Origin of the sequence: Shinella sp. CPCC 101442 (genome assembly GCF_024704725.1) — a bacterium.
Lineage (GTDB): Bacteria > Pseudomonadota > Alphaproteobacteria > Rhizobiales > Rhizobiaceae > Shinella.
This window is the reverse complement of record NZ_JALIQS010000001.1, coordinates 339,624-570,309: the sequence shown is the minus strand read 5'-3', so window position 1 is coordinate 570,309 and position 230,686 is coordinate 339,624. Positions and strand designations below refer to the sequence as shown.

At 64.0% G+C, this 230,686-nt stretch carries 199 protein-coding genes, 4 pseudogenes and 1 riboswitch (2 of these 204 only partly in view); of the genes and pseudogenes, 151 read left to right on the top strand and 52 right to left on the bottom strand.

Annotated elements, in window-relative coordinates; translation table 11 throughout:
• The 5 genes from MUO32_RS02640 to MUO32_RS02620 form a co-directional block, all read left to right on the top strand.
• Positions 1-1,383 carry the 3' portion of an FdhF/YdeP family oxidoreductase gene (locus MUO32_RS02640; RefSeq protein ID WP_257946674.1) on the top strand. 912 nt of this gene lie to the left of the window's left edge, so 1,383 of the gene's 2,295 nt are visible here — the last part of the coding sequence; its start codon lies beyond the left edge, outside the window; the stop codon is at positions 1,381-1,383.
• Complete coding sequence (locus MUO32_RS02635; protein WP_257946673.1) at positions 1,380-1,694, top strand: hypothetical protein; 315 nt, start codon at positions 1,380-1,382, stop codon at positions 1,692-1,694. Before MUO32_RS02640 ends, MUO32_RS02635 begins: the two co-directional genes overlap by 4 nt.
• A gap of 249 nt (positions 1,695-1,943) precedes the next feature.
• Complete coding sequence (locus MUO32_RS02630) at positions 1,944-2,975, top strand: extracellular solute-binding protein (protein WP_257946672.1); 1,032 nt, start codon at positions 1,944-1,946, stop codon at positions 2,973-2,975.
• 38 nt (positions 2,976-3,013) lie between these two features.
• A complete protein-coding gene (locus tag MUO32_RS02625) occupies positions 3,014-4,441 on the top strand; it encodes an amidase (protein ID WP_257946671.1) in 1,428 nt (475 codons plus the stop codon).
• 71 nt (positions 4,442-4,512) lie between these two features.
• Entirely contained in the window at positions 4,513-5,199 is a 687-nt protein-coding gene (locus MUO32_RS02620) for a TetR/AcrR family transcriptional regulator (protein WP_257946670.1), read from the top strand.
• Between the two features lie 262 nt (positions 5,200-5,461).
• Here MUO32_RS02620 and MUO32_RS02615 read toward each other — a convergent pair whose 3' ends face one another.
• Positions 5,462-6,388, bottom strand: a complete 927-nt coding sequence (locus MUO32_RS02615; RefSeq protein WP_257946669.1) for a hydrogen peroxide-inducible genes activator — start codon at positions 6,386-6,388, stop codon at positions 5,462-5,464.
• A 171-nt stretch (positions 6,389-6,559) separates the two neighbouring features.
• Here MUO32_RS02615 and katG point away from each other — a divergent pair, with 171 nt between their 5' ends.
• The 4 genes from katG (at position 6,560) to MUO32_RS02595 (ending at position 11,634) form a co-directional block, all read left to right on the top strand.
• The gene (katG, locus tag MUO32_RS02610; RefSeq protein ID WP_257946668.1) at positions 6,560-8,743 is read left to right on the top strand and encodes a catalase/peroxidase HPI; all 2,184 of its coding nucleotides are present in this window, start codon (positions 6,560-6,562) and stop codon (positions 8,741-8,743) included.
• 176 nt (positions 8,744-8,919) lie between these two features.
• The gene (locus MUO32_RS02605; protein WP_257947155.1) at positions 8,920-9,771 is read left to right on the top strand and encodes a D-amino-acid transaminase; all 852 of its coding nucleotides are present in this window, start codon (positions 8,920-8,922) and stop codon (positions 9,769-9,771) included.
• Between the two features lie 28 nt (positions 9,772-9,799).
• Complete coding sequence (locus tag MUO32_RS02600; RefSeq protein ID WP_257946667.1) at positions 9,800-10,837, top strand: P1 family peptidase; 1,038 nt, start codon at positions 9,800-9,802, stop codon at positions 10,835-10,837.
• The gene (locus MUO32_RS02595; protein WP_257946666.1) at positions 10,834-11,634 is read left to right on the top strand and encodes a M55 family metallopeptidase; all 801 of its coding nucleotides are present in this window, start codon (positions 10,834-10,836) and stop codon (positions 11,632-11,634) included. The genes MUO32_RS02600 and MUO32_RS02595 overlap by 4 nt, the downstream gene beginning before the upstream one ends.
• On the opposite strand, the gene MUO32_RS02590 is transcribed toward MUO32_RS02595, so the two are convergent.
• Complete coding sequence (locus MUO32_RS02590; RefSeq protein WP_257946665.1) at positions 11,635-12,576, bottom strand: LysR family transcriptional regulator; 942 nt, start codon at positions 12,574-12,576, stop codon at positions 11,635-11,637.
• A 183-nt stretch (positions 12,577-12,759) separates the two neighbouring features.
• Here MUO32_RS02590 and MUO32_RS02585 point away from each other — a divergent pair, with 183 nt between their 5' ends.
• The 7 genes from MUO32_RS02585 (at position 12,760) to MUO32_RS02555 (ending at position 20,526) form a co-directional block, all read left to right on the top strand.
• Complete coding sequence (locus MUO32_RS02585) at positions 12,760-14,385, top strand: amidohydrolase (protein ID WP_257946664.1); 1,626 nt, start codon at positions 12,760-12,762, stop codon at positions 14,383-14,385.
• A 59-nt stretch (positions 14,386-14,444) separates the two neighbouring features.
• Entirely contained in the window at positions 14,445-16,037 is a 1,593-nt protein-coding gene (locus tag MUO32_RS02580) for an ABC transporter substrate-binding protein (protein ID WP_257946663.1), read from the top strand.
• A gap of 83 nt (positions 16,038-16,120) precedes the next feature.
• Positions 16,121-17,056 carry an ABC transporter permease gene (locus MUO32_RS02575; protein WP_257946662.1) on the top strand — a complete coding sequence of 312 codons (936 nt, stop codon included), beginning with the start codon at positions 16,121-16,123 and terminating at the stop codon, positions 17,054-17,056.
• A 5-nt stretch (positions 17,057-17,061) separates the two neighbouring features.
• On the top strand, positions 17,062-17,883 hold the full coding sequence (locus tag MUO32_RS02570; RefSeq protein ID WP_257946661.1) for an ABC transporter permease: 822 nt from the start codon (positions 17,062-17,064) through the stop codon (positions 17,881-17,883).
• The gene (locus tag MUO32_RS02565; RefSeq protein ID WP_257946660.1) at positions 17,880-18,791 is read left to right on the top strand and encodes an ABC transporter ATP-binding protein; all 912 of its coding nucleotides are present in this window, start codon (positions 17,880-17,882) and stop codon (positions 18,789-18,791) included. Before MUO32_RS02570 ends, MUO32_RS02565 begins: the two co-directional genes overlap by 4 nt.
• Positions 18,788-19,750, top strand: a complete 963-nt coding sequence (locus tag MUO32_RS02560) for an ATP-binding cassette domain-containing protein (protein WP_257946659.1) — start codon at positions 18,788-18,790, stop codon at positions 19,748-19,750. Before MUO32_RS02565 ends, MUO32_RS02560 begins: the two co-directional genes overlap by 4 nt.
• 80 nt (positions 19,751-19,830) lie before the next feature.
• A complete protein-coding gene (locus MUO32_RS02555) occupies positions 19,831-20,526 on the top strand; it encodes a gamma-glutamyl-gamma-aminobutyrate hydrolase family protein (RefSeq protein WP_257946658.1) in 696 nt (231 codons plus the stop codon).
• 41 nt (positions 20,527-20,567) lie between these two features.
• Here MUO32_RS02555 and MUO32_RS02550 read toward each other — a convergent pair whose 3' ends face one another.
• Complete coding sequence (locus MUO32_RS02550; protein ID WP_257946657.1) at positions 20,568-23,618, bottom strand: aminotransferase class III-fold pyridoxal phosphate-dependent enzyme; 3,051 nt, start codon at positions 23,616-23,618, stop codon at positions 20,568-20,570.
• 126 nt (positions 23,619-23,744) lie between these two features.
• On the opposite strand from MUO32_RS02550, the gene MUO32_RS02545 reads away from it, so the two are divergent.
• The gene (locus MUO32_RS02545; protein WP_257946656.1) at positions 23,745-24,179 is read left to right on the top strand and encodes an Lrp/AsnC family transcriptional regulator; all 435 of its coding nucleotides are present in this window, start codon (positions 23,745-23,747) and stop codon (positions 24,177-24,179) included.
• A 5-nt stretch (positions 24,180-24,184) separates the two neighbouring features.
• On the opposite strand, the gene MUO32_RS02540 is transcribed toward MUO32_RS02545, so the two are convergent.
• From MUO32_RS02540 to MUO32_RS02520, 5 genes and pseudogenes are all read right to left on the bottom strand, one after another.
• On the bottom strand, positions 24,185-25,207 hold the full coding sequence (locus tag MUO32_RS02540) for an LLM class flavin-dependent oxidoreductase (RefSeq protein WP_257946655.1): 1,023 nt from the start codon (positions 25,205-25,207) through the stop codon (positions 24,185-24,187).
• Positions 25,208-25,362: 155 nt separating this feature from the next.
• Entirely contained in the window at positions 25,363-26,466 is a 1,104-nt protein-coding gene (locus tag MUO32_RS02535; protein ID WP_257946654.1) for a Xaa-Pro peptidase family protein, read from the bottom strand.
• A gap of 16 nt (positions 26,467-26,482) precedes the next feature.
• On the bottom strand, positions 26,483-27,127 hold the full coding sequence (locus tag MUO32_RS02530; RefSeq protein WP_257946653.1) for a helix-turn-helix domain-containing protein: 645 nt from the start codon (positions 27,125-27,127) through the stop codon (positions 26,483-26,485).
• 272 nt (positions 27,128-27,399) lie between these two features.
• Positions 27,400-28,509 (bottom strand): acetate/propionate family kinase, encoded by a 1,110-nt coding sequence (locus tag MUO32_RS02525; RefSeq protein WP_257946652.1) that lies wholly within the window; start codon positions 28,507-28,509, stop codon positions 27,400-27,402.
• A pseudogene (locus MUO32_RS02520) lies at positions 28,506-29,462 on the bottom strand (bifunctional enoyl-CoA hydratase/phosphate acetyltransferase); the annotation flags it as partial. The gene MUO32_RS02525 and the pseudogene MUO32_RS02520, both read right to left, overlap by 4 nt.
• A gap of 138 nt (positions 29,463-29,600) precedes the next feature.
• Between MUO32_RS02520 and MUO32_RS02515 the strand changes: the two are divergent.
• Positions 29,601-30,896 carry a GGDEF domain-containing protein gene (locus MUO32_RS02515; RefSeq protein ID WP_257946651.1) on the top strand — a complete coding sequence of 432 codons (1,296 nt, stop codon included), beginning with the start codon at positions 29,601-29,603 and terminating at the stop codon, positions 30,894-30,896.
• Between the two features lie 6 nt (positions 30,897-30,902).
• Here the strand turns inward: MUO32_RS02515 and MUO32_RS02510 are convergent, their stop codons facing one another.
• Positions 30,903-31,775, bottom strand: coding sequence for an AraC family transcriptional regulator (locus MUO32_RS02510; RefSeq protein ID WP_257946650.1), 873 nt, complete (start codon positions 31,773-31,775; stop codon positions 30,903-30,905).
• Positions 31,776-32,003: 228 nt separating this feature from the next.
• On the opposite strand from MUO32_RS02510, the gene MUO32_RS02505 reads away from it, so the two are divergent.
• The 11 genes from MUO32_RS02505 to MUO32_RS02455 all read left to right on the top strand — a co-directional run bounded on the left by MUO32_RS02505 (position 32,004) and on the right by MUO32_RS02455 (position 44,026).
• On the top strand, positions 32,004-34,163 hold the full coding sequence (locus tag MUO32_RS02505) for a TonB-dependent siderophore receptor (RefSeq protein ID WP_257946649.1): 2,160 nt from the start codon (positions 32,004-32,006) through the stop codon (positions 34,161-34,163).
• Complete coding sequence (locus MUO32_RS02500) at positions 34,157-35,770, top strand: alpha/beta hydrolase-fold protein (RefSeq protein ID WP_257946648.1); 1,614 nt, start codon at positions 34,157-34,159, stop codon at positions 35,768-35,770. Before MUO32_RS02505 ends, MUO32_RS02500 begins: the two co-directional genes overlap by 7 nt.
• 94 nt (positions 35,771-35,864) lie before the next feature.
• On the top strand, positions 35,865-36,164 hold the full coding sequence (locus MUO32_RS02495) for a DUF2218 domain-containing protein (RefSeq protein WP_257946647.1): 300 nt from the start codon (positions 35,865-35,867) through the stop codon (positions 36,162-36,164).
• A 32-nt stretch (positions 36,165-36,196) separates the two neighbouring features.
• Complete coding sequence (locus MUO32_RS02490) at positions 36,197-37,099, top strand: siderophore ABC transporter substrate-binding protein (protein WP_257946646.1); 903 nt, start codon at positions 36,197-36,199, stop codon at positions 37,097-37,099.
• A complete protein-coding gene (locus tag MUO32_RS02485; protein ID WP_257946645.1) occupies positions 37,096-38,073 on the top strand; it encodes an ABC transporter permease in 978 nt (325 codons plus the stop codon). Before MUO32_RS02490 ends, MUO32_RS02485 begins: the two co-directional genes overlap by 4 nt.
• Positions 38,066-39,007 carry an iron chelate uptake ABC transporter family permease subunit gene (locus MUO32_RS02480; protein ID WP_257946644.1) on the top strand — a complete coding sequence of 314 codons (942 nt, stop codon included), beginning with the start codon at positions 38,066-38,068 and terminating at the stop codon, positions 39,005-39,007. Before MUO32_RS02485 ends, MUO32_RS02480 begins: the two co-directional genes overlap by 8 nt.
• On the top strand, positions 39,004-39,762 hold the full coding sequence (locus tag MUO32_RS02475; RefSeq protein WP_257946643.1) for an ABC transporter ATP-binding protein: 759 nt from the start codon (positions 39,004-39,006) through the stop codon (positions 39,760-39,762). The genes MUO32_RS02480 and MUO32_RS02475 overlap by 4 nt, the downstream gene beginning before the upstream one ends.
• Before the next feature lie 220 nt (positions 39,763-39,982).
• Complete coding sequence (locus tag MUO32_RS02470; protein WP_257946642.1) at positions 39,983-40,810, top strand: transporter substrate-binding domain-containing protein; 828 nt, start codon at positions 39,983-39,985, stop codon at positions 40,808-40,810.
• A 57-nt stretch (positions 40,811-40,867) separates the two neighbouring features.
• Positions 40,868-42,148, top strand: coding sequence for an FAD-binding oxidoreductase (locus MUO32_RS02465; RefSeq protein ID WP_257946641.1), 1,281 nt, complete (start codon positions 40,868-40,870; stop codon positions 42,146-42,148).
• Positions 42,149-42,177: 29 nt separating this feature from the next.
• The gene (locus MUO32_RS02460; protein ID WP_257946640.1) at positions 42,178-43,149 is read left to right on the top strand and encodes an amino acid ABC transporter permease; all 972 of its coding nucleotides are present in this window, start codon (positions 42,178-42,180) and stop codon (positions 43,147-43,149) included.
• A gap of 7 nt (positions 43,150-43,156) precedes the next feature.
• Entirely contained in the window at positions 43,157-44,026 is an 870-nt protein-coding gene (locus MUO32_RS02455) for a DMT family transporter (protein WP_257946639.1), read from the top strand.
• A gap of 3 nt (positions 44,027-44,029) precedes the next feature.
• Here MUO32_RS02455 and MUO32_RS02450 read toward each other — a convergent pair whose 3' ends face one another.
• Positions 44,030-44,842 (bottom strand): PfkB family carbohydrate kinase, encoded by an 813-nt coding sequence (locus MUO32_RS02450; protein ID WP_257946638.1) that lies wholly within the window; start codon positions 44,840-44,842, stop codon positions 44,030-44,032.
• A gap of 97 nt (positions 44,843-44,939) precedes the next feature.
• A complete protein-coding gene (locus MUO32_RS02445) occupies positions 44,940-45,953 on the bottom strand; it encodes an SIS domain-containing protein (RefSeq protein WP_257947154.1) in 1,014 nt (337 codons plus the stop codon).
• Between the two features lie 203 nt (positions 45,954-46,156).
• Here MUO32_RS02445 and MUO32_RS02440 point away from each other — a divergent pair, with 203 nt between their 5' ends.
• The 7 genes from MUO32_RS02440 to MUO32_RS02410 all read left to right on the top strand — a co-directional run bounded on the left by MUO32_RS02440 (position 46,157) and on the right by MUO32_RS02410 (position 52,215).
• Positions 46,157-46,888, top strand: a complete 732-nt coding sequence (locus MUO32_RS02440; RefSeq protein WP_257946637.1) for a GntR family transcriptional regulator — start codon at positions 46,157-46,159, stop codon at positions 46,886-46,888.
• A 34-nt stretch (positions 46,889-46,922) separates the two neighbouring features.
• Positions 46,923-47,702, top strand: a complete 780-nt coding sequence (locus tag MUO32_RS02435) for an SDR family NAD(P)-dependent oxidoreductase (protein ID WP_257946636.1) — start codon at positions 46,923-46,925, stop codon at positions 47,700-47,702.
• 10 nt (positions 47,703-47,712) lie between these two features.
• Positions 47,713-48,462 (top strand): SDR family NAD(P)-dependent oxidoreductase, encoded by a 750-nt coding sequence (locus MUO32_RS02430; RefSeq protein WP_257946635.1) that lies wholly within the window; start codon positions 47,713-47,715, stop codon positions 48,460-48,462.
• A gap of 101 nt (positions 48,463-48,563) precedes the next feature.
• Positions 48,564-49,652, top strand: coding sequence for a D-TA family PLP-dependent enzyme (locus MUO32_RS02425; RefSeq protein ID WP_257946634.1), 1,089 nt, complete (start codon positions 48,564-48,566; stop codon positions 49,650-49,652).
• 23 nt (positions 49,653-49,675) lie between these two features.
• The gene (locus tag MUO32_RS02420) at positions 49,676-50,068 is read left to right on the top strand and encodes a RidA family protein (RefSeq protein WP_257946633.1); all 393 of its coding nucleotides are present in this window, start codon (positions 49,676-49,678) and stop codon (positions 50,066-50,068) included.
• 181 nt (positions 50,069-50,249) lie between these two features.
• Positions 50,250-50,795 carry a flavin reductase family protein gene (locus MUO32_RS02415; protein ID WP_257946632.1) on the top strand — a complete coding sequence of 182 codons (546 nt, stop codon included), beginning with the start codon at positions 50,250-50,252 and terminating at the stop codon, positions 50,793-50,795.
• A 103-nt stretch (positions 50,796-50,898) separates the two neighbouring features.
• Positions 50,899-52,215: a replication-associated recombination protein A gene (locus MUO32_RS02410; protein WP_257946631.1), complete on the top strand. Its 1,317-nt coding sequence runs from the start codon at positions 50,899-50,901 to the stop codon at positions 52,213-52,215.
• A gap of 20 nt (positions 52,216-52,235) precedes the next feature.
• On the opposite strand, the gene MUO32_RS02405 is transcribed toward MUO32_RS02410, so the two are convergent.
• A complete protein-coding gene (locus tag MUO32_RS02405) occupies positions 52,236-52,835 on the bottom strand; it encodes a CDP-alcohol phosphatidyltransferase family protein (RefSeq protein ID WP_257946630.1) in 600 nt (199 codons plus the stop codon).
• A gap of 122 nt (positions 52,836-52,957) precedes the next feature.
• Between MUO32_RS02405 and MUO32_RS02400 the strand changes: the two genes are divergently transcribed.
• From MUO32_RS02400 to MUO32_RS02375, 6 genes are all read left to right on the top strand, one after another.
• A complete protein-coding gene (locus MUO32_RS02400; protein ID WP_257946629.1) occupies positions 52,958-54,694 on the top strand; it encodes a bifunctional alpha/beta hydrolase/class I SAM-dependent methyltransferase in 1,737 nt (578 codons plus the stop codon).
• A gap of 7 nt (positions 54,695-54,701) precedes the next feature.
• Entirely contained in the window at positions 54,702-56,036 is a 1,335-nt protein-coding gene (locus MUO32_RS02395) for a phosphatase PAP2/dual specificity phosphatase family protein (protein WP_257946628.1), read from the top strand.
• Positions 56,033-56,470 carry a hypothetical protein gene (locus tag MUO32_RS02390; RefSeq protein ID WP_257946627.1) on the top strand — a complete coding sequence of 146 codons (438 nt, stop codon included), beginning with the start codon at positions 56,033-56,035 and terminating at the stop codon, positions 56,468-56,470. Before MUO32_RS02395 ends, MUO32_RS02390 begins: the two co-directional genes overlap by 4 nt.
• Positions 56,470-57,123, top strand: a complete 654-nt coding sequence (locus MUO32_RS02385; RefSeq protein ID WP_257946626.1) for a lysophospholipid acyltransferase family protein — start codon at positions 56,470-56,472, stop codon at positions 57,121-57,123. The genes MUO32_RS02390 and MUO32_RS02385 overlap by 1 nt, the downstream gene beginning before the upstream one ends.
• Positions 57,120-58,052, top strand: a complete 933-nt coding sequence (locus MUO32_RS02380) for a phosphatidate cytidylyltransferase (protein WP_257946625.1) — start codon at positions 57,120-57,122, stop codon at positions 58,050-58,052. The genes MUO32_RS02385 and MUO32_RS02380 overlap by 4 nt, the downstream gene beginning before the upstream one ends.
• 147 nt (positions 58,053-58,199) lie before the next feature.
• Positions 58,200-60,212 carry a bifunctional diguanylate cyclase/phosphodiesterase gene (locus MUO32_RS02375; RefSeq protein WP_257946624.1) on the top strand — a complete coding sequence of 671 codons (2,013 nt, stop codon included), beginning with the start codon at positions 58,200-58,202 and terminating at the stop codon, positions 60,210-60,212.
• A gap of 13 nt (positions 60,213-60,225) precedes the next feature.
• Here MUO32_RS02375 and MUO32_RS02370 read toward each other — a convergent pair whose 3' ends face one another.
• On the bottom strand, positions 60,226-61,137 hold the full coding sequence (locus MUO32_RS02370) for a carbon-nitrogen hydrolase family protein (protein ID WP_257946623.1): 912 nt from the start codon (positions 61,135-61,137) through the stop codon (positions 60,226-60,228).
• A gap of 18 nt (positions 61,138-61,155) precedes the next feature.
• Positions 61,156-61,698 (bottom strand): Lrp/AsnC family transcriptional regulator, encoded by a 543-nt coding sequence (locus tag MUO32_RS02365; protein ID WP_257946622.1) that lies wholly within the window; start codon positions 61,696-61,698, stop codon positions 61,156-61,158.
• A gap of 275 nt (positions 61,699-61,973) precedes the next feature.
• On the opposite strand from MUO32_RS02365, the gene MUO32_RS02360 reads away from it, so the two are divergent.
• The 10 genes from MUO32_RS02360 (at position 61,974) to MUO32_RS02315 (ending at position 74,515) form a co-directional block, all read left to right on the top strand.
• Entirely contained in the window at positions 61,974-63,467 is a 1,494-nt protein-coding gene (locus MUO32_RS02360) for an APC family permease (protein WP_257946621.1), read from the top strand.
• On the top strand, positions 63,464-64,336 hold the full coding sequence (locus MUO32_RS02355; RefSeq protein ID WP_257946620.1) for a universal stress protein: 873 nt from the start codon (positions 63,464-63,466) through the stop codon (positions 64,334-64,336). Before MUO32_RS02360 ends, MUO32_RS02355 begins: the two co-directional genes overlap by 4 nt.
• A 97-nt stretch (positions 64,337-64,433) precedes the next feature.
• On the top strand, positions 64,434-65,387 hold the full coding sequence (gene speB / locus MUO32_RS02350) for an agmatinase (protein WP_257946619.1): 954 nt from the start codon (positions 64,434-64,436) through the stop codon (positions 65,385-65,387).
• 4 nt (positions 65,388-65,391) lie between these two features.
• Positions 65,392-67,014, top strand: coding sequence for a 5-guanidino-2-oxopentanoate decarboxylase (locus MUO32_RS02345; RefSeq protein WP_257946618.1), 1,623 nt, complete (start codon positions 65,392-65,394; stop codon positions 67,012-67,014).
• Positions 67,015-67,021: 7 nt separating this feature from the next.
• The gene (locus MUO32_RS02340) at positions 67,022-68,464 is read left to right on the top strand and encodes an aldehyde dehydrogenase family protein (RefSeq protein WP_257946617.1); all 1,443 of its coding nucleotides are present in this window, start codon (positions 67,022-67,024) and stop codon (positions 68,462-68,464) included.
• A 22-nt stretch (positions 68,465-68,486) separates the two neighbouring features.
• Positions 68,487-70,025: a biotin carboxylase gene (locus MUO32_RS02335; protein WP_257946616.1), complete on the top strand. Its 1,539-nt coding sequence runs from the start codon at positions 68,487-68,489 to the stop codon at positions 70,023-70,025.
• A gap of 6 nt (positions 70,026-70,031) precedes the next feature.
• Positions 70,032-71,051 (top strand): C45 family autoproteolytic acyltransferase/hydolase, encoded by a 1,020-nt coding sequence (locus tag MUO32_RS02330; RefSeq protein ID WP_257946615.1) that lies wholly within the window; start codon positions 70,032-70,034, stop codon positions 71,049-71,051.
• A gap of 64 nt (positions 71,052-71,115) precedes the next feature.
• Positions 71,116-72,363 (top strand): D-amino acid dehydrogenase, encoded by a 1,248-nt coding sequence (locus MUO32_RS02325; RefSeq protein ID WP_257946614.1) that lies wholly within the window; start codon positions 71,116-71,118, stop codon positions 72,361-72,363.
• A 3-nt stretch (positions 72,364-72,366) separates the two neighbouring features.
• Positions 72,367-74,154 (top strand): alanine racemase, encoded by a 1,788-nt coding sequence (locus tag MUO32_RS02320; protein ID WP_257946613.1) that lies wholly within the window; start codon positions 72,367-72,369, stop codon positions 74,152-74,154.
• 22 nt (positions 74,155-74,176) lie between these two features.
• Complete coding sequence (locus MUO32_RS02315; RefSeq protein ID WP_374708578.1) at positions 74,177-74,515, top strand: RidA family protein; 339 nt, start codon at positions 74,177-74,179, stop codon at positions 74,513-74,515.
• 55 nt (positions 74,516-74,570) lie between these two features.
• On the opposite strand, the gene MUO32_RS02310 is transcribed toward MUO32_RS02315, so the two are convergent.
• Positions 74,571-75,887, bottom strand: a complete 1,317-nt coding sequence (locus MUO32_RS02310) for an aspartate aminotransferase family protein (protein ID WP_257946611.1) — start codon at positions 75,885-75,887, stop codon at positions 74,571-74,573.
• A gap of 2 nt (positions 75,888-75,889) precedes the next feature.
• Positions 75,890-76,939, bottom strand: a complete 1,050-nt coding sequence (locus MUO32_RS02305; RefSeq protein WP_257946610.1) for a phosphotransferase enzyme family protein — start codon at positions 76,937-76,939, stop codon at positions 75,890-75,892.
• Between the two features lie 189 nt (positions 76,940-77,128).
• On the opposite strand from MUO32_RS02305, the gene MUO32_RS02300 reads away from it, so the two are divergent.
• The 6 genes from MUO32_RS02300 (at position 77,129) to MUO32_RS02275 (ending at position 83,000) form a co-directional block, all read left to right on the top strand.
• The gene (locus tag MUO32_RS02300) at positions 77,129-77,809 is read left to right on the top strand and encodes a GntR family transcriptional regulator (protein WP_257946609.1); all 681 of its coding nucleotides are present in this window, start codon (positions 77,129-77,131) and stop codon (positions 77,807-77,809) included.
• A 76-nt stretch (positions 77,810-77,885) separates the two neighbouring features.
• Complete coding sequence (locus MUO32_RS02295) at positions 77,886-78,626, top strand: SDR family NAD(P)-dependent oxidoreductase (protein ID WP_257946608.1); 741 nt, start codon at positions 77,886-77,888, stop codon at positions 78,624-78,626.
• Between the two features lie 194 nt (positions 78,627-78,820).
• Complete coding sequence (locus tag MUO32_RS02290; protein WP_257946607.1) at positions 78,821-79,873, top strand: ABC transporter substrate-binding protein; 1,053 nt, start codon at positions 78,821-78,823, stop codon at positions 79,871-79,873.
• Positions 79,874-79,960: 87 nt separating this feature from the next.
• On the top strand, positions 79,961-81,040 hold the full coding sequence (locus tag MUO32_RS02285; RefSeq protein WP_374708577.1) for an ABC transporter ATP-binding protein: 1,080 nt from the start codon (positions 79,961-79,963) through the stop codon (positions 81,038-81,040).
• Complete coding sequence (locus MUO32_RS02280) at positions 81,037-82,215, top strand: ABC transporter permease (protein WP_257946605.1); 1,179 nt, start codon at positions 81,037-81,039, stop codon at positions 82,213-82,215. Before MUO32_RS02285 ends, MUO32_RS02280 begins: the two co-directional genes overlap by 4 nt.
• Before the next feature lie 2 nt (positions 82,216-82,217).
• Positions 82,218-83,000 carry an ABC transporter permease gene (locus tag MUO32_RS02275; protein ID WP_257946604.1) on the top strand — a complete coding sequence of 261 codons (783 nt, stop codon included), beginning with the start codon at positions 82,218-82,220 and terminating at the stop codon, positions 82,998-83,000.
• On the opposite strand, the gene MUO32_RS02270 is transcribed toward MUO32_RS02275, so the two are convergent.
• Positions 82,997-84,358 carry a PLP-dependent aminotransferase family protein gene (locus MUO32_RS02270; RefSeq protein WP_257947153.1) on the bottom strand — a complete coding sequence of 454 codons (1,362 nt, stop codon included), beginning with the start codon at positions 84,356-84,358 and terminating at the stop codon, positions 82,997-82,999. The two genes, MUO32_RS02275 and MUO32_RS02270, sit on opposite strands and share 4 nt — an antisense overlap.
• A 142-nt stretch (positions 84,359-84,500) precedes the next feature.
• Between MUO32_RS02270 and MUO32_RS02265 the strand changes: the two genes are divergently transcribed.
• The 3 genes from MUO32_RS02265 to MUO32_RS02255 all read left to right on the top strand — a co-directional run bounded on the left by MUO32_RS02265 (position 84,501) and on the right by MUO32_RS02255 (position 86,901).
• Positions 84,501-85,364, top strand: coding sequence for a DMT family transporter (locus MUO32_RS02265; RefSeq protein ID WP_257946603.1), 864 nt, complete (start codon positions 84,501-84,503; stop codon positions 85,362-85,364).
• A gap of 126 nt (positions 85,365-85,490) precedes the next feature.
• Positions 85,491-86,510, top strand: a complete 1,020-nt coding sequence (locus tag MUO32_RS02260; protein ID WP_257946602.1) for a GlxA family transcriptional regulator — start codon at positions 85,491-85,493, stop codon at positions 86,508-86,510.
• Between the two features lie 67 nt (positions 86,511-86,577).
• A complete protein-coding gene (locus MUO32_RS02255) occupies positions 86,578-86,901 on the top strand; it encodes a hypothetical protein (RefSeq protein WP_257946601.1) in 324 nt (107 codons plus the stop codon).
• A 54-nt stretch (positions 86,902-86,955) separates the two neighbouring features.
• Here MUO32_RS02255 and MUO32_RS02250 read toward each other — a convergent pair whose 3' ends face one another.
• Positions 86,956-87,261 (bottom strand): hypothetical protein, encoded by a 306-nt coding sequence (locus MUO32_RS02250; protein WP_257946600.1) that lies wholly within the window; start codon positions 87,259-87,261, stop codon positions 86,956-86,958.
• A 171-nt stretch (positions 87,262-87,432) separates the two neighbouring features.
• Between MUO32_RS02250 and MUO32_RS02245 the strand changes: the two genes are divergently transcribed.
• The 3 genes and pseudogenes from MUO32_RS02245 (at position 87,433) to MUO32_RS02235 (ending at position 92,816) form a co-directional block, all read left to right on the top strand.
• On the top strand, positions 87,433-88,194 hold the full coding sequence (locus tag MUO32_RS02245; protein ID WP_257946599.1) for an ImuA family protein: 762 nt from the start codon (positions 87,433-87,435) through the stop codon (positions 88,192-88,194).
• Positions 88,109-89,634 (top strand): annotated as a pseudogene (locus MUO32_RS02240) (DUF6504 family protein). Before MUO32_RS02245 ends, MUO32_RS02240 begins: the two are co-directional and overlap by 86 nt.
• The gene (locus tag MUO32_RS02235; protein ID WP_257946598.1) at positions 89,631-92,816 is read left to right on the top strand and encodes an error-prone DNA polymerase; all 3,186 of its coding nucleotides are present in this window, start codon (positions 89,631-89,633) and stop codon (positions 92,814-92,816) included. The pseudogene MUO32_RS02240 and the gene MUO32_RS02235 overlap by 4 nt, the downstream one beginning before the upstream one ends.
• 53 nt (positions 92,817-92,869) lie before the next feature.
• On the opposite strand, the gene MUO32_RS02230 is transcribed toward MUO32_RS02235, so the two are convergent.
• On the bottom strand, positions 92,870-94,870 hold the full coding sequence (locus tag MUO32_RS02230; protein ID WP_374708576.1) for a CocE/NonD family hydrolase: 2,001 nt from the start codon (positions 94,868-94,870) through the stop codon (positions 92,870-92,872).
• A gap of 170 nt (positions 94,871-95,040) precedes the next feature.
• On the opposite strand from MUO32_RS02230, the pseudogene MUO32_RS02225 reads away from it, so the two are divergent.
• Together MUO32_RS02225 and MUO32_RS02220 are read left to right on the top strand one after the other, a co-directional pair.
• Positions 95,041-96,453, top strand: a pseudogene (locus MUO32_RS02225) (NAD(P)-dependent oxidoreductase); the annotation flags it as partial.
• Between the two features lie 59 nt (positions 96,454-96,512).
• Positions 96,513-96,884, top strand: a complete 372-nt coding sequence (locus MUO32_RS02220) for a hypothetical protein (protein WP_257946596.1) — start codon at positions 96,513-96,515, stop codon at positions 96,882-96,884.
• Positions 96,885-96,901: 17 nt separating this feature from the next.
• Here the strand turns inward: MUO32_RS02220 and MUO32_RS02215 are convergent, their stop codons facing one another.
• Genes MUO32_RS02215 through MUO32_RS02200 form a run of 4 tightly spaced genes read right to left on the bottom strand, consistent with a single transcriptional unit; the run spans position 96,902 to position 100,847 of the window.
• Positions 96,902-98,017 carry a P1 family peptidase gene (locus MUO32_RS02215; RefSeq protein WP_257946595.1) on the bottom strand — a complete coding sequence of 372 codons (1,116 nt, stop codon included), beginning with the start codon at positions 98,015-98,017 and terminating at the stop codon, positions 96,902-96,904.
• Positions 98,018-98,019: 2 nt separating this feature from the next.
• Positions 98,020-98,850: an ABC transporter permease gene (locus tag MUO32_RS02210; protein WP_257946594.1), complete on the bottom strand. Its 831-nt coding sequence runs from the start codon at positions 98,848-98,850 to the stop codon at positions 98,020-98,022.
• A gap of 10 nt (positions 98,851-98,860) precedes the next feature.
• On the bottom strand, positions 98,861-99,763 hold the full coding sequence (locus MUO32_RS02205; protein ID WP_257946593.1) for an ABC transporter permease: 903 nt from the start codon (positions 99,761-99,763) through the stop codon (positions 98,861-98,863).
• Position 99,764: 1 nt separating this feature from the next.
• Positions 99,765-100,847 carry an ABC transporter ATP-binding protein gene (locus MUO32_RS02200; RefSeq protein WP_257946592.1) on the bottom strand — a complete coding sequence of 361 codons (1,083 nt, stop codon included), beginning with the start codon at positions 100,845-100,847 and terminating at the stop codon, positions 99,765-99,767.
• Positions 100,848-101,075: 228 nt separating this feature from the next.
• Here MUO32_RS02200 and MUO32_RS02195 point away from each other — a divergent pair, with 228 nt between their 5' ends.
• The 6 genes from MUO32_RS02195 (at position 101,076) to MUO32_RS02170 (ending at position 107,062) form a co-directional block, all read left to right on the top strand.
• On the top strand, positions 101,076-102,068 hold the full coding sequence (locus MUO32_RS02195; protein WP_257947152.1) for a spermidine/putrescine ABC transporter substrate-binding protein: 993 nt from the start codon (positions 101,076-101,078) through the stop codon (positions 102,066-102,068).
• A 67-nt stretch (positions 102,069-102,135) separates the two neighbouring features.
• Complete coding sequence (locus tag MUO32_RS02190; protein WP_257946591.1) at positions 102,136-102,990, top strand: MurR/RpiR family transcriptional regulator; 855 nt, start codon at positions 102,136-102,138, stop codon at positions 102,988-102,990.
• A gap of 35 nt (positions 102,991-103,025) precedes the next feature.
• Positions 103,026-103,258: riboswitch (cobalamin riboswitch) on the top strand.
• Between the two features lie 153 nt (positions 103,259-103,411).
• Positions 103,412-104,452 (top strand): ABC transporter substrate-binding protein, encoded by a 1,041-nt coding sequence (locus MUO32_RS02185; protein WP_257946590.1) that lies wholly within the window; start codon positions 103,412-103,414, stop codon positions 104,450-104,452.
• Positions 104,449-105,477 carry an iron ABC transporter permease gene (locus MUO32_RS02180; RefSeq protein WP_257946589.1) on the top strand — a complete coding sequence of 343 codons (1,029 nt, stop codon included), beginning with the start codon at positions 104,449-104,451 and terminating at the stop codon, positions 105,475-105,477. Before MUO32_RS02185 ends, MUO32_RS02180 begins: the two co-directional genes overlap by 4 nt.
• Complete coding sequence (locus tag MUO32_RS02175; protein WP_257946588.1) at positions 105,474-106,280, top strand: ABC transporter ATP-binding protein; 807 nt, start codon at positions 105,474-105,476, stop codon at positions 106,278-106,280. The genes MUO32_RS02180 and MUO32_RS02175 overlap by 4 nt, the downstream gene beginning before the upstream one ends.
• Positions 106,280-107,062 (top strand): class I SAM-dependent methyltransferase, encoded by a 783-nt coding sequence (locus tag MUO32_RS02170; RefSeq protein ID WP_257946587.1) that lies wholly within the window; start codon positions 106,280-106,282, stop codon positions 107,060-107,062. Before MUO32_RS02175 ends, MUO32_RS02170 begins: the two co-directional genes overlap by 1 nt.
• On the opposite strand, the gene phnF is transcribed toward MUO32_RS02170, so the two are convergent.
• A complete protein-coding gene (gene phnF, locus MUO32_RS02165) occupies positions 107,059-107,802 on the bottom strand; it encodes a phosphonate metabolism transcriptional regulator PhnF (protein ID WP_257947151.1) in 744 nt (247 codons plus the stop codon). The genes MUO32_RS02170 and phnF overlap by 4 nt on opposite strands.
• Positions 107,803-107,892: 90 nt before the next feature.
• Between phnF and phnG the strand changes: the two genes are divergently transcribed.
• From phnG to phnN, 14 genes are all read left to right on the top strand, one after another.
• Positions 107,893-108,372, top strand: coding sequence for a phosphonate C-P lyase system protein PhnG (gene phnG, locus MUO32_RS02160; protein ID WP_257946586.1), 480 nt, complete (start codon positions 107,893-107,895; stop codon positions 108,370-108,372).
• A complete protein-coding gene (phnH, locus tag MUO32_RS02155) occupies positions 108,372-108,992 on the top strand; it encodes a phosphonate C-P lyase system protein PhnH (RefSeq protein WP_257946585.1) in 621 nt (206 codons plus the stop codon). Before phnG ends, phnH begins: the two co-directional genes overlap by 1 nt.
• A 3-nt stretch (positions 108,993-108,995) precedes the next feature.
• Positions 108,996-110,096: a carbon-phosphorus lyase complex subunit PhnI gene (locus MUO32_RS02150; RefSeq protein WP_257946584.1), complete on the top strand. Its 1,101-nt coding sequence runs from the start codon at positions 108,996-108,998 to the stop codon at positions 110,094-110,096.
• Positions 110,097-110,098: 2 nt separating this feature from the next.
• The gene (locus tag MUO32_RS02145) at positions 110,099-110,977 is read left to right on the top strand and encodes an alpha-D-ribose 1-methylphosphonate 5-phosphate C-P-lyase PhnJ (protein ID WP_257947150.1); all 879 of its coding nucleotides are present in this window, start codon (positions 110,099-110,101) and stop codon (positions 110,975-110,977) included.
• Positions 110,974-111,750 (top strand): phosphonate C-P lyase system protein PhnK, encoded by a 777-nt coding sequence (phnK, locus tag MUO32_RS02140; protein WP_257946583.1) that lies wholly within the window; start codon positions 110,974-110,976, stop codon positions 111,748-111,750. Before MUO32_RS02145 ends, phnK begins: the two co-directional genes overlap by 4 nt.
• A 2-nt stretch (positions 111,751-111,752) precedes the next feature.
• Positions 111,753-112,460, top strand: a complete 708-nt coding sequence (gene phnL / locus MUO32_RS02135; protein ID WP_257946582.1) for a phosphonate C-P lyase system protein PhnL — start codon at positions 111,753-111,755, stop codon at positions 112,458-112,460.
• Entirely contained in the window at positions 112,457-113,071 is a 615-nt protein-coding gene (locus MUO32_RS02130; RefSeq protein ID WP_257946581.1) for a DapH/DapD/GlmU-related protein, read from the top strand. Before phnL ends, MUO32_RS02130 begins: the two co-directional genes overlap by 4 nt.
• A gap of 152 nt (positions 113,072-113,223) precedes the next feature.
• Positions 113,224-114,072: a phosphonate ABC transporter ATP-binding protein gene (gene phnC / locus MUO32_RS02125; protein WP_257946580.1), complete on the top strand. Its 849-nt coding sequence runs from the start codon at positions 113,224-113,226 to the stop codon at positions 114,070-114,072.
• A gap of 80 nt (positions 114,073-114,152) precedes the next feature.
• Positions 114,153-115,058, top strand: a complete 906-nt coding sequence (gene phnD / locus MUO32_RS02120; RefSeq protein WP_257946579.1) for a phosphonate ABC transporter substrate-binding protein — start codon at positions 114,153-114,155, stop codon at positions 115,056-115,058.
• A 73-nt stretch (positions 115,059-115,131) separates the two neighbouring features.
• Positions 115,132-116,094 (top strand): phosphonate ABC transporter, permease protein PhnE, encoded by a 963-nt coding sequence (phnE, locus tag MUO32_RS02115; protein ID WP_257946578.1) that lies wholly within the window; start codon positions 115,132-115,134, stop codon positions 116,092-116,094.
• Between the two features lie 9 nt (positions 116,095-116,103).
• Positions 116,104-117,606 (top strand): phosphonate ABC transporter, permease protein PhnE, encoded by a 1,503-nt coding sequence (gene phnE / locus MUO32_RS02110; RefSeq protein WP_257946577.1) that lies wholly within the window; start codon positions 116,104-116,106, stop codon positions 117,604-117,606.
• A 96-nt stretch (positions 117,607-117,702) separates the two neighbouring features.
• A complete protein-coding gene (locus tag MUO32_RS02105) occupies positions 117,703-118,410 on the top strand; it encodes a DUF1045 domain-containing protein (RefSeq protein WP_257946576.1) in 708 nt (235 codons plus the stop codon).
• A gap of 1 nt (position 118,411) precedes the next feature.
• Positions 118,412-119,545 carry an alpha-D-ribose 1-methylphosphonate 5-triphosphate diphosphatase gene (locus MUO32_RS02100; RefSeq protein ID WP_257946575.1) on the top strand — a complete coding sequence of 378 codons (1,134 nt, stop codon included), beginning with the start codon at positions 118,412-118,414 and terminating at the stop codon, positions 119,543-119,545.
• On the top strand, positions 119,542-120,147 hold the full coding sequence (gene phnN, locus MUO32_RS02095; RefSeq protein ID WP_257946574.1) for a phosphonate metabolism protein/1,5-bisphosphokinase (PRPP-forming) PhnN: 606 nt from the start codon (positions 119,542-119,544) through the stop codon (positions 120,145-120,147). Before MUO32_RS02100 ends, phnN begins: the two co-directional genes overlap by 4 nt.
• Here phnN and MUO32_RS02090 read toward each other — a convergent pair.
• Both MUO32_RS02090 and MUO32_RS02085 read right to left on the bottom strand, forming a co-directional pair.
• On the bottom strand, positions 120,144-121,583 hold the full coding sequence (locus MUO32_RS02090) for a deoxyribodipyrimidine photo-lyase (protein ID WP_257946573.1): 1,440 nt from the start codon (positions 121,581-121,583) through the stop codon (positions 120,144-120,146). The two genes, phnN and MUO32_RS02090, sit on opposite strands and share 4 nt — an antisense overlap.
• Before the next feature lie 4 nt (positions 121,584-121,587).
• Positions 121,588-121,953 (bottom strand): YbaN family protein, encoded by a 366-nt coding sequence (locus tag MUO32_RS02085; RefSeq protein ID WP_257946572.1) that lies wholly within the window; start codon positions 121,951-121,953, stop codon positions 121,588-121,590.
• A gap of 138 nt (positions 121,954-122,091) precedes the next feature.
• Here MUO32_RS02085 and MUO32_RS02080 point away from each other — a divergent pair, with 138 nt between their 5' ends.
• From MUO32_RS02080 to MUO32_RS02070, 3 genes are read left to right on the top strand one after another with little or no spacing between them, the layout of a single operon-like run.
• A complete protein-coding gene (locus MUO32_RS02080) occupies positions 122,092-122,904 on the top strand; it encodes an N-formylglutamate amidohydrolase (RefSeq protein WP_257946571.1) in 813 nt (270 codons plus the stop codon).
• A complete protein-coding gene (locus tag MUO32_RS02075) occupies positions 122,901-124,796 on the top strand; it encodes a flavohemoglobin expression-modulating QEGLA motif protein (RefSeq protein WP_257946570.1) in 1,896 nt (631 codons plus the stop codon). Before MUO32_RS02080 ends, MUO32_RS02075 begins: the two co-directional genes overlap by 4 nt.
• A gap of 11 nt (positions 124,797-124,807) precedes the next feature.
• Positions 124,808-125,854 (top strand): glutathione synthase, encoded by a 1,047-nt coding sequence (locus MUO32_RS02070; protein WP_257946569.1) that lies wholly within the window; start codon positions 124,808-124,810, stop codon positions 125,852-125,854.
• Here MUO32_RS02070 and MUO32_RS29360 read toward each other — a convergent pair whose 3' ends face one another.
• Entirely contained in the window at positions 125,855-126,172 is a 318-nt protein-coding gene (locus tag MUO32_RS29360; protein WP_257946568.1) for a DUF2934 domain-containing protein, read from the bottom strand.
• Between the two features lie 521 nt (positions 126,173-126,693).
• Between MUO32_RS29360 and MUO32_RS02060 the strand changes: the two genes are divergently transcribed.
• From MUO32_RS02060 to MUO32_RS02025, 8 genes are all read left to right on the top strand, one after another.
• Positions 126,694-126,951, top strand: coding sequence for a hypothetical protein (locus MUO32_RS02060; RefSeq protein WP_257946567.1), 258 nt, complete (start codon positions 126,694-126,696; stop codon positions 126,949-126,951).
• A gap of 101 nt (positions 126,952-127,052) precedes the next feature.
• The gene (locus tag MUO32_RS02055; RefSeq protein WP_257946566.1) at positions 127,053-129,971 is read left to right on the top strand and encodes a monovalent cation/H+ antiporter subunit A; all 2,919 of its coding nucleotides are present in this window, start codon (positions 127,053-127,055) and stop codon (positions 129,969-129,971) included.
• On the top strand, positions 129,971-130,309 hold the full coding sequence (locus MUO32_RS02050; protein ID WP_117370310.1) for a Na+/H+ antiporter subunit C: 339 nt from the start codon (positions 129,971-129,973) through the stop codon (positions 130,307-130,309). Before MUO32_RS02055 ends, MUO32_RS02050 begins: the two co-directional genes overlap by 1 nt.
• Positions 130,306-131,937: a monovalent cation/H+ antiporter subunit D gene (locus MUO32_RS02045; RefSeq protein WP_257946565.1), complete on the top strand. Its 1,632-nt coding sequence runs from the start codon at positions 130,306-130,308 to the stop codon at positions 131,935-131,937. The genes MUO32_RS02050 and MUO32_RS02045 overlap by 4 nt, the downstream gene beginning before the upstream one ends.
• 1 nt (position 131,938) lies before the next feature.
• Positions 131,939-132,415, top strand: a complete 477-nt coding sequence (locus MUO32_RS02040) for a Na+/H+ antiporter subunit E (RefSeq protein WP_257946564.1) — start codon at positions 131,939-131,941, stop codon at positions 132,413-132,415.
• Entirely contained in the window at positions 132,412-132,693 is a 282-nt protein-coding gene (locus MUO32_RS02035) for a K+/H+ antiporter subunit F (protein ID WP_257946563.1), read from the top strand. The genes MUO32_RS02040 and MUO32_RS02035 overlap by 4 nt, the downstream gene beginning before the upstream one ends.
• A complete protein-coding gene (gene mnhG / locus MUO32_RS02030) occupies positions 132,690-133,088 on the top strand; it encodes a monovalent cation/H(+) antiporter subunit G (protein ID WP_257946562.1) in 399 nt (132 codons plus the stop codon). The genes MUO32_RS02035 and mnhG overlap by 4 nt, the downstream gene beginning before the upstream one ends.
• A gap of 69 nt (positions 133,089-133,157) precedes the next feature.
• Positions 133,158-134,333, top strand: coding sequence for a polysaccharide biosynthesis protein GumK (locus MUO32_RS02025; protein ID WP_257946561.1), 1,176 nt, complete (start codon positions 133,158-133,160; stop codon positions 134,331-134,333).
• 6 nt (positions 134,334-134,339) lie between these two features.
• Here the strand turns inward: MUO32_RS02025 and MUO32_RS02020 are convergent, their stop codons facing one another.
• Entirely contained in the window at positions 134,340-135,848 is a 1,509-nt protein-coding gene (locus MUO32_RS02020) for a lipopolysaccharide biosynthesis protein (RefSeq protein ID WP_257946560.1), read from the bottom strand.
• Positions 135,849-135,936: 88 nt separating this feature from the next.
• On the opposite strand from MUO32_RS02020, the gene MUO32_RS02015 reads away from it, so the two are divergent.
• The 10 genes from MUO32_RS02015 to MUO32_RS01970 all read left to right on the top strand — a co-directional run bounded on the left by MUO32_RS02015 (position 135,937) and on the right by MUO32_RS01970 (position 148,718).
• A complete protein-coding gene (locus MUO32_RS02015) occupies positions 135,937-136,875 on the top strand; it encodes an ATP-grasp fold amidoligase family protein (protein WP_257946559.1) in 939 nt (312 codons plus the stop codon).
• Positions 136,876-137,053: 178 nt separating this feature from the next.
• Positions 137,054-137,776, top strand: a complete 723-nt coding sequence (locus tag MUO32_RS02010; protein ID WP_257946558.1) for a FadR/GntR family transcriptional regulator — start codon at positions 137,054-137,056, stop codon at positions 137,774-137,776.
• Positions 137,773-138,945 (top strand): PLP-dependent transferase, encoded by a 1,173-nt coding sequence (locus tag MUO32_RS02005; RefSeq protein WP_257946557.1) that lies wholly within the window; start codon positions 137,773-137,775, stop codon positions 138,943-138,945. Before MUO32_RS02010 ends, MUO32_RS02005 begins: the two co-directional genes overlap by 4 nt.
• Before the next feature lie 38 nt (positions 138,946-138,983).
• Complete coding sequence (locus tag MUO32_RS02000) at positions 138,984-140,243, top strand: sugar ABC transporter substrate-binding protein (protein ID WP_257946556.1); 1,260 nt, start codon at positions 138,984-138,986, stop codon at positions 140,241-140,243.
• A gap of 146 nt (positions 140,244-140,389) precedes the next feature.
• Positions 140,390-141,313, top strand: coding sequence for a carbohydrate ABC transporter permease (locus MUO32_RS01995; RefSeq protein ID WP_257946555.1), 924 nt, complete (start codon positions 140,390-140,392; stop codon positions 141,311-141,313).
• A gap of 4 nt (positions 141,314-141,317) precedes the next feature.
• Complete coding sequence (locus MUO32_RS01990) at positions 141,318-142,148, top strand: carbohydrate ABC transporter permease (RefSeq protein ID WP_257946554.1); 831 nt, start codon at positions 141,318-141,320, stop codon at positions 142,146-142,148.
• Between the two features lie 11 nt (positions 142,149-142,159).
• A complete protein-coding gene (locus tag MUO32_RS01985; protein ID WP_257946553.1) occupies positions 142,160-143,227 on the top strand; it encodes an ABC transporter ATP-binding protein in 1,068 nt (355 codons plus the stop codon).
• Positions 143,228-143,334: 107 nt separating this feature from the next.
• Positions 143,335-146,043, top strand: a complete 2,709-nt coding sequence (locus MUO32_RS01980) for a DNA translocase FtsK (protein ID WP_257946552.1) — start codon at positions 143,335-143,337, stop codon at positions 146,041-146,043.
• Positions 146,044-146,290: 247 nt separating this feature from the next.
• Positions 146,291-147,334 carry a class II fructose-bisphosphate aldolase gene (gene fba / locus MUO32_RS01975; RefSeq protein ID WP_257946551.1) on the top strand — a complete coding sequence of 348 codons (1,044 nt, stop codon included), beginning with the start codon at positions 146,291-146,293 and terminating at the stop codon, positions 147,332-147,334.
• Positions 147,335-147,569: 235 nt separating this feature from the next.
• Positions 147,570-148,718 (top strand): alpha-hydroxy acid oxidase, encoded by a 1,149-nt coding sequence (locus tag MUO32_RS01970; protein ID WP_257946550.1) that lies wholly within the window; start codon positions 147,570-147,572, stop codon positions 148,716-148,718.
• 7 nt (positions 148,719-148,725) lie between these two features.
• Here MUO32_RS01970 and MUO32_RS01965 read toward each other — a convergent pair whose 3' ends face one another.
• The 4 genes from MUO32_RS01965 to MUO32_RS01950 form a co-directional block, all read right to left on the bottom strand.
• On the bottom strand, positions 148,726-149,760 hold the full coding sequence (locus tag MUO32_RS01965) for a histone deacetylase family protein (RefSeq protein ID WP_257946549.1): 1,035 nt from the start codon (positions 149,758-149,760) through the stop codon (positions 148,726-148,728).
• 2 nt (positions 149,761-149,762) lie between these two features.
• Complete coding sequence (locus tag MUO32_RS01960; protein WP_257946548.1) at positions 149,763-151,151, bottom strand: glutamine synthetase family protein; 1,389 nt, start codon at positions 151,149-151,151, stop codon at positions 149,763-149,765.
• Entirely contained in the window at positions 151,148-152,521 is a 1,374-nt protein-coding gene (locus MUO32_RS01955) for a transaminase (RefSeq protein WP_257946547.1), read from the bottom strand. Before MUO32_RS01955 ends, MUO32_RS01960 begins: the two co-directional genes overlap by 4 nt.
• Before the next feature lie 79 nt (positions 152,522-152,600).
• The gene (locus MUO32_RS01950; RefSeq protein WP_257946546.1) at positions 152,601-153,650 is read right to left on the bottom strand and encodes a helix-turn-helix domain-containing protein; all 1,050 of its coding nucleotides are present in this window, start codon (positions 153,648-153,650) and stop codon (positions 152,601-152,603) included.
• 253 nt (positions 153,651-153,903) lie between these two features.
• Between MUO32_RS01950 and MUO32_RS01945 the strand changes: the two genes are divergently transcribed.
• Entirely contained in the window at positions 153,904-154,776 is an 873-nt protein-coding gene (locus MUO32_RS01945; protein ID WP_257946545.1) for a hypothetical protein, read from the top strand.
• Between the two features lie 46 nt (positions 154,777-154,822).
• Here MUO32_RS01945 and MUO32_RS01940 read toward each other — a convergent pair whose 3' ends face one another.
• The 5 genes and pseudogenes from MUO32_RS01940 to MUO32_RS01920 form a co-directional block, all read right to left on the bottom strand.
• Positions 154,823-155,227, bottom strand: coding sequence for a DUF3307 domain-containing protein (locus tag MUO32_RS01940; RefSeq protein WP_257946544.1), 405 nt, complete (start codon positions 155,225-155,227; stop codon positions 154,823-154,825).
• Between the two features lie 34 nt (positions 155,228-155,261).
• The gene (locus tag MUO32_RS01935; RefSeq protein WP_257946543.1) at positions 155,262-156,494 is read right to left on the bottom strand and encodes an AGE family epimerase/isomerase; all 1,233 of its coding nucleotides are present in this window, start codon (positions 156,492-156,494) and stop codon (positions 155,262-155,264) included.
• A 191-nt stretch (positions 156,495-156,685) separates the two neighbouring features.
• Positions 156,686-157,215 (bottom strand): annotated as a pseudogene (locus MUO32_RS01930) (aldehyde dehydrogenase family protein); the annotation flags it as partial.
• Positions 157,216-157,277: 62 nt separating this feature from the next.
• A complete protein-coding gene (locus tag MUO32_RS01925; RefSeq protein WP_257946542.1) occupies positions 157,278-158,579 on the bottom strand; it encodes a glycosyltransferase in 1,302 nt (433 codons plus the stop codon).
• A 6-nt stretch (positions 158,580-158,585) separates the two neighbouring features.
• Positions 158,586-159,518 carry a GntR family transcriptional regulator gene (locus MUO32_RS01920; protein WP_257946541.1) on the bottom strand — a complete coding sequence of 311 codons (933 nt, stop codon included), beginning with the start codon at positions 159,516-159,518 and terminating at the stop codon, positions 158,586-158,588.
• Positions 159,519-159,720: 202 nt separating this feature from the next.
• Between MUO32_RS01920 and MUO32_RS01915 the strand changes: the two genes are divergently transcribed.
• From MUO32_RS01915 to MUO32_RS01870, 10 genes are all read left to right on the top strand, one after another.
• Complete coding sequence (locus MUO32_RS01915) at positions 159,721-160,779, top strand: spermidine/putrescine ABC transporter substrate-binding protein (protein WP_257946540.1); 1,059 nt, start codon at positions 159,721-159,723, stop codon at positions 160,777-160,779.
• A gap of 172 nt (positions 160,780-160,951) precedes the next feature.
• Complete coding sequence (locus MUO32_RS01910) at positions 160,952-161,752, top strand: ABC transporter permease (protein WP_257947149.1); 801 nt, start codon at positions 160,952-160,954, stop codon at positions 161,750-161,752.
• A complete protein-coding gene (locus MUO32_RS01905) occupies positions 161,749-162,540 on the top strand; it encodes an ABC transporter permease (protein ID WP_257946539.1) in 792 nt (263 codons plus the stop codon). The genes MUO32_RS01910 and MUO32_RS01905 overlap by 4 nt, the downstream gene beginning before the upstream one ends.
• Positions 162,537-163,583 carry an ABC transporter ATP-binding protein gene (locus tag MUO32_RS01900; protein WP_257946538.1) on the top strand — a complete coding sequence of 349 codons (1,047 nt, stop codon included), beginning with the start codon at positions 162,537-162,539 and terminating at the stop codon, positions 163,581-163,583. Before MUO32_RS01905 ends, MUO32_RS01900 begins: the two co-directional genes overlap by 4 nt.
• Before the next feature lie 17 nt (positions 163,584-163,600).
• Positions 163,601-164,893 carry a glycosyltransferase gene (locus MUO32_RS01895; RefSeq protein ID WP_257946537.1) on the top strand — a complete coding sequence of 431 codons (1,293 nt, stop codon included), beginning with the start codon at positions 163,601-163,603 and terminating at the stop codon, positions 164,891-164,893.
• A complete protein-coding gene (locus tag MUO32_RS01890) occupies positions 164,886-165,248 on the top strand; it encodes a cupin domain-containing protein (RefSeq protein WP_257946536.1) in 363 nt (120 codons plus the stop codon). Before MUO32_RS01895 ends, MUO32_RS01890 begins: the two co-directional genes overlap by 8 nt.
• Before the next feature lie 28 nt (positions 165,249-165,276).
• Positions 165,277-165,624 carry a cupin domain-containing protein gene (locus MUO32_RS01885; protein ID WP_257946535.1) on the top strand — a complete coding sequence of 116 codons (348 nt, stop codon included), beginning with the start codon at positions 165,277-165,279 and terminating at the stop codon, positions 165,622-165,624.
• A gap of 154 nt (positions 165,625-165,778) precedes the next feature.
• Positions 165,779-167,284, top strand: a complete 1,506-nt coding sequence (locus MUO32_RS01880; RefSeq protein WP_257946534.1) for an aldehyde dehydrogenase — start codon at positions 165,779-165,781, stop codon at positions 167,282-167,284.
• A gap of 26 nt (positions 167,285-167,310) precedes the next feature.
• Entirely contained in the window at positions 167,311-168,498 is a 1,188-nt protein-coding gene (locus tag MUO32_RS01875) for a saccharopine dehydrogenase family protein (RefSeq protein ID WP_257946533.1), read from the top strand.
• 160 nt (positions 168,499-168,658) lie between these two features.
• On the top strand, positions 168,659-168,820 hold the full coding sequence (locus MUO32_RS01870; RefSeq protein ID WP_257946532.1) for a hypothetical protein: 162 nt from the start codon (positions 168,659-168,661) through the stop codon (positions 168,818-168,820).
• A gap of 61 nt (positions 168,821-168,881) precedes the next feature.
• Here MUO32_RS01870 and MUO32_RS01865 read toward each other — a convergent pair whose 3' ends face one another.
• Positions 168,882-169,946, bottom strand: coding sequence for a siderophore-interacting protein (locus tag MUO32_RS01865; protein ID WP_257946531.1), 1,065 nt, complete (start codon positions 169,944-169,946; stop codon positions 168,882-168,884).
• Between the two features lie 342 nt (positions 169,947-170,288).
• Here MUO32_RS01865 and MUO32_RS01860 point away from each other — a divergent pair, with 342 nt between their 5' ends.
• From MUO32_RS01860 to MUO32_RS01790, 15 genes are all read left to right on the top strand, one after another.
• Positions 170,289-172,046: an ABC transporter ATP-binding protein gene (locus tag MUO32_RS01860; protein WP_257946530.1), complete on the top strand. Its 1,758-nt coding sequence runs from the start codon at positions 170,289-170,291 to the stop codon at positions 172,044-172,046.
• Between the two features lie 201 nt (positions 172,047-172,247).
• Positions 172,248-172,850, top strand: coding sequence for an ANTAR domain-containing response regulator (locus tag MUO32_RS01855; RefSeq protein WP_244763030.1), 603 nt, complete (start codon positions 172,248-172,250; stop codon positions 172,848-172,850).
• Positions 172,847-174,061 carry a CmpA/NrtA family ABC transporter substrate-binding protein gene (locus MUO32_RS01850; protein WP_257946529.1) on the top strand — a complete coding sequence of 405 codons (1,215 nt, stop codon included), beginning with the start codon at positions 172,847-172,849 and terminating at the stop codon, positions 174,059-174,061. Before MUO32_RS01855 ends, MUO32_RS01850 begins: the two co-directional genes overlap by 4 nt.
• A gap of 324 nt (positions 174,062-174,385) precedes the next feature.
• Positions 174,386-175,612: a nitrate/nitrite transporter gene (locus tag MUO32_RS01845; protein ID WP_257946528.1), complete on the top strand. Its 1,227-nt coding sequence runs from the start codon at positions 174,386-174,388 to the stop codon at positions 175,610-175,612.
• 15 nt (positions 175,613-175,627) lie between these two features.
• Entirely contained in the window at positions 175,628-178,078 is a 2,451-nt protein-coding gene (nirB, locus tag MUO32_RS01840) for a nitrite reductase large subunit NirB (protein ID WP_257946527.1), read from the top strand.
• A gap of 10 nt (positions 178,079-178,088) precedes the next feature.
• Positions 178,089-178,418 (top strand): nitrite reductase small subunit NirD, encoded by a 330-nt coding sequence (nirD, locus tag MUO32_RS01835; RefSeq protein ID WP_257946526.1) that lies wholly within the window; start codon positions 178,089-178,091, stop codon positions 178,416-178,418.
• Positions 178,419-181,076, top strand: a complete 2,658-nt coding sequence (locus tag MUO32_RS01830) for a nitrate reductase (protein ID WP_257946525.1) — start codon at positions 178,419-178,421, stop codon at positions 181,074-181,076. It abuts the gene before it with no gap.
• Complete coding sequence (cysG, locus tag MUO32_RS01825; protein WP_257946524.1) at positions 181,048-182,529, top strand: siroheme synthase CysG; 1,482 nt, start codon at positions 181,048-181,050, stop codon at positions 182,527-182,529. Before MUO32_RS01830 ends, cysG begins: the two co-directional genes overlap by 29 nt.
• A 161-nt stretch (positions 182,530-182,690) precedes the next feature.
• A complete protein-coding gene (locus tag MUO32_RS01820; RefSeq protein WP_257946523.1) occupies positions 182,691-185,642 on the top strand; it encodes a calcium-binding protein in 2,952 nt (983 codons plus the stop codon).
• A 182-nt stretch (positions 185,643-185,824) separates the two neighbouring features.
• The gene (locus MUO32_RS01815) at positions 185,825-186,847 is read left to right on the top strand and encodes an ABC transporter ATP-binding protein (RefSeq protein ID WP_257946522.1); all 1,023 of its coding nucleotides are present in this window, start codon (positions 185,825-185,827) and stop codon (positions 186,845-186,847) included.
• Positions 186,848-187,091: 244 nt separating this feature from the next.
• A complete protein-coding gene (locus MUO32_RS01810; protein ID WP_257946521.1) occupies positions 187,092-188,663 on the top strand; it encodes an ABC transporter substrate-binding protein in 1,572 nt (523 codons plus the stop codon).
• A 57-nt stretch (positions 188,664-188,720) separates the two neighbouring features.
• Positions 188,721-189,686 carry an ABC transporter permease gene (locus tag MUO32_RS01805; RefSeq protein ID WP_257946520.1) on the top strand — a complete coding sequence of 322 codons (966 nt, stop codon included), beginning with the start codon at positions 188,721-188,723 and terminating at the stop codon, positions 189,684-189,686.
• Entirely contained in the window at positions 189,683-190,606 is a 924-nt protein-coding gene (locus MUO32_RS01800; RefSeq protein WP_257946519.1) for an ABC transporter permease, read from the top strand. The genes MUO32_RS01805 and MUO32_RS01800 overlap by 4 nt, the downstream gene beginning before the upstream one ends.
• A 16-nt stretch (positions 190,607-190,622) precedes the next feature.
• Positions 190,623-191,810, top strand: a complete 1,188-nt coding sequence (locus MUO32_RS01795) for an amidohydrolase family protein (protein WP_257946518.1) — start codon at positions 190,623-190,625, stop codon at positions 191,808-191,810.
• Positions 191,811-191,814: 4 nt separating this feature from the next.
• Positions 191,815-192,816, top strand: coding sequence for an ABC transporter ATP-binding protein (locus MUO32_RS01790; protein WP_257946517.1), 1,002 nt, complete (start codon positions 191,815-191,817; stop codon positions 192,814-192,816).
• A 7-nt stretch (positions 192,817-192,823) separates the two neighbouring features.
• Here MUO32_RS01790 and MUO32_RS01785 read toward each other — a convergent pair whose 3' ends face one another.
• From MUO32_RS01785 to MUO32_RS01770, 4 genes are all read right to left on the bottom strand, one after another.
• Positions 192,824-193,597 (bottom strand): anti-sigma factor, encoded by a 774-nt coding sequence (locus MUO32_RS01785; RefSeq protein ID WP_257946516.1) that lies wholly within the window; start codon positions 193,595-193,597, stop codon positions 192,824-192,826.
• Positions 193,594-194,160 (bottom strand): RNA polymerase sigma factor, encoded by a 567-nt coding sequence (locus MUO32_RS01780; RefSeq protein ID WP_257946515.1) that lies wholly within the window; start codon positions 194,158-194,160, stop codon positions 193,594-193,596. Before MUO32_RS01780 ends, MUO32_RS01785 begins: the two co-directional genes overlap by 4 nt.
• A complete protein-coding gene (locus MUO32_RS01775; RefSeq protein WP_257946514.1) occupies positions 194,144-194,518 on the bottom strand; it encodes a hypothetical protein in 375 nt (124 codons plus the stop codon). Before MUO32_RS01775 ends, MUO32_RS01780 begins: the two co-directional genes overlap by 17 nt.
• 127 nt (positions 194,519-194,645) lie before the next feature.
• Positions 194,646-195,206, bottom strand: a complete 561-nt coding sequence (locus tag MUO32_RS01770) for a helix-turn-helix domain-containing protein (protein ID WP_257946513.1) — start codon at positions 195,204-195,206, stop codon at positions 194,646-194,648.
• A gap of 267 nt (positions 195,207-195,473) precedes the next feature.
• Here MUO32_RS01770 and MUO32_RS01765 point away from each other — a divergent pair, with 267 nt between their 5' ends.
• The 6 genes from MUO32_RS01765 to MUO32_RS01740 all read left to right on the top strand — a co-directional run bounded on the left by MUO32_RS01765 (position 195,474) and on the right by MUO32_RS01740 (position 204,219).
• Positions 195,474-197,219 carry an ABC transporter substrate-binding protein gene (locus MUO32_RS01765; RefSeq protein WP_257946512.1) on the top strand — a complete coding sequence of 582 codons (1,746 nt, stop codon included), beginning with the start codon at positions 195,474-195,476 and terminating at the stop codon, positions 197,217-197,219.
• Between the two features lie 75 nt (positions 197,220-197,294).
• A complete protein-coding gene (locus tag MUO32_RS01760; RefSeq protein ID WP_257946511.1) occupies positions 197,295-199,139 on the top strand; it encodes an ABC transporter ATP-binding protein in 1,845 nt (614 codons plus the stop codon).
• Positions 199,136-200,104: an ABC transporter permease gene (locus MUO32_RS01755; protein WP_257946510.1), complete on the top strand. Its 969-nt coding sequence runs from the start codon at positions 199,136-199,138 to the stop codon at positions 200,102-200,104. The genes MUO32_RS01760 and MUO32_RS01755 overlap by 4 nt, the downstream gene beginning before the upstream one ends.
• Positions 200,101-201,054, top strand: coding sequence for an ABC transporter permease (locus MUO32_RS01750; protein WP_257946509.1), 954 nt, complete (start codon positions 200,101-200,103; stop codon positions 201,052-201,054). Before MUO32_RS01755 ends, MUO32_RS01750 begins: the two co-directional genes overlap by 4 nt.
• Positions 201,055-201,063: 9 nt before the next feature.
• Complete coding sequence (locus tag MUO32_RS01745) at positions 201,064-202,362, top strand: alpha/beta hydrolase (protein ID WP_257946508.1); 1,299 nt, start codon at positions 201,064-201,066, stop codon at positions 202,360-202,362.
• Between the two features lie 15 nt (positions 202,363-202,377).
• Positions 202,378-204,219 (top strand): M24B family metallopeptidase, encoded by a 1,842-nt coding sequence (locus MUO32_RS01740; RefSeq protein WP_257946507.1) that lies wholly within the window; start codon positions 202,378-202,380, stop codon positions 204,217-204,219.
• 21 nt (positions 204,220-204,240) lie between these two features.
• Here MUO32_RS01740 and MUO32_RS01735 read toward each other — a convergent pair whose 3' ends face one another.
• From MUO32_RS01735 to MUO32_RS01695, 9 genes are all read right to left on the bottom strand, one after another.
• A complete protein-coding gene (locus MUO32_RS01735) occupies positions 204,241-205,146 on the bottom strand; it encodes a LysR family transcriptional regulator (protein WP_257946506.1) in 906 nt (301 codons plus the stop codon).
• Positions 205,147-205,202: 56 nt separating this feature from the next.
• A complete protein-coding gene (locus MUO32_RS01730) occupies positions 205,203-206,735 on the bottom strand; it encodes an ABC transporter ATP-binding protein (protein ID WP_257946505.1) in 1,533 nt (510 codons plus the stop codon).
• A gap of 5 nt (positions 206,736-206,740) precedes the next feature.
• Positions 206,741-207,673: an ABC transporter permease gene (locus tag MUO32_RS01725; protein ID WP_257946504.1), complete on the bottom strand. Its 933-nt coding sequence runs from the start codon at positions 207,671-207,673 to the stop codon at positions 206,741-206,743.
• 78 nt (positions 207,674-207,751) lie between these two features.
• Entirely contained in the window at positions 207,752-208,846 is a 1,095-nt protein-coding gene (locus tag MUO32_RS01720; RefSeq protein ID WP_257946503.1) for an ABC transporter permease, read from the bottom strand.
• A gap of 76 nt (positions 208,847-208,922) precedes the next feature.
• A complete protein-coding gene (locus MUO32_RS01715) occupies positions 208,923-209,903 on the bottom strand; it encodes a BMP family protein (protein ID WP_257946502.1) in 981 nt (326 codons plus the stop codon).
• 52 nt (positions 209,904-209,955) lie between these two features.
• Complete coding sequence (locus MUO32_RS01710; protein WP_257946501.1) at positions 209,956-210,948, bottom strand: BMP family protein; 993 nt, start codon at positions 210,946-210,948, stop codon at positions 209,956-209,958.
• Positions 210,949-210,998: 50 nt separating this feature from the next.
• The gene (locus tag MUO32_RS01705) at positions 210,999-212,294 is read right to left on the bottom strand and encodes an amidohydrolase family protein (RefSeq protein WP_257946500.1); all 1,296 of its coding nucleotides are present in this window, start codon (positions 212,292-212,294) and stop codon (positions 210,999-211,001) included.
• Between the two features lie 220 nt (positions 212,295-212,514).
• Positions 212,515-213,315: an aldolase gene (locus MUO32_RS01700; protein WP_257946499.1), complete on the bottom strand. Its 801-nt coding sequence runs from the start codon at positions 213,313-213,315 to the stop codon at positions 212,515-212,517.
• 154 nt (positions 213,316-213,469) lie between these two features.
• On the bottom strand, positions 213,470-214,366 hold the full coding sequence (locus MUO32_RS01695; RefSeq protein ID WP_257946498.1) for a LysR family transcriptional regulator: 897 nt from the start codon (positions 214,364-214,366) through the stop codon (positions 213,470-213,472).
• Between the two features lie 161 nt (positions 214,367-214,527).
• On the opposite strand from MUO32_RS01695, the gene MUO32_RS01690 reads away from it, so the two are divergent.
• The 11 genes from MUO32_RS01690 (at position 214,528) to MUO32_RS01640 (ending at position 229,118) form a co-directional block, all read left to right on the top strand.
• Complete coding sequence (locus tag MUO32_RS01690; protein ID WP_257946497.1) at positions 214,528-215,919, top strand: nucleobase:cation symporter-2 family protein; 1,392 nt, start codon at positions 214,528-214,530, stop codon at positions 215,917-215,919.
• A 62-nt stretch (positions 215,920-215,981) separates the two neighbouring features.
• Positions 215,982-216,845 carry a xanthine dehydrogenase family protein subunit M gene (locus MUO32_RS01685; RefSeq protein WP_257946496.1) on the top strand — a complete coding sequence of 288 codons (864 nt, stop codon included), beginning with the start codon at positions 215,982-215,984 and terminating at the stop codon, positions 216,843-216,845.
• Positions 216,842-217,324, top strand: coding sequence for a (2Fe-2S)-binding protein (locus MUO32_RS01680; RefSeq protein ID WP_257946495.1), 483 nt, complete (start codon positions 216,842-216,844; stop codon positions 217,322-217,324). The genes MUO32_RS01685 and MUO32_RS01680 overlap by 4 nt, the downstream gene beginning before the upstream one ends.
• Positions 217,321-219,627 (top strand): xanthine dehydrogenase family protein molybdopterin-binding subunit, encoded by a 2,307-nt coding sequence (locus MUO32_RS01675; RefSeq protein WP_257946494.1) that lies wholly within the window; start codon positions 217,321-217,323, stop codon positions 219,625-219,627. Before MUO32_RS01680 ends, MUO32_RS01675 begins: the two co-directional genes overlap by 4 nt.
• Positions 219,624-220,805: a GTP-binding protein gene (locus MUO32_RS01670; RefSeq protein ID WP_257946493.1), complete on the top strand. Its 1,182-nt coding sequence runs from the start codon at positions 219,624-219,626 to the stop codon at positions 220,803-220,805. Before MUO32_RS01675 ends, MUO32_RS01670 begins: the two co-directional genes overlap by 4 nt.
• Positions 220,806-221,203: 398 nt before the next feature.
• Positions 221,204-222,127 (top strand): amidohydrolase family protein, encoded by a 924-nt coding sequence (locus MUO32_RS01665; RefSeq protein ID WP_257946492.1) that lies wholly within the window; start codon positions 221,204-221,206, stop codon positions 222,125-222,127.
• Between the two features lie 17 nt (positions 222,128-222,144).
• The gene (locus tag MUO32_RS01660; RefSeq protein ID WP_257946491.1) at positions 222,145-223,092 is read left to right on the top strand and encodes an amidohydrolase family protein; all 948 of its coding nucleotides are present in this window, start codon (positions 222,145-222,147) and stop codon (positions 223,090-223,092) included.
• Between the two features lie 87 nt (positions 223,093-223,179).
• Positions 223,180-224,553, top strand: coding sequence for a UbiD family decarboxylase (locus tag MUO32_RS01655; protein ID WP_257946490.1), 1,374 nt, complete (start codon positions 223,180-223,182; stop codon positions 224,551-224,553).
• Positions 224,554-224,556: 3 nt separating this feature from the next.
• Entirely contained in the window at positions 224,557-225,141 is a 585-nt protein-coding gene (locus MUO32_RS01650) for a UbiX family flavin prenyltransferase (RefSeq protein ID WP_257946489.1), read from the top strand.
• Position 225,142: 1 nt separating this feature from the next.
• Positions 225,143-226,090, top strand: a complete 948-nt coding sequence (locus tag MUO32_RS01645; RefSeq protein ID WP_257946488.1) for an XdhC family protein — start codon at positions 225,143-225,145, stop codon at positions 226,088-226,090.
• Between the two features lie 334 nt (positions 226,091-226,424).
• Entirely contained in the window at positions 226,425-229,118 is a 2,694-nt protein-coding gene (locus tag MUO32_RS01640) for a sensor histidine kinase KdpD (RefSeq protein ID WP_257946487.1), read from the top strand.
• 50 nt (positions 229,119-229,168) lie between these two features.
• Here the strand turns inward: MUO32_RS01640 and MUO32_RS01635 are convergent, their stop codons facing one another.
• On the bottom strand, positions 229,169-230,188 hold the full coding sequence (locus tag MUO32_RS01635) for a LacI family DNA-binding transcriptional regulator (protein WP_257946486.1): 1,020 nt from the start codon (positions 230,186-230,188) through the stop codon (positions 229,169-229,171).
• A gap of 280 nt (positions 230,189-230,468) precedes the next feature.
• On the opposite strand from MUO32_RS01635, the gene MUO32_RS01630 reads away from it, so the two are divergent.
• Positions 230,469-230,686 carry the 5' end (the start) of a sugar ABC transporter substrate-binding protein gene (locus MUO32_RS01630; RefSeq protein WP_257946485.1) on the top strand. Its footprint extends 829 nt past the window's final position, so only the first 218 of its 1,047 coding nucleotides appear in the window; it begins with the start codon at positions 230,469-230,471; its stop codon lies off the right edge, out of view.

Genomic DNA, 230,686 nt, shown 5'->3' with positions numbered 1-230,686 from the left:
ATGGGCCTTCCCTCCGTGCTCGACCATGCTTTCCTGGCCGAACATTGCGCCGGTTTCGCCGACTATCGCGCCGCCGTCGATGCGACGGACTGGGCTGTCATCGAGGACCAGTCCGGCCTGACGCGCGCCGAGATCGAGCGGGCGGCGGATGTCTATATGACCGCCGACCGCGTCATCTGCACCTGGGCGATGGGTGTGACGCAACATCTGCATTCCGTCGCGACGATCCGCGAAATCACCAATTTCATGCTGCTGCGCGGCAATATCGGCCGCCCGGGCGCCGGCCTTTGCCCGGTGCGTGGCCATTCCAACGTGCAGGGCGACCGGACCGTCGGCATCAACGAGAAGCCTCCGGCTGCCTTCCTCGATGCGCTCGAGAAGGAGTTCGGTGTCGCGATGCCACGCAAGGACGGGCACAATGTGCTTGCCGCGATCGGCGCGATGCTGGATGGCACCGCCGATGCCTTTATCGGCCTTGGCGGCAACTTCGCCCGTGCGACGCCGGATAGCGCGCTGGTCGAACAGGCGCTGCGCCGCCTGAAGCTGACGGTGAACATCGCGACCAAGCCTAACCATTCCCACCTCATGCCGGGCGAGGTCTCCTTCATCCTGCCATGCCTTGGCCGCACGGAGATGGACCTCAATTCGACGGGCCATTCGCAGCTGATCAGCGTCGAGGATTCGATGAGCATGGTGCACGGCTCGGCCGGCATCAACCGCCCGGCCTCGCCGCATCTCCTCTCGGAAGTGGCGATCATTGCCGGCATCGCTGCGGCGACGGTCGGCAATGGTACCGTCGACTGGCACGAACTTGCCGACGATTACGATCGCATCCGCGACCATATCGAGGCCACCATCCCGGGGTTTGAAGACTTCAACAAGCGCCTGCGCAAGCCGCGCGGGTTTCACCTGCGCAACACGGCGGCCAACCTCGAATGGGATACGCCTTCGGGCAAGGCAACATTCTTCTCCGGCCCGCTGCCGGAAGAGACGGTGCATCAAAGGGCAAAACGGGGCGGCGGACGCTTCGCGCTCCAGACCTTCCGCTCGCACGACCAGTACAACACGACGGTCTATGGTCTCGACGACCGCTATCGCGGTGTCTATGGCGAGCGGCAGGTCATCTTCATCCATCCGGAGGACCTGAAGGCCATCGGCTCTGCGGCAGGCGAGCGTGTGGACGTCCTCGGTGATCATGACGACGGGATCGAGCGCATCGCGCCGGATTTCCGCTTCGTGCCCTATGATATCCCGCGCGGCAGCATCGCCGGCTATTATCCGGAACTGAACGTGCTGGTGCCGCTCGCCAGCGCCGGCGAAGAAAGCGATACGCCAACGTCCAAGTCGATCATGGTGACGTTCCGCAGGCGCGAGGCCGCGTGAGCGATGATGCGCCCGAGGCCGGGCGCTTCATGGCGCTCGTGGAAAGGCTAGAGCGGGAAGACCCGCTTCTGACGCCGATCCAGGCAGGACTTCTGGTCGCCGCCGGTCTCGGCCTTGCCAGCGACAGCCGCACCTTCGCCCGTCTGCTCGGCCTTGCCCATGCATTGGTCCTGCGCGAACTCACCGCGCTGACGGACCGGGATCTCCTGCGCGTGACAAAGCGGGACGGGCGGACGATGCGTACACATTTCGCGCCGGGCGACGCGGCGGCGCGGTACGCAAGCCTTTTCCAGACAGACCCGGTCACCTGATCCACCTTCGCGGCCGGGCGTGGCAAATGCTGCAAAAACTATTTGACTAAGTATTCAGTTTGTTTTCTTTTGTGCGCAGCGCATCCCTTGGGAGGGTGGATGCGCAACCGCGGCGGAGGGAGGAGCCCCGCGCGGAAAGCCATGACGTTGACGGTTGCCCTGTGCCGGTGCGGTTCTGCCGCCCGATCGATGTCGGCTGCCGGGACGGCGGGCCTCCCGAAACGTTCAACAGATCCGAGGGAGTGTTTCATGCGCCTGCTTGTGACTGCCGCCACATCGATCCTCACGCTTCTGCCGCTGTCGCCGGCAGAAGCGGCCGGGGTCCTGAACATCTACAATTGGGGGGAATATACCAATCCCGAACTCGTTGCGAAGTTCGAGAAGGCCTATGATGTCAAGGTGACGATCACCGACTTCGATTCCAACGACACGGCGATCGCCAAGGCCCGGCAGGGTGGAAGCGACTTCGACATCGTCGTGCCGTCCTCGACCTTCGTGAAGATCTGGATCGACGAGGGGCTGCTTCTGGAATCGCGCCCCGACCAGATGGAGAACTTCAAGAATATCGACCCGCGCTGGGTGAACGTGGATTTCGATCCCGGCCGGCGCTACACCGTACCGTGGCAATGGGGCACGACCGGCGTGATGGTCGATAAATCAGTCTATTCCGGCGATCCCAACACGTCCTCGATCTTCCTCGATCCGCCGCCGGAGCTGGTGGGCAAGATCAATGTGATCCCGGAAATGGGCGATATCCTCTCGCTCGCCATCTACCATGAAGGCGGCGGCGCCTGCACGGCCGACAAGGACATCCTGCGCAAGGTGCGCGACCGGCTTTCGGCAGCGCGCGACAAGTGGATCGCGCTCGACTATCCCAGCATCGAGAAATACACGTCCGGCGACTATGCGGCGGGCGTCAGCTGGGGCGGGGCGGCGATGCGCGTGCGGCTGAAGAGCGACCGTTTCGTCTACGGCTATCCGAAGGAGGGCTATCCGATCTGGATGGATAATGTCGCCGTGCTGAAGGCGGCGCCGAATGTCGAGAATGCAAAACTCTTCCAGAACTTCATCATGGACCCGGAGAATGCCGCGCTGATCTCCGCCTATGCGCGTTATGCCAACGGCATCAAGGGGTCTGAAAAGTTCATGCCGGAGGACATGCGCAACGCACCGGAAATCGATGTGCCGGAGGAATTCCTCGCCAAGGGTGTTTTCTCGCCGGCCTGCCCGAAGGAGGTCAACGACCTCTATACGAAGATCTGGACCGAGGTGCTGAAGTGATGCGCCCGGCCGACAAAACCCACTCCCCGGAGCAATCCATGACCGATCTCGACCTGTGTTACCTTTCCGCCCATGAGGCTATCGCCCTCTTCAAGAGCGGCAAGCTCTCCCCCGTCGAATTGATGGCGGCGACGATCCGTCGGGCCGAGGCGCTGAAGGGCTCGGTCAATGCGCTCACCTACACGCATTTCGACGAAGCGATGGACCTCGCCCGCAAGGCGGAGGCGAAATATGCCAAGGGTGCGCGTACCGGCGTTCTGGAAGGCCTGCCGGTCGGTATCAAGGACGAAAGCGAGATCAAGGGTAAACCGACCTCGATCGGTTCGCTGATCCACAAGGATCATGTCGCCGATCGCACCTCGACGATGAATGCCCGCGTCATGGCGGCGGGCGGCATCGTGCATGCCCGCACCGCGACACCGGAATTCTGCTGCGCCGGCACCACCTGGTCGCGGCTGTGGGGCGTCACGCGCAATCCGTGGAACCCGGACTTCACCTGCGGCGGCTCGTCCGGCGGGGCCGGCGCATCGCTCGCCTCGGGCACCTCGACGCTCGCGACGGGTTCGGATATCGGCGGCTCCATCCGCATTCCGGCCTCGGCCTGCGGCGTGGTCGGCTACAAGCCGCCCTATGGCCGCAACCCAGACGATACGCCCTTCAACCTCGATTTCTTCTGCCATACCGGCCCGATGGCCCGCACGGTCAAGGATGCGATCCTGCTGCAGAACGTCATGTGCGGCCCGAGCCCCGATGACATCGTCTCGCTCCGGCCGAAGTTGCGCCTGCCCACGGACTACAAGCCGATCAAAGGCTGGAAGATCGCCTTTTCCATGGATCTCGGCGTCTTCGAGGTCGATCCGGAGGTGCAGAAGAACACGCTTGCCGCCCTCGATGTCTTCCGTTCGCTCGGCGCGACGGTGGAGGAGGTCGATCTCGGTTGGCCGAAGCATATCCTCGATGCCGGCATGGGCTATCTCGAACATCTCTTCGGCGGCTATCTCTCGACGCTGCTCGACGAGCACGGCGACGAGATGACCACCTATGCCCGTCAGTTCGCCGAGAACGGTCGCGGTTCGAAATCCACGGATTTCGTCGCAAGCCTGGAGGTCGTCGGCGAGATGTACAAGACGCTCGGTCCGATCCTCGAACGTTACGACGTGCTCGTCTGCCCGACCAACGCGCTGCCCGCCGTTCCCGCCGATTTCGATCATTCCACCGGAACCGTCGAGATCAACGGCAAGGTGGTCAATCCGTCGCTCGGCTGGGTCATGACGACGCCGTTCAACATGATGAGCCGTTGCCCCGTCCTTTCTGTTCCGACGGGCCATGCCGCCAACGGCGTGCCGACCGGCCTGCAGATCGTCGGCCGCACCTATCGCGATGCGGACGTCTTCCGGGCCGGCCTCGCCTTCGAGGAGGCCGTCGGCGGCTGGTACGGGAAAGCGGCGAACCGCCCAAGCCTCTGAAGGAGGCGTTGACCGGTGCGATCCACCGTCCGATAAGGGCGGTGGATCGCTTGTTGTTCTGGAATGATGCATTGAAGACACCCAAGGCCGTCACCGCGACAGCGCCCGATGAGGCAGGCGACACATCGACGCCGATGACCAAGACGGGCCGCAAGGACCGTCGGCATCTGCGCGGCCAGGCGAGCGCGCAACGCATCATCGACACGACCATCCGCCTGATCGGGGAGGAGGGGATCGCCGGTGTCACGATGCAGCGTATCGCCAGTGAGGTCGGTTCGTCCAATGCGCTGGTCGTGTTCCACTTCGGCTCGAAGGAAAAGCTTTTCCGCGCCGTGCTCGAATATCTGAACGATCAGTTCGAGAGCCTCTGGCAGAAGACCGTGTGGAAGCCGGGCCTTTCGGCGGCGGAGCGTGTGATCGCCTCCATCGATTGCGCCCGGCATTTCCGCATCCAGCATCCCGACTGGGTGACCGTCTGGGTAGTGTTTGGCGGCGACCGGCAGACCATGCAGCTCGACCGCATGATCAGTCTGCCGAGCGACCAGGCCTATCTCGCACAGTCGCGCGCTTTTCTGACCGAGGTGGCGCGCGAGGGCGGCTATGAGGGCTTGGATATCGATACGCTTGCCGAAGGGCTCAATTACCTGGTGCACGGCGCCTGGTACTGGGACACGTTCAATCCGGACACGGTCCGCTCAGACGCCCTGCACGCGACGGCCTTGGCGCTGCTTCGCCAGGCTTTTCCCAAGAGTTTCTGAAGAAAAAAGAGCCCCGCACGAAGCGGGGCAGCAAGCGCCACGGTTTGGCTCCCAATGACGCGGGGAAGCTCGCGGGTTGCGCGAGTGCTTTCCACCTATGCCCTTGCATCGCGCCAGGGAAGGTCTGATTCGGCGATTCCGGTACGCTTGTGCAAATAAAATGCAGATGCGGCGCTTTTGATCGCGGCGTTGCCTGGCGCATCGGCAGACGCGCAACGATCTTGCGGCCTGCCGATCCCGCCGGCTTCGGACGGAAGATGCGCTAGGACGCCACCGCGTCGACCTGCGATGCGCCACGCATGGCATCGGCCGAGCGGCGCACCACCTCGGCGATCTGCCGGAGCTGTCTGGCAAGCGGGGTCGAGTTGCGCCAGATCATGCCGATCGTGCGGGAGGGACGCGGTGCGGGAAAACGGGCGATCGATACGGGTGCCGAGCGTGTTTCCACCGGCACCGCCATTTCCGGAATAAGCGTGACGCCGATGCCCGCGCCCACCATCTGCACCAGTGTCGAGAGCGAGCTCCCCTCCATGATTTCCCGTGGCCTGGCTGAGCCGATGCGGCAGAAGGACAGCGCCTGATCGCGGAAGCAATGGCCCTCTTCGAGCAGCAGCAGCCGCATTTCGCGCAGGGCGTCGCGTTCCGGCACCGGCTTGCCCTCATCCTCGCGCCGCCGCACCAGCACGAAATCCTCCTCGAACAGCTTCATCTCGGTCAGCGACGGCTCGGAGACCGGCAAGGCCACGATGGCGATATCCAGTTCGCCCTGCGTCATCTCCTGGATGAGCTTTGCCGTTTGCGTCTCGCGCACATCGATCTGAATTCCGTCGAAGGCGCGGTTGAGATCGTTTATGATGATGGGCAACAGATAGGGCGCGACGGTCGGGATGATGCCGATGCGCAGACGGGCGAGAAAGGGATTGCGCGCGGCGCGGGCCAGTTCGCCGAGTTCATCGACGGCCCGCAGGATATCGCGCACCCGGTGCGCAAAGGTTTCGCCGAAGGCCGTGAGTTTGACGTCGCGGGCGCTGCGTTCGAAGAGGCTGTTGCCAAGCTCCTCCTCGAGTTCCTTGATCTGCATGGACAGCGCCGGCTGGGAAATCGCGCAGGCATCGGCAGCGAGGCGGAAGCGACCATGCCGCGTCAGGGCCTCGAAATAGCGCAATTGTTTCAGGGTCAGATTTGTCATAATTAAAACTTATCAAAGCGATCAGAAAATCCAACTTAAATTTATCATACGCTTCGGGTAAGGAGGAGGCAAGGAAGGAAAACACACGCACAATTGCGGCCCCGCAAGGCAGTCGATCTCGCAATGTGCTTGCCTTCGAAATCCAGACAACTGACGCAACAGGAGAAAACCATGGACCAGAAAACTGATACTGCGGGCAAGTGTCCCGTCGCCCATTCGGTCGCCAAGGGTCGGTCGAACCGCGAATGGTGGCCGGACCAGCTGGACGTCCAGGTCCTGCACACGCATTCCAACCTCTCCGACCCGATGGGCAAGGACTTCGACTATGCCGAGGCCTTCAAGTCGCTCGACCTCGACGCGGTGAAGAAGGACCTTCATGCGCTGATGACCGATTCGCAGGAATGGTGGCCGGCCGACTTCGGGCACTATGGCGGCCTCTTCATCCGCATGGCCTGGCATTCCGCCGGCACCTATCGCATCACGGACGGGCGCGGCGGCGCCGGCCAGGGCCAGCAACGTTTCGCTCCGCTCAACTCGTGGCCCGACAACGTCAACCTCGACAAGGCCCGCCGCCTGCTGTGGCCGGTCAAGCAGAAATACGGCAACAAGATCTCCTGGGCCGACCTGCTCATCCTCACCGGCAACGTCGCGCTCGAATCCATGGGCTTCAAGACCTTCGGCTTTGCCGGCGGCCGTGCCGACGTCTGGGAGCCGGAAGAACTCTATTGGGGCCCTGAAGGCACCTGGCTCGGTGACGAGCGCTACAGCGGCGAGCGCCAGCTTGCAGAACCGCTCGGCGCCGTGCAGATGGGCCTCATCTACGTCAATCCGGAAGGCCCGAACGGCAATCCGGACCCGCTGGCGTCGGCGCGTGACATCCGCGAGACCTTCGCCCGCATGGCGATGAATGACGAAGAGACCGTGGCGCTGATCGCTGGCGGCCACACTTTCGGCAAGACGCACGGTGCAGGCGACGCATCCTTTGTCGGCATCGATCCGGAAGGCGGCGAGCTGGAAGCCCAGGGCCTCGGCTGGAAGAGCGCCTTCAATTCGGGCGTCGGCACCGATGCGATCGGCAGCGGTCTCGAAGTCACCTGGACTTCGACGCCGACCAAGTGGAGCAACAACTTCTTCTGGAACCTGTTCGGCTACGAATGGGAACTCGAAAAGAGCCCGGCCGGCGCGCACCAGTGGGTTGCCAAGGGCGCAGGCGCCACGATCCCGGATGCCTTCGATTCCACGAAGAAGCACCTGCCGCGCATGCTCACCTCCGACCTCGCGCTGCGCGTCGATCCGGCATACGAGGCGATCTCGCGCCGGTTCCTGGAAAACCCGGATCAGTTCGCCGACGCCTTTGCCCGCGCCTGGTTCAAGCTGACCCATCGCGACATGGGTCCGAAGGCTCGTTACCTGGGTTCGGAAGTGCCGGCGGAAGATCTGATCTGGCAGGACGTCATCCCGGCCGTCGATCACCCGCTGGTCGATGACAAGGACATCGCCGACCTCAAGGCCAAGGTTCTGGCCTCGGGCCTCACGGTGCAGGAACTCGTTTCCACCGCCTGGGCATCGGCCTCGACCTTCCGTGGCTCCGACAAGCGCGGCGGCGCCAATGGTGCGCGCATCCGCCTGGCTCCGCAGAAGGATTGGGAAGCCAACCAGCCGGAACAGCTCGCCAAGGTTCTCGGCGTGCTTGAAGGCATCCAGAGCGACTTCAACGCGGCCCAGGCCGGGGGCAAGAAGATCTCGCTGGCCGACCTCATCGTGCTCGCGGGTGCAGCCGGCGTCGAAAAGGCGGCGAAGGCCGGCGGCTACGACGTCAACGTGCCTGTTACGCCGGGCCGCGCCGATGCGTCCGACGCACAGACCGACGCTGCTTCCTTCGCAGCGCTCGAGCCGCGCGCCGACGGCTTCCGCAACTATGTGAACGCCAATCGCCAGCAGTTCCTGAAGGCCGAGGAAGCTCTCATCGACCGTGCCCAGCTGCTCACGTTGACCGCGCCGGAACTGACGGTTCTCGTCGGCGGCCTGCGCGTTCTGAACGCCGGCACGCCGGAGCATGGCGTCCTCACCAACCGCCCGGAAGCGCTGACGAACGACTTTTTCGTCAACCTGCTCGACATGGGGACGGTCTGGTCGCCGGTTGCCGACAAGAAGGGTGTCTATGAAGGCCGTGACCGCAAGACGGGCGAAGCGAAGTGGACCGGCACCCGCGTCGATCTGATCTTCGGTTCGCACGCCCAGCTGCGCGCCTTCGCGGAAGTCTACGGCTCGTCCGACGCCGGCCAGAAGTTCGTCAAGGACTTCGTCTCGGCCTGGAACAAGGTCATGAATGCAGACCGCTTCGATCTCGTCTGATCGATCCGTTTAACCAATGGAATGGCCGGCGAAAGCCGGCCATTTTCGTTCAAGCCTTTGAAAACAGGTGCGTCAGGCCGTTTTTGCATGAGGTTTTGCCCAAATTGAATTGGTAAGGCTCCACAAGTCGCACCAATGTTCCGCCCAACGACAATACGATGCGCGAAGAGGAACAGATGGGCCGGATCGTCTATGTCCACGGTGATTTCGTGCCCGAGGAAAATGCCCGCATCGGGCTTTTCGATCGCGGCTTTCTGTTCGGCGATGCCGTCTATGAGGTGACGGCCGTCATCGCCGGACGGATGATCGACAACGACCTGCATCTCGCCCGGCTCGAACGTTCGCTTGGCGAACTCGGCATTGCGCTTCCGCTGTCGCGCGCCGAGATCGAGGCCCTGCAAGCAGAGCTGATCACCCGCAACGGGCTTGCGGACGGTACGGTCTACCTGCAGGTCTCGCGCGGCGAAGCGGACCGTGATTTCCTCTATCCCGAAATAATGGCGCCGAAACTCGTCGGCTTCACCCAGACGAAGACACTGACCGGCACCAGGGCGCAACGCGAGGGCATCGCCGTCGATCTGACGGACGACCCGCGCTGGCATCGCCGCGACATCAAGACATCGATGCTGCTGGGGCAGGTCATGGCGAAGCAGGCGGCGCGTGCGCGCGGCTTCGACGATGTCTGGCTGGTCGAGGCCGGGCTGGTGACGGAGGGGGCGTCCTCGACGGCCCATCTCATCACCGCCGATGGTCGTATCCTCACCCGTGCCGCCTCCCGGGCAACGCTGCCCGGCTGCACGCAGCGGGCGCTCGCCCGGCTCTGTGAAGCTGAAGGCCTGCAACTCGAGGAACGTGCTTTTTCGGCGCAGGAGGCACAGGGCGCGGCGGAGGCCTTCCAGACCTCGGCCTCCAGTCTCGTCATGCCGGTCGTGAAGATCGGCGGCCGGGTGATCGGCGACGGCAAGCCCGGCCCGATGACGCGGCGGCTGCAGGCGCTCTATCTGGAAGCGGCCGGCGTTCCGGCATAAGGAAGGCCGACACGTTCGGAGGTTTGACATGAAGACGGCGCGCGAACTTGAACTGATGCCGGAAAGCCGGCTTGCGGTGGGGCTGGACAACGCGATCACCGACGTGCCGGGCGTCGCGGTCGGGCATCGTTCGCTCCGCAGCGACGGCATCTTTACCGGCGTTACGGCCATCGTCCCGCATCCGGGCGACCTCTTCCGGGTAAAGCCGCGCTCGGCCGTCGAGGTCATCAACGGGTTCGGCAAGTCGGCGGGACTGATGCAGGTGGCCGAACTCGGCACGATTGAGACGCCGATCCTGCTGACCAACACTTTTGGTGTCGCGGCCTGTACGGAAGCGCTGATCCGCCGGGCGATTGCCGACAATCCGGCAATCGGGCGGAAGACGTCGACGGTCAATCCGCTCGTCTGCGAATGCAATGACGGCAGTATCAACGATATCCAGGCGCTGGCGGTGACACCCGGCGATGCCATGGCTGCGCTGGACGCAGCCCGGCCGGGGCCTGTCGAGCAGGGCGCGGTGGGTGCCGGCTCCGGCATGACGGCCTTCGGTTTCAAGGCAGGCATCGGCACGGCCTCGCGCGTCATGCGCATCGCCAAACGCGATTTCACGCTCGGCACGCTGGTTCTTGCCAATTTCGGCGCGGCCGGCGATCTCATGCTGCCCGACGGGCGCCGTCCCGATCCGCGCCTGCCTGCCGTACCCGAGCGCGGCTCGGTCATCGTCATCATGGCGACGGATCTGCCGCTCGGCGACCGGCAATTGCAGCGCGTTGCCCGGCGGGGCGGGGCGGGGCTCGCCCGGCTCGGCGCCTTCTGGGGCCATGGCAGCGGCGATGTCGTGCTGTGCTTCACGACGGCCGATCCCGTCGAACATGATCCCTCCGCGCCGATCACCGGCCAGCAGCGCCTTTCCGACGACCATATCGACCTCGCCTTCCGCGCGGCCGCCGAGACCACGCAGGAGGCGGTGCTGAACGCGCTCTGCATGGCGCCTGCGACCGCGGCCCGGAACGGCCGTGTCTATCCCGCCCTAGCCGACTGGCTGAAGGAGAACCAAAGCCCATGAAAGTCTTCATCTCCGCCGATATCGAGGGAACGGCAGGCATCGCCCAATGGGACGAGGCCGAGCGCACCCACGCCGACTGGACCGAGTTCCGCGCCCTGATGACCGCCGAAGTGGTCGCCGCCTGCGAGGGCGCGCGCGCCGCCGGCGCGACCGAAGTGGTGATCAAGGACGCCCATGACAGCGGGCGCAACCTCATCCTCGACCGTCTGCCCGATTATGTGCGCATCGTGCGCGGCTGGTCCGGCCATCCGGACGCGATGATGTTCGGCCTCGACGCCGGCTTCGCCGCCGCGATCTATACCGGCTATCATTCCAAGGCCGGCAGCGAGGACAATCCGCTCGCCCATACCTCCAACATGCGCATCTCGCGCCTTCTGCTCAATGGCGAGGTGGCCTCGGAATTTACCGTCAACACGCTCTGCGCCGCCGGATACGGGGTACCCTCGGTCTTTCTGGCCGGCGATGCGGGCATCTGTTCGGAGGCACGGGCCATGGTGCCGGGGCTGAAGGCCGTCGAGACGCTGGAGGGCAAGGGCCGCGCCGCGACCTCTATCTCCCCCGCCTGGTCGCGGCGGCTTATCCGGGAGGGTGTGGCGGAAGCGCTTTCGGGCGATTTCGCGCAGGCCCTGCCGGCCAAGGCGGAGCGCTACGAGGTCGTCATCGAGTTCAACAACCCGACGGACGCCTATCGCGCCGGCTGGTATCCCGGCGCCTATGCGCACGGTCCCCGTGCCGTTGCCTTCAAACACGCCGATTTCACCGAAATCCTGCGTGCGCTGGTTTTCCTGAAGGTCTGATCAGGCGGGCTCCCGCTCCAGCAACTGCTTCGCCGTGCGCCAGAGGTCTTCGACCTTGCGGCTGCGGCTTGCGGCGTGGCGGTAGAGGCGGATTTCGAGGGCGAGGTTCCAGCCCGCATCGGTGGATGCGGGCACGAGGCGTCCCGTTTCGATCTCGTCGCGCGCCAGGCTCTCCGGCAACCAGCAGATGCCGGCTCCCGTCATCGCCATGTTCATCAGCCCGGCGCTGATCGTGTTCTCATGCGTCGTGCGGCGGCGGAAGGGCGGGCGGCGCAGCAGCAGGCGCGACAGCGCCACGCCGAAGAACGAATTGAAGCCATAGCTCAGATAGGGAATGGCAAGCCGCGGCTGCGCGACGGCGCGGTCGAGAATATGCAGCCCCGGTTGCGCGCCGCCCGGCATCGAGACGTTGGTTGCCGCAAGCGGAATCAGCCGGTCATGCGCGACCGTCAGCGACGAGAACTGCCCGCGATCGAGATGAAACGGCACTTCCGGATGAGCGTAGGTGAGGAAAAAATCCGCCTCGTCGCCAACGAGCGCGTCAAGATTGGCCTCGATGCCGCCACGGTCCGGCATCAGCGAGGTGCTGAAGGCGCCGCCGGCTTTTTCCAGAGCCTGCAGCCAGCGCGGAAAGAACGTGACCGTCAGCGTGTGAAGGGCTGCGAAACGCACCAGGCCCGGTTCATGGGACGGACGCAAGGCTTCGCGCGCCGCATAGAAGGTGCGGATCGCTTCCTGTGCGACCGGCAAGAAGTTGCGCCCGGCCGGCGTCAGTTCGGCCGGCATGGTGGCGCGGCTGATCAACGTTGCGCCAAGCCAGCTTTCAAGCTGCTTGATGCGGCGGCTGAAGGCAGGCTGCGTGACATTGCGCAGGTCGGCCGCGCGCGAAAAACTCGACGTGTCGGCCAGCGTCACGAAGTCCTCCAGCCATTTGATCTCCACGGCCTCGCGCCCTCCCGATCCTGTTCATCCGTGAAATCGATCATAAGTCATTCAATCGAAATGGGTATGCCGATTCAGCATGGGGTGGTGCCAAAAGCGAATTAGCCAAGGTCGCCACAACCTTTCACGTTGCGTCAGGAGGAACGGGGCGCCGGCTCGGCCGCCCCGACGAGGGAGTTGTGAATGTCCGTTGCAATCGAAGCCGATCTGATCCTGCACAATGGCCGCATCTGGCGGGGCCGGGAGGAGGGCATCAGCGAAGCTGTCGCCGTCTGGCAGGGCAAGGTTCTCGCTACCGGCAGCAGTGCCGACATGTTGAGCCTCAAGGGGCCGCGCACCGAGGTCATCGACCTTGAGGGCCGTTTCGCCAGCCCCGGCCTCATCGACAATCACCTGCACCTGATTTCGACCGGCATCACCATGGGCTGGGTCGATGCGACGCCCGCTGCCGCGCCGACGCTTTCGGCTCTCACGACGGCGCTTGCCGAACGTGCGGCCAAGACGCCGAAGGGCGGGTGGATCCAGGCGCGTGGCTATGACCAGGTCAAGCTCGACACCGGACGTCATCCGACACGCGAGGATCTCGACCGCGCGGCGCCCGATCATCCGGTGCTCCTGTCGCGTGCCTGCGGCCATGTCGCCATTGCCAATTCGCACGCGCTGAAACTTGCAGGCGTGACCGAGGCGACGCCTGTGCCGGATGGCGGTGTGATCGGCCTCACCGACGGTCGTCTCAACGGGCTGCTGGCCGAAAATGCCATCAACCTCATCAAGGCAGCGATGCCGGAGGTCACGGCGGACGAACTGATCGACGGCATCGAGCGGGGTGGGCGGTACCTGCTTTCGCTCGGTATCACCAGCTGCATGGATGCGGCGGTCGGCCAGCTCTCGGGCTTCTCGGAAATCCAGGCCTATGAAATGGCGAAGGTTTCGGGTCGCCTGCCGGTGCGCGTCTGGCTGACGCTGCTCGGCGATCCCGGCGTTTCTATCGTCGAGGATTCCTGGCGGGCGGGGCTCATCTCCGGTGCCGGCGACGACATGCTGCGCGTCGGTGCGGTGAAGATCTTCCTCGATGGTTCTGCGGGCGGGCGCACCGCCTGGATGTCGAAGCCCTATCAGGGCGAACCCGATAATATCGGCGTGCAGATGCTGCCCGATGCCGAGGTCGAGGCGCTCGTCAAATCCTTCCACGACCGCGGCTACCAGATGGCCTGCCACGCCATCGGCGACGGTGCGATCGAGCAGCTGATCACGGCCTATGAGAAGGCGCTGGCCGCCACGCCCGATCCGGACCGACGCCATCGCATCGAGCATTGCGGTTTTTCGAGCCCGGAGCAGGATGCGCGCATGAAGACGGCCGGCATCCTGCCCGCGCCGCAGATGGCCTTCATCCACGATTTCGGCGACAGCTACATTTCCGTGCTGGGCGAGGAGCGCGGCAAGGGCTCCTACCAGATCGGTACCTGGATGCGCATGGGCCTGAAGCCTTCGACCGGCTCGGACGCACCGGTCTGCTCACCGGATCCCTTCCCGAACCTGCACGCCATGATCACGCGCAAGACCGGCAAGGGCACGGTGATGAAGGCGTCCGAGACGCTGAGCCGCGAGGAGGCCTTGCAGGCCTATACGGAATTCGGCGCCTGGTCGCAGAAGGCTGAAGCGGTGAAGGGCAGGCTGGTGCCCGGCCAATGGGCCGACATCGCCGTCTTCGATAACGACCTGCTGGAGGCGCCGACCGACACCATTCTGTCAGGCACGCGCTGCCTGTTGACCCTGCTTGCAGGCCGCGTCGTGCACGACGCACGATAAGGGCCTGCCGGACTGAACCATCGAAACGATGCCGAAAACGGCACGAGAGGGAGGACGAAATGTTGAAAAGACTGACACTCGCCGCCATGCTGAGCCTCAGCGTTGCAACCGGGGCGCTGGCCGCCGGCGAACGTTCCGGCGGAACGCTTGTCTTCACCGCGCCCTACGGCTCCAGCTTCGCCACGCTCGACGTGCAGGCCAGCCCGAACACGCAGGAAGAGTTCATCACCCAGGCCATCCATCGCGGTCTCTACAGCTGGAACTCGATCGAGAACAAGCCGGTGCTGGAACTGGCCGATTCCGAGGAGGTCTCCGAGGACGGCACGGTCCACACCTATCACCTGCGCAAGAACGCGGTGTTCCACAACGGCAAGCCGCTGACGGCCGATGACTTCATCTACAGCTACAAGCGCATTGCCAATCCGAAGAACGCCTTCCCGGGCGCCAGCTTCATCGCCGTCATCAAGGGCGCGGAAGAGTTCATCGCCGGCAAGGCGGAGGAGATTTCCGGCCTCAAGAAGATCGACGACAACACGCTCGAGATCACCTATACCGGCCCGATCAATCCCGGCTTCCCGCTGATGCAGAACACGACGGTCATCTATCCGTCGAATGTCGAGGACGAGTCGAGCTTCGCCAAGAATCCGGTCGGCCTCGGCGCTTTCGTCTTCAAGGAGCATGTGCCGGGCTCGCAGGTCGTCGTTGAAAAGTTCGGCAAGTACTACGAGGAAGGCAAACCCTATCTCGACCGCATCAACATCGTGCTGATGGCCGAAGACGCCGCCCGCGACGTCGCCTTCCGCAACAAGGAAATCGACGTCTCGATCCTTGGACCCACGCAGTACCAGGCCTATCAGGGCGAAGAGGGCCTGAAGGATCACCTGCTTGAAGTCGCGGAAGTCTACACCCGTAACATCGGCTTCAACCCGGCGTTCGAGCCCTTCAAGGACAAGCGCGTCCGTCAGGCGATCAATCACGCCATCAACGCGCCGCTGATCATCGAGCGCCTCGTCAAGAACAAGGCCTATCCGGCTTCCGGCTGGCTGCCGCTGTCCTCGCCGGCCTTCGACAAGGACAAGGCCGCCTATGCTTTCGATCCGGAGAAGGCCAAGGCGCTCCTGGCGGAAGCCGGTTATGCCGATGGCTTCGAGTTCGAAGTGACGGCAAGCCCGAACGAGAGCTGGGGCGTGCCGATCGTCGAGGCCATCCTGCCGATGCTGAAGAAGGTCGGCATCACCGTGAAGCCGAAGCCGGTCGAAAGCTCGGCGCTGGGCGATGCGGTCACGTCGAACAACTTCCAGGCCTTCATCTGGTCGAACCTGTCCGGTCCCGATCCGCTGAACGCGCTGCGCTGCTACTATTCCAAGACGGCGCAGTCCGCCTGCAACTATGCAAGCTATGCGAGCCCGGAATTCGACAAGCTCTATGAAGCCGCCCAGCAGGAACGCGATCCGGCCAAGCAGAACGATCTCCTGCGCCAGGCCAACAACATCGTGCAGGACGACGCGCCGGTCTGGTTCTTCAACTACAACAAGGCGGTCATGGCCTATCAGCCGTGGATCCACGGCCTCGTGCCGAACGCCACAGAACTGGCGGTCCAGCCCTATGACGAGATCTGGATCGACGAGAACGCGCCCGACGCGCGCAAGTAAGCCCTGAGAGGTTCGGGGGCGGCGTCAGAGCCGTCCCCGCATCGATTGTCGCGCCCGCAAGGGCGGCCAAAACGGAACCGCTCATGCTTCGTTTCACCCTGCGCCGAATCCTGCAGGTCATCCCGACGGTCGTCGTGGTGGCGCTCTTGATCTTCGTCATCTTCTCCGTCGTGCCCGGCACCTTCGCGGCCAGCCTTTTCGCCGATGGCAAACGTGCTGCCGACCCGCAGATGATCGCCCGCCTCAACGAGGAATTCGGCTTGAACAAGCCGCTGATGGAGCGCTTCGTGACCTATGTCACGGACCTCGCCCAGTTCGATCTCGGCACCAGCTTCCGCACCCGCCAGCCGGTGATCGATCTCATCGGCGACCGCATGGGCGCTTCGCTGCAACTTGCCATCGCCGCCATGGTCTTTGCACTGGTCGTCGGCGTGCCGCTTGGCTTTCTGGCCGCGCTCAGGCCGGGCTCCATCCTCGATACCGTGACGATGATCGGCGCCGTCTCCGGCCTGTCCATGCCGCAGTTCTGGCTGGGCCTGCTGATGATGTATCTCTTCGCCCTGCAACTGAACTGGCTGCCCAGTTTCGGTTATGGCGACGGATCGTTTCGCAATCTCATATTGCCCGCGGTCACGCTCGGCGTGACGCCGCTCGCGCTTCTTGCGCGCACCACGCGCGCGGGTGTGCTGGATGTGCTGAACGCCGATTTCATCCGCACCGCCCATTCCAAAGGCATGAGCGAGATGAAAGTTGTGCGCTGGCACGTGGCGCGCAATGCGCTCGTGCTGATCGTCACCACGGTCGGCCTGCAGTTCGGCTCGCTGATCGGCCAGGCCGTCGTCATCGAAAAGCTTTTCGCCTGGCCGGGCATCGGCTCGTTGCTGGTCGATAGCGTGGCGATCCGCGATATTCCCGTGGTGCAGGGCACGATCCTCGTCATCGTGCTGTGGTTCCTTGTCATCAACACCGCCGTCGATCTGATCTATGCCGCGATCGATCCGCGGATCAAGCAGGAGTGACGGGGATGCGCTTCGGCTTCAATTTCTGGCTCGGCGCCGGGCTGACGACACTGGTGATTCTCGCCGGCATCCTCGCCCCGTGGATCGCGCCCTTCCATCCGGTGCTCGACGCGGACCTGATGAATTCCGAGCTGCCGCCCGACGCCACCTTCTGGTTCGGCACGGATGCGCAGGGGCGCGACGTCTATACGCGCATCCTTTACGGCGCTCAGATTTCGCTGACGGTCGGCGTCGTGTCGCAGGTCATCAATTCGATGATCGGCATCACGCTCGGCATGACCGCGGGCTATTGGGGCGGCTGGTGGGACGATCTCGTCAATGGCCTGACGAATGTAATGCTCGCCATCCCCTCGCTGATCTTCGCGCTCGCGGTCATGGCGGTGCTCGGCCCGGGCCTGCCGTCGCTGCTCATCGCGCTCGGTCTCACCAACTGGAGCTGGACCTGCCGTATCGCCCGCTCCTCTACGCTTTCCCTGAAATCTCAAGGATATGTCCAGGCGGCGCAGACGCTCGGCTACGGCGACCTGCGCATCATGTTCACGCAGATCCTGCCCAACATGATGGGCCCGATCCTTGTCATGGCGACGCTCGGCATGGGCTCGGCCGTGCTGTCGGAAGCAGCACTTTCCTTCCTTGGGCTCGGCATCCAGCCGCCATTCCCGAGCTGGGGTTCGATGCTGACGGATGCGCGCCAGCTCATCCAGCTCGCGCCCTGGGTGGCGATCTTCCCCGGCCTTGCCATCTTCCTCTCGGTACTCGGCTTCAACCTTCTCGGCGACGGCCTGCGTGACAGCCTCGACCCGCATATGAGGACGCGCAAGCCATGACCGCGCCGCTTCTCGACATCAAAGACCTGCGCCTCGGCGTGGCTGTCAATCGCTCCACGGTCCACCCGCTCCTCAAGGGCATCTCCTTCCAGATCATGCCGGGCGAAGCCTATGGCCTTGTCGGCGAATCCGGCTCGGGCAAATCGGTGACGTCGCTTGCCGTCATGGGGCTTCTGAAGAAGCCGCTTACGGTCTCCGGCGGCGAAATCCTGTTCAAGGGGCAGAACCTGCTCGCCCTTCCGAAGCGCGAGATGCGGCGCCTGCGTGGCAACCGCATCGCCATGATCTTCCAGGAACCGATGACGGCGCTCAATCCGCTTTCGACGGTCGGCCGGCAGATCGCCGAAATGTTCGTGCTGCATCAGGGCAAGAGCTGGGGCGAGGCGGAAAAGCTCGCCGTCGAGGCGCTGGGCAACGTGCGCGTGCCCAACCCCGACCGGCGCGCGAAAAACTATCCGCACCAGATGTCTGGCGGCCTGCGCCAGCGCGTGATGATCGCCATGGCGCTCGCCTGCGACCCGGACCTCCTGATCGCCGACGAGCCGACCACGGCGCTCGACGTGACGGTGCAGGCCGAGGTGTTGCGGCTCATCAAGGAGCTTTGCGCGGCGCGTGGCACGGCGGTGCTCTTCATCAGCCACGATCTTGGCGTCATCGCCAGCGTCTGCCAGCGTGTCGGCGTGATGTATTCCGGCTGCCTCGTCGAGGAGAACGATACGAGGGCGCTTTTCGACAACCCTCGCCATGAATATACGCGCGGCCTGCTCGGCGCCCTGCCGCGCCTCGGCAGCCGCAGCGAACATGGCCGCCAGCGGCTTGTCGATATCGACAGCATCATTGCCGACCGTTCGAAGCTCACCGAGACCCGCTTCATCGCGCCGCGCGGACCGGAAGGGAGCCAGCCATGACCGCCCCCCTGTTGCAGGTGGATGATCTCCACGTCCGTTTCCCGATTTCCGGTGGCGGCCTGCTCGGCGCCGGCAAGCGTACGCTGCATGCCGTCAACGGCATCAGCTTCGAGCTGGCCAAGGGGGAATGCCTGTCGATCGTCGGCGAATCCGGCTGCGGCAAGTCGACGACGGCGCTGTCCATCCTCGGCCTTCAGGAGCCGAGCGAAGGCATGATCCGCTATCGCGGCCAGCCGCTCGCCGGCCCTGGCGCCCCGGGCCGCATGCAGCGGGCGAAGGCGGTGCAGATGGTCTTCCAGGATCCTTACGCCTCGCTCAATCCACGCCAGTCGGTACACACGTCCCTTGCCGCTCCCCTGCGCCTGCACGGCGTCACCGCGGCCTCGGAAATCGAGGGTCGCATCGAGGCCATGCTGAGGAATGTCGGCCTGACGCCCGAGCAGGCGAAGCGCTATCCGCACGAATTTTCCGGCGGCCAGCGCCAGCGCATCGGTATCGCCCGGGCTCTGATCCTCGAACCGGAAATCGTGTTGCTCGACGAGCCGGTTTCCGCGCTCGACGTGTCGATCCGCGCGCAGATCATCAATCTCCTGCTCGATCTTCAGGAAAAGCTGGGTCTTTCCTACCTGATGATCAGCCACGACCTCAGCGTCGTGGAACACATGAGCGACCGTGTGCTGGTGATGTATTTCGGCGAGGTTGTCGAGGAGGGCGGCTGGCGCGACATCTTTGAAGCGCCGGCTCATCCCTATACGCGCCGCCTGATCGCGGCCATCCCGGATCCCGCCGCCGCGCTCAACCCGGTTGAAAGACAGGATCGGGTTGACAACGTGCCGTTGCTCGCCGGTCGGCGTTTCGTTTCGGACGGAAGCACGTCGCCTGACGTCTTTACGGCACCGGTGCCCTCCGAACTGGTCGAGATCGCCGGTAATCACAAAGTCCGGCTGGCTTCGGCCTGACCCGATGGACGAGCCCGGCGACATGTGCGAAGCCTCGGCTCGATCCGATTGAATTTGACCGCGAAAACAGGTGGAACGCAATGGATCGCAAGCCAAAGATCGCCGTGATCATGGACGAGAACACCAGTTCGGGTGGCGACTGCTATGATACATCCAAGAGCTACTTTTCCGCTCTCGGCCGAGCCGGCGCTTTCGCTTTCGGCATTCCCTATGCAGTTGATCTGGTCGATCACGTCGTCGAGACGTTCGATGGTTTCCTGAGTGTCGGCGGGCGGATCAACTTTCCGGGCGAGTGGTACGTCGAAGGCGACCGGTCGCAGTATCCGCTGTCTGATCGTCTTGCCGTCGAAATGGCGCTGATGGAGGGCTTCCTTGCGCGCGACAAGCCAGTGCTGGGCATCTGCAACGGCATGCAAATGCTGGGATGTCTGCACGGTTGCCGCATGGTCTCGGATGTTCGCTCTTCCCGGGCGGGCGTGCTGGAGCATGACAGAGCGGATATGCGTCATGACGTCCATATTCCCCAGGGCACCAGGATGGCGGCTATCCTCAATGCCGATACCTTCAGCGTGAACACTTTTCACCGGGAGGCGATCGTTGAGGTCTCCGACGCCGTGATCGTGACCGCTCGGGGAACCGATGGCGTCATCGAGGCGATAGAGGTGCCGGCGTATGCTTTTGCCATGGGCCTGCAATGGCACCCGGAACGGCTCGATGCGGAAAGCCATCCCGGCGCGCGCATATTCGACGCGTTCGTGAGCGCGGCAAGCCGGTAGAATTCCAACCGGGAGAGCCAGGCTCTCCCGGTTGGCCCGTCTTAGCCGAGCGTCTTTTCGACGTCGGCGAAGGTTTCCTCGAGCACGGCGATCAGGTGATCGGCGTCGCGTTTGGAGAAGATCATCGGCGGGCGCATCTTCAGCACGTTGTCATACGGGCCCTCGGTGCCCATCAGCACGCCGCGCCGGCGCGCGCCGTTGGAGACGGCGCGGGCGAATTCGGTGGCGGGCGCCCTGGTCTTGCGGTCGCTTACCAGCTCGATGCCGAGGAAGAGGCCGAGGCCGCGTACGTCGCCGATCGCCTGATAGCGCGTCTGCATGTCGCGGAAGGCGTCCATCAGGTAATTGCCGACGGCAAGCGCGTTGCCGCGGAGGTCCTGGCCCTCGATGACGTCGAGGACCGCGAGGCCGACGGCGCAGGAGACCGGGTTGCCGCCGAAGGTGTTGAAATATTCCATGCCGTTGTTGAAACTGTCGGTGACCTCACGGGTCGTGACGACGGCGGCGAGCGGATGGCCGTCGCCGATGGGCTTGCCCATGGTGACGATGTCGGGCACCACGCCTTGCGTCTCGAAGGCCCACCAGTGGCTGCCAACGCGGCCGAAACCGACCTGCACCTCGTCGGCGATGCAGACACCGCCAGCTTCGCGCACCAGCCGGTAGACCTCCTTGAGATACCCTTCCGGCAGGAAGACCTGGCCGGCGACGCTCGGGATGGATTCCGCGATGAAGAAGCCCGGGCCTTCGCCCTTCGCTTTCATGACGGAGATCTGCTCGGCGACGCTTTCGGCAAACCGCTTGCCGTGCTCTTCGATCGGCCAGTCCGCCGGGGCGTGATAGCTGTCCGGGACGGCGGCGATATGGATATGCGGCTTCGGCCCCTTGCCGCCCTTGCGGCGGAACTTGTAGGGGCTGATGTCGATCAGCTCCTGCGTCGTGCCGTGATAGGACCAGTCGAGCGTGATGGCGTTTTCGCGGCCGGTATGGGCGCGCATCATGCGCAGCGCCAGGCTGTTGGCCTCGGAACCGCTGTTGACGAAGCCCGCGACCGTCAACTCCTTCGGCAGCGTCGCCGTCAGGCGCTCGGCATAGGCGACGATATTGTCGTGCAGGTAGCGCGTGTTCGTGTTGAGCGTCGCGGCCTGTTTCGCCATCGCCTCCACGACGGCCGGATGCGCATGGCCGATGTGGCAGACATTGTTGAAGCAGTCGAGATAGGCCCGGCCGCTGTCATCGATCAGCCAGACGCCTTCGCCGCGCACGAACTTGATCGGCTTGTCGTAGGAGATCGAGAGGTTCGGCAGAAGCAGCTCGCGCCGCATCTTGACGATCTCCTCATGCGAGCGACCTTGGCGTTCGAAGAACTCTTTCGCGACACCGGCGAAGATGCGCGCATCGGGGAAGAGTTCGGCCCAGACATCGAGGTAGCGCGGTTCGCCGACGCCGAGGATTTCGGTGGCGGACAGCGTCGTGTCGGTGGAGATCTGCAAATGCAGGTGCGGTGCCCAGCCGCCGTTTTCCTTGGGTGCTCCCATTTCGCCGACCAGCGCGCCGGCCTCCAGCCGGTCCCCGGCCTTCAGGCGGTTCACGGCCTCATGGGCAAGGTGCCCCCAGAGCGAGATGAAGGGCGGACAACCCTCGGGTTCGTGGAGAAGCGCGATCAGGCAGCCATAGCCGAGCGGGTCCTTTTCGACCTCGACGCTGACCACGGTGGCGGCGAGCGGCGCGAAGACCTTGGTGCCCGCCGCCATGAAGAGGTCGAAGCCGAGATGGTGGGTGCGGCGCGCACCTTCGATGAAGCGCGAGACGAACATCTCGCCGGCATAGACGGTGCGTTCCTCGCCGAAGGGGCCGATGCCGAGTTCGACGCCGGTGTCGCGGCAGTAGGCGTCCCAGATCGCCTGCGCTGCGTCCGGCTGTTCGGCGGCGGATTTGACGGTCATCGGGTGGGTCGGATCGCCATAGGGCACGAGGGCGGCCGGATAGGTGGCGGCCGGTTTTACGAGCAGCGGGGCGAGCGACTTGCGGTTCTTTTCGATCCAGTCGGCCACCACGCGGGCGCCGGGTACTGCCTCGAAGCCGCAGGCCTTGCGCAGGATGGCGGCGGCAAAACGCGGGTTCATGCGGTCGAGCTTGCGCAGCAGCGTCCAGGCCGGACGCTCGCTGATCGCGAGATAGGGGTTGTCCTCGGCATGGATGCGGCGCGAGGCCGACATGGTGACCGAGGTGACGAGGCGCATCGCGATGAGGTCGTAGAGAAGATCGACCTCCTCTTCGAGCAGCGGATATTGCGCATGGAAGCCGCGGACGATGGCGGCGGCCGCGCCGATCGGGTCGGCGTGGTCGAGGCCGGCATAGGCGGCGGCAATCGCCACTTCCGCGATGACCGGCGTATGGAGTGCATCACCGAAATCGATGAGGCCGGAAATGCGGTCAGGATTGCCGGCATCGACCAGCACGTTCCAGTCGTTGGCGTCATTGTGGATGACGGCGGCGCGTAGCGTCGCAAGGCGCGGCGCGACCGTCGCAAAGCGCTTTAGGAAGCGCTCGACGAGAGCACGGTCTTCCGCAGCCGTGACATGTGAGAGACGGTCCGCCGAGCGGCCGGCAGTGCGGATATCCCAGTCGAGATCGCGTAGCGCCCCGGGATGCATGAACCCCTTCAGCGCCGCATCGAACCGGCCGAGCATGTGGCCGAGGGATTCGAGCGCGGCTTCGCTGCGCGTCGTTTCGGCAAGCGGCTCGCCTTCGACCCAGCTGACAAGGCGGACGCGGTGCGCCGTGCCGTGCGGGCTCGTCGTAGCGGCAAGGCTTTCGCCCGAGAGCGTGGGACGGATATGGGGCACCGGCAGATCGCCGGCATGGGTGCCGAGATGCGCGAGCAACGCCGTCTGGAAATCGCTTTCCACGACCGGCTCGGCGGCGTTGACGATCTTCAGGATGAAGGTCCCCTCTGATGTTTCCACCTTGAAGTTCTGGTCGCGCTCGCTGGCGAGCGGCGACAGCCTGCCCGACAGGCCGTATTGCTGCTTGAGCAGCGCGGCTGCGGCTTCGAGGGAAAAGTCGGGGGTCGTTTTCAGCATGTCGTTCATGGCAATCCTCTTTTGTGCGTGGAGAGTTGCATGGACGATGGATCGGCGCATCCGGCATTATGCCGGTTGTGCCTGCACAGTGTATATAATAACCGTCATCTTGTCGGCGCAGTCAGGGGAGGCATCATGCAGGGCACGGATACCATCGACCGGACGATCCTCAGCATCCTCACCAAGGAGGCGCGCATCCCCATGAAGTCGCTTGCCGGCCGCATCGGGTTGTCGCGCAGTGCGACGACAGAGCGCGTCGCGCGGCTCGAAAAGGCCGGCATCATCAGAGGCTACCGGGCCGATATCGGCCAGCTCGACGACGGTCAGATCCAGGCCTTCCTGCTGATGACGCTGAAGCGCACGCCTTCCATCGGCGTGCTCGACCGCCTCGCCGGCTTTTCCGCCGTGCGCAAGGTTTCTTCGGTCAGCGGCCAGCTCGACCTCGTGGTGGAGGTCGAGGTCGGGTCGATCAATGCGCTCAACGAATTGCGCGACGAGGTCGCGACGATGGACAATGTGGAGGACCTGACGACCTCCATCGTGCTTCGCCGCGACATCGAGCGGATTTGACGTCTTTAGCGCCAGCCCAGTGCTGGCGCGACGTGTTTCAGGATCGCCTCGATGACATGGGCGTTGTATTCCACGCCGAGCTGGTTGGGCACGGTGAGCAGCAGCGTGTCGGCTTCCTGGATCGCCTCGTCGGCGGCGAGCTGCGTGATGAGCTTGTCCGGCTCGTCGGCATAGGAACGGCCGAAGATCGCGCGGGTCTTGTCGTCGATGAAGCCGATCGAATCCTGTTCCTTGCCGCCCCGGCCGAAGTAAGCACGGTCGCGGTCGTCAACCAGCGCGAAGATGCTGCGGCTCACCGAGACGCGCGGCGTGCGGGTATGGCCCGCTTCCTTCCAGGCCTCGCGATAGGCGCGGATCTGCGCCGCCTGCTGGACATGGAAGGGTTCGCCCGTCTCGTCGTCCTTGAGGGTGGAGCTTTGCAGGTTCATGCCGCGCTGGGCGGCCCAGACGGCCGTGGCATTGGAGCTGGCACCCCACCAGATGCGTTCGCGCAGCCCCTCGGAATGGGGCTCGAGGCGCAGCAGGCCCGGCGGGTTGGGAAACATCGGCCGCGGGTTCGGCTCGGCAAAACCTTCGCCCTTCAGGATGTCGAGAAAGACCTCGGCATGGCGGCGGCCCATATCGGCGTCGCTCATACCCTCCTGCGGCTGGAAACCGAAGTAGCGCCAGCCGTCGATGACCTGCTCGGGGGAGCCGCGGCTGATGCCGAGCTGAAGGCGGCCGCCGGCAATGAGGTCCGCCGAACCGGCATCCTCGGCCATGTAGAGCGGGTTTTCATAGCGCATGTCGATGACGGCGGTGCCGATCTCGATCTTCTTGGTGCGCGCGCCGACGGCGGCGAGCAGCGGGAAGGGCGAGGCGAGCTGCCGGGCAAAGTGATGGACGCGGAAATAAGCACCGTCAGCACCCAGTTCTTCCGCCGCGACCGCAAGGTCGATCGATTGCAAAAGCGTGTCGCCCGCCGAGCGGGTCTGGGATTGCGGGGAGGGTGTCCAGTGGCCGAAGGAGAGAAAGCCGATTTTCTTCATGAATGTCCGCCTCGACGCGATGCGTCCGTTGCAAGATGTGTTGGGCGGAACATGGTGCATAGCGTCAGGCTTGAAAAGGCGCCCCACGAGAACGCAGCGTTCACAAATCGGCGCTTGCGGACGGAACGGCGTTTTCACGCCGTTCCGTCGACTTGTCAGGCCGGTACGACGTGGACGGCGCGCGGCAGTGACGACAGGATTTCCGGGCCGTCGGCGCGCAGGATCAAGATATCCTCCAGGCGGATGCCGAAACGGCCGGGCAGATAGATGCCGGGCTCGATGGAGAAGACCATGCCTTCCTCCAGCACCGTTTCGGATGTGGCGGTAATATAGGGCGGTTCATGGCCGTCGATGCCCATGCCGTGGCCGGTGCGGTGTACGAAATAGTCGCCATAGCCGGCATCGGCGATGACCTTGCGGGCGGCCGCATCGACCTCGCGGGCGATAACGCCTGGCTTTGCCGCCTTCAGCGCCGCCTGCACGGCCTTTTCGACGATGGCGTGGATCTCGCCATACCCCTCGGGCGCATGGCCGATGACAGCCATGCGGGTGATGTCGGAGGGGAAACCCTCCTTGCGGCCACCGATGTCGATGACGACGGCGTCACCGTCCTCGACGACCTTGTCGCTTGCCGAATGGTGCGGAAAAGCGCCATTGCCGCCCGCGCCAACAATCCAGAACTGCGGCGAGGCGCCTTCGGAGGAGAAGTGGGCGCGGATCTCGGCAGCGACGTCCTTCTCTGTCATGCCCGGGCGGATGGCGGCGAAGGCCGCCTGCATCGCGCGGTCGGCAATGCCGGCATTCATCTTCAGCTTGGCATATTCGGCGCCGTCCTTGCGCATGCGGAGGCCGCCGAGCGTCGCCGGCGTGAAGTCGCGGCGGGTATCGGTCGGCAGCGCATCGAGGAGGAGGAGGGCGAAGTCGGCGCGCATGGTTTCGTCAAGCGCGACGAGACCGGGGGCCTCCGCGCCGATATCGGCGAGTGCAGCGGCAAGGGCTTCGACCGGGCCCGTTTCGTCCGCCCAGTTGTGGAAGGCGATGTCGGTGAATTCGCGTGTTCCCGCCGCATTCAGCACCGGCATCAGGAAAGCTTGCCTTTCCGGGCCGATCAGCAGCAGGCAGGGTCGCTCGTCGGGATGCGGATGGAAGCCCAGCACCCAATCCATATGGGAGCCGGGTGCGATGGCGACGAGGCCGGTGCCGGTCTCGGCCATGCGTTGGCGCAACGCCTTGAGGCGCGTGGCGGTCTGTTCGATCATGATGCTGTCCTTGAGGTTAATCTGTATCGAAAGTGGGGGAACTGCGTTTGACGACGAAGCTTGCAGGTGTGTCTGCTGCTTTTTCGTCGCCGAAGACGTCCATGGTGCAGGTGTGGAAGATCGTCGTTGGCCGGTCCGTATGGTTCCAGGTGGCATGCGTCAGCGTCGAAAGGAAATGCGCGGAATCGCCGGCTTCCAGGATCGTGCGCTCGCCGTCGATCTCGATGGTCAGCGCGCCCTCCACGATGAAGTAGATTTCCTCGCCCTCATGCGACATCGGCTCGCTGTGAAAACCCGCGGGCGCGTGGATGAGCGCCGATCGCAGCACATTGCCGGGGAAGGAGGCGGACAGGCGCTCATAGGTGACGGCATTGTCGGGGGTGCCGCCGAGACCATAGACGGGACGCCCATGGCGTCGGGTGATCGGCGTTTCCACGCGCGGCGGCTGGAAGAAAGACCCGGCATCGGTCTTCAAGGCCCGGCAGACAGCGATCAACGAGGTCAGCGAGGGAACGGTGATGCCGCGCTCGATCTGCGAGATGAAGCCGACCGAGAAGCCGGCGGCATCCGCCACATTCTGCAAGGTCATCTTCAAGGCCCGGCGCCGTGCGCGAAGGCGCTCGCCGATGTCGGGCGCATCGCTCGCCCCGGGTTCTCCCATGCTTGCCATCCATTCATCGAGTTTTTAGTATTACTTCAATAGTGCGCGACGCAATGGCGTTGTCAATTTCTTTTTTAGCCGGGCTAAAAATTGTACGCGGCAGGGCTGGGAACCGCCGGGCATTGCCTGCCCGTGCAGGTCGGGGTGTGGAAATGCCTCTTCAACCGCGATTTGGCAAAGGTTGGCTACCGGCTTCGATACGCGGGGCGCGCAGGTGGCTTGAACCCACGATATCTCATGCCGGCAAGGATGACGGGCCCGCGGCCCGCGGTTCAGCCTTGTCTCTCCAGCAGCGCTTTGCCGTGCGTCGCCATCATGCGCTCCTCATTGGCGGCGATGACGAGGATGCGAAAGGGCTGGAGAAAGGCGAGGCGTGACAGGATCGCCTCGCGCACCGGCGCGGCGTTCTCGCCGATGCCGCCTGTGAAGACGAAGGCGTCGATGCCGCCCATCGAGGTCGCCATCATGGCCGCATATTGCGCCACCTTCAGGGCGAAATAATCGAGCGCGAAGGCCGCGCGCGGGTCGGAACTTTCGATCAGCGTCTTGACGTCGTTGCTGACGCCCGAGAGCCCCTTGAGACCGGAGCGCTCGTAGAGCATTCGCTCGACCTCGTCCACCGAGAAGCCGAGGCTGCGCATCATATAGGTGACGGCGCCGGCATCGATCGCACCCGTGCGGCTGCCCATGGGCAAGCCGTCGAGCGCCGTCATGCCCATCGTCGTGTCGATGCTCCTGCCGCCCTTCATGGCGCAGAGGCTGGCGCCATTGCCGAGGTGGCCGGCGACGACCCGGCCTTTCGCGACGTCGGGATAGTCCCGGGCGAGCACGCGGGAAATCCAGTCGTAGGACAGCCCGTGAAAACCGTAGCGGCGAATGCCTTTTTCGCGCAAGCTTTCCTCGACCGCAAAGGCCTTGAACACCGGCGCCTGGGCGGCATGGAAGGCCGTATCGAAGCAGGCGATGTCGGGCGCGTCCGCCAGCCGGTCCGATGCGGCGATCCCGGCGAGATTGTAGGGCTGGTGCAGCGGGGCGAGCGGCACGAGCGTTTCCAGTTCGGACAGGATTTCCGGGGTGACGATGACCGGATCGGCGAAGGTTTCGCCGCCATGCACGATGCGGTGCACGGTTGCGACCATGCGCCAGCCGTCGTCGTAGCAGTCGATCAGGTCGATCACCGCGCCCATCGCAGTGTCGTGGTCGTCGTCGGCCAGCGGCCGGTCGATGACGGTGCCGGTCTCCTCGATGGTTGCGCTGAGCATCGCCCCGCTGCCGATGCCGGTGACCTTGCCCTTGGCGAGCCTGTCGAGTTTTTCGTAGCCGAAAACCTCGAACTTCAGGCTGGACGAGCCGGTGTTGAGAACGAGCAGGACATCGATCACAGGATGCGTCCCTTCGTGCGAGCATCGGCGAGCAGGACGGCGAGCGCGCAGGAGAGGAGGCGCGTGCGTTCGTTGTCGGCGCGGCTCGTGAGGATCACGGGCACGCGCGCGCCGAGAACGATGCCGGCGGCTTCCGCCCCACCGAGGAAGGTCAGCTGCTTGGCCAGCATGTTGCCGGCCTCGATATCGGGCACGAGCAGGATGTCGGCTTTGCCGGCGACCTCGGAGACGATGCCTTTCTCGCGCGCCGCCTCCACGCTGATCGCGTTGTCGAAGGCGAGTGGGCCGTCGATGAGGCAGTCGGTGATCTGTTTGCGATCCGCCATCTTGCAGAGCGCTGCCGCATCGAGCGTCGCCTGCATCTTCGGATTGACCGTCTCGACGGCGGCAAGCACGGCGACTTTCGGCATCCGGTCACCGAAGACGACCCGCCAGAGATCGACCGCGTTCTGTACGATGTCGGCCTTGACCGGCAGCTCCGGCAGGATGTTGACGGCGGCGTCGGTGATGATGAACGGCTTCGGGTAGGTCGAAATGCTCATCAGATAACAATGCGAGATGCGCCGCTCGGTGCGCAGGCCCGCATCGGCTCTGACGATTGCACTCAGAAGCTCGTCCGTGTGCAACGAGCCTTTCATGATCGCATCGACATGGCGGCCTGCGGCTAGCTCCGCGGCCTTGGCCGCCGCCGCATGGCTATGTTCCGTATCGACGATTTCCCATCCGGCAATGTCGACGGCCGCCTCCTTCGCAGCGGCGGCTATCTTCGCAGCAGGGCCGATCAACACGGGTACGATCAGCTTTTCCCGCACCGCCTCGGCTGCCGCCTCCACCACGTTGGGTTTTACCGCATGCACGATCGCGGTGCGCGTCGGCGGCAGGGCGTGGCAGAGATCGAGGATGGCGTCGGTCTGTCGGCTCATGCGGCGGCGTTCCTGATTTGAGGCTTTTGCGCACCATAAAGGATTTATGTCGCCGCGCCATGACGTGCTCACGTCGCGTAAACCAAATCCTTACACCGAGCCACTAGCTTCTTGCGGATGGTGCAATGACCACACCGTATCCGTGTAGCGAGTAGCAAGCGTATGAGCATGCCTGACACCGCAGTTCAGCATTCCCCAGTGCCGGACGAGGCCCATTCCCGCAGGTCCCGCCAGGAGGTGGACTTCTGGATGAATTGCGTCGGCGCGCCGCTCGTGCTCATGGAAAAGCAGACATTGACGGTGCGCTATGCCAATGCGAATGCCGCAATCCTGTTTGGCCGCGGCCTTGAAGGGTTTGGCAACTGCTCGGTCGAGGAGCTTGTCGGCCCGGAAGCGACGCTGATGCTCGGCCAGATCTGGAGCGTGGCGCCGGTCGGTGTTCCCGGCGAGCCGTTCCTCATCCGCGCGCATGTGCAGGGGCAGGAGCGCATGCTCATGGTTCAGGTCACAAAGGTTGCCGTGGAAGGCGAGCTCCTGCGGCTCTTCACCTTCCTGGATGCACCGCCGCAAGGTTCCGTGACGCTTGCCGGCTGGCAGGAGAACGTCATTTCGCTGCTCAACTGGTTGCCTTTCGGCTTCGAGATATCGGGCACGGACGATCAGATCCAGTTTGCCAACTCCACGTTCAAGGCATTGTTCGGCTACTCGCAGGACGAAATTTCCAACATCGAGGACTGGTGGCGGCTTGCCTATCCCGACCCTGACTACCGCGAATTCGCCCGGACGCAATGGTACGATTCCATTGCCGTGGCCCGCGCGGAAAACCGCGAGATGACGCCCTTCGATCTTGATGTGGCGACGGCGAGCGGGGAAACGCGCACGATTCAGTTCCGTCATCGCACGATCGGAAATTTCAACGTCAACATGTATATCGACGTGACGCGTGAGCGCAGCTACGCCAAGGAACTAAAGGTTCTTGCGGACACGGACCCGCTGACCGGCGCAATGAACCGCCGCCGCTTCTTCGAGGAAGCCGATCGTATCCACGCGGATTGCCAGAAGAAGGGGACGCCTGTTGCCTTCCTGATGCTCGATATCGATCATTTCAAGACGATCAACGACCGTTATGGCCATGGCGTCGGCGACCAGGTTCTTATCGCGTTCACGCAGCGTTGCCGTGATATCCTCCAGCTGGAAGACCGGTTTGGCCGCATGGGCGGGGAGGAGTTCGCCGTGGTGCTGAAAAGGCCGGACTATGGTTCGGTTCACGAAGCCGCGGAGCGTCTGCGGGAGGTCGTGCGCACGCTCCCCATCGTCATCGATACGGATTCGCTCATGGTAACCGTCAGCGTCGGCGGTGCTGTCTGCGATCTCGCGGAAAGCGTCGGTTCGGTCATCTCCCGCGCAGACAACGCCCTCTACGACGCCAAGAAAGCCGGCCGGGATCGGGTCATCGTCCGCTGAGGCGTTTTACGCCCGGCGGTGTTTCGGGGAAACGCCGTAGGCCTTCTTGAAGGCCGTCGTGAAACTCGAAGGATTGCGATAGCCGGCAAGATAGGCGGCCTGCGAGATCGGGATGCCATCCCTCTCCAGTGCGGCACGCGCCGTCTCCAGCCGCTCCTGGCGGATGAAGTCCGACACGTTGGTGCCGAAATGCTCCTTGAAATGACGCTGGATCGAGGAGGTGCTGATGCCGACCTCGCGCGCGATGCGGTCGAGCGTCAGGTCCTCGCAGACATGGGCAAGGATGTAGTCGCGCACCTTTTCGCCCAGACGACGGCTGAGCGCCATCGGCTGATGGGCCGTTGCATCTTCTTCGACGAGGACCGAGCAGGCCTGGCACATGATGTCGAAGGCATGGGAATTGCGGTAGAGCGTCAGAAGCTCGCCCGCCATGGCGCCCGGGGGCTTCAGGATATGTTCGGCGATCTGCGAAAGATGCCGGTTCGGCGCGAAGCTGAAGGTCGCAAGATGGCGCGAGAAGAAGGCGCGCAGCTTCGGCATGCTGGTCGGCTGCGAGCGGATCAGGCGGTCGATCCAGGGCAGCGGCGCCGAAATCATCACCTTGCGCATCGGGGTCGCGGTTTCGTTGACGAATTGCAGTTTGCATCCGCGGGCTACGTTCAGCATGAACACGACCGGCTCCGGGCTGTCCGCGCCGCCCGCGTCGATGCGGAAATGCTCTCCATCCATCACGAAATGCTGCTGCCCCTGCAGGAGCACCATGATGAGGAACTTCGGCCAGACATCGTAGAGATTGTCGTCGGGCGTGCAGCTCGCCGGCCCGTCCATGGCGCCGACGAACAGGTGCTGGGGAATCTCTGGTTTGATCCTGATGTTCAAGACGCCGCCCTCTTGCATCGCCTTACCCGCGTGGAATGGCCTGTTGCCGCCTGCGCAAAGTTTTCTGACGCCTCAGCGAAAGTCTTTGCCGTCGACAGGTGAACCCAGCTACTGGCATAGTTGACTGCGTTAATCAAGTTTAATCGCCGGCCGCAAAGCCGGCCTTTGGCATGTGGGTTTGGGGATATGTTGGGCACTCTTTCGCCGTCCATGGGACGACGTCGCATCATGCTTTTGGCGGCAGCCAGCGTTCTGACGCTGAATGCGGCTGCGGCGCAGGATCAAAGCGCGGCTGCGGGCGACACCGCGCTGGAGGCCGTCGTGGTCGAGGGCGGCGCGGGTGAAAGGGGCGATGGCCCGGTTGGCGGCTATGTCGCCAGGAAAAGCCTGACCGGTACGAAGACGGATACGCCGATCGCCAAGACCCCGCAGACGATCGCAGTCGTCCCCAAGGAGCAGATCCAGAGCCAGAACGCGCTCTCCGTCGCCGAGTCCCTGCGCTATACGCCGGGTGTCGTCACCGAATATCGCGGTGCGTCCAATCTGCGCGACGAGATGTTCGTGCGCGGCTTCTACTACGTGCCCCGATATCTCGACGGCCTCTTCCTCGGCGGCGATCTCTCCTATGCCAAGATCGATCCCTATCTGCTGGAGCGCGTCGAGCTGATCTCCGGCCCGGCTTCGGTGCTCTACGGTCAGGCCAATCCGGGCGGCATCGTCAACATGGTCAGCAAGAAGCCGACCGACGAGCCGTTGCGCGAAGCGGAAATCTCCGTCGGTACGGACGGCTATCTCTCCGGTGGTTTCGACGTCAGCGATCGTTTCGATGATGCCTTCAGCTATCGCATCGCCGCAACCGGCCTGAAGCGCGATCTGCAGGAAGATTACGCAAAGCAGAGTTCCTTCGCCATTGCGCCCTCCATCACCTGGTCGCCCGACGAGGGCACCTCGGTGACGGTGCTCGGCGGTTACCAGAACGAGCCGGATGCCGGTTTCCGCAACTTCCTCGACGCTGCCGGCACGGTCGAGCCGATCCCCGGTTTCGGTTTCATTTCGCCCGATTTCTTCGTGTCCGACCCGGATTTCGAACGCGCCGAGCGCCAGCAGGCCTGGATCGGCTATGAGTTTAAGCACGAGATCAACGACAATCTGACCTTCCGCCAGAACGCACGCTACCACCGCACCGACTGGCTGCACCACACCCTCGTCTATGGTTGGCTTTCCGCCGATCCGGTGACCGGTAACAACACGATCCTCAACCGCAGCGCCCGCGGTGGCACGGACGACTGGAACCAGTTCACCATCGACAACCAGCTCGAGGCGAAATTCTCGACGGGGGCGGCGGAGCACACGCTGCTTGCCGGTGTCGACTACCAGTATCGCAAACGCGATTATCAGTGGGGCTCGGCTTCCGCGCCGACGCTCGATCTCACCGATCCGCAATATGGCGGCATCGACTATGACTCGATTGCGCTTGCGACGACCGACCTGACCGAGACGACCGCCCGTCAGGCTGGCGTCTATCTTCAGGATCAGGTGGAGATCGGCAATCTGAACCTGCTCGCCGGCATTCGATACGACCGGGCGGAGACGGAGATCGACGACCTCCTCGCCGGCACCAGCCAGTCCTACGACGATGGTGCGTTCACCTGGCGTACCGGTGCGCTCTATACGTTCGACAACGGCATCGCGCCCTATGTCAGCTACGCGACCTCCTTCGAGCCGGCGCTCTATTCGCCGCCGGCGGGTGATCCGGCCTTCAAGCCGACGACCGCAGACCAGTTTGAAGTGGGCGTGAAATATGCGCCGGAGGGAACGGGCCTGCTGCTGACGGCCGCCTATTACGACCTGACGCAGAACGACGTGGTCGATGGTGCCTGGGATCCGGTCGCCGGCAAGACGGTCTATTCGCAGATCGGCGAGATCCACAACCGCGGCATAGAGCTGTCGGCCCGGGCCGAGGTGACGGACAACCTCTCCCTCATCGCGGGCTATAGCTATATCGATAGCGTCGTGAAGGCCTCCGTCGACAGCAGCATCGTCGGCAAGACGCCGTCACGTGTTCCGCAGCATCAGGCCGCACTCTGGGCGACCTATACGGTGGATACCGGCGCGCTTGAGGGCCTGACGGTCGGCGGCGGCGTGCGCTACATGGGCTCGAGCTGGGGCAATGGCACCAATACGTTCAAGGTCGGCGCCGTCACCCTGTTCGATGCGATGGCCTCCTATGACTTCGGTGCGGCAAGCCCCGACCTGAAGGGCCTGTCCCTCCAGGTGAACGTCAAGAACATCGGTGACGAGCGCTATGTCGCCTCCTGCGCCAATGCCTATGCCTGCTTCTACGGCGAAGGCCGCAGCATCGTCGCGACGCTGAAGAAGCAATGGTAGTCTTGCGGACAGTCGGGCTGGGTTTCGTGGCCATGGTCCTGTCGATGACACCGGCACCTGCGGCGGAGACGCCCCAGGCCTTGTCGCTTGCCGTGGGCGCAGCGTTGGAAAACAAAGCCGAAGCGATTGGGACGGCGCAAGCCTTCGATCCCGGCGTTGCCCAGGGTTCCTACGTCAAGGGCCAGCTGCGTGTCGCCACGGGGCGTTTCGATCTCGATCTTGTGGATGCGTCCGGCCGGCACCTGCGACGGCTTGCCGACGGTGCCCGGGGCACGGTCGAATTCCAATTCATGGCCGAAACGCCGGATGACCGGCTCATCGTGACGGGGAGGGAGCCCGGAACCTATGCGCTGACACTCGATCGGCTGGTGACGCGCGCGGACCAGTTGCCAGCCGCGCCGACCTATCTCAGCCCGACGATTGCCGGCGTTGCCGAAACCGTTGCTGCCGGCAAGGCGACGGACGGCTTCTGGGCGATGGTCGAAGCGCAGGGCACGCCGCTTGTCGAGGCTGGCGAGGACGGCCGCAAGATCGTCACCTTCCTCGGTCGCGGCGCGCAACGCAACATCCGCCTGTTCGGCGCGCCGAGCGGGGACCATGAGGAGCTGCAGCAGCTTGCCGGTTCGCACATCTGGTTCAAGAGCTTCGACGTTCCCGATGGCACGCGGCTTTCCTACCAGCTTGCCTTCGACGTGCCCGACGTGCCGGGTACGGCGCGCGACCGGCGCATCGCCATCCTTGCAACGGCCAAGGCCGATCCGCTCAACCGCCACCCGTGGCCGGCCAAGGCGAGCGACGCCTACAATCAGGACAGCGTACTTGAACTCGAGGGTGCACCGCCGCAGCCGTGGCTTGCGGAAAACGGCAATCCCACCGGGACGCTGAAAACGCTTTCCATCGAAAGCGAGGTGCTCGGCAACCGCCGCGACATCACGATCTATCGCCCGGCCGGCTTCGACCCGGCGCGCAAGGACACGATCCTGCTCTTCGTCTTCGATGCCGACCAGTATCTGGAACGGGTGCCGGTGCCGCGCATGCTCGACAACATGATCGCCGCCGGTGCGGTGCCGCCTGTCGTCGCGGTCTTCGTCGCCAATCCCGACCGGGCGGCGCGGGCACGCGAACTGCCGGCCAATCCTGCCTTCGCCGATTTCATGGCGGTGGAGCTTTACCCGCTGGTCGTCAAGGAGACCGGGGTGGCCGTTTCGGCGGCGCGCACGGTGCTCGCGGGGTCGAGCTATGGCGGGCTTGCCGCGGCGACAGTCGCCATGCGTCACCCGGAGGTTTTCGGCAACGTTCTTTCCATGTCCGGCTCCTTCTGGTGGAGCCCGCCCGGCACGCCTGAAGACCGGAGGGAGCATGTGGCGGGGCTGATTGCCGCAGGCGGGGTACTGCCGCTGCGCTTCTTCCTCGCTGCCGGCCTTTTCGAGACCGGCGCCCACGGTACGGCCGGCATCCTCGATACAAGCCGGCACCTGCGGGACGTGCTGCAGGCCAAGGGCATTCCCGTCACCTACCGGGATTATGCCGGCGGGCACGACTATCTCGTCTGGCAGGGTGTCCTGCCGGATGGGTTGATCGCGCTCTTTGGCGGGGACCGGCCGTAGCGGCCGGCTTCCCTTGCCGGGAAAACATGAGTAAAGACGTTATGTTTTGATCGGAGCCCGAAAGGGTTGCGATTCTACGCTGAAAGGAAAGGCCATGCCCCAATCCTCCGCCTATCTCGAGACCGCGAACGGACCGAAATACCTGGTCCAGCTCTGCAAGCATTTCGCGCACAAGATCACGGTTTCCTACACGGAAACCCAAGGCGAATGTCAGTTCCCCTGCGGTACGGCGAGCCTCGAGGCGGACGCTCAGGGCCTGCGCATGGTCGTGACGTCTGTCGATGACGAGGGGCTTGGCCAGACGCAGTCGATCATCGAATCGCATCTCGCGCGCTTCGCTTTTCGCGAGACGTTCGAGACGCTCGACTGGCAGCGGCAGGACAAGGCCGCCTGATCGCGCGCCTTCCATCAGCCTACAGGTGATTCATGAAACATATCCATCGCATCGCAGCCGTCGCTGCCGCCTTCCTTTCCGCCTTTCCGGCAAGCGCCATGGACATCGTGACGGCCCGTGGGCCGGTCGAAATCGACGGCACACCCAAGACGGTGGCGGTCTATGACGTTGCCGCGATCGACACGCTGGTCCGCCTCGGCATCCGCCCCGCAGGCCTGCCGGACAAGCTCTACGTTCCCGAGCTGGAGCCGGTAAGGGAGGGTGCGACGCCGGTCGGCACGCTGTTCGAGCCGGATCTCGAAGCGCTGAGCGCGCTTGGTCCCGACCTCATCATCGTCGGCAGCCGTTCGGCCTCCAAGGCGGACGCGACGGCGAAGGTCGCGCCCACCATCGACATGACCATCGACGGCGACGACCTTTTCGACCAGGCCAAGCTGCGCCTTGCCGCCTATGGCGAACTCTTCGGCAAGCCGGCTGAAGCCAAGGCCGTCGCCGACGAACTCGACGCCAGGCTCGCCGCCGCGAAGGCCGCTGTCGCTGGCAAGGGCAAAGCGCTGATCGTCATGTCCAACGGCCCGAAAGTTTCGACCTATGGGCCGGGTTCGCGCTTCGGTTGGGTACATGCCGCGCTCGACCTGCCGGCAGCCGTCAACGAGATCGAGACGGCGACGCATGGCGAGGCCGTGTCGTTCGAATTCATCCGCCAGGCCAATCCCGACTGGCTGCTGGTTCTCGACCGCGCTGCCGCCGTGGGCTCGAACGAGCAGGCGGCCAGGGTAACGCTCGACAACGAGCTCGTCGCCGAGACGACAGCGTGGAAGAAAGGGCAGGTCGTCTACCTCCCGGCGCCGGATTTTTACATCGCGGCGGGCGGCGTACAGTCGCTTGAGCGTGTTCTGACGACGATCACGGAGGCCTTCGCCGCCGCGAAATGATTTCAGCCGTTTCCAAACCGTCTCTCTGGACAGGATTGATCGCGGGCCTCGGGCTCGCGGTCCTTTTTGTGTTGAGCCTCGCCGTCGGCGTCAGCCCGCTGCCCTTGAACAAGGTGCTGAGCGATCCCGAGGCGATGCAGCTCCTCGCCGTCAGCCGCCTGCCGCGCACGTTTGCCGCCGTGCTCTGCGGCGCGGGCCTTGCGATTGCCGGGCTCATCATGCAGACGCTTTCGCGCAACCGTTTCGTCGAGCCTGCGACGGCCGGCACGGCGCAAAGCGCTGAGCTCGGCATCCTTCTCGTCACGCTGCTCTTTCCCGCCGCAGCCCTTTGGGTGAAGACGCTGGTTGCGGGTGGAGCAGCACTGGTGGGCACGTCGGTCTTCCTCGCGACCGCCCATCGCCTGCCGCCCCAGCAGCCGTTCCTCGTGCCGCTGTTCGGCATCGTCTATGGCGGTGTCATCGGCGCAGTCGCGACCTTTGCCGCCTGGCAGGCGGACCTCCTGCAATTCCTGTCCGTCTGGACCAATGGCGAATTTTCCGGCGTTCTGCGCGGGCGCTACGAGCTCTTGTGGATCGCCGCCTTGATGGTCGCCGTCGCCTGGATCGTCGCAGACCGTCTGACGATCATGGCGCTTGGCCGCGAGGCGAGCATCGGGCTTGGCATCGATTATGCGCGCATGATGCAGATCGGCCTCGTCATTGTCTCCGTCATCACGGCGCTGGCCGTCGTCATCGTCGGCATGATCCCCTTTGTCGGCCTTGCCGTGCCCAATATCGTCTCCAGGCTGATGGGCGACAATGTACGCGGCACGCTCGGCTGGGTCGCGGCGGGCGGGGCAGGGCTGGTGCTGGCCTGCGACATTGCCGGGCGCCTCCTCCGCTACCCCTATGAAATTCCCGTCGGCACCGTCATGGGGGTGGTCGGCGGAGCGGTGTTCCTCTGGCTCCTGTTTCGGCGGGGCGGCCATGGCTGATCGTCGCCTCCACGGCCTTGGTCTCGCTGCGCTCGCCGCGGCCGCCGCCTTCCTCGCCATCGGCCTCAAGGGCAATATCGCCTTCGTGCTCGAACTGCGCCTGCTGAAGCTGGCCGCACTCGTGCAGGTCGGTGTCGCCATCGCCGTCTCGACGGTGATCTTCCAGACGGTGACCGGCAACCGCATCCTGACGCCCTCGATCATGGGGCTCGATGCGCTCTATCTTTTCGGCCAGATGCTGCTGGTCTTCCTGCTCGGCGGCGTCGGCTATGTGACGCTGGATCCGCAACTGAAGTTCGGCCTCGAAGTCGTGCTCCTGATGGGCCTCGCTTGCGCTCTCCTGTTGCCGATGCTGCGGAGCCGTCTCGATATGGGATTGATGCTGCTTGCCGGCGTGGTTTTCGGCGTTCTCTTCCGCAGCCTGCAGTCGCTGCTTGCACGCCTCATCGATCCCAACGAATTCGCCGTCGTACAATCGGCAAGCTTCGCCAATTTCAACGCCGTGCGCACGGATCTGCTGGTTTTCGCCGCTATCGTGACCGTTGTCGCTCTCATCATCGCCTGGCGGGCGCGGCATGTGCTCGATGTCATTTCGCTCGGCCCCGACGCGGCAATGGGCCTCGGCGTCAGCTGGGCGGGGACGGTGACTGGCCTTCTGCTGCTCGTCTCGGCGCTTGTCGCCGTCTCCACCGCGCTGGTCGGTCCGGTCGCCTTCTTCGGCCTGCTGGTCGCGGCCCTTGCCGAGCGCATCGTCAACAGCCGTCGCCACGCCGTGCTGCTGCCGGCCGCCGGCCTGACCGGCATCGTCGTGCTCGTCGGCGGGCAGACGCTGTTTCAGCACGCGCTCGGCAACGCGACGGCGCTCGGCGTCGTCATCGAATTCGTCGGCGGGCTGATCTTCCTCCTGCTGCTGGTCCTCGGGAGCCGCAAATGATCCGGATAGAAAACGTTTCCTTCAAGCACCGGGCGACGCCGATCCTCTCCGATATCAGCCTTGATATCCCGAAGGGCGGCGTCGTGGCGCTGATCGGCCCGAACGGCGCGGGCAAATCCACGCTTCTCTCGCTTGTCGCACGGCTTCAGCCGCTGCAGGCCGGCGTCATTTCGGTCGATGGCCTGCCGGTCGATACGACGCCGAGCCGGGACCTTGCCAAGGTCCTCGCCATCCTGCGGCAGGATACGACGATCGCAAGCCGCCTGCGCGTGCGCGAACTGGTCGGTTTCGGTCGTTTCCCGCACGGAAGGGGGCGGTTGACGCAAGAGGACGATGCCATCGTCGACGCCGCCGTCGCGCAGTTCGACCTCACAGATCTCTCCGACCGCTTCATCGAGACGCTTTCGGGCGGTCAGCGCCAGCGGGCGCTCGTCGCCATGGCCTTCGCCCAGGATACGGACTACCTGCTGCTCGACGAGCCCTTGAACAATCTCGACATGTACTATGCGCGCGCCCTGATGCGCTCGCTACGATCCGTCGCCGATGCCAACGGCAAGACCGTGGTCATCGTGCTGCACGATATCAACCAGGCGAGCGCCCATGCCGACCGGATCGTCGCGATGAAGAGCGGGCGGATCATCGCCGACGGCACGCCGGGCGAGATCCTCACGCCCGATATGCTTGACACCGTCTTCGGCTTCCGCATGCGCGTGGAGACGATCGAAGGCAAGCCGTTTGCGTTGCATCAGCTCTGATCGTCAGGGAAGATGTACGACAACTTGCCAGCCAAAAGGCCGGCGTGGCATGGTCCCCGATATGTGACGAATTCATAACGGATTTCTATGGGCCCATCTCATCGTTTCATGAGTTGATCTCCTCGCCGCTCTTGACTCGGCAAGGTTTCCCCTGACACATTCAGTTGTCAGACATCTTACATAAAGGGGATCCGAACTGACGGATCACAAGGAGGACCACATGAAAAAGCTCTTCATGCGACTGGCCGTAGGCGCCGCCTTCGTCGCTGCCGCCGTCTCGGCCCAGGCCGGCGAGACGCTTGACCGCGTCATGGAAAAGAAGGCGATGGTTGTCGCCACCAACAGCGGCTGGCCGCCCCAGAGCTATCTCGACGACAGCAACGAGATGGTCGGCTTCGATATCGACGTGTCGCGCGAGATCGCCAAGCGCCTCGGCGTCGAAGTCAGCTTCGAGACGCCGGATTGGGCGACCCTGACGGGTGGCCGCTGGCAGGGCCGTTATGACCTCGGCGTAGGCTCGGTCACGCCGACCAAGGCGCGCGCCCAGGTGATCGATTTCGTCGGCATCTACTATTACAGCCCCTATGTCTATGTCGTACACAAGGACAGCGACGCCAAGACGGTCGCGGACCTCAACGGCAAGGTGATCGGCGTCGAAACGGCGACGACCTCGGAAGACTTCATCAACCGCAAGCTGGAAATCGACGCGCCGGGCCTGCCGCCGATCGAATACAAGGTGGAGCCGGGCGAGGTTCGCACCTTCGCCGATTCCATGCTGCCCTTCGACGATCTGCGCCTCGGCCCCGGCGTTCGTCTCGACGCGGTGATCGCACCCGAGCAGACCGCGATGAACGCCATCAAGAACGGCTATCCGGTCAGGGCTCTCGAAGGCGAATATGCCTTCCGCGAACCGCTCGTCGTCATCGCCGAGAAGGTCGATCCGGAATGGACCGCCAAGGTCGGCGGCATCATCGAGGAAATGAAGAAGGACGGCACGCTGGGTGCGCTCACCACCAAGTGGTACGGCAAGGACTACAGCGCCGACTGATATTTTTGGCGCGGGTGATCTTTTCGCCCGCGCCGTTCTATTCGAGGGGGAGCAACGATGGCCTATCCGGACACCTATTACAAACGAACCATGGCGGACCAGACGGCGCGCCCGGCGCTTTCGGGCACGGTCGAATGCGACGCGGTCATCGTCGGCGGCGGCCTTGCCGGTCTTTCGACGGCGCTGCAGCTCGCGCGCGCCGGCAAGCGCGTCACGGTGCTGGAGGCCGAAAGCGTCGGTTTCGGGGCCTCCGGGCGCAATGGCGGTTTCGTCAGCCCCGGCTATGCGACGGGAGGAGACGACATTGCGCGCGTGACCGGCAAGGAGGCGGCGCGCAAGCTGCACCACCTCTCCATCGAAGGCATGGAATTCATCCGCGAGAACATCCGCGCACTCGGTATCGATGACGCGGCCCCCGAGGCGGGCATCATGAGCGTGCTGCGCTATGACGACGGCCCCAGCCTCAAGGCCTATGCGGAAGAGACCCGCCGCGAATACGGCTACGAGCTTGAATATATGGACCGCGACGCCGTGCGTTCGGTGCTGAAGTCCGAGCGCTATTTCCAGGCGCTGCGCAGTCCGAATGCCTTTCATATGCATCCGCTCAACTATCTGCGCGCCATCGCGGCAGAGATCGAGCGCTTCGGCGGTCGCATCTGCGAACAGTCGCCGGCCACATCTGTGGACGTTTCCGGCGCCGAGAAGCGCGTGAAGACCGCCGGTGGCGAGGTGAAGGCGCGCGATGTCGTCTTCACGACGGGCGGCTATACCGGAGGGCTGAACGGCAAGCTGAAGCGCTCCTACCTGCCGATCGCCACCTATGTGATGGTCAGCGAGGACGCGCCGGAACTGATCGCCACGGCGATCGCCACGAAGAGCGCCATCGGCGACAATCGCCGGGCCGGTGACTACTATCGCCTCGTCGATGGAGGCCGCCGCATCCTCTGGGGTGGGCGCATCACCACCCATGCCGCCTCCACGGCGGGCCTCGTCAAGGAATTGCGTGCCGAAATGGTCGGCACCTATCCGCAGCTTGCCGACCTCAGGACCGAGCTGGCCTGGTCCGGCCTCATGTCCTATGCCCGCCACCTGATGCCCCAGATCGGGCGCATGAGCCCCGGCGTCTGGTATTGCACCGCCTTCGGCGGCCACGGCCTCAACACGACGGCGATCGGCGGCAAGGTCATCGCCGAGGGCATTCTGGGCGAGACCGAACGCTACAAACTTTTCGAGCCCTTCGGCCTCGTCTGGGCAGGCGGTCTCGCAGGGCTTGCCGTGGCGCAGCTCACCTACTGGAAACTCCAGGCGCAGGACTGGTGGCGCGAGCGCGCGGCGTAAGTGGCTTCAAAGAGAAGAAGGGGCGGAACATGATTGGCCGACTGATACTCACTTATCCCGAAGCGTCGCGCCGGGCGGGCGGTCTGTTGATCCTCGCCGTTGTTGCGGCGGTGCTCTATTCCATCGGGGTCAGCTCCGCCTGGATCGGCCGTGTCCTGCCATCCTCGACCGACTGGCTGAAGGAGAACCCGGCCCTCGGACGCATCGTTTCCTCGGTGCTGATCGCACTCATCATCGCTGCAAACTGGAAGGCGCTGCAACAGCTGCCGCGCCGCCAGCAGGTCATCGCCGTCTGGCTGGAGCTGTTCACGCTCCTGATGCTGTTCTTCTATTCCTTCGATCTTTCCTTCGCCTTCATCGCCAAGAAAGTCGGTTTTCTCATTACCCAGGGCGTGACGACGACGCTCTACATTTCGGCGATCTCGATCATCATCGCCACGATCATCGCGCTTGCCGGCGCCATCGCAAAGCTCTCCAGAAACGGCGTCGTCTACGGCCTGGCGACCTTCTATACCTCGCTCTTCCGCGGCCTGCCGCTGCTGATGCAGATCTACATCATCTATCTCGGCCTGCCGCAGGTGGGCTATGTCATCGGTGCCGTGCCGGCCGGCATTCTCGCCCTGTCGCTCTGCTACGGTGCCTACATGACGGAGATCTTCCGCGCCGGCATCCAGAGCATTGACCGCGGGCAGACGGAGGGCGCGACCGCGCTCGGTCTCAGCCCGGCGCAGACCATGACGCTCGTCATCCTGCCGCAGGCCATGCGCGTCATCATTCCGCCGACCGGCAACCAGTTCATCGCGATGCTCAAGGATTCCTCGCTCGTCTCCGTGGTCGGCGTCTGGGAAATCATGTATCTTGCGCGCACCCTAGGCCAGACCGAGTTCCGTCATATCGAGATGCTGATCACCGCCTCCATGATCTACTGGATCCTTTCGATCGGCCTGGAATATGCCCAGTCTCGCATCGAGGAAAGGTTCGGCCGTTTCAATGTCCGCTGAGGCATCCGTGGCAGAGAGCGACGGCGCGCCGGTCGTGCCGTCGAACGGGAAGGGCGCGTTGATCGTGCTCGTGGCGTTCTTCGTGTTTTCCGCGACCGATGCCATCGTCAAGATCATGGCCGGCACGATCCCGGCGCCGCAGGTGACGTTTCTCATCACGGTCGCGGCGCTGATCCTGCTTCTGGTCCACGCCCTTGCCACGGGGCGCGTTCGCCGCCTGATACCGCGCCAGCCGTCGCTCGCCTTCTGGCGCGCGCTTCTGTTGGCGCTCGATACGTTGTTGATCCACTACGCCTTTGCCAAGCTGCCCATGGCCGAGGCCTATCTCATCGCCTTCCTGACGCCGATCCTGGTCGCGATGCTGAGCTTTGTCTTTCTGGGCGAGCGGCTGTCGCGTATCGGTTGGGCCGGCGTTCTCATCGGCTTTGCCGGCGTCGCCGTGGCGTTGAAGCCGGGTGCCGCGCCGCTCAATGTCGGCCATCTCGCCGCCTTCGCATCGGCGGTCCTGTTTTCGCTGTCGCTGATCCTGCTGCGGCGGACCAAGCTGGCGGAGACGGATGAGGCGCTGGTCGCCAGCCTGCTGGTTGTCATGACGCCTGTCGCCTTTATCGTTGCGACCGTCTCGGGTGATTTGGTGCCGCTCGGCGTTCCCGATTTCGGCTTTGCGGTGGCGGGCGGTGTGCTCATGATCGTCGGCAATGCGCTGCTGGTGCGCGCCTTCCGGGTCGGCGAGGCCTCGGTGGTCGCGCCATTCCAGTACAGCCAGATCATCTGGGGTTGTCTCTACAGTCTCTTTCTCTTTTCGACGCCTATAGAGATACACACGCTGATGGGCGCCGCGATCATCATCTTCTCCGGCTGGCTCGTCCTGAAATAGCCGTCAGAGCGGCTTGGCCTCCTGCGGGAACCCGCCGACATGGGTGCAGGTCAGCGCCGCCTGGTCGCGCCCGGCGGCCAGGCAATCGGGGAGCGGCATTCCGGTGATGCGGGCCGCGAGAAAGCCGGCGATGAAGCTGTCGCCGGCACCGGTCGTATCGACCACTTCCACCGGGCGAATGCCCACCTCGAAATGATCCATCCCGTCGCTGACGAAAGACCCCTTGCTGCCGGCCGTGACGACGGCGAGCGGCACGCCATCGCCGAGCAGGCGACGGAGCTGCGCATCCACAGCACCGTTCTCGCTGCCCGCCGAGGCAAACGCGATGGCAAGGCCGCCGGTGCCGAGATTGGCGGGATCGGCATTCACGGAAACATCCTGGGAGACGCTGACGCCCGCAGCGGCAAGCGTGCGGCGCACCGCACCGCCATCGTCCATCCAGCCGATATGGACATGGTCCATGGTTTTCAGCACATCGATATCGGCCTCGTCCGGCCGATAGCCGGCGCAGACGCCGAAATCCTCATAGGCGAAGACACGCTCACCGGAGGCAAGAACATCGATCTCCGTATAGGCGGTGATGCCCGCTCGCTCCTTCAGATGCGTGACGTCGACGCCGTTTTGCATCAGCAGCGCGCGCGTCCACCGGCCGGCCTCGTCCGGGCCGACGGCGCCGAAGTAGAGCGATACCTGGCCGAGCCGTGCCAACTGCACGGCGACGTTCACCGCATTGCCGCCGACGAGCGACTTCGAGACAGGGGGCCGAAAGCGGTCGATACAATTGTCGCCGACGGCGGCGAAGCGGAGGTTCTTCATGCGGTTCTCTTCAGGGACGGCAAAGCCGCGAAGGCGGACAGGCGCATTCGCGGCTCTCAGGCTCTCACGTCAAGCCGGCGACTGCTGGCCGCTGATATCAGTAAGCGACGCGCTTGTAATAGCGGCGGGTCGTCAGCGGATGATTGCGCATGACCTCCAGATGCGCGCTGATGCGCTCCAGAACGGTCGCAAGCAGCATCGGCGAGATGAGGCCGCGCACTTCCGGCGAAATGCCGGGCAGGTCGAAGCCGGCGGTATCGAGCACCGTCAGCTTGTCCGTATAGCTCGGCGCGAAGTTCTCGACGCGTTCGGCCAGCGGGCGCAGGGCATCCTCGCCCTTGAACAGGATGACGCTCACGTTCTTGTCGACCAGTTCCAGCGTGCCGTGGAAGAAATCGGACGCATGGACCGGGCGGGTGCGGATCCACTGCATCTCCTCGAGAATGCACATGCCGTAGTAGAAGGCTTCCGGCCAGACATTGCCCGCGCCGGTGACGATGTGGAAATCCGAACCGGCGAGCACTGCGGCAAAGGCTTCCGCCTTCGGCTCATAGGCGCGCTTCACTTCGAGCAGCAGTTCCGGAAGGCGCGCGAGTTCGGCGACGATGGTATCGTGGTTATCGATCTCGCCGCGATACTTGAGGACGGCCAGCGCGACGAAAAGGGACTGGAGATAGAAGGATTCGCACGACGTGTCGTCTTCGGCGAAATTGACGAAGACATGGTCGCCACCCTTGCCGAGCGGCGTTTCCTCGTGGCCGACGAGCGTCAGAACCGTCGCGCCGATGTCCTTCAGCTTGGCGAGCAAGGCCACGCTTTCCTTCGTCGTGCCGGAAAGCGAGGGCATGACGACGATCGATTTGTCCGTGAGGTTCGCCGAGCCGGTGAGCACCAGTTCCGCCGGCATGTCGATGAAGGCGGGGAAACGCGAGCGGCGCTGCAGAAGTTGCGCTGCCGGCTGCATGAGGATCGCCGCGCCGCCCGTACCGAGGAAGAAGATGTTTTCAGCGCCACCTGCAAGGCAGGACGCGATCACCGTTTCAAGCCGCTTCTGCAGGCCGACAGCGCCCGACTGGATGCGCAGGAATCTCTGTTCGTCGAAGTTCAGCATGGACATGCCCTCATAGTCGTAGATTTCAATGTTGTAAGACAACTGACATCGTGGATGGTGAGTGTCAAGCCGATCGACGGAATTTTCATGGAGGCGGAAGCGTAACATATTGCACAAGGTTGCGGCTAACCGGGCGTCTACTTGACCACGCAGGATTTGTCAGACAAGAAAGGCGAGGCGACAACGACCAAACGAGGTATCCGGTGGAGGAGCCCCTTCGCGATTCACGCACCCTCGCTGTCCAGCTCAGGGACCGGATTGCCGATCTGATCAAGGACGAAGAGCTGAAGCCGGGCGACAAGCTGCCGACCGAAGCGCAGTTGACGCAGCGTTTCAAGATTTCACGCCCGGCGTTGCGCGAGGCGCTGAAGCTGCTCGAGCAGGACGATGTGATCTATGTCGAGCATGGTCGCGGCCGGTTCGTCTCGGCGCTGTCGGCGGTGCAGGTCGACCGGCCGATCACCGTCTTCGAGAGCGTCACCGACATGGCGCGCCACTACGGCTACCGGACGATCAACAAGGTGCTCTCGATGTCCGAGGAGGTGCCGGACAAGCGCGTGTCCGAAAGCCTGCGGCTCGGCCCCGGTGATCGCGTGATCCGCATCGAGCGCATCCGCCTGCACGATGACGAACCGATCCTCTACTGCATCGACTACGTGCCGCGCAGCATCATCCCCGGCCGGCTCTACGATATCGAATGGAGTGGCTCGCTGATGCAGATCCTCGAGGAGCACGCCAACCGCCCGCGCATGTCGGCGGCAAGCGTTTCGGCCGTGATGCTGCCGGACGATGTGGTCGAGCGGCATGGCCTCCGGGATTTCGGGCCGGCACTGCTCATCACCGAAACCTGTTTCAACGCTGCCGGCGTGCCGGTGAATTATGCGATCGACTACCATCGCGGCAGCCACTTCTCCTTCAGCCTGACCCGCAAGTAACGCGGCTGGCGAAAATATCCCGACAGAGGCAGACATGACGGATCAGACGACCCCAAGAGTAGCGCTTATTGCCGGCGGGGCCGGTGGCATGGGAGCTGCGATCGCCGCGCGGCTATCGTCGGAAGGTTATGCGGTGGCCATCGCCGACCTGGAATCCGAGCGGCTGACGGCAACCGTCGATACCCTCGCGGCCGGTGGCGGTGATGCGCTGGCCGTACCGCTCGACATGCGCCGGATCGCCTCCTGTGCCGCAGCGGTGGACGCTGTTCTGGCGTGGCGTGGTCGCCTCGATGTCGTCGTCAATTCCGCCGGTGTCTGGCGCGAGGGCGATAGCGTGACCATGACGGAAGCGGACTGGGACATCGTCTTCGACGTCAATCTCAAGGGCGCGTTCTTCCTCATCCAGGCGGCAATCCCGCATCTTGGCGCTGGCGCCTCCATCGTCAACATCGCCTCGGATGCCGGTCTCGTCGGCAACAATGGTGCCGCGATCTATTGCGCCTCGAAGGGCGGCCTGGTGCTGCTTACCAAGGCGCTGGCGCTGGAGCTCGCGCCGCGGCAGATCCGCGTCAATGCCGTCTGCCCCGGCGACGTCGCGACGCCGATGATCGAGTTCCAGGCCGAGCGTTATGGCGAGGGCGATCCCGACGGTTACAAGGCAAAGCTGCTGTCCAACTATCCGCAGCGGGCCGCCGCGCGCTTCATCAGGCCGGAAGAGATCGCCCGCATGGTGGCGTTCCTCTGCGAGCCGGATGGGGCGCCGATCACGGGTGCTGCGCTGTCCATCGATTTCGGCGTCACGGCCGGTTACTGAGGAGGCGCCCATGCCGCGCAAGACCGCGATCATTACCGGTGCCGGCGCCGCCGACGGCATCGGCTTTTCCTGCGCGAGAGGCCTCGCGGAGGAGGGGCTTCACGTCCACCTAGTCGCCACCAGCGATCGCATTTTCACGCGCGCCGAGGAACTGCGCGCATCGGGATTTGCCGCGACCGGCCATATCTGCGACCTCACCGATAAGGCGTCCGTCGAGCGTCTTCGCCAGGCGACAGGTCCGGCGGCAATTCTCGTCAACAATGCCGGCATGGGCAGCATTTCGCAGCCGGCGCTGCAGCGGGAATTCGTCGATCTGGAGGAAGCGGACTGGGATCGCGGCATCTCCGTCACCCTCAAGACGGCCTTCCTTGCCACACGCATCTACCTTCCGGACATGTATGCCGACGGCTACGGTCGTGTCGTCAATGTCGCCTCGGTGACCGGCCCCTATGTCGCCAATCCCGGTGAAACGGCCTATTCCGCCGCCAAGGCGGGCATGGTGGGCATGACGCATGCGCTGGCGCTCGAAGCCGGCCCGCGCGGTGTCACCGTCAATGCCGTCGCACCAGGATGGGTCGATACGGGTGCCTCCACCGAGGAGGAACGCCGGGCCGCACGGGCAACGCCCTGCGGGCGCGCCGGCACGCCGGCCGAGATGGCGGCTGCCGTCGTTTTCTTCGCTTCGCCAAAGGCGAGCTATATCAACGGTGCGGTGCTCGTCGTGGATGGTGGAAACATCCTGCAGGAACGCAAGGCGTAGGCGCAAGGCCGTTTCCTCCCGAAGCGTTTCGTACCATAGTGCGGCGGCATCAAACATGCGTCGTCCGTTCACCGGCGTCGCGACAATCCGAAGGTTTTGCCATGTACTCTCCCTGGCCCGAAGTCGGCACGCCGCTCGATCAGGTCGCAACCCCCATGCCGGTCATCGACGAGGACCGGCTTGCCGCCAATATCCGGCGCACGCAGGCCTATTGCGATCAGCACGGCAAGGCTTTCCGCCCGCATATCAAGACGCACAAGATCGTCGCGATCGCCGAGGCGCAACGCGCCGCCGGCGCGGTCGGCCTGAATTGCCAGAAGATCAGCGAGGCGGAAGTCTTCGCCGATACCGGCTTCGATGACATCCTGATCACCTACAACATCCTCGGCGCGGCAAAGTTGCGCCGCCTGCGCGCGCTGCATGAGCGTGTGGCGCATCTAGGGGTCGTCGCCGACAGCGCTGTTACTGTCGAGGGACTGGCGGGTACGTTCGATGCGGCGCGGCCGCTGACGGTGCTGGTCGAGTGCGATACGGGCGGCAAGCGTTGTGGCGTGCAGACGCCGGAGGCGGCCGCGGCGCTTGCGGAGACGATCTCGGCATCGCCGTCGCTGCGCTTCGGCGGTCTCCTGACCTATCCCGCACCCGGTGGCGCTGAGGCGATCGAAGCCTTCCTGTCGGGCACGATGGCACTGCTTGCGGCAAAGGGCATCGATTGTCCCGTCCGCTCCAGCGGCGGTTCGCCGGATCTCTTCAAGGCCCATCTCGTGCCGTCGGCGACGGAGCACCGCGCGGGAACCTATGTCTATAACGATCGCAGCATGGTGCGCGCCGGCCATTGCACCCGCGCCGACCTTGCCATGCATATCCTCGCCACCGTCGTGTCGCGCCCGGCGGAAAACCGCGCCGTGCTCGATACGGGTTCCAAGGCGCTGACCTCCGACCTGCTCGGTTTCACCGACTATGGCGAAATCGACGGCTTCGAGGCCGCGCGCATCGTCTCGCTGTCGGAGGAGCACGCGGTCGTCGATATCAGCGCTTACGGTGACAATTTTCCGCCGATCGGCAGTGTGGTGCGCATCGTGCCCAACCACACCTGCGTCGTCAGCAATCTTTTCGACCGCATGGTCTTCCACCGGGACGGCATCGTCACCCGCGTGGAGGATGTCGCCGCGCGCGGCACTGTCTGGTGAAGCACAAGCAAGGAGAACAGTCGATGGCTGACAATAACGCACCCTTCTTCATCGAGGACACGGACGAGAGCGAGATCTCCTCCGACACGACGGGTCTCGGCAACCTGCTCTTCACGACGCATATCCCGTTGCGCGCCGATGGCTCCATCGAGACCGGCGATATCAGGACCCAGAGCATCGCCACGCTGGAAAGCCTGAAGGCCTCGCTGGAAAAAGCCGGCAGCAGCCTGGCGGACGTCATGCACCTTACGATCTACCTGACCGATATCAACGAGCGCCCGGCTTTCAACGAGGTCTATTGCGCCTATTTCAAAAAACCGTATCCGGTCCGCTGTGCCGTCGGCGTCGCGGTACTTGCCGATCCCGACATGAAAGTGGAAGTGACGGCCATCGCCGCGCGCCGTAAGCCGGTCTGATGAGGTTGCAGCGCGCCGCCTCCATGCGGCGCGCTGTCCCGCACAGGGGGAGCGGCATGTGTCTCGTGCATTGAGCATATTTTCTATAAAAATAGTCAAATAAGAAAAGACGTGTCTGCTGCTTCGCGTTTTCCTTTGCTATCCCTAGGGGATATCCGGGGTCTCAAGCGGAGCGGACACGATGAATGCGCATATCGAAAATACCCTCTTCAACGATCGCAACGCGGCTGTGCTCGATCATCCCGCCGATGCCGATCATCTGAAGGCAGCGTTGCGCACGCTGGGCGGCGGCGTCAGCATCATCACGGCAGGCGAGGGCGAAACCCGCACGGGCGCTACCGTCACTTCGGCGACCGCGCTTTCCGTCGAGCCGGCGCGCATGCTCGTTTCGCTCAATCGCTCGTCCTCCACCTGGCCGGTCGTCGAGCGTTATGGCCATCTCGGCATCAACATCGTCGGCGCCGACCATGAGAGCCTCGCCAACCAGTTTGCCGGCCGCGGGGGCTTGCGCGGTCCCGACCGCTATCGCGGCGGCGAATGGACGACCGCCGTCAGCGGCGCACCGCTGCTCGTCGATGCGGTCGCGGCGATCGACTGCGTTGTCGAGGAGGCGATCGAACGGCACAGCCACGTCATCGTCATCGGTCGCGTCGTGGCCATCCGCATCGGCGCCGGCCATTCGCTGCTCTACCAGGACGGCCGCTACCACGACGTCACCGCACGATAGGCTTTGACCCCGTCCGTTGTGGCCGCTAGACGAACGTCATCCGGCCGCGAAGCGGGCTTTTGCCCCACGATCGGACTGAAGAGGCCTTTCGACGGGGGTTCCCATGACCGATCTTTTCGACGCTGCGCCGCGCACCGGCTCGATGCCGCTTGCCGCCGAGTTGCGGCCGGCAACTCTGGACGACGTGATCGGCCAGGAAAAGGTCATCGGTGAAGGGACCATGCTGCGCCGCCGCATCGCTGCCGGCCGGCTTGGCAGCATCATCCTCTATGGCCCGCCGGGGCTTGGAAAAACCTCCATCGCGCGCGCCATCGGCAATATGCTCGGCAAGAGTTTTCGCCCGCTGCACGCCGCGCACAACAATGTCGCGGATATCAGGAAGATCGCCGACGAGGCGCGCATGCGACCGACGCTGCTTTTCGCAGACGAGGTGCATCGCTTCAGCGCCACGCAGCAGGATCATCTGCTCGCGCTCTGCGAGGAGGGCGTCGCCGATTTCATCGGCGCCACGACCGGCAACCCCTATCACACGCTGACGCCCGCGCTCATCTCGCGCTCGACGATCCTCAAGCTGGAACCGCTCACCCTCCAGGAGATGGAGGAGGTGGTGCGCCGCGGCGTCAGGCATCTGGCAAGCCGGGGCATCGAGGTGCGGCTGGAGCCGGAGCAGCTGCGCCGCATCGCCGGCCGTTCCGGCGGCGACGCACGCCGGGCGCTGACGGTGCTCGAAAGCCTTGCCGTCGGCCATGCGCCCGATCGGCCGGTCGTCCTGACGGAGGCGATGGTGGAGGAGGCTTACGCGGCGGCACCCGTCAACCATGACCGCTCGGGCGACGCGCATTACGATGTCGTCTCCGCCTTCGTCAAATCCATGCGCGGCTCGGATCCCGATGCGACGCTCTACTGGCTCGCCCGGCTGATCCATGGCGGGGAGGACCCGCGCTACATCGCCCGCCGGATCATGATCCATGCGTCCGAGGACGTCGGCCTTGCCGACAATACCGCGCTCCAGACGGCGGTCGCGGCGCTGCATGCGGTGGAGAAGATCGGTTATCCCGAGGCGCAGATCATCCTGGCCCACGCCGCCCTGCATGTCGCCCGGGCGCCAAAATCAAATTCGGCCTGCCGCGGCATTTCGCTCGCGCTGGCCCATGTCGCGAACGAGCCGCCCTCGGCCGTGCCGATGCACCTGCGCGACGCACATTACAAGGGCGCGGCGGCACTCGGCCATGTCGGCTATGCCTTTCCGCATGACGACGGGCGCGGCTGGAGCGAGCAGGTCTATGCGCCCGACGTGCCGCGTGGCGCCTTCTATCAGAGTGACGCGCGCGACGCCGCGACCTTCGAGCGGCGTGCCGACGAGCACTGGGAACAGGTAATCGGCCGGCCGACGCCGGGCCGGTTCGGGGGAAAGCGATAACTGTTTAAAAACGGGATGTCTTACGCGCCGTTTGCGAGGCCGGCACGCACCCGGTTGACGACGGTCCAGGCCAGCAGCACGCAGGCCATGGGCTGGATATGCCATGTCCAGGCGGGCAGGGTGCCGAAGACGGCGACCAGCGCGCCGAGTGCCCCGAAGAGCAGCGCGCGGTCGCTCTTGCCCATCGGCCCCTCGTAGCTCCGCCCGTTGCCATGGGCGACGCCGAGCACGCCGGCAAATTCCGTGAGCGTCGCAAGAAAGATGATCGCCGTCAGCCAGGGCAGTGAAAACGGTGCGATGAGCGCGAAGGGCGCATAGAGCGCGGCATCCGACACCACGTCGGCGATCTCGTTGAGATAGCCGCCGAGCGCGCTCGTCTGGCCATGCTCGCGGGCAAGCATGCCGTCAATGGCATTGAACGCCATGCGCAGGACCATCCAGACTGGCACGAGCGCGAAGAGCGCAGGTTCGGGCCGGGCAAGCAGCAACGCACCGATGGCCACCGACACGACAGCAGCGACCAGCGTCACCTGGTTTGCGGTAAGCCCCATGGGCGCCAGCCGCCCGACCAGCGGGCGAAGCAGGGACTGGAAGGACGATTTCAGTTTATAGATCGACATCAATGCTCGAATCCGCTCGATTGCTTCGGCTGAAATGAATGTGCAATCGACGGGAAATCAACTGCAAATATAAGGCCTCATCCGTATAGGGTGAGGATGACATCTGCATGAGGGGATACAGCATGATCGAAAAGGCCTTTGCGAGCCATGACGGCGTGAAGCTTTTCTACCGCTTCTGGCCGGCCCGCTCCGGCACGGCAAAAGGCGCGATCGTGCTGCTCCATCGCGGCCACGAGCACAGCGGTCGCGTCGCCCATATCGCCGAAGAACTGGGCCTCGACGATTTCGACTTCTACGCCTGGGATGCCCGCGGCCACGGCCGTTCGCCCGGTGAGCGCGGCCATTCGCCGTCCTTCGCTCATTCGGTGTGCGACCTCGATTGTTTCGTGCGTCATATCAGGGAAACCGGCGGTTTTGCCATGGATCAGGTCGTTGTCCTGGCGCAGAGCGTCGGCGCGGTGCTGGCCTCGACCTGGGTGCATGACTATGCGCCCGATATCCGCGCGCTGGTGCTCGCCTCGCCCGCCTTCAGCGTCAAGCTCTACGTGCCCTTCGCCAGGGAGGGTATCGCGCTCTGGCAGAAGCTGAAGGGCACGTTCTTCGTCAATTCCTACGTCAAGGCGCGTTTCCTGACGCACGACCCCGAACGCATAGCCTCCTTCGAGGCCGATCCGCTGATCACCCGCCCCATCGCCTCCAACATCCTGCTGGAGCTTTACGAAGCCGCAGACCGTGTGGTGGCGGATGCGCGCGCCATCACCGTGCCGACGCAGCTCCTCATTTCCGGCAGCGATTTCGTCGTGCGCCACGCCCCGCAGCACCGCTTTTTCGAAAACCTCGGCGGCACGATCAAGGAGCGCCACGTGCTGCCCGGTTTCTTCCACGACACGCTCGGCGAGCGGGACCGGTCCAAGGCGCTGGAGAAGGTGCGCACCTTCATCCTGGCGCGTTTCGCCGAGCCGCCCGTCGTCGCGGATGTCCGCCGCGCGCATCTCTCGGGCTATACCCGAGACGAGGCCGACCGACTGGCGACGCCGCTTTCGCTCTTCTCTCCACGCGGCCTCTACTGGGCGATGACGCGTGCCTCGATCCGGTTTGGCGGGCTGTTTTCCAAGGGCATCGCGACGGGCGTGCGCACCGGCTTCGATTCCGGCTCGACGCTGGACTATGTCTATGAGGACGAGGCGCGCGGGCTGGGCCCCGGCGGGCGGCTGATCGACCGGCAATTCCTCGAGGCGATCGGTTGGCGCGGCATCCGTCAACGGAAGGTGCATCTGGAGGAGCTGATCGGCAAGGCGCTGAAGCGCCTCAAGGGCGAGGAAAAACCGCTGCGCGTGCTCGATATCGCGGCCGGCCATGGACGTTACGTGCTCGATGCGGTGGCCGTATCCGAGCCAAGGCCCGACAGCATCCGCCTGCAGGATTATTCGCCAGTCAATGTGGAAAAGGGCACCGCGCTGATCGCCGAACGCGGTCTTCAGGATATCGCCGCCTTTCATCGCGCCGACGCCTTCGACACCGAGGGATTGGCGGCCATCGAGCCGCGGCCGACGCTCGCCATCGTCTCCGGCCTGTACGAACTGTTTCCGGACAATGCCCAGATCGAGGCCTCGCTCGCGGGCCTCTCGCGGGCGCTGGAGCCCGGATCGCTTCTCATCTACACCGGCCAGCCCTGGCATCCGCAGCTCGAGATGATCGCGCGTGCGCTCACCTCCCACCGTGGTGGCGAGGCCTGGATCATGCGCCGTCGCACACAGCAGGAGATGGACCAGCTCGTTGCCGCCGCCGGCTTCCGCAAGATCGAGCAACGCATCGATATCTGGGGCATTTTCACCGTCTCGCTGGCCGAGCGTATCTGAGGTCGCAATGGGGGAGGGGGTTGTTTCCGTGTCGACTGTCGATCGCCGTGCGGTTCTGCGCGCGGCGATGCTCTGGCTCGCCTTTCTCGCACCGTTCTTCTACCTGACCTATGGCGTGGCGAACTGGCTGGCTTCCCAGCGCGCCGATGTGCCGAATCTCGCCTTCGGCTGGGAGCGGCATATTCCCTTCCTCGCATGGACCATCGTTCCCTACTGGTCGATCAACGCCTTCTATGCCCTGTCGCTCTTCGTCAACGAGACGCCCGAGGCGGTCGGGCGCCTCGCACGGCGCTATCTGACCGCCCAGGTCGTTGCCGTCACCTGCTTCGTCGTCTTTCCGCTGCAGGCGATCTTCGTGCGGCCGGAGACGGATGGGCTGCCCGGCTTCATGTTCGATGTGCTCGGCGGCTTCGACAAACCGTTCAACCAGGCGCCCTCGCTGCATATCGCGCTGCTCGTCATCATCTGGGACCATTGGCAACGCCGGCTGCGCGGGGTGGCGCTTGCTCTCTGGCATGCATGGGCCTTGCTGATCGGCCTGTCGGTGCTCACGACCTGGCAGCACCATGTCATCGATATTCCCACAGGTGCGCTGCTCGGCCTCTTCGCGCTCTGGCTTTTTCCGGCAGACGGCCCACCGCCGCTCGCCGGTTTTCGCCTGACAGGAGACGTCAAGGCAAGGCGGCTTGCGATCTACTACGCTGCCGGTGCGGTGGGCCTCCTGCTGCTGACCGCGCTGGCGACACGGGATTCCGGCGCCGGCCTTCTCCTTCTCTGGCCGGCTCTGGCGCTCGCCATCGTCGCCCTCGGCTATGCCGGTGCGGGTCCCCGCGTCTTCCAGAAACAGGCGGATGGCCGCATCAGTCTTGCCAGTCGCTGGCTGTTTTGGCCCTATCGGCTCGGTGCGCGGCTGAATGTTCTCTGGTGGACACGAAAGCTTGCCCCTGCCGTCGAGCTTGCGGACGGGGTCTTTCTCGGTCGCGCCCCGCGAGGCTCCGAGCTTTCGACCTATGTGGCCGTCATCGATATGACGGCGGAAATGCCTGCCATCGCGGCACCCGGCCTGGCCTGGCATGCCTTTCCGTCCATGGACCTGTTGCCGGTCGAAACGGGGCGCATCCGCGAGGCGGCGCTTGCCGCTGCGGCGGCCAGCCAGCACGGTCCGGTCCTCATCTGCTGCGCGCTCGGGTTCCAGCGCAGCGCCGCCGTTGCCGCCTGCTGGCTGGTCCGCTCGGGGTTGGCTGCGAATGCCGCGATCGCAGGCGAACGGATCAAGGCGGCGGGGCGTCCCGTGCATCTGCGGCTTGAAACCTTTGCCGCCATCGACGAGGCGGCGCGATGAGCGACTGGAAGACGGTCACGGGCGATGTCGCCGGGCGATTGCGTCGCAACGGCCTTGCCGGCGGCGCTTTAGCGCTGCTGGTCCTCGCCATCGCTCCCCCGACCGCCGGTGCCGAGGGTTTTGCCGGGCCGCTCGCCTGGTGGCTGTTGCTCGCCTTCTGCCTCCTGCCGCTCGCCGTCTCCGTTCATCTTCTCTTCGATGCCGCGCTGTTCCGCCTCGCCGCGTCCCATGACGACGAGGCGACAGGGCTTGCCGCGATCGACGATGTGCTCGCCCGCATGGGGCTGCGCTCCCCGAGCCCTGTCCCGCCGCCGTTGACCGGCCGGCTTGCCGGATGCCGCCGGCTTGTCCGGTTGCAGCGCCTATCGCTGGCAATCGGCGTCGCGCTCTATCTCGTCCTGTTCCTCGATATGGCGGCAGGAGGGGACATGTGATGGCGAACGGCGCATCCCTTCTGCAAACGGCGGCCGGCGCCGTGCTGGCGGGACTTTCCCGCGCGGTGACGGGTGTGAGGCCGATCTGGGCCGGCACCGGACCGAACGGCCGGCAGCGGATCTATTTCGCCAACCATGCCAGCCACGGCGATTTCATCCTCGTCTCGACCTGCCTTACACCGCCCGAGCGGGCCCGCACCGCCGCCGTCGCCGGCGCGGACTACTGGAATGCCGGCGTTGCCAGGCGCTTCGTCGCCGGCCGGCTTCTGCGCACCGTGCTCGTCGAGCGCAACTGGGTGGAGCGCACCGCCGATCCCATGCAGGTGATGCTCTCGGCGCTCGATGCCGGCCAGTCGCTCATCTTCTTTCCCGAGGGGACGCGCAACATGACGGAGGAGCCTTTGCTGCGCTTCCGCTCCGGCCTCTACAATCTTGCCTGCGCCAGGCCGGACGTGGAACTCGTGCCCTGCTGGATCGAGAACATGTCGCGCGTGTTGCCGAAAGGCGCCGTGCTGCCGATCCCGCTGCTCTGCCGCGTCGTGTTCGGCACGCCCGTTGCGCTGGAGGAGGGCGAAGACCGCAAGGTCTTCCTCGAGCGCGCCCGAAACGCTCTCCTCACGCTCGCGCCCAACAAGGATGGAACACGCCGATGAGCGACGACACCACGCGTCTTTTTCTGGGCCTCGTCGCCGTGCTCACCACGGCAAGCCTCGTCGCGGGCGTGCTCTCCTTCCGCAGCCCGACGCCGCTGCCGGCGACGCTCGAAAACCTCAATGCGCGCATAAAGGCCTGGTGGGTCATGGTCGCGGGCATCAGCGTCGCCTTCCTGTTCGGTACCGGCGGCGTGATCCTGCTCTTCGCCTTCGTCTCTTTCGCCGCCTTGCGCGAATATGTGACGCTCACCAACACGCGCCTTGCCGACCGCTGGACGCTGCTGGGCATGTTCCTGATCATCGTCCCCACGCAATACTACCTGATCTGGATCGACTGGTACGGCCTCTATTCGATCTTCATCCCCGTCTACTGCTTCCTCGCCATGCCGGCGCTGACCGCGATCCGCGGCGACACGTCCCGCTTTCTCGAACGGGTCAGCGAGCAGCAATGGGGCATCATGCTCTCCGTCTACTGCATCAGTCATGTGCCGGCGCTGGTGACGCTGCCCATTCCCGGCAACGAGGGGCGCGGCCTGCTGCTGATCGCCTTCCTGATCGCGACGGTGCAGGGCAGCGATGTGCTGCAATACATCTTCGGAAAGCTCTTCGGGCGCCACAAGATCGCACCCAATGTTTCGCCGTCCAAAACGTGGGAAGGTCTGATCGGCGGTATCGTGAGCGCATCGGCGCTCGGCGCCGGCCTCTACTGGCTCACACCCTTTTCGCCTGTCGAAGCGGGGGTGCTCGCCGGCCTTGCCTGTATCATGGGCTTCTTCGGCGGCCTTGTCGCGTCCGCGATCAAGCGCGACCGCGGCGTCAAGGACTGGGGCCACCTGATCGAGGGCCATGGCGGCATGCTCGACCGTGCCGACAGCCTCGTCTTCGCGGCCCCCGTCTTCTTCCACATCGTGCGGTATGCCTGGACGTGACGGAGGAAGCCGTCTGGAAATGTTAACCATCGCCGCTATCCTGATATTAGGAAGTTGTGCGCATCCTTGATTCTCGTCTGGCGTGCGAATTTCGATGGATAACATACTTGACGTGTGTGTCCGCCGCCCGCCTCGGGGGTGTCTTGGATGCGTGTCCTCTCGTGCTTCGTTGCGGCACACAATCTCTGGCTTGTTCTGCTGGCGCTTCTCGTCGGCATTGCCGGCAGCTGGGTGACATTCCGCCTGTTCCGCCAGGCGCAGGCGCGCAGGGGCCGCCAGCGGGCCGGATGGATCCTGCTCGCCTCGCAGGCCGCGGGGTCCTCGATCTGGTGCATGCATTTCATTGCTGTCGTCGCCTATGATGCCGGGGCGGCTTTCACCTTCGATCCCGCCTGGACGATGGTCTCGCTTTTCGTCGCCGTTGCGGGCTGCGCCTATGGGTTGTGGATTGCGCTTTCGAACCGCCTGCGCGCCGCGCCGGAGCTGGGCGGCGCGGTGGTGGGTCTTGCCATCGCGGCCATGCATTACAGCGGTATGCTCGCGTTCCACATCGAAGGCCTGATCGAATGGAAGGCCGGTTACATCCTGCTCTCGCTCGTCTTCGCCGTGTTCTTCGGCGTGCTCACATTGCGCCAGGCGGTGCGGCCCTTCGTCCGTGATGGCGGCTATCTCGTGGTCGGGCTTTTCGTGCTTGCGGTCGTCAGCCTGCATTTTACCGGCATGGCGGCCTTTGCGGTCACGCCCATTGCAGCGGGTGGCGAGTCGATATCCTCTGCGCTTGCCGCCTTTGCTGTCGTCGGCGTCGGCATGCTGGTGGCCGGCTCCGGCGTCATCAGCTATCTGCTCGACGAGCAGGCCTCGCAGGAAACCCTGCGGCGTCTCGAGCATCTTGCCCTGCACGACGCGCTGACGGGCCTTGCCAACCGCCCACGCGCGCTTGCCCATCTCGACAGCACGTTTGTGCAGGCGGACAAGAGCGGCGAGAAGGTCGCGGTCATCGGGGTCGACCTCGACCGCTTCAAGGAAATCAACGACGTCTATGGCCACAAGACCGGTGACGATGTGCTGGTAACGATCGGCGGCCGGCTGGAGGCGCTTCTGCGCGAGGACGAGTTCGTGGCGCGCATCGGCGGCGACGAGTTCATGGCGGTGAAGCGCTTTTCGGACCGCGTCGCCCTCGACAGTTTTCTCGCCCGGCTCGATTGCGCGCTCAGCATGCCGGTTTCCGTTGCCGGAAGCGCCCTGCCGAGCACGGCGAGCATCGGCGTTGCGATCTATCCGGACGACGGGGCCGATCGCGAGATGCTGATCTGTCATGCGGATATGGCGATGTACCAATCCAAACACGATCTTTCCCGCCGCATCTCCTTCTACGATCAGGCGATGGAACGGGCGACGCTTGAGCGTTTCGGGCTTGCGCAGGATCTCGGCCGCGCGCTCGATCTTGGCCAGTTCGCATTGCATTACCAGGTGCAGAAGGACGTCGCCTCGGGAAAAATCGTCGGTTACGAAGCATTGCTGCGCTGGAACCATCCGCTTCAGGGCAGCATTTCACCAGCCGTCTTCATTCCGATCGCCGAGGAGACGGGCCATATCCTGGCGATCGGCGAATGGGTGCTGCGCACCGCCTGCGCCGAGGCCGCCGCCTGGGAGGCACCGCACAAGGTCGCCGTCAACCTTTCGCCCGTTCAGGTCATCAACGCGGATATTCCAGGCCTGCTGCGCGCGGTTCTCGTGGAGACTGGCTTGTCGCCGAAGCGGCTCGACCTCGAGATCACCGAATCGACCTTCATCGCCGATAAGGCGAAGGCACTGCGTGTGCTCCGCCAGGTCAAGGCGCTCGGCGTTTCCCTGTCGATCGACGATTTCGGCGTCGGCTATTCCTCCTTCGACACGTTGCGCTCCTTTCCCTTCGACAAGATCAAGCTCGACGGCTGCTTCACGCGCGATGCGGACCGCAGCTCCGAGGCGCGGGCGATTCTGCGCTCCGTGCTCGCGCTTGGCCGCAGCCTCGGCATTCCCGTTCTTGCCGAGGGCGTGGAAACGGCCGAGCAACTGGCGCGGCTGCGCGACGAGGGCTGTGCAGAGGCGCAAGGTTATTATCTTGGAAAACCGATGCCGATGGAGCGGGTGCGACCCCTCGCCAGACGCTCGGGTTAGACATTCGAGAGAATTATCGCCGCTTTGGCATCTGTGCGAGCGGGCCGAGGCTGTCGAGATAGGCCGATGCCCCGCCGTTGTCATAGGTCGTGAAGGCAACGTTGCGATCCCGGTAGGATTTCAGCACCTGCCCGAGGCCATTGGCACCTTCCGCGCGCACCTGCCGCACGAGGCCGAGATCGACGTTGATGGGAAAGATTTCCGTCACCTGACCACACTGATGCACGACATTGCCAGTCGGATCCGCAACAAGCGAGCGGCCGACGCCGCCGGCGTCCAGCCCGTTCACGTCCACCACGTAGCAGGAGAACATGGCAGCCGTCGCCTGAACGATGGCAAGTTCGGCTTTTCGGTCGGTCGTGCCGGTCAGGACGGGGTGGATCAGGACTTCGACGCCTGCGGATGTCAGCGTCCGCGTCGTCTCCGGAAACCAGATGTCGTAGCAGATGGACAGGCCGAAGCGGCCGATATCGGGCACGTCGAAGATCAGGAACTCGCTGCCACCCGCCACGCCCGCCTCGAAGGGCATGAAGGGGAACATCTTGTCGTAACGCCCGACGATCTCGCCGCAGGGATTGATGACGATGGAATGGTTGTAGGTCCGGCCTTCGCGATGCACGAAATAGGTGCCGGGAATGATCCAGACCCGGTGCTTTGCCGCGAGCGCCTGGAAGGCGGCCTCGTCCAATGTCGGATCTTCCGCCATACAGGCGTGCAGCGGTCCATGCATGGCAAGCTCGGAAAAGACGATCATGTCCGTGCCGGGGAAGAGCGCCATGGTCTTTTCAATCTGGATACTCATCGCCGCGATGTTGCGACCGCCGATCGGCACGGACATCTGGATGCCTGATATCATGAAGCGGGAATTGTCCCGCCGACCGGTGGCGTACGGCAATGCGTTTGCTTCGGAGAGGGAGCCTGACATGATTTATCTCTGTGAAAATTATTTGCCGGTGCGGGGGGCGAGCCGGGTCGGCACGCCGCGCGGCGTCGGGGAAACGAGATCGTCGAAGGCCACGCCCCGATAGGGCTTGCTCGACTTGAGCACGATGTAGCTCGAAAGATTGCCGATCTTGGGGCCGAGCCGCAAAAGCTCGTCCGACAGCATCTGATAGGAGGCGATATCGGGGCAGACGAAGCGCACGAGATAATCGATCGGCCCGCTGACCTTGGTGCATTCCACCACGTAGCGCATCTCTTCGACCATCGTTTCGAAGATCTGGAAATCCTCCAGCCCATGGCTGTTGAGCGTCACCGCGGCGATGACGTCAACATGGCGGCAGACCTTCGCAAGGTCGATAATGGCATGGTAATTGGTGATGACGCCGGCCTTTTCGAGCCGCTTCACCCGCTGCAGGCAGGGGCTGGGCGAAAGGCCCACGGCATCGGCCAGCTCCTGGTTCGTCATGCGCGCATTGGCCTGAAGACATGCCAGAATACGCAGATCGATCTGATCGAGCCGGATCGACCCGTCTTCATCCTTCATTCACTCGCCCCCTGCTGCATGGACGGGCCATGCGTCTCCCGATGAGCGTGGCCCGACAGCCTCGACCCATAAGGATACGTTTGTCCTGACCCTGTCAAGCTGGCCTCCGGGTCACCGTTTCGCCCCTCCCGGCTCCCCCTTGACGCTTGCGACAAGAACTTTCGAGAAGGGTGCTGCGCTCAGCAGCAAGTGTCGGAAAATGACAGAAATACGGCAGCACCTTTGCCGGACCCGACGCTACAGTGATTGCATATGGGGAGACATCGGGGGGAACGATGGCGTCAACTATCCTGGAACAAATCACACGCAAGAAGCCGGTCGACCGGCTGATTGCGGACACCTCGGGTGCCGGCGACGGGCATGGCCATCTCGGACGCTCGATCACGCTGTTCCAGCTGATCATGTTCGGCGTGGGGGCGACGATCGGCACGGGTATCTTCTTCGTGCTGAGCGAGCAGGTGCCGGTGGCCGGCCCCGCGGTCGTGCTCTCCTTCATCATTGCAGCGGTCGCGGCGGGCCTGTCGGCGCTCTGCTATGCCGAGATGAGTTCGATGATCCCGGTCTCGGGCTCTTCCTACTCCTATGCCTATGCGACGCTTGGCGAGGGCATCGCCTTCTTCGTCGCCGCCTGCCTCGTTCTGGAATACGGAATTTCCGCCGCCGCGGTAGCGGTCGGCTGGGCCGAATATGTCGAAAAGCTGCTCTTCAACATCACCGGCATCGTGTTGCCCGGCTGGATGATCAAGGGGCCGATCACCGTCGTCGACGGCGACCATCCCTTCGCCATGGCCTTCTTCGCGGAAGGCTCCGGCCTCATCAATCTGCCGGCCGTCATTCTTGTCATGCTCTGCTGCATCCTGCTTTTGCGCGGCGCCAAGGAATCGGCCCGCGCCAATGCCATCATGGTGATGGTCAAGCTCGCCGTGCTAACCCTCTTCATCGTGATCGCCGGCAGCGCCTTCAACAGCGCGAATTTCATGCCCTTCTTCAACGAGAGCGGTTTTGGCGGCGTGCAGGCGGCGGCGGCCTCGATCTTCTTCACCTTCGTCGGCCTCGATGCCGTCTCGACGGCGGGCGAGGAGGTGGTCAATCCGCGGCGCAATCTGCCGATCGCCATCATCTCTGCGCTCGTCATCGTCACCGGCTTTTACATCCTGGTCGCGCTGGCCGCCCTCGGCGTACAGCCGGCGGACGCCTTCGACGGGCAGGAGGCGGGCCTTGCCACGATCCTGCAGAACCTGACAGGTGCCGCCTGGCCGGCGAACCTGCTGGCGGCCGGCGCGGTGATCTCGATCTTCTCGGTCACGCTCATCGTGCTCTACGGCCAGTCGCGCATCCTCTTTGCGGTGTCGCGCGACGGCCTGCTGCCGTCGATCTTCCACAAGGTCGATCCGCGCAGCATGACGCCGGTCGCCTGCACCATCATCGTCGCGGTTTTCGTGTCGCTGATCGCCGCCTTCGTGCCGTCGGGCCTGCTCTGGGACCTGACGAGCATGGGCACGCTCACCGCCTTCACCGTCGTCTCGGCCGGCGTGCTGATCCTGCGCTACACGCAGCCCGACATGCCGCGCGGCTACCGCGTGCCGTTCGGCCCGGTTTTGCCGGTGCTCAGCATCGTCGCCTGCCTGTACCTCATCTTCAAGCTCAGCTGGATGGTCTATGCCATTACCGGCGTCTGGGTGGCGATCGCCGCACTCGTCTATTTCGGTTACTCCGCCCGCAACTCGCGGCTCGAAAAGCCGGCAGGTCTCGGCGAGGCGGCAGAATGAAGATCCTCGTCGGTCTATCCGCCGACCAGGGCGGGCAGGAGGCACTGGCGCTCGGCGCGGTGCTCGCCCGGTCCTGCAAGGCATCGCTCGTCGCCTGCACGGTGACGCCCGACACCTGGGGCCATCCTTCGCCGGCGCGTGTCGACGGCGAATATGGCAGCTTCCTCGCCCGACACACCGCCGCGGTGCAGGCCGAGGCGAAGGCATCGCTTCCCGACGACGTAACCGCGGAGTTCCTCGCCGTTTCCGCCTCCTCGGCCCGCGAAGGTCTCACCAGGACCGCCTCCGAGATCGGCGCCGATTGCCTCGTGCTCGGTTCGGCGCGCGAGGCTCCATTCGGTCGCTTCGGCGAAGGCGGCGTGACGACGGAACTCTTGCGCTCCGCACATTTGCCGATCGCGGTGGCGCCGCATGGCTATTCGGCCGGTCCCGAGAGCCGTATTCGCCGGCTCAGCGCCGCCTATTCCGGTTCGTCTTCCGCGCCTGGCATCATCGCCCGCAGTGCGGCACTCGCACGGGAGTACTCGGTGCCGCTTCGTCTCGTGACCTTCGTGGTGCGCGACAAGCAGATGTATCCGACGGGTGCCGGCTATGACGCGGAACACTTCGTCTCCAATGTGCTGCGCGAGCAGGCACGGGATGCGCAGACCACCCTGCTTGCCGGACAGGCTGGGCTTTCCGCCGAGATCGCCGATGGCCCGAGCTGGAAGGCGGCTTTCGAGTCGCTCGCCTGGGAGGAGGGCGAGCTGCTCGTTCTCGGTTCCAGCAAGCTGGGGCCGCTGATGCGGGTCTTTCTCGGCTCGAATGCCCGCAAGATCGTGCACAACGCGCCGGTGCCCTGCCTCATCCTCCCACGTGCCGAAGAATAATCGAAAAGGGGTATTCCAGCCGTTCGGAGAAGTCCCGTAGAGTGTCATTCAGGATGGGGCAAAAGACGTGAAACACCGCCCCGCCGGAGGAAAACAGATGACGACCAAGACGTTCAACCAGCCGCTCGGCGGCAACGAAATGCCGCGTTTCGGCGGCCCCGCAACCATGATGCGCTTGCCAACGCAGCCGACTGCGGAAGGGCTCGACGCCTGCTTCGTCGGCATCCCGATGGATATCGGCACGTCGAACCGGCCGGGCACGCGCTTCGGGCCGCGCCAGATCCGCACCGAGAGCTGCATGATCCGCCCTTACAACATGGCAACACGGGCAGCGCCCTTCGAAAGCCTGCAGGTGGCCGATATCGGCGACGTGGCGATAGACACCTTCAACCTGCCGAAATGCATCGACATCATCACCGATGCCTATCGCGATATCATCAAACATGACTGCACGCCGCTGACGCTCGGCGGCGACCACACCCTGTCCTACCCGATCTTGCGCGCCATGGCGGAAAAACACGGCCCTGTCGGCCTCATCCATGTCGACGCCCATGCCGATATCAACGAGCACATGTTCGGCGAGCCGATCGCTCATGGCACGCCGTTCCGCCGTGCGGTCGAGGCCGGTGTGCTCGATACCAAGCGCTGCATCCAGATCGGCGTGCGCGGCACGGGCTACGCCGCCGACGATTTCGACTGGTCGCGCGAACAAGGTTTCCGCGTCGTGCAGGTGGAGGAGTGCTGGCACAAGTCGCTGACGCCGCTGATGGCGGAAGTCCGCGCGCAGATGGGCGACCGCCCGGTCTACCTCACCTTCGACATCGACAGCCTCGATCCGTCGATTGCACCGGGCACCGGCACGCCTGAGATCGCCGGTCTCAACACGATCCAGGCACTGGAAATCATCCGCGGCTGCTGGGGTCTGAACCTCGTCGGCTGCGACCTCGTCGAAGTCTCTCCGCCCTATGATCCCTCAGGCAACACGGCGATCACGGCAGCGAACCTTCTCTTTGAAATGCTTTGCGTCCTTCCGGGCGTGCAGAGGCGATAAAACAATGGCAGACACCCGTCTTACAACAGGCGAATATCTCGTCCGTCTCCTGGAATCCTACGGCGTCGAACTGATCTTCGGCATTCCGGGCGTGCATACGGTCGAACTCTATCGCGGCCTGCCGGCCACGAAGATCCGCCACGTCACGCCGCGCCACGAACAGGGTGCGGGCTTCATGGCCGACGGCTATGCGCGCGTGACCGGCAAGCCGGGTGTCTGCTTCATCGTCACCGGTCCGGGCATGACCAATATCGCCACCGCCATGGGCCAGGCCTATGCGGATTCCGTGCCGATGCTGGTCATCTCCGCGGTCAATGCCCGCAATGAGCTCGCCATGGGCCAGGGCCGCCTGCACGAACTGCCCTCGCAGCGCAACCTGGTGGCCGGCGTCAGTGCCTTCAGCCACACGCTGCTCGATCCCGCGCAGCTGCCTGAAGTGATGGCGCGTGCCTTCACCGTGTTCAATTCGGCACGCCCGCGCCCCGTTCATATCGAAATCCCGCTCGACGTCATCGTCGCGCAGGCCGGGCATCTTTCGACGGACGCCTGGCCGCTGCCCGGCCGTGCTGCGGCCGATCCCGCCAGCATCGCCAAGGCGGCGACGATCCTCAAGGCGGCCAAACGCCCGCTGATCATCGCCGGCGGCGGTGCTGCCGATGCGGCGGCCGAAATCGCCGCGATTGCCGAAAAGCTCGACGCACCGGTCTTCATGACGATCAACGGCCGCGGCATCCTGAAGCCCGGCGACCCGCGCATCATGACCGGCAATCTCAGTATGCAGCCGCTGCTCGACGAACTTGCGACAAGCGATGCGATCCTCGCCATCGGCACGGAGTTCGGCGAGACGGAAATGTATCCCGAGCCAAAACCGCTTTCCTTCGGCGGCCCGCTGATTCGCATCGACATCGACCCGGCGCAGATCGTCACCGGGCTGCGCGCAGACGTGCCGATCGCCGCCGACGCGAAGCTTGCCGCGACAAGTCTCAGCGCCGCGCTCGGCGAGGGCAGGACTGCCGGGGAGGGTGCCGCGCGGGCAAAAGCCGTGCGGGAAAAAGTGGAGACCGGGCTGTGGCCCGCCTGCCGCACCCATGGCAAGCTGATGGAGGTCATCACCAAAGCTCTGCCCGACGCTACCGTTGCGGGCGACCAGACGGAGCCGGTCTATGCCGTCAACCAGTTCTACCAGGCACCGCAGGTCCGCTCCTTCTTCAACTCCTCCACCGGCTACGGCACGCTCGGCTACGGCCTGCCCGCCGCCTTCGGCGCCAAACTCGGCGCACCCGACCGCCCCTCCGTCTGCCTGATCGGCGACGGCGGCCTGCAATTCTCCGTGCAGGAACTGGCAAGCGCGGTGGAAGCGGGCATCGCCACCGCCGTGGTCATCTGGAACAACACCAGCTACGGTGAGATCAAGGCCTTCATGGCCGAGCGCGACATCCCGCAGATCGGCGTCGACATCTTCACGCCCGACTTCGTCGGCCTTGCCAAGGCACTCGGCTGCGAAGCCTCCCGTCCCACCTCGCTTGCCGAGCTGGAAAGCGAACTGAAAGCCTCCGCCACCCGCAACGTGCCCACTGTCATCGAAATACAGGCCGGCTCAACGCTCGCAAAAACCCTGGCGGCGTGAGGCGGCGATGCGAAACCAGCTCTTCATCGACGGAAAATGGCAAGAGCCTGTAGAGCCCGGCCGCATCCCGGTCTTCGAGCCCTATCGCGGCACCGCCTATCATGAGGTCGCCGCAGGCGGTCCAGCGGATGTAGACAAGGCTGTGGCGGCGGCGAAGGCTGCCTTTCCGGCCTGGCGCGACGCCGGTGGCCGTGAGCGCGCCCGCTACCTCGCCGCCATCGCTGAAAAGCTTCAAGACCGCGCCGAGGAACTGGCTCGCCTTTCCTCCCGCAACAACGGCAAGCCACTCGGCGAGGCGCGCATCGACATGGCGGACGCGGCCGCCTGCTTCGCCTATTACGCCGAACAAGCCATCGCCCTTCAGAACCGGCAGGATGCGGATGTCGCCTTGCCTGACGATGGGTTTCACGCCCGGCTGCGGCAGGAACCGGCAGGCGTTGCAAGCCTCATCGTGCCATGGAATTTTCCGCTGGTGACGACGTCCTGGAAGGTCGCTCCCGCACTTGCCGCTGGCTGCACGGTGGTGCTGAAACCGTCGGAAATCACGCCCATTGTGGAACTGGAACTGGGCGCCATCGCCGAAGAAATCGGCCTGCCGCCCGGTGTGCTCAACATCGTTACCGGCACCGGCGAGCGCGTCGGCACGCCGATGACGGCGCATCCGGATGTCGCAAAAATCTCCTTCACCGGCTCGAACGCCGTCGGCGCACGCGTCATGGCGGCAGGCGCCCCGGGCGTCAAATCGGTGAGCCTCGAACTCGGCGGCAAGTCGCCCATCGTCGTTTTCGCGAATGCGGATTTCGACGAGGCGGTGGAATGCGTGCTCGGCGGTATCTTCTTCAATGCCGGCCAGATGTGCTCGGCCACCTCTCGCCTTCTGGTGGAAAAATCAATTGCGCTAAAGCTAATAGACGCCATAATCGCTGGAAGCCAGGCGCTGAAGCCCGGTGATCCCTTGGATGAGGGGACGCAAATCGGCCCGATCACCATGAAGGCGCAGCACGACAAGGTGTTGGCCTATATCGAGCGCGGCAAGGCCGAGGGCTTGAGCTTGCTCACTGGCGGCGGCAAGCCTGCCGGTCTGGACGGCTGGTTTATCGAACCGACAATCTTTGGCGATGTGCCTACGACCAGCGCTCTGTGGCGCGAGGAGATTTTCGGGCCGGTGCTCTGCATCCGCACCTTTGAAACGGAAGAAGAGGCCATCGCGCTCGCCAACGACTGCGATTTCGGCCTCGTCGCTACCGTCGTCAGCGGCGACGAGGCGCAGGCGAACCGCGTGGCCAATGCCATCGAAGCCGGTCATGTCTGGATCAACAGCCCGCAGGCAATTTTCGTTCAGACGTCCTGGGGCGGCTTCAAGGCGAGTGGCATCGGGCGTGAGCTCGGGCCGTGGGGCATGTCCTCCTACCTTGAGGTGAAGCACGTCACGTCACGCCTGAAACGATAACCCAAACGACGGACCGGGGGGCATGTCGAAAAAGAAGAAAGAGCGGAAGAACGAGAAGAAGCGCGACAAGCGCAAGAAGCACTCGAAGAAAAATGAGGGGTACATCATGGAAACCATTCGCAACGTGGCCGACCTGCGCGTCGTCATGCACCGCAACGAGCGCCCGATCTATTTCATCTCCGCGACGAACTTCAACCTGATCGGCATCGACGAATGGGTGCGGAACTTCAAGTTCGTCAGCTATATCGATTGCTTCGACGGCCGCCATCCGAACGTCTTCGTCCCATCCGAAATCCCCCATGCCGAATTCGAGAGCATCGAGGACATCAACAATTACCTGCTGCAGCACAAGGAAGTGATCGACTACATCACCAAGCGCGGCGGCCGTGCGGTTGCGACCTTCCTGATGTTCGATGAATCGACCGAGGAAATCTGCGACGAACTCGGCATCGAGATCTGGTTCCCCCGGGCAAAACTGCGCCAGCGCTGCGACAACAAGATGGAGACCGTGCGTATCGGCAACAAGGCGGACGTGCCTTCCGTGCCCAACACGCTCGCTCCCGCGCGCACCTATGAGGAACTGCTGTCCTCGGCGAAAAAGGCCGGCATCGGCAAGGACCTCGTGGTGCAGACCGCCTTCGGCGACAGCGGCCACACGACGTTCTTCATCGCCAGCGAAGAGGACTACAACCGTCACGCCGCGGAGATTTCAGCGGAAGACGAAGTGAAGATCATGAAGCGCATCAAGTGCCGCGGCGCGACGATGGAGGCCTGCACGACCGGTTCCGGCACGCTCGTCGGCCCGCTTCTGACGGAAGTCGTCGGCCAGCCGGCGTTGACGCCCTACAAGGGCGGCTGGTGCGGTAACGAAATCTTCCCCGGCGCCTTCTCCGAAAAGATCCGTGCCAAGGCGCGCGACATGGCCTACCGCTTCGGCAACCAGCTGCGCGAAGAGGGCTATCGCGGTTACTTCGATCTCGACTTCCTGATCGACGTCGAGGACAACGAGGTCTATCTCGGCGAATTGAACCCGCGCATCTGCGGCGCCAGCTCGATGACCAACCACGCTGCCTTCGCCTATGCCGATGCGCCGCTCTTCCTGTTCCACCTGATGGAGTTCTCCGGCATCGAGTACAAGATCGACGTCGAGGAGTTGAACAACCGTTGGGCGCGGAAAGAGTTCATCGATTCCTGGTCGCAGGTGGTCATCAAGTCGACCGAAGACCTCGTCGACATCGTCACTCATGCGCCGGCGACCGGCATCTATCGCATGGCGCCGGATGGCAGCGTGTCCTATGATCGCTTCGATTATCACCGCCAGGCGATCGAAAGCGAGCAGGAGGCCTTCTTCCTGCGCATCACCGGTCCCGGCGACTACCGCTACGAGGGCGCCGATCTGGGCATTCTCATCACGCGCGGTCGGGTGATGGACGACGAATTCGAACTGAACGAGCGTGCCAGCAACTGGATCAAGGGCATCAAGCGCCTATATGCCAGCAAGCCGCTGACGGAAATCCAGCGCGATGACGCGCCGGAAGCCGGTTCGTTCAAGATCCTGTAGGACATCATGGACCTCCAGTTCGAAGCCATCGATGAAGACATGCCCGGCCCCAAATGGCGCCGGGTGTTCGATCGTCACTGGCACGCCTATAGCCGCTGGTTCGTGCGCGACGGGGTTCGCTCGCGCCCGACCTATTTCATGAGCCTCAAGGCGCTGCGAAAGCACATGCCGGAACTGCTGCCTACCTATGAGGCGATTGTCGCGACGGCCGGCGACGGGGATCTGGAGGCGCGCTTCCTCTCCATGTGGTGCCCGCCCTTCTATGTCGGCGGCTGCTCGCAGGCGATCCTGACCGGCGTAGAGCCGGCGCTGATCCGCAACTACGACTACAGCCCGCGCCTTCTCGAGGGCACATGGCTGGCTTCACGCTTCAACGGGAAACGGGTCGTCGCGGTGGTCGATTGCCTCTGGGGCGTGCTCGACGGCATCAACGAGGACGGGCTTTCGGTCTCACTCTCCTTCGGCGGGCGCACCGCCGCGGGGCAGGGGTTCGGCATTCCCGTCGTGCTGCGCTACGTGCTGGAATTCGCCAGCACCACGGCGGAGGCCGTCGCCATGCTCCAGCGCATTCCCGTGCACATGTCCTATTCGATCGCCGTCATCGACCGGCAGGGCAAGCACGCGACCGTCTATGTCAATCCGGATCGCCCGGCCGAGGTGGTGGAACGGCGCGTCAGCACCAACCACCAGCACGGCGTCGAATGGGCGCGCCATGCCGAGACCACCAAGTCGGTCGAGCGCGAGGCGGCGGTGGAAAAGTCGCTGGCCGGGTCGGCGGATGTCGAGCGCGTTCTTTCCGGATTTCTTCGCCCGCCGGTCTACCAGACATCCTATGGACGCGGCTACGGCACGCTCTACACAGCCGTCTATCGGCCGCTCGATGCCTCGGTGGAGCTCGTCTGGCCGGGCTCGGTCTGGCGGCAATCCTGCGCCGAATTCCAGGACGAGGTGCGCATTATCCGCTTCAACGACGGGGATTCCGGCGGCTTCGCACCGACTTTCAAGCAGGGTGCGGTGAGCAGTTAAGAACAAAAGGCTGGCCGTTTCGCAAAGCGGAAAAGCGGAACCGCGCCAGGGTGAGGGGAGTGTCATGAAAGTAGTCGTTCTGGGGGCCGGCGTCGTCGGCACGGCGGCAGCGTGGTATCTGTCGAAGGATGGCCATGACGTGACCGTGCTGGAGCGCCACGAGGACGTGGCGCGCGGCACCAGCCAGAGCAATGCGGGCCTCGTCTCGCCGGGCGATTCCACCGCCTGGGCTTCGCCGACAGCACTCACCACCTTTATGAAATCGCTGTTCCGCTCCGATCTCGGCATCAAGGTGCGGTTCAGCCTCGATCCGCAATTCCTTTCCTGGTGCCTGCGTTTCCTCATGCAGTGCACGCAGTCGCGCGCCAACGCAAATACCGAGGTGAAGCTCCGCCTCGCATTTTATGCGCGCCAGTGCATTAATGCGATCCAGGAAGAGACCGGCATATCCTATGATGAACGGCGCAAGGGCATCCTCTATTTCTACCGCTCGCAGCAAAGCATGGATGCCGGTGTAAAACACATGCAGTACATCGCCGACCGGGGGCTCGCTATCGAAGTGGTGGACCGCGAGCGGCTAGCGGTGCTGGAGCCGGGTCTTGCCGGTGTTAAACACCAGCTCGCCGGCGGCGTCTATTCCTCAATGGACCAGACGGGGGATTCCTCGCTTTTCACCCGCAGCCTCGCCGCGCAGGCCCGCATGCGCCACGGCGTCGATTTCCGTTTCGGCACGACGGTTACCGGCCTCGATGTCCAGGGTGGGCGGGTCAAGGCCGTGCTGACGGACAAGGGGCCTGTTTCCTGCGATGCCGTGGTGCTGTCGCTTGGCCCGGAAAGCGCGCTGCTGGCGCGCAAGATCGGCATCGATGTTCCGGTCTATCCCGTGAAGGGCTATACCGCGACCCTGCCGATCGATGCGGACAAGGGGCCGACCATGGGCGGCGTCGACGAGGACCGGCTGATCGCCTATTCGCGCCTCGGCAATCGCCTGCGCCTTGCCTCCACCGCCGAATTCGCCGGCTACGACCGCAGCTTCAAGCCCGCCGACTTCGCGAACATGTTCCGCACCGCGCACGACCTTTTCCCCGGGGCGATCGACGAAACGAAAGCCGTGCTCTGGTCGGGCCTGCGCCCGATGATGCCGGGCTCGGTGCCGGTGCACGGGCAGGCGCGCTACGAAAACCTCTTCCTCGATACCGGCCACGGCCATGTCGGCTGGACGATGGCCTGCGGCTCGGGGAAACTCGTCGCCGATCTGGTTTCTGGCCGCAAGCCGGAGATCGACACCGCGGGCCTGCTTTATAGGAACTGATGCATGTCCGACCCGCAAATCTCTATCGATCTTGCCCGCATCGAGCACAATGCCCGCACCGTCGTGGATCTCTGCCGTCAGTCCGGCATTACACCGTTCGGCGTGACGAAGGGCACCTGCGGCATGCCGCAGGTGGCGCGCGCCATGCTGCGCGGCGGTGTGGCAGGTATTGCGGAATCCCGCTTCGAGAATATCCGCCGCCTGCGCGATGCCGGCATCGATTGCCCGATCATGTTGCTGCGCAGCCCGCCACTGACACGTGTGGAAGAGCTGGTGCGTACCGTCGACATCAGCCTGCAATCCGAGCTGCAATTGATGCGCGAGATTTCGCGCGTCGCCGAGCGGCTTGGCCGCGTGCACGACGTCATCCTGATGATCGATCTCGGAGACCTGCGTGAGGGCATCTGGCCGAACGATCTCGTGCTGACCGTCGAGGCCGTCATGGAGCTTCCCGGCGTGCGCATCGCCGGCGTCGGCACCAACCTCACCTGCTTCGGCGCGATCATCCCGACGCAGGAAAACCTGACACAACTCGTCGGGCATGCCTACAAGGTGGAAAGCATCACCGGCCGCCCGCTCGACTGGGTTTCCGGCGGCAATTCCTCCTCGCTGCCGCTGCTGCTGGCCGGCGGCATGCCGGCGGGGGTGAACAACCTGCGCGTCGGCGAAGCGATCCTGCAAGGCGGGCGCGAAACCTTTCTCACCGAGCCCTGGGGCGCGCTCGACCGCGAGGTCTTCGAACTGACCGGCGAACTCCTGGAGGTGAAGATAAAACCCTCCATGCCGATCGGCCTGTCCGGTCTCGACGCCTTCGGCAATGCGCCTGTTTTCATCGACGAGGGCGACCGGCTGCGCGGCATCGCCAATATCGGGCGGGAGGACGTCATCGCCGAGGGGTTGATCCCGACGCAGCGCGGTGTGCGCGTGCTCGGCGCCTCCAGCGACCATCTGGTGCTCGATCTCACCGAGGCCGACCCGCCCTTGGCTGTGGGGGAGAATGTCAGCTTTCGCATGAATTACGGCGCGCTGCTGACGGTGATGACGTCAGAATATGTGGAGAAGGTTCCGATGCGGGATGTGCGCGAGACGGGTGAGACAAGGACCTATGCGATCGAGACGGACGCCATCGGCGGTGCGCTCGTGGTCGTGCAGAACATCGCCGAACGCATCCAGCATCTCGGCTTCGAAAGGGGCTTGGATGAAAACGCCCTGGCGCTCTCCATTTGCGCGCGCCGGCGCGATATCCTACCCCATGTGGAGGCGTCCGGCCGACGGCACGATGCGCTTGGCCTCGTCTGGATCGATTCCGATGCCGCGATGATGCCGGATGGCGATGCGGATGCGCCGCCGCCGGAAAACGCGGTGCTACGCCGCATGCTCGATTGCTTGCCGCCCCACATCGCGCCTGAGAACATCGTGCTCATCGGCCTGCGCAATGCAGCACCCGAGGAGGTGTCGGCGCTGAAAGCGTCGCGCATGCGCAGCTTCACCATGTCGGAAATCGATGCGGTCGGGCTGCGCCAGGCGATGCGCGAGGCGATTGCGATCGCGTCCGCCGGTACGCGCGGCTTCCATCTCTGCTATTCGCCGACGGCGACCGACATGTCCGGCTGGAGCGGCGGCATCGGCGGGATCACGGTGCGCGAAACCCATTCGGCGATGGAAATGGCGGCGCTCAGCGGCAAGTTGCGCTCGCTCAGCATTTCCGGCATTGATGCCGCTCTGCCATCGCCGATCGGCGCGGAATGCGCCAACTTCATCCTGTCGGCCTTCGGCAAAACCATTCTCTGATCACAACCAAGGGAGATTTTTGATGATCAAGCGTATCAAGCCCGGCAAGCGCTTCTGCGAAGCCGTCGTCGTCAACGGCGTCGTCACCACGGCCGGCGTCACCGGCGATGGCGCCGACACGGTGGCCCAGACCCGCGACATCCTGGCAACGATCGACAGCCTGCTGACGGAGGCCGGCACTTCCAAGGCCAATCTCATCAGCGCCAATATCTGGCTGCGCGATATCGCGCATTTCAGCCAGATGAACGAAGTCTGGGACCAGTGGGTCGACAAGGACAACCTGCCGGTCCGCGCGACCGTCGAGGCCCGCCTTGCCGCGCCGGAACTGCTGGTCGAAATCCAGGTCACAGCGCTCGTCTGAGCTTTCTGACTGCACATGAAAGCCGAGGCTGCGAAGGCAGCCTCGGCTTTTTTGCTTAGAGCGTCTTCAGCACGTCGCCAAGCGCATCCACCAGCATGTCGGCATTCTCACGCGAGAAGACGAGCGGCGGGCGGATTTTCAGCACATTGGCGCGCGGGCCCGACGCGCTGATCAGGATGCGTCGGTCGCGCAGGCCATTGACGATACGGCTGGTCAATGCCGCGTCGGCGCTTTTTGCGGCGGGATCGGCGACGATTTCGACGCCGATGAACAGGCCGGAGCCGCGCACGTCGCCGATGGCGGGATGGCGGCCGGAAAGGCTTTCGAGGCCGTCCATCATATAGCGACCGACATCGAGCGCATTCTGTTGCAGGCCCTCGATACGGATCGTGTCGAGTACGGCCTTGCCGGCCGCCGCCGCGATCGGATTGCCGCCGAACGTGTTGAAGTAGCGCGCCTGCGGGCCGAATTCGGCGATCACCTCCGGCCGCAGCACGATGCCGGCCATCGGATAGCCGTTGCCCATCGGCTTGCCGATCGTCACCATGTCGGGGGATACGCCATGGCGCTCAAAGCCCCACATGGCCTCGCCCGTGCGGCCGAAGCCGGGCTGCACCTCGTCTGCGACGAACAGGCCGCCGGCTTCGTGAATGGCGTCCACCGCGGGCTTCAGGAAGCCCTTCGGGCCTGCGAAGATGCCGTCACTGGAGAAGATCGTATCGGTGATCAGCATGGCCGGCTTGATGCCGTGGCGCTTGAGATCGGCGATGGCGGCACGCACGTCGCGGCCGAATTTTTCCATCATTTCTTCCGGCGAATGACGGTAGCTGTCCGGCGCGGGAACGGTGCGCACATGCGGCCCGAGCGTCACGGACTCGCCAAGAGAGGGCGAGAATTCGGCGACCGCGCTCGTCAGGCCGTGATAGGCGAGTTCCGTCGCGATGATGCCGGTGCCGCCGGTCACGTAACGGGCGATGCGCACGGCAAGGTCGTTCGCTTCGCTGCCCGTGCAGGTGAATATGGCCTGACTGAGCGCTTCCGGGAAGGTCGCCGTCAACGCCTCGGCATAGTCGACGATGCCTTCGTGCAGATAGCGCGTGTGTGTGTTGAGGACGGCGGTCTGCTTCGTGATCGCCTCCACCACGCGTGGATGGCAATGGCCGAGCGAGGCGACGTTGTTATAGGCGTCGAGATATTTCTCACCGGAAGCGTCATAGAGGAAAACGCCTTCGCCGCGCACGAGATGCAGCGGCTTCTCGTAGAACAGGCGGTAGGCGGGACCGAGCACCTTTTCCCGCCGGGCAATCAGCGCCTGTTCGGCCTCGCCCAGTCGTTCGAAATCCTCGCGCGAAAACGCATTCACCATCGACATGATCAAGCCTCGGTAAGGTTGGGCACGAGCTGCTTCAGCCCGGCCGCAGTGAGATCGGCAATGTTCTGCAGGCCGCGCCAGGCCGTGGCGTGGTTGCGCATGATGTAGGCCCGGTTCTCCGGGAAACGCGCCGAACGCCATTCCGCGATGATGACGGACATGGCAAGGCGGCAGCGCATGAGAAGCGGCAAAAGCTCGATTTCGGCCGGCTGCAAGGCACGTGCCGAAAGGAAACCTTCGAGGAAGGCGCGGGTGCGGGCAGTCCAGTTGTCGGTCGCCAGGTGATAGGAGATGCCGACAGCGAGGTCGTTGATCAGCGTGGCATGCACCATGTCGCCGAAGTCGATAATGCCGACGACCCTGGCCGGCTCCGCCGGGTCGAGCAGGATATTGTGCGGATTGAAATCATTGTGAATGATCTGCCGGCGCTCCAGCGCGGCGATGGCGGGCAACGACCGTTCGAATTCGGCAAGCACCGCCTCCACCTGCGCACGGCGCTCCGCGGCGACATCGCCGACGACGGCCGTAAGATCGAGCGTATGGGAAATGTCCCACATCAGCTTTCCCTCGGGCGGACGGCCGTCATAGTGCTCGAGGCCGAGCCCGAGTTCGGCAAGGGAGCGGCCGACATTTCGGCTCTGCGCCTCCGAGGCCGGCGTGCGGTATTGCAGCTCGCCGTCGAGGAAGGTGAGCAGGCGCATGATGCGGGGGCCATCGGACGTGGAGAGCGTATGGCTCGGCTCGCCGGAGCGCGTCGGCACCAGCCGCGGCACGGGAACCGAGGGGGCTGCTGCTTCCAGATGCATCAGGGCGCCGTCCTGGAATTCCAGCGCCGCCGGATCCTCGGCGGGGTTGGCGATCTTGAGGATGAAATCCGTAGCGTCGGCGCGGGTAAAGAGAAAGGTTTCGTCACGCTCGCTGGAGAGGCGCTTCACCTCGCCGCCAAGCCCATAGATGTCGGCAACGGCAGCCTCGGCGTCCTCGATGGCTGTCACATTCCATGTCGCGGACATGGAATCCGGTTTCTTGTCGGCGGATGCAGGCTCCGTCATGTTCGCTCCATTCTGCGCGGTGCCCCGCTGTGTCGTCGAGGACGGTCTCCGGCGCTGTTGACAGCGCTTCGGCCAGCATTGCCACGGCCTTTCCTTCCAGGGAAAATGCCGCTGGCGACGGCTCATACTTGAAACACGTCAAAAAAGATGCATCAAGTATCTTATTACTCGATTTTGCGGACCAGTTCCATGCCCGAATTCGCGACACTGGAATATGAGAACCTCAACAGCGTGGTCTATGCCGCGCTGTGCGATGCGTTGATGCAGGGACGGTTCCAGCCGGGTGACCGACTGAAGATCCGCGATCTCGCCGAACAATTCGGCACCAGCGTCACGCCGATCCGCGATGCGGTCCTGCGCCTTGCCAATGACGAAGCCATCACCTTCCGCTCGCCGCGCGACATCCGTATCGCCGGCTTGAGCGAAGGCCGCTACCGAGAAATCCGCGCGATCCGCGTCCGCCTCGAAGGTCTTGCGGCTGAAACCGCCGCACAGGTCGCGACGAGCGCCGATATCCAGGTTTTGGAGCAGATTCTGCGGGAAAACGAGCAGGCGATTACCGACGGCGACCGTTTGAGGGGCACGCAGCTCAACCAGGCTTTTCACTTCATGCTGCCGCAGATCGCCGGATTGCCGGTTCTCACGACCATTCTCCGGCGGCTCTGGCTACAGATGGGCCCGCACATTTCCGACGCCTATCTCGCTGGCGGCCGCGCGATGATCGACCATCACTATCCCGTCGTCGAGGCGCTGAAGCGGCATGATTCGCCGGCAGCATCCATGGCCATCGTCGACGACATCCTGCTTGGCGGAAAGCCGATCCTCGACCGTATTGCTCGCGGTGAGGAGCGGGAAGCACGCCGCGCCTGACCGCGTCGAAAGAGGAGGCTTGCAATTTGCCGGTCGCTGATTACGATGTATCAAGCATCAAGGGAGAACGCTCCGCATGACCGAAGAACGCCGCTACATGTTGCTGACGGGAGCGAGCCGCGGCATCGGCCATGCGACGGTCAAGCTCTTCCAGTCCAAGGGCTGGCGCATCCTCACCGTCTCCCGGCAGGCTTTCTCCGAAGAATGCGCCTGGCCGTCCGCCCGCGAGAGCCACATCCAGGCCGATCTTGCCGATCTCTCGCAGATCGACCGTCTTGCCGCGACCGTGCGTGAGCGCCTGCCGAACGGCAGGTTGCACGCCCTTGTCAACAATGCCGGAATTTCGCCGAAGGGGCCGGAAAAGAGCCGCCTCGGCGTGATGGGCACGGATGCGGACGTCTGGACACAGGTGCTCAATGTCAATGTCGTCTCGACGGCGCTGATCGCCCGCGCCCTCATGCCAGAGCTCGAGGCGGCCAAGGGGTCGATCGTCAACGTTACCTCGATTGCCGGAACGCGTGTCCACCCCTTTGCCGGTGTCGCCTATGCGGCATCCAAGGCGGCCCTCGGCTCGCTCACGCGTGAAATGGCGCATGAATTCGGCAGGCGCGGCGTGCGGGCGAACGCCATCGCGCCGGGCGAAATCGAAACGTCGATCCTGTCGCCCGGAACGGATGAATTGGTGGCCGCGGAAGTGCCGATGGGACGGCTGGGAGATCCGCGCGAAGTCGCGGAAACCATCTATTTCCTCTGCACGGAGCCGTCTTCCTACATCAACGGCGCGGAAATCCACATCAATGGAGGGCAGCACGTCTGACAACGGTCAAAAAGGGGAAAAATCCCCGTTGACCGGCAATGACCGGAATGCATCAATCGGTCGAACGCCCAGGGGAAAGGGCGCGACGACCGGAGAGGCCCCAACGACTGCCGAAAAAGGTGGCGTGGGTGGTCCGCATGAGATCGTCACCGGAGCCGCAACGGCTCCTTTACAATGAAGAAAAGGGGAGTGCCATGAAGAAAATTCTTAAATCGGGTGTTCTGGCGGCCGCAGCCGTCGTTCTGTCGGCCAGCATCGTCGTGCCGGCTTTTGCACGCGACCTGACCGTCGTGTCCTGGGGCGGCAACTATCAGGATGCGCAGCGCAATATCTACTTCAAGCCGTTCGCCGAAAAGACGGGCAAACCCGTGCTCGACGAAGCCTGGGACGGCGGCATCGGCGTCATCCAGTCGAAGGTCAAGGCCGGTGCGCCGAACTGGGATGCCGTTCAGGTGGAAGCCGAAGAGCTGGCACTCGGCTGTGCCGACGGCCTCTACGAGAAGATCGACTGGGACAAGCTGGGCGGCAAGGACAAGTTCCTCGACAGCGCCGTCAATGACTGCGGCGTCGGCGCCATCGTCTGGTCGACAGCGATTGCCTATGACGGCGACAAGCTGAAGGAAGGCCCGGCCTCCTGGGCGGACTTCTGGAACGTCGAAAAGTTCCCCGGCAAGCGCTCGCTGCGCAAGGGCCCGAAATACACGCTCGAATTCGCGCTGCTGGCCGACGGCGTTTCGAAGGACGAGATCTACGACGTGCTCGGCACGGAAGAAGGCGTCGCGCGCGCCTTCAAGAAGCTCGACGAATTGAAGGCGAACATCGTCTGGTGGGAGTCCGGCGCCCAGCCGCTGCAGTTCCTCGCCTCGGGCGAAGTCGCCATGGCCTCGGCCTATAACGGCCGCATCACCGGCATCAACCGTTCGGAAGGCAAGAACTTCAAGGTCGTCTTCCCCGGCAGCATCTACGCCGTCGATAGCTGGGTCGTGCTGAAGGATGCTGAGAACAAGGACGCGGCACAGGACTTCATCGCTTTCGCGAGCCTGCCGGAAAATCAGGCCAAGCTGCCGGAATTCGTCGCCTACGGCCTCCCGAACAAGGAAGCCGCGGCGAAGGTGCCGGCCGAATTCGCCAAGGACCTGCCGACGGATCCGGCCAACTTGACGGACTCGATCCCGCTCAATGTCGATTTCTGGATCGACAATGCGGAAACGCTGACGGAGCGCTTCAACGCCTGGCTCGCCCAGTAAGAACATCCGTGAAGAAGGGCGCTCCCGTGGGGCGCCCTTTCTGCATGGCCGGATGCGTTCCCAAGCGCGCATCGCCCGCCTCAAGCGATGGAGTCTTCCGTGGCCGAATTCATTCGATTTGACCGCATCAGCAAATTCTACGGCCCGCTCTGCGTGGTCGAAAATCTCGATCTGGGCATCGACAAGGGCGAGTTCGTCAGCCTGCTCGGCCCGTCCGGCTCCGGCAAGACGACGCTTCTGATGATGCTCGCCGGCTTCGAGCAGCCGACCTCCGGCAACATCCTGCTCGACGGAACCGCTATCAACGCCGTGCCCACCCACAAGCGCGACATGGGCGTGGTCTTCCAGAGCTATGCGCTCTTCCCGCATATGTCCGTCGGCGACAACATCGCCTTTCCCTTACAGATGCGGGGCATCGGCAAGGCGGAGATCGGCGAGCGCGTCAAGCGGGCGCTCGACATGGTGCAGATGTCGGCCCTGGTCGACCGGCGCCCTTCGCAGCTTTCCGGTGGCCAGCAGCAGCGCGTGGCGCTCGCCCGCGCGCTGGTCTTCGAGCCGCGTGTCGTTCTGATGGACGAGCCGCTTGGCGCGCTCGACAAGCAGTTGCGCGAGCAGATGCAGCTCGACATCCGCGATCTGCACCGCCGCCTCGGCCTGACCATCGTCTTCGTCACGCATGACCAGTCCGAAGCGCTCACCATGTCCGACCGCGTCGCCGTGTTCAACAAGGGCAAGATCGAGCAGATCGGCACGCCACGCCAGGTCTATGACGAGCCGGCGACGCGCTTCGTCGCGGAGTTCATCGGCGAGACCAATCTTGTCGAAGGCGTCGTGGAGGCCGTGCAGGGTCAGGAGGCGACCGTGCGCCTTCCCTCCGGCGCGCAGATCGTCTCCGCCGTGTCGGGCACCGTCGCCTCCGGCCAGCCCGTCTTCCTCTCCATCCGGCCGGAACGGGTCGATCTCAGCGAGACACGCGGCGAGGCGCGCAACGTGCTCGAAACGGAAGTCACCGACAGCGTCTATCAGGGCGATCACCTGCGCGTGCAGTTGCAGAATGCCACCCATCCGCTGATCGCCAAGCTCGGCCGCCGGTCGCGCGAATTTCCGCCGGGCACCAAGGTCTTCGCGGCCTTTTCGGCTGGCGATTGCCGGGTTATCGCGCCATGAGTGCAACCTCCTCCCGCACCGGGCGGTCGCTGCTTCTTCTGGCGCCGCTGCTTCTCTTCCTCGTCGGCTTCTTCGTCTGGCCGCTGTTCAGCATGATGTCGCAGGCCGTGTCGGATCCGGCCGTGCTCAAGCTTTTGCCACGCAGTGCCGAGGTTTTGACGGGTTGGGACCGCAAGTCGCCGCCGTCGATGGCCATGCAGGCCGCGATGATGGAGGACCTCAAGGCCGTCGACGATGACCAGGCGCTCGGCGACATGGTGCGCCGGCTCAACAGTGCCCGCTCCGGCTTTCGCACCTTGATGGGCAAGACGACGAGCGCGCTCGCCGACACCGCCAACCCGCCCGCCGACCTCATTTCCATCGACAAGCGCTGGGAAAAGCCGGAATTCTGGCTGGCGATCGCCGATGCGCTGTCACCCTACACGGACCGTAATCTGCTGGCCGCCGTCGATCTCGGTCGCAATGCCGCGGGCGCAATCGAGCATCTGCCGCCGGATCAGTCGGTCAACCGCGTGATCCTCGTGCGCACTTTCTGGATTGCCGCGCTCGTCACCTTCTTCTGCGCTGCGATCGGCTTTCCCTATGCCATCATCGCCGCCTCACTCGACGGCTGGAAGCGCGACCTGATGCTCGCCGCCGTGCTGCTGCCGCTCTGGACCTCGCTTCTGGTGCGCACGGCGGCGTGGTTCATCCTGCTACAGGAAAAGGGGCTGATCAACGATCTCCTGCTGACGCTCGGTATTGTCAATTCACCGCTGGCGCTGATCTTCAACCGTACCGGCGTCATCATCGCCATGACCCATGTGCTGTTGCCCTTCATGGTGCTGCCGATCTATTCGGTGCTGATCACCATCCCGAAGAACCTGATGCCGGCAGCCGCCTCGCTCGGCGCGCCGCCGCTGCGGGCGTTTGTGCGCGTGCTGCTGCCGCTCAGCCTGCGCGGTGTCGCCTCCGGCGGGCTGCTCGTCTTCATCTCGGCCATCGGCTACTACATCACGCCGGCGCTGATCGGCGGGCCGGGCGACCAGATGATCTCGTCCATCATCGCCTTCTACGCCACGGGCTCGGCGAACTGGGGCATGGCCGGCGCGCTCGGCATGGTGCTGCTCGTCGCGACGCTGCTGCTCTACAGCGTCTATGCGCGGCTCTCCAGCGAAGAACCGGGGAGGCGCTGACCATGCCGATGAAAATCGCCAAGGCGACGTTCGCCACGCTGACGATCCTGTTCCTCGTCGCCCCTCTCATCGCCATCCTGCCGCTCGCCTTCACCTCGAGCGTCATCCTGACCTATCCCATCCCGTCCTGGTCGCTGCGCTGGTTCGAGGAACTGTTCTTCGCCGATGCCTGGCGCCGCGCGATCGTCAACAGCCTGATCATCGGCACGGGCACGACGCTGCTGGCGACCGTGCTCGGTACGGCCGCATCGCTCGGCCTGCGCAACCGGCTCATTTTCTTCCGTGGCACCATACGCACGCTCTTCCTGCTGCCCATGGTCGTGCCCGCCGTCGTGCTCGGCGTCGGCATGCAGGTGCTGCTGGCGGGCTTCGGCCTGACGAACAGCTATCTCGGCGTGATCATCGCCCACACGGTCGTCGCGGTGCCTTTCGTGATCGTCAGCGTCACCGGTGCGCTTGCCGGTATCGACGAGCGGGTGGAGCTTGCGGCCCAGAGCCTGGGGGCCGCACCGATCACGGTGTTCCGCCGCGTCACCCTGCCGCTCGCCATGCCCGGCGTTCTGTCAGGCGCCGTGCTCGCCTTTGCGACCTCTCTGGACGAAGTGGTGCTGACGCTCTTCGTCGCCGGCCCGAACCAGCGCACGCTGGCGCGGCAGATGTTTTCCTCGATCCGCGAGAATATCAGCCCGGCCATCGCCGCCGCAGCCTTCCTCTTCATTGCCGCGACGATTGCCATCGGCCTCGTCGTCGTGCTGTCGCGCTCCATGCTGGCGAAACGGCGCTAGGCGGCGCGCTTCAGCGCCTCTGTCAGCACCTTGTAGACGCGCGGATCGGCCATATGGGCGACGTTGAAGCGCATGAAGCCGGCGGCGGTCTGCGAGATGCTGAAGACATTGCCGGGGGCGAGCACCAGACCATCGGCGACGGCGGCTTGAGCGACGTCGCCGGAATCGAGCCCTTCCGGCAGCCGGCACCAGAGATTGAAGCCGCCGCGCGGCATGAGCCATGGCGTGATCCCCAGGCTCGTCAGCCGGTCCGCCGTCTCGCGCCGGGCGCGCACCAGTCGGCGGCGCAACTCCTCCATATGCTTGCGATAGCCGCCGCCGGCGAGCATATGGGCGATGATTTCGCTGGAAATCGGGCTCGGTCCACCGAAATTGGTGGCGATCTGCAGGTCGACCAGCCCTTCGATCCAGTCCGCCCTTGCCGCGATATAGCCGCAGCGGGCGGCGGCGGAGAGCGTCTTGGAAAAGCTGCCGATGCGGATGACGCGCTGCAGGCCGTCGAGCGCGGCAAGCCGGGTGGTGGGCTCGGGCTCGAAATCGGCAAGGATGTCGTCCTCGATGACAACGGTCTCGTTGGCCGCAGCCGCATTCAGCAGCCGGTGCGCCACCTGTGGCGAGAGCGTCGCGCCAGTCGGATTGTGCAGCGCCGAATTGGTGACGTAGAGCCGCGGACGCTCGGTCGACAGCAGGGTCTCGAAGGCGGCGATGTCAGGGCCGGCAGGCGTATAGGCGACGCCGATCACCTTCACCTGATGAGCCTTCAGCAAGGCCTGGAAATTGAAATAGCAGGGGTCGTCCACCAGCACGGTATCACCGGGCCTGAGCAGGAAACGGCAGAGGAGGTCGAGCGCCTGCGTGCTCGTATTGGTCAGCATCAGATGTTCCGGTCCGGCCGCGACGCCCTCTTCTGCCAGGCGGCCAAGCAGCAACCTGCGCAAGGCGTTGGAGCCGCGCGTGTTGCCGTAATAGGCGAGCATGGCGTCGTCGGCGCGCGCCAGGCTGCGGATCGCCCGGCGCAGCGCCTCGTTCGGCATCCATTCGGCCGGCAGCCAGCCGCAGCCGGGTTTCAGCGCGCCGTCCTCGGCATCGAGCGATTGCCGTGACACCCAGAAGGGATCGACCGCACGTGCCTTCGGCGTTTCGGCTTCCGCGAGCTGCAGCGGCAAGGGTGCGGCATTGGAAACGTAGAAGCCGGAGCCACGCTGTGCCCGGATCAGCCCTTCGGCCGCCAGCCGGTCATAGGCTTCGACGACCGTCGACGGCGAGACGCCCATCGATGCGGCAAGGCCGCGGATCGAAGGCAAGCGGTCGCCCGGCGCCAGCGCGCGCGCCGCAATACGGCTGCGGATGGTGGCCATCACGCTTTCGGTGCGATTTGCAATGATGTCCTTGCTCAAGTGTATGACTTCTATAACCGATACAGTTATTCAAAATTGTATGGTTTTGTTTCTGTCCTGACCAGCCCCGCAGACGTAGATTCACGGCGATTGCGAGGTGCATATGAAAACATCCATGGACGGTTGGGGCAGCGGGCTTATCGGTGTCATCATCTTCAGCGGGTCGCTGCCGGCGACCCGTGTCGCGGTGGCGGATTTCTCGCCGCTGTTCCTGACGTCGGCGCGCGCCGTCATCGCGGCATTGCTGGGGGCGGCGCTGCTGGTTGTGCTGCGCCAGCACAAACCCTCGCGTGACGACCTTTTTTCGCTGGCCATCGTCGCGCTCGGCGTCGTCGTCGGCTTTCCGCTGCTGACGGCACTGGCGCTGCAGTACATAACCTCCGCCCATTCGATCGTCTTTGTCGGCCTCCTGCCACTGGCAACGGCGGTCTTCGCGGTTCTCAGGGGTGGGGAGAGGCCAAAGCCGCTCTTCTGGCTGTTTTCCGTCATCGGCAGCGCGATGGTGGTTGGCTTCGCGCTGAATTCGGGCGCGGAGATCTCTCTCGTCGGCGATCTCCTGATGGTGGCGGCGATCATCGCCTGCGGGCTCGGCTATGCGGAGGGTGCGAAACTGTCCCGCACGCTCGGTGGTTGGCAGGTCATTTCCTGGGCGCTGATCCTGGCGCTGCCGCTGATGGTGGTCATTGCCCTCTTGACGTTGCCGGAAAGCTGGGGCGGCATTGCTGGCGGCGCCTGGCTGGGCCTTGCCTATGTCTCGGTCTTCAGCATGCTTGTCGGCTTCGTCTTCTGGTATCGTGGTCTGGCGATCGGCGGTATCGCCGCCGTCGGACAGTTGCAACTGCTCCAGCCGTTTTTTGGCCTGCTGCTCGCCGCCGGCCTGCTGCACGAGCGTGTCAGTCCGCTGATGCTGCTGACCACGCTCGCCATCGTCGCCTGTGTTGCCGGCGCCCGGAAATTCGCCCGGTAAGCTCGGCCCCAATCCGCACACAAACGCCGCGCAGGGAATGGAGCGCTCGGTCGAAATCTGCTATGGCTGTCGTCGGCGGTTCGGCTGGCGACGATAGTGTCCCCGCCTGCTGCTTGGGAGAGTTGAATGACGGTGGATGTGAGGACATCGCGGGACACGGGCAACCACGCGGCGCCCAAGGCGCTTCGCGTCGGCTTCATCCTGTCGAAAAGCTTCACGCTTTCCGCTTTCGCGCTGTTCGTCGATACGCTGCGGCTGGCCAGCGACAGCGAGGACCGCTCTCGCCGCGTCAATTGCGATTGGGATGTGTTGAGCAGCACACGCAATTTCATCTCCTCGTCGAGTGGTATCCAGGTTGCCCCGACGGCACCCTTCGCCGATCCCTCGGCCTTCGATTATATCGCCGTCGTCGGCGGTCTCTTGAAGGTCGATGAGCAGATCGACAGCTATGCGCGCGCCTATCTGGCCAAGGCTGCCAAGGCCGGCGTCGGGCTGATCGGCCTCTGTACCGGCAGCTTCGTCCTCGCCGAAGCCGGCCTGCTCAAGGGCCACACCGCCTGCGTGAGCTGGCTGCACCACCGCGAATTCCGCGGCCGTTACCCGGATATCGAGGCGACGTCGGAGCAGATCTTCCGTTTCGACGGCAAGGTCGCGACCTGTGCCGGCGGCAGCAGCGTCGCGGATCTCGCCGCAACGCTGGTGCGCCACCATGTCGGCGAGGCGGCGGAGCGCAATGCGCTGGAAATCCTGCAAATCCGCCACCGCCGCGATGCGACGGACCTCCAGCCGCGCAATCCGCTCGGTCTCGAAGCGCGGGACCGCCGCGTGCATCTCGCCATCATGATGATGGAGCAGCACACCGAAGATTTGCTGTCCATCGATAGCATCGCCACCATGACCGGCGTTTCCCGCCGCCAGCTGGAGCGCCTGTTCGAAAGCGACATGGGGGCCTCGCCGAGCGGGATCTACATGAAGATCCGCATGGCCGCGGCGCTGAACATGGTAATACGCACCAACAAGCCGCTGATCGAGATCGCGCTCGAAACCGGCTTCGAGAGCCTGTCGCACTTTACACGCCGCTTTCGTGCGGCTTTTGGCGATACGCCCTCGCAGATCCGCCGCGACGGTCGCCGGCAGGCGAGCTGATTTCGCCTCTTTGCGGGAACCAAGACGCCCGCCATCCGTTCGGTTTCTATTCTAAAAGGAGACCGCAATGGCAAGCACTGACGTTCAATCCCAGATTTCCGCTCTTCGCGCCGAAATCGCCACGCTCCAGAAGGATCTCGGTGATCGTGGCGCCGAGGCTTACGAGACGATCCGCGATCGCGCCGGCAACGCCGTGGATGCGGCCCGTCCGGCCGTGCGCTCGGCAACGAAATATGTGCGGTCCGAAGGTGCCGCCGTGGCGCAGGCCGCCCGCGAGCATCCGGCCGGCCTCTCGACGGTCGTGCTGACGGCCGGCCTTGCCGGCATCGTCATCGGCTATCTGCTCGGCTCCCTTGAAAGCGAACCGCCCCGCCGTCAACGCTGGTTCTGATGAAACGACAAAGCCCGGCAATGCCGGGCTTTTTTCTGCGGGCTGAAGGAAGGATCAGCGGTGGCGCAGGCCGAAGAGGTAGCCGATGAAGGCGGCGCCTGCGAGCGTGGCCAGCGGATTGGCCTGGATGGTCTGGCGCAGGTCCTCGCGCAGCGATTCCGCCTTTGCGACGGCGAGTTGCCCGGTACTTTCGGCAATCAGGCCTGCGGACTCCTTCAGCCGGCTGATTTCCGATTTCAGGGCTTCGATTTGCTCGTTGATCGAGGCTTCCGCTGCCGCGGCACGCGCCTCTTCCGAAATGCTGTCGCTTGCCTCGACCACGCCAAGCGTGCGTTTGCCGGTGCTCTTTTCGTCAGCCATGGACATGTCTCCTGGATTGAATGGAATGGCGAAAGGAGAACTTCCGCGGCGCCACTTGGTTCCCGTTTCTGATTCAAACTGTGATCATTGCTGTCGGGAAGAACGATTGACTCTCTTCTGGTTTGAGAACAAAAAGAGAACAATTGCCCTTCAACAAGGAGCCCAACGTCGATGTCCGCCTTTACCGCCAGTGCCGTTGTCGCGGATCTTCGCGACCGCATCCGGCAGTTCGACGGTCGCGCCGCGCGGGATCGGGCGGTGCTGCCCTTCGGCGTGCCCGAGATCGATGGCCGCCTGCCGGGTGGGGGGCTGGCGCTCGCCAGCCTGCACGAGGTCTGCGGTGGCGGCAACGATGCCGTCGAGGGGGCAGCCGCCATGCTCTTTGCCGCCGGTATCGCCGCGCGCACCAAGGGGCAGGTGCTCTGGTGCCTGACACGGCCCGATCTCTTTGCTCCGGCGCTGGCGCAGGCGGGGCTTGCGCCCGGCCGTGTCATCTATGTGGAGGCGGCTGATGAAAAAAGCCTGCTCCTCTGTTTCGAGGAGGGGCTGCGCCATGGCGGGCTCGGCGCTGTCGTGGCGGAGGTCGCGCGCCTGCCGATGACCGCATCGCGCCGCCTGCAGCTGGCCGCGGAAGCCGGCGGCACGCTCGGCCTGGCCCTGCGCCGCTTCCGGCACATGAAGGAGGCGACGGCCTTCGACCAGGCGACGGCTGCGGTGACGCGCTGGCGGGTTTCCGTCAGGCCGTCCTCAAGCCTTCCCGTGCCGGGCATCGGCCGGGCGCAATGGTTGCTGGAGCTGACCCGGTGCCGGGCCGGCACAGCGGCGGAATTTGATGTGGAGGCTACCGATGCCGAGGGTTGTATCGCTTTTTCTTCCCGGCTGGCCGATCGATCGCCTGAGACGCAGCTTGGGCGCTTCGGCGCCTCCGCCTGATGATCGGCTCGTGCTTGTCGGCCGCGAGGGCGCGCGCCGTATCGTCACCGCCGTGAGCCGGCCTGCCGAGCAGGCGGGCCTGCGTGTCGGTATGCCGCTCACCAAGGCCCATGCGCTTTTGCCCGATGTGATGACCATGCCGGCCGATCCGGCGGCGGATGCGGCGGCGCTCAACCGCCTGGCGTTCTGGGCCTTGCAGCACTATGCGCCCATCGTCACACCCGACCCGCCGGATGGCCTGGTCATCGACACGACCGGTGCCGACCACCTGCACGGCGGCGAAGAACGCATGCTGACCGGCCTCGTCAACCGGCTCGGTGCCTCCGGCATCGCCGCCCGCGCCGCCATAGCCGATACCCCGGGCGCGGCGCATGCCGCCGCCCGCTTCCGCGCCGACCCCGTGTGCATCATCGCACCCGGCGGAGCGCGCGAGGCCGTGGCGCCGCTGCCGATCCTCGGGCTCAGGATCCCGTCGGATATCGTGACAGGTCTGCATGTGCTGGGCTTTGCCACGGTCGGCGACGTGCTCGCCGTGCCACGCGCGCCGCTCGTGCTGCGTTTTGGCCCGCTCCTCGGCCGCCGGCTCGACCAGCTGCAAGGCACCATCTCCGAACCCGTCGATCCGCTCCGCGATCCCGAACTTGCCAGCGTGCGAAAAGTCTTCGGCGAACCCATAGGTGCGCCCGAAACCATCGCGCGCTACACGACAAGCCTCGTCCATGACCTCTGTCTGGCGCTGGAAAAGCGCGGTCTCGGTGTGCCCGAAGGCTCGATCTCCTCTTCCACCGCGTCGACAATTCGCTCCAGGCGATCCGCGTCGGCACGGCGCAGCCCGTTCGGGATGAAAAGCGGCTCACCCGGCTCCTCTCGGATCGCATCGAGACGATCGATCCGGGTTTCGGCATCGAGATCATGGACCTGACCGCCACGCTTGCCGAACCGCTCGTCTTGCAGCAGGCGGTCTCTTCACTGATCGAGGAGGAACAGGCGGACATTGCCGGCCTCGTAGACGTGATCGCCAACCGCATCGGCGCGCGCAGGCTTTACCGCATGGCCCCCGTCGAGAGCGATGTGCCCGAGCGGTCGGTCCGTCGCGTCGCCCCGCTGGCTCCGGATGACGGCGCGACCTGGCAGGGCCGCTGGCCGCGCCCGTCGCGCCTGCTGGCCCGGCCCGAGCCGATCGAGGTCATGGCACTCCTGCCGGACCATCCGCCGGGCGCCTTCACCTGGCGCGGCGTGCGGCGGCTGGTAAAGCGCGCCGACGGCCCCGAACGCATTTTCGGTGAGTGGTGGAAGCGCGATGCCGAGCTTGCCGCCGTGCGGGACTATTTTCAGGTCGAGGATGCTTCTGGCGAACGTTTCTGGCTCTTTCGCTCAGGCGATGAGCAACAGGCGGCAAGCGGGGCGGGCCGCTGGTTCCTGCATGGGGTTTTCGCATGAAACCGCGTTACGCCGAGCTTCAGGTCACGTCCCACTTCTCCTTCCTGCGGGGTGCGAGTAGCTGCGCGGAGCTGTTCGCCCAGGCCAGCGCCCTCGGCATCGAGGCTGTGGCCGTCGTCGACCGCAACAGCCTTGCCGGTGTCGTCCAGGCCTTCAAGGCGGCGCGGGAGCTTTCGCCGGATGTGGCACAAGTACGTCTGGTGGTCGGTTGCCGCCTGGATCTTGTCGACGGCATGTCGCTGCTTGTCTATCCGACCGACCGTGCCGCCTATGCCCGTCTCTGCCGCCTGCTTACCATCGGCAAGAAGAGGGCCGGCAAAGGAAAGTGCCATCTCGACTGGGCGGACGTCGTGGAATGGAACGAAGGCCTGCTCGCTGTGCTGGTGCCCGACGAGGCGGACGAGACTGTCGCCTTTCACCTGCGCCGCCTGCGCGAAACCTTTCGCGATCGCTGTTATCTCGCCCTCACGCTTCGTCGCCGGCCAAACGACCAGGTGCGGCTCTTCGACCTCTCCAACCTCGCCACCCAACACCGCGTTCCCACCGTCGTCACCAACGACGTGCTCTACCACGAGCCCGGCCGCCGCATGCTGCAGGACATCGTCACCTGCATCCGCCACACCGTCGTCATCGACAATGCCGGTTTTTTGCGCGAACGCCATGCCGACCGCTACCTGAAACCGCCGGCGGAAATGCACCGGCTCTTTGCGCGCTACCCGGAAGCGCTCCAGCGTACGCTGGAGATTGTGGAGCGCTGTCGGTTTTCACTGTCCGAACTGGAATACCAGTATCCGGAAGAGAAGACGCATCCGGACCTCACGCCGCAGGAAACGCTGGAGAAATATACGTGGGAGGGGGCGGCAAGCTGGTATCCCGACGGCATACCGGAAATGGTCCGCAACAAGCTCAATCATGAATTGACGCTCATCGCGAAGATGAAATATGCCCCCTACTTCCTCACGGTGAATTCGATCGTGCGTTATGCCCGCTCCATCGACATCCTCTGCCAGGGCAGGGGGTCGGCGGCCAACAGCGCTGTCTGTTTCGTTCTCGGCATCACCTCTATCAACCCGACCGTGAACGGCCTTCTGTTCGAACGTTTCGTTTCGGAGCAACGTGGCGAGCCGCCCGATATCGACGTGGATTTCGAGCACGAGCGCCGGGAAGAGGTGATCCAGTGGATCTATGAAACCTACGGCAAGCAACAGGCAGCCCTTTGCGCCACCGTCATCCGCTACCGCTCGCGGGCAGCCATGCGGGATGTTGGGCGTGCACTCGGCATGCCGGAGGATGTGCTGAAGGCGTTGTCATCACAGGTCTGGGGCTGGTCCAACGATGTTCCGCAAACCCATGCGCAATCGGTGGGGCTCAACGTGGACGATCGCCGTATCCGGCTGCTTTTCGAGCTGGCCCGGCAATTGATCAACACACCGCGCCACCTCTCGCAGCATCCCGGCGGCTTCGTGCTGACGCGCGACCGGCTGGACGATCTTGTGCCCATCGAGCCTGCGGCCATGGATGACCGGCAGGTGATCGAGTGGGACAAGGACGACATCGAATATCTGAACTTCATGAAGGTCGATGTGCTGGCGCTCGGCATGCTCACCTGCATGCGCCGCGCCTTCGATTTTCTGACGGAGCACCAGGGAGAGAGCTATACGCTCGCCACCATCCCGGCAGGCGACGAGGCAACCTACGAGATGATCTCGAAAGCCGATACGGTCGGCACGTTCCAGATCGAGAGCCGGGCACAGATGTCCATGCTGCCGCGTCTCAGGCCGAAGGAGTTCTACGACATCGTCATCCAGGTGGCCATCGTGCGGCCGGGGCCAATCCAGGGGGATATGGTACATCCTTATCTTCGGCGGCGGCAGGGATTGGAGAAGGTTGATTATCCCAGCCCAGCCTTCAAAAAGGTTCTGGAAAGAACACTCGGCGTGCCCTTGTTCCAGGAGCAAGCGATGCAGGTGGCGATCGACTGCGCCGGCTTCACGCCCGGCCGGGCCGACGAACTGCGCCGCGCCATGGCGACCTTCAAGCAGACGGGTGGGGTCGACAAATTCCGGAAGGAACTCGTCGAGGGTATGGTCAGTCACAACCACCCGCGCGACTTCGCCGAACGCATGTGCCGCCAGCTCGAAGGTTTCGGCTCCTACGGCTTCCCGGAAAGCCACGCCTATAGCTTCGCCATCATCGCCTATGCCTCCGCCTGGGTGAAATGCCATCATCCGGATGTCTTTTGCGCGGCCCTGCTCAATTCCCAGCCGATGGGCTTTTATGCCCCCGCGCAGATCGTGCGCGATGCGCGTGAGCATGGGGTGGAGGTGCGGCCTGTCTGCATCCACAAAAGCCGTTGGGACTGCACGCTGGAACCGACGGAAGAGACGGGACGGTTCGCCGTCCGCCTTGGGCTGCGGCTGGTGAAAGGGCTCGACAACAAGGCTGCGGGCAGGTTCATCGCCGCCCGCGAGGAGGAGCCCTTCGCCTCCGTCGATGATTTCTGGCGCCGCTCAGGCCTTCCCGCCGATGCGCTGGTGCGGCTTGCCGAGGCGGATGCCTTCCTGCCGTCGCTCGGCCTTTCCCGCCGCGAGGCGCTCTGGGCAATTCGAGGCCTGCGGGACGAGCCGTTGCCGCTCTTTACCGCCGCTGCCGAGCGTGAGGCGGCAACGGTTCCGGAAATCAGCGAGCCCGCTGTGGCGCTCCGCCCCATGGCGACGGGGGGCGAGGTGGTGGAGGATTACGGCCATGTCGGCCTGACGCTGCGGGCCCATCCGGTCAGTTTTCTGCGTGAAAGTCTCCAGCGCCGCCGCATCGTCACCTGCGCAGAGGCCACACGGCTGCGTGACCGTCGGAAAGTCGAAACGGCCGGCATCGTGCTTATCCGCCAGCAACCGGGCTCCGCGAAAGGGGTGATCTTCGTGACGATCGAGGACGAGACGGGCATTGCCAATCTCGTCGTCTGGCGGAAGGTCTTTCTCGCCTATCGCCCTATCGTGATGGGCGCACCGATGATCGGCGTCAAAGGTTATATCCAGCGGGAAGGCGAGGTGGTGCACCTTGTCGTGCAGCACCTCACCGATCTTTCCGCGGATTTCGCCACGATCGGCCGGCGCGGCGCCTCAGGGTCGGAAGACGCGGGACAAGTCGAAACGATCCGCGTCAAATCCCGCGACTTCCATTGAGGACGATTCCAGCAAAGACCACCGGATTTGACTCGGAGGCATAGGAACAGCCCTCACATGAAATCGCGTGGGATTGCCTTCTCGAACGTCTTCTCGAAAATCTGAACCTCACCCTCGAAGGCACGGACGGAAGCCGAGATCAGCCAGTTCGTCGCCGTGCAGGCGATGGTCGCCGTCGAGACCGTGCGGACGAACCAGCCGGGGCGCTGCATGTCACAGGTCCAGACGGACGTGCCGGTCATCGACAGCGGATCGTCTTGCGCGATCGACCAGAGTTCGTCGCGCACCTGCCGCGTGGCAAGCCCCGTGCCCGGATGTTCGAAGAGGCCGGTATCCTCGTAGATCGAATATTCGGTGAGACCGTTTGTCAGGTCGCGCTCGACGCCGCGTGCCGTTTCGCCGGGTGCAAGCTCGGTATATTTCGGCAAAGGATCTGGATTGGCCGGTTCGGGAATGGCGACGACCTTATGTGCGCCGAGTTTCGGCAAAGCCAGGCCGAGCGACGCGAGATCGATCGTCACGCCGGCATCCGCTGGCGGCGGCAGCACCATCGGCCAATAGGCGGTCGAGAGCGACAGGCGGATTCGATGGCCGGCGCGGAAGCGGTAGCCCATGGCGTCGAGCACGAGGCGGATGCGGGTCTTCTCGCCCCTCGGCATGGCTTTCGGCTCGGCATTGCCGTCGCGGTGCGCGAGGTTCACGACACCGAAGGTGACGCGCGTCGCGGTGCCGTCCGGGTGTACGTCGACGAGGCGGGCGCAGAGATTGCCGATCTCGGCCTCGGTGGAAACATCGAGTTCCAACACCGGCTGGCCAAGGAAGTCCTGGGGCTCGGTGAGCGGCGGCGTCTCGATGACGAGCGAGCCGGCATCGTCGAGACGCTGGTCGAGTGCCATCTCCGCATCCGGCTTCAGCGTGAACCATTCGCCGGCCATAATGCCGGTGTCGAGCGGCGACTTCAGATAGCGGTCGTGACCGGAAGCCCCGGTAATCGGTATTCCGGGCGTGAGCGTGCCGTATTGCTCCACGTAGAAGGTCGCCATGTCCGGCACCTCCCAAATGTCCTTGGCAATCCAGAAGCCAGGCTCGACCTCGCGGCGAAGCGCGGGACGGGCGGCGTCCTGGATATAGGCGCGGACTTGCGGGGTGCTTTCAGCACCGCTCTTTTCACCGCGCAGCCAGCGGTTCCACCAGGCGATGGCCTCGCCATGAAAATCCATGCGCGGCTTCGGCCAGGCAAAATGCGGATATTTGTGGACCCACGGTCCGATCAGCGCCTTGGCCTTGTCGCCAAGCCCCTCGACGGCCTTCAGAGGCGTGCTGCGATAACCGTCCGCCCAGCCGGCGATCACGAGGGCCGGCACGGGAAAGCCGGAAAAATCCTCGCAGATCGAACCGTGTTTCCAGAAGGCGTCGCGGCGCTGGTGCTGCAGCCACTCCTCCAGGAAAAAGGGCTCGTTTTCCAATCGCTCCAGCCACATGTCCTTCCAGCGGTCACCGACGATCTCCGGATCGGGCGAGCGGGACTGGTAGGCGAGCATGGTTGCGGCCCAGGAGAGCTGCGCGGAGAGGTGCGTGCCGTTCTTGTAGTGGATGTCGTCGTTGTAGCGGTCGACGGTGGAGGCGATGGAGATGACGGCCTTCAGCGCCGGTGGCTTGAGGGCTGCCACCTGCAGGCAATTGAAGCCGCCCCAGGAGATGCCCATCATGCCCACGGAACCGTTCGACCACGGCTGCGCCGCGATCCAGGCAACGAGTTCACAGGCATTGGCAAGTTCGAGCGGCGTATACTCGCCGTCGATGACGCCGTCGGATTCACCTGAGCCGCGGATGTCGACACGCACGCCGGCAATGCCGGCGGCGGCGAAGACGGGATAGGTCGATTCATCGCGCGGGCTGGTTCCGTCTCCCTTACGGTAGGGCAGGAATTCGAAGACGGCAGGCACGGGATCGTTCTCCGCGCCCGCCGGCATCCAGATGCGGGCGGCGAGCCGCGTGCCGTCGGCAAGCGTGATCCATTCGTTTTCGATGGTGGTGAAGGCGCGAGACGTCATGAGCAATCCTCTTCTGCGCTCTTTATGGAGCGCACCCCGGAGGTGGGCAATATGATGGTTTTGACCTTCCGTGTCGCTTTTGGTGTGCTTGCCCACCCCGCAAAACTCGCCTACGAAAACGGGAACGAGGGGAAAGCGCCATGCAGGAACAACATGCAGCTTCGGATGCGCGGCTGGACGATGCGCAGCGCGCCTACAAAATCCTGATCGCCGATCTGATCGGCCTGCGCTTCGATGCGGACGGCAATCCCGATCCAGGCGAGGTGCGCGCGCATATCGAGGCGAAGGGTGGTATCTTCCACGAAGGCGCCTACCAGCGCGAGACGCTGCCGCCGGGTGTGCATTTCTTCTACCAGCCGGATTTGAGCGCCGAGGCCGAAATCATCGCGCAGACGGCGGATGGTCGCTATGACGCGCTGATCGCGGCGGCGACCTTCATTCCGAAACAGGCGATCTTTCCGCTCGGCGGCGTGCGCATCGGCGCTGGCACCGGCAATATGGGCTCGGCCTCCTGGGGTGGCGGCGATGGCGATGGCGGTGTTGCCGTGCTGATGAACACGCCTGGCATCAACAGCCGTGCGACGGCCCAGATGGTGATGAAGGCGATCCTGAAGGTGACGCCGGACCTGCCGGTCGATCACCTGCATGAGCGGGTGGCGGCCGGCGATTTCGACACGGGACGCGATCTCAAATCCTATCCGACCGCCAAGCTCGAAGGCCGCCGCATGGCGGTGCTCGGTTATGGCAATATCGGCCGGGAGGTCGCCAGGCTCGCCCGGGCCTTCGGCATGCAGGTGACGATCTATGCCCGCGCAAAGCACCGGCAATGGATCGAGGCCGAGGGATTCGGCTATGCGGCAACGCCGGTGGAGGCGGCCAGCGGTGCCGATGTGCTCTCCGTCCATGTCGGCCTCGGCCGGCTGGACGATGCGACGCGGATCTATGCCAATGCCGGCATCGTCGGCGAGGCGGTGATGTCGGCGATGGACCGCGGAGCCGTCGTCGTGAACTACGACCGCGGCGAGGTGGTGGATACGGCGGCGCTCGACCGGGCGCTGGCCTCGGGCCAGGTGCGCCACGCGGCAATCGACGCCGACCTCTTCAAGAACACGACCAGCGGAGCGCTGAGCGGGCCGATGCAGCCGTATCTCGCGCTTGCCGAACATCATCCGGGAAAACTCGAACTGTTGCCGCACGCGGCCGCCGATACGGATCACCCGTCACGCGTAGCCGGCGCCTGCCAGGCGGTTGACCAGATCGTCGATGTCATCCGCTTCCGGCGCGTGACGAACCGCAAGGGCACCCTGCCGGACGGCTATGTCGATGCCGGGGCGAAGGTGCCGCATGGGATCGGCCGGGTCACGACGGCGGCGCTTGCCGCGGCTGCGGTCGACCCGCGCTTTGCCGAGCTCAACGGCATTTCCCGCGAGATCGCCGATACGTTCGAGGCGATCGTCGAGGCGGTGGACGAGGGCATGACACACCAGCCGGCGCATGGCGACGTCGCCGCGTTGACCCGTCTCCTGCTGCGCCAACGCCAGCTCATCGAAGCGCTGGGGCTGGATGGGCCTGCGGAGGCCTGAGGAACTTTCGTCCCGTGTGCAGGTTCAGTTCCTGAGACGTAATTCAGGGAGTGCCCGCCATGACCCACCAGCAGGATGAACGTGGTGATCCGATCACCCGCACGCATGATCCCGCCCGCAAGGATTATTCTGCGCGCGAGACCCGACAAGGCGGCCCGGGCCGTCCGGTGCTGAAAGTGCTCGGTATCAGCCTCGCATTGGCCGTTCTCGCCTGGGGCGCCGTTGAAATCTTCGGCGAGCGGATCGATCCGTCTGCGCCGGTCGATGCGACCCAGACGTCGTCCACCACCAGCGGTGAGACGACGCAGGATACGATCGACAACAGCGTACCCGGCGGCGGCGAAACCGTTCCGACGGACCGGTCGCCTACCCAGCAGCCCAGTACAGGCGGCGACAACCAGCGCGTGACGCCGGATGGCACGGTAAACTGACGGGATGATGGCCGGTGTTAAGCGCGCCGGCCATATTGTTGCATGATAGCCATCAGCGCATCGTGATCGATGGCGTCGATGCGGAAGCGGTCATGCGGCGTGCCGCCGGCACCCTCTGCCGCCAACATGGCGTTGACCACCGCCTCCTCCACGCTATCGACCGCCGCCGCATAGACGGGATCGAGATATTCGTCGTTGACCATCTCGATGTTGAGCCTTGCCGACGCTCGATGTGCCATGGGCTGCGGATTGGCTGTCGAGAAGGCGAGGAAGATGTCGCCGGAATTGTTGCCGCCGGGCGTGCCGTTGCGACCGATGCCGATCGAGGCGCGGCGGGCGAGACGCTTCAACTGGTGCGGCGCCATCGGCAGGTCGGTCGCGATGACGACGATGATCGAGCCGCGTTCCTTCAATTGGCTTTGCGGCGTGTTGTCCATGAGGTGTTTTCCCACGGGCACGCCGCAGATCGTCAGCCAGTCGCGCTGGCCGTGATTGGCCTGCACGAGCGTGCCGATGGTATAGTCCCTGTCGCCGTAGGCAACGACGCGCGAGGATGTTCCGGTGCCGCCCTTGAAGCCGTAGGTGATCATGCCCGTGCCGCCGCCGCAATTGCCCTCGGAAACGGGGCCGCGGGAGAGGCTTTCCAGCGCGGCGCGCGCATCCGCTTCCGTCACCGGCATGCCGTTGATGTCGCTGAGTGCCCCGTCATAGGTCTCGGCGATGACGGGCATCAGCCAGAGGAAGTCGCCGATATCGTAGGTGGAGGCGTAGCGTTCCAGCATCCAGCGGATCGTCGCGTGATGGGTGATGCCGACGCCGTGCGTGTTGGTGATCATGACCGGGCCGAGGAAGGTGCCGCCGTCCTCGATCCAGTGCGTACCGGTCATTTCGCCATTGCCGTTGAAGCGGTGCAGGCCTGCATAGACGGGAACGGGCGTTTCGCTCTGGCTGTGCGGCAGGATGGCGGTAACGCCTGTGCGCACCGGCAACTTGCGGCCGGGCCGCGGGGCTTCCTCCCGGATGGTCTGGAAGCCGACGGCAATGCCCTCGACATCCGTGATGGCATTGAGCGGGCCGGTGCGGCCGCTGAAGGGCAGGCCAAGGGTGCGGGCGCGTGGTTTTTTATGGGTCATGATTATTTCTGCCGGGAGCGAAGATAGAGGCCGAGGGAGGCGATGACGAAGGAGAAGGTCAGCATCATCACGGCGATGGCGTTGATCTCCGGCTTGATGCCGCGCCGGAGCATGGCGAAGATGAACATCGGCAGCGTCGTGACATCGACGCCGGCGATGAAATAGGTGATCACGAGATCGTCCATCGAGATGATGAAGGCGAGCAGCGCGCCGCCGACGATGCCGGGCAGGAGCTGCGGAAACACCACCTTGCGGAAGGTCGTCCATTCGTTCGCCCCGAGATCGGCAGAGGCGTGCTCCAGCGTGCGGTCCATGCCGGCAAGCCGGGCGGTGACGACGATGAAGACATAGGAGATCAGAAAGGTGCACTGGCCGATGATGATCGTCGTCAGGCCGAGATTGATGCCGGAATTGACGAAGAAGATCAGAAGCGCGATGCCGAGCACGATATCGGGCATCAGCATCGGCATGAACATGACGACGCGGTAGAAGCGCCGGCCGAAGAAATCGAACCGATAGAGCGCGATCGCCATGGCACTGCCGAGCACGGTGGAGATCGCCGTGGTGGAGGTGGCGATGATCAGGCTGTTCCAGAGGGCCTCGACGAGCTGGCTGGTCGATTCCAGATAGAGCGCGTTTTCCGAAATCGTCGTCTTGAAGCCGAGGACCTGGGCGTACCATTCGGTGGTGAAGCCGGTCCAGGTCATCATGTTGACCGGGTTCGCATTGAACGAATAGACGGCGATCAGCGCGAGCGGGATGTAGATGAAGGCGAAGAACAGCGCGGTATAGGCAATCAGGCTGCCGCGGGCGAGGGTGGCGAAAATCTTCATGGCCCTCTCCTCAATGTCCGGTCGCGGGATCGAAGCCGCGACGGCCGGAAACGACGACGTGGATGAAGAGCAGCACCAGCATGACGGTCATCACCATCATGGCGAGCGCCGAGCCGAAGGGCCAGTTGCGCGCGGCGAGGAACTGCTGCTCGATGAGATTGCCCAGCATCATGACCTTCGCGCCGCCGAGAATGGCCGGCACGACGAAATTGCCGAGTGCCGGGATGAAGACGATGACCGCGCCGCCGGCAATGCCGGGTGCCGTCAGCGGCAGGATGATGCGCAGGAAGGTGCGGATTGGTCCTGCGCCGAGATCGAGCGAGGCACGCACCAGCGTCCAGTCGAGCTTTTCGACGCTGGCATAGACCGGCATGAACATGAAGGGAATGAACACATAGACCATGCCGAGGATGATCGCGCCGTCCGTATAGATCAATTCCAGCGGCCTTGCGATGACGCCGGTGCCGAGCAGGACCTCGTTGACGAGGCCGGTCTGGCGCAAAATCAGTACCCAGATGAACAACCGCACAATGAGGCTGGTGAAGAAGGGCAAGGTGATGAGGAAGAGGCAGAAATTTTTCCAGCGGTCCGAAAGCCGGCTGATGCAGAAGGCGGCCGGGTAGCAGACGAAAAGCGTCGCGACGACGGTCAGCGCCGCGATTTTCAGCGAGCGCAGGAAGATTGCGATGTAGACCGGATCGAAATCCTCGAACATGGGATCGGCGAAGCCGAGGATGCGGCCGTAATTGTGCGGATACCAGGTCCACTCGACGCCACCGTAAAGACCGGGCGCCAGAAAGCTCGTCACGATCATGATGGCGAGCGGCCCGAGGAAGAATACCGCCAGGAACAGGGAGACCGGCCCGAGCAGGATGGCAAGCTGGGCGCGGCGGCGAAAGGCAATCGATGACATGTCAGGCCGCCTCCCCCGGAAGGAGATGTACCGCCGCGGGATCGTAGGCAAGGCGCGCGCGGCGCGACTGCTCGATCTCGCCGACGAGGCTGCGCCGCACGGCGGGGATTTCCGCGATGACGCGCCGGCCGGTTGCGGTGCGGCCGAACAGCTCGAAAGTCGATCCGACGAAGACGATCTGCTCGAGATCGACATCGAGGCTCGGGGCGGTGTCGCCGGGTTGGGCGAGGAAGAACTGTTCCGGGCGGATGAGCGCCGTTGCCGCACCTGTCGCGTCCGGCCGGCCATGGGAGATGGCGATGCCGTCCTTCGTGACGAGCTGCCCTCTGGTGGCCTCGCCCTCGAAGAGGTTGCTCGCGCCGACGAAAGTGGCGACGAAACTGTTCTTCGGCTGGTCGTAGATGGCGCGCGGCGTGTCGAGCTGCTGGATACGTCCTCCGGAGAGGACCGCGACGCGATCCGACATCGTCAGCGCCTCCTCCTGGTCGTGCGTCACGAAGATGAAGGAGATGCCGAGCTCGTGCTGCAGCGTCTTCAGCTCGATCTGCATGGACTGGCGCAGGTTCTTGTCGAGCGCCGACAGCGGTTCGTCGAGCAAAAGCAGCTTGGGGCGGGCGATGATGGCGCGGGCAAGGGCTACACGCTGCTGCTGGCCGCCCGAGAGCTGGCGGGGCTTGCGACCTTCCATGCCTTCGAGCCCGACCATGCGCAGCGCATCGGCGACGCGTCTGGTGCGTTCCGCCCTTGCGACACCGGCGACTTCCAGCGCGTAGCCGGTATTTTCACCGACCGTCATATGCGGAAAGAGCGCGTAGTTCTGGAACACCGTGTTGACCGGGCGGCGATAGGGCGGCCGGTCGGTGATGTCCTCGTCATCGATCAGAATGCGGCCGGCATCGAGCTGGACGAAGCCGCTGATCGCCTGGAGCAGCGTGGTCTTGCCGCAGCCCGAAGGTCCCAGCAGCGTCAGGAATTCATTGCGCTTGACGTCGAGGTCGATCGCGTCGAGCGCCGTCACGGTCTGACCTTCAGGCGTGGCAAAGGCCTTCGCCGCCTTTTCCAGGCGGACTATGGAATCTCGCATCGTCGTTCCCCATTATGTTATAAAAATAACGCTTGTGCGATTTAGATATCTGGATACCATTTGTTCATCCAAGTCAACGGCCGAAAGAAGCCGGGACGGGAACAGCGGCGCAAAGGAAAGCGCCGGGGCCACGACGGGCCGAACCATCAGAGGAGACTATTTATGTCGAAATCGCATGACGCCGGTCTGTCCGGCTTTCGCCGCGCCGCCTTTTCGCTCGCCGTGCTTATGGCAACGACGGGCATGGCAAGTGCCGCCGAACTCAACGTCTACAACTGGGGCGAATATATCAACCCGGAGGTTCTGAAGAAGTTCGAGGAGGAAACCTCGATCAAGGTCAACCTCTCGACCTACTCTTCCAACGAGGAAATGCTGGCCAAGATCCAGGGCGGTGCCACGGGCTACGACATCGTCTTCCCGTCCGTGCACATGCAGGACATCATGGCCAAGCTCGATCTTCTCGAGAAGACCGACATCAACACCTATGAGGGCTTCAAGAACATCGATCCCGCCTTCCTGCGCGCAAAAAGCGATCCGGACGGCGCCTATTGCCTGCCCTATGCCTGGGGCTCGGTCGGCATCATGTACAACCGCAAGATCATCGGCAAGGATATCACCGGCTGGAAAGACCTGATCGAGACGGTGAAAGCCAAGGGGCTCAAGTTCACCCTGCTCGACGACATGCGTGAAGTGCTCGCGGTCGGCCTCATCCTGAACGGCCACAAGATCAATTCCACCGATCCGGCGGAGTTGCAGCAGGCGGCCGATACGATCATCGCCATGAAGCCCGATGTGGCGGCCTTCACCTATGACGAACGGCCGATGGTGCAGGCAGGCGACGTCGCAGCCGGCCACGCTTTCGTCGGCGCCATGGTGGACATCTTCGCCAATGAGAAAGACCTCGGCTACGTGATCCCCGAGGAGGGGGCGACCATGTACCAGGAGGACATCTGCGTGCTGAAGAGCGCACCGAACAAGGAGAACGCCATCAAGTTCCTCCAGTTCTATACGCGCCCGGAAATCGTCGCCCTCAACGTCTCGCAGCAGACGAATGGCACCGCCAACGTGCCGGCGCGGGAATTGACCCCGGAAAAGATCAAGAATAGCAAGGAAATCAACCCGCCGGCCGAGACGATGGCGCGTCTCCAGATATTCGAGGATCTGGGTCCGGCGCTGCGTCAGGTGGACCGTGTCTGGACGCGGGTCAAGACGGCCCAATAAGCGCGGTGTGAGCGCGGTTGATCCCCGCCCGTCTTCGGACGGGCGGGACTTTGAGGAGAGGGGCGACGTGTCGAAACGCATTCTGAAGCTCGTTCAGTCCGACGCTCTCCGCCGGTCCAAATCCGACAAGCTGATTGCGCATTACATCGAGCGCAACATCACCGATCTGCCCTTCGAGACGGCGCGTTCCATCGCCCAGCGTCTCGAACTCTCGCCCATGACGATCGGCCGCTACCTGCGCCGCATGGGGTTCGACGGGCTCGACGAATTGAAGAGCGAATTGCGTCGCGGCAGTTCCAACCCCGCCTGGCAGGTCAAGGGACAGGTCGGCCGGCTGGAGCAGGATCGCAAGGACGGCAAGCTGCTTGCCGGCCTGATCCAGCAGCAGATCGACAATCTCGGCGAGATCTACGCCATCACGACGGCGCCGGAATGGCAGCAGACGATCGACGCCCTGATCGGCGCGACCGAAGTCTATGTTGCCGCCTATCAGAACGTGCGCGGCATCGCGCAATATTTTGCAAGCCAGCTGTCCTATACCCGCCCGCGTGTGCAATTCGTCGACGGCGTCAACGGCACCTATGCCGAAGTGCTCGACGGTTCCGTCGAGGGACGGCTGCTCTTCCTGCACGACGTGCGCCGCTTCGCCGCCAAGGCCCGGCCGCTGGCATTGGAAGCGCGGCGTGCCGGCGTGAAGGTCGTGCTGCTGACCGACGAATTCTGCCCCTGGGGGCCTGACGTTTCCGATATCTGCCTCATCGTTCCCGGCTCGCACGGCCCGCTCTGGGATGGCGCGGCCACCATGACGGCTGTCATGGACCTCATGCTCAGCAACATCATCGTCGAGATGGGCGAGGAGGTGAGCGAACGCGTCGACAGACTGACACGTCTGCAGGACGTCTTCGGGGATTTCGAAAGCTGATTGCCGCGCTCGCCTTGACGCTGCCGAGGGCCGCGGACTAAGGATGGGACGACGGTTCCCTGAAGGATGACTCCCAGGGGATTAATAGGGAACACGGTGCGGACGACCCAACAGGGACCCATTCCGTGGCTGCCCCCGCAACTGTAGGCGGATTGTCGCCTGTCCTCGTGACGCGTTTGCGTCGTGCCACTGCGTGTCTTGCGCGGGAAGGCAGACAGGCAACAGATATCCGTGAGCCAGGAGACCTGCCGTCAGAGCCAGAATCCAAGTCACGGGCGGGGAAGCCCGGAACAGGAGACGCCATGACGAGCCAGACTGCCGCCCCCGGCAGACCCCCATTCGTTTTCTCCCGTCCGCATTCGATGCGCCCTTTGCGGCCTGTCGGCTGAGCCCGCACGCTTTCCTTTCTCCGGAGAAAACCATGATCATGTTCCCTGCGGCCGCACGCGCCGCCACCCTCGTTTCCGTATTAGCCGGCGCTGCGGTGCTTGTTCTTTCCTCCGGCACGGCCCAGGCCGCCGAGACGCAATATCCGCTGACGCTGCAGAATTGCGGCCGCCCGGTCACCTTCCAGAAGGCGCCGACGAAGACCGTTTCGATCGGCCAGAGCTCGACCGAAATCCTCTACATGCTCGGCCTTGCCGACAAGGTGGTGGGCACGGCGCTCTGGGTCGGCCCGGTGCTCAAGGGCTACGAGGACGTCAACGCCAAGATCGACCGTCTTGCCGACAACGAGCCGAGCTTCGAAAGCGTGCTTGCCAAGAAGCCTGATATTGTGACCGTGCAGTTCGAGTGGCAGGTCGGCCCGGAAGGCGTCGTTGCCAAGCCCGAGCAGTTCGAGGAACTCGGCATTCCCGTCTACACCTCGCCGTCCGATTGCGTCGGCAAGGAGAATAGTGCAGCCAGCGACGGCGTTCGCCATCAGGTCTTCACCATGGATCTCGTCTACCGGGAAATCCGCGAAATGGCGCAGATCTACAATATCCAGGACAAGGGCGAAGAGGTCGTGGCGGCGCTGAAGGCGCGCGAGGAGGCGGCCCGCACCAAGGTCGCCGCGGTGAAGGACAAGCTCTCGGCCGTGTTCTGGTTCTCCAGCGCCGCCGATGCCGATCCCTATGTCGCCGGCAAGAACGGCGCACCGGGCTACATCATGTCGGCGCTCGGCATCGAAAACATCATCAAGACCGAGGACGAATGGCCGACGGTCGGCTGGGAAACCATCGCCAAGGCGGCTCCGACGATGATCGTCGCCGGTTCGATGGACCGCCGGCGCTATCCGCTCGACAGCCTGGAAGCGAAGGTCGACTTCCTGAAGACCGACCCGGTCGCAAGCCTGATGCCGGCCGTCAAGAACAACTATGTCTTCGACATGGACGCGCAGGCCATGAACCCGACGATCCGCACGATCGAGGGTCTCGAAGGTCTTGCCGATGCGATCGAGAAGGCTGGTCTGGCCAAGTGATCGCCGATCGCCCCATACTGCGTCGGACGGGCGCCGCTTTCGCGGCGCTCGTCCTCCTGCTTTTTGCGCTCGGCGTCGGGGCTGCGGTCGGCGAGACGGCGATTCCGCTCGACGTGGTGGCGAAGACGGTGGCCAATCGCCTCTGGCACGCCGGCTATGCGCTGGAACCCATCGACGAGGGGATCATCTGGAATTACCGGCTGAGCCGGGCGATGGTCGCCGCCTGCTGCGGCTCTGCGCTGGCGCTTTGCGGCGTGATCCTGCAATCGCTGCTGCGCAATGCACTGGCCGATCCGTATATCCTCGGCATTTCGGCGGGTGCCTCGACGGGGGCTGTCAGCGTGGCGATCCTCGGCATCGGCGCGGGCGCCCTGACATTGCCTGCCGGTGCCTTTCTCGGCGCTATCGTCGCTTTCGGCCTCGTCAGTGCGCTGGCCTTGCGCGCCGGCCGCGGCACGAGCGCGATTATCCTTGCCGGCATCGCGGGCTCGCAGCTCTTCAATGCGCTGACCTCCTTCATCGTCACCAAGGCGGCAAGCGCAGAACAGGCACGCGGCATCATGTTCTGGCTGCTCGGCAATCTCTCGGGCGTGCGCTGGCCGGATGTCTGGCTGGCGCTGCCGGTTGCAATCCTCGGCCTCATCGTCTGCCTTTGGCACGCGCGTGCGCTCGACGCTTTCACCTTCGGCACGGAATCGGCCGCTTCGCTCGGCATTCCCGTGCGCCGCGTCTATGTCGTGCTCATCGCCATCTCTGCGTTGCTGACGGCGACCATGGTGTCCATCGTCGGCTCGATCGGCTTCGTCGGCCTCGTCATTCCCCATGCCGCGCGCATGGTGGTTGGTGTCCGCCACGGCCTGCTTTTGCCCGCCTCCGCGCTGATCGGCGCGATCTTCATGATCGCGGCGGATGTGCTGTCGCGCGTCATCATTCCCGGCCAGGTCCTGCCCATCGGCGTCATCACGGCGCTGTTCGGCGCACCGGCCTTCGCGCTCATCCTCAGCCAGAGGAGGTCTGCCCTGTGACGCTTTCCTCCAAGAACCTGCACTGGTCGGCCGGCGGCGCGGCCATCCTGTCGGATGTCTCGCTCGATGTCCGTCCCGGTGAGTTTCTCGGCATCATCGGCCCGAACGGCTCCGGCAAGACGAGCTTGATGTCGTTGCTCTCAGGCATCCGCAAGCCGCAGGCGGGTTCCGTGCTGCTCGACGGCAAGCCGCTTTCGGAGCATGGCCGGCAGGCCATCGCCCGGCGGATAGCCTTCGTCGAACAGCAGGCGGAAACGACCGAGCGCATCACGGCGCGCCAGGCCGTCGAACTCGGCCGCACGCCGCATCTCGGTGCGCTGACGCCGTGGTCACGGGCCGATGACGCCATCGTCGACCGAGCGCTGGAGGAGGTCGACATGGCGCATTTCGCCGGCCGGCTCTGGCATACGCTCTCCGGCGGCGAGCGGCAGCGGCTGCACATCGCCCGGGCGCTTGCCCAGCAATCGCCGATCCTGCTGCTCGACGAGCCGACCAACCATCTCGATATCGGACACCAGATCAGTCTGCTCCAGCTCGTGCGCGAACAGGACCTGACCGTCGTCGCGGCACTTCACGATCTCAACCACGCCGCCATGTTCTGCGACCGCATCGCCGTCATGCAGGCGGGCCGCATCGTGGCGCTTGGCACGCCCGCCAAAGTGCTGGAGCCGCAGCGCTTGCAGGCGGTCTTTGGTGTCACGGTGGATGTGGAGCGTGACGCCGGCGGCGGCTGCTTCATCCGCTATCGTCGGCCGGAACCGCGCCCGCCGCGTCTGAAGCTTGTTGCAGGTGAGGGGACGTGATGCACGGCACGCTCCCCAACAACCACCTCAAGGAAGACATCCGCGAATACTGGTCGCGCCGCTCGCAAACCTTCGATCTGGCCTTCGGCCATCGCATTCCCGAAGGCCCCGAATTCGACGCCTGGGCAGCGGCAATCCGCCAACGTCTCGGACCCGAGCCGCGCCGCGTGCTGGAACTGGCCTGCGGGACGGGGGAGGTGACGCGCCTGCTGCTCTCGCTCGGCCATGCGGTGACGGCACTCGACTTTTCCGAGGCGATGCTGGCGGTTGCGCGCAAGAAGCACGCCGGGGCAAAGAGCTTGCGCTTCCTGCTCGCGGACGCGGAAAACCCGATGGAGCCGGACGAAAGCTATGACGCCATCGTCTGCCGCCATCTCGTCTGGACGCTGACGACGCCCGAGCAGGCCTTTGCCTGTTGGCATCGCATGCTGAAGCCCGGCGGTACGCTGCTGTTTTTCGACGGTGACTGGGCCGCCCCCACCCGGATTGGCCGCCTGGCAAGCCGCGCTATCGCTGTGCTCGATCGCTTTGTCGGCGCCGATCCGCATTATGACGGTGCGATGAGCGACCGGCATGCCAGCATCATGGAGCGCCTGCCCTTTGGCGACGGACTGACCGCCGAGCGCGTGCTGCCACTCCTCGAAGCGGCCGGCTTTCGCGACTTTGCGGTCGGCTCGCATGCACCGGTTGCGGTCGCGCAGCGGCGAACCGCGGATCTCCGCAACAAGCTGCGTACGTTGCTCTATCGCCGCTTCATTCTCTGCTGCCGCAAGCCGGCCTAAGCGTCCATCTCCACCGTCAGCTTGACGCGGTCGGCGGCAAAGCGGGTTCGGGAGAACTGGATCGGCCTTCCCTCAAGGTCGGTGTTGATGGCTGTCGCGACGAGGATGATGGCTCCGGGCGAGAGTTTCAGGTGCCTGATGTCGTCGCCCTCGGCGTGGATGGCCGATATTTCCGTCGAGCGCCTGACATAGTCGGGTACGCCCAGTTCGCGGAAGGCCGCAGTGACCGAGCGGGTTCGTTCGAAGATCGCGCCAATCTCCGCGAAGCGTTCGGCCGGGAAATAATGCGTCGCGCGTGAGATGGGGCGCTTGTCGGCGCTGTTCACGGTCTCCATGCGCACACAAAGCGTGCCTGTGGGCATCCCGAGCGCCTCCGCGACGATGCCGGGCGCAACTTCCGTCGCCGCTTCCAGCATCCTGCCTTCGATGTCGCGTGCCTGGTTGCCGAGGCCCTGCGCGAACCGTGTTCGGCGCGAGATGGGAAAGCGCAGGCGGTCGCGCCGCTCGATGCGGGTGCCGATACCCTGAATCGGGCGCACGATGCCTTCCTCCGCCAGCGCCGCCATGGCGCTGCGCACGGTGTGGCGGTTCACGCCGAAACGGGCAGCCAGTACCGTTTCGGGCGGCATCATGCCGGTTTCGTCGTAATCCCCATTGTTGATCGCAAGCCGCATGCGATCCGCGATCTGCCGCCACAGCGCCACGCCCGATTGCCGTTCCACCATTTTCGCCCCCGAAATTCCCATTGTCACACCCTTGTCATTCCCGCCCGTTAAGACAAGACTTAGATGTTCGGTTGTCTAGATTAATAGACATTTGGAGATGAGGCAATGGCATCACTAAACAAATCTGCAGAAGTCGCCGGCAAGGATGCCGGGGCTGAACGGCAGAAGGCAATGGGCCTGCTTGCGAAGGCAAGTCGGGCCGAGTTGCAGGCGGCATTCGGCGCGCTCGCCGACAAGCCGACCGTGCAGCCTGTACGCGGTCCGGAGACGGGCCTCGTCATGGTGCGTGGCCGCATCGGTGGCGGCGGCGCGCCGTTCAATCTCGGTGAGGCGACGGTAAGCCGCGCCAGCATCCGCCTCGACGACGGCACGGTCGGTCACGGCCAGACGCTCGGCACCGATGGCGCAAAGGCGCGTCTTGCGGCGACATTCGACGCGTTGTTCCAGCAGCCGGCCCGCAAGGCCGAGGTCGAGACGCTGCTCGATGCCGTGGCCGCCCGCGTTGCCAAAGAGGACGCCGAAAAGGCCCGCCAGACGGCGGCCACCCGCGTCGATTTCTTCACCATGGTTCGGGGAGAGGACTGATGTCACTCGATACGCTCGCCTTTGCTGGCGGTTTTCAGAAGCCGGTGTTCGAGGCGCAGGCCGTCTTCCGCACGCTGATGGATTGTATGGCCCGTCCTGGCACGATCGGCCGCGTTGCCGCGACCGTGACGCCGCCCGCACCGCTCAAGGCTACCGCTGGTGCCGTGGCGCTCACGCTCTGCGATCACGACACATCGGTCTGGCTGACGCCGGTGCTTGCCAAGTCGGCGCTGCCCGGCTGGCTCGCCTTCAATGCCGGCGCGACCGTGACGGAAGAGCGGCAGGACGCCCGTTTCGCCTTCGTGGAAAAGGGTGCGATGCTGCCCAATCTCTGCCTGTTCGCCCAGGGCACGCAGGAATATCCGGATCGCTCGACGACGCTCGTCGTCGAAATCGAGGCCTTCGAGGGTGGTCGGCCGCTGGTGCTGACCGGCCCGGGCATCCGGACGGAAGAAGAGATCGCGCCGATCGGCCTGCCGGACATGTTCCCGCATTTCTGGTCGGAGAACCGGCAGGGTTTTCCGCGCGGCGTGGACCTGATCCTCGTTGCCGGTGACGGCATCCTCTGCCTGCCGCGCACCACCGTTCTTCGCGTCAAATCTGCCGCAGGGGAGGCCTGAACCATGTACGTTGCCGTCAAGGGTGGCGAAGCCGCCATCTCCAACGCCCATCGCCTTCTCGCCGACCGCCGCCGCGGTGACCGCTCGCTGCCGGCAATCGGCATCGAGCAGATCGTCGCCCAGCTTGGCCTCGCCGTCGACCGCGTGATGGCAGAGGCCTCGCTTTACGATCGTGCGCTGGCTGCGCTCGCCATCCGGCAGTCGCGCGGCGACATGATCGAGGCGATCTTCATCCTGCGTGCCTATCGCACGACATTGCCGCGCTTCGGTTATTCCAAGCCGGTCGAGACGGGCGCCATGCTGATCGAGCGCCGCGTCTCGGCGACCTACAAGGACCTGCCGGGCGGCCAGCTTCTCGGCCCCACCTTCGACTATACCCACCGCCTTCTCGACCCGTCACTTTTGGGTGACGAGACTGTCGAAGCGGGCCTGGAGCGGGAAGAGCCCGGCGAGGCGGTCATGCGCGTCTCCGACATCCTGGCCGATGAAGGCCTGGTCGAGGACGATGGCAGCTTGCCGGACGGCCATGTCGCAGGCGACATCACGCGCGAGCCGCTGGAATTCCCGATGGCGCGTGACCTGCGTTTGCAGGCGCTCGCCCGTGGCGATGAAGGTTTCCTGCTGGCGCTCGGCTATTCGACCCAGCGCGGTTATGCCCGCACCCATCCCTTCGTTGGCGAAGTGCGCATCGGTGAGGTCGAGGTGGAACTGGATATGCCGGAACTCGGCTTTTCCGTCTCGCTCGGCCGCGTCCAGGTGACCGAGTGCCAGATGATCGCCCAGTTCAAGGGCTCGGCGAAAAACCCGCCGCAGTTCACCCGCGGCTATGGCCTCGTTTTCGGCCAGAGCGAGCGCAAGGCCATGGCCATGTCGCTCGTCGACCGTGCGCTGCGTGCGGAAGAGTTCGGTGAGGATATCGTGGCGCCTGCGCAGGACGAGGAGTTCGTCATTTCCCATTCGGACAACGTCCAGGCGACCGGCTTCGTCGAGCACCTGAAACTGCCGCATTACGTGGATTTCCAGGCCGAACTCGATCTCGTGCGCCGCATGCGGCGGGAATACGAGGCCGCGCAGAACATCGATCTTCCGGAGGCCGCAGAATGAATATGACCGATCTGGCGACCTACAATTTCGCCTATCTCGACGAACAGACGAAACGCATGATCCGCCGGGCGATCCTCAAAGCGATCGCCATTCCCGGCTATCAGGTGCCCTTCGCATCGCGTGAAATGCCCATGCCCTATGGCTGGGGCACCGGCGGAGTGCAGGTGACGGCGGCGATCCTCGGACCGGACGATGTGCTGAAAGTCATCGACCAGGGCGCCGACGACACGACGAACGCCGTCTCCATCCGCGCCTTCTTCCAGAAGGTCGCCAATGTCGCGGTGACGACGAAGACCCGCGAGGCGACGATCATCCAGACACGTCACCGTATCCCGGAGGAGAAGCTGACGGCCGGCCAGACGCTGGTCTACCAGGTGCCGATCCCGGAGCCCTTGCGCTTCCTCGAACCGCGCGAGACCGAGACGCGCAAGATGCATGCGCTGGAAGAATACGGCCTGATGCATGTCAAGCTCTACGAGGATATCGCCAAGAACGGCCATATCGCCACCACCTACGCCTACCCGGTGAAGGTCGAGGGTCGCTACGTCATGGACCCGTCGCCGACCCCGAAATTCGACAATCCGAAGATGCACATGTCGGAAGCGCTCCAGCTGTTCGGCGCGGGTCGCGAAAAGCGCATCTATGCCGTGCCGCCCTATACCGAGGTCGTCAGCCTCGATTTCGAGGACCATCCCTTCGAGATCCAGACCTTCGACAAGCCCTGCGCGCTGTGCGGCGCAGAGAATGTCTATCTCGACGAGGTGGTGCTCGACGACAGGGGCGGGCGGATGTTCGTCTGCTCGGATACCGACCACTGCGAAGACCGCTGCGCCCACGGCCACCGCGGCCATCTCGCCTATAACAAGGAGGCTGCCGAATGACCGACATGCCGCTTCTCAAAGTCCGCGACATCTCGAAATTCTACGGCGCGCGCATCGGCTGTAAGAATGTCTCCTTCGACCTCTGGCCCGGTGAAGTGCTGGCGATCGTCGGCGAATCCGGCTCCGGCAAGACGACGCTGCTGAATTGCCTCGCAACGCGGCTGATGCCGAGCTCCGGCTCGGTCGAGTACCGCATGCGCGATGGCGAAATGCGTGAACTCTCCCGCATGAGCGAGGCGGAGCGCCGCTTCCTGATGCGCACCGACTGGGGCTTCGTGCACCAGAACCCGGCCGATGGCCTGCGCATGGCCGTGTCGGCCGGCGCCAATGTCGGCGAGCGGCTGATGGCCGTCGGCGAGCGGCATTACGGCAATATCCGCGAGACGGCGGGCTCCTGGCTCGGCCGCGTCGAAATCAGCGTCGATCGCATCGACGATCAGCCGCGCGACTTTTCCGGCGGCATGCGTCAGCGCCTGCAGATCGCCCGCAATCTCGTCACCTCGCCGCGCCTCATCTTCATGGACGAGCCGACGGGCGGCCTCGACGTTTCGGTGCAGGCCCGCCTGCTCGATCTGTTGCGCGGCCTCGTCCAGGACCTTGGCCTCTCGGCGATCATCGTCACGCACGATCTCGCCGTGGCGCGTCTCCTCTCGCATCGCATGATGGTGATGAAGGACGGCCTCGTCATCGAGCAGGGCCTGACCGACCGCGTACTCGACGATCCGCGCGAAGCCTATACCCAGCTCCTCGTCTCCTCGATCCTTCAGGTGTAACCATGCCCACACCCCTCGTTGTTTCCGAAGTTGCGAAGAGCTTTACCATGCATCTTCGCGACGGCATCCGACTGCCTGTCATGTCGAACGTCACCTTCTCGGTGAAGTCAGGCGAATGCGTCGTGCTGGGCGGCCCGTCCGGCATAGGCAAAAGCTCGCTGCTCAAGATGGTCTACGGCAACTATGCCGTCGATACCGGCCAGATCCTGGTCGATCACGATGGCAAGCTGCTCGATCTCGCGACCGCCGATCCGCGCACGATCCTCTCGGTTCGCCGGGCGACACTCGGCTATGTCAGCCAATTCCTGCGCACCGTGCCGCGCGTCGCGGCCGTCGATGTCGTGGCCGAACCGCTCACCGCCCGTGGCGTCGATGCGGCCGAGGCGAAGGCGACGGCAGAGGCCATGCTGGCCCGGCTCAACCTGCCGCGCGAACTCTGGCAGCTTCCGCCCGCCACCTTCTCCGGCGGCGAACAGCAGCGCGTCAACATCGCCCGCGGCTTCATCACCGATCACCGCATCCTGCTGCTCGATGAGCCGACCGCCTCGCTCGACGCGAAGAACCGCGCCGTCGTCGTCGGCATGATCGAGGAGAAGAAGGCGGCCGGCGTCGCGCTGCTCGGCATCTTCCATGACGAGGACGTGCGCGAAAAGGTCGCCGACCGCATCGTTGACGTCTCGGCCTTTTCCCCGCGAAAGGCCGCCGCATGACCAAGCTGTCCGAAACGCCGCTGATCCACCCGACAGCCATCGTCTCCGATACGGTGCTCGGCCGCTACACCGAAATCGCCGAGAACTGCCGCATCAGCGAGGCCGAGATCGGCGATTATTCCTACATCATGGAGGGCGGTTCGGTCTGGTGCGCGACGATCGGCAAGTTCGCCAACATTGCCTCGTCGGTCCGTCTCAACGCGACCAATCACCCGATGTGGCGCGCGACGCTGCACCACTTCACCTATCGGGCCAACGACTACTGGCCCGATGCGGACCACGAGAGCGAATTTTTCTCCTGGCGGCGCGAGCATCGCGTCACCGTCGGCCATGACGTGTGGATCGGCCATGGCTCGACGATTTTGCCGGGTGTCACAATCGGCAACGGGGCTGTCATAGGGTCCGGCGCGGTCGTCACAAAAGACGTCGAACCCTACATGATCGTCGGCGGCGTGGCAGCGAAAGTCATCCGCGAACGCTTCCCGCGAAGCATTGCCGAGCGCATGGAAAAACTCGCCTGGTGGGACTGGGATCATGCCCGGTTGCGTGCCGCTTTGGACGACTTTCGCAAACTTGACGCAGAAGCCTTTCTTGCCCGTCACGACGGCTGAGCGGGCATGTGCAATGCCGGAAATTCAGGCCTGTGGACTGTAATTTTTCCGACATGAAACTGACATCGCCGCTTCATCAACAGCGTTTACAGCCAGTCCCGAAAACGACATTGCCCCATCACGGGCTCGCTACTGAATTAGAGGGATCCGCCATGTTCCGACTGAAGAATGTCACCCGCCGTTTCGGCGAGCGCGTTGCGGTCGACGCAGTGACCTTCGACATCCCGCAGGGCCAGATGGTCGGCGTCATCGGCCGCTCGGGTGCCGGCAAGTCCACCATGCTGCGCATGATCAACCGTCTTGCCGATCCGAGCGAAGGCTCGATCCATTTCAACGACGTCGTGGTCTCGTCGTTGCGCGGTTCAGCACTGCGCAACTGGCAGCGCGACTGTGCGATGATCTTCCAGCAGTTCAACCTCGTGCCGCGCCTCGACGTCTTGACCAACGTTCTGCTCGGCCGCCTCAACCACCGTTCGACGACGCTCAGCATCCTCAATCTCTTCACCCGCGAAGAGCGCATCATGGCGATTGCGGCCCTCGAGCGCCTCGGCATCGAGCAGACGGCGCTCCAGCCGGCCGGCACGCTCTCCGGCGGGCAGCAGCAGCGCGTGGCGATTGCTCGTGCCTTGATGCAGAACCCGAAGATGCTGCTCGCCGACGAGCCGATCGCCTCGCTCGACCCGCTCAACGCCAAGATCGTCATGGACGCGCTGCGCGACATCAACGAGCGCGAAGGCATCACTGTGATCACCAACCTTCACACGCTCGACACGGCACGCGCCTATTGCGAACGCATCATCGGCATGGCGCACGGCCGCGTCGTGTTCGACGGGTCGGCACGCGAGCTCGACAGCGAAGCGGTGCGCACGATCTACGGCACGGGCGCCGATGGCGCGGAGATCGACGAGAGCCTCACCTCCACGGCGATCCGCAACCCGGCCCGCCAGGACAATATCAAGGAATCCGCCAGCCCGACACCGCTGGCACTGGCCGGGCTCTGAGCTCCGCCGGGATCGAACGACCCGCGTAAAGGGTCAGACAACTTCCAGTCCGGCAAAGCCGGTCAAACAGGAGAGAGACCATGCTGAAGAAAGTACTTCTCGGCGCCGTCGCGCTCATCGCGCTCGCCGGCCACGTCCAGGCTGAAGACCTCAAGGAATTCCGCGTCGGCATCATCGGTGGCGAAAACGAAGCCGACCGCCTGCGCAACTACCAGTGCCTCGGCGATCACCTGAAGGCCGAACTCGGCTTCGAGAAGGTCTCGTTCTTCCCGGCTGCCGACTATGACGGCGTCATCCAGGGCCTGCTCGGCGGCACGCTCGACTACGCCGAACTCGGCGCTTCCGGCTTTGCCAAGATCTACCTCGCCAAGGCCGACGCCGTCGAGCCGATCCTGACGACCGTCCAGACCGACGGCTCGACCGGCTACCACTCGATCATGGTCGCCCGCAAGGACAGCGGCATCACCAAGCTCGAAGACCTCAAGGGCAAGAAGCTCGGCTTCGCCGACCCGGACTCGACCTCGGGCTACCTCGTACCGCTCGTCACCCTGCCGGAAGCCATCGGCGGCCCGGTCAAGGAATATTTCGCTGAAACCGGCTTCGGCGGCGGTCATGAAAACCTCGTCCTCGAAGTGCTGAAGGGCACCTTCGACGCCGGCACGACCTTCGGTTCGGGCGTTGGCGAGTGGAAGGACGGCTACACGTCCGGCAACCTGCACAAGATGGTCGAGAAGGGCATTCTCGACATGAACGACATCGTCGAACTCTGGAAGTCGCCGCTGATCCCGAACGGCCCGATCGTCGTTCGCACGTCGCTCGCCGACGAGACCAAGGCGAAGTTCAAGCAGTTCATGCTCGACCTGCCGAAGAAGGACGCCGCCTGCTTCGCAGCCGTCATGGGTGGCGACTTCACCTCGTTCACGGAAGTCAACGTCGACTTCTACAAGCCGATCATCGACGCCCGCAAGGCAACGATCGGCGGCTGATAGCCACGCAGACACTGGCGCCGGCCGCAACCCGGCCGGCGCCTCGTCTTTTTTGAGCCCAGGCGGAACAGACATGGCCTTGAACACGCTTCACGACGGCTTCAGCGAGAAGGGCGCTCTCATCGAGCGGCACTGGCAGGAGCTGAACGCACGGCGCCGCCTCTACACCTGGCTCGGCCTTGCCATCCTGGCCGTCGCGCTTTCCGGTTCGCTGTGGTTCGCCAACGAGACGAATGCCGGCAAGTTCTTCGACCGGCTGCCCTATCTCTTCGACTTCGTCGGCGACATGGTGCCGCGCGATGGCCTCGAAGTGTTCCGCGCGCTGTTCGACCTGCCGTCGCCCTATGACGACGGCAGCTTCAAGTACAATTATCCCGAAGGCCGGCTCTACATCACAGAGAGCCTCTACATCCCGGAATATTTCCACAAGATGCTGGAGACGCTGAACATCGCGCTATTCTCCACCATCATCGGCATGGTCTTCGGCTTTCTGCTCTGTTTCCTCGCCGCCAAGAACCTCGTCGCCAATCGCCTGCTGCGCGGCTTCGTTCGCCGCTTCATGGAAATCCTGCGCGCGTTTCCGGAAGTCGTGCTGGCCGGCTTCTTCCTCGCCATTCTTTCCCTTGGGCCTCTCCCAGCCGTCATCGCCGTGTCGATCCACACGGTCGGCGCACTCGGAAAACTGTTCTTCGAGGTGGTGGAGAATGCCGACATGAAGGCGGAAGAAGGGCTTCGCGCCGTGGGCGCCAGCTGGATCGAGCGCGTCTGGTTCGGTATCGTGCCGCAGGTCCTGCCGAACTTCGTGAGCTATTTCCTGCTGCGCCTTGAAATAAATGTGCGCGCCTCGACCATCATCGGCGCCGTCGGCGGCGGCGGTATCGGCGAATTGCTGCGCCTGTCGATCGGCCAGAACCATCAGGCCAAGACGCTCGCCATCGTGCTGCTTCTCCTCATCACCATCATCGCCGTCGACCAGTTTTCCGCCTGGCTGCGCCGCAAGCTGGTCGGCGATCATGCCTTCCGGCTGGCCCAATAGGAGTGTGCCATGACGACCCTCAATCCCGCTGAGATGGATGAGATCGCGGCACGCCATCCGGCCGTCTTCCACCGCTCGTTCTGGCAGCGCTTTCGCGTGGCGTTCATCACCGGCGGCTTCGTGCTCTACGCGCTCTATTGCTGGTGGTTCTTCGCCATCGGCCATGTGCTCGGCACGGCCAACTGGAACATTGCCGGCACCTATCTCGCCGACTGGGTTTCCTACGAGGTGCGTCCCGAGGTGACCATTGCCGATGATGGCGCGATGAAGCTCACCTTCCCACGGTTCTCGCCGCTCGGGCCCAATGCCGAGCCCGACTGGGTGGAAATCGAGCGCGGCACGATGACCCGCACGACTCCGGCCGCGGGAGCATCGATCACCACGGCCAAGAAACCCGCATCCATGGGCTTCATGGGCGAGGGGGCCGTCCTCGGCGGCTCGGCTGCCGCCGCAGAAGGCATGGCGACCGCGACGACGCGCGAAGAGGAGGTGGTCAAACGTGCGAGGATCACGCTCAATTCGTCAACGAGCGTCGAGGTCGTGCCGGACCGCGTGACCGTCCAGCATGCCGGCGAGACGCTGGTTGTCGATATGACGGGCTCTCATGTGAAACCCGAAGGCGCGCTGCCGGCCTGGGCGACGCAGAAGACGCCGGGCCAAAAAATCACGCTTGCCTTCGGATTCGCTGGCTGGGGCGAAATCGAGGCTGGCGACGTCAGCATCCGCAGGCGCTTCCTCGGTTGGGCAAACTTCATCTTCGACACGAACTCGCCGTTCCATGGAAAATCGACCTCGGAGGTCGTCTCGCTGATCACCTCGGGTGACCGGATCGACGCGAAGCAGTCGAACCTCTCGCTTGCCTGGAACAACATTCTCTACAATGCGGAATGGCAGCATCTCGACGTCTGGACGAAGCTGCTCCAGACCATCGTCATGGCCTTCGTCGGCACGCTGTTCGCCATGCTGCTGGCTTTCCCGCTCGCTTTCCTTGCGGCGCGCAACATCACGCGCAACTGGTTTTCCAACCAGATCACCAAGCGGCTGTTCGACTTCCTGCGCTCCGTCGACATGCTGATCTGGGCGCTGTTTTTCACCCGCGCCTTCGGCCCGGGGCCGCTGGCCGGCATGTCGGCGATCTTCTTCACCGATACCGGCACGCTCGGAAAACTCTATTCCGAAGCGCTTGAAAACATCGACGACAAGCAGCGCGAGGGCGTGAAGTCCGTGGGCGCAGCGCCCGTCGCCGTACAGCGCTACGGCGTGCTGCCGCAGGTCATGCCGCTCTTTGCCTCGCAGGCGCTTTATTTCTGGGAATCGAACACCCGTTCTGCCACGATCATCGGCGCGGTCGGGGCTGGCGGCATCGGCCTCAAGCTCTGGGAAGCGATGCGCACCAATTCGGATTGGGAGAACGTCGCCTATATGGTGCTCCTGATCCTCATCGTCGTCTTCGTCTTCGATGGAATCTCGAATGCGCTTCGCTCACGCCTGATGGGCAAGCCGGCGCACTGATATCGCCGTGGCGGCATGATGCTGCCACACGAATCCCTTCAAGCTCCGGCGTCGCCCTTCCAGGCGGCGTCAACCGACTTTTACAGGAATGAGCCCTTGCGTTACGCCCTCTACTTCACGCCGTCCGCCTGCGATCCGCTGACCCTTGCCGCGCAGCGCTGGCTGGGTCGCAATGCCTTTACGGGCGCACGCCTGGAGCAACCGGCCGTGAGCGGTTTCGAAGCCGAGGCGCTTGCGGGTTTGACCGCCGATCCGCGCCGCTATGGTTTTCACGCCACGCTGAAAGCGCCTTTCTCGCTCGCCGAGGGCCGCAGCGAGGCCGAACTGATCGCCGAGATCGGCCGCTTCGTGTCCGAGATCGAACCCTTCGAGATCCCCGAAGTCGTCGTCGGTCGCATCGGCTCGTTCTTCGCGCTGGTGCCGGGGGAGCAATGCGATCCGCTGCATGCTTTCGCTGGCGAGGTCGTGCGTCGCTTCGAACGCTTCCGCGCACCGCTCAGCTCCGCCGACATCGCGCGCCGCAAGCCGGATGAGCTGACGACGGACGAGCGTCAGAATCTCGTGCAATGGGGTTATCCCTACGTGTTCGACGAGTTCCGCTTCCACATGACGCTGACGGGGCGCGTTCCGGCTGATCGCCGCGATGCCGTCGAAGGCGTGCTCCTCGATCAGTTCGCCGAATTCCACGGCAAAGCGCTGCCGGTTTCAGGCCTCGCGCTTTTCCGGGAACCCTCGCGCAGCGCCGATTTCACCGTCCATTCGCTCTTCCCGCTGGGTGGGGCCGCCAACAGAAAGACCGCCTGACATGACCCGCGAAACCGTTCTTTCCAATGCCCGCATCGTGCTTGAGGACCAGATCCTCGATGGCACGCTGGTGCTGCGCGATGGCCTCATCGCCGACATCTCCGCAGGATCCACGGCTACCGGCGAGGATATGGAAGGCGACTTCCTCATCCCCGGTCTTGTCGAATTGCATACCGACCACCTCGAAGCGCACTACTCGCCGCGTCCCGGTGTGCGCTGGGGCCTGACGGCGGCGATCCAGGCGCATGACGCGCAGGTCGTGACGTCCGGCATCACCACGGTCTTCGACTGCCTGCGCATGGGTTCCGACGAGGACGGCGGCTTCGAAAAGGGTGAGATGCGCGCCATGGCCGATGCCATCGCACAAGCCCAGAGCGAGGATCGCCTGCGCGCTGAGCACCTCATTCACCTGCGCTGCGAGGTCTCGACCGACAATGTGCTCGACCACTACGAGGAGTTCGAGGACGATGCGCTGGTGCGCCTCGTCTCGTTGATGGACCATGCACCCGGCCAGCGCCAGTTCCAGACGATGGAACAATACGTCCTCTACTACCAGAAGAAGCGCGGCCTTTCGGACGCCGAGTTCGCTGAATTCTGCAAGCGCCAGCAGGATCTTTCCGCCCGCTACGCCAAGCCGCACCGCGACGCCATCGCCGCCTCCTGCGCTGCCCGAAACATTTCGGTCGCCAGCCACGACGATGCGACGCTCGAACATGTCGAGGAAGCCATCGGCTATGGCATCCGTCTTGCTGAATTTCCGACGAGCTTCGAAGCCGCCAAAGCCTCGCACGGCGCAGGCATGAGCGTGCTGATGGGCGCGCCGAACATCGTGCGCGGCAAGTCCCACTCCGGCAACATCGCCGCGCGCGACCTCGCCGGGATGGGCGTGCTCGACGTGCTCTCGTCCGACTACGTGCCCTTCAGCCTGATGCATGCGCCGTTCATCCTCGCCGACGAGGGCATGGACCTCAGCAAGGCCATCGCCATGGTCTCGACCACGCCGGCCCGCACCGTCGGTCTCGATGATCGTGGCGCCATTGCCAGGGGCTTGCGCGCCGATGTCGTGCGTGTGCGCCGCCTGGAGGGCGTTCCGGTCGTGCGCTCGGTCTGGCGGCAGGGCAAGCGGGTGGCATGACCATGGATGCCGAAATCGCCGGCGCGCCGCCATTGACGGTTGCCGCCGGCACGATGGTGGTGGTGGTCGGCCCGAGCGGGGCGGGCAAGGACAGCGTCATGGCCTACGCCGCCCGGCGCTTCGCCGACGAAGCGCGGGTGACCTTCGTGCGCCGCGTCATCACCCGCCCGGCGGATGCCGGCGGGGAGGCGCACGAGGCGATCGATGCGGACGGTTTTCGCCGACGCGAGAGCGAAGGTGCCTTTGCCGTGTCCTGGGATGCGCATGGCCTTTCCTACGGGATCCCGCGTGAAACGCTCGGCGACCTTGCGGTAGGCGTCACGCTGGTCGCCAATGGCAGCCGCTCCGCGCTACCGGCCTTCGCGGACGTTTTTACGCGCCTGAAGGTCGTGCTGATCACCGCGCGCCCGGAAATTCTCGCTGCCCGCCTTGCCGCACGCGGCCGGGAAAGTGCCGAGGCCATTGCCAAGCGCCTCGACCGCGCCGCGCCGGAAATCGTGATCGCTGCCGATACCGTCGTCATAGACAACAGTGGCGCGCTGGAGGACGCGGGCGAAGCGCTGGTCTCGCTGCTTGCCTCGGCTCTGTCGCGCGAGGGCTAACTGTCCTTCAATGCCTTGTAGGCGCCGAGTGCTCTTTCGCGGGCCTTGGCGTGGTCGACAAGCGGCTTCGGATAGGTTTCACCCAGCACCACGCCGGCCTTCTTCAGCGTGCTTTCGGGTGCGTCGAAGGGCTTGTGGATGAAGGCGGAATCGAGCTTTTGCAGTTCCGGTACGAAGCTGCGCACATAGGTGCCGTCAGGATCGAATTTCTCGCCCTGCAGGATCGGATTGAAGATGCGGAAAAAGGGGGAGGCATCGGCGCCCGAACCGGCGACCCATTGCCAGTTCGCCGCATTCGATGCCGCATCCGCATCGACGAGCGTGTCGCGAAACCACTTTTCGCCGCGCCGCCAGTCGATCATCAGATGTTTGATGAGGAAGGAAGCGGTGATCATGCGCACACGGTTGTGCATGAAGCCATGTTTCCAGAGCTGGCGCATGCCGGCATCGACGATGGGATAACCGGTCTGGCCGCGTGTCCAGGCTAAAAACTCCGTGGTGCCACCTTGCCAGGGGAAGGCGTCGAAGCGGTCGTTCCAGTTCTTCTCGGCCAGGACTGAAAAATGGAAGTGCAGGTGGTGGCAGAATTCGCGCCAGGCCAGCTCCTTGCGGAAATGGATCACATCGTCCGTCGGCGCCTTCAGGCCGCGCGTCGCATGCCATACGCGCGCCGGGGAGATTTCGCCCATCGCCAGGTGCGGCGACAGCAGGGAGGTGGCGTCGATGGAGGGATGGTCGCGTTTCACCCTGTACCCGTCGATCGCGCCATCGACGAAGGTGTCGAGGCGCTCGAGAGCCGCATCTTCACCTGGCGTCCAGACCTCGCCGAATGCCGAGGCCCAATCGGGTCGGCTCGGCAGCAGGCCCCAGTCACCAAGCGTTTCGGATTTTGGCGCCGGGTGCGGGGTATCGAGCTTTTCCGGCGCATCGAACGGCTCAGGCGGCTCGCCATCCCGTTCCAGGGCGCGCCAGAAGGGCGTGTAGACGCGGTAGGGCTTCTTCTCACCCGTCAGCAGGCGGGTCGGATCGTGCAGCAATTCGCCCGCAAAACTCTTTGCCGCGATGCCGCGCGCCTTCAGGGAGGCCTTGATATGCGTATCGATCCTGATACCCGCTGGATCGTACCGGCGGTTCCAGTAGACCGTCTCGGCGCCTGTTTCCTCGATCAATTTGTCCAGAACCGTGCCCGCATCGCCGCTGCGCAGGATAAGTGGCGTTCCTAGCGCCTTGAGGGTCTCGCCAAGCGCAGTCAGTGAATGGTGCAGCCACCATTGCTGCGCTCCGCCGAGAGGTCCCGTGCCGGTGTCCGGTTCGCGGATATAGAGCGCCACGACGGGCTGGCCGCTGTCGGCCGCGGCGGAAAGGGCTGAATTGTCATCCGTGCGAAGATCTCGGCGGAACCAGACGATGACAGGGATTTTTCTCGGCTCCGTCATGGTCTCATTGCCCTTTCGGCAGCGGGCGGGTCAGGATGAAGAGGGCACTGCACGAAAGGACCAGACCGACGACTGCGGCAAGCAGGGCCGAAGGCTGGGTACGGTAGAAAAAGAAGGCGTAGCTTGCGACGATCAGGCTGACGGCGAAGACCTTGGTGCGGGCGGAAATTGCGCCTTCACGCCGCCAGTTCTTGAGCGGTGGGCCGAGCGTCCTGTGGTTCAGCAGCCATTGCTCGAGACGCGGCGAAGAGCGTGAAAAACACCAGACAGCGACGAGCAGGAAGGGTGTCGTCGGCAGGAGCGGCAAAAAGGCACCGACAATGCCGAGCGCCGTCATCAGGAGGCCGGCCATCATGTAGATCGTGCGCACAGGGAGCCTCGCTGAAAATCCAATCGACCGCTCAGATAGAGTGCTTTGCCGCCGGCTCCAAGGGGCAAGGTGCCGCGGCTGTGGAACGAAGATGATCGTGGGGCATTCCTGGTGCAGTTGGAGCTGGAGCGGCCGCGCATGTTGGACGATAGCGAATTTACCGGCGACCATGTGTGGTGGATGACCTCGCGCGGGCCGTCGCCGATCGTCGGCACCGCTATTCACAATGGTCACTCCGTTCGGGAAAACCTTCTTTCCAGGATGGCGCTCGAAGACGACGAGCGCCTGCGCGAGGAGGATCCCTTCACCGCCGAAACCATCCATGACCTCGCCAACCGCATCGTTTTCCAGCGCTCGCGTTTCGAGATCGATCTCAATCGCGCGCGGGACATTGCGGTCTATCAGCGGCCCGAGCAGGCCTGGGGCCTGAACGTCTGGCGCGAGCCGTTGTCCGGCGCCGACCTTGCAGAAAGCCTTGCATTGCATGACGCCTATTACGGCATGCTCGAAAACTACCTGCGCGGCGTGGAGGCACAGTATGGCGCCTTCGTGGTGCTCGACATCCACAGCTATAACCATCGCCGTGACGGGGCGTCCGGCATGCCGACTGCGACGGCCGATGCGCCTGAAATCAATATCGGTACGATCTCCATGGATCGTACCCGCTGGGCGCCGGTCGTCGATGCGTTCATGGATTTCTGCGCTGACTACGATTTCCTCGGGCGCCGGCTCGATGTGCGTGAGAATGTCGCCTTCCAGGGGCGCGGCGAGCAGACCCGCTTCATCCATGAGCGCTTTCCGGTAAGCGGCTGTGCCATCGCCGTTGAGTTCAAGAAAATCTTCATGGACGAATGGACCGGCGTGCCGGACTGGCAGGCAATTTCTGCGCTCCGCTCCCTCATCGCCGCTTCGGTGCCTGTGCTCGAAAGTGCGCTGCGGGAGGTTGTATGAGCCCAGCTAAGGCGGCGCGCACGCCGCGCGCGAAGACGGAAAAGAGCCTCGTCGAGGACGTGATCGAAGCACTGGAGGCCGGCAAACCGGTGCGTCGCGAGTTCGAAGGTGGGCGCCTGCATATCGACCGCCCGCAACCCTTTCTCTTCCTCCATGTCGGTGATCCGGAGAGGCATATCGTGGCGCGCGAGGTGGCAAGCGCCAATGCCTCCCACCTGCTGGCTGCAGATCTCGAAGAGGCCGTGAAGCTGATCGGGCCAATCGCCACGGTCCTGCGCAAGGTGTTCGGGACTTTCTTGCTTGTTGATATCGACGAACTGGAGCGCGACCGGCTGCTCTCCGACGATGCCCCTTTCCTCCAGCCGTTCGAAGTGAGCCTTTCATCGACACGCGGCATTGCGGCAAATCGGGCGATGAAGGCTTTCGAGGCGGCGATCAAAGCCTTCGACGCGCGATTCCGCACGCCGCATGTCGATCTCTGCGAGGCGCAGGAGGATCCGTGCGCGCGCCCGGATCTTCTGAAATTGCGCCTGCCGCTCGTCACGCTGCGTTTTGCGCCGATCTACCGCGTCACCGGATCGGATGCGACCTATCCGGATCTGCGCGAACGCCTCGTCGGCAATTTCCTCGATGCCGGCCTGCATGCCGTTGCCGCCTTTCTCGATGCTGATGGTTTTCCCAAACCGGTCACCTACCGCGCCTTCGGCCGCAAGGCCTTTGTCGATGCGGTGGAGCGGGCGGATCGCGGCATGGACGATGTCGCCTCCAGCTTCGATTTCCTGCTCTGCGTGACGCCGATCAATGCGAGCGCTGCCTGGAAAGAGTTCAAGGCAAATCATCACGACAAGCCCCCGCGCTTCCTCTACCGGCCGCTGAGCCTTCTGGTGGAGCGGGAAAAGCGCCGGCTCTATTCGATTTCGCTAGACCATCTCGAAGACCCAGTCCTGCACCAGATCTACCGCGAAAAGCAGCAGGAACTCGATCTGCAGCTGACGATCATCGGCCATCGGGAAAAAGCGCGTTTCGTCGAGTTCGGCCGTGCGCTCTACGGCCCGGTCGAACCGTCGCTGCTCAAGGCCGCGCGAGAGGTTCTTGAGGGCACGGGAGAGGCAAGCCGCCTATCTGCACTCACATCCGATGACGATGAGGTCGTCGACTGCTTTTTTGTCGAGCACCGCGCCCGAACGATGATGACGGACTACCAGCGGCGCTATGAGGGTTTTGACGCGGCGATCGAGCTTCGCGACGACGTGCCGCCCGGCCTTCTCGTTTCCGGGCCACGGCTGCTCATCTCCCGCCGCACGCGCATGATGCGGCATCGCGTCGATGCCCTCCTGAGCCATGAAGTGGGCGTGCATCTTCTGACCTATTTCAACGGCTCGGCGCAGGGGCTGCGTGTCTTTCGCACCGGCCTTGCCGGCTATGAGGGCATGCAGGAGGGGCTTGCGGTCTTTGCCGAATTCCTGGCCGGTGGTTTCACGCCGGAACGGCTGCGGCTGCTTGCTGCACGCGTCATCGGCTGCGATCTCATGCTGTCGGGCGCCTCCTTCGTCGAAGGCTTCCGGCTTTTGACGGGGCGGCATGGTTTCGATGCGGAAACCGCCTTCGGCCTGCTGCTGCGCGTCTTTCGCGGCGGAGGACTTGCCAAGGATGCGATCTATCTGCGCGGGCTCCTGTCTCTGCTCAGTCACCTGAAGGCAGGGGGCGCGCTCGATCCGTTCTGGATGGGCAAGATTTCCGCCGCCGATTTCACCGTGATGGAAGAACTCGGAGCGCGTGGCCTGCTGAAGGCGCCCGTCCTGCGGCCCCTTTGTCTCGAAACCGAACGCGGGCGTGCAAGGCTGGAGCGCGCCCGTGACGGCCTCACCCCCCTTGCCATGCTCGAAGCTTGAGGAGAGCAACCATGCGTATCGCCTTTTTCGTCAATTCGATCGAAGACGAGACCCCGACCTTCACCACAACCTCGCTTGCCATGGCCGCGCTCTCGCGGGGCCACGATATCTGCTACCTGACGCCTGGCGACTTTGTGCTCAGGGCAGATGACAGTCTTTCCGTGCGCGGCCGTGTGCTGCCGGGCAAGCGCTACAGGAAAGCCGAAAGTTTTCACGCCGCCCTTCAGGGCGATGAGGCGACAATCGAGACCATGGATATCTCCGAGGTCGACGTCCTGTTCCTGCGCAACGACCCGTCGCTCGACGCCGACGGCCGCCCCTGGGCGGCCCATGTCGGGGCGATGTTCGGGCGGCTGGCCGCCGCACGGGGCACGCTTGTGGTGAATGATCCCGATGGCCTGTCGCTCGCCCAGAACAAGCTCTATTTCCAGGGTTTTCCGCAGGCCGTGCGGCCGCAGACGCTGATTTCCAAGAGCATCGAAGAGATCCGCGGTTTTATCGACCTGCACAAGGAGGGCGTGATCATGAAGCCGTTGCAGGGCTCCGGCGGCAAGAACGTCTTCAAGATCGGCTCGACCGGCGAAGCCAACCTGAACCAGATTTTCGAGGCCGTCAGCGGAGAGGGTTACCTGATCGCACAGAACTATCTGGCTGCTGCGACCGAGGGCGATATCCGCCTCTTCCTGATGAACGGCCGCCCGCTCGAGAAGGATGGCACCTATGCCGCGATCCGTCGCGTGCCGGCAAAAGGCGAGGTCCGTTCCAACATCCATGCCGCAGGCACGGCGGTGAAAGTGGAGATCACGCCGGAAATTCTGGCGATTGCCGAGATGGTGCGGCCCAAGCTGGTGGAGGATGGCATGTTCCTCGTCGGCCTGGACATCGTCGGCGACAAGATTCTGGAAATCAACGTCTTCACGCCAGGCGGGTTGAGCGCGATGTTCGATCTCTACGGCGTGGATTTTTCCGAAAACGTCATTGTCGCGCTGGAGAACAAGGTCACCCAGCGCGATGCTTATGAAGGGGCGATCGCCAACAGGATCCTGGCGACGCTCTGATCAGATCGGTTTGCTGTTCGCCGCCTTGACGGATTTCGCTTTCGCGGCCGCCTTGGCGGCAGCGGCCGGTTTTTCGGCGCTGGCGGTTTTCTTCTTCGGCTTCGCAGCCTCTGTGTCCGTGCCGTTGGAAATCTGGATCAGCGGCTTTTTCGCAGATTTCGTGGGCGCTGCCTCCGGCTCCAGGGCCACGCGCTCGAATTCGTCGCGCTCGCGCACGGCCTGTTCCCAATGGGCATTGTCATCGCCATCGGGCCGGCCTGACGCCTCCCAGATCGAATAGGCCCGTTTGCTGATCCATTCCTTGCGTGCATCCGTCATCGTGTATCCCCGTTTGAGAGTGAACTGACGCCGTGCCGATGCTGCGGATGTGCAGGCAGAACCGGAACACGGAACTCGCTGGACGGCCGGGCGAGCAGCAAATCCAGATACTCGACGCACCTTCGCTCCGGGCGCGGCCCTTTCTGGAGCAGGTCTGCTTCATGCGATTCGCTTCGCTAGGATGCGCCGAAAGGCACAGGGCATCAAGGCGCGCACCGGCCACATCCTTTCCCCAAGCAAGGCCGGTCAAGGAATTCCTTGCGCGAAGTGCGATAAATCGGCGTGATTTCGCAAAAGTTTTCCGCTTGCGGGTGGACAGTGCCGATCCCGCCAACGTATTGTCCGGACGAGAGAATATTCAACCTGGGCAACGGCATCGAGAGGCAGGGCGTTTGACAGCAACAAGGCAACAGCATCGACCGGTTCGTCGGGCTCTTGGCCTCTTTTGCACAGCGTTCACCTGCTTTCTTCTGTTGATAACCACGCTGCCGGCGCCATCTGCCGCAGGCGCCGCCGCAAAAGTGCTTCGTTACGGCACGCAGAAGCCTGCGGGATATGCGTCTTCCACGAACGAGCGGGACTGCCGCAAGCGCACCGGTGCGGGCAAGGTCGCCTCTCTGGCGCGAGGCGGCGTCGATCTAGCCTGTCCGCCGGAAGATTTCGCGCGTCGTTCGCAGACTGTGGACAAGCTTATCGTTGCCATGGTTTCGCCCGGCGGGGCCGGCAAGGGCAATATCGAGACGCGGGGCGCGCGTGCCCCTCCTGTGTTTTTCGCCTGACGGCTGCCTCGATCGCAAAGCTTGATCGCGCGGCCTTTCCGATGGTGCCGGTTAGCGGCATTCCAGAGACGCTCTGACGTTCGAAAGCGATCGACCAAACGATGACAGGTGACATGATTCTGGTCCTGCTGGTCTGCCTTCCCTTTGCGGGAAGCCTTGCCGCGACCATCCTGCTCAGGACCGATTCGCGTGTCCTTGCGGCGCGCATGTCGGGTGCGGTGACCCTTGCCGCGCTCGTCCTGACGGCCTCGCTCTATCCCGCGGTTCGCGCGGGCGGCAAGGTGCGGCTGGATCTCGAATGGCTGCCGCAGCTCGGCCTGAACGTCACGTTGCGGATGGATGGTTTCGCCTGGCTCTTCGCCATGCTCATTACCGGCATCGGCTTCCTCGTCGTTCTCTATGCGCGCTACTACATGTCCGAGGAGGATCCGGTTCCGCGCTTCTTCTCGTTCCTGCTCGCCTTCATGGGGTCGATGCTCGGCATCGTGCTGTCGGGCAACATCATCCTGCTTTCGGTGTTCTGGGAACTGACGAGCATCTTCTCCTTCCTGCTGATCAGCTACTGGCACCACAACGCCGCCGCGCGCGATGGCGCGCGCATGGCGCTGACGATCACCGGCATCGGCGGCTTCTGCCTGCTGGCCGGCCTGCTCGTGCTCGGCCATATCGTCGGCAGCTACGACCTCGATGTCGTCCTGGCTTCGGGCGACCTGATCAAGGCGCATCCGCTGTATCTGACGGCGCTCGTCCTCATCCTCATCGGTGCGCTGACCAAGAGCGCGCAGGTGCCGTTCCATTTCTGGCTGCCGAATGCCATGGCGGCACCAACGCCCGTTTCGGCCTATCTGCATTCCGCGACCATGGTGAAGGCGGGAGTCTTCCTGCTGGTGCGGTTCTGGCCGGCTTTGTCGGGCACCTATGAGTGGTTCATGCTGGTCGGCATCGCCGGCATCAGCACGCTTTTGCTCGGCGCCTATTTCGCCATGTTCCAGCAGGACCTGAAGGGCCTGCTCGCCTATTCGACGATCAGCCATCTGGGCCTCATCACCACGCTGCTCAGTCTCGGCAGCCCCCTCGCGGCGGTCGCTGCGATCTTCCACATGATGAACCACGCCACCTTCAAGGCTTCGCTCTTCATGGCCGCCGGCATCATCGACCACGAGACCGGCACGCGCGACATGCGACGATTAAGCGGATTGCTCAAATACCTGCCGATAACGGGCACGCTCGCCATGGTGGCGAGTGCGGCCATGGCCGGCGTGCCGCTGCTCAACGGCTTCATCTCCAAGGAAATGTTCTTCGCGGAAGCCGTGGAAACGCATGCCGATTCCGTGCTCGACCGCATCCTGCCCTATGTCGCGACGCTTGCCGGTGCCTTCTCTGTCGCCTACTCGCTGCGCTTCATCCACATGGTTTTCTTCGGCCCGGAGCCGACGGATCTGCCCAAGCCGAAGCCGCATGAGCCGCCGCACTGGATGCGCTTCCCCATCGAATTCCTCGTGCTCGCCTGCCTCGTCGTCGGCATCATTCCGAGCCTGTCGATCGGCCCGTTCCTGCATTCTGCCGTCGTCTCCGTTCTCGGCGACCGCACGCCGGAATACAGCCTTGCCGTCTGGCACGGTATCAACACGCCGCTGATCATGAGCCTCATCGCGCTCGTCGGCGGCGGGGCGCTCTATTTCGTGATGAAGGACTATCTCGCCAAATGCGACGACGGGCCGCCGCTTTTCCGGCATCTCGGCGGCCAGCGTATTTTCGAGCGTGTTCTCGTCACCGTTTCCTGGAAGTGGGCGCGCTGGCTGGAAAGCAATCTCGGCACGCGCCATCTCCAGCCGCAGCTTCGCCTCATCGCGGCCGCGGGCTTCCTGGCCGGTGCGGTATCGCTTTATCTCGCGGGCTTTTCTCCCAAGCCATTGTCCTTCGATGATATCGACCCGATCTTCGCCGCCGTCTGGTGCATCGGCGCCTTCTGCGCTCTCGGGGCGGCCTATCAGGCAAAGTACCACCGACTCGCAGCCCTGGTGCTGCTGGGCGGCGCGGGCATCACCACCTGCATCACCTTCGTCTGGCTCTCGGCGCCCGATCTTGCCATCACGCAGCTCGTCGTGGAGATCGTTACCACGGTTCTCCTGCTCCTCGGCCTGCGCTGGCTGCCGAAGCGCTCGGAGAAGGTCGACAATTCCGTCTCGTTTGCCGCGCGCAGTCGCCGCTTCCGCGACTTCCTGCTCGCGATTTCCTGCGGCTTCGGCATGTTCCTGTTCTCCTATGCGATCATGACGCAGCCGGTGCCGGATGCGATCGCAAGTTATTTCCTAGACAAGGCCTATAGCGAAGGCGGCGGGCGCAACGTCGTCAACGTCATCCTCGTCGATTTCCGCGGCTTCGACACGATGGGCGAGATCGCGGTTCTGGCCATCGTGGCGCTGACGGTCTTCGCGCTGCTGCGCCGCTTCCGCCCGGCGCCCGACAGCATCGAAAAACCGGAGCAGCAGCGCATTCAGAATGCTTTCGACGCGGAGCGCCCCGAGCGTTCGGCCGGCGACACGGTGCGCGACTATCTGCTCGTTCCCTCGGTCATCATGCAGTGGATGTTCCCCGTGATCGCGACCTTCTCGGTCTACCTCATCATGCGCGGCCATGATCTGCCGGGCGGCGGCTTTGCCGCCGGTATCACCATGGCGATCGCCTTCCTGCTGCAATATCTGGCGGGCGGCGTGCGCTGGGCGGAGGACCGTCTGCGCATCCTGCCACTGCGCTGGATGGGTTTCGGCCTCCTGATGTCCGCGATGACCGGCATGGGCGCCTGGCTGTTCGGCTATCCGTTCCTGACGACCCATTCGCAATACATAGAGGTGCCGTTCATCGGCAAGGTGCCGGCGGCAAGCGCGCTCCTCTTCGATCTCGGCGTCTTCTCGCTCGTGGTCGGCGCGACGGTGCTGATCCTCATCGCACTCGCCCACCAGTCCGTACGCATGCATCGGGTCCGTAGTCTCGACGCCCCCAAGGCGGAGGAAGCCTGATGGAACTCGTTCTCGCAATCGGTATCGGTATCATGACGGGATCGGGCGTCTGGCTGATCCTGCGCCCACGCACCTATCAGGTCATCATCGGCCTGTCGCTACTCTCCTATGCCGTCAACCTCTTCATCTTCGGGGTCGGCGGGGTGAAGTCCAATGCCGCGCCGCTGCTTGGCGAAGGCGTCGACGTCTCGACGCTGACGGACCCCGTACCGCAGGCGCTGGTGCTGACCGCGATCGTCATCGGGTTTGCGACGACGGCGCTCTTCCTCGTGGTCCTGCTCGCCGCTCGCGGGCTTACCGGCACGGACCATGTCGATGGCCGGGAGCAGCCGAAATGAGCGGCTGGCAGCAACATCTCATCATTGCGCCGATCGTCATCCCGCTGATCGCGGGTGCCCTTCTCCTGTTCTTCGACGAGCGTCAGCGCGTCGTCAAAGCCATGATCAGCGTCGTCTCGTCCCTGGCGCTGGCGGCCGTCGCGATCAACCTGTTCCGGCTGGCCAATGGCGGCGATTTCGAAGGCGTCTATCTGCTGGGCAACTGGCCGGCGCCTTTCGGCATCGTTCTGGTCGTCGACCGGCTCTCGGCGCTGATGCTGGTTCTCGCCTCAATCCTCGCCATTCCGGCGCTGGTCTTCGCGCTGGCCCGCTGGCACGCCGCCGGTGCGCATTTCCACTCGCTGTTCCAGTTCCTGCTGATGGGCCTCAACGGCGCTTTCCTGACGGGGGACCTCTTCAATCTCTTCGTCTTCTTCGAGGTGATGCTCGCCGCCTCCTACGGGCTTCTGATGCACGGCTCCGGCCCCATGCGCGTCAAGGCGGGCCTGCACTACATCGCCGTCAACCTCGCCGCCGCGCTCTGCTTCCTGATCGGCGTCAGCGCGATCTACGGCTCCGCGGGCACGCTCAACATGGCCGACCTCGCCATGCGCATCGGCGAAATCGAGGGTGAGCGGCGCATGCTGCTGGAGGCGGGTGCCGCCATTCTCGGCGTCGTCTTCCTCATCAAGGCCGGCATGTGGCCGCTGAATTTCTGGCTGCCCGGTGCCTATAGCGCGGCGGCGGCGCCCGTTGCCGGCATCTTCGCCATCATGAGCAAGGTCGGAATCTACGTCATCCTGCGACTGTCGCTGCTCGTCTTCGGGCAGGGCGATTCGGCCGGTCTCGGGCTCAACGTCCTGCTCTATGGCGGCATGGCGACCATCGCCTTCGGCACGATCGGCGTGCTTGCATCCCAGGCGCTCGGGCGTCTGGCGAGTTACAGCGTGCTCGTGTCGTCCGGCACGCTGCTCGCCGTTCTCGGCCTCAGCAATGGCGAGGTCACCGCGGGTGCGCTCTTCTACATGGTCAGCTCCACGCTGACGATCGGCGCCTTCTTCATGCTGATCGAACTCGTCGAGCGCGGTCAGGATGCCGGCGCCTCGGTTCTTGCCGTCACCATGGAAGCCTATGGCGACGCCGACGAGGAGGAGCAGGAGGTCGAGGTCGGCGTCACCATGCCGGGAACGATCGCGGTGCTCGGCATCTGCTTTGCCGCCTGCGGCATCCTTCTGTCCGGCCTGCCGCCTCTGTCCGGCTTCGTCGCGAAATTCGCGATGCTGACGGGTATGATCGGTACGGGAGCCGCGGCCGACCAGCCGATCCCTGCCTCCGTCTGGTGGATCGTCGCTCTGCTTATCCTGTCGGGTCTTGCGGCACTGATCTCGATGACGCGTGCCGGCATCCGCACCTTCTGGGCCTCCATGGAAGGAACGGTGCCACGCGTTCTCGTCATGGAAATGGCACCGGTCATGCTTCTGATCGCGCTCACCTTGACACTGACGATCAAGGCCGGCCCGGCGATGCACTACATGGAGGAGACCGTGCGCAACCTGCAGCAGCCCGGCACCTATATCGACGCCGTGATCAATGCGCGTCGTGCCGGTGTCGCGGAGGCGAGCGGGCCGGATGGCGGGGGAGGGATCTGACATGCTGCCCTATCCGCTGCTCAGTGCCTCGCTCGTCCTCATGTGGCTCGCCCTCAACGGGTTTACGCTCGGCCATCTCATTTTGGGCAGTATCGTCGCGGTCTTTACCTCCTGGGGCATGGCGTCGCTGCGCCCGGCCAAGCCGCGCATGCCGAAATGGTACCTGCTGCCGAAACTCGTCGCCATCGTGCTCTACGATATCGTGCGCTCGAACATCGCGGTTGCCTCCATCCTGGTCGCGGGGCGCGGAAAACGCTTCAAGTCGGGGTTCATCACCGTGCCGCTCGACCTGCAGAGCCCGACGGCGCTCGCCGTCCTGGCCGTCGTGGTGACGAGCACGCCGGGCACTGCCTGGCTTGAATACAATTCACTCAGCCGGACCGTGCTGATCCATGTTCTCGATCTCGTCGACGAGGCGGAATGGCAGGCCCTGATCAAGGGGCGCTACGAGGCGCTGCTGATGGAGATTTTCGAATGAGCCAGATGATCCTCTCCTGGTCCATGATGTTTGCGCAGGTGTGCCTGGTCGTCGCCATGGCGCTTGCGGCCTTGCGCATGTCGCGCGGACCCCGCGCGCAGGACCGCGTCCTGGCGCTCGATACGCTCTATGTGAACTCGATGCTGCTCCTGATGGTCTTCGGCATTCGCACCGGCAAGGTCATCTATTTCGAGGCTTCGCTCGTCATCGGCATGCTCGGCTTCGTCGCCACGGTGGCGCTCGCCAAATTCCTGATGCGCGGGGAGGTGATCGAATGAGCACTATCGAGCATGCAGCCGACCTGCCGGCCTGGGCCGCCCTTGCCGTTTCCTTCTTCCTCGTCATCGGTGCGGGCCTGACGCTGATCGGCACGATCGGCTTTGTGCGCCTGCCGACGTTTTACGAACGCATCCACGCGCCGACGCTTGGTACGAGCTGGGGCACCGGCGGCATCGTCATGGCCTCGATGATCTTCTTCACGGTGCTGTCCACAAGGCTTGTCGTTCACGAGATTTTGATCGGGATTTTCGTGACGGTCACAACGCCGGTGACGCTGATGCTGCTCGCCCGCGCGACCCTGCACAGGGACCGGGTCGAAGGAAATCCCGGTGTTCCGGGAGAGGCGCCCGCGGAAACCGGGGAAGGGGACGGCGCGGCAGCCGGGGCGGACTGACCGAAGGCGTGCGAAAACTCGCCCGCCTTATTCCGGTAATGTTAAGGTTGTTTCGTATACCTTTTTCGCATGGACCACAGTCGCTCAATTTCCGTCGATCGCGAGACGTCGATACGGGGGACGCCTACGCTTGATGGCAGGAGGATCGTCATCCTGTCGTCGCATGTCTTCCTGAACGGCTTTCGGAAAGCGAGCATCCATTTCGTGGCGCGCCGCTGGGCCGCTGCCGGCGACGAGGTCTGCTTCACCACGGTCGGGCACAGCTGGATGAGCCGCTTCAAGCAGAAGGAGCGTCTTGAAGCGCTGCGCCGCGCACAGGGCAATCGCTACGCCGAAGTCGAGCCGCGGTTGTTTGCTGGCGCCTATCTGCCGCCATTGCACGCCTTCAGCACCGGCAAGCCGCTCGTCAACGTACTGGTGAAACCGCTCTTTGCCCTCTACGGGCGCCACCTTCCCGCATTCGTCCGCCAAAAGATCGAGAGTGCCGATCTCGTGGTGATCGAAAGCGGCACACCCGTCGTCTTCCTCGATCTCGTGCGCCGGCTGAACCCTGGGGCCAAGCTTCTCTATTTCTGTCGCGACCTGCTGCGAAGTGTCGGAGCCGCACCCTATCTGCGTGCTGTCGAAGAACGGGGCATCGGGTTCTTTGACAGCGTCTGCGTTCCCTCGCGTCGCCTGGGTGAGATGCTGCCCCCCGGTGGCAAGGTGCATTTCGTGCCGCAGGGCATTGAAGCCGAGGTTTTCGACCGCGCGGTGGTCTCGCCCTATCCTGCGGGCAGCTGCAATGCGATCGCGGTCGGCGACATGCTTTTCGATCAGATTCCCATCGATGGAATGGCCGCCGCCGCGCCGGATGTGACTTTCCATCTTTTCGGCATACGCTGGTCTGGCGATGTGCCGCGCAATGTCCGGGTGCACGGCGAACACTCCTTCGAGGCGCTGGCGGCCTATATCCGGCATGCCGATATCGGCCTTGCGCCCTACCGGGTGAAGAGCAGCGATGTCTACCTGGCGGAATCGAGCCTGAAACTCCTGCAATATGCCTATTGTCGCCTGCCGGTCATCCTGCCCGATATCATCCCGGTCTCTCGCGGGAACGAGATCACCTATTCGCTGGATGCGCGGAACGATTGGCGGGCGATCATCGACGCCGCCCTTGCCTGGCCGCATAGCGAGGCCTATCGCGACGGCATCCTGACCTGGGATGACGTGGCGCGGCAGACACTTGCCACGGTGCACGCCTGAAAACGATCAGCCGGGACCTGGCGCAGGCGCAATGAGACCGGCGATGCGACGCGCGAGCGGACGAAGGCCGCCCGGCAACCGCCCCTCGACCATGTCGACGATCCGCGCCGCCTCGTCGGAGGCAATCAACCGCAGCATCCGCGCCGCAACGGCATAGACGAGCGCTCCGAGGGCCACGGCGACCGGCAGCCCCACAGGGCCCGGCAGCAGGATCGTCACGGCGAAAGCGACGCCGCCGCATGCGCTTGCCGCGACGAATGTGCGGGCGAGGGCGCCCCAGGGCACGGTGGGGCCGCCATGGGAGCCGACCGCCATCAGCAGAAGCCCGAGCGTCAGGCTCTCGGCAATGATGCGCGCCGATCCCGCGCCGAGCAGGCCGGCCGAGGGAACGGCGATGACGAGCAGGATGAAGACGAGGACGGCGGAAGCGACTGTCACCCTGAGCAGCCGGTTGCCTTGCTCGCGCGCCGCAAGATAGGACCAGGGCACGACCGCAAGACCCGCCGGCACCGAGGCGAGCATGAAGAGCACGCCGGCATTCGCCGCCGGGGCGAAGTCCGCGCCGAAGACGACCGGGATGAGCGCGGGGATGATCGCGGCCCCGCCGATGCCCAGCGGCATGACGAAAAGCGCCGCGAACCGCAGGCAATTGCGATAGAGCGCGCTGGGTGGAGCGGCGCCGTCGGTGGCGGCGCGCGCGGCAAGGCCGACCAGGAAGGCCGGCGAAAGCTGAAGCGTCAACTGGCTGACCAGGCCCGAGAAGACGATTGCTGCAGCGAAGTAACCGATATCCGCATCGCCAAGGAAATAGCCGACAACCAGGAATTCGATGCGTGTGAGGACGACGATGTCGATCGCATCGTTGGTCCACATGCTGCGCCGATAGGCGTGCATTTCCGGCGTCAGGGCCGCGGGTGGGGCAGGTGTTCGGCGGTCGAGGTGCCTGGCAAGGCAGAAAACCTGCGGCAGGTAGCGCGTCAGCATTCCGAGCAGCGCACCACCGGGGCCGATGATGACGGCGCCGGCGAAAACGACCGGCACCTGGAACAGGCTGCCGACAACGGTGGTGGCGGCCACCTCGCCGAAGCGTCCGCGCCCACGGGCGACAGCGATGGAAAAGGCCGACAGCGTATAGGCGAGGAACAGCAGGCTTGCGCCGATCCAGAGCCAGGAGGCGGGTGCGCCCGACACATGGTGATGGACGCCATAGGCGAGGAACAGGAGGAAGGCGACGGCGACCGCCGGGAGAAAGACGGTGAAGGCGCGGCGCACGAGCGGCGCCCAGGCGTTGTCGCCCCGGTCGCTTACGGCTGCCACGTAGCGCAACACCAGTTGCGGGAAACCGCGATCCGCCACTGCGGCCGCGCAGACGATGACCCACATCGCATAGGCAACCAGGCCCGAGCCCGCCGGGCCGAGCACGCGCGCTGTGATGACGCTGACGAGGAAGCCTGCGACCAGCGAGACGAGCGTTGCCGCCAGGTTGAGCAGGGAGGAGCCGAGAACGCTGGTCATTCGCCCTTTTCTCACGAAAAGATAACTTTGAATTAAATAAAGCCGGGCATTGGTGGGGGACGGCAAAATAAAGGTATCTGAGGCGATCATGGAGAAACCGGTCCGCGAGGAGACATTCCTTATTCCCGGCTCCCAGTCGCGGTCGCTCAAGCAGATGTTTCACCATCTGATCTGGCGCGTGATTGCGCCGCTGCCGGATAAACTTTACCTGAAGCTGAAATACTGGGTCATCAAGGGCGAATGGCCCGACATCGATCGTCCCCGGACGTTCTGCGAGAAGGTTCAGGCGCGCAAGCTCTACGATCGCAAGCCGATCTACGCCATGCTGGTCGACAAGGCGGGCGTGAAAGCCTTCGTCGCGGAAAAGCTCGGTCACGCCTATGTGACGCCGACCTACTGGGTCGGAACCGACCTAGCGGCGGTGGACTGGACGAAGGTGTCGCTGCCGGCGGTGGTGAAGCCGACCCATGCGAGCACGCAGGGCCGGTTCCTCTACACGCAAGCGGACATACGTCGCCTTCTCGAAGACAATCCGGCGCCGGCCTGGCTGAAGCTCGATCACGCGCATTACAATCGTGAATGGGCCTACAGCGCGGTTGAGCCGCAGGTCCTGATCGAGGCAATGCTGGTTGTCGATGGCGGCGTGCCGTGGGATTATCGCTTCTTCACCTTCGATGGTGTCGTTTCGCATATCGAGGTGAACATGCGCGTCGACGGCAAGGGCTATGCCTGCCACTACACGCCGGACTGGGTCCGCCTGCCGCTCCATGATCCGGACTATCTCGAGGCGTATCCGGGCGAGGTGCCGAAGCCCGCGCGATTCGACGAGATGATGCGCATCGTCGAGGCGGTCGGGCGTGATTTCGATTTCCTCAGGATCGATCTCTATGCCAGCGACGACTGGGTTCGGCTCGGGGAAGTGACGCTCTATCCGGACGGCGGGTTCATGCGGTTCGATCCGGCGGACTATGATCGCCTGCTCGGCGAGAAATGGACCCTCGGCTTCAAGATCCCCAACGCTGCCTGATCCAAACCGCCTACTTGCCCTTGCTGACAGGCCGATCCGCATGGATCGGCCTTTTGCTTTTTCATGGGTGATCAGCCTGCTTGCCGATGACTAACCTCTTGACAGGGGAGGGGTGTCGCATAATGCTAAGATGTCAGACCAATTTGAGAAGCTGACATCAAACAGGGGAATTGGCGTCATGCCAGCGGAACCGAGCAGCAGGCCGCAGATAGCGCCGTTGCCGCCCATCGACCGTGCGCGGCAGGTGACGGAGGCGCTGGCCTCCTACATCGACCGGGCAAGCCTGAAGGCGGGCGACCGGCTGCCGGCCGAGCGCGAGCTGATGGCGGCGCTTGTGGTCGGGCGTTCGACGATCCGCGAGGCGATCCGCCATTTCCAGGCGCTCGGCGTCATCGAAAGCCGCAAGGGCAGCGGCACCTATCTCCTGAAGCCGATCACCACGGCGACCGTGCACATGCCGCTCTCCTTCGATGCCGCGCATCTGCGCGACATCCTTCTTCAGACGCTGGAAGTTCGCCGCGGCATCGAATGCGAGGCGAACATGGTGGCGGCGCGGCGCCGTACGGCCGAAGATCTCGTCATCATCGAGGAAAAGCTCGACGAGATGGAGCGGGTCCATATTGCCAAGGGCACGTCCGGCCCGGAAGACCTCGCCTTCCACCTCGCCATCTACGACGCGACGCACAACCCGCTGTTCAGGCAGCTTCTGGAACAGATGCGCGATGCCTTCGAGCGTTTCTGGGAAGAACCGTTCGACCGGCAGGATTTCGCCCGGCGCTCCTTCCCGTTCCACCGCACGCTCTTCAATGCGATCGCCGCGCAGGACCCCGAGACCGCGCGCATCGAAACCCTCAAGATTCTCGACGTCGTCGAGGAAGACATCAAGGAAATGTCCCGATGACCAACGGAGCCGATCCGTTCGACTTTGCCTCCCTCATCGTCGCCCATGACGAGGCGAACGCCTTCGAGGCGGTGGTGCCGCCGATCGTGCAGACCTCGCTCTTCACCTTCGGCAGCTATGACGAGATGGTCGCCGCCTATCGCGGCGAGATCGTGCGGCCGATCTACACACGCGGCCTCAACCCGACGGTGCGCGCCTTCGAAGAAATGCTGGCCAAGCTTGAAGGCGGCGAGGATGCGCTGGGCTTTGCCAGCGGCATGGCGGCGATCTCCTCCACCGTGCTCTCTTTCGTTGAACCGGGCGACCGCATCGTTGCCGTCCGTCATTGCTACCCGGATGCCTTCCGCCTGTTCGGCACGCATCTGAAACGCATGAAGATCGAGGTGACCTATGTCGACGGGCGCGACGAGGAGGCGGTGGCCAAAGCCCTGCCGGGCGCCAAGCTGCTCTATCTCGAAAGCCCGACGAGCTGGGTGATGGAGGCGCACGACGTCGGCGCGCTCGCCGCACTCGCCAAGCGCCACGGCGTCGTCAGCGTCATCGACAACAGCTGGGCAAGCCCGATCTTCCAGCGCCCGCTGACGCTCGGCGTCGATCTCGTGCTGCATTCGGCCTCGAAATATCTTGGCGGCCACAGCGACGTCGTCGCGGGCATCGTCACCGGATCGAAGGAACTGGTCGGCCGCATCCGCGCGGAGGCCTATCCTTATCTCGGCGGGAAGCTGTCGCCCTTCGATGCCTGGCTGCTGATCCGCGGCCTTCGAACCCTGCCGATCCGCATGAAGGCGCACGAGGCTGCGGGGCTCGAGATCGCCAGGCGCCTGCAGGCGCTCGATGTCGTCGAGACGGTCTGCCATCCCGCGCTCGCCAATCGCCTGCCGCCGGGCCTTAACGGCACATCCGGCCTGTTTTCCTTCATCTTCCGCGAGGGCGTGGATATCCGCGCCTTTGCCGATCGCCTCAAGCTCTTCAAGCTCGGCGTCTCCTGGGGCGGGCACGAGAGCCTGATCGTGCCGGGCGAGGTCGTGCTGGAGCAGAAGGCCCAGCCCAATTCCGCGCATGCCTTCGGCATCCACGCGCGGTCCGTGCGTCTCCATATCGGCCTGGAGGGAACCGAGGCTCTGTGGAGTGATCTGGAAACGGCGATCTCAGCCGCGACCGAAGCCTGACGTCAAAATCCGAAGCAACCAGAAAAGAGGGAACGACCATGAAGAGACTTTTGACCGCAGCCCTGCTCACCTCGTTGATGGCGACGAGCGCGCTGGCCGATACGACGCTGAAGCTGGTCGAGGTGATCACCAGCCCCGAGCGCACCGAGACGCTGAAATCCATCGTGGGCAAGTTCGAAGCTGCGAACCCCGGCACCAAGGTCGAGATCATCTCGCTGCCCTGGGGCGAGGCGTTCCAGAAGTTCGCCACCATGGTCTCGGCCGGGGAAGTGCCTGACGTCATGGAAATGCCCGACACCTGGCTGTCGCTCTATGCCAATAACGGCATGCTCGAAAGCCTCGAACCCTATCTGAAGACGTGGGAGCATACCGGCGGCCTGACCGAACGTGCGCTGGAACTCGGCCGCGACGTCAACGACACCGCCTACATGCTGCCCTACGGCTTCTACCTGCGCGCCATGTTCTACAACAAGAAGCTGCTCGCCGAGGCCGGGGTTTCCGAGCCACCGAAGACCATGGACGATTTCGTCAAGGCGTCGGAAGCCGTGGCCAAGCTGCCCGGCAAGTCGGGGTATTGCCTTCGCGGCGGTCCGGGCGGCCTGAACGGCTGGGTGATGTTCGGCGCAACGATGGCCGGCTCCAACAAATTCTTCAACGAAGACGGCACCTCGACGATGAACGAGGAAGGCTGGGTCAAGGGCCTGACCTGGGTCATCGATCTCTACAAGAAGGGTCTAGCACCGAAGGACAGCGTCAACTGGGGCTTCAACGAAATCGTTGCCGGCTTCTACGGCGGCACCTGCGCCTTCCTCGACCAGGACCCGGATGCGCTCATCGCCATCGCGGAACGCATGAAGCCGGAAGACTTCGGCGTCACCACCATGCCGAAGGGGCCGAGCGGCAAGGCCTTCACGACGATCGGCTTCGCCGGCTGGTCGATGTTGTCCTCCAGCCAGAACAAGGACCTGTCCTGGAAGCTCATCGAGGCGCTGGAAAGCCCCGAGGGCAACATCGAGTGGAACAAGCGCACCGGCGCGCTGCCGGTTCACAAGTCGGCGGAAAAAGACCCGTTCTATGCCAGCGAGCAGTTCAAGGGCTGGTTCGACGAGCTTGCCGATAAGGATGTCGTGCTGACCGTCATGCCGACCTACCTCGAGGAATTCGCCTTCTTCAAGGATTCCATGGCGATCAAGACCACGCAGGAGGCGCTTCTCGGCGATATCACGCCGGAAGACCTCGCCAACCAGTGGGCCGACTACCTGACCAAGGCGCAGCAGAAGTTCCTCGCCAAGAAATAGGCCTGAGGAAACTCCGGGCGGAGATACGAGGCTCCGCCCGGAGACATTCACCCTTTTGAAACGCCCCGCCACCTCAAGCAATTCCGGCAAAGTGCGCAGCGATTTCGCGCCCGGAATCGCTTAAAGGCCCCAAGGGAAGCGAGACGATGACCTTTGCTGCCCATCCGCACGCCGCAAAACCGCTCCGGAAGCGGATCGCCGATGCGTCGGAACCCTATCTTTACAGCGCGCCCGCGCTTGTCCTGATCATCGGCGTCATGCTGGTGCCGCTGGCGCTCGGCATTTCCTATGCCTTCCGGGATATCCAGCTGCTCAACCCGTTTTCCGGCGGCTTCATCGGGCTCGATCATTTTCGCGCGCTCGGGCAGGACCAGGCCTTTTTCCGGGCGTTGCGCAACACGCTGTGGTGGACGGGGGCTTCGGTCTTCCTGCAGTTCATCTTCGGGCTCATCCTCGCGCTTTTGCTCGACAAGCCCTTCGCCGGTCGCGGCCTCGTGCAGGCGCTGGTGTTTCTGCCCTGGGCGGTGCCGAGCTTCCTGGCCGGTCTCAACTGGGCGTGGATGTTCAATCCGGTCATCGGTCCGCTGCCGCACTGGCTCCATGCGCTCGGCATTCTCGATGCGCCGAACAACATCCTCTCCGATCCGCATCTCGCCATGTGGGGGCCGATCGCCGCCAATGTCTGGTGGGGCATTCCCTTCTTCGCGATCACGCTGCTGGCCGCACTTCAGGCGATCCCGCGCGATCTCTATGAGGCCGCGAGCATAGATGGGGCGGGGCCGGTACAGCGCTTCGTCTCGATCACGCTGCCGTTCCTGGCGCCCACCATCGCCATCACCGTTCTCTTGCGCACGGTCTGGGTCTCCAACTTCGCCGACTTGATCATCGTCATGACCAATGGCGGACCGGCGGACCGCACGCAGATCGTTGCAAGCTACATCTTCACGCAGGCCTTCAAACGGCTCGACTTCGGCTACGCCTCGGCAATCGCCCTCGTGCTGCTCGTCCTTCTACTCGTCTATTCGCTGCTGATCGTGCTGCTGCGGCAGACGCTGCTGAACAAGGGGTGATGCCATGAGAAGCAGACCCGTCCTCACCATCCTGCATCGCCTCGCGATCCTCGCCTATATCGTCTTCGCGCTCTTCCCGCTGTTCTGGCTGCTGAAGGTCTCGGTGACGCCGAACGACCTGCTCTACAGCGAAGGCGTGCGCATGTGGCCGTCGCGCACGACCTTCGACCACTATGCCTTCGTCATCGCACACAGCGCCTTCCCGACCTTTTTCAAGAACAGCCTCATCGTCGCGGGTTCCACGGCGATAACGGTGACCGTCCTCGCCTCGCTCGCCGGCTACGCGCTGTCGCGCTTCCAGTTCCGGGCGAAATACTGGATCGTCGCCCTGATGCTGGTCACCCAGATGTTCCCCCTGGTGATGCTGGTCGCCCCGATCTTCAAGATGCTCTCGCCGCTTGGGCTTACGAACAGCCTCACCGGCCTCGTCATCGTCTACACCGCCTTCAACGTGCCCTTCGCGACCTTCCTCATGCAGTCCTTCTTCGACGGCATTCCGAAGGACCTGGAGGAGGCGGCGATGATCGACGGCGCCACGCAGTTCGTCGCCTTCCGCCAGATCATCCTGCCGCTGACGCTGCCCGGCATCGCCGCCACCCTCGGCTTCGTCTTCACGGCCGCCTGGAGCGAGTTGCTCTTCGCGCTGATGCTGATCTCCGGCAACGATGCCTCGACCTTTCCGGTCGGGCTGCTCACCTTCGTTTCGAAATTCTCGGTCGATTTCGGGCAGATGATGGCGGCGGGCGTGCTTGCGCTTATCCCGGCCTGCCTCTTCTTCCTCCTCATCCAGCGCTATCTCGTGCAGGGCCTGACGGCCGGCGCGGTCAAAGGCTGAAAGGGTTTCCCATGGCTTCCATCGATATCCAGAGCATCCGCAAGAGTTTTGGCACCTTTCCCGTGCTGCACGGCGTCGACCTCACCATCCGAGACGGCGAGTTCATCGTGCTCGTCGGCCCCTCGGGCTGCGGCAAGTCCACCCTGCTGCGCATGATCGCCGGCCTTGAGGAGGTCACGTCGGGCGAAATCCGCATCGACGGAAAGCGGGTCAACGACCTCCCGCCGAAGGACCGCGACATCGCCATGGTGTTCCAGTCCTACGCGCTCTATCCGCATATGAGCGTCGCCGACAATATGAGCTACAGCCTGCGCCTGCGCCGGTCCACCAAGGAGAAGATCGCGAGCGCCGTCGGCGGGGCTGCGGCCAAGCTCGGCCTCGAACCGCTCCTGGAGCGCCGTCCGCGCGCGCTTTCAGGCGGCCAGCGCCAGCGCGTCGCGATGGGCCGCGCCATCGTGCGCCAACCGAAGGCCTTCCTCTTCGACGAGCCGCTCTCCAACCTCGATGCACGCCTGCGCGAACAGATGCGCGCCGAAATCAAGAAGCTGCACGGCGATCTTCGTGCCACCTCCATCTACGTCACGCACGACCAGATCGAGGCGATGACCCTGGCTGACCGAATCGTCGCCATGCACGGTGGCATCGTCCAGCAGCTCGGCTCGCCGCTTGAGCTCTATGATCGGCCGGCCAATCTCTTCGTTGCGGGCTTCATCGGCTCGCCCGGCATGAATTTCTTCGAGGGGCGCTATCTCGTCTCGGGCGATCACGCCGATCTCAGGCTCTCGAACGGCACGATGCTTCCCATCCGCAAGCGCGAAGGCCTCGAATCGGGCTCGGCGGCCACACTCGGCATCCGTCCGGAGCATGTGGTGCTCGCGGACAACGGGGCGCTGGAGGCCGGGGTCGATCTCATCGAGCCGACCGGCTTCGGCATCATCATGCATGTGACGATCCATGGCATTCCGATGAAAATATTTTCACAGGACAGACGGATGCTGAAACCCGGCCCCGCGATCCGCGTGGACCTGCCGCAGGACAGGCTTCACCTCTTCGACAGCGAGGGAAAACGGGTGGATTGAAACGGGAGCGGAAACACGATTTCCGTCCGTTCCAAAGACATTGTTAACCTTCATTTCCTAACCATCTACGCATCCCTATCGGCAATGATCGTCGAGTGTGCAGGTTCATGCGTATTTCCAGAACAAACTTCTATCCCATCCTCGAAACCGAAGGGGAAAGCGACGATCAAACGTTGCAGCACCCCTACGAAAACAATGCCTTGCCCGATGTGGCGCCGGAGGTGGAAGACTGGCACGCGGCTGAAGAGCCGGTGGCGAACGACGAGGCCTATCATCCGAGGTTCCGCTCGCCGGCACTGCGCAGCTACGATCCCGGCCAATTTTCCGATGGCAGCTGGGAAAGTCATTTCTACATGGCCCCGAACGTGCGTTTCACCCGCACGCCCGACAAGGTCGCCGCCAGGATCGAGGAAGCCGCCGCCGAAGAGAGGCAGCAGGCTGAACCCGCCGTCAACACGATAGAACAAGCAGTGCAGACACCCCAACCCACCCTGACGCCCCAGCTCAGCCAGGCCGAGCTTCTCCAGCGCCTGCGCGAAGCCCTTGACGACCGTCGTCGCCGCTTCGAGGAGAAGCAGGCGGAAGCCGCCGCGCCCGCGCCGGCCGAACCTGCCCCGCCGCTGGTCCAGGCGGTGGTCGCCGCCGGCACGACCGGTGCGCCGGCCGATGCCGCTGTCGTGTTCAAGCCGAGCGCGCCCGTCGTCGCACGGTTGGCCGTCCCGATGCCCGCGCCGGTATCGGCCATCGCGAAGCCCGTGGTGAAGGCGGATGTGCGCGCGGCGATCGCCCGCTTTGCCCATCTTTCTGATCACGCCTTCTGGGAAACGCTGGTTCCCGACGAGGACGCATCCGAGATGCGCATGAAGCCCGCGCCTGCGGTTACGGTCGTGCGCATGCCGCCGCCCGTCGCGGTCGCTCCGGCGCCCGTGCCGGTGTCGGAAAAGCGTGACGAGCCATCCTCGATCGCCGCACTCTTCCGCGTCGTCGAATGCCGCCCGGCGGTTGCCCGTATGGCCGCCGCAGAGCCGGTCGTCCTCGTGCCGGAGGTGAAAGCCGAGCCTGTGGTCGTTGTTCCGGCGCCCGCCGTGGAAACCGCGTCCGAGATCGTGCTGCCGGTTTTCGAATTCACGCCGACGCCCGCCGCCGTGGTCCCGGCCGTATCCCCGGTCGCGATTGCCGAACCCGTGCGCGAAATGCCGTCCTCGGTGCTTTCGCGCGCCAAGCCGTTCCAGGTCACCCTGGCGACGCCGGCCGGCGATACCTACGAGTATCCGCCGCGCGACCTGCTGCAGGAGCCGCCGCGCACCGTGGGCTTCGTTCTGACGCAGGAACAGCTGGAGCAGAATGCCGGTCTCCTCGAAAGCGTGCTGGAAGATTTCGGCGTCCGCGGCGAGATCATTCATGTGCGTCCGGGTCCGGTCGTCACCCTCTACGAATTCGAGCCTGCGCCGGGTGTTAAATCCTCGCGCGTCATCGGCCTCGCCGACGACATCGCCCGCTCCATGTCGGCACTCTCGGCCCGCGTCGCGGTCGTGCCCGGCCGCAACGTCATCGGCATCGAACTGCCGAACCAGACGCGCGAAACGGTCTATTTCCGGGAGATGATCGAGAGCCAGGATTTCGCCCGCACCGGCTTCAAGCTGCCGCTCTGCCTCGGCAAGACCATCGGCGGCGAACCCGTCATCGCGGAACTCGCGAAGATGCCGCACCTGCTCGTCGCCGGCACCACCGGCTCGGGCAAGTCCGTTGCCATCAACACCATGATCCTCTCGCTGCTCTACCGCTTCCGCCCGGAAGAGTGCCGCCTGATCATGGTCGATCCCAAGATGCTGGAACTGTCGATCTATGACGGCATTCCGCACCTGCTGACCCCCGTCGTCACCGATCCCAAGAAGGCCGTCATGGCGCTGAAATGGGCGGTGCGCGAGATGGAGGACCGCTACAGGAAGATGTCGCGCCTCGGCGTGCGCAATATCGACGGCTATAACAGCCGCGTGGCGACGGCGCGCGACAAGGGCGAAACGATCACCATCAATGTCCAGACCGGCTTCGATAAGGGAACCGGCGAGGCGATCAACGAGGAGCAGGAACTCTCGCTCGATCCGATGCCCTATATCGTCGTCATCGTCGACGAGATGGCCGACCTGATGATGGTTGCCGGCAAGGAGATCGAGGGTGCGATCCAGCGTCTGGCCCAGATGGCGCGTGCCGCCGGCATCCACCTGATCATGGCGACGCAGCGCCCCTCGGTCGACGTCATCACCGGCACGATCAAGGCCAACTTCCCGACGCGCATCTCCTTCCAGGTGACGTCGAAGATCGACAGCCGCACCATTCTCGGCGAGCAGGGTGCCGAACAGCTCCTCGGCCAGGGCGACATGCTGCATATGGCCGGCGGCGGCCGCATTTCCCGCGTGCACGGCCCCTTCGTCTCCGACGAGGAAGTCGAGAAGGTCGTGCTGCACCTCAAGGCCCAGGGCCGTCCGGAATATCTGGAAACGGTCACCGCTGACGAGGAGGAAGAGGAAGACGAGAAGCCGGCAACCGGCGGTGCGGTGTTCGACAAGGGCGACATCGCGGCCGAGGATGGCGACGACCTCTACGAGAAGGCCGTGAAGGTTGTCCTGCGCGACCGCAAGTGCTCGACCTCCTACATCCAGCGCCGCCTTGCCGTCGGCTACAACCGGGCTGCGTCCCTCGTCGAGCGCATGGAGAAGGAAGGCCTGGTCGGTCCTGCCAACCATGTTGGCAAGCGCGAGATCGTCTCGGGCGAGCGCGGCAGCTTCCAGACGCCGGAACCGGCCGAAGACGACTGACATTTTCTCCGGCGGCGATTGCCCAGCCGTCGGGCATTTGTCCTACTTATTTGAAATGGATGGATTTTCCGGATCCGGCCCGCGCGAGCGGGCCGGATTTTTACCCTATCCACGGGAAATTTATTTCGCTTATGCCATTTAATCGATTTGGCTTACACTGCGGTCTTTGAGGCCTGTTGCATATGGCGGACCGTTCTGTGAATAGTGCCGCGAACCCGTGAAATCAGCATCCTAAAGGAGGACAGGAATGGCATTGATCACCATGCGGCAATTGCTCGACCACGCAGCGGAGAACGACTACGCACTGCCGGCATTCAACGTCAACAACCTGGAATATGTCCAGGCGGTCATGCGTGCGGCGGATGCGACGGACTCCCCGGTGATCCTGCAGGCAAGCCGCGGTGCGCGCTCCTATGCGGGCGATGCGTTCCTGCGTCACCTCATCCTGGGCGCGGCCGAAGAATACCCGCACATCCCGGTCTGCCTGCATCTCGATCACGGCGACCAGCCCTCGACCTGCATCTCGGCCATCACCAACGGCTTCACCTCCGTCATGATGGACGGCTCGCTGCTCGCCGACGGCAAGTCGATCGCCAGCTACGAATACAATGTCGACGTCACGGCCGAGGTCGTGAAGATCGCGCATGCGGCCGGTGTTTCGGTCGAAGGTGAGCTTGGCTGTCTCGGCAACCTGGAAACGGGCGCCGGCGAGAAGGAAGACGGCCACGGCTTTGAAGGCAAACTGACGCGCGACGAGCTGTTGACCGATCCGGACCAGGCGCTGGACTTCGTCTCCAAGACCGGCGTCGATGCGCTTGCGGTCGCCATCGGCACCAGCCACGGCGCCTACAAGTTCACCCGCGCACCCGATGGCGACATCCTGTCGATCGAGACGATCGCCAAGATCAACAAGAAGCTGCCGAACACGCATCTCGTCATGCACGGCTCGTCGTCCGTACCGCAGGACCTGCAGGACCTCTTCACCGCCTATGGCGGCGAGATGAAGCAGACCTGGGGTGTTCCGGTCGCCGAAATCCAGAAGGCGATCCCGCTCGGCGTGCGCAAGGTCAATATCGATACCGACCTGCGCCTCGCCATGACCGGCACGATCCGCAAGAACTTCAAGGAAAAGCCTGACAATTTCGACCCGCGCACCTACCTGAAGCCGGCGACCGCCCGCATGCAGGAAGTCTGCCGCGAGCGCTTCGAAGCCTTCCGCACCGCCGGCAAGGCCTCAAGCATCCGCACCAAGCGCCTGCCTGACATGGCGAAGTTCTACGCCACGAAGTAAGCGCGGTCACAGATCGTCCAGCGCCCTTCCGGTTCTGCCGGGAGGGCGTATTCGTTTTTGAATGTGCCTACGAGGTTCATCGCAGAGGCGAATGGAAATATTTCATTTGTAAATAGATCATTTGCAAGAGAATGTTCCCGCTCGCTCTTGCCGCGTCTCCATCCTCCTCTTAAAGATTGCCATCCCCCGATGAAACGGAATGTCGTGGCTACGGCCCGACAGGTGTGAGGACATCATGAGCGTAGAGCAGGCCCTGACGATCGCAGACCTCAAGGAACAGGCACGCCGTCGTGTGCCGAAAATGTTCTTCGAATATGCGGATTCCGGCGCCTGGACCGAGGGCACCTACCGGGCCAACGAAGAGGATTTCCACAAGGTCAAGCTGCGCCAGCGCGTGCTCGTCGACATGACCAATCGCTCGCTTGCCAGCGAGATGATCGGCGAGAAGGTATCCATGCCCGTCGCCATCGCGCCGACGGGCTTTACCGGCATGCAGCACGCCGATGGTGAAATGCTGGCAGCCCAGGCCGCCGAAGAATTCGGCGTGCCCTTCACGCTCTCCACGATGAGCATCTGCTCGATCGAGGATGTGCGCTCGGTCACGTCAAAGCCCTTCTGGTTCCAGCTCTACGTGATGCAGGACAGGGATTTCGTCCTCAACCTCATCGACCGCGCCAAGGCGGCGGGGTGCTCGGCGCTGGTGCTGACACTCGACTTGCAGATCCTCGGCCAGCGCCACAAGGACCTGCGCAACGGCCTCTCCGCCCCGCCGCGCTTCACGCCGAAACATCTTTGGCAGATGGCGACGCGCCCCTTCTGGTGCCTTGACATGCTTGGCACCAAGCGCCGCACCTTCGGCAACATCGTCGGCCACGCCAAGGGTGTCGGAGACCTGTCGTCGCTCTCGTCCTGGACGTCGGAACAGTTCGACCCGCAGCTCTCCTGGAAAGATATCGAGTGGATCCGCGACCGCTGGGGCGGCAAGCTGATCCTCAAGGGCATCCTTGACGAAGAGGACGCGCGCATGTCGCTCGGCAGCGGCGCGGACGCCATCATCGTCTCCAACCACGGCGGCCGCCAGCTCGACGGCGCTGCCTCCTCGATCAGCATGCTGCCGCGCATCGTCGATGCCGTCGGCGACAAGATGGAGGTCCATCTCGATGGCGGCATCCGCTCCGGCCAGGATGTGCTGAAAGCGCTCTGCTATGGCGCCAAGGGCACCTATATCGGCCGTCCCTTCCTCTATGGCCTCGGTGCCGGCGGCAAGGCCGGCGTGCGCCGCACGCTCGAGATCATCCGCAAGGAACTCGACATCACCATGGCACTGTGCGGCGAGCGCGACGTGAAGAACCTGTCGCGCAACAACCTGCACAAGGACGTGTGAGGGCGCCTCAGGCGCCTTCAAACCCCTGTAGCACATTCACGGCGTTGACGCCGAGTGCGTCGACAGCGTAGCCGCCTTCCATGACGAACAGCGTCGGCAGGTTCAAATCGGCGATGCGGCGGCCGATGGTCGTAAAGTGCTCGCTCTCCAGCTTGAACTGCGAGATCGGATCGTCCTTGAACGTATCGACGCCGAGCGAGATGACGAGGGCGGTCGGAGCGTAGGCGCGGATTTTTTCGTGCGCGTCCTCGAAGGCGGTTTGCCATTCCGGCCATGTCGTGCCGGCGGGCAAGGGATAGTTGAGATTGTGGCCTTCGCCATTGCCGGCGCCGCGTTCGCGGGCATAGCCGAGATGGAAGGGGAATTCGAAATCCGGGTCGCCGTGCAGGCTTGCCAGCAGCACGTCGTCGCGGTCGTAGAAGATTTCCTGCGTGCCGTTGCCGTGGTGGTAATCGACGTCGAAGATCGCGACGCGCGCATGGCCGTTGTCGAGAAAGCGCTGGGCGGCGATGGCGGCGTTGTTGAGGTAGCAGTAGCCACCGAAGAAGTCGCGCCCCGCATGGTGGCCGGGCGGGCGGCAGAGCGAGAAGGCGGCCCGCTCGCCCGCGAGCACGACATCGGCGCCGGCAAGCGCGGTGTGGGCGGCCCGTTTGGCGGCTTGCCATGTCGTCTCGGTGATAGACCCGGCCATGTCGAAGGAATAGTAGGAGAGCCGTGCGTCGAGGCCCGCGGGCGGGGCGTCGATCATCGGCATGGAGCGGTGGCGCCAGCTATAGGGCCAGACCTCGCCGTCGCGCCCGGCCGCCCGCCACTCGGCGAAGACGCTTTCCAGAAAATCCAGATAGTCGGGCGTGTGGATGCGTTCGATGATGGCGCGGTCGTAGGATGCCGGTTCCAGAACAGGGCCGAGGCCGACGTCCTGCACGCGTTTCAGGACGATTTCGGCGCGCACCGGCTTTTCGAAGGTTTCCACGATGCGGCCGAAGGAGAGCTCCATGCCGCTGTGATGCAGGTTATGATCGGCGGTGTAGAAGGTTTTCATGGTCAGACGATCTCGCCGTAGAGCGAGCGTTCCAGCGCGGTCACTTCGCTGGCGAAGCGGCGGTATTCCGCACGCTTGAGGGCGAGGTAGACGTGGTGCAGCCGTTCGCCGAGCGCTTCCTTCAGGAAAGGCGAGCGTGTCGCCGTCTCGATGGCGCTACGCCAGTCCGGTGGCAGTTCGTCACCCGTCGCCTCGGCATAGGCTGTGGTTTCCGGACCGGGATCGGCCTTTGCGAGAATGCCCTTGCGCATGCCGGCAAGCACCGTCGCGCCCACCAGATAGGGATTGGAATCGATGCCGGCGGCGCGCTGTTCGAGGTGACGGCCGGCAGGAGAGCCGGCGGGGACACGCACCGCGACGCTACGGTTGTTGGTGCCCCAGGTGGGGGTGGTCGGCGCGTAGCTCTGCGCGGAGAAACGGCGCCAGGAATTGAAGTGCGGGGCGAAGACCAGCATGGACTCGTGCATGGTTTCGAGAAGGCCCGCGACGGCCTGTTTCAGGAGCGGCGAAAGCGCCTCGCCTTGGTCCGCGAAGAGATTGTCGCCTGCGCCATCGGCAAGGCTCGCATGGACATGCATGCCGGAGCCGGCACGGCCCGCGAAGGGTTTGGCCATGAAGCAGGCCATCATGCCGTGGCGCACGGCGAGCGCCCGGATAAGGCGCTTCAGCATGGCGAGATCGTCGGCGGCACGCAGCGCGCCGCCGTGGCGCAGCGTCAACTCGAACTGGCCCTGGGCATATTCCGAAATCATGGTTTCGACGGGCAGGCCCTGCGCTTCCGCGCCGCGATAGACCGCGTCGATGAACGGTTCCAGCCGGTCGAGTTCGGTGACGCCATAGACCTGGATACCATCCGGCCGTTCTCCCGAGAGCGGCAGGCGGAGCGGCTGGAAATCTCCACCGGCCGTCCGTTCGCGGTCGAGCAGGTAGAATTCCAGCTCATAGGCGAGAACCGGGTGGAAACCGTCGGCTTCGAGCAGCTTGACCTGACGCGCCAGCGCATGGCGCGGGTCGGCTGCCATCGGTGCGCTGTCCAGCTCGAAGAGCGCGAGGCGCACTTCGCCGCGCGGAGGCGACGTCCAGGGCAATGGAACGAGCGAGCCGGCGATGGGCCAGGCGCGGCGGTCGGCATCGCCATCGGCCCAGACGAGACCGGTCTCCTCGACATCCTCGCCCGTTACGTCGAGACCGAGGATGGAGCCGGGCAGATGTCGGCCGGAGCGGAAGATCGGCAGCAACTCATGCCGGCGGATGATCTTTCCGCGCGCGATGCCGTTGAGGTCGATCAGCACGAGATCGAAGGACGTGATTTCCGGATGCGCGGCGAGGAAGGCTTCAGCTTCGGCAATATCGGCTGCCTCCGGCGGGCGGGTGGCGAGATCACGGCTCACGCGGCGGCCCTCCGCTCGGCAAGGCGGCCAAGCACGGTCGCGAAGGCCTCGACGAGGCCATCCGCCTGCTTTTCGGACAGGGCAGGGCTGACGAGTACCATATTGTGGAAGGGGGTCAGCAGGTAGCCGAGATTCAGCATGGAGAGATGCAGTGCGGCCTCGATCACATCGGAAGCGGCAGCGCGGGCCTCGGCGGCATTCGTCACCGGCACGGGCGAGAAGACGACTTCCAGCCGGGCGCCGACGCGCGAAACCGTCCAGTCGAGGCCGGCGGCGGCGATGGCCGCCTTGAAGCCGGTTTCGATGCGGTCGGCATTGGCCTGCATCCTGCGATAGGCATCCTCGGTCATGACATGTTCGAGGCAGGCGCGCAGGCAGGCGAGTTGCAATGCGCTGCCGGAGAGCGTGGTGCCGATGCCGGAATGGCCGTGGCCGCTCTGTTCGCGGCGGATGACGTGCAATTTGTCGGAAATCGCCTGCGTCATGCCCCAGACACTGACGGGAACGCCGCCGCCGATCGGCTTGCCCATGACGACGAGGTCGGGCTCGAGACCATGCACGATGGAATAGCCGCCGAGGCCGGTGGAGATCGTATGTGTCTCGTCGATGAGCAACAGCGTGCCGGCGTCGCGCGTCAGGCGACGCAGCGCATCGTGGAAACCGGGCGCGGGCGGGATCATGCCGCAGTTTGTCATGACCGGCTCGGCGAGAACGCAGGCGATGTCGTGCGCCGCGAGCGCCTTTGCGAGTGCCGCTTCATCGTTGAAGGGAATGGAAACGGTGAGTTCGCCGAGGTCGCGGACCTGGCCGAGAAGGTTGCGGCGGGAGATGGTCTTGCCATCGACGAGATCGACCAGCGTGTCATCCACGGCGCCGTGGTAGCATCCGTCGAAGACCAGCAGTTTGGCGCGGCCGGTGACGGCGCGGGCGATGCGGATGGCGAAGCGGTTGGCGTCGCTTGCCGTCGCGCCCAGTTGCCAGCGGGGCAGGCCGAATCGTTCGACCAGCAGGCGGCCGACGATCTGCGCATCCGAGGAAGGCAGCATGGTGGTGAGGCCGCGCGTAGCGGTGTTCTTCAGCGCTTCGAGAACCGGGGCCGGGCCATGACCGAACATCGCGCCAGTATCGCCGAGGCAGACATCGACGATGCGGTTGCCGTCGAGATCGACGAGGTCGACGCCGCTCGCCTGATCGACGACGAGGGGGAAGGGGGTCGGCCAGTCGAGCATCCAGTGCTGCGGTACGCCATCGAAGAAGCCCGATGCCGCCTCGTCATGCGCAGCGGCGCAACGCGGCCTCTTCGCGCGAAACACCTCTGCTTCCGCCTCGATGAGCGCGCGGGCGCGCGCCTCCAGGTTCGCCCTCTCCATCCCGATCTCCAGCTGGTTCATTCAAGAAATGTGATCACATATTGTTTGATGTGATGTCAGCTGTCAAACGGCAAGATGTCTACAGGGAGCCGATGATGCGCAGCCAGTCATGGACCGACGCGGCAGCCTGTCGTTCGACGGAACTGAGGGGGCGGGGCTTGCGATCGCCTGTCTCGCGCACCTCGCTCGGGCTCATGCCGAACTGGTGGCGGAAGGCGCGGGAAAACGCCGAAATATCAGGAAAACCAGAGGCGTAGGCGATTTCGCCGACGGTACGTTTGTTATCATTCGCCAGCGTGTCGAACGCGGCGCGCAAGCGCCGGGTGCGGATATAGTCGGTGACGCCGCCGACCGGCTCGAAAAGCCGGTAGAGCGAGGCGCGCGACAGGCCGAACATCTTGCAGAGGTGGTCCGGGCCAAGATCCGGATGGGCCATTTGCTGCTCGATATACCGCCGGATTTCCATGATGACGGCCCCGCGCACGGTCGGGGAAGGCTGGCTGCGATCGTTGATCTGCGGGCCGACGAGATTGGTGACGAGGTTTGCCGTGGCGGCAACGATTGCCGGCGCTTCGGCTTGGGTAATGTCCGAGAGGTCTTCGAAGAGAGTGCGCAGATGGCTGCCGATCAGCCGTGCCGTGCTGGTCGGGCGTTTGAGGACGAGACCGTGCAGAGCGTCATTCTGCACATCCTTGCCGAAGAGCATGTGGCGCGGCAGCACGAGCGTGAGATTGCGGCAGCCTTGCGTTTCGGCCTGCATGGGGCGTGAGAGGTCGAACATGGAGATATCACCGGCCTCGACATGGAGGATCTCGCCGTTGACGGTGCGGATGTCGCCGCCATCGAGCGTCACCTGAACGAGGATGAGGTCGAGCCCGGTGCGGGCGATCCTGCGCAGGTCGCGGGAGAATGTATAAGTCGTGCCGGCCATGTCGGCGGCGAAGAGCAGAGCTGGCCCCATGAAATAGGTGGAAAGCTCGGCGTGGAAGTTGTCCGGCCGCTCCGGCGTCAGAAGCGTGGTGCGAAACACCGGATCCAGCGTTTCGGCGAAGAGGTGGCTTGCCCGGCGAACGTCTGCACCGGCCCGGGCGGTTACGGAGTTGGAGAGCAGCTTGTCGGCAGAACTCATTGCGATTCACGATCATTAGGCTGCGGGCATATACCCCTCAAGTCCTTAAACGGGCGAAGGTTCCTGGAAATTCGCAAGGCGAGGGGTTGGGGCGGTTTGGCACTGCGTATCATTCTTTTGTCGCTGCGTCTCATATTGATGCATGCATGAGTTGCCACGATTGACAGTTCGCGCCCACTCGAACCCCATGGAGAATATTGGGTCTTTTAGATCCCGGCGCCGGGCAGGGCGCTGATCCGAATAGGGGAGCAGCATGGATCAGGTTCGTTTCGACGACGCCTCGGTGGCGTTTCGCGTGCCGCCGTACCAATTTTTGGCCGCACCGGGATTTGCCGAGGCTCGCGACCGCGTGATAGCCGGCAAGCTGGCGCTCTATGAAGGAAACCATCTCTTCAACCGGCTTATCCTTGAGGAGGGGCGTTTTCTCTGTTACCTCGCGGTCCTGGCACTGCATGCCGGCCAGGATACCGCGCAGTCCTCCACCTGGCTGACGCTCGGTCGCCTTCAGCGGGAGGTGACGGACCTCGGCGTTGCCAGCCGCAACCGCGTCGAGGCGCAGGTCTCCTACCTTCGCAAATATGGTTTTCTCTCCCAGCAGCCCCACGCCTCCGACCGGCGCGTGCGCCTGCTCGTGCCGAGCAATGCGCTTCTGGCGCGCGACGCGAAGGTGCTCGGCGTTCTTCTGGACGGGCTTTCGTCGCTCGGCCTCTCGCCGACTGAAGGGCGGAAGGGGCCACCGGACACGACGTTGCACAAGGGCATGCGCCGCGCCACGCTGGCGCATCTGCCCGATATCAGTCGCCTCATCCGCCGGCACCTTCCGCTTGCGCCGTTCCTTGCGCATGACTGCGGCTACATGATCATGCTGCTTCTTCTACGCGGCGCGCAGGGCAACGACGGTGCGGTCGTCGCGACCGGCTACCAGCGGCTGGCGGTGCAGACGGGTGTTTCGCGCACACATGTGCGCCGTATCGTCGAGGCGGCGCGCGATGTCGGTCTTGTCGAGACGGATACGCGCGGCGGCCATGATATCAAGCTGGCGCCATTGATGTGGCACGCGGCGGATCGCTGGTTCGCCGACCAGTTCGCGCTCACGGATCTCCTGCTGCGCGAGGCGCTGTCCTAAATCGTCTCCAGCAAAAGTGCGAAGCGGTTTTATGTCCGGAAATGCGCTAAGCGGCAGATCCGGCGGCGAGAAGGATCGCAAGGCCGATATGGGTGAGGTGATGCAGCGTCTGGTCGAGGCCGAACAGCCACCAGAACGCGGTCTGGCGCGGGGTCAGGGCCTTGCGGCGCGTCGAAATGCTCTTCAGGCGGTCGATGGCGCCGTGCACGAGCATATCGACGAGCCCCAGCCAGGCCATCGACGGGGCGACGGCGAGGAAGAGCATACCGGTCATCGCGCCATGCAAGCCGGCGTGGGCGGCAAGCGGCAGGAGCCAGCCTTCCGGCCGGTCCTTGCCCGCCGCCATCCAGTCCGTCTGCAAGAGAAAATCCGCCAGGAAGTGTTTTGCGAGGAACGCCACCGAGGCGGCGGCGAACCATGCGGTCGAGATCTGGTCCGGTATGTCTATCATTCCAATCCCGTCTGCCCGGCGGTGAAGAGGCGGCCTAGCGGCCGCCCGCCTCGATGATGCCCCTGGTGAGGCTGCCCGTCGCCGGATAAAGCGGGATCAGGCAGGCCTGGAGCGCATGATAGATGTCCCCCTTGCCGGCGAAAAGGGTGTAGCTCGGCACGAGGTCTTCCGTCAGTTCCTCATGCCAGCCGCCACGGTCCTGATCGAGGAACTGGCGGGCGATGACGTCCCAGATCTTGCGATACCAGATCTCGTGGAAATCGCTCGGCAGGTGCTCGGCGAGGAAGGCGGCGGCGCCCACACCCTCGGCCATTGGCCACCACAGCTTGTTGCGCTTGGCCGGCTCGTCGGCCCAGTCGAGCGTGTAGAAAAAACCGCCCTTTTCCGTGTCCCAGCCGAGCGCGATGGATTGCGCGAAGAGCGCCTTCGACGCGTCCAGCATCCAGCCGTGCTTCTTGCCGCCGAGCGCGTAGAGCTGGAGGATGAGGCGTGCCCATTCCAGCCAGTGGCCGGGCGTCGTGCCGGAGGGGCGGAACATCTCGTTGCCGCGATAGTCCTTGTCGAGCACCCAGTTCTCGTCGAAATGCTCGGGCACGCGAAAGCCGTTTTCGCCGGCGCGGCGGCGGATGACGAGGTCGGCGATGCTTTCCGCCTTGTCGAGATAACTCTTCTCGCCGGTCGCCTCGAAGGCGGCCATCAAGGCTTCCGTCAGATGCATGTTGGAGTTCTGGCCGCGATAGCCGGGGACCGGCGACCAGTCCGCTTCGAATTCCTCAGCAATCGCGCCATGCGCGGCTTCCCAGAAACGGGTTTCCAGCACGCCGGTGACATCAGCGATCATGCGGTCGGCATCCGGGTGGCCGGCAAGCTTGGCGCTGGAAGCGGCGAGCAGAACGAAGGCGTGACCATAGCCCTGTTTGCTGGCGTCGAGCAGGCCGGAATTGTCGAGTGACCAATGGTAGCCGCCGCGTTCGGCATCACGGTGCTTTTCCCAGAGATACTTCATGCCGTGGTCGACGACGTCGTCCGAACCAGGGCGGCCGAGCAGGCTGCCGATCGCGAAGCAATGCACCATGCGGGCGGTGGAATGGAGGCCGCGAATCGGATTGCCGGGGTTGAGCGGCCGGCCCTCGGCGTCGAGTTCGTGGAAGCCGCCGAGCGGGTTGAAGGCCCGGTTCTGGAAGAAATCGAACAGGCGGTTCGCTTCCCGCCAGAGCCATTGACGATGGTAGTCGCGCTTGCGCCAAGCCGTGCCAAGGTGTCCCATGATGCGTTCTCCTTTTTGTCGGTCCGCATTGTCGTTACCCATGCCGGGGCCGAACCGGAGCGCGGGGGGATTCGCCGTGGCGTGGGGATCACGCACGGCCCGCGACACTCATGATGACGGCTGGCCTTCGACAGGTGGGGAGCGATTTATGGCCCAGAACGCATGGCGTCGCAACCCGCCAGCGGCACGCCTCAGGCTGGCTTGATGTACCAGCCCCAGGGCTCGTCGCTGTTGAAGGACGTGATCTGCTTGACCTCGAGATGGTTCGAAAGGCCCTTGCCACCCGCTCGCAGCGCGCCTTGTCCTTCGACGTGACGGCGGCGGCGAGGCCGAAGCGGCTGTCGTTTGCCATGCGGATCGCGTCCGCCTCGTTCTTGAACGTCTTGCCGCAGACGACCGGCCCGAAAATTTCCTCGGTCCACGCAAAATTGTCCTCGGCCTTCTCGATATCGCCGTCGGCGAAGATCACGAAAGGCGACTTGCCGCCGAGTTCGAGGCTGACATTCTTGATATCGCGCACCTCCGCCATGATTTTCGCGCCCGTCGGCACGGTGCCGGTGAAGGTGAGCTTGTCTATGCCGGGATGTTCGGACAGCGGCTGGCCGGCCTCAGGGCCAAGGCCGGTGACGATGTTGAGCACGCTGGCCGGAAGCCCTGCTTCCGCAACGATGGCGCCAAGCTCCAACGCGGTGAGCGGCATCAGTTTCGAGGGCGTCAGCATCGATGACCTCGAATGTGCCACCCTTCACGGGAGAAGCTCAGATGCCGTCGATGAAGAGGTGGTCACGCATTCGATGCCTCTCCCGCCCCGATGGAGGCGTCCGACATAACCCGGACAATTTCCTCCGCAGCACGTGTCACGCCCGCCGCCTTATGCATCTTTGCTGCATTCGCCTTGAGGCGCGCCTGCATCTCGTGATCGCCGAGCAGGCCGTCGATGGCGGCCGTCAGGTCCGTGTCGCTCCAGTCATAGCGACCGAGCCGGCGGCCAACGCCGGTTTCGGCGGCGCGCGCCGCATTGTCGTGGCCGTCCCAGCAATAGGGCATGACGAGCGACGGCACGCCGTAATAAAGCGCCTCGCAGAAGGAATTGTTGCCGCCGTGATGGATGAAGAGGCTTGCCTGTTCGACCACCGAAGGCTGCGGGAACCAGCTGTCGATGAAGACATTGTCCGGCACCTCGCGATACTCCTCGCGCCAGTGACCGGCATTGACGAGGAAGCGGCAGGGCAGGGTAGCGAAGACGGCGATCATGCGCTTCATCATCGCGACATCCATCGCGCCGAGCGAGCCGAAACTCGTCAGCACCAGCGGCGCCTCGTTGTGGCTGGCGAAACGCGGCGGCGTATAAGGCGCCTCATGACGCACGCAACCGTCGAGAAAGATGAAACGCCTGGGGTCGAGCGCCGCATGGCGATCATGGCGGATGATGTCGGGCGCCAGCAACAGGTTCAGCCAGGGCGAGGGGCCGAGGAAGACCGGTGCCGTCGGAGCCTTGAGGCCGCATTCGGCAAGGAAGGCGGAAAAGCGCCTGTGGGCGGACGCCACGGTCTTTTCATAACGGTCGGCGAACGCCGTCCAGGCTGCACGCTCGTTGTCGCCGCAGCCGGACAGGTAGGGCGGCACATTCTCGTCCGGGATTTCCGTCTCGGCGCAGGAGACGACGCGGATCCACGGTACGCCGGCATTGGCGATGGCCGGAAACATCACGACGTTGTCGAGCACGATCGCATCCGGCTTCAGCCGGCCGAGCAACTGGCGCAGCGGCTCCTCCACCCGCATGGCCGTATCGACGATCGCCTCCCAGGTCGGGCCGACATAACTTTCCAGCTGGTCGAACGGGGCCTGCCGAAAGGCATCCTGGTGGCGTTCGATGAAGTCGTTCCAGTCCGTCGGCGCAGCGTCGGCCTCGGTCAGCTGGTATTCGGCAAAGCCGTATTCCGCGAAGACGCCGGAAAAGCCCGGGTGGCAGATGAAGACCGGGCGATGGCCCAAACGCCGAAGTTCCTGGGCGATGCCGACGCAGTTGAGCGCCGCGCCGTAGCTCGCTTCCGGGAAAAGGGCGATGGTCTTTGCTGGCGCCATGGAGGGCTAACGCGCGATGAGTTTGAAGGCGGGGGGAACGCCGCGGCCGGCAAGCCGGGGGCGCTGCGATTGGGAGAGCTGTATATGCACACGCATCAGATCGGCGGCAAGCTCCATCTGGCCGCGCTCGATCTGCTCGAGGATCTGGATATGTTCGATGTTGGACTGCATCAGTCGGAAGGCGTTCACGTGGCCGGCCGGCGGGCTGGCGCGGCGGCGGCGATGGTGGTTGGTCAGTGCTTCCGCCATGAACGGATTGCCGCAGGAGCGGGCGATCAATAGATGAAAATCGTAATCCGTCCGGTCGAAGAGCTTGCGGTCGAAATTCGTCTCGTTCATCCCGCGCAGGATCAGCATCGACTGGCGTAGCGCCGTGATCGCCGGCATGTCGCGCTTGAACTCCGGCAGCGTCAGGGCAAGCGGTTCCGTCGCAAGACGGAATTCGTAACTTTTCGCAGCCGCGTCCCCGCTGATCGCGAAGTGCTTGAGCAGCCATTGCTGTCCGGCGGCGCGTTCGGCGAGATTTTCCTCGGCCAGTTTCATCAGTGCATTTTGTACCGTCTGGCGTGAGACGTCATAGCGGCGCTGCAGGGCGGCGACGGTCTGGTTTTCGGCGATGCGCCCGGCGGAGAGGTCGCGCAGGATCGCGGCATAGATTTCGCCTTCGCCCTCGCCTTCCGCGGTGTCTTCGAGGCGGGCGGTCGCCACGGGGTCGATGGCAAGCAGATAGCCGCCCTCGGCATCCGCCGTGACCAGATCGCGCTCGGCAAGTATCTGCAAAGCCTTGCGGATCGGAGTTCTCGAGACGTTGCAGAGCGAGGCGAGCGCCTGTTCGGCCAGCCGCTCGCCGGGCGCCATGCCGCGCTCGCCGGCAACGTCCAGTATTTTTTGCGCCAGTTCGACATGGCGGAAGTTGGTGCGTTTCGGCTCGGGGGTCATTGTTCGCGTCTGCCTTCCATCGCCGTGCATGCTGCCCTTTGAGCCGTGGTTTCGCAAGTCCGGAAATACGCGGGCCACAAAAATGCACCGACCCTATTGACGTATTTTTTTTCTAAATAATACTGCCATGCGACAGGGAATGAGACCGGAGAACCGGCGCGCCCGTCAAAGAGGTTGGAACAACGAAACAAGGGAGTCTTCCGTGACCGTGAAGAACCGACTGACTGCGACCTGCGCGGCCGCGGCGCTGGCTGCCGCATGCCTTGCGGCGGGTACGGCGTCTGCCGCCGATCTCGTCATCTCGAACTGGGCCGGCTACATGGCCCCCGATATCGCGGATACGTTCAAGGCCGCGACGGGACTGGAGATCGAGGTGGTCAACCATGCCACCAATGAAGAAGTCATGGGCAAGCTGATGGCGAGCGGTGGCAAGGGCTACGACGTGGTCTTCGTCTCCTCGCCCTTTGCCGAAATCCTGAACGGGCAGGGGCTCGCCGAGCCGATCGACAAGGCGGCCGTGCCGAACCTTGCCAATCTCTACCCGGAAGCCGCGACGCTCGCCTATGACCCCGGCAACACCTTCTCGGTGCCCTATACCTGGGGCACGACAGGCCTCTGCTACCGCTCCGATCTCGTGAAGGACACGCCGGACAGCTGGTTGAACCTGCTCCAGCCGGCCGATGCCATCAAGGGTAAAACGACGATGCTGGCGACCGATCGCTGGCTGATGGCCGCGGGCGAACTCGCCAAGGGTTTCTCGGTCAACGAGAAGGATCCGGCCAAGCTTGAGGAGGTCAAAAACCTGCTCATCGAGGCGAAGAAGACGTTGCTCGCCTATGACGACACGACCTTCTATTCCAAGCTCGTCTCCGGCGAGGCTTCGCTGGTGCATGCCTGGGACGGCTGGTGCAACTATGGCATCACCGAGAACAAGGACATCAAGTTCGTCGTGCCGAAGGAAGGCTCCGACCTCTGGATCGACACGATCGTCGTCCTGAAAAGCTCGGAGAAGAAGGATGCGGCGATGAAGTTCATCAACTTCATCCTCGACGCCAAGAACCACGCCTGGGCCGCGCAGAACATCCTCTACAAGGTGCCGAACAAGGCGGCGATGGAAAGCCTCGACAAGGCGCTTTCCGAGCAGTACCCGAACATGGCCATGGCGCCTGCGGACCTCGTCAAATACGAGCTTCTGCGTGATCTCGGGACAGCGCAGAAGGATTATTCGCGCATCGTAAGCGAGATCAAGGCCGCGAACTGATCTTGGACCCTTCCCGTGGCGGCCGGAAGGCGGCCTGTCGCCACGGGTATTCTTCATCCAGAAATCCTGTATGCGCGGTGGCTTGCGGCACCGCGGGAGCGAAGCCTTGTCCCTTAATGCCACCAGACCGAACCTGCTCGCCGCGCCCGGCGTCGCCTGGCTCGTCGCCTTCATGGTGGTGCCATGCCTGCTGGTGTTGAGCTATGCCTTCTTCCAGCGCGGCGTCTGGGGTGGGGTGGAATACACGGTCACGCTGGAAAATTTCGCCCGCGTCGCCGATCCGCTCTATGCGAAGATTTTCCTGAATTCCGCGCGCATCGCGCTGACGGCGACAGTGATCGCCATCCTCATCGCCTATCCCGCCGCCTACGCGATCAGTCGTGCGCCAAGGATGTCGCAGCCGATCCTGCTGTTCTTCGCCGTGCTGCCCTTCTGGAGCAACTACCTGATCCGCACCTATGCCTGGATCGTGCTGCTCAATCGCGAGGGCTTGATCAACAATCTCCTGCGTTCGCTTGGCTATACGGGCGAGCCGCTGTCGATGCTCTACACCGAGAGCGCCGTCATCACAGGTCTCGTCTACAACTACTTGCCCTTCGTCATCCTCGCGATCTATTCGACGCTGTCGCGGCTCAACCCGGAGCTGATGGAGGCCTCGCGCGATCTCGGTGCCGGTCCGGTCCGCACCTTCCTGCGCGTCACGCTCCCGCTCACCTTGCCGGGGGTTGCGGCGGGCGGCGTCTTCGTCTTCGTGCTCTCCATCGGCAACTTCGTGACCCCTGCGCTTCTCGGCGGCGGGCGGTTCCAGATGGTCGGCAATCTCGTCTACGACCAGTTCCTGACGGCGAACGACTGGCCCTTCGGTGCCGCGCTCGGTGCCGCGCTGATCCTCACGATGATCGTGCTGCTCCTGCTGCAGGCCCGCGCCACGGCCCATGCCAGCGGCGAGCGCAAGGGGGAGGCGGCGCAATGAACGCGACGTTTTCCAGCAAACTGCCGGGGCGCATCGTGCTGCTCCTTGTCTTCGGCTTCCTCTACCTGCCGATCGCCGTGCTCGTGCTGCTCTCCTTCAACGACAGCGGCCTGCCGACCTCCTGGTCCGGCTTTTCCGTCCGCTGGTACGGTGCTCTGCTGGCCAATACGGATATTCTGCGCGCGGCCGGCAACACGTTCATCGTCGCTATCTTCGCGACGGTCATCTCGACGGTGCTCGGCACGCTGCTGGCGCTCGGCATGGAAACGCGGCGCAGGAAGAGCAACGGCCTGGAAGCGCTCGCCTTCGCGCCGATGGTCATTCCCGACATCGTGCTTGCGGTGGCGCTGCTCACCTTCTTTTCGCGCCTCGGCCTGGCGATGGGCCTGCACACCATCGTCATCAGCCACGTCATCTTCGACCTCGCCTTCGTCTGCTCGGTCGTGCGCGCCCGGCTCAAACATTTCGACTTCTCCATCGTCGAGGCCTCGCGCGATCTCGGCGCGTCCGGCTGGACGACTTTCTGGCGCGTCACCTTTCCGGTGCTTCTGCCGTCGATTGTTGCCGGCGCGCTGCTCGCCTTCACGCTCTCGGTCGACGAGTTCATCATCGCCTTCTTCACGGCGGGCGCCGGGCGCTCGTCCATCACCCTTCCCATGCAGATCTATTCGATGATCCGCTTCGGCATCACACCCGAGGTCAACGCGCTCGCCACCATCGTCATGGGCGTCAGCGCGACGGCGCTTCTGATCTCGCAATGGCTCAACAGACAACAGCAGGTCCCATGAACGCATCCAGCAATCCGATCCTGCGCATCGAGGGTGTCGGCAAGGCGTTCGGGCCGGTGACGGCGGTCGATAATGTGACGCTCGATATCCGCGAGAACGAGTTCTTCGCGCTGCTCGGCCCCTCGGGTTGCGGCAAGACCACGCTCTTGCGCATGCTCGCCGGTTTCGAAAGCCCGAATGCCGGCCGCATCCTGCTCGAGGGCAAGGACATTTCCCCGCTGCCGCCGGAAAAGCGGCCACTCAACCTGATGTTTCAGTCCTACGCGCTCTTTCCGCATATGACGGTCAGGCAGAACCTGTCCTACGGCCTTGAAATGGAGCGGCTCGCCAAGACGGAAATCCGCCGCCGCGTCGATGAGACCATGGCGACGACGGACCTGACGCAATTCGCCGACCGCAAGCCCGAACAGCTCTCGGGCGGCCAGAAGCAGCGTGTGGCGCTCGCCCGCGCGCTGGTGAAACGCCCGAAGGTGCTGCTGCTCGACGAACCGCTCGGCGCGCTCGACAAGAAGCTGCGGGAAAGGATGCAGCTCGAACTGAAGCGTATGCAGAACGAGATCGGCATCACCTTCATCATCGTCACGCACGACCAGGAGGAGGCGCTGGTCATGGCCGACCGCATGGCGATCCTGAAGGACGGCCGCCTCCTGCAGGTCGGCGCGCCGGAAGAGGTCTACGAGCGCCCCGCGGATCGCTTCGTCGCCAATTTCATCGGCGTCATGAATTTCATCGACGGCAAAGTGGACGCGAGTGGCGTCTTCGCGGCTGACGGTCTGCAGGTGAAGGCACGGGGCAATGCCGGCGCGGCGACGCTCGCCGTTCGCCCGGAAAACATCGCCATCGGCCCGCCCGGCGACCTGCCGGTATCCGGCGCCATCGTCGATATCGCCTATCACGGCCTCGACCGGGTGCTGCATGTCAGGACAAGCGCCACCGAGACGCCGCTTCAGGTCCGCATCCCCGCGAGCGGTGCGGGCAACTGGAAGATCGGCGATGCGCTGAGCCTCAAGATTGATCCGGCGAAAAGCCGGATCTTCCAATGAATAAAGAGGGGAACACCATGTCCAAGACCATCGCATTTTTCCCGGAAGCGGCCTTCGGCCCGGCGCTGAACTCCGTCGGCATCGCGCAAGCCGTCGAGGCGCTCGGCCACAAGGCCGTCTTCCTCTCCGACCCCGGTTTCGTTTCGGTCTATGAGGGTTACGGCTTCGAAGCCCATGCGGTGAACCTCTCCGAGCCCATGCCGCCCGAGCAGATGGCGAAGTTCTGGGAGGATTTCATCAACGGCCACATCCCGAATTTCCGTAAATCGCCCTACGACCAGGTCGACAACTATGTGAAGGATTGCTGGACGGCGATCGTCGACAGCGCCAAATGGGCCCAGAAGGACCTGCCGGGCGTGCTGGCCAGGATCAAGCCGGACCTCATCTGCGTCGATAACGTCATCCTCTTCCCGGCGATCAAGCAATACGGTACGCCCTGGGTGCGCATCATTTCCTGCTCGGAAAACGAGATCGAGGATCCGAAAATCCCGCCGCATCTCTCCGGCTGCGGCGAGAAGGATTTCGCCGGCCATGCGGCCTATCGCGATCATTTCAATGCCGTGATCAAACCGATCCACGATGACTTCAACGGCTTTCTCGGCGAGAACGACGAGGCGGCCTATCCCATCGGCCAGTTCTTCGAAGCCTCGCCCTTCATGAACCTGCTGCTCTATCCGGAGGCGGTGAAATTCGACCGCGAGCATCGGCTCGACCCGACACAGTTCCAGTATCTCGAAGGCTGCGTGCGCAAGGAAAAGCCCTACGAGGTTCCGGCCTTCGCTGAGAACAACGACAAGCCGCTGATCTACATCTCCTTCGGCTCGCTCGGCGCGGGGGATACGGATCTCCTGAAGCGGCTGATCGCGACCATCGGCAAGCTGCCCTACCGGGCGCTGGTCAATGTCGGCGACTACAAGGACCAATACGAGAACCTGCCCGGCAATGTCATCGTCGACAGCTGGTTCCCGCAACCCTCGGTCATCCCGCAGGTCGATGCGGCCATCCATCACGGTGGCAACAACTCGTTCACGGAGTGCCTCTATTTCGGCAAGCCGGCGATCATCATGCCCTATGTCTGGGATGGCCACGACAATGCGACACGTGTCGACGAGACCGGCCACGGCTTCAAGATGCCGCGGTACGATTGGACGGATGCAGACCTCGCCGCCAAGCTGGAGGCTTGCGTCAACAATCCGACCATGAAGACGCGCCTTGCCGCCACCAGCGCCCATATGCAGGCCCGCAACGGCCCGAAGAAGGCGGCCGGCATTCTCGACCAACTCGTGAAGACAGGTGTCTACAATGGTTGAGACGACGAAAGCCACGGCGCCGCACATCTACAACGCGACGACCTTTTCCGATCTCGTCGATTGGGGCGACCAACCGGATAGTCAGGAAGGGCAATCCCGTTCCTCCGGCCGGCTCGTCTTCAAGGGACCGAACAACCAGCCGGAATCCGGCATCTGGGTCTGCACGCCCGGCCGCTGGCGCCTGTCGATCCCGCGTGACGAGTTCTGCCATTTCGTGGCCGGACGCGCGGTCTATCGCTCGGACGACGGCGAGGTGATCGAGGTCGAGGCCGGCACCGTCGTCATGTTCCCCGGTGGCTGGACCGGTGAATGCACCGTCATCGAGACTATGCGCAACATCTACATGCTGGTCTGACGCAAAGAAAAAACGAAAGGAAACACCCATGACCGCGACACCCCTGATGCGCAAGCCGCTGGAAGAAACCGATCTCAAGGACTGGGGCGTGATCCCCACCATGATCGAGGGTGAGAGCCGCACCTCCGGCAAAGTCATCCACAAGGGTCCGGATGGCCAATCCGAATGCGGCCTCTGGATCTGCACGCCGGGCAAATGGTTCTGCCATGTCACCAGCGACGAGTTCTGCCACTTCCTCGAGGGGCGCTGCACCTATGTGCACGAGAGCGGTGAAGTGATCGAGATCATGCCCGACACCGCCGCCTTCTTCCCGAAGGACTGGAAGGGCGAATGCACGGTCCATGAGACGGTGAAGAAGGTTTACATGATCCGCTGAGGGAGAGGCTTCGACCTCCCGTCCGCCTCCCGGTCTCTTCTCTCCGTAGGCGGGAAGAAGGGACTTGTTGCGCCGCATCGTCTCCCTTCCTCCACGAGCGGGAAGGGAAAAGGTCGGTCAGCCTTCCGATCCGCAGAACGTCAAGGAAAATACCATGTTCAACCCCGCCGAACCCGTATTCTACCGGCACCCGGCCTATGTCTCCAGCAAGGGTGCGCACCATGGCGTGATCGACCCCGCGACGCTCGCGACCGTCGGCACTTTCGCCGATACGACGCTCGACGACATGGACGCCGTGCTCGATGCGGCCGCGACGGCGCAGCGCGGCTGGAAGCGGCTCGACGCCAAGGCCCGGGCGACGGTGCTTCATCGCATCGCCAATCGCATCGAGGCGACCGATATGCGGCGCTGCGCGGAACTGATGTCTCGGGAAATGGGCAAACCCTATCCGGAGGCGATCGGCGAGGTGGCGAACTGCGCCGGCGCCTTCCGCTATTTCGCGGAAATGGCCCGCGACGAGGCTGGCAAGGTTGCGGGCACGACGCAGGCAGGGTCCTTCCAGCACGCGCGTTATGAGGCGCTTGGCACCAGCGTGCACATTATGCCGTTCAATTTTCCGATCCTCCTGATGTGCTGGACGGTCGCCGCCTCGCTCGCCTCGGGCAATGCCTGCATCATCAAGCCGGCGCCGGCGACCACACTTTCCACGCTGGAATTCATGACTGTCTTTGAGGCGCTGCCCGAGGGCCTGATCGCGTGCCTGCCGGGCGGCGCCGAACTCGGCAGCGCGCTGATCGCCTCGGCCAAAACCCATGCGGTCGCCTTCACCGGTTCCGTTGCCGCCGGCAAGGCCGTGGCGATGGCCGCGGCGTCGCAAATGAAGCCGGCCATCATCGAGGCGGGCGGCTCCGACCCGATGATCGTAACGGCCCATGCGCCGCTCGATGTCGCCGCCGCAGGGGCCGTGACCGCGGCTTTCCACATGTCCGGCCAGGTCTGCACCTCGGCGGAGCGATTTTTCGTTGTCGATGCCGTGCATGACGCATTCATCGAAAAGTTCGTCGCCGAGGCGAAGCGCCTGCGCATCGGCAATGGCCTCGGGCGCGCCGAAATTGGCCCGCTCGTCAGCGAGGCGGCACGTGCAAAGGTCATCCGGCTGGTCGAGGATGCGAAGGCCAAGGGCGCGACTGTGGTGCTGGGCGGAAAAATCCCGCAGAGCGAGCCGACCGGCTGGTTCTACGAGCCGACCATCCTCACCAACTGCACGCCCGACATGGCGATCCTGCGCGAGGAGTGCTTCGGGCCTGTCGCCGCCGTCATGCGGGTGAAGGATTTCGACGAGGCCATCGAGCGGGCGAACGACAGCGAATTCGGCCTCGGCGCGTCGATCTTCACCACCTCGCTCGAAGAGGCGATGGAGGCGGCGGACCGGCTGGAGGCCGGCATGGTCTGGGTCAACAATCCGCTGATCGACAATGACGCACTGCCTTTCGGCGGCTGGAAGAAATCCGGCCTCGGCAGAGAACTGTCGAAACTCGGGCTCGATGCCTTCCGCCGCTCGAAAATGGTCATCATCGACCACAAGCCGGTGATCCAGAGCTGGTGGTATCCCTATCCGGACGACTGGTTCTACGAGGATGGCGGGCGCAAGCACGTCTGAGACATTTTTCATTCAAGGACAGAACAATGATCATCACCCTTCTCGGCGGCGCAGGCTTCATGGGCGCGGGCATCGTGCGCGACCTCGTTTCCGACCGCGCCATCATCGACATCACCGCCATCCGCATTTGCGATGCGGCGCGTGAGAAAATGGAGGCGCTGGCAAACGAGCTCGCCGACCTGCGTATCACCCTCGTCGATCTCGACGTGACCGATGCGTCGGCGCTGAACGCCGCCATTTCCGGCGCCGATATCTGCATCAACTGCGTGCCGACCCTGCTCGGCTTTCAGATGACCATCTTCGAAGCGGCGCTTGCCCTCAAGGTGCCTTACATGGACCTTGGCGGCCTTGGCACCTACACGGTCAAGCAGCTGGCCGAGCACGAACGCTTCAAGGCGGCGGGCGTTCCGGCGGTCCTGGGGTGCGGTGCCGATCCCGGCATGTCGAATGTCATCTGCCGCGCGGTCGCCGATGAACTCGACGAGATCGACAGGATCAACCTCTACTGGGCCGCCGAGCTGGTTGGGGACGAAAACCCGGTTCTCGTACCGCCTTACAGTGTCTCGACGGTGCTTGCCGAATACGCCCATCCAAGCACGCAGTTCTACGACGGCAAACATGTCGAATGCGCGCCGATGAGCGGCAGTGAATTTCTCGACCTGCCGGAGCCATGGGGCCGCTGTGAATTCATGCATTCGCCGCATTCCGAACAGCTGACCGTGCCGCTTGCGGACGGCATCCGCGAGAAGGGCATCCGGGAGTTTTCCTGGAAGCTGCATCTGCCGCACCGCGAGCACGAGGCGTGGGTGGGGCTTGTGAAGGCAGGTTTCGGCGATTTCGACGAGCCGGTGGAGATCGGCGGCGTAAAAGTGAAACCGCTCGATGTCCTGAACAAGGTGATCGAGCGCAATATCCGCAAACACGCGGAGAAAATCCCCGCGCAGGATAGCCATGAAATCCACTTCGCCATCGGCCGTGGCCGGAAGGACGGCGTGGAGCGCACGGTGCGCGTCGAGGTCACGGTCTCGCCGGACCCGCTATACGGTCCCTATGTCGATGCCTGCACCTCGATGAACGCCTCCATCGCCGCGCAGCTCATCCTCAAGCTGCCGAAGAAGCCGGGCGTCCACGCACCGGAAAGCTATTTCGACGTCGCGACCTATTTTCCCGAACTCGAAAAACGGAAGTTTCGTATCGCCAAGTCCGTCACGTGACAGAAGTGTGAAACGCGAATTTACGAGTGTGGCGAAATTGAGAAAAAATACCCTACCAAACTTATAGGGATCCTATATAACTTCATTCCAGAGAACGGGCGGGCATGACAGTCCGCCCCCGGAAGGCCAAAAAACAGCCTCCAAAAAGGGATGATGGCGAATGAGCAATGTGAAACTCGACGGCCGTTCCACCTATGGCGCACTTGGCGCCATCAGCGACCGCCGTGCGCGTCGCGCAGAGCGGCAGGTTCTGGTCAGCAACATCGCCGTTGTCGGCGCATTCCTCTTTGTCAGCGCCGTGATCTTCGGCTTGGTCGGCTGATATCTCCCTTCGCCGTTCCGGCCAATGACGATTGAACCAAGCCGCTGGCGTTAGCCGCGTATCAGCCCGGATCGCGCTCCCAGTACCAGGCAACATACATGCGCTTGCGATCATGCTGCCGCGTCTTCAGCGCGGCGCGGATCTGGCGAACATCCTCCTTCTCACAGGCAACCCAGAGGAAAGTCTCTTTGTCGATCCCGGCAATTGCTGCGAGGGCCGTCTCGGCGATCGTGTTTGCTGCGCCCGGGGGATAGGCCTTGCGATGCAGCCAGCGGGCTTCGAGCGTGCCGGCGGTTGCAAGAGGCTGTTCCTCTGCCGCATCCTCGACTTCGATGATTGCGTCTATCCGTGTGCCCGCCGGCGCCTCGGCGGCGATGCGGGCAATAGCGGGAAGGGCGCTTTCGTCGCCGACCAAGAGGATTTTTTGGGCCTGAGGCAGGCCGCCGCCACCCGGTCCGAGCAGCGCCGCCCGGTCGCCCGGCTGCGCGTCGCGCGCGAAATCCGCGCCGGGTGTCGAGACGCCGGCCGCGGGGTGCTGGAGCACGTCGATCCACAATTCGCCGCGTTCGACATCGACAGCCCGGATCGTGTAAATTCGCACCAGTAACTTGTCCTCGCCGGTCGGCCAGGCGGCGCGGCCATCCTCTTGCAATCCCGGCCAGACCGGAATGCGTCCCCGCGGCGGCACGAGAAGACGTACATGCATATCGGCATTGACGAAGGGCGCAACGTCGGCGCAGGCGAATTTCACCCGCCGCATATGCGGCGTCACATCCTCCGTCGAGACCACCGTGATCTCGTGGATGTTCGGCAGTTGGGCAAGTGTTGCCGGGTCGGACCAGATAAGCTCGAACGGATCCTCACCGGCGAAATAGAAGAGGTGTTCTGCGACGATGTTGCGGCTGATCTGCAGCAGGTCCGGTGACGGACAGGCAAGCTCGATCCGCAACTCGCCATCCATGAGGCGCAGGTCCGCAATGCCGATTTCGCTCGTCATCCGCACGAGATTGCCGGTGCGATGGACCTCGGCATGATCAAGAAAATGCTCGCAGACTTCGTCGAGCATGCCGGCGGCATCCTTGGGCCGTGCGATGCCCGAGAGCTTGAATTGCGGAAGCGCGTTCATGGTCATCCTTGTTTTCTGGGACGGTGTCGGGCTGCGTCGCCGCGCGGTTACGGGCGATCGGCAGCACGGCCGGATGTGGATAGAAATGACAGGTCCCGATGGAGGTGCCGGCCTCTGGCCGGTCGCGGAAAAGATATACGCACGGTCGAGCATTGCCGTCCGGGCGGAGATTTAATATGATGAAAATTATCATGTTTGCGCGCGATGGCAAGCCGCAAGTTTGCGCGCCCGAACAGGGCGCGCGCAGAAAGCCGTTTTGGCCGACAAAAATTTGTCGCGGATGTGGAAGAGACGGGTTAGTTGATCGTCATAGTCGCAGCGCCGATACTGAAAGCATAGTTGATGTCCGACCTCCTGAAGCGTTTTGCCGCTTACTACCGCCCGCACCGTGGCCTGTTCGCACTGGACTTTTCGTCCGCCGTCGTGGCGGGCCTGCTGGAGCTCGCCTTTCCGGTTGCCGTGACGTTGTTCATCGATCGCCTGTTGCCGACCGGCCAGCTCGACATGATCGCGCTTGCCGCCGTGGGGCTGTTCCTGATCTATCTCTTCAGTGCCGGCCTGCAGGTCATCGTCACCTATTGGGGCCATATGCTGGGCGTGCGCATCGAGGCCGAGATGCGTCGTAAGGCTTTCGATCATCTGCAAAAACTCTCCTTCGGCTATTTCGACAACCAGAAGACCGGCCATCTCGTGGCAAGGCTGACGAAGGACCTCGAGGAGATCGGCGAGGTCGCCCATCACGGGCCGGAAGACCTCTTCATCGCCATCATGACGCTGATCGGCGCCTTCCTCCTGATGCTCTGGGTGCATGTGCCGCTGGCGCTGATCACCGCCGTCATCGTGCCGCTGACGGCTTGGGTGACGACGCATTACGGCGCGCGCATGACCACCACCTGGCACGCGCTCTACGGCCGTGTCGCCGACTTCAATGCCCGCATCGAGGAGAATGTCGGCGGCATCCGCGTCGTTCAGGCCTTCGCCAACGAGGATCACGAGCGCAAGCTGTTTGCCGAGAGCAACAGCAACTATCTCACGACCAAGATGCAGGCCTACAAGGTGATGGCGGCCTCGGCCTCGCTTTCCTATCTCTCGATGCGCTTCGTGCAGGTGGTGGTGATGCTGGCGGGCTCGTGGTTCGTCGTGCATGGCGAGCTTTCGGCCGGCGGCTTCGTCGGTTTCCTGTTGCTCGTCAATGTGTTCTTCCGGCCGATCGACAAGATCAATTCGATCATCGAGACCTATCCGAAGGGCATTGCCGGCTTTACGCGCTACACGCAGTTCCTCGATACCGAGCCTGACATCCGCGACCGGGCGGATGCGAAAGAGGTCAGCCGCCTCCGGGGCGATATAGAATACCGCGATGTCGGCTTCGGCTACAGCGCCGCCAAGGCGGTGTTCGACGGGCTGAACGTGTCGATCAAGGCGGGTGAGACCATCGCCTTCGTCGGTCCCTCGGGTGCCGGCAAGACGACGATCTGCTCGCTTTTGCCGCGGTTCTACGAGATCACATCCGGCACGATCGCCATCGACGGCGTGGATGTCAGGGACATGACCCTGCGGTCGTTGCGCTCCAATATCGGCATCGTGCAGCAGGATGTCTTCCTCTTCGCCGGCACGATCCGCGAGAACATCGCCTATGGTCGGCTCGATGCCACCGAGGCGGAAATCCTCGATGCGGCGAAACGCGCCCGCCTCGACGATGTGATCGCCAACCTCGCCGACGGTCTCGACACCGTCATCGGCGAGCGCGGGGTCAAGCTTTCGGGCGGTCAGAAGCAGCGTCTGGCGATTGCCCGCATCTTCCTGAAGAACCCGCCGATCCTCATCCTCGACGAGGCGACGTCGGCGCTCGACACGGAGACGGAGCGGGCGATCCAGCAATCGCTGGCCGAGCTTTCGGCAGGCCGTACGACGCTGGTCATCGCCCACCGTCTCGCCACGATCGCCAATGCCGACCGCATCCTCGTCGTCGACGATGGCCGTATCGTCGAGAGCGGCAATCATGCCGATCTCATCGCCCGCAAGAATGGGCGCTATCGCAATCTCCAGGCGGCGCAGACGGAAGGCGGCTCCGTCCATCCCTTTCCGGTAAGGGGCTGATCCTCCGTTTTTGCCCGCGTCGGCATTGTGGTGTGGTGGCCGATTTCCCGGCGCTCATCCCCGTCGTCGCTGGCATCCGTTCCAGCGTCGCGCCGCGCGACTGCGCTGCCGACGGACCATCTCAAGGGTAAGACCGCTTGATTTCACGGTCCGCTTGACGCATGTGCAAGGGAGCCTCGACGATGGCGATGCGGTGGATGGATGAAACCGAGCGGACTGAACGTACTTGTTATCGACGAGAATCGCATCCGTGCCGCCATCATCGAAGAAGGGCTGCGCGATGCCGGTTATGATCAGGTCACGGTCATCGATATCATGCACGGCCTCGCGCGTCGCATCGCCGATCTCAATCCCGATGTCATCGTCATCGATCTCGAAAATCCGAACCGCGACATGCTGGAAAGCATGTTCCAGCTCTCCCGCGCCGTAAAGCGCCCCATCGCCATGTTTGTCGACCGGTCCGACGAGGCCTCCATCGAGGCTGCGGTCGAGGCCGGCGTTTCGGCCTATATCGTCGACGGGCTGAAACAGGAGCGGGTACGCCCGATCCTCAAGATGGCGATCAGCCGCTTCAATGCCTTTTCGCGGCTCAATCGGGAACTCGAGGAAACGCGTGGCGAGCTGGAAAACCGCAAGGTGATCGACCGCGCCAAGGGCCTTCTGATGCGCTCGCGCGGGCTCTCGGAGGATGAAGCCTATGCGCTGCTGCGCCGCACGGCGATGAACCAGAACCGCAAGATCGTCGAGATCGCCCAGAGCCTTGTCACGGCGGCCAGCCTGCTCGATCCCGGAGGGACGCAATGACGACGCGCCACGCCATTACCGCCGGCTTCGTACCGTTGCTCGACAGCGCACTCCTTGTCGTCGCCCGCGAAATGGGCTTTGCCGAAGAGCAGGCGATCGACCTTACGCTGTTGCGCGAACGTTCCTGGGCGAGCATTCGCGACCGTCTTGCCGTGCGCCATATCGACGTCGCGCATATCCTCGGGCCCATGCCGATCGCCGGCAATCTCGGCCTCAACGTTCCCGCGCCGGAAATGATCGTGCCGATGGCGCTCGGGCTTGGCGGCAATGCGGTGACGGTGTCGCCGGCGCTCTGGCAGGCAATGGCGGAGCATGGCGCGACGGTGGATCTCGACGCGCGCACGAATGGCGCGGCACTCCGCAAGGTCATTGATGCGCGGAAAGGCACGCCGCTGCGTTTCGGTGTCGTGCATGCCTATTCCGGTCACAATTACGAACTGCGCTATTGGCTGGCGGCGAACGGCATCGATCCGGATCGCGAAATCGAGGTCGTCGTGCTGCCGCCACCGGATATGGGCGATGCGCTGGCTGAGGACGTGATCGACGGTTATTGCGCGGGCGAGCCCTGGAACACTTTTGGCGTGCTTCGCCGCGGCGGACATCTTGCGACCGTCAAGGCGGCGATCTGGCGGTCGAGCCCGGAGAAGGTGCTCGGCGTCAATGCTCGCTGGGGCGGAACCAATCCGGAAGCCATGGCCGCGCTGCTGGTTGCGCTGCATCAGGCCTCGCTCTGGTGCGCCCGGCCGGAGAACTACGAGGCGCTTGCGACGCTTCTCGCAAAGCCCGCCTATGTCGGGCGCGACGTGGAACTGCTTCTCCCGGCGCTCAACGGCAATCTGCCGGTCGGCGGCGGAGCGGTGCAAACCATCAGCGATTTCTTCGTGCCGAACGCCAAGGCCGCGACCTTCCCCTGGAAGAGCCACGCCCTGTGGTTCTACACCCAGATGGTTCGCTGGCGGCAGATCGAGCACACGGCGGAGCGTCAGCGCATCGCGGCGGAAACCTATCGGCCGGATATCTATCGAGCCGCGCTGAAAGACCTTGGTATCGCCATGCCCTCTGCAAGCGCCAAGGTCGAGGGTGCCTTGACCGTCGCGACGCCTGTCGGTTCCTCCGGCGCGCTGACGCTTGGACCGGATGGGTTCTTCGATGGCGGGCGCTTCGATCCTGACGATGTGGAGGCCTATATCGCCTCCCAGTCCACCGGCTGAACAAGCGGCGCTTAATTTATGCGCACTGCACAAAATTTGGCTCTGCGCTGCACAGGTTAAGCGCCGTTCGCTGAGTGCTGCACGCTGGAAATCTCTTCTTCTCCCGCTAAAACAATGGCTTGTCGAAACTGGCACGCCGATTGCTTTTCAATAATCGGGCCCCAGGGCCACGAAATCGGTGTCCAACGACGGGCACCCCACCAGCAAAGCCGCTGATCAGGATTCTGTGCGCACGGACCCCGTGCCGCCAGCACCTGGCCAGCGGCTTTTTGTTTTTCACCCCCAAGATGGAGCGGCACGACCTTGTCGGGCCTCGGAGAAGCCATGTCTGAGATCAAGCAGCCTTCGTCCCCACGCGAACCCGCCATCGCGCTCTGGATGTCCACCTTCGCCTTCACCATCTGTTTCGCGGTCTGGACGATCTTCGCGATCATCGGCATCCGCATCAAGGATGACCTCGGCCTCTCGGAGGCTCAGTTCGGTCTCCTGGTCGGGACGCCGATCCTCACCGGTTCGCTGGTGCGGATCCTTCTCGGTGTCTGGACGCCGCGTTTTGGCGGCCGTCTCGTCTACACATTGACCATGCTGGCATCGGCGCTGTCGACGCTTCTGCTGTCGCATGCCACGACCTTCCCGCAGATGCTGCTCGCAGGCCTCGGCGTGGGGCTTGCCGGCGGGTCCTTCGCCGTCGGTGTCGCCTATGTCTCGCCCTTCTTCCCGGCGGAAAAGCAGGGCACCGTGCTCGGTATCTTCGGCGCGGGCAATGTCGGCGCGGCGCTCACGAAATTCGTCGCGCCCTTCGTGCTCGTCGCCGCCGGCTGGCAGATGGTCGCGGAAGTCTGGGCCACGGCGCTGATCCTCACCGCATGTCTCTTCTGGTTCACCACCAGCGACGATCCGGCCTTTCGGAGCCGCCGTGACGGCAAGGCGCCGAAGCGCAGCCTGCGTGAGGAATTCGCGCCCTTGAAGAAGGCCCAGGTCTGGCGCTTCTCGCTGTACTATTTCTTCGCCTTCGGCGGCTTCGTGGCGCTGGCGCTCTGGCTGCCGCGCTACCTCGTCGGCGTCTATGGCTTCGACATCGCCACCGCCGGCATGGTCGCCGCCGCCTATTCCATTCCCGGCAGCATTTTCCGGGCGCTTGGCGGCATGCTGTCGGATCGCAAGGGCGCGCGCTCCGTCATGTACTGCATGTTCGCCGTCTCGGCGGTCGCGACGCTCATCCTGTCGCTGCCGTCAGGCCTCACGCCGGCCGTCTTCATCGTCGTGGTCTTCGTGCTCGGCTTCGTCATGAGCCTCGGCAAGGCCGCCGTCTACAAGCACATCCCGGCCTACTATCCCGATAGCGTCGGCGCCGTCGGTGGCATCGTCGGCATGGTCGGCGGGCTCGGCGGCTTCGTCCTGCCCATCGCCTTCGGCCTGCTCAAGGATGCGACCGGCCTCTGGTCGAGCTGTTTCCTGCTGCTCTTCGCCGTCGTCGCCGTCTCGCTGATCTGGATGCACCTCTCCATCCGCCAGATGGAGCGCCCCTCCGTCTCGGCCGTCGCCGCGTAATCGCAAGGAAACATCATGACCGAGAAACTCGTCATCATCGGCAATGGCATGGCGCCGGGGCGCATGCTGGAGCACCTCCTCGAAAAGGCGCCCGGCCGCTACGAGGTCACCATCTTCAACGCCGAGCCGCGCGTCAATTACGACCGCATCATGCTCTCGCCGGTCTTGTCCGGGGAGAAGGATTACGAAGAGATCATCATCCACGGCGACGGCTGGTACATCAAGCACGGCATCACCCTCTACAAGGGCCATCGCATCGTCGCCATCGATCGCACTGCCAAGACGGTCACGTCCGATCACGGCGTGACGGAGCGCTACGACCGGCTGGTCATCGCCACCGGCTCCGTGCCCTTCATCCTGCCTGTTCCGGGCAAGGACATGCCCGGCGTCATCACCTACCGCGACCTCGACGACGTGCAGGCCATGCTGCTCGCCGCCCAGTCGCGCGAAAAGGCCGTCGTCATCGGCGGCGGTCTGCTCGGCCTCGAAGCGGCGGCGGGTCTTGCCGGCCGCGGCATGGATGTCACCGTGCTCCATGTCATGCCGACCCTGATGGATCGCCAGCTCGATCCGGCCGCCGGCTACCTCCTGCAGAAGGAGCTGGAAGGGCGCGGCATCAAGATCGTCTGCAAGGCGAACACCAAGGCCATCATCGGCAACGGCAAGGTCGAAGGCATCGAGCTGGAGGATGGCCGCATCATCCCCGCGACGCTCGTCGTCATGGCCGTCGGCATTCGCCCGAGCGTCGGGCTTGCCAGGGAGGCGGGACTTGCCGTCAACCGCGGCATCGTCGTCGATCACGGCATGCAGACCTCCGACGGCAGCATCTGGGCGCTCGGCGAATGCGCCGAGGTCGGCGGCATGGTCTATGGTCTCGTCGCGCCGCTCTACGAGATGGCCCGTGTGACGGCTTCCCATCTTGCCGGTGAGCAGGGGGCCGCCTTCAAGCATTCGGATACGCCGACCAAGCTGAAGGTGACCGGCATCGAACTCTTTTCGCTCGGTGACTTCGCCGATGGCGACGACCGCGAGGAGATCGTGCTGCGCGATGCCTCGGCCGGCGTCTACAAGCGGCTGGTGCTGAAGGGCAACAGGATCATCGGCACGGTGCTCTATGGCGAAACCGCCGATGGCGCCTGGTTCAACGATCTCAAGAAGAAGGAGACCGACATCTCGCAGATGCGCGAGACGCTGATCTTTGGCCAAGCCTATCAGGGGGGTGCTCCGCTGGACCCTATGGCGGCCGTTGCAGCCTTGCCGGATGATGCGGAAATCTGCGGCTGCAACGGCGTCTGCAAGGGCAGGATCGTCTCGACCATCACGGAGAAAGGCCTCACCGCACTCGACGAGGTGCGCGCCCACACCAAGGCGTCGGCCTCCTGCGGCTCCTGCACCGGCCTCGTCGAGCAGTTGATGACGCTGACGCTCGGCGACAGCTACAACCCCGTCGCCGTTCAGCCGATGTGCGGCTGCACCGATCTCGGCCATGACGATGTGCGCCGCCTGATCAAGGCGAAGGGGCTGAAGACCATTCCGGCCGTCATGCAGGAACTGGAATGGAAGACCTCCTGCGGCTGCGCCAAGTGCCGCCCGGCGCTCAACTATTACCTCGTCTGCGATTGGCCGGACGACTATGCCGACGACTACCAGTCGCGCTTCATCAATGAGCGCGTGCACGCCAATATCCAGAAGGACGGCACCTATTCCGTCGTGCCGCGCATGTGGGGCGGGGTGACCAATTCCGGCGAACTGCGCGCTATCGCCGACGTGGTCGACAAGTTCGAGATACCCCTGGTGAAGGTCACGGGCGGCCAGCGTATCGACCTGCTTGGCATCGAGAAGGAAGACCTGCCCGCCGTCTGGGCCGATCTCGGCAAGGCCGGTTTCATCTCGGGGCAAGCCTACGCAAAAGGGCTTCGCACGGTAAAAACCTGTGTCGGTTCCGACTGGTGTCGCTTCGGCACGCAGGATTCCACCGGGCTCGGCATTCGCATCGAAAAGTTCATGTGGGGCTCCTGGACCCCGGCCAAGCTGAAGCTCGCCGTCTCCGGTTGTCCGCGCAACTGCGCGGAAGCGACCTGCAAGGACATCGGCGTCATTTGCGTGGACTCGGGTTTCGAGATCCATTTCGCCGGTGCCGCAGGCCTCGACATCAAGGGCACGGAAGTGCTCGGCCTCGTGAAGAGCGAGGACGAGGCGCTGGAGCATATCGTGGCGCTGACGCAGATGTACCGCGAGCAGGCGCGTTATCTCGAGCGCATCTACAAATGGGCGAAGCGCATCGGGCTCGATGAGATCCGCCGCCAGATCATGGGCGATGCCGACAAGCGCAAGGCCTATTACGAGCGCTTCGTCTTTTCCCAGAAATTTGCCCAGGTCGATCCCTGGTCGGAGCGTGTCTCCGGCAAGGACAAACATGAATTCAGGCCGATGGCGACCATCGGCTACCCGGAAGCAGCGGAATAGGAGGTCGGACATGAACTGGTTTGCCATCGGAGATATCGCCGACATTCCGCTGCGTGGCGCGCGTTGCGTCAAAACCCCGCAAGGCAAGATCGCCGTGTTCCGCACCGGCGAAAACGAAGTTTTCGCCATCGAGGATCATTGCCCGCACAAGGGTGGACCGCTGTCGCAGGGCATCGTTCATGCGAAAGCGGTGACGTGCCCGCTGCACAATTGGGTGATCTCGCTCGAAACCGGCAAGGCGCTCGGCGCGGATGAGGGGGCGGTGAGGACGATTGCGCTGAAGAACGATGGCGGCGCGCTCTTCATCGCGCTTGAAAGCCTGATGGTGGCGGCCGAATAGATGGAAAAGGCGGTCAAGACAACCTGCCCCTATTGCGGCGTCGGCTGCGGGGTCATCGCGACGGTCGCGCAAGATGGCACCGTCTCCGTGACGGGCGATCCGGACCATCCTTCGAATTATGGGAGGCTCTGCTCGAAGGGCTCGGCGCTTGCCGAGACGATCGATCTCGACGGCCGCATCCTTCATCCTGAGATTGGCGGCCGGCCGGCATCCTGGGACGAGGCGCTCGACCTTGTCGCCGAGAAATTCACCACGGCGATCGCGGAGCACGGCCCCGATTCCGTCGCCTTCTATGTTTCCGGCCAGCTCCTGACGGAGGACTATTACGTCGCCAACAAGCTGATGAAGGGATTTGTCGGTTCGGCCAATATCGATACGAATTCGCGGCTTTGCATGTCCTCCTCCGTTGCCGGCCATCGTCGCGCCTTCGGGGCGGATACGGTGTCGGGAACCTATGAGGATCTGGATCTGGCAGACCTCGTCGTTCTCACCGGTTCGAACCTCGCCTGGTGCCATCCCGTGCTCTATCAGCGCATAGCTGCCGCAAAGGCGAAGCGGCCGGGGATGAAGGTGGTCGTCATCGATCCGCGCCGTACCATGACCGCCGATATCGCCGATCTGCACCTCGCGATCCGGCCGGATACGGACGTGGCGCTGTTCGTCGGCCTGTTTTCCCATCTGGTCTCCAATGGCGCCGTCGACCAGAATTATGTCGCGGCGCATACGTCCGGTTTCGCGGATGCTTTCGCAGCGGCCGGTGGCGTTTCCTTTGGCGAGGTGCTGGAGCGGACCGGGCTTCCGGCCATGCAGCTGCGCGAATTCTACCGCCTGTTCACGGCGACCGAAAAGGTCGTCACCTGCTACAGCCAGGGCGTCAACCAGTCCTCGTCGGGAACCGACAAGGTCAATGCGATCCTCAATTGCCACCTTGCCACCGGCCGCATTGGAAAGCCGGGCATGGGACCGTTCTCGCTGACCGGCCAGCCCAATGCCATGGGGGGGCGCGAAGTCGGCGGCCTTGCCAACATGCTCGCCGCCCATATGGCGATCGAAAGCGCCGACGACCGCGACCGCGTGCAGCGTTTCTGGGCGTCTCCCTCCATTGCGGACAAGCCGGGCCTCAAAGCCGTCGACCTGTTCCAGGCCATGGCGGAGGGGCGCATCAAAGCCCTCTGGATCATGGCGACGAACCCCGTCGTCTCGATGCCGGATGCCGAGGCCGTCGAGGCGGCAATCCAAGCCTGCCCGTTCGTCGTCGTCTCCGACATCATCAAACAGACGGATACCGCGCGCCACGCCGATGTGGTGCTGCCTTCGCTCGGATGGGGAGAGAAGAGCGGCACGGTCACCAATTCCGAGCGCCGCATTTCCCGGCAGCGTGCCTTTCTCGATGCGCCGGGCGAGGCCATGGCGGACTGGCGTCAGCTCGCCGAGGTTGCCCGCCGCATGGGTTTCGTCGAGGCCTTCGCCTATGACGCGCCAGCAGAAATCTTCTCCGAACATGCGGCCCTCTCGGCTTTCGAAAATGCCGGCAGCCGGGATTTCGATATCGGTGCCCATGTTGGTCTTGACGCAGACGCCTACGATGCGCTCGAGCCCTTCCAGTGGCCGCGGCCGATGGGGCAGGCGCGCACCGAAACCCGTTTCTTTGCCGATGGTGGTTTCTACCATGCCGATGGCAAGGCCCGCTTCATCGCCGTCGAGCCGGCCGATGCCGACCGCACCAACGCCGATTATCCCTTCACGCTGAACACCGGCCGCATCCGCGACCAATGGCACACCATGACGCGCACGGGCAAAAGCGCGCGCCTCTCCTCGCATATCGCGGAACCCTTCGCCGAACTGCATCCGCGCGATGCGATGGAGATCGGGATCGGCAATGCCGGGCTCGTGGAGATCGAAAGCCCAAGGGGCAGGGTGGTCGTGCGGGCGCTCATCACCGAGCGTCAGGCGCGCGGCAGCATTTTCGCGCCCATGCACTGGAACGATCAGTTCGCGGCCAAGGCGCGCATCGATGCCGTCGTGCCCGCGATTGTCGACCGTCTTTCCGGGCAGCCGGCATCGAAAAACGTTGCCGTCGCCGCACGCCGGTTCACGGTGCGGCACTATGGCTTCGCGGTCTCGCAGGTGAAGCCCGTCGATCCCGACGCCGCCTACTGGGCCCTGGCGAAGGCTGAAGGCGGCTGGCGGCTGGAACTGGGCTTCACCGATCCGGTCGCTGAATGGGCGGACTGGTGTCGCCGCGTCTTTGTTATCCCCGATGGAGTGGAGCCGCTCGGCTACACCGATGCGCAGACCGGCGACGCGCGTCTCGCCTTCTTCGACGGTCCGCGCCTCCTTGCGGCCTGCTTCCTGGCGCGCGAACCCGTTGCGGTTGCCCGCAATTGGGCAATCGCCCAGCTTTCGGCCGATCACGCCAACCTGCGCAAGCGTTTTGCGCTCGTCGCCGGCCGGCCGGGAGCGGACAAGCCGGATCCCGGCGCGACCGTCTGCGCCTGCTTCGGTGTCGGCGTCAACCAGATCGTCGCCGCTGTGCGCGGCGGCTGTCAGAGCGTGGAAGCCGTCGGCAAGGTACTCAATGCCGGCACCAATTGCGGCTCCTGCCGCGCCGAAATCAGGGGGGTCGTCGATGGATGTCTCGCCGCCGCTGCGGAATGATGTTTTCGCCCGCATGGAGCCGCTGGCCAAGCTCCCGGTTTTCTGGGCGCTGGAGGGGCGGCGCGTCGTCGTTGCGGGTGGCACGGATGCTGCGATGTGGAAAGCGGAGCTGCTTGCCGCCTGCGGCGCCCGGGTCGATGTCTATGCCGAGATGTTCAGCGAGGCTTTCGAGGCGTTGCTCGCCCGCGCGCCGGACCGTCTGACCCCGCACCGTCGCCCCTGGTCTTCGACCGATCTTCCCGGCGCCACGCTCGCGATCGGCGATTGCGACGATGACGCGGCGGCGTTCTTTGCGGCGGCCCGGGCGGCGGGTGTACCCGTCAATGTCATCGACAAGCCGGCGTTCTGCCAGTTCCAGTTCGGGTCCATCGTCAACCGCTCGCCCGTCGTCATCGCGATCTCCACCGACGGTGCCGCCCCCATCCTGGCACAAACGATCCGCCGCAAGATCGAGACGCTGCTGCCGCGCAGCCTGAAAGCATGGGCAGTGCTGGCGCAGTCCCTGCGCGAGACGGTCAACCGGCGTCTCCAGCCCGGTCCCCAGCGCCGTGCCTTCTGGGAGCGGTTTTCCGACTGCGTCTTTTCCACACTGGATACGCCGGAGGAGGGCGTAGGCGGGGTGCTTCTTGCTGATGCCGAAAGGTTCGCGGAAGCCCCCGCCATCGGTCGCGTGACGCTGGTCGGTGCGGGGCCGGGCGATGCGGAGCTGCTGACGCTGAAGGCCGTGCGCGCGCTGCAGGCGGCCGACGTCATTCTCTTTGACGACCTTGTCTCCGCCGACGTGCTGGAGCTTGCGCGGCGGGAGGCGAAACGTCTGCTGGTCGGAAAACGCGGCGGCCGCGAGAGCTGCCGCCAGGAGGACATCAATGCCCTGATGGTCAAGCTCGCCAAGGCCGGCAAAAAGGTGGTGCGGCTGAAATCCGGCGACCCCATGGTCTTCGGTCGGGCCGGCGAGGAGATCGCCCATCTCGACCGCGAAAAAATCCCCGTCGATGTCGTTCCCGGCATCACGGCGGCAAGCGCCATGGCCTCCCGCCTCGGCCTGTCGCTGACCAACCGCGACCACGCGCAATCGCTGCGGCTCGTCACCGGCCATTCCCGGCATGGCGGCCTGCCTGACGACGTCGACTGGGCGCGCGTCGCGGATCGCCGAACCACCACGGTCTTCTACATGGGGGGGCGGACAGCCACGCTGATCGCCGACAAGCTCGTCGAGCAAGGGCTACCGGCGGCAACACCCGTTGTCATCATGAGCGAGATCAGTCGCGCGACGGAACGCAGCTGGCGTGGAACGCTCGCGGCGATTCCCGAGGGGATCGCGCAGATCGGTTACGACAATCCGGTCCTGATCGCCGTCGGCGATGCGCTCGCCGCCCGGAACACCAGTTCCGCCATCGATGCTCATCTCCCTTCTCAGCCTCCACGGCACGCGCTCTGCAAATCGCTGCGGTGAGGAGACCTCGGGATGCTTGCCTGCGCATAAAGCAGGGGTACGACGCGCGTTCGCATGCTTCCCGCTATGCGGGTGTTACCAAAGGAACACCTTTGCGCTATTGGTCCGATTAGCAATCGATGCACGCGCCATCGGGCGCAGGTTCCAATTGCGAGGAAGCCATGAGCCAGAAAACGATTTCCATCGCGCCGCTTCAGGCGCCTCTTTCCCTCGAAGCGCTTGCCGCCTACACCATTCCCGGCGTCGGCAACCAGACAGTCACCGGCACCAATGCCAACAACAGCATCAGCACCGGTTCGGGTGACGACACGATCACCGGAGGGCTCGGCGCCGATACGATCAAAGCCGGGACGGGCGACGATGAAATCCGCAACCTGAGCGTGGCGGAGCTTGCCGGTGACAACATCGACGGGGGGCTTGGTTTCGACGAGCTCGAAATCAACTTCAGCGCCTCCACCAAGGGCGTGAGCTTCACCGCCTTCGATCCGATCCTCTCCAAATCCGTGTTTGGCGCGACGATCGTCAATGTCGAGAGCTTCCGGCTGGAAGGCAGCAACTTTGCCGACACGTTCACCGGCGGGCGCTGGGACGACTGGTTCGAGGGCGGCGACGGCAGCGACACGCTGAGCGGCGGCATCGGCCGCGACTGGCTGTCGGGCGACAACGGCAACGACAAGCTCTATGGCGGCAACGGTAACGACTCGTTGCTCGGCGGTGCCGGTGACGACTACATGTCCGGCGGGTACGGCGTCGACTGGCTTTCGGCCGATGACGGCAACGATACGCTCTATGGCGGTGCCGGCGGCGATTACCTCTACGGCCACGACGGGAACGACAAGATTTACGGCGAGTCCGGCGGCGATACGATCCAGGGCGGCCGCGGCCGCGATGTGATCGACGGCGGCACCGGCGACGACTATCTCAGCGGCAATGGCGACGACGATACGGTTCGCGGCGGCGAGGGCAACGACGTGATCCTGCACAGCATGGAAAGCTGGTCGGCTGAAGGCAAAGATATCCTGGATGGCGGTGCCGGCGTGGACGAGCTTTCGCTGAGCGGCGTTTCAGGCACGTTCACAGCCAAGACATCCGCGACGAAGCAGACGCTGTCGAACGGAACGACGATCGTCAATTTCGAGACCTACGACATCAGCGGTTCGGAAAACGCCGACAGGTTCACCGGCTGGACCGGCAACGATACGCTTTCGGGCATGTCGGGCAACGACACGCTGATCGGTCTCGGCGGCAACGACCATCTGAATGGCGGCATGGGTATTGACGTGCTCGACGGCGGCAACGGTGACGACCTCCTGATCGTCGGCAGCGGCGGCAAGGACACGATCAAGGGCGGCAAGGGTTTCGACACCGTCTGGGTCGATCGGGCCGACAGCACGGCGAACCTCACCTTCAGCGTCTCCGGCGCGACGGCCAGGCTCTCCGACGGGACCGTCATCACCGATGCCGAAAGCTTTACGATCGAAACCGGCAGCGGCAACGATGTGCTGTCCGCCGGCACGGCCGGCCATGTCGATTTCGATGCTGGCAGCGGCAACAACACGATGACCGGCGGCAAGGGCGACGACCAGTTCTACTCGACCACCGGCGACGACAAGGTGACGGGTGGCGATGGCAATGACCGGATCATCGACGGCGGCGGTGCCAACCGTCTCGATGGCGGCAACGGCCACGACCATATCTCGGCCGACGCGCGCACAGGCACAGGCCTGACGACGATCATCGGCGGTGCCGGCGACGATATCGTCACCATCAACAATGCGAGCGGTTCCGTCGCCGGACGCTATACCGCCGATGGCGGCTCGGGCACGGATACGCTCTGGATCAACCGCTACGACAGCACGAAGAACCTTTCCTTCACGCTTTCGGCCAATGCGACGATGGTCAATGGCGACGTCACGGCCAAGGGTTTCGAGCGGGTGCACATTTCCGCCGGCCAGGGCAACGATGCGATCACGGCAGGCAATCTCGACGACTACATCAACGGCATGGCAGGCAACGACACGCTCAAGGGGCTCGGCGGCAGTGACGAGCTGATTGGCGGGAATGGTGCCGATACGATCTCTGGCGGTGACGGCAACGACATCATCTGGGCCAGCGGCGGCATCAAGGATACAGGCGCCGACAAACTCTACGGCGAGGCCGGCAACGATGTCCTCAACATGAATGCCGGTGACTATGCCTCCGGCGGCTCCGGAGCGGACCGTGTCGTCATCGATTTCTCCGAGGAAACCTTCAACGCCGCCTTCGTCTTCACCGGCGGCCTCGTGAAGATCAACACGACGACGTCTTTCACCGGCATGGAAGCGCTCGACTACATGGGCAGCGCCGGCAACGACACCGTGACGGCGGGCGCCGACGCGGACTATCTCGATGGGGCGGCCGGCAACGATACGCTGCGGGGTGGAGCAGCCGATGACTATCTCATCGACGGCAAGGGCAATGACAAGCTCTATGGCGATGTCGGAAACGACCATTTCGTCCGCTACACGGACGAGACCGGCAAGGACTACTTCGATGGTGGTGCGGGTATCGACACGCTGGAGTTCAATATCGTTTCCAATCAGTCCGTTATTCTCGACCTTGCGGACAACACGAAGAATGGTGGCGTGGCGACCGGCCTCACCGTCACCAGCATCGAGAATGTCATCGGCCGCAACAGCGACGACACCATCCTCGGCAGCAGCGCCGCGAATTACCTGAAAGGCGGGCTCGGTGATGACAGGCTGGATGGCCGCGCCGGCAACGACAAGCTGGAGGGTGGCGGTCATGGCGATACGCTGACCGGTGGTGCTGGCGCCGATCAGTTCGTCTACGCATCCGGCGAGGCGGTCGGCTCAGGCGACCTCATCACGGATTTCAAGCGCGGCGAAGACAAACTCGCCATCGACAACGACGTCTTCGGCTTCTCCAAGCTCGTGCTCTATTCCGGCAACGACCTGAAGGCGACCGGTGCGGCCGCGCAGTTCTTCTTCGAGAAGGACAATGGCCGCCTCTGGTACGACGCCGACGGCACCGGCAACGAGGCGGATGCCGTCCTCGTCACCACGCTTGCCAAGGTGACGACGCTTTCGACTTCGGACTTCCTGTTGATCTGACCGCTCGTCCGACAAGCGGAACTGCAAGACCGGCCGCCCATCCCTGGGCGGCCGGTCTTCGTTTGCGTGGCAGGTGCTGAATCTTTGTGTTTGACACAAGAGTGAATCTCTATTGTATTCTCTATTGTATATTATCCGGCATCCTTCGGCCGCGGCCCGGGTTGCACAATCTGGAGGCTGTGATGACCAGCGCAAGTGCATTCGCAACGGCAGTACACCCGGAGCCGGTAGCCGCCGTTCTCGATGTTCGCGGCCTCCGGATCGAGTTCCCCATCCGCGAGAGGGCGCTCGTCGCGATCGACGCCGTGTCCTTCTCGATCGGGCGTGGCGAAATCCTCGGAGTCGTCGGCGAATCCGGTGCCGGCAAGTCGCTGACGGGCAGCGCGCTTATCGGCCTGCTGCAGGCGCCGGGGCGGATTGCAGCTGGCACCATCCATCTCTCCGGCGAACGCATCGACAATCTGCCGGAAAAGGAGCAGCGGCGGCTGCGCGGAAAGCGCATCGGCGCGATCTTCCAGGACCCGCTGACCAGCCTCGACCCGCTGTTCACGGTCGGGCGGCAGCTCACAGAGACGATCCGCACGCATTTTCCGGCGATGTCTTCGGCGCAGGCGCGTCAACGGGCCATCCAGCTTCTCGCGGAAGTCGGCATTGCCGATCCCTCGACGCGGTTCGGCCAGTATCCGCACCAGTTCTCCGGCGGCATGCGCCAGCGTATCGTCATCGCCCTGGCGCTGGCCGGCGAGCCGGAACTGATCATCGCGGACGAACCGACAACGGCGCTCGACGTTTCCATCCAGGCCCAGATCCTGGCGCTTTTGAAGCGGCTCGCACTGACGCGCGATACCGCGATCATGCTAGTGACGCACGATATGGGCGTGATCGCCGAGGTCGCCGACCGGGTTGCGGTGATGTATGCCGGCCGCCTTGTCGAGATCGGGCCGGTCGATGATGTCGTGCGGCGTCCCAACCATCCTTATACGGCGGGCCTCATGGCCTCCATTCCGCCGCTCAACCGCCAGCCGGAGCGGCTCGCCCAGATCAGCGGATCCATGCCCCGCCTCGGCAGCTGGCCGACGGGCTGTTCCTTCCATCCGCGCTGTTCGAAGGCCGGGCCGCGCTGCGGTGCCGAGACGCCCCTGCTGCAGCCGGCAGGCGGCACGGAGGCTTCGTGCTTCCTGCAGCAGGGTGGCGTCGATGGATGATGGCTTTCATAATTGTACACAATTCAGAATAATTTAGAGTACAAATATGTGGACTATCGAATGGGCTTGTGAAACTATGCTGATGCCCGGGCTTCTTCCGGGCGGCGAGGCGGACAAGCCATGGCGCGGACACGCTCGCTGATCGGCAACATTCAATCCTGCGATATCGGCGAGTGACATAAGACAAGACGATCCCTTCGAGGGGGACCACTGGCCGGGAAGCGCTCTAAGCTGGGAGTAGCTCATGAACCGCTATCTGAAAGTCCTTTTGGCCGCATCCTGCGCCGTCCTGGCAACGGGGGCCGCGAATGCGAACACGCTTCGGTTCGCCGAGGCGCAAGAAATCAGCTCCATGGATCCGCATGCCGCGCGCGACGATTTCACGCTCAGCCTGCTCTCCAATGTCTATGAGGGCCTGGTGCGCTGGAATGCAGACCTGAAGCTCGAGCCGGCGCTTGCCGAGAGCTGGGAAGCGGTCTCCGACACGAAGTGGAAATTCAATCTCCGCAAGGACGTGAAATTCCACAACGGCAACCCGTTCACCGCCGATGATGTCATCTTTTCCTTCGTGCGCGCCGGCTCGCCGGGTTCGCCCTTCGCCGGCCTGCTGGAGCCGGTCAAGGAGATCACCAAGATCGACGACCACACGATCGAGGTGACGCTGAAGCGCAAATACGCGCTCCTCCTCAACGACTTTGCCGGCTGGTACATTCTCGACAAGGAATTCCAGGAATCCGTCGGCGCCGACAAGCCGATCGATCTTTCCACCAATACGGGCGGTGCGATGAGCACGCAGGGCGTCGGCACCGGCCCCTTCAAGCTCTCGGAGCGTCAGCCCGACATCCGTACCACCCTCGTGAAAAATCCGGACTGGTGGGACAAGCCGCAGCATAATCTCGACGAGATCGTCTATACGCCGATCACTAATGCCGCGACGCGCGTCGCAGCACTGCTGTCGGGCGAAGTGGATTTCATCCGTAACGCACCCTCGCAGGACATCGCGCGCATCGAGGCGACGCCGGGCATGAAGATCATGCGCGCGCCGCACCTGCGCAACATCTTCTTCGGCATGGATCAGCAGAGCGCCGCGCTGGAAGGCAGTGGCGTCGAAGGCAACCCGCTCGCCGATGCGCGCGTGCGCAAGGCCATCTACCAGGCCATCGACATCGAAGGCATCAAGCGCTCCATCATGCGCGGCAACAGCCGCCCGACGGCGCTGCCGCTCGCGCCCGAACTGCCGTTCTATGACGCCAGCCTCGATGTGCGCTTCCCCTTCGACATCGAGGCGTCGAAGACGCTGCTCGAGGAAGCGGGCTACAAGGACGGCTTCAACCTGCCGATGGATTGCCCGGCCGGCTCGTTCATCAACGACGAGCGCATCTGCCAGGCCGTCGTCGGCATGCTCGCCAAGGTCGGCATCAAGGCGCAGCTCAACATGCACACGCCCGTGCAGTTCGATACCGAGCTTCCGGCAGGCAAATATGCCTTCTACATGCTCGGCTGGGCCGGTCTTCCGACCATCGACGCCTACAACATCATGTCGGCGACCATCCACACGCCGACGGGTGATCTCGGCGCCTGGAATCCGAAGGGCTATTCCAACAAGCATGTCGACGAGCTGATCGAGAAGATCGGTACGGAATATGACCCGGCCAAGCGCCAGGAGATGATCTCCGAGGCGGTGAAGATCCACCGCGACGAGGTCGGCAAGATCATGCTGCACCAGCAGTTCCTGACCTGGGGCATGAGCGACAAGGTCAATGCCATCGTTCCGGCCGACGAATATACCCGCTTCTGGTACTACACGATGAAGTGACGCCACCGCTGGACGGCGCAGACCCGCGCCGTCCTCTCTTCCCCGTGAGAGGCTGCGATGATCTCCTTGCTCGCCACCCGGCTCACCAGCGTCGTTCTCGTCATGCTGGTCGTCTCGGGTCTGTCATTCTGTGTCTTCAATTTCCTCGGCGATCCCGTGAACAACATTCTCGGGGTGAACGCCACGCTGGAACAGCGCGAGGAGCTGCGCGTCGCGCTCGGGCTCGACCAGCCGACCATCGTGCAGTTCTGGCGCTTCGTCGAGCGCGCAGCCGTGGGCGACTTCGGCGTCTCCTACCGCAACCGCCAGCCGGTCATCGACCTGATGCTGGTGCGCCTGCCGGCGACGCTGGAGCTTGTACTGACCGCAACGCTCACGGCGCTTCTCGTCGGCATACCCATGGGCATCTATACGGCGCTTCGCCCGAAGGGCCTGCTCAGCCGTATCGTCCAGCTTGTTTCGCTCCTCGGCATCTCCATGCCGCAGTTCCTCATCGGCATGCTGCTGATCCTCGTCTTCTCGGTGGAGCTGCGCTGGCTTTCGGCCTTCGGAAGAGGAGAGACGGTGCAGATCGGCTGGTGGACGACGGGGCTTCTGACCACAAGTGGATTGAAAGCGCTGATCATGCCGACGATTACATTGTCGGTTTTCCAGATCTCCATGATCATGCGCCTCGTGCGCGGCGAGATGCTGGAGGTGTTCCGGGCCGATTTCATCAAGTTCGCCCGCGCCCGTGGCCTTTCAGACCGTGCCGTCTATCTCACCCACGCGCTGCGCAACAGCCTGCTGCCCGTCATCACGGTCGTCGGCCTGCAGATCGGTTCGCTCATCGCCTTCGCCATCGTGGTGGAAGCGGTGTTCCAGTGGCCGGGCATGGGGCTGCTCATCCTGCAGGCGATCGAGTTCGCCGACTTCCCCGTCATGGCCGCTTATCTCGCCTTTGTCGGCTTCAGCTTCGTCACGATCAACCTGATCGTCGATATGACCTATCTTCTCGTCGATCCGAGGATGCGCGTGAAATGACCCGATTGACCGGACTTCTCAAGGACTGGGCGGCAAGCGATTTCGCCTGGCGCTTCCGCACCTCGCCGGCGGTCATCTTCGCGACCGTCGTCTTCCTGGCGCTCGTCTTCTGCGCGGCTGCGGCCAACTGGATAGCCCCGCACAACCCCTTCGACCCCGCGACGCTCGACATCATGGATTCGCGCCTGCCGCCGGTCTGGTCGGATGGCGGCACGGCCAGGTACCTGCTGGGCACCGACGAGCAGGGCCGCGATATCCTGTCGTCGATCTTCTACGGCATGCGGATCTCACTGCTGGTCGGCCTTGCCGCCGTGCTGTTTTCGGTAACGATCGGCGTGCTGCTCGGCCTTGCCGCCGGTTATTTCGGCGGCTGGGTCGATGCGCTGATCATGCGGCTCGGCGATATCCAGCTGAGTTTCCCCACCATCATGATCGCCTTCTTCATCGACGGCGTCGCCAAGATCGTCATGCCGGTCGCCATGCGCGAGGAGATGCGGTTCTACGTCGTGATCCTCGCCATCGGCGTTGCCGACTGGGTGCAGTTCGCCCGCACCGTGCGCGCCTCGACCATGGTGGAGCGGCGCAAGGACTATGTCGCGGCGGCGCGTATCAGCAAGGTCAGCGGCGCCCGCATCGTGCTCACCCATATCCTGCCCAACACGATCGGGCCGGTGCTGGTGCTGGCGACCCTTGGCCTCGGCGTCGCCATTCTCACGGAAGCGATCCTCTCCTTCCTCGGCCTCGGCATGCCGCCGGCGCAACCGTCCCTCGGCACGCTCATCCGCGCCGGTAACGACCTTCTGCTCTCTGGCGAGTGGTGGATTTCGCTCTTCCCCGGCGCTGCCCTCGTCCTTCTTGTCCTGTCCGTGAACATGGTCGGCGATTGGCTGCGCGATGTTCTGAACCCCCGCTTGCGCTGATATCAGGAATGTTTTCATGACCGATCTGCTTGTAACCAATGTCCGCCCCGATGCCGGGGAAACCGCCGATATCCTGATCAAGGGGGGCAAGATCGCCGCCGTCGGGAAAAACCTGCCGCACGAGGCAGGAGTGCCGGTGCATGACGGGCGAAACGCCGTTGCAATAGCGCCCTTCGTGGAGGCGCATGTCCATCTCGACAAGATCCTCTGGGGCCTGCCGTGGCACAGCATCAACGTGCCGCCGTCGCTGCGCGCCATGATCGACAACGAGGTGGAGATCCGCAAGAACCTGCCCTGGGATGTTGAGGAGCGCGCCGGCAACCTGATGCGCCAGTGTGTCGCCATGGGTTCGACCCATATCCGCAGCCATGTCGATATCTCCACCGGCTACAAGCTCGACAACCTGCACGGGGTGCTGAAGGCCTGGGAAAAGACGAACCATGCCGTCGGCCTCGAACTGGTCGCCTTCCCGCAGCTCGGCATGATGATCGATCCCGGCACAGCCGACCTGATGGAGGCGGCAATCGACGAGGGCGCTTCGGTCATCGGCGGCATCGATCCGGCCAATATCGACGGTGACCCGAAGGGGCATCTCGACACGATCTTCGACATCGCCAATCGCAAGGGCGCCAAGATCGACATCCACCTGCACGAATTCGGCGAGCTCGGCCTGTCCGAACTGGCGATGATCGCGGAGCGCACAAGGGCGCTTGGTATGCAGAACCGCGTCGTCGTCAGCCACGCCTTCTGCCTCGGCGATGGGCCGGTGGACAAGGTGGACGCTATGATCGATACGCTCGTGGAGGCGGGCATCGGCATTATCTCGGCGGTTCCCGGCGAGATCAACTTCCCGCCGATGTTCGAACTGGCGCGGCGGGGTGTGCGTTGCGCGGTCGCCTCGGATTCGCTGCGCGACACCTGGAACCCGCACGGCAATGGCGACATGCTGGAGCGCTGCTGGCTGCTTTCCTATCGTTCCTATTGCCGCACGGACGAGGAACTGGTGGCCGCCCTCGACATGGGCACCAGCCGTGGTGCCACGCTGCTGGGCCTTGAAGGGCACGGCCTCGACGTCGGCTGCGAGGGCAGCCTGGTGCTGATCGAGGGCGAGAACCGCGCGCAAATCCTCGTCGACCGGCCGAAGCGCAGCCTCGTGGTCAAGCGCGGCCGCATCGTCGCGCGCGATGGCGCCTGGGTGGAGTGATGCCATGGGAAACGCCGCCGATACCGCACTGATCAAGGTCGTCAATCTCGGCAAGAGCTTCGATGTCTCCGAACCCTTCCTGCAGCGCGTCGTCACGCGTTCGGGACGCAAGATCGTCAAGGCCGTGGACGGCGTCAGCTTTTCCATCGAGCGGGGAACGACCTTTTCCATCGTTGGCGAGTCCGGCTGCGGCAAGTCGACGATCACTCGTCTTGTCGCCGGCCTCGACCGGCCGACGGCGGGCGAGATCGCCTTCAACACGCCGGATGCCGCGCCCGTGCGCTTGCAGATGGTGTTTCAGGACCCGATCGGCAGCCTCAATCCGCGTTGGCGCATCGGCCGCAGCATCGCCGAGCCGATGGACAGGGCGCTGGACGGCAACGCGCGGCGTGAACGCGTCGGTGAGCTCCTGAAGACGGTCGGCCTCGCGCCGGCCGATGCAGGAAAGTATCCGCATGAATTTTCCGGCGGCCAGCGCCAGCGCATCTCCATTGCCCGGGCGCTCGCGGCGGATGCCGAGCTTCTGCTGCTTGACGAGCCGACCTCGGCGCTCGACGTCTCCGTGCAGTCGCAGGTGCTGAACCTCTTGAAGGACTTGCAGGAACGGCTCGGCCTTACCTATCTCTTCATCAGCCACAACCTCTCCGTCGTGCGCTTCCTGACGGACCGCATCGGCGTGATGTATCTCGGAAGGTTGGTGGAGGAGGGGGCGGGGCAAGCTGTCTTCGACACCCCGCAGCACCCCTATACAAAGCTGCTGCTTGAAACGATCCCGGACATGGAAAACCCCAAGCGCGACCGCGCGCCGCTGACCGGGGACCTGCCGAGCCCGCTGAAGCCGCCGTCAGGCTGCGTCTTCCATCCGCGCTGTCCGCTGGCCATGGAGGTCTGCTCGACGGTGCGGCCTGAATTGCAGGTCGCGGAGAACGGTTCGAACGTCGCCTGTCATGCGGTCGCGCAAAGCGTGGTTGCTGCCTTGCCGCTCAATCGCTACGCTGCCGTCTGACGATCCGTCAGGTCGGGAACTGCCGGTAGCACTCCTCCGCGATCTGTTGCAGCAGGTCGCGGGGAATGTCGCCGGTGACGGCATAGCCGAGGGCGCCGTCGATCCAGTAGAAGGTCTCGACATTATCCGCCGCGGCGACGCGGAAGCTCGTTTCGCGGTTATCCTCGTTGCGGCCGATCAGGACGGTGATGCGCTGTCCGGTCTCGTTCTCGTACATGAACATCGCACCCGGCTTGTCGGCGACGGGCAGCAGGCGGCCGCCGACGAGCTTGAAGCCGAGCGTCTGGAGGTTCGGTACCTTCATGTCGGCAATGGAGAGGCGTTTTCCGAGCCACGTTGCCAGATGCGCCTCCTGGTCGGCAAAGACCTCGACGGGGTGGCGCACTTCGCTCGCATAGATGAGATAGGCGTTGCGCGCCTCGTGCGGCAGCGCCTCGATCGCTGTTTGAGCCGGCGGCTTTTCAAACAGGGCCGGGCCGAAATGACCGGCGAGGCCACCGAGCGCGAAGACCAGCACTGCCGCTGCCGCCAGGGCGGAATGGCGCGGTGCCCGGGGTGATTTGGCGCCTGCGACGAGCAGAAGATCGGAGGGGCGGGTGGTCGCGTAGCCGGCAAAAGCGTTGCGCAGTCCGTCGTTTTGCGCCTGCCAGTCGGCGACCATGCGGGCGGTTTCCGGGTTTTCGGCAAGATGCGCCTCCACCCGCTTGCGGCCGGTCTCGTCGAGCAGGCCGTCGGCATAGGCGTGCAGCTCCGCTTCGGGAACGGGATGCGTCTCGTTCATCTGGGGCTCCGCAAATGGATCACGTTTTCTTCCTGCAGCTTCTGCCGCAGCATCTGCCGGGCGCGGGAGAGGCGCGACATGACGGTGCCGAGCGGGATCTCCATGATACCGGCGACCTCCTGATAGGAATGGCCCTCCACCGCGACCAGCATCAACACGGCGCGTGCGTCGTCGGGAAGGTCTTCGAGCGCCCGCACCAGCCGATTGCGCTCCAGCGGATCGGTGGCAAGGACATTCGACACAACGCCCTCCGCCTCCTCGATGCCCACGGAGGGCCGGCGCGCGACGGCGCGGCGGGCGTTGAGGTGGAGATTGGTCATGATGCGATAGGCCCAGGCGCGGATGTTCGCGCCGCGCCATTGCGCGCGGTTGACGAGCGCCTTCTCGACGCAGTCCTGCAGCAGGTCGTCGCTTTCGGCATCCGAGCGCGTCAGGCTGCGCGAATAGCGCCTGAGCTGCGGCAGCAGTGCCAGAATCTGCGCGTCGAAAGACGGCGGCGGGGAGGCGATGCCCTCCCGCCTGCCATCCTCAGGCTTCTTCGGCTGGTCAGGGCTTGGCGACATGCCAGACGTCGTTCACGCCGTCGCCGGTCGTATCGCCTTCCTTCTTGTCCTTGATCCAGTAGTAGAGCGGCATGCCATCCTTGGCCCATTGTTTGGCGCCATCCTTGCGGGTGACGAGCGAATATGCGCCCTCCGCCTTGGCATCGGAAGCGGCGACGGCCGGCGGCCAATTGGCGGCGCATTTGTCGTAGCAGTAGGACTCGCCCTTCTCGTCCTTCTTGAACGTATAGAGCGTCATGCCCTTTTCGCCCGCGAGAACCTCGCCCTTGTCGGTCTTCACGGTCTTGAACGGTTCGGCGGCAAACGCGCTGCCCGTGAGGGCGGCAACGGCGAATGGCAAAAGGATCAGCAACTTCATGGTCGTCTCCCATCGTTACGGCGGTTTTTTGTGCCGCCGATGTCAAGACACCGATGCCCTCGGGATTATTCCCTCGCCGTTCGAAAAAAGAGTGAAGGGCGCTCTTTTTCTTTGCCTATGCGCGCGTCTAGAGAAACAGCGGCTGCGTGCGGACCCATAGTTCCAGCGTCGTTTCAGTGCCAAGCGTCGCCGAGCGATGCGGCAGATGCGACTGGAAATGCATGGAGTCGCCCTTGTTGAGGATGTGGCGCTCGCCATTCACCTCCAGCAGCACGCAGCCTTCCAGGACATAGACGAAATCCTCGCCCTCGTTGTGCATGATCTCTGAGACGTGGCCCGGCGGACGGCGCACCAGCGTCGGATGGAGTTTTGCATTGGCAAAGCTGCCGCCGAGCAATTCGTAAGTGCGGCGCGCATCGCCAAGGCTGAAGGACGTGCGTTCGCCCTGCCGCGATACCGAGCCCGACTGGCGCGGCGCCTTGATGAAGGCATCGACATTCGTGCCGAGGGCTTCGGCGATGTTGCACAACGAGGCGAGCGAGGGCGTCGAGGCGCCACGTTCGATCTGCGACAGGAAGCCGATGGAAAGCCCCACGCGCTCGGACACCTGCTGCAGCGTCATGTCCATGGCACGGCGGTGCTTGCGTATCTTCTTACCGAGCGTGTCTTCCGCGACGTTGTCTGCCACGTCCCTCTTTCTCGCTTTCGCCTCTTGCGGCATTGCAACACCTGTTTGCGGATCGGTTCGATTTGCCGAAATATGAGCCATGGCATCCGCAATGTCGATGCACGGAACGGCTTCACCGAGAGGATTGCGCCGAACGCTGCCCCCTTCTACGCTCACCATTCCCTGACCTACAAAAATTTTACTACAACCCCTCAATTTCTTTTGCAATGGTTCAAATTTTGAGTAATGACTCTGCCTCGTGAGGATAGGGCTCAAAGGGAGGAACCCATGCGGATGCAGAAGAACTTGAAGTTCCTGATGGCGACGGCGGCCGTGATCGGCACGTTGCAAGCCGGCAGCGCGCTGGCGCAGGAGGAGCCGCAGACCGGCGGCGTGCTGCGCATTCTGGCCACGGGCGAGCCCGATCACATGGACCCGGCGCTTGCCGGCATGGTTCCGACCAACAATCTCATGCGCGCCATTTCCCGCCAGCTCGTCAGCTACGAGGCCTCGGCCGATCCGGATGTCGCGCTCAAGCCGGTCGGTGATCTCGCGACCGAGGTTCCGCAGCCGACCGACGGCGGCCTCACCTATACGTTCACCCTGCGCGACGGTGCGATGTGGAATGCCCCCTCCGGCGCGCGCCAGATCACGTCGGCCGATGTGGAGCGTGGTTTCAAGCGCCTTTGCAACCCGCATATGCAGGCATCGACGCTCACCTATTTCACGGCGCTGATCTCCGGCCTGTCCGAATTCTGCGACGGCTTTGCCAAGGTCGAGCCGACGGCGGCTGCGATGAAGGCCTATCTGGAAGCCAACGACGTCACCGGCATCGAGACGCCTGACGACAAGACGGTGATCTTCAAGCTCAAGGAACGGGCCGGCGACTTCGTCTACATGCTTTCCCTGCCGATGCCCGCACCGGCCGCCGTCGAAACGCTGGACTACATTCCTGACAGCCCGGACTATCGCGCCAATTTCATCGGCAGCGGCCCCTACACGATCGGTGAATATACGCCCGATACCAGCCTGAAGCTGGTGCGTAACCCGGCCTGGAAGGCCGAGAGCGACCCGTTGCGCAAGGCCTATGTCGACGAGATCGACATCACGATGGGCCTGCAGGCCGACGCGATCATGCAGCAGCTTCAGTCCGGCGATGCCGACCTTGCCTATGACATCAACGTGCCGACCGCGATCCTCGCCACGCTTGCCGCCACCGGTGACGAGAAGCTGACGGCGATGTCCTCCGGCAACACGAACTTCCTGTTCATCAACACGGTGTCGGACAACAACAAGGGCGCGCTGAAGGATCTGCGCGTGCGCCAGGCGCTGCAATACGCCGTCGACAAGGCGGCCATCGTGCAGCAATGGGGCGGAGCGACCGTCGCCGAGCCGGCAAACGGCATTTTCGGCATCGGCGTGCTTGGCCATCACAAGTTCGACCTCTATCCCTCGCCGGAAGCGAAGGGCGATCCGGAAAAAGCCAAGGCCCTGCTGACCGAAGCCGGCTTCCCCGATGGCATCACGCTGAAGATGCCCTATCGCAACAAGGACCTGGAGGTGGCGACCGCCGCAACGCTGCAGGCGAGCCTTGCGCGCGCCGGGATCACGCTGGAAATGACGCCGGTCACCGCGGCCGACTATTACTCCAAGTTCATGACCAACCCGGTCAACACCAAGGAAGGCACCTGGGACATCGCGCCCGTGGGCTGGACGCCGGACTGGGTGGGCGGCGCGGCGCGCTCGGTCTTCCAACCGCAGTTCACCTTCGACGGCACGCACCAGACCTATAACTATACCGACTACAACAATCCGAAGGCCAACGAGATCGCCACCAATGCGATCAATGCCACGACGCCCGAGGAGACGGCCAAGCTCTGGGCCGAGGTCGATGAACTGGTGATGGCGGATTCACCGGTCGTGCCGCTGATCGCCAACAAGAACCCGCGTTATCGCAGCGAGGCGGTAAAGAACTACCAGCCCTATGCGCTGGGCGTCGAAGGCGACTGGACCAACCTCTGGCTGGAACGCTGATCGGCTGAAATCCCAGCCGGCGGCGACCCGTCGCCGCCGGCATTTCCTTTCCTCTGCAGACGAACGGGTTCTGGCTTGGCTATTCTTGAAGCGAAGGGTCTCACCGTCGATATCCCGACCGAGGACGGCACCGTGCATGCGGTGCGCAACGTCTCCTTCTCCATCAAACCGGGCTCGCTGTTCGGCATTGCCGGGGAATCCGGATCGGGCAAGAGTGTCTTGACCCAGGCGGTGATGGGGCTCCTGCCCAATGCCGACATCGGTGGCGAGGTCTGGTTCGAAGGGCGCAATCTCATCGGCCTGCCGCAGGAGGAGATGCGCCGCCTGCGCGGCGGGCGTATCGGCATGATCTTCCAGGATCCGCTTTCGAGCCTGCATCCCTTTTATACCATCGGCGCGCAGATCGCCGAGGTGCTGCATGCACACGAAAAAATCAGCCCGGCGGAGGCGCGGGCGCGCGTCGTCGACATGCTCGGCAAGGTCGGCATCCCATCCCCCGCCGAACGCTTCGACGATTATCCGCATCAGTTTTCCGGCGGCATGCGCCAACGCGTGATGATCGCCATGGCCCTGATCCTGAAGCCAGCGCTCGTTATCGCGGACGAGCCGACGACCGCACTCGACGTCACCGTGCAGGCGCAGATCGTGGCACTGCTCGATACCATGCGGCGCGAATTCGGTACGACGGTCATCCTCATCACCCACGATCTTGGCCTGCTCTCCAGCGTCGCGGACGACGTCATGGTGATGTATGCCGGGAACCGGCTGGAATATGGCGGGGCGGCGGACGTTTTTCGTGCGCCGGCACATCCTTATACCGCCGGGCTTCTGCGCTCGACGCCTGCAAATTACCGCCCCGGCACCGAGCTTGCCCCGATTGGTGGCCGGCCGCCGAGCCTTCTTGCGACGCCTGCCGGCTGCGTTTTCGCGCCGCGCTGTGCGGAGGCCCTGCCGCGCTGTTCCAGCGAGCCGCCGCCGCTGCGCCGCTACAGCGACGGCGTCGAAGCCCTCTGTTGGCTGGAGGAAGGGGCAAGTATGGTTCGGCCGGTCGCCCCTGCCGCAGTCGCTGCGACGAAATCAGCGGCACCCGAGCCGGTGGCGGAGGTCGAGGATGTGCGTCTCACCTACCAGGTCGGCAGTTTCTTCGGTCCGAAGCGGTCGCTCGACGTGCTGAAGGGCATCGACCTGACGGTCGGGCGCGGCGAGACGGTCGGGCTGGTCGGCGAAAGCGGCTGCGGGAAATCCACGCTGGCGCGCATCGTCGCCGGGCTCGTGCCGGCGACCTCCGGCCGCGTGCGCGTGCTTGGCCGTGACATGGGCACGCTCGATGCGCGGCAATGGCGCGAGATGCGCCAACAGGTGCAACTCGTCTTCCAGGACCCCTTCGGCTCCCTCAATCCCCGTCGCCGCGTGGGCGCCATCATCGGCGATCCCTTCCGTCTGCATGGCATTGCAAGCGGCGAGGAGCGGCGGCAGAAGGTACGCCACCTGATGGAACTCGTCGGCCTCAATCCCGAGCACTACAATCGCTTTCCCGCCGAATTTTCCGGCGGGCAGCGCCAGAGGATCGGCATCGCCCGGGCGCTGGCGCTCAACCCGGCGCTGATCATCTGCGACGAGCCGGTCTCGGCGCTCGACGTGTCGATCCAGGCGCAGGTCCTCAACCTGTTGCGCGAACTGCAGCGGGATCTCGGCCTGACCTACCTCTTCATTTCCCACGACCTTTCGGTGGTCCGCCATGTCTGCGACCGTATCGCGGTGATGCAGGACGGACGCATCGTCGAGATGGAGGCGACCGAGCGGCTGTTTTCCGATCCGCAGCACGACTATACGCGAACGCTGCTTTCGGCCTCCAAGACGCTACCGGCTTTCGCCGAGCGCGAGCGCCGGTCATTGGTCGAGACACGGGTGGCATCATGAGCAAGGTGACGACGACCGAAACCTCTCCACAGACCGAGATCGTGCAGCGCGGCTCCTTCGCGCTGACGGTGCGGCGGCTCCGGCGCGATACGGCCAGCATGGCGGCGCTCTGCGTCATCTTCGCGGTCATCGTGCTGGCGATCGCGGCTCCCTGGGGCGCGGCGATGACGGGCCATTCGCCCATCGAGCAGTTCCGCGAGACGGGCCTTTCGCCGGCCGGGATTCCTGTCGGGCCGGGCGCGGAATTCTGGTTCGGCACCGACCAGCTCGGCCGTGACGTGCTGGTCAGGCTCGCCTATGGCGCGCGGGTGTCGCTGCTGGTTGGCGTCTTCGCCTCCATGCTCGCCTCGCTGATCGCTGTCATCGTCGGCACGACGGCAGGCTACTTCGGCGGCACGGTCGATCTCGTCCTCAGCCGATTGACCGATCTGGTGATGAGCGTGCCGTTCCTGCTCTGCGCGCTGGCACTGGTCTCGGCCTTCGGGCCGAGCCTCCAGCTCTCCGTTGCCGTCATCGTCTTCTTCAGCTGGGCGCCGATGGCTCGCGTCATCCGCGGCCAGGTGATCTCGCTGCGCCGGCAGGATTTCGTGCTGGCAAGCCGCTCGCTCGGCGCGGGGCCGTTCTCGATCATGGTCGTCGACATCCTGCCCAATCTCGCGGTACCGATCATCGTCTACACGACCATGCAGATCCCCAATTCCATCGTCTTCGAGGCGACGCTCTCCTTCCTCGGCATGGGTATCGTGCCGCCGACGCCAAGCTGGGGCGGCATGCTGGCGGACGCGTCCTCCAACTCGCTCTATCTCGTCGCCTGGTGGCTGATCTTCGTGCCCGGCACCGCGCTTTTGATGACGACGCTCGCCTTCAACATCCTCGGCGACGGCCTGCGCGACGCGCTCGATCCCAAGAGCGCCCGCACCGCCCGCCGCCTGAAGCGCCAACCCAAGGCAGGAGGCAAGTCATGATCCGCTTCCTCGCCCATCGCATCGGTTTCGGCGCCGGCGTTTTGCTGGTCCTGTCGGCCTTCGTCTTCTTCCTGTTCTTCGTGGCGCCGGGCGATCCCGCCCGCATGATCGCCGGCGACAAGGCGACCGAAAGCCAGCTTGCGCAGATCCGCAAGAATCTTGGCGTCGACCGGCCGATCATCGTGCAGTACGGCGCCTTCATGCAGAAGGCGCTCACCGGCGACCTCGGTTTCTCCTATCGCAACCAGCAGCCGGTCGCGCCGATCATCCTCAGGCGCATCCCGGTGACGCTGTCGCTGGTGCTTGGCGGCGCACTGCTGTGGCTTGCCATCGGCGTGCCGATCGGCATCATGTCGGCGCGTTATGTCGGCAGTCTGCGCGACCGGCTGGGGCAGGCCTTCATCCTCGTCGGCCTCAGTTTCCCCACCTTCGTGCTCGGCATGATGTCGCTTTACCTGCTCTACTTCCTGCCGAAGCAGTCGGGCTTCACGCTGTTTCCGGCTGGCGGCTACAAGGCGCTCTCCTCCAATCCCGTACTCTGGGCTTGGCATCTTGCCCTGCCGTGGATGACGCTGGCGCTGACCATGGCGGCGATCTATGCCCGCCTCACGCGCGGCCAGATGCTGGACGTGATGGGCGAGGACTATATCCGCACGGCCCGTGCCAAAGGCCTTTCGGAGCGCCGGGTGGTCTGGAAACACGGCATGCGCGCAGCCCTGACGCCGCTCGTCACGCAGCTCGGCGCCGATATCGCCCTCATGTTGGGCGGGGTCATCGTCATCGAGCAGGTCTACGGCCTGCAAGGCGTCGGCGCGCTCGCCGTGCAGGCGGTTGCCAATCAGGACCGGCCGATCATCATCGGTGTCGTGCTGCTCGGCGGCGTGTTCATCGTCATTGCCAATATCGTGGTCGACCTGCTTTACGTGCTGCTTGACCCGCGAGTCCGTTGAGGAAAGTCCATGATCGTCTCCGAATACACCATCCCCGGCCTGCATGTGCGCGATCATGTCGTGACCGTGCCGCTCGACTGGAACAATCCGCAGGGCAGGAGCATCGAATTCTTCGCCCGGGAAGTGGTCGATCCTACCCGCAAGGACGAGGCGCTGCCGTTGCTCTGCTTCCTGCAGGGCGGGCCGGGCGGCAAATCCCCGCGTCCGACGAAGAACAGCCCGCCCTGGCTCGCCAAGGCGCTGAAGACCCATCGCATCATCCTGCCCGACCAGCGTGGCACCGGGCGCTCGACACCGGTCGATGCCGCGACGATCGCAGGCTTCGACGGCGAGGCGGGCGCTGATTACCTTGCCTGCTTCCGCGCCGATTCCATCGTCGACGACCTCGAACATCTGCGCAAGACCGCCTTCGACGGCGAGCGCTGGCAGACGCTCGGCCAGAGCTATGGCGGCTTCCTGACGCTGACCTATCTCAGCCGCGCACCGGAAGGTCTTTCCGCCTGCTACGTCGCGGGTGGCATCCCGAGCATCGACCCGTCCGTCGATACGGTTTACCGCCATACCTATCCGCGCGTGCGTGCCAAGAACGACCTGTTCTACAAGCGCTATCCGGACGACAGGGCACTCACTGCCCGCATCGCCGATTTCATCGATGCCAACCCGGTGACGCTGCCCGATGGCGACCGCCTCTCGGTTCGGCGTTTCCAGAGCCTCGGTCTCGATTTCGGCATGGGACAAGGCTTCGAGAATATCCATTGGCTGCTCGACGAGGCCTTTGCCGCGCCGGATCGCCTGTCCGATCAGTTCCTCGGCTCGCTCATGCATCTGACCGCCTATAACGGCAACCCGCTGTTTGCCGCAATCCACGAAGCGATCTACGGGCAGGGCGAGGGCGCGACGGCATGGTCGGCCGAACGCCTGCTTGCCGAATTCCCGGAATTCGACGCCACAGCGCGGCCGCTGCTCTTTACCGGCGAGATGATATATCCCTCGATGTTCGAGGAGGTCGCGCTGCTGAAGCCTTTCCGCGCCGCCGCCGAGGCGCTTGCGCGCCGCCCGCGCTACAGCCGCCTCTACGACAAGGCTCGGCTTGCCGAAAATGCCGTGCCGGTCTCGGCGGTCGTCTACCACGACGACATGTATGTCGATGCGGGCCTGTCACTCGAGACGTCCCGTGCCGTCGGCAATGTCGATGTCTGGATCACCAACGAATTCGAGCATGACGGCATCCGCCAGTCCGGCGCGGTTTTCGAACGGCTCGTCGCGATGGTGGCCGAAAAGGGTGGTCCGCTGAAGGCCGGCCGCTAAACGAAAGCGAATGACATGACCATAAACGACCGTGCGCCGGTGCTTTCGGCGCTTCGCGGCTGGCTGGACGCGGCCGGGCTGGACGGGCTGATCGTGCCGCGCACCGACGCCCACCAGAGCGAGGTGACGGCGCCGCGCGACGATTGCCTGCGCTATCTCAGCGGCTTTTCCGGTTCGGCCGGGCTGGTGCTGGTCCTGAAGGACAGAGCGCTCATCTTCGTGGACGGACGCTATCAGGTACAGGTGCGCGAGGAAGTCGATCTGTCGTTCTTCGAGGTGCACCACCTGCACGACGATCCGCTCGACGGCTGGCTGAAGGACCATGCGCGGTCTGGCTGGCGCGTCGGCATCGATACGATGCTGGTGGCCGGCAGCCTCTACGACAGGCTGGCCGGTGGCTGCACCGCCGCGGGGGCGGAGCTGGTCGCGCTCGATGCCGACCCCTTCGACACGATCTGGCGCGCCCGTCCGGCGCGCCCGCTCGGGGCCATCAGGGCGATGTCGCCACAGACCGCAGGGGAAACTGCCGCCAGCAAACGCGCACGCATCGCTGCGGACATACGGCAGCGCGGCGCGGATGTTCTGGTCGAAACCCTGCCTGACAATATCGCCTGGCTGCTGAATGTGCGCGGCTCCGACGTGCCGATGAACCCGGTGCCGCACTCCTTTCTGCTGCTTGACGCGGAAAACCGGCTCGAATGGTTTGTCGACCGCCGCAAGCTCGGCAATGATCTCGATGCCTATGAACTGGAGGGCGTAGCCCTCTCTCCACCGGAACGTTTCCTAGAACGGCTTGCCGAGGTGGCGGCGGGGAAGGCGGCGATGATCGACGCAGATTTCGCGCCGAGCGCCGTTCAGGCCCGCATATATGCGGCGGGTGGGCGGCTCGTACCGCAGACGAGCCCGATCACCCTTGCCAAGGCTTTGAAAACGCAGGCCGAATTGCAGGGCTATCGCGATTGTCATCTGGAAGACGGTATCGCCGTCACCGATTTCCTTGCCTGGCTCTCTCTGGAGATCCCAGCGCGGCAGGCAAGCGCAGGCTCCCTCACCGAACTTCAGGCCGAAGCCCAGTTGCTGGCCTTTCGGCAGGAGAGGCCGGGGTTCCTTGAGCCGAGCTTTCGCACGATTTCCGCCGCTGGCGCCAATGCCGCCATGTGCCACTATGCGGCGAGCGAGGAGACGGATGCGCCGATCGGCACGGCCGCGCCCTATCTCGTGGATTCCGGCGGGCAATATGGGAACGGCACCACCGATCTTACGCGCACCGTCATGCTCGGTACACCGACCGCAGAAATGACGGTTGCCTATACGGCCGTGCTCAAGGGCTTTGTTTCCCTGATGTCCGCGCGCTTCCCGGCGGGAACGCAGGGCCACCAGCTGGATGCCTTCGCGCGCCGGCCGCTATGGGAAGTGGGCCTCGATTACGACCACGGCACCGGCCACAGCGTCGGCCACAATCTGCTGGTCCACGAATATCCGCACCGCTTCGACCGCAAGCCGAACCTCCACGCCTTCGAGCCCGGCAACATCATGACGGTGGAACCGGGCTACTACAAACAGGGCGCTTTCGGCATGCGCATCGAAAATCAGGTGGAAGTGGTGGCCGATGGTGTCGGGTTCTGCCGCTTTGCCTCGCTGACGCTCGCCCCCATCGACCTCGCCATGGCCGACCTCGATGCCCTGACGCCGCCCGAAGTGGCCTTTCTGGACGGATACCACGCAGTCGTCCGTGCAAGCCTGCTGGAGCAGGTTCGCCCTCAGACGAGAGCCTTTCTGCTGTCGCAGACCCGCCCGGTGGCCGAACAGCAGGAGGCCCGGTCATCCATCGGCCCTGCTTCCGGTGGCTCAGCGTGATCCATGCAGCGAAAAGGAGCCCTATGGCGGGGTGGTTCGTTCGACGGCGCTGGCGATAAACACTGCTTTGAGGTGCTCGGCGGCGGGCGAGAGACTGTGATGAAGGCGCTGTAGCAGCGAAACGTCGCGCATGACATGGGGATCGGCGAGATCCACCGTCGTGACCCGCACGGCGGAGGCGAGTTGGCTGGAGTTTTCCGGTAGAACGGCGACGCCCATGCCGGCGGCGATCATGCTGATGGCGGTGGTCGAGAAGCGAACCTCGTATTTCGGCCGATAGTTCGGCACGACGCGCAGCAGATTGTGTTCGACGATGTTGCGCAGCGGATTAGCAGCGGCGAGCGTGATCAGGTTTTCGTCCTGCAATTCGCTCCAGCGCACGGACTTGCGCTTGGCAAAACGGTGGTCCTCGCGGCAAAACAGCATCAGCTTGTCGCGAAGAAGCGGGGTTGCGGCGATCTCGGGGTCGTCCTCCGAGAGCGTGCCGATCGCCATGTCCACCTCGTTGCGCTTGAGCGCCGGGCTTATCTGCTCCTCCGGCATGTCGCGGATATTGACGGAGATTTCCGGATACATGCGCAGAAACCGCGCAATGATCGGCGGCACGATGGTGGCGGCAAGCACGATGGCTGCGGCAATCGTCACCTGGCCACGTTTCAGCGAGGCATTGTCGCGCACATCGCCGACGGCAAGCTCCAGATCCTTCAGGATCTTTCGCGCTTGCGGCAGGAATTCCTGGCCGACGAGCGTGAGCGAGACCATGCGCGTGTGCCGGTCGAACAGGCGCACGCCGATTTCCGATTCCAGGTCGCGGATGAGAATGCTGACCGCCGACTGGGTGAGATGAAGGCTGCGGGCGGCCAGATTGAACTGGCCGAGTTCCGCCACCGCGATGAAGGCCCTGAGTTGCCGCAGAGTAATATTCATGGACGCGCGGCCCTCCTGTTATGCGACGCCATCAAACCCTGCCGCTTCTATCCTGTCTAGCCGACAAGTGCTGGTTGTTCCGTCTGGCCGGCCATGAGCAACCCTAGTTCGTCAAGCCGGGTTCGGTCCGGCGGCAGCTCGCCCAGGATTTCGCCGTGGAACATTACGAGGATGCGGTCGCAGATCGCGAAGAGTTCTTCGAGTTCGGTGGAGATGAGCAGGATGGCGCGACCGTTGTCGCGTTGTTTCAGCATCTCCTCCATAACGAACTCCATCGCGCCGATATCGATGCCGCGGGCAAGCTGGTTGACGAGGATGAAGTCCGGGTTGCGGGCAAGTTCGCGCGCGACGACAAGCTTCTGCTGGTTGCCGCCCGAAAGCGATCCGATCGCCTGATCCTCGTCGCGGCTCTTCACGCGAAAACGCTTGATGAGGTCGCGCGTGTGTTCGCCGATCACCCGGCGGTTCAGCATGCCACGGCTTGCGAAGGGTTTTTGGTCGTAGCGCTGGAGAATGGTGTTTTCGCTGAGCGACAGCGAGGCGACGATGCCGTGTTTGTGCCTGTCCTCCGGGATGTGGGAGAAGCTGCTGGCATTGATGCGGGCGGGGTCGAGACCAGTAATGTCCTTGCCGCTCAGCATCACGCGGCCGCCATCGACCGGCAGCAGGCCGGAAAGGGCGAGCGACAGTTCCGTCTGGCCGTTGCCGGACACGCCGGCAATGCCGACGATCTCGCCTGAGCGCACGTTGAGGCTCACGCCGCGCACGGCGGGAAGGCCGGTCTCGGCGCGGCAGGTGAGGTTTTCGACCGACAGCACGACGCGGCCGGGCGGCTCGGGGCTGCGCGGCAGCTCCATGCGCACGTCGCGGCCGACCATCATGTGAGCCAGCGCGCGCGCATTCGTTTCGCCGACATTGACGGTGTGCACGACGCGTCCGTCGCGCATGACGCTGATACGGTTGCTGACGCGCATCACTTCGTCGAGCTTGTGCGAGATGAAGACGACGGTCTTGCCGTCCTTGACGAGATCGCCCATCAGGGCGAGCAGCCGGTCGGTCTCCTGCGGGGTCAACACGGCGGTCGGCTCGTCGAGGATGAGCAGGTCGATACCGTGGAACAGGACTTTCAGGATTTCGACGCGCTGCTGCTCGCCGACCGAGAGGTCTTCGATGATGGCGCCGGGGCGCACATCGAGGGCGTAGCGGTCCGAGAGTTCGCGGATCCTCGCATGCACCTTGTCCATGTCGTTGATGATGCGCAGCGCCGAGCCCTGGCCGAGAACGTAGTTTTCCGCGACCGTCAGGTTCGGCACCAGCATGAAATGCTGGTGCACCATGCCGATGCGCTGGCGGATCGCCTCGCGCGGGCTGTTGAAACGCTCGGACTGGCCCTTGAAGACGATCTCGCCCTCGTCGGGTCGCACCATGCCGCAGATCATGCTCATCAGCACGCTCTTGCCCGCCCCGTTTTCGCCGAGCAGCGAGTGGATTTCGCCCTCTTCGATTTCCAGTGACACGCCGTCGCTGGCGACGATAGGACCGAAGCGCTTGCGGATATTGTCGATGCGCAGGAAGGGTTTCTGGGACATGTCCGTTACCTCATCTCGTAGGGCTGGCCGAGCTTGCTCGGGGCCGCGCCCTTGCCGCGGAGCACGACGAGCGTGATGATCGTCATGATGTAGGGAAGCGCCTGCAGAACCTGGTAGGGCACGATGATCGATGCCTGTGCCTGGAGCATGAGCTGCAAAGCATAAAACAGGCCGAAGAGCAGCGAGACGAAGAAGGCGCCGATCGGCGACCATCTTGCAAAGACAACCACGGCCAGCACGATGAAGCCCCGACCCGACGTGATACCTTCGACGAACTGGTTCGAATGGCCGAGCGTCAGGAAGGCGCCGCCGAGGCCGGCAAGCCCCGTGCCGACCATGACCGCGCCGTAACGATAGGCCGCGACATTGCGACCGGCGACGTCGACGGCTTTCGGATGTTCGCCGACCGCCCGCAGTGTGAGCCCGAAGGAGGTGCGGAAGAGCACGAGGCTGGCGAGGATGGCGACGAGAACCGTCGAATAGACGATGAGGTTCTGCCGGAAAAAGGCCTCGCCGAGGAAGGGGATATCGCTGAGGAAAGGGATGTGCACGGGCTGGGCGATCTCGATGCCCTTGCCGGTCGAGACATAGTAGGTGCGGAACAGGAAGGCCGTGAGCCCCATGCCGAGCAGGTTGAGCGCCGCCCCCACCACGATCTGGTCCGCCTTGATGGTGATCGTGAAGAAAGCGAAGAGCAGCCCGAACAGCATGCCACCCGCGATGCCGGCCAGAAGGCCAAGCGGCACGCTTCCGGTGGCGAAGGCCGCCGCGAAGCCGCAGAAGGCGCCGACCAGCATCGTGCCTTCCAGCCCGATATTGAGCACGCCCGCCCGTTCGGAGAATACCTCGCCGATCGAGGCGAAGATCAGGGGCGTCGCAAGTCTCCAGGCGGCGCCGGCCAGCGTCGCGAGGAAGGTGAGAAACATCATGTCGTCCATGGAGATACCCTTCAGGAAGGTCGCCTAAGGTTTTGTTTTCCCTTGGGGCTCAGGCGCCCCGCGGGAGTTTCCATTCTTTCAAGCCACGATCCTGAGGATGTCGCGCAGCTTGGCGAAGGCGACGACCGAAAGGATGACGATGCCCTGGATGACCAGCACGAGGACCTGCGGTACCTGCGAGGTTATCTGCAGCACCTCCGAACCGGAGCGCAACGTCGCGAAGAGCCCGCCCGAGACGATCGCCGCAAGGGGATTGTTGCCCGCAAGCAGCGCGACCGCGATGCCTTCGAAGCCGTAGCCGGGCGAGATGTTCTGGTAGAGCCGGTGCGTGACGCCCGCCACCTCAAAGGCGCCGGCAAGCCCCGCCATCGCGCCGGAAATGCACATGGCGAGCATGACGTTGCGGGCAACCTGCATGCCGGCATAGCGTGCGGCGTGCGGGTTGAGGCCGACGACGCGCAGCGCAAAGCCGCGGCTGCTGCGTTGCAGGAAGATGTAGAGCGCGACCGCCAGAACGATGGCGACGAGGATGCCGATATGGAGCCGCATGTCCGAGACGATGCGCGGCGTCCAGGCTTCCCGGATGAGGCGGGCGGACTGTGGATAGGCTGCACTTGCATCGCGCATCGGTCCGGTGACGAGGTAGCTCGTCAGGATCAAGGCGATATAGTTGAGCATGATCGTGGTGACGATCTCGCTCGCCTGGAAACGCACCTTCAGATAACCGGCAATGCCTGCCCAGGCCGCCCCCGCGAGCGCGCCGGCCAGCATGACGAGCGGCACGTGGACCCAGACGGAGAGCCCTGTGAAGCTGGTGCCGACCAAAGTGGCGGCGATCGCTCCGGCATAGAGCTGGCCTTCGGCGCCGATGTTCCAGATCGAACAGCGGAAGGCGACGCAAAGGCCGGCGCCGATGAGGATCAGCGGCGTTGCCTTCAGCAATATCTCGCCGACGGAACGCATGTCCTGGAACGAGCCGAAGATCATGACGGTGACGATGTCGCTGCCGTTGAAGCCATTGAGCCACAGCAGGGCTGCGCCGAAGGCAAGGGCGACGAGGACCGCCGCGATCGGAGTCACGGCGCTGATCGCGATCTGCGACAGTGTCCGGTAGAAGGTCTGGGCTGCTTGAGGATACACGGTCTCGCGCACTCCCTGGTTTACCTGTGCCATAGGATCGGTCCGGATGTTTGTGTGGCATTCGGCGAGGCGCGCTGCGGCCGGGTGGCCCGCCGCAGCGCGCGACCGTTTATTCGCCGCCGGTCTTGATCTCGCCGGCCGCGATCTTGTCGCTGATCGCCTTCACTTCGGCGCGGATCTCCGCCGGCACGGAGACCGGACCGTCATCGCGGAAGGTGAAGGACATGACCTTCGGGTCCTTGAGGCCGAAGATGACGTTTTCCGTCGGCGGGCTGCCGTCCTTGATCGATTTGACGACCTCCACCACACCCTGCGCATAGTCGGCGACATAGAGGCCGAGAATGTTGTTGGGCGCGACCGGCGTGAAGTCGCTGAAGATCGAGAAGGAGCGTACGTCCTTGCCGGATTCGGCGATCGCCTGATAGCCGCCGACGGTGGCACCCGATGCGTTCGGCACGACGAAATCGGCCCCCTGCGAGATCATGCTCAGTGCGGCTTCCTTGGCTGCCGTCGTATCGGTGAAGTTGCCGATATAGGCTTCGCTGATCGGGAAGTCCGGGTTGACGCTTTTCGCGCCGTTCTTGAAGCCGGCGAAGGCCTGCTGGATCGGCGGGATTTCCATGCCGCCGACGAGGCCGGCCTTCTTGCCCATCTTCGCGGCGATCACGCCCATCAGGTAGAAGGGCTGGCTGGTATCGGTGTTGAGGCCGATGACATTGCCTTCATGGATGCTGCTCGACGAGATCAGGAAGTAGGTGTCGGGATAGTCGAGCGCGACTTCCAGAGCTGCGTCCTGGAACTCGAAGCCGTGGCCGAGAATGACCTTGTAGCCCTGGCTCGCATAGTCGCGAAAAGCCTTTTCGAAGGAGGCCGGGTTCTGCTGCAGCTCGACATAGCTGATCTTCGCGCCGAGCTGGCTTTCCACGCCCTTCAGTGCGTTGAAGCCGATGCGGTTCCAGCCCTCTTCCGAGACGCTGCCGGGCACGAGAAGGCCCATCTTGAAATCATCGGCCTGTGCGATTGCCGGGATGGCAAGGGCGATCGACAGGGCCGCCACACCTTCCAGGAACAGTCTTCTTGAGAATTTCATTGTACTTCCTCCCATTGTGCTGGTTTTCCGGGGCCCGCGCCGGATCTTCACGTCACTTCGCGCGGGTCTGGATATCGCCTGCAACGATCTTCGCGCGCACGTCGTCGACGAGTTTGCGAAGCTCCGCGGGCACCGATCTGGTGGCCGCGTCGTTGTAGGTAAATTTGATGACGTCGGTGTCCTTCAGGCCGAAATCGACATTGCTGTCCGGCACCTTGCCGTCCTTGATGCCCGAGACGATGCGCACGATGCCCTGCCCGTAGTCGGCGAGGAATGTGCCGAGCACGTTCTCAGGCGCGGCGTGGGTATAGTCGCTGTAGACACTGAACGTGCTGGCCTTGCCGCCCGATTCCCGCGCGGCCTGGATGACGCCCATGCCCGCCGAATTGGCATTGGGAATGACGAAATCGGCGCCCTGCGAGATCACGCTGAAGGCGGCTTCCTTCGCCGCGCTCGCATCGGTGAAACTGCCGAGATAGACGGTCGAGACCGGGAAATCCGGGTTCACGCTCTTCGCGCCGTTGACGAAGCCTTCGAAGGCCTGCGTGATGGGCGGGATTTCCATGCCGCCGATGAGACCGGCGCCCTTGCCCATCGTCGCGACGATCACGCCCATCAGATAGAAGGGCTGGCTGGCATCGGTGTTCAGGCCGATGACCTTGCCCTCGTGGATGCGGCTCGACGAGATGAGGAAGACGGTATCCGGAAAATCCTCCGCCGCCGTCAGCGCGGCATCCTGGAACTGGAAGCCATGGCCCAAGACGACCTGATAGCCTTGGCTGGCATAGTCGCGGAACGCCTTTTCGAAGGCGGCCGGGTTCTCCGGCAGTTCGACATAGCTGATCTTCGCGCCGAGTTCGTTCTCGACGCGCTTCAGTGCGTCGAAGGCGATCCGGTTCCAGCCTTCTTCCCCGATGCTGCCGGGGACCAGAAGGCCCATCTTGAAGTCGTCGGCACGAGCAGGCGCCTGCAAGGCTGGGCCGGCGAGCGTGAGTGCGATGGTGGATGCAAGCAGCGAACGACGTGAAAACACGGTCTTGTTCATTCCAGTCTCCCCTTAGATTGAAGTCCAATCCCCCCGGAGTCGCCGCTCGGTTATGCATCCTCCTTGATGCGGACCGTTTCGGTCGCGCTGTGCGAGACGAGACGGCCCTTCGAGAAGACGAAGGCCCGGTCCGGCCCACCGGCAACCAGCGTGTCGGTGTCGATGCAATCGGTGACGATGAAATCGGCGCGCGCACCGGGCTTCAGTCCATGCTCCTTGCCAAGCCCCATCAGGCGGGCCGGCGCCGTCGTGATCATGCGGTGGGCGGCGGCAAGCTCGTCGCCGCGCAGATGACCGGCCAGCAGCGTCCAGCGGGCGATTTCCAGCATGTCGCCGGAGCCTGTCGGCACGAACGGGTCCTGGATATTGTCGGAGGCCGTCGCGATGGTGACGCCGGCGCGATAAAGCTCGGCGACGCGCGTCAGGCCGCGCGGCGGCAACATTTCGGCGTCGCGGCCCTGCAGATAGAGGTTTGCCGCGGGCAGCGTCACCACGCCGACATCCAGCGCGAGCAGGCGTTCGGCGATGCGTTGAAATTCCTTGCGGGGCAGGGCGCTCAGCACGGAGACGTGGCTGAACACGGTGCGGCCCTGCATGCCGAAGCGCTCGACCCGTTCGAGGGCGGCGTCCAGCAGGTGCACGTCGGCCTTGAGATGCTCGTCGAGATGCAGATCGACCGGCTTGCCCGCCTTCACGGCGGCGGCAAACAGCATGTCGAGATAACGCGGCGGGTCTTCGGAGACAGCCGGCGTGCCGCCGACGGCATCGGCAAGCGCCACCGCGCCGTCGATGTTCTTGCCGAGCCAGTCGAAATCCTGGCCCGGATGCGGCGTCATGAAGGCGACGAGCTGGAGGGTGATGCGATCCTTTTCGGCATCGCGGATACCGGCCAGCGTCTCGATGCCGTGGAAGCCGGCATCCTTGTCGACGTTGATATGGCTGCGGATGCCCGTCGTGCCGCGGGAGAGACATCGCTCGACGGTGCGCGTGGCACGCTTGTGGATGTCGTCGGGGCCGGCGGTGCGGGCATATTTGGCGAAGGCCTCGCGGGCGCCCTGCAGCGTACCGGAAGGATTGGGCGTGAAGCGCAGCACGCCGGTCTTGTCGAGATGCTGGTGGGCATCGAGGAAGCCGGCAGAAACCAGCATGCCCGTGATGTCCACGCAGGCGCCGCAGGAGCCGGTGTCGAGATAGGGTTCGACCGCAACGATGCGCCCGTCCGCTCCCACGATGATATCGCCGGCCGATTGCGTGCCGTCCTCGTGAATGACGGTTCCGCCCGTAAGCGCAAAGGACCGGCCGGGGGCCAGATTTGCGAGCGACGCAGTTGCAGTGTCACGTACCATTCGTTCCCACCTTCTTGTTATGGCGGAAAACTAAGCATGGGCGATTAGTTTAAACAAATTCATTATTTCAATTGTTTGATAAATGATCCGTAATAATCGCAGGTGCTAAGTTTTCTCGCATTTGCAAAATATTCTGGAGAAAATTCTAATAATTCAATTGATTGGCATTTCAGAAAAAGGGCGCCAATACTCTGAGCAATGGCGCCCATTCTTCAGGAAATTAATGCCGATATTGTGGTTCTTCGGCGTCCAATTGCCGGCGGATGGCCGCGAGATGAGCCCTGGCGGACGCCGCGTCGCCTTCGCGCATCTGCTGGTAGGCAGCCTGCGCGATATCGGGATCGACCGGTGAGACCGTGCGGCCGGTCGACATCGCAAGCACCTGCACTTCAGCGGCGCGCTCGAGATAATAGAGGTCGTCCCAGGCCTCGGCGATGGAGGGGGCGAGCACCAGCACGCCATGGTGCTTCAGGAAGACGATGTCGGCATCGCCGACAGTGCCGGCGATGCGTGCACCTTCCGCGTAGTCGAGCGCCAGACCGTTGTAGTTCTCGTCGACGGCGGTGCGGCCGTAGAATTTGAGCGCGGTCTGCCCGGCCCAGATCATCGGCGGCCCATCCGTCATGGAGAGTGCCGTCGCGTAGGGCATATGCGTGTGGAAGGCGACCCTGGCGCGCGGCAGGCGGCGGTGGATTTCGGCGTGGATGTAGAAGGCGGTGGCTTCCGGCGCGCCCTCTCCATCGACGACGGTGCCGTTGAAATCGCAGACCAGCAGCTTCGAGGCGGTCAGTTCTCGGAAGGCGTAGCCGTAGGGATTGACGATGAAAAGATCGTCATGGCCGGGTACGACGGCGGAGAAATGGTTGCAGATGCCTTCCTCGAAACCGTTTCGCGCCGCCATGCGGAAGCAGGCGGCAAGGTCTTCCTTTGCCGTGCGGATGGCGTCGGTGGAAAGATCGGGGCGATTTGGCCGGGCGGGTTCGCCGGAATGGATGGCGCGGTCGTTCAGGGCGTGAGCCATGAATGCTCCTGGTCTGGTGTGGCTGGGAGCGGCGGCTGGCCCGGCGCGCATCGGGCACCGGCCTCCGCGCGCAGCGTCGAGCCGCTGCGCCCTGCCTGCCCGGCTATCGCGCGGTCCAGCAGCACCATCAGATAACGCTGGAATTTTTAGCGGGTCAATGGACCGATTTCAGCAGGAAATCGCGAAACCGCCGCGCGGCCGGCGACAGCGAGCGGCCGCGCTTCTGGATCAGACTGACCTCGCGCTTGATATGCGGCTCCTTCGGCGTGCGCACGACGAGACCCATGGAGGTGGCAAGCCGCGTGACCGCCGAGGTCATGATGGCGACGCCAAGCCCGCCCTCGACCATGCCGATGATCGTCAACGGCAACGCCACTTCCTGCATCGACTTGTCGAGCGGCAGGACGATGCCGTTGCGCGCCAGTTCATTTTCCAGCCGGTCTCGGATCGGGTTGCCGCGTTGCGGGCCGATCAGCTTGCAATCGGCAAGGTCCGTCCAGCGCAGTTCAAGGCGTTTCACCAGTGGATCCTCGGCATGCAGCACCACGAGGAACTCATCGGTGGTGAGCCGTGTGCCGACGAGTTCCGGGTCGTCCTCCGGCACCGTGCCGAGCCCGAGATCGACGGAACCGTTGGAAACTTGCTCCAGCACCGTCTTTTCCGCGACGTCATGCAGCGCCACCGTAATCTCCGGGTAGAGCTTGGTGAAGCCATGCACGAGCTGCGGCAGCATCAGCGCCGCCTGCACGGTGCCCGCGGCCATCGTGACCTTGCCGCGACGCAACGCATTCAGCTCCTGCGAGCTTTCCACCATGCCCTCGATATCGGCGACGGCGCGCGCGGCGATCGGCAGGATGTCCATGCCCGCCTGGGTCAGGCGAAGAAGCCGGGTGTGCCGGTCGAACAGCCGCAGGTTCAGATTCGTCTCCAGCTGCCGCACCAGCGTGCTGACGGCCGATTGCGACGAGCCGAGCTTGTCGGCGGCGAGCGTGAACTGCCCGAGATTGGCCACGGTGACGAAGGCCCGAAGCTGTTTCAGCGTGATGTCCATGCGGCCCCATTCATTCAATTACTAGATGAATAAATATAATTATGCCGATTGTTTGCTGATTTGGCCAGAAGCATGATCCCGCTTGTACGGCGTGCGGTGACAAAACATGAGGCCAAGATGCCCACCACCGCGCCGGAAGCTGTTCGCTGGGAGGAAAGCGAATGTCCAAGCCCGATACGACGGATCCCGTCGAAAAGATGTATCCCGTCCCGAGCCTGTTTGCTCTGGGTCTGCAACATGTTCTCGTCATGTATGCGGGGGCGGTCGCCGTACCGCTCATCGTCGGCAGTACGCTGCACCTGCCGAAGGAACAGATCGCGATGCTGGTCAGCGCGGATCTCTTCGCCTGCGGCATCGTCACCATGATCCAGGCGCTCGGCATCTGGAACATCGGCATTCGCCTGCCCATCATGATGGGCGTCTCGTTCACGGCCGTGCCCTCGATCATCGCGACGGGCACCAATCCGGAGCTGGGCATGCCCGGCGTCATCGGTGCCGTCATTGGTTCCGGCGTCTTCACCATCCTTGTCGCGCCGTTCTTCGGACGCTGGGTGCGCTTCTTTCCGCCTGTTGTCACCGGCACGGTCATGCTGGTCATCGGCCTTTCCCTGATGCGCGTCGGCGTCAACTGGGCGGCCGGCGGCCAGCCCATGATCCGGGGGGCGGAAGGCATGATCCCGAACCCCGCCTATGGCGCGCCCTTCGGACTTGCTGTCGCCGCCATCGTGCTGCTCTCCATCCTGCTTCTTACCCGCGTTCTCAAGGGCTTTCTGTCCAATCTCGCCGTCCTGATCGGCATCGGCATCGGCTTTTCCATCGCCATTGCCGCCGGCAAGGTGGATTTCCATGGGGTTGGCGATGCCGAGTGGGTGCGCATCATCCACCCGCTCGCCTTCGGCTGGCCGATCTTCGAGTTCTGGTCGATCCTGTCGCTCTGTGCGGTCATGACGGTCATGATGATCGAATCGACCGGCCAGTTCCTGGCGGTGGGCGACATGGCCGGGCGCAAGATCAGCCAGTCGGACCTCGCCCGCGGCCTTCGCACCGATGGCGTCGGCAACATCATCGGCGGCCTCCTCAACACGTTCACCTATACGACCTATGCGCAGAATGTCGGCCTGCTCCAGATCACCGGCGTGCTCAGCCGCTTCGTGGTCGCCGCGGGCGGCGCCATCCTGATTCTGCTTGGCTCGCTGCCGAAGGTCGCCTTCATCAGCGCGTCCATCCCGAGCTACGTCGTCGGCGGTGCCGCCATCGTGATGTTCGGCATGGTCTCGGCGACGGGCGTGAAGATTTTGGCGAAGGTGGATTTCGTCGCCAACCGGCGCAACCTCTACATCGTCGCCGTCAGCGTCGGCCTCGCCATGGTGCCGGTCGTTGCGGAAAACATCTTCGACCAGCTGCCGGCTGCGGTCGGGAAATTCCTGCACAGCGGCGTGCTTGTCGGCACCTTTGCCGCAGCACTGCTCAACATTCTCTTCAACGGCATACCCGCCAAAGAGCCGGAGGAAACCGTGATCGAGAACGGCGCCCCGGCCACCGGCCACGCCTGAAGAGTGCCACGACCAGTCCGGCGGCCCGCGCCGCCGGAGCCCCGAACCCCATGAGGAATGCCATGAGGCGCTTTGAATACCACCGGGCGGAAACGCTGGAACATGCCTCCCGTCTTCTTGCCGAACTCGGCGAAGACACCTTTCTGTTCAACGGCGGCACGGACCTGCTGGTCGAAATTCGCGAGCGGCTGCGCCGTGTGCGCCACGTCGTCGATATCAAGCAGATCCCGGGTCTCTCCGACATCACCTATGACGAAACGCGCGGCCTGACTTTTGGCGCGCTGGTGACGGTCGGTCGTCTGGAGCGTCTTGCGCTGGTACGCCAGCGTTATCCGAACCTGCGCGCGGCCTTCGCCTCGCTCGGCTCCATCCAGGTGCGCAACCGCGCCACCGTCGTCGGCAACGTCTGTCGCGCCTCGCCGTCGGCGGACACGATCCCGCCGCTGATCGCCGACGGCGCCTTCGTGCACATCTACAGCCGCACCAACATGCGGGTGGTCCCGCTTGCCGAATTCTTCACCGGACCTGGCAAAAGCGTGCTCGCCAAGGGCGAGATCGTCACCGGCATCACGGTGCCGCCAGCGCTGGACAACAGCGGCAAGGCCTATCTGAAACATGGACGCCGCAAGGCAATGGAACTGTCCACCGTCGGCGTCGCCGTCAGCCTCACCATGGAGGACGGCCTCTGCAACGACATCCGCATCGCACTCGGCGCCGTTGGCGCGACCGTGCTGCGGGCCCCGGAGGCAGAAGCCATGCTGCGCGGCACGGCGCTCGATGCGGCGACGATCAAGAATGCCGCGAACAAGGCGATGGAAGAGTGCACGCCGATCAGCAACGTGCGCGCCAGCGCCGATTATCGTCGCGACATGGTGGGCGTGCTGACTGGTCGCGCCATCAAACAGGCACTGGAGGCTTTTGCATGAAACGGATCGTCGAACTCACCATCAATGGCGAGGCGCGCGACATGGCGGTGGAGGCCTGCTGCTCGCTGCTCGACGCGCTGCGCGACGATGTCGGCCTTACCGGCACCAAGAAGGGCTGCGACGTCGGCGATTGCGGGGCCTGCACCGTGCTGGTCGACGGCGAGCCGGTCAATGCTTGCCTGATGCTCGCCGTCGAGGCCGAAGGCCGCTCGATCGAGACGGTCGAAGGGCTGCAGCCCAGCGTCGATACGCTGCATCCGTTGCAGGATGCCTTCATGCAGCACGGCGCCTCGCAATGCGGCTTCTGCACGCCGGGCATACTGATGATGGCCAAGAAACTGCTCGCCGACAATCCGCGCCCGACCGACGAAGACATCCGCTTCGGCCTCAGCGGCAACATCTGCCGCTGCACCGGCTACACCAAGATTTTCGACGCGATCAAATCCGCCGCGCGCGAGATGGAGGCTGCAAGATCATGAACATCAACACCCCTATCGAAGAGCGCGAATTCAAGATCGTCGGCAAGAGCGTGCGCCGTGACGACGTGCTGGAAAAGGTGACGGGCGAGGCCGAATATACCGGTGACGTCAAGCTTGCCGGCATGCTGTACGGCAAGACCAAACGCGCGACCGTCGCCCACGCGCGCATCAAGAGCATCGATGTCAGCAAGGCGCTCGCCTATCCGGGCGTCAAGGCCGTGCTGACGCACGAAAACGTGCCGCGCGTGCTGCATTACGGCTCGCCGCATCCGCGCTCGGCCTCCTGCACCAAGGATCAGTATATCCTCGATGACAAGGTGCGCTTCTGGGGCGAGGGCGTAGCCGCCGTCGCTGCGATCAGCGAGGAGATCGCCGACGAAGCGCTCGACCTGATCGAGGTGGAATACGAGCCCTTGCCGGCCGTTTTCGAGCCGGAAGACGCGGCCCAGCCGGGTGCCCCGCTGATCCACGAGGTCGGGCCTGGCGGCAACCTGGTGCTCGATCCGGTGCGCGTCAATCGCGGTAACGTCGAGGCCGGTTTTGCCGAGGCGGATTTCGTGCTCGAAGGCACATTTTCCGGCGGTCGGCCGCATCCGGCCTATATGGAGCCGAATGTCTGCATCGCCGACTGGGACGGCTCGAACAAGCTGACCTTCTGGACCTCCACGCAGTCCTCCTTCATGGTGCGCGGCATCCTTGCCGAAGTGCTCGGCCTGCCGCTCACCAAGGTGCGCGTGCTCGTAGACCATATGGGCGGTGGCTTCGGCGCCAAGCAGGACTGCTTCCAGCACGAATTTTTGTGCGCGCTGCTTGCGAAGGAAACGCGCCGCCCGGTGAAGATGGAATTCACCCGCCACGAGACCTTCATTGCCGGCCGCGCGCGCCACCCCTGCAAGATCTGGTTGAAGCAAGGCTTCAAGAACGACGGCACCCTCGTCGCCCGCGACATGAAGCTGGTCTACGATTCGGGCGCTTACGGTTCGCACGGCCCGGGTGTGACGATCGTCGGCACCACCGCCGCGACCTCGCTTTATCGCTGCGAGAACGTGCGGCTGGAAGGGCGCTGCGTTTACACCAACACGCCGATCAACGGCGCTTTCCGTGGCTATGGCGTGGTGCAGAGCTATTATGCGCTCGACATCCAGATGGACGAGGCCGCCGAACGGCTGGGCATGGACCCGGCGGAGCTGAAGCTGAAGAACGTCGTGCGGGAAGGCGACATAGCGCCGTCTGGTCACCCGATCCTCGGTCACGGGCTGGAAATCTGCCTCCAGCACGGCATCGACGTGCTCGACTGGAAGACGCTGCGCAACCGCGACCGCACGCCGGACCCCAGGCAACCGCACATCCGCATTGGCTGGGGCGTCGGCTGCGAAATGCACGGTTCCTCCGCCTATCCCGGCATCAAGGAACAGGGCAACGCGACCGTGAAGGTCAACGAGGACGGTACGGTGACGCTGCTCACCGGGGCTGCCGGTCTCGGCACCGGCGCGCATACCGCGCTGGCGCAGATCGTTGCCGAAGAACTCGGCGTGCGCTTCGAGGATGTCGGTGTCATCCACGGCGATACGGATGTGGTTCCGTGGGATATCGGCGCCTTCGCCAGCCACACCACCTATCTGGTCGGCACCGCCGCCAAGATGGCCGCTACCAAGGTCCGCGCCGCCGTGCTCGAACGGGCGGCGATCAAGCTGCAAGTGTCGTCCGCCGACCTCGATCTCAGTGAAGGCACGATCTTCCTGAAATCCGACGCCGGCCGCTTCATGACGGTGGCCGAGGCGATGGGCCCGTCGCGTGGCATTCCCGCCGCCAACATCGTCGCGAACGGCACCTACGAGCCGACGAAATCCTACTCCTTCGCCGCGCATTTTACCGAGGTGCATGTCGATACGGAAACCGGCATCGTCGAGGTCAAGCGCGTCATACCGGTGCACGATATCGGCCGGGTCATCCACCCGATCGCGGCGCAGGGCCAGATCGAAGGCGGCATCCAGCAGGGTATCGGTCACACGCTGACCGAGGACTACGTTATCGACAAGAAGACCGGCCGGTCGCTCAATGCCGGCCTCGTCGACTACAAGATGCCGCTGTCGATGGACATGCCGGACATCGAGACGATCATCCTCGAAGCCGCACCCGATCCGGGCGGCCCCTGGGGCGCCAAGGGTGTCGGCGAGGACCCGATCATCGCCATCGGCCCGGCCATCGCCAACGCCATCCACGACGCCATCGGCGTCCGTTTCCATCACTATCCGATCACTCCGGAAGACATCCTGAAAGCCTTGAGGGAGAAGGGCGCATGAACATGCATATCGAACCGGCCAACAAGAAGCTCCCGATCACGATCCTCACCGGCTTCCTGGGATCGGGAAAGACGACGCTGCTCAACTACATCCTCACCGAACGGCATGGTCACCGCATCGCGGTGATCGAGAACGAGTTCGGCGAAGTGGATGTCGACAGCGACCTGGTGCTCGCCTCCGACGAGGAAATCTTCCAGATGCAGAACGGCTGCATCTGCTGCTTCGTCGATGTGCGCAACGACCTCATCGACGTGATGAAGAAGCTGCTCAGCCACAAGGACAAGTTCGACCACATCATCGTCGAGACATCAGGTCTGGCAGACCCGACACCCGTCGCCACCGCTTTCTTCGTCGACCGCAGCGTCGCCGACGAAGTCGAGCTGGACGCCATCGTCACGCTTGTCGATGCCATGCATATCGACCAGCACCTCTACGATCCGGTGCTCGACGGCAGCGACAACCAGGCGGTCAACCAGATCGTCGCGGCCGACCGCATTCTCGTCAACAAGATCGACCTTGCGTCAGAAGAAGCCCTCGGCTCGCTCGAAACGTCGCTGCGCAAGCTCAATCAGACGGCGCCGATCCTGCGTTCCACTTATGGCAAGGTGGATCTGTCCAACATCCTCGGCGTCAACGGCTTCCGGCCGTCCTATGTGCGCGAGCGGGCGGAAATCCTGGATATCGACATGGACGACGACGGCGACGCGCATGGCGATCACAGCCACGATTGCCATGATGCGGCCTGCGGCCATCCGGACCACGATCACGGGCATAACATCGAATGCCACGACGCAGCCTGCGATCACCCGGACCACCACCATGATCACGGCCAAAAGCATGATCACACCCCGGTAACGGCCCTGCGCCCGCATCGCCACGATGCGACGGTGAAGTCGCACTCCTTCGTCTATCCGCAGTCCTTCGACGGCGAGAAGCTGGCGGGTTTCCTGAAGGACTATCTCGGCGAACACGGCGACGACATCTTCCGCACCAAGGGCATCGTATCGGTCGCGAACGACGACCGATTCTTCGTGCTCCAGGCGGTGCACAAGCTGGTCGATTTCCGCCCGGATCACGCCTGGGGCGAGGATACGCCGAAGTCGAAATTCGTCTTCATCGGCCGCAACCTCGACCGTGACGGCATCGACAGAAACTTGCGCGCCTGCCTGGCGGCCTAGCGGCGCTTCTCCTGCCGCTACCCGCCTGCTCAAGACCTTCTGTCTGAACCGCCCGCGCACCCTCCAGCGCGCGGGCGGTCGCTGGCATTTTTCTAAAAATATCTTTTAAAAATAATGACTTAGATTGATATTTTTATTGACATAAAGCCGCCGCCATGGTCTTTTTGGCGTCGAGTATAAGCACCGACAATTGCTCACCGTCTGTTGGAAGATGAGGCTGCGATGTCGATGCTGACTACGAAAGGAACACCCGCCGTTTGCGCCCCGTTCGGGCCCCCGGCCGTTCTTCTCCGTCATCGGCGTTTCCTGAGTTCGCGGATCCACGCCCGGCTTTTGCCGGCATGGCGTTCATCGCGCGGCCCCGCATCGACCGGACCCTCTACGACAGGAGAACAGGAATGATAATTGACCTAAGCTGCTACCCCACCGATCTGGTGGACCTGGCTTGGCGCCACGATGGACCGCCCTTCACCGGCGACAAGCTTTTGAAGATGATGGATGGCCCGTATTATGTGAACGGCAAGCCGCGCCGCGTCGACAAGGCCTTCATCCAGCCCCCGCAAGGCAACACCATCTACACCCACGAGATCATGGACCTGGAAGGCAAGGCTGCCATCCGCCAGTACATGGCCTATACGGAAAAGATGGTGACCGAGCATCCCGACCGTTTCCTCGGCTGCTTCGTCTACAACCCGCGCTACGGCACGCAGAACGGCGCCGAAGAAATCGAACGCTACGCCAAGGAATTCGATTTCAAGATGGTGCAGCTGCAGGCGAACATGCACGCCTACCGCCCCGACCGCGCGCTCGACTGGCTGCGCCCGGCGCTCAAGAAGTGCGCCGAGCTCGGCCTGATGGTGAAGGTGCATACCGGTGACGGTCCGTACTCGATCCCGACGGAATTCTACCCGATCATCCGCGAGTTCCCGGAAGTGAACTTCATCCTGGCGCATTTCGGCGTGCAGACCGGCGGCGTCTACGTGTTCGAGCCCATGCAGATGGCGCTGGATACGCCGAGCGTCTACGTCGAATCCGGCTGGTGCCTCCAGTCGCGTATCGTCGAATTCGCCAAGGTCCTGCCCAAACGCAAGATCCTCTTCGGCTCCGATACGCCGCCGAACGAGCCGGGCATGTGGATCAACCTTCTGGAAGTCCTCTGCCACGAGCCGCCGCAGGGCATGAACCTCGATGAGGACACGCTGGAGGATTACCTCGGCAATAACGTCGCCCGCATGATCGGCCTGGAGCCGACCAAGCCGCCGGCAAGCGTCGAAGAGGCCGAGGCGTATCTGCGCCAGCACGGCATCTCGCTCGCCGCGTAAATTGAACGGAGTGAACAATGATCATCGATACCCATCTTCACCCGACCAACCTCGTCGACGAGGCGTGGCGCCATACGGGTACGCCGTTTACCGGCGAGCGCATGCTCAAGCTGATGGACGGCCCCTATATGATCAACGGCAAGCCGCGCCGGATCGACATGGGCTTCATCCAGCCGCCGCCGGGCAATACCGGCTATCGTGACGGCAACCGCAAGGGCCGCGACGGCATTCGCGACTACATGGCCTATATCGCCGAGCTGTGCCAGAAATATCCGGACCGCTTCATCGGCAACTTCAACTACAACCCGCGCTGGGGGCCTGAAAACGGCGCGGCGGAGCTGGAATTCCACGTCAAGGAATACGGCTTCAAGATGCTGAAGCTGCATGCCAACATGCACGGCTACCGTCCCGACCGCGCACTCGAATGGCTGCGCCCGGCGATGAAGAAGTGCGCCGAACTCGGCGTGGTCGTCCTCATCCACACCGGCGACGGCCCGTACACGATCCCGACGATGTTCTACCCGATCATCCGCGAGTTCCCGATGGTCAACTTCATCATCGGTCACTTCGGCATCCAGACGGGCGGCAACTACTCGTTCGAGTCGTTTTGGATGGCGATGGACACGCCGAACGTCTACTGCGAATCCGGCTGGTGCTTCCAGTCGCGCATCGTGGAGTTCGCCCAGCAGCTGCCGAAGAACAAGATCGTCTTCGGCACGGACAGCCCGCCGAACGACCCGGGCATGTGGCTGCGCGAGCTGGAAGTGCTCTGCAAGGACCCGCCGCACGGCATCAACCTCTCCGAGGACGATCTGGAAGGCTATCTCGGCAACAACATCGCCAAGCTCGTCGGCATCGACCCGTCGCCGCCGCCGCGCGACGTCAAGGACGCCCAGGCACGCCTGACGGACAGTTACGCCGGCGTCGACCGCGCCACCGGCAAGCACCTGCTACAGCCGGCTTGATAAATAACGCCCGCCGTCGAAAGGCGGCGGGCTTTGCATATCGGGCGGGCATGACGCCCCGCCAACCCCGAACACCGAGGCCGAGAGATGAGCCAGTACCACAAGCAAGACATCCGCCGTTTCCTGGCCGATTACCACGCGGAGCATCCCGAGGACGTCATCACCATCGACCGGCCGGTCTCGGACGATCAGGACGCCACGGCGCTGATCTGGAACCTCGCGGACAAGGGCCAGCATCCGATGCTGCACCTGAAGAATGTCAGCGGCATCGGCGCCGAAGTCGTCTGCAACATCTTTGCCTCGCGCGACCGCATTGCCCGCCTGCTCGGCTCGACCGCCGATAGGCTGCACGAGGCCTATCAGGCCCGTTCCAACCGGCCGTTCACGCCGGAACTGCTGGAAAGCGGCCCGATCACGGAAGAGATCATCTCCGGCGACGATGTCGATCTCAACGCGCTGCCGATGTTGAAGCACTTTGATACCGACCGCGCGAAATATATCACCTCGGGCATCATCATCGGCGAGCACCCTGAAACCGGGGCGGGCAATCTCAGCTATCACCGCGCGATGATCCATTCGAAGAATTCGCTGGCGACCTCGCTCCATTCGCGCGGCCATCTCTGGCGCCTGATGAACATGTCGAAGGAGAAGGGCAAGCCGATGCCGGTCGCCATGGTGATCGGCGGCCATCCGCTGTTCATGATTGCCGCCTCCGCCCGTCTCGCCTTCGGCGAGGACGAGCGCGACGTGGCCGGCGGCCTGATGGGCGAACCCTTGCAGGTGGTGCGGACGCCGAAATACGGCATCCGTGTTCCCGCCCATGCGGAGATCGTGCTGGAAGGCGTGATCGACCCCGAGGCCCATGTCGAGGAGGGGCCGTTCGGCGAGTTCACCGGCTATTCTTCCGACCGCTCGACCAACAATCTCTTCACCGTCGAAACCATCATGCGCCGGCGCGATGCCATGCTCGTCTCGGTCGCGGGCGGCAATTCGGCCGAGCACCTGAACCTTGGCCGCGTGCCGCGCGAAGCCGAAGTCGTGGAGAAGCTGAAGGCCCGCTTCCCCTCGATCACGGCCGTACACTACCCGTCCTCCGGCACGCACTTCCACGCCTATATCGCGATGAACCAGACCCGCGAGGGCGAGGCGCGGCAGGTCATGCTCGGCCTGCTCGGCTGGGACCAGTACCTGAAGAACGTCGTGGTGGTGGATGCCGACGTTGATATCACCAAGGACTCGGAAGTCCTCTGGGCGCTCGCCACCCATTTCCAGCCGCACAAGGACGTCGTCATCATCGAGGGCCTGCCAGGCAATGCGCTCGACCCCTCGGCCAGCGGCATTGGCACCACCTCGCGCATGGGCCTTGATGCCACGCGCGGCCCGAATTTCCATGGCGTGCGCGCCCGCATCAGCGACGAGGCTTCCGCTCGCGCCGCCGCACTCCTCAAATCGGTGGGATAGGTCATGACGACGCGGCCAAGACGCATGATCGTCGGCATTTCGGGCGCTTCCGGGGTCATCTACGGCAAGCGCATCCTGGAAGTGCTGCGCGACCTCGAGATCGAGACGCACCTGATCATGTCGCGCGCCGCCTGCATCACGCTCGCGGCCGAGGCGGACTTTTCGAAGCAGGATCTGGAGGCACTGGCGACGACCACCCATTCCAACAAGGATATCGGCGCCGTCTGTTCCTCCGGCTCCTACAAGACACTTGGCATGATCGTCGCGCCCTGCTCGGTGAAGACCATGGCGGAGATCGCCACCGGCACGACGGACAACCTTTTGTCGCGCGCTGCCGACGTGGTGCTGAAGGAACGCCGCCGGCTCGTGCTGATGCTGCGCGAGACGCCGCTTCATCTCGGCCATATCAGGAACATGGCGCAGGTGACGGAAATGGGCGGCATCATCTATCCGCCCGTGCCGGCCTTCTACGCCAGGCCGCAGAGCCTCGAGGAGATGGTCGATCACACCGTCGGACGGGTGCTCGATCTTTTCGATCTCGATCCGGGCATCGTGCGCCGCTGGCAGGGAACGCAGGGAGGGGAATGACATGGTCGCCGGCATCCTTCCCGACCCGGAAATGCACGTGCCGGAACCGCGCGCCGCCTTCCTTTCGGACGACGCGATCGACATCCTCGCTTTCGCCGCGCAGTCGCTTGAAGAAGGCTCCCGCACCGCCCTCGTCACCCTCGTGGAAATCCACGGCGGTGCCGCACGCGCCATCGGTGCACAGATGGCGGTGCGGCAGGACGGCCTGTATTGCGGCTTCGTCTCCGGTGGCTGCACCGAGGCCGCCGTCGCCGCCGAAGCGGTGGTCGCGCTCGGCAAGGGCATCGACCGTATCCTCCGCCTCGGCGAAGGCTCGCCTTTCTTCGATATCGTTCTGCCTTGTGGCGGGGGCATCACCCTCGCCATTCATGTCTTGCGGGACACCTCGGCGCTGCGCGGCGCTTTGGCGGGCCTTCGGCGCCGCACGCCCGTGCGCCTGCGCTATCATCCCGGCACGCAGGCCCTTTTCTTCGAGCCCGGCGCGGGGGCAAGTGGTTGGCACGGGGACGCCTTCGTTCGCGCCTATCGCCCGAAGCCGCGTCTTCTTCTCGCCGGCAATCCCATGGAGACCGGCGCCGTCGCGCGTGTCGCGGCCGCCTCCGGCTACGCGGTCTTGACCATCGAGCGCGGTGAGGCGCCATCACCGGTCCAACTCGATGCCGATACGGCCGTCGCGCTCCTCTTCCATGACATCGACCGTGAATTGCCGCTGCTCGATGCTACACTCGCCTCTCCGGCCTTCTACATCGGCGCCCTGGGCAGCCGCCGCACCCATGCAAAACGGTGCGAAGCGCTTCGCCGGCGTGGCCATGGCGAAACGGCTTTTGCCCACATCAAGGCACCGATCGGTATCTTCGACAAGGCAAGGGATTCGCGCGCGCTCGCCCTTTCGATCGTTGCCGATATCGCGCAGGCCTATGGGCGGTCATATCCTTCTTCCGAACAGTGATCCCGCACGCGTGGGTGAACGGGGCGCGGTCGCCATCGGCCCGGTCTGATCGGCAGGCCGCCGCCTGCACCTATTCCTCACCGAGCCCCCTCCACGATCAGCTTTAATGCTTGTATTGCTGCTGCAGCATTCTGCGCCGGCCTGCACGTTCCATAGCCATTTGCGCGTCCGCAGACGGTGCGGGTCGCAAAGGCGAGGGGCCCTGCGGAAACGGAGATAGCGAACCGTAACGAAAATCGTATAGAAAGCCGTTTTTCGGATTCATCGGCCAACGGCGGGTGAACATGTTCAGGCTGAACCTCGCGCCCGATGCGCGCGGACCATGAGAGTGAGAATGACGGACAACGAGCGCGACGACGGCCTTAGGCCCGACCCCGATGCATTGCTTGCCCTGGCGGAGAAAGACCGCAGGGGCAAGCTGACCGTTTTCCTGGGGGCCGCGCCGGGTGTGGGCAAGACCTACGCCATGCTGACGCGCGCCGGGCGCCTGAAGGCCGAGGGCGTGGATGTCGTCGTCGGTCTCGTGGAAACCCACGGGCGCGGCGAGACGGCCGCTCTCATCGGTGGCCTGGAAGTGCTGCCACGCGCGTCCGTCGAACATCGCGGCAGGGTGCTGGAGGAGTTCGACCTCGACGGTGCGCTCACCCGGCGTCCGAAAATCATACTCGTAGACGAACTCGCCCATTCCAATCCGGAAGGTAGCCGCCACCCGAAGCGCTACCAGGATATCGAAGAGCTGATCGCGGCGGGCATCGACGTCTGGACCGCGCTCAACATCCAGCATCTTGAAAGTCTGTCCGATGTCGTGGCGCAGATCACCGGGGTAACGGTGCGCGAACGCGTTCCCGACGTGGTGCTGAAGAAGGCTGACGAGGTCCTGCTCATCGACCTGGCGCCGACCGAACTGATCGATCGCCTGAAGGAGGGCAAGGTCTACCTGCCCGAGAGCGCCAGCCGTGCCGTCGATCGCTTCTTCCGCCTCGGCAACCTGACGGCGTTGCGCGAGCTTGCTCTTCGCCGCACCGCCGACCGGGTGGATGAGCAGGTGGTCGATTATCTCAAGCAGAACGCCATCGAAGGCCCCTGGGCGAGTGGCGAGCGGCTTCTCGTCTGCATCGGGCCGGACGATCTCTCGGAAAAGGTGCTGCGCGCGGCAAGCCGTCTCGCCTCGGGCCTCAACGCACCCTGGATCGTCGTCTCCATTCAACGCGCCGACCGGGACGCGGAGACGACCGAGCAGTTGCAGCGCATGGAAGCACTGTTCCGGCTCGCCGAACAACTCGGGGCGGAGACGCGCCGGGTGGTCGGCAACGATTTCGTCGAGGAAATCCTGAAACTCGCCCGCCGTGAACATGCGACGCAGGTCGTGATCGGCGCGCGGCGCAACCGCGGCTGGCGCAAATTCTTCCTGCCGTCGCTGCCCGATGCGCTGTCGCGCAAGGCCGCCGGTCTCGGCGTCTATTTCGTGACGCCCGAAAAGAAGGAAAAGCCGCCCGCGCCGGCGCGCTTCGCGCTGCCGGGTATCGCCTCCTACAGGCAATCGGCGCTGATTGCCGCAGCGCTCACCGGTGCGACCGCAATCGCCGGCAAGCTGGTCTTCGTCTTCGCGGAGCTGCCGAACATTTCGCTGCTCTTCCTGCTCGCCGTTCTCGGCTCCGCGGTGCTGGGCGGCTATGTCTCGGCTTTCATTTCGGCGGTTCTTTCGGCGCTCGCCTACAACTTTCTTTTCATCGATCCGCTGCATACCTTCACGATAACGGCGCCGCATGAGGTGTTTGCGCTGGTCGTCTTCCTGTCGGTGGCGATCATTGCCGGCGGTTTTGCCTCGCGCATCAAGGAACAGGCGGAAGTCGCCCGCGTGCGCGCCACCGCGTTGCAATCGCTCTACGAGTTCTCGCGAAAACTCTCGACGGCGGACAAGGCCGACGATGCGATCTGGCTTGCGGTCTCCCATCTCCAGGCCAGCCTCAAGCGCAATATCGTTCTGCTCGTGCCCGACAAGGGCGATCTCAAGGTCGCTGCCGTCTGGCCGCCGGATACCGAACTCGATGTCACCGACTTCACGGCCGCGCGATGGACGCGCGACAAGCAGGAAGTGGCGGGCGCGGGAACCGGCACGCTGCCAAACAGCCGTTTCGAGTTCCGCCCGCTGATGGGGCCGCATGGCCTCGTCGGCGTTTGTGGGGTCCAACTGAGCGAGGAGCAATTGGGGCCGAATGCGGAGCGCGCGCTTTCGGCCATTCTCGACCTGACGGCCATTGCGCTCGACCGCGCGCGGCTGTCGGAGGAAAGCGTGCGGCAGGCGGCGCGGCTGGAGGGCGAACGCTATCGCGAAGCCTTGCTGTCGTCGATCTCCAACGACCTGCGCACGCCGCTTTCCACCATCATGGGCGCCGCCGCCAGCCTTCGTCAGGCCGACGGCGAGATGGAGCCCGGGAGCCGCGACGATCTTCTTCTGTCCATCGAGGAGGAGGGAGGCCGCATGAGCCTCTTCGTCTCCAATCTGCTCGACATGACGCGGATCGAGGCAGGAACGCTGAAACCAAGAAGCGACGGTCTTGACGTCTCCGACGTTGTTCACGCGGCTGTCGAGCGCGCGCGAAAATATTTTCCGGGGACGACGATCGAAATGGGTATCGCGCCGGATCTCCCGTTGATCGAGGGTGATGCGGTGCTGCTCGGCCAGGTGCTCTTCAATCTGCTCGACAATGCCGTGAAATTCGGCGGCGAGGAGCCGGTCAATGTCTATGCGCGGCGCGACGGGCAGGACGTGCTGATCTCCGTCACCGATCTCGGCAAGGGCATTGCGCCCACCGAAATCGACCGCATCTTTGACAAGTTCTACCGACGTGGCAAGCCGGATGGCCGAACGCCCGGCACGGGTCTCGGCCTCTCCATCGCCCGCGGCTTCGTCGAGGCGATGGGCGGCAAGGTCCACGCCGAAAGCCCGGCCGTGAAGAAGCGCGGCACGCGTGTCGTCATCCGTTTTCCGGCGGGCGAGGTCGCAAAGGCCGGCAAGGCAAAATGAGCAGCGAGCGCGTCCGTGGATAGGGGGCTGGGGTGCCGGCGGGCAGCGGTTCAGCCGATCTTTTCCATGATCGGCGGTACCTGCACCACGGTGATGTCCGTCGCACCCGAATCGATGATGCCGAAGACGGCCTCCAGCATTTTCGGCACGTCCTGCCGCACCATCTCGATATGGTCGCCGAGCATGGCGACGAAGGGATCCCAGTCGAAGCAGCCGAGATGCGGCATGCGCTCGGCATAGTGACCGGAGCGGCGGATCCAGCGCATCACGCCTTCCAGTGAAATCGTCGAGTTGACGAACATGCCGCGCGGCAGGTTACTGGTCCGCTCGGCGAGTTGCCTCATGGCATTTTCCGCCTTTTCCGGGGCGTAGCCGCAGGTCTGTACCAGCGCCTCGTCTACCGGAACGCCGGCTTCCGCATGAGCGTCGCGGAAACCGCGCACGCGCTCCATCGTGTTGTGGTCCGTGCCGCGGCCGCCGATGAAGAGGAGAGGGGCCTTCGCGCCGTATTCCCGCTCGCAATTGGCAAGCACCCGGCGCGTCAGCTCCAGCGCCCCGCCATAATTGTCGGAGATGACGGACGGGGCGCGGGAGCCGGGAAGGTCGAGATTGATGGTGCGCACGCCCGCGGCGGCGCACAGGTCCATGACACGGTCGGGGTCCGTGGCGCCGGTCGCAACCAGGCAGTCGACCTGATAGGACAGCATGGCACGCGCCGCTTCCAGTTCCAGTGCGGGATCGCGCATCGTGCAGGTGATGATCGGGAAGAGGCCGCGCGCGCGGGCGAGCGCCTCGAACTGCTCGACGATCGAGCCGAAATAGCGGTTGTCGTATTTCGGCACGATCATGCCGATGATTTTCGACCGCTCGCGACGCAGCACGCTGGCCTGCATGTTGAGCGCATAGCCCTGTTCCTCGGCCAGCTTCGTGATCTTTTCGGCAAGCTTTGCGCTGATGCGCCGCTTCTTCCAGTTGCCGTTGAGAACGGCGCTGACGGCACTCGCGGATGTGCCCGCCAGCTCTGCCAGATCATAGATGGTCGTCCTTTTCGCGGGCGTCGTCCGATTCACATGCCATCTCCGTTTCGAAAGCCACCTTGACACCATTAGCGTTTGGTGACAATTCTTGCTTCATCGATTGAGCAAATGTGCTTCATCGATGAAGTTGCCTGAACAGCAAGGCTGACCCAAGGGAGGAGTCAGACGGAGCATCGACGAACCGGACGTTGCGGCACCGCTGCGACGAAGGATGATCCGCGCGCTTCTGGCGTGCGGTGTGCGTCGGTCCTGTCGCCCTTGGCGGCTTGAGGTCGCCGGCGAATGAACTGAAAATCAACCGTGGAGGAACCCAATGAAGACGCTTACCACTCTGCTCGCATCGACCGGCCTCGTCCTGTCGCTCGGCAGCGCCGCTTTCGCCCAGGAAAACGCGACCGTCGCCTTCCTGATGCCTGACCAGGCCTCGACCCGCTATGAGCAGCACGACTATCCCGGCTTCAAGGCTGAAATGGAAAAGCTCTGCGCGACCTGCACGGTGATCTACCAGAACGCCAATGCCGATGTGGCGCT

Bases quoted from the DNA above. Each gene is read 5' to 3' on its own strand.
- MUO32_RS02630 (WP_257946672.1), top strand. From the start codon at position 1,944: ATGCGCCTGCTTGTGACTGCCGCCACATCGATCCTCACGCTTCTGCCG.
- MUO32_RS02625 (WP_257946671.1), top strand. From the start codon at position 3,014: ATGACCGATCTCGACCTGTGTTACCTTTCCGCCCATGAGGCTATCGCC.
- MUO32_RS02615 (WP_257946669.1), bottom strand. From the start codon at position 6,388: ATGACAAATCTGACCCTGAAACAATTGCGCTATTTCGAGGCCCTGACG.
- katG (WP_257946668.1), top strand. From the start codon at position 6,560: ATGGACCAGAAAACTGATACTGCGGGCAAGTGTCCCGTCGCCCATTCG.
- MUO32_RS02605 (WP_257947155.1), top strand. From the start codon at position 8,920: ATGGGCCGGATCGTCTATGTCCACGGTGATTTCGTGCCCGAGGAAAAT.
- MUO32_RS02600 (WP_257946667.1), top strand. From the start codon at position 9,800: ATGAAGACGGCGCGCGAACTTGAACTGATGCCGGAAAGCCGGCTTGCG.
- MUO32_RS02595 (WP_257946666.1), top strand. From the start codon at position 10,834: ATGAAAGTCTTCATCTCCGCCGATATCGAGGGAACGGCAGGCATCGCC.
- MUO32_RS02585 (WP_257946664.1), top strand. From the start codon at position 12,760: ATGTCCGTTGCAATCGAAGCCGATCTGATCCTGCACAATGGCCGCATC.
- MUO32_RS02580 (WP_257946663.1), top strand. From the start codon at position 14,445: ATGTTGAAAAGACTGACACTCGCCGCCATGCTGAGCCTCAGCGTTGCA.
- MUO32_RS02575 (WP_257946662.1), top strand. From the start codon at position 16,121: ATGCTTCGTTTCACCCTGCGCCGAATCCTGCAGGTCATCCCGACGGTC.
- MUO32_RS02570 (WP_257946661.1), top strand. From the start codon at position 17,062: ATGCGCTTCGGCTTCAATTTCTGGCTCGGCGCCGGGCTGACGACACTG.
- MUO32_RS02565 (WP_257946660.1), top strand. From the start codon at position 17,880: ATGACCGCGCCGCTTCTCGACATCAAAGACCTGCGCCTCGGCGTGGCT.
- MUO32_RS02560 (WP_257946659.1), top strand. From the start codon at position 18,788: ATGACCGCCCCCCTGTTGCAGGTGGATGATCTCCACGTCCGTTTCCCG.
- MUO32_RS02555 (WP_257946658.1), top strand. From the start codon at position 19,831: ATGGATCGCAAGCCAAAGATCGCCGTGATCATGGACGAGAACACCAGT.
- MUO32_RS02550 (WP_257946657.1), bottom strand. From the start codon at position 23,618: ATGAACGACATGCTGAAAACGACCCCCGACTTTTCCCTCGAAGCCGCA.
- MUO32_RS02545 (WP_257946656.1), top strand. From the start codon at position 23,745: ATGCAGGGCACGGATACCATCGACCGGACGATCCTCAGCATCCTCACC.
- MUO32_RS02540 (WP_257946655.1), bottom strand. From the start codon at position 25,207: ATGAAGAAAATCGGCTTTCTCTCCTTCGGCCACTGGACACCCTCCCCG.
- MUO32_RS02535 (WP_257946654.1), bottom strand. From the start codon at position 26,466: ATGATCGAACAGACCGCCACGCGCCTCAAGGCGTTGCGCCAACGCATG.
- MUO32_RS02530 (WP_257946653.1), bottom strand. From the start codon at position 27,127: ATGGGAGAACCCGGGGCGAGCGATGCGCCCGACATCGGCGAGCGCCTT.
- MUO32_RS02515 (WP_257946651.1), top strand. From the start codon at position 29,601: ATGCCTGACACCGCAGTTCAGCATTCCCCAGTGCCGGACGAGGCCCAT.
- MUO32_RS02505 (WP_257946649.1), top strand. From the start codon at position 32,004: ATGCTTTTGGCGGCAGCCAGCGTTCTGACGCTGAATGCGGCTGCGGCG.
- MUO32_RS02500 (WP_257946648.1), top strand. From the start codon at position 34,157: ATGGTAGTCTTGCGGACAGTCGGGCTGGGTTTCGTGGCCATGGTCCTG.
- MUO32_RS02495 (WP_257946647.1), top strand. From the start codon at position 35,865: ATGCCCCAATCCTCCGCCTATCTCGAGACCGCGAACGGACCGAAATAC.
- MUO32_RS02490 (WP_257946646.1), top strand. From the start codon at position 36,197: ATGAAACATATCCATCGCATCGCAGCCGTCGCTGCCGCCTTCCTTTCC.
- MUO32_RS02485 (WP_257946645.1), top strand. From the start codon at position 37,096: ATGATTTCAGCCGTTTCCAAACCGTCTCTCTGGACAGGATTGATCGCG.
- MUO32_RS02480 (WP_257946644.1), top strand. From the start codon at position 38,066: ATGGCTGATCGTCGCCTCCACGGCCTTGGTCTCGCTGCGCTCGCCGCG.
- MUO32_RS02475 (WP_257946643.1), top strand. From the start codon at position 39,004: ATGATCCGGATAGAAAACGTTTCCTTCAAGCACCGGGCGACGCCGATC.
- MUO32_RS02470 (WP_257946642.1), top strand. From the start codon at position 39,983: ATGAAAAAGCTCTTCATGCGACTGGCCGTAGGCGCCGCCTTCGTCGCT.
- MUO32_RS02465 (WP_257946641.1), top strand. From the start codon at position 40,868: ATGGCCTATCCGGACACCTATTACAAACGAACCATGGCGGACCAGACG.
- MUO32_RS02460 (WP_257946640.1), top strand. From the start codon at position 42,178: ATGATTGGCCGACTGATACTCACTTATCCCGAAGCGTCGCGCCGGGCG.
- MUO32_RS02450 (WP_257946638.1), bottom strand. From the start codon at position 44,842: ATGAAGAACCTCCGCTTCGCCGCCGTCGGCGACAATTGTATCGACCGC.
- MUO32_RS02445 (WP_257947154.1), bottom strand. From the start codon at position 45,953: ATGCTGAACTTCGACGAACAGAGATTCCTGCGCATCCAGTCGGGCGCT.
- MUO32_RS02435 (WP_257946636.1), top strand. From the start codon at position 46,923: ATGACGGATCAGACGACCCCAAGAGTAGCGCTTATTGCCGGCGGGGCC.
- MUO32_RS02430 (WP_257946635.1), top strand. From the start codon at position 47,713: ATGCCGCGCAAGACCGCGATCATTACCGGTGCCGGCGCCGCCGACGGC.
- MUO32_RS02425 (WP_257946634.1), top strand. From the start codon at position 48,564: ATGTACTCTCCCTGGCCCGAAGTCGGCACGCCGCTCGATCAGGTCGCA.
- MUO32_RS02420 (WP_257946633.1), top strand. From the start codon at position 49,676: ATGGCTGACAATAACGCACCCTTCTTCATCGAGGACACGGACGAGAGC.
- MUO32_RS02415 (WP_257946632.1), top strand. From the start codon at position 50,250: ATGAATGCGCATATCGAAAATACCCTCTTCAACGATCGCAACGCGGCT.
- MUO32_RS02410 (WP_257946631.1), top strand. From the start codon at position 50,899: ATGACCGATCTTTTCGACGCTGCGCCGCGCACCGGCTCGATGCCGCTT.
- MUO32_RS02405 (WP_257946630.1), bottom strand. From the start codon at position 52,835: ATGTCGATCTATAAACTGAAATCGTCCTTCCAGTCCCTGCTTCGCCCG.
- MUO32_RS02400 (WP_257946629.1), top strand. From the start codon at position 52,958: ATGATCGAAAAGGCCTTTGCGAGCCATGACGGCGTGAAGCTTTTCTAC.
- MUO32_RS02395 (WP_257946628.1), top strand. From the start codon at position 54,702: ATGGGGGAGGGGGTTGTTTCCGTGTCGACTGTCGATCGCCGTGCGGTT.
- MUO32_RS02390 (WP_257946627.1), top strand. From the start codon at position 56,033: ATGAGCGACTGGAAGACGGTCACGGGCGATGTCGCCGGGCGATTGCGT.
- MUO32_RS02385 (WP_257946626.1), top strand. From the start codon at position 56,470: ATGGCGAACGGCGCATCCCTTCTGCAAACGGCGGCCGGCGCCGTGCTG.
- MUO32_RS02380 (WP_257946625.1), top strand. From the start codon at position 57,120: ATGAGCGACGACACCACGCGTCTTTTTCTGGGCCTCGTCGCCGTGCTC.
- MUO32_RS02375 (WP_257946624.1), top strand. From the start codon at position 58,200: ATGCGTGTCCTCTCGTGCTTCGTTGCGGCACACAATCTCTGGCTTGTT.
- MUO32_RS02370 (WP_257946623.1), bottom strand. From the start codon at position 61,137: ATGTCAGGCTCCCTCTCCGAAGCAAACGCATTGCCGTACGCCACCGGT.
- MUO32_RS02365 (WP_257946622.1), bottom strand. From the start codon at position 61,698: ATGAAGGATGAAGACGGGTCGATCCGGCTCGATCAGATCGATCTGCGT.
- MUO32_RS02360 (WP_257946621.1), top strand. From the start codon at position 61,974: ATGGCGTCAACTATCCTGGAACAAATCACACGCAAGAAGCCGGTCGAC.
- MUO32_RS02355 (WP_257946620.1), top strand. From the start codon at position 63,464: ATGAAGATCCTCGTCGGTCTATCCGCCGACCAGGGCGGGCAGGAGGCA.
- speB (WP_257946619.1), top strand. From the start codon at position 64,434: ATGACGACCAAGACGTTCAACCAGCCGCTCGGCGGCAACGAAATGCCG.
- MUO32_RS02345 (WP_257946618.1), top strand. From the start codon at position 65,392: ATGGCAGACACCCGTCTTACAACAGGCGAATATCTCGTCCGTCTCCTG.
- MUO32_RS02340 (WP_257946617.1), top strand. From the start codon at position 67,022: ATGCGAAACCAGCTCTTCATCGACGGAAAATGGCAAGAGCCTGTAGAG.
- MUO32_RS02335 (WP_257946616.1), top strand. From the start codon at position 68,487: ATGTCGAAAAAGAAGAAAGAGCGGAAGAACGAGAAGAAGCGCGACAAG.
- MUO32_RS02330 (WP_257946615.1), top strand. From the start codon at position 70,032: ATGGACCTCCAGTTCGAAGCCATCGATGAAGACATGCCCGGCCCCAAA.
- MUO32_RS02325 (WP_257946614.1), top strand. From the start codon at position 71,116: ATGAAAGTAGTCGTTCTGGGGGCCGGCGTCGTCGGCACGGCGGCAGCG.
- MUO32_RS02320 (WP_257946613.1), top strand. From the start codon at position 72,367: ATGTCCGACCCGCAAATCTCTATCGATCTTGCCCGCATCGAGCACAAT.
- MUO32_RS02315 (WP_374708578.1), top strand. From the start codon at position 74,177: ATGATCAAGCGTATCAAGCCCGGCAAGCGCTTCTGCGAAGCCGTCGTC.
- MUO32_RS02310 (WP_257946611.1), bottom strand. From the start codon at position 75,887: ATGTCGATGGTGAATGCGTTTTCGCGCGAGGATTTCGAACGACTGGGC.
- MUO32_RS02305 (WP_257946610.1), bottom strand. From the start codon at position 76,939: ATGACGGAGCCTGCATCCGCCGACAAGAAACCGGATTCCATGTCCGCG.
- MUO32_RS02300 (WP_257946609.1), top strand. From the start codon at position 77,129: ATGCCCGAATTCGCGACACTGGAATATGAGAACCTCAACAGCGTGGTC.
- MUO32_RS02295 (WP_257946608.1), top strand. From the start codon at position 77,886: ATGACCGAAGAACGCCGCTACATGTTGCTGACGGGAGCGAGCCGCGGC.
- MUO32_RS02290 (WP_257946607.1), top strand. From the start codon at position 78,821: ATGAAGAAAATTCTTAAATCGGGTGTTCTGGCGGCCGCAGCCGTCGTT.
- MUO32_RS02285 (WP_374708577.1), top strand. From the start codon at position 79,961: ATGGAGTCTTCCGTGGCCGAATTCATTCGATTTGACCGCATCAGCAAA.
- MUO32_RS02280 (WP_257946605.1), top strand. From the start codon at position 81,037: ATGAGTGCAACCTCCTCCCGCACCGGGCGGTCGCTGCTTCTTCTGGCG.
- MUO32_RS02275 (WP_257946604.1), top strand. From the start codon at position 82,218: ATGCCGATGAAAATCGCCAAGGCGACGTTCGCCACGCTGACGATCCTG.
- MUO32_RS02270 (WP_257947153.1), bottom strand. From the start codon at position 84,358: ATGGCCACCATCCGCAGCCGTATTGCGGCGCGCGCGCTGGCGCCGGGC.
- MUO32_RS02265 (WP_257946603.1), top strand. From the start codon at position 84,501: ATGAAAACATCCATGGACGGTTGGGGCAGCGGGCTTATCGGTGTCATC.
- MUO32_RS02260 (WP_257946602.1), top strand. From the start codon at position 85,491: ATGACGGTGGATGTGAGGACATCGCGGGACACGGGCAACCACGCGGCG.
- MUO32_RS02255 (WP_257946601.1), top strand. From the start codon at position 86,578: ATGGCAAGCACTGACGTTCAATCCCAGATTTCCGCTCTTCGCGCCGAA.
- MUO32_RS02250 (WP_257946600.1), bottom strand. From the start codon at position 87,261: ATGGCTGACGAAAAGAGCACCGGCAAACGCACGCTTGGCGTGGTCGAG.
- MUO32_RS02245 (WP_257946599.1), top strand. From the start codon at position 87,433: ATGTCCGCCTTTACCGCCAGTGCCGTTGTCGCGGATCTTCGCGACCGC.
- MUO32_RS02235 (WP_257946598.1), top strand. From the start codon at position 89,631: ATGAAACCGCGTTACGCCGAGCTTCAGGTCACGTCCCACTTCTCCTTC.
- MUO32_RS02230 (WP_374708576.1), bottom strand. From the start codon at position 94,870: ATGACGTCTCGCGCCTTCACCACCATCGAAAACGAATGGATCACGCTT.
- MUO32_RS02220 (WP_257946596.1), top strand. From the start codon at position 96,513: ATGACCCACCAGCAGGATGAACGTGGTGATCCGATCACCCGCACGCAT.
- MUO32_RS02215 (WP_257946595.1), bottom strand. From the start codon at position 98,017: ATGACCCATAAAAAACCACGCGCCCGCACCCTTGGCCTGCCCTTCAGC.
- MUO32_RS02210 (WP_257946594.1), bottom strand. From the start codon at position 98,850: ATGAAGATTTTCGCCACCCTCGCCCGCGGCAGCCTGATTGCCTATACC.
- MUO32_RS02205 (WP_257946593.1), bottom strand. From the start codon at position 99,763: ATGTCATCGATTGCCTTTCGCCGCCGCGCCCAGCTTGCCATCCTGCTC.
- MUO32_RS02200 (WP_257946592.1), bottom strand. From the start codon at position 100,847: ATGCGAGATTCCATAGTCCGCCTGGAAAAGGCGGCGAAGGCCTTTGCC.
- MUO32_RS02195 (WP_257947152.1), top strand. From the start codon at position 101,076: ATGGCAACGACGGGCATGGCAAGTGCCGCCGAACTCAACGTCTACAAC.
- MUO32_RS02185 (WP_257946590.1), top strand. From the start codon at position 103,412: ATGATCATGTTCCCTGCGGCCGCACGCGCCGCCACCCTCGTTTCCGTA.
- MUO32_RS02170 (WP_257946587.1), top strand. From the start codon at position 106,280: ATGCACGGCACGCTCCCCAACAACCACCTCAAGGAAGACATCCGCGAA.
- phnG (WP_257946586.1), top strand. From the start codon at position 107,893: ATGGCATCACTAAACAAATCTGCAGAAGTCGCCGGCAAGGATGCCGGG.
- phnH (WP_257946585.1), top strand. From the start codon at position 108,372: ATGTCACTCGATACGCTCGCCTTTGCTGGCGGTTTTCAGAAGCCGGTG.
- MUO32_RS02150 (WP_257946584.1), top strand. From the start codon at position 108,996: ATGTACGTTGCCGTCAAGGGTGGCGAAGCCGCCATCTCCAACGCCCAT.
- MUO32_RS02145 (WP_257947150.1), top strand. From the start codon at position 110,099: ATGACCGATCTGGCGACCTACAATTTCGCCTATCTCGACGAACAGACG.
- phnK (WP_257946583.1), top strand. From the start codon at position 110,974: ATGACCGACATGCCGCTTCTCAAAGTCCGCGACATCTCGAAATTCTAC.
- phnL (WP_257946582.1), top strand. From the start codon at position 111,753: ATGCCCACACCCCTCGTTGTTTCCGAAGTTGCGAAGAGCTTTACCATG.
- MUO32_RS02130 (WP_257946581.1), top strand. From the start codon at position 112,457: ATGACCAAGCTGTCCGAAACGCCGCTGATCCACCCGACAGCCATCGTC.
- phnC (WP_257946580.1), top strand. From the start codon at position 113,224: ATGTTCCGACTGAAGAATGTCACCCGCCGTTTCGGCGAGCGCGTTGCG.
- phnD (WP_257946579.1), top strand. From the start codon at position 114,153: ATGCTGAAGAAAGTACTTCTCGGCGCCGTCGCGCTCATCGCGCTCGCC.
- phnE (WP_257946578.1), top strand. From the start codon at position 115,132: ATGGCCTTGAACACGCTTCACGACGGCTTCAGCGAGAAGGGCGCTCTC.
- phnE (WP_257946577.1), top strand. From the start codon at position 116,104: ATGACGACCCTCAATCCCGCTGAGATGGATGAGATCGCGGCACGCCAT.
- MUO32_RS02100 (WP_257946575.1), top strand. From the start codon at position 118,412: ATGACCCGCGAAACCGTTCTTTCCAATGCCCGCATCGTGCTTGAGGAC.
- phnN (WP_257946574.1), top strand. From the start codon at position 119,542: ATGACCATGGATGCCGAAATCGCCGGCGCGCCGCCATTGACGGTTGCC.
- MUO32_RS02090 (WP_257946573.1), bottom strand. From the start codon at position 121,583: ATGACGGAGCCGAGAAAAATCCCTGTCATCGTCTGGTTCCGCCGAGAT.
- MUO32_RS02080 (WP_257946571.1), top strand. From the start codon at position 122,092: ATGTTGGACGATAGCGAATTTACCGGCGACCATGTGTGGTGGATGACC.
- MUO32_RS02075 (WP_257946570.1), top strand. From the start codon at position 122,901: ATGAGCCCAGCTAAGGCGGCGCGCACGCCGCGCGCGAAGACGGAAAAG.
- MUO32_RS02070 (WP_257946569.1), top strand. From the start codon at position 124,808: ATGCGTATCGCCTTTTTCGTCAATTCGATCGAAGACGAGACCCCGACC.
- MUO32_RS29360 (WP_257946568.1), bottom strand. From the start codon at position 126,172: ATGACGGATGCACGCAAGGAATGGATCAGCAAACGGGCCTATTCGATC.
- MUO32_RS02055 (WP_257946566.1), top strand. From the start codon at position 127,053: ATGACAGGTGACATGATTCTGGTCCTGCTGGTCTGCCTTCCCTTTGCG.
- MUO32_RS02050 (WP_117370310.1), top strand. From the start codon at position 129,971: ATGGAACTCGTTCTCGCAATCGGTATCGGTATCATGACGGGATCGGGC.
- MUO32_RS02045 (WP_257946565.1), top strand. From the start codon at position 130,306: ATGAGCGGCTGGCAGCAACATCTCATCATTGCGCCGATCGTCATCCCG.
- MUO32_RS02040 (WP_257946564.1), top strand. From the start codon at position 131,939: ATGCTGCCCTATCCGCTGCTCAGTGCCTCGCTCGTCCTCATGTGGCTC.
- MUO32_RS02035 (WP_257946563.1), top strand. From the start codon at position 132,412: ATGAGCCAGATGATCCTCTCCTGGTCCATGATGTTTGCGCAGGTGTGC.
- mnhG (WP_257946562.1), top strand. From the start codon at position 132,690: ATGAGCACTATCGAGCATGCAGCCGACCTGCCGGCCTGGGCCGCCCTT.
- MUO32_RS02025 (WP_257946561.1), top strand. From the start codon at position 133,158: ATGGACCACAGTCGCTCAATTTCCGTCGATCGCGAGACGTCGATACGG.
- MUO32_RS02020 (WP_257946560.1), bottom strand. From the start codon at position 135,848: ATGACCAGCGTTCTCGGCTCCTCCCTGCTCAACCTGGCGGCAACGCTC.
- MUO32_RS02015 (WP_257946559.1), top strand. From the start codon at position 135,937: ATGGAGAAACCGGTCCGCGAGGAGACATTCCTTATTCCCGGCTCCCAG.
- MUO32_RS02010 (WP_257946558.1), top strand. From the start codon at position 137,054: ATGCCAGCGGAACCGAGCAGCAGGCCGCAGATAGCGCCGTTGCCGCCC.
- MUO32_RS02005 (WP_257946557.1), top strand. From the start codon at position 137,773: ATGACCAACGGAGCCGATCCGTTCGACTTTGCCTCCCTCATCGTCGCC.
- MUO32_RS02000 (WP_257946556.1), top strand. From the start codon at position 138,984: ATGAAGAGACTTTTGACCGCAGCCCTGCTCACCTCGTTGATGGCGACG.
- MUO32_RS01995 (WP_257946555.1), top strand. From the start codon at position 140,390: ATGACCTTTGCTGCCCATCCGCACGCCGCAAAACCGCTCCGGAAGCGG.
- MUO32_RS01990 (WP_257946554.1), top strand. From the start codon at position 141,318: ATGAGAAGCAGACCCGTCCTCACCATCCTGCATCGCCTCGCGATCCTC.
- MUO32_RS01985 (WP_257946553.1), top strand. From the start codon at position 142,160: ATGGCTTCCATCGATATCCAGAGCATCCGCAAGAGTTTTGGCACCTTT.
- MUO32_RS01980 (WP_257946552.1), top strand. From the start codon at position 143,335: ATGCGTATTTCCAGAACAAACTTCTATCCCATCCTCGAAACCGAAGGG.
- fba (WP_257946551.1), top strand. From the start codon at position 146,291: ATGGCATTGATCACCATGCGGCAATTGCTCGACCACGCAGCGGAGAAC.
- MUO32_RS01970 (WP_257946550.1), top strand. From the start codon at position 147,570: ATGAGCGTAGAGCAGGCCCTGACGATCGCAGACCTCAAGGAACAGGCA.
- MUO32_RS01965 (WP_257946549.1), bottom strand. From the start codon at position 149,760: ATGAAAACCTTCTACACCGCCGATCATAACCTGCATCACAGCGGCATG.
- MUO32_RS01955 (WP_257946547.1), bottom strand. From the start codon at position 152,521: ATGGAGAGGGCGAACCTGGAGGCGCGCGCCCGCGCGCTCATCGAGGCG.
- MUO32_RS01950 (WP_257946546.1), bottom strand. From the start codon at position 153,650: ATGAGTTCTGCCGACAAGCTGCTCTCCAACTCCGTAACCGCCCGGGCC.
- MUO32_RS01945 (WP_257946545.1), top strand. From the start codon at position 153,904: ATGGATCAGGTTCGTTTCGACGACGCCTCGGTGGCGTTTCGCGTGCCG.
- MUO32_RS01940 (WP_257946544.1), bottom strand. From the start codon at position 155,227: ATGATAGACATACCGGACCAGATCTCGACCGCATGGTTCGCCGCCGCC.
- MUO32_RS01935 (WP_257946543.1), bottom strand. From the start codon at position 156,494: ATGGGACACCTTGGCACGGCTTGGCGCAAGCGCGACTACCATCGTCAA.
- MUO32_RS01925 (WP_257946542.1), bottom strand. From the start codon at position 158,579: ATGGCGCCAGCAAAGACCATCGCCCTTTTCCCGGAAGCGAGCTACGGC.
- MUO32_RS01920 (WP_257946541.1), bottom strand. From the start codon at position 159,518: ATGACCCCCGAGCCGAAACGCACCAACTTCCGCCATGTCGAACTGGCG.
- MUO32_RS01910 (WP_257947149.1), top strand. From the start codon at position 160,952: ATGGTGGTGCCATGCCTGCTGGTGTTGAGCTATGCCTTCTTCCAGCGC.
- MUO32_RS01905 (WP_257946539.1), top strand. From the start codon at position 161,749: ATGAACGCGACGTTTTCCAGCAAACTGCCGGGGCGCATCGTGCTGCTC.
- MUO32_RS01900 (WP_257946538.1), top strand. From the start codon at position 162,537: ATGAACGCATCCAGCAATCCGATCCTGCGCATCGAGGGTGTCGGCAAG.
- MUO32_RS01895 (WP_257946537.1), top strand. From the start codon at position 163,601: ATGTCCAAGACCATCGCATTTTTCCCGGAAGCGGCCTTCGGCCCGGCG.
- MUO32_RS01890 (WP_257946536.1), top strand. From the start codon at position 164,886: ATGGTTGAGACGACGAAAGCCACGGCGCCGCACATCTACAACGCGACG.
- MUO32_RS01885 (WP_257946535.1), top strand. From the start codon at position 165,277: ATGACCGCGACACCCCTGATGCGCAAGCCGCTGGAAGAAACCGATCTC.
- MUO32_RS01880 (WP_257946534.1), top strand. From the start codon at position 165,779: ATGTTCAACCCCGCCGAACCCGTATTCTACCGGCACCCGGCCTATGTC.
- MUO32_RS01875 (WP_257946533.1), top strand. From the start codon at position 167,311: ATGATCATCACCCTTCTCGGCGGCGCAGGCTTCATGGGCGCGGGCATC.
- MUO32_RS01870 (WP_257946532.1), top strand. From the start codon at position 168,659: ATGAGCAATGTGAAACTCGACGGCCGTTCCACCTATGGCGCACTTGGC.
- MUO32_RS01865 (WP_257946531.1), bottom strand. From the start codon at position 169,946: ATGAACGCGCTTCCGCAATTCAAGCTCTCGGGCATCGCACGGCCCAAG.
- MUO32_RS01860 (WP_257946530.1), top strand. From the start codon at position 170,289: ATGTCCGACCTCCTGAAGCGTTTTGCCGCTTACTACCGCCCGCACCGT.
- MUO32_RS01855 (WP_244763030.1), top strand. From the start codon at position 172,248: ATGAAACCGAGCGGACTGAACGTACTTGTTATCGACGAGAATCGCATC.
- MUO32_RS01850 (WP_257946529.1), top strand. From the start codon at position 172,847: ATGACGACGCGCCACGCCATTACCGCCGGCTTCGTACCGTTGCTCGAC.
- MUO32_RS01845 (WP_257946528.1), top strand. From the start codon at position 174,386: ATGTCTGAGATCAAGCAGCCTTCGTCCCCACGCGAACCCGCCATCGCG.
- nirB (WP_257946527.1), top strand. From the start codon at position 175,628: ATGACCGAGAAACTCGTCATCATCGGCAATGGCATGGCGCCGGGGCGC.
- nirD (WP_257946526.1), top strand. From the start codon at position 178,089: ATGAACTGGTTTGCCATCGGAGATATCGCCGACATTCCGCTGCGTGGC.
- MUO32_RS01830 (WP_257946525.1), top strand. From the start codon at position 178,419: ATGGAAAAGGCGGTCAAGACAACCTGCCCCTATTGCGGCGTCGGCTGC.
- cysG (WP_257946524.1), top strand. From the start codon at position 181,048: ATGGATGTCTCGCCGCCGCTGCGGAATGATGTTTTCGCCCGCATGGAG.
- MUO32_RS01820 (WP_257946523.1), top strand. From the start codon at position 182,691: ATGAGCCAGAAAACGATTTCCATCGCGCCGCTTCAGGCGCCTCTTTCC.
- MUO32_RS01815 (WP_257946522.1), top strand. From the start codon at position 185,825: ATGACCAGCGCAAGTGCATTCGCAACGGCAGTACACCCGGAGCCGGTA.
- MUO32_RS01810 (WP_257946521.1), top strand. From the start codon at position 187,092: ATGAACCGCTATCTGAAAGTCCTTTTGGCCGCATCCTGCGCCGTCCTG.
- MUO32_RS01805 (WP_257946520.1), top strand. From the start codon at position 188,721: ATGATCTCCTTGCTCGCCACCCGGCTCACCAGCGTCGTTCTCGTCATG.
- MUO32_RS01800 (WP_257946519.1), top strand. From the start codon at position 189,683: ATGACCCGATTGACCGGACTTCTCAAGGACTGGGCGGCAAGCGATTTC.
- MUO32_RS01795 (WP_257946518.1), top strand. From the start codon at position 190,623: ATGACCGATCTGCTTGTAACCAATGTCCGCCCCGATGCCGGGGAAACC.
- MUO32_RS01790 (WP_257946517.1), top strand. From the start codon at position 191,815: ATGGGAAACGCCGCCGATACCGCACTGATCAAGGTCGTCAATCTCGGC.
- MUO32_RS01785 (WP_257946516.1), bottom strand. From the start codon at position 193,597: ATGAACGAGACGCATCCCGTTCCCGAAGCGGAGCTGCACGCCTATGCC.
- MUO32_RS01780 (WP_257946515.1), bottom strand. From the start codon at position 194,160: ATGTCGCCAAGCCCTGACCAGCCGAAGAAGCCTGAGGATGGCAGGCGG.
- MUO32_RS01775 (WP_257946514.1), bottom strand. From the start codon at position 194,518: ATGAAGTTGCTGATCCTTTTGCCATTCGCCGTTGCCGCCCTCACGGGC.
- MUO32_RS01765 (WP_257946512.1), top strand. From the start codon at position 195,474: ATGCGGATGCAGAAGAACTTGAAGTTCCTGATGGCGACGGCGGCCGTG.
- MUO32_RS01755 (WP_257946510.1), top strand. From the start codon at position 199,136: ATGAGCAAGGTGACGACGACCGAAACCTCTCCACAGACCGAGATCGTG.
- MUO32_RS01750 (WP_257946509.1), top strand. From the start codon at position 200,101: ATGATCCGCTTCCTCGCCCATCGCATCGGTTTCGGCGCCGGCGTTTTG.
- MUO32_RS01745 (WP_257946508.1), top strand. From the start codon at position 201,064: ATGATCGTCTCCGAATACACCATCCCCGGCCTGCATGTGCGCGATCAT.
- MUO32_RS01740 (WP_257946507.1), top strand. From the start codon at position 202,378: ATGACCATAAACGACCGTGCGCCGGTGCTTTCGGCGCTTCGCGGCTGG.
- MUO32_RS01735 (WP_257946506.1), bottom strand. From the start codon at position 205,146: ATGAATATTACTCTGCGGCAACTCAGGGCCTTCATCGCGGTGGCGGAA.
- MUO32_RS01730 (WP_257946505.1), bottom strand. From the start codon at position 206,735: ATGTCCCAGAAACCCTTCCTGCGCATCGACAATATCCGCAAGCGCTTC.
- MUO32_RS01725 (WP_257946504.1), bottom strand. From the start codon at position 207,673: ATGGACGACATGATGTTTCTCACCTTCCTCGCGACGCTGGCCGGCGCC.
- MUO32_RS01720 (WP_257946503.1), bottom strand. From the start codon at position 208,846: ATGGCACAGGTAAACCAGGGAGTGCGCGAGACCGTGTATCCTCAAGCA.
- MUO32_RS01715 (WP_257946502.1), bottom strand. From the start codon at position 209,903: ATGAAATTCTCAAGAAGACTGTTCCTGGAAGGTGTGGCGGCCCTGTCG.
- MUO32_RS01710 (WP_257946501.1), bottom strand. From the start codon at position 210,948: ATGAACAAGACCGTGTTTTCACGTCGTTCGCTGCTTGCATCCACCATC.
- MUO32_RS01705 (WP_257946500.1), bottom strand. From the start codon at position 212,294: ATGGTACGTGACACTGCAACTGCGTCGCTCGCAAATCTGGCCCCCGGC.
- MUO32_RS01700 (WP_257946499.1), bottom strand. From the start codon at position 213,315: ATGGCTCACGCCCTGAACGACCGCGCCATCCATTCCGGCGAACCCGCC.
- MUO32_RS01695 (WP_257946498.1), bottom strand. From the start codon at position 214,366: ATGGACATCACGCTGAAACAGCTTCGGGCCTTCGTCACCGTGGCCAAT.
- MUO32_RS01690 (WP_257946497.1), top strand. From the start codon at position 214,528: ATGTCCAAGCCCGATACGACGGATCCCGTCGAAAAGATGTATCCCGTC.
- MUO32_RS01685 (WP_257946496.1), top strand. From the start codon at position 215,982: ATGAGGCGCTTTGAATACCACCGGGCGGAAACGCTGGAACATGCCTCC.
- MUO32_RS01680 (WP_257946495.1), top strand. From the start codon at position 216,842: ATGAAACGGATCGTCGAACTCACCATCAATGGCGAGGCGCGCGACATG.
- MUO32_RS01675 (WP_257946494.1), top strand. From the start codon at position 217,321: ATGAACATCAACACCCCTATCGAAGAGCGCGAATTCAAGATCGTCGGC.
- MUO32_RS01670 (WP_257946493.1), top strand. From the start codon at position 219,624: ATGAACATGCATATCGAACCGGCCAACAAGAAGCTCCCGATCACGATC.
- MUO32_RS01665 (WP_257946492.1), top strand. From the start codon at position 221,204: ATGATAATTGACCTAAGCTGCTACCCCACCGATCTGGTGGACCTGGCT.
- MUO32_RS01660 (WP_257946491.1), top strand. From the start codon at position 222,145: ATGATCATCGATACCCATCTTCACCCGACCAACCTCGTCGACGAGGCG.
- MUO32_RS01655 (WP_257946490.1), top strand. From the start codon at position 223,180: ATGAGCCAGTACCACAAGCAAGACATCCGCCGTTTCCTGGCCGATTAC.
- MUO32_RS01650 (WP_257946489.1), top strand. From the start codon at position 224,557: ATGACGACGCGGCCAAGACGCATGATCGTCGGCATTTCGGGCGCTTCC.
- MUO32_RS01645 (WP_257946488.1), top strand. From the start codon at position 225,143: ATGGTCGCCGGCATCCTTCCCGACCCGGAAATGCACGTGCCGGAACCG.
- MUO32_RS01640 (WP_257946487.1), top strand. From the start codon at position 226,425: ATGACGGACAACGAGCGCGACGACGGCCTTAGGCCCGACCCCGATGCA.